Source organism: Frigidibacter sp. (genome assembly GCF_030695035.1).
In the GTDB taxonomy this organism is placed as follows: Bacteria; Pseudomonadota; Alphaproteobacteria; order Rhodobacterales; family Rhodobacteraceae; genus Frigidibacter.
In genome coordinates this window covers 608,538-833,193 of the sequence record NZ_JAUYTT010000008.1, presented here as the reverse complement: position 1 = coordinate 833,193, position 224,656 = coordinate 608,538, and the positions used below count along the sequence as shown (strand labels likewise).

204 protein-coding genes, 1 tRNA gene, 2 pseudogenes and 1 riboswitch (2 of these 208 only partly in view) are annotated in these 224,656 nt (G+C 68.0%); of the genes and pseudogenes, 120 read left to right on the top strand and 87 right to left on the bottom strand.

Annotated elements, in window-relative coordinates; all coding sequences use genetic code 11:
* From surE to radA, 5 genes are all read right to left on the bottom strand, one after another.
* Positions 1–451: the 5' portion of a 5'/3'-nucleotidase SurE gene (surE, locus tag Q8S30_RS08110; protein WP_305665506.1), read on the bottom strand. It extends 335 nt beyond the left edge of the window; the window shows 451 of its 786 coding nt (coding positions 1–451); its start codon is at positions 449–451; its stop codon lies beyond the left edge, outside the window.
* A gap of 122 nt (positions 452–573) precedes the next feature.
* The gene (locus Q8S30_RS08105; protein WP_305665505.1) at positions 574–1,245 is read right to left on the bottom strand and encodes an SDR family oxidoreductase; all 672 of its coding nucleotides are present in this window, start codon (positions 1,243–1,245) and stop codon (positions 574–576) included.
* Between the two features lie 332 nt (positions 1,246–1,577).
* Entirely contained in the window at positions 1,578–3,038 is a 1,461-nt protein-coding gene (gene purF / locus Q8S30_RS08100; protein WP_305665504.1) for an amidophosphoribosyltransferase, read from the bottom strand.
* A gap of 264 nt (positions 3,039–3,302) precedes the next feature.
* Positions 3,303–3,920 (bottom strand): CvpA family protein, encoded by a 618-nt coding sequence (locus Q8S30_RS08095; protein WP_305665503.1) that lies wholly within the window; start codon positions 3,918–3,920, stop codon positions 3,303–3,305.
* 60 nt (positions 3,921–3,980) lie between these two features.
* Entirely contained in the window at positions 3,981–5,345 is a 1,365-nt protein-coding gene (gene radA, locus Q8S30_RS08090; RefSeq protein ID WP_305665502.1) for a DNA repair protein RadA, read from the bottom strand.
* 378 nt (positions 5,346–5,723) lie between these two features.
* Here radA and Q8S30_RS08085 point away from each other — a divergent pair, with 378 nt between their 5' ends.
* From Q8S30_RS08085 to Q8S30_RS08065, 5 genes are all read left to right on the top strand, one after another.
* Positions 5,724–6,839 (top strand): lipopolysaccharide assembly protein LapB, encoded by a 1,116-nt coding sequence (locus Q8S30_RS08085; RefSeq protein ID WP_305665501.1) that lies wholly within the window; start codon positions 5,724–5,726, stop codon positions 6,837–6,839.
* 30 nt (positions 6,840–6,869) lie between these two features.
* Positions 6,870–7,730, top strand: a complete 861-nt coding sequence (locus Q8S30_RS08080; protein WP_305665500.1) for a sulfatase-like hydrolase/transferase — start codon at positions 6,870–6,872, stop codon at positions 7,728–7,730.
* A 103-nt stretch (positions 7,731–7,833) separates the two neighbouring features.
* Positions 7,834–8,526, top strand: a complete 693-nt coding sequence (locus tag Q8S30_RS08075) for a hypothetical protein (RefSeq protein WP_305665499.1) — start codon at positions 7,834–7,836, stop codon at positions 8,524–8,526.
* A 58-nt stretch (positions 8,527–8,584) separates the two neighbouring features.
* Complete coding sequence (locus tag Q8S30_RS08070; protein WP_305665498.1) at positions 8,585–16,765, top strand: type I polyketide synthase; 8,181 nt, start codon at positions 8,585–8,587, stop codon at positions 16,763–16,765.
* Complete coding sequence (locus Q8S30_RS08065; RefSeq protein ID WP_305665497.1) at positions 16,762–21,510, top strand: type I polyketide synthase; 4,749 nt, start codon at positions 16,762–16,764, stop codon at positions 21,508–21,510. The genes Q8S30_RS08070 and Q8S30_RS08065 overlap by 4 nt, the downstream gene beginning before the upstream one ends.
* 14 nt (positions 21,511–21,524) lie before the next feature.
* On the opposite strand, the gene Q8S30_RS08060 is transcribed toward Q8S30_RS08065, so the two are convergent.
* The gene (locus tag Q8S30_RS08060) at positions 21,525–22,904 is read right to left on the bottom strand and encodes a hypothetical protein (protein WP_305665496.1); all 1,380 of its coding nucleotides are present in this window, start codon (positions 22,902–22,904) and stop codon (positions 21,525–21,527) included.
* Positions 22,905–22,908: 4 nt separating this feature from the next.
* A complete protein-coding gene (locus Q8S30_RS08055; protein WP_305665495.1) occupies positions 22,909–23,796 on the bottom strand; it encodes a sulfotransferase in 888 nt (295 codons plus the stop codon).
* A gap of 296 nt (positions 23,797–24,092) precedes the next feature.
* Here Q8S30_RS08055 and Q8S30_RS08050 point away from each other — a divergent pair, with 296 nt between their 5' ends.
* Together Q8S30_RS08050 and Q8S30_RS08045 are read left to right on the top strand one after the other, a co-directional pair.
* Complete coding sequence (locus tag Q8S30_RS08050; RefSeq protein ID WP_305665494.1) at positions 24,093–25,094, top strand: PHB depolymerase family esterase; 1,002 nt, start codon at positions 24,093–24,095, stop codon at positions 25,092–25,094.
* A gap of 25 nt (positions 25,095–25,119) precedes the next feature.
* Positions 25,120–26,025, top strand: a complete 906-nt coding sequence (locus Q8S30_RS08045) for a hypothetical protein (RefSeq protein WP_305665493.1) — start codon at positions 25,120–25,122, stop codon at positions 26,023–26,025.
* A gap of 10 nt (positions 26,026–26,035) precedes the next feature.
* Here Q8S30_RS08045 and Q8S30_RS08040 read toward each other — a convergent pair whose 3' ends face one another.
* Positions 26,036–26,374, bottom strand: a complete 339-nt coding sequence (locus tag Q8S30_RS08040; protein ID WP_305665492.1) for a hypothetical protein — start codon at positions 26,372–26,374, stop codon at positions 26,036–26,038.
* Positions 26,375–26,646: 272 nt separating this feature from the next.
* On the opposite strand from Q8S30_RS08040, the gene Q8S30_RS08035 reads away from it, so the two are divergent.
* From Q8S30_RS08035 to Q8S30_RS08000, 8 genes are all read left to right on the top strand, one after another.
* Positions 26,647–28,206, top strand: coding sequence for an alkaline phosphatase family protein (locus Q8S30_RS08035; RefSeq protein WP_305665491.1), 1,560 nt, complete (start codon positions 26,647–26,649; stop codon positions 28,204–28,206).
* Positions 28,207–28,273: 67 nt separating this feature from the next.
* Positions 28,274–29,368, top strand: coding sequence for an alpha/beta fold hydrolase (locus Q8S30_RS08030; RefSeq protein WP_305665490.1), 1,095 nt, complete (start codon positions 28,274–28,276; stop codon positions 29,366–29,368).
* A complete protein-coding gene (locus tag Q8S30_RS08025; RefSeq protein WP_305665489.1) occupies positions 29,365–30,123 on the top strand; it encodes an SDR family oxidoreductase in 759 nt (252 codons plus the stop codon). The genes Q8S30_RS08030 and Q8S30_RS08025 overlap by 4 nt, the downstream gene beginning before the upstream one ends.
* Before the next feature lie 13 nt (positions 30,124–30,136).
* Positions 30,137–30,871 (top strand): SDR family oxidoreductase, encoded by a 735-nt coding sequence (locus Q8S30_RS08020; RefSeq protein WP_305665488.1) that lies wholly within the window; start codon positions 30,137–30,139, stop codon positions 30,869–30,871.
* Between the two features lie 4 nt (positions 30,872–30,875).
* A complete protein-coding gene (locus tag Q8S30_RS08015) occupies positions 30,876–32,390 on the top strand; it encodes a hypothetical protein (protein ID WP_305665487.1) in 1,515 nt (504 codons plus the stop codon).
* A complete protein-coding gene (locus Q8S30_RS08010) occupies positions 32,387–33,331 on the top strand; it encodes a PHB depolymerase family esterase (protein WP_305665486.1) in 945 nt (314 codons plus the stop codon). The genes Q8S30_RS08015 and Q8S30_RS08010 overlap by 4 nt, the downstream gene beginning before the upstream one ends.
* Positions 33,321–34,208, top strand: a complete 888-nt coding sequence (locus Q8S30_RS08005) for a class I SAM-dependent methyltransferase (protein WP_305665485.1) — start codon at positions 33,321–33,323, stop codon at positions 34,206–34,208. The genes Q8S30_RS08010 and Q8S30_RS08005 overlap by 11 nt, the downstream gene beginning before the upstream one ends.
* A 33-nt stretch (positions 34,209–34,241) precedes the next feature.
* Complete coding sequence (locus Q8S30_RS08000) at positions 34,242–34,529, top strand: acyl carrier protein (protein ID WP_161347364.1); 288 nt, start codon at positions 34,242–34,244, stop codon at positions 34,527–34,529.
* A 315-nt stretch (positions 34,530–34,844) separates the two neighbouring features.
* On the opposite strand, the gene Q8S30_RS07995 is transcribed toward Q8S30_RS08000, so the two are convergent.
* From Q8S30_RS07995 to pyrC, 10 genes are all read right to left on the bottom strand, one after another.
* On the bottom strand, positions 34,845–35,462 hold the full coding sequence (locus Q8S30_RS07995; RefSeq protein WP_305665484.1) for a poly-gamma-glutamate hydrolase family protein: 618 nt from the start codon (positions 35,460–35,462) through the stop codon (positions 34,845–34,847).
* Positions 35,463–35,519: 57 nt separating this feature from the next.
* Positions 35,520–38,858, bottom strand: a complete 3,339-nt coding sequence (locus Q8S30_RS07990; protein ID WP_305665483.1) for an efflux RND transporter periplasmic adaptor subunit — start codon at positions 38,856–38,858, stop codon at positions 35,520–35,522.
* A 192-nt stretch (positions 38,859–39,050) separates the two neighbouring features.
* The gene (locus tag Q8S30_RS07985) at positions 39,051–39,500 is read right to left on the bottom strand and encodes a paraquat-inducible protein A (protein WP_305665482.1); all 450 of its coding nucleotides are present in this window, start codon (positions 39,498–39,500) and stop codon (positions 39,051–39,053) included.
* 6 nt (positions 39,501–39,506) lie between these two features.
* Positions 39,507–40,268, bottom strand: coding sequence for a DNA repair protein (locus tag Q8S30_RS07980; protein WP_305665481.1), 762 nt, complete (start codon positions 40,266–40,268; stop codon positions 39,507–39,509).
* A 131-nt stretch (positions 40,269–40,399) separates the two neighbouring features.
* The gene (locus tag Q8S30_RS07975) at positions 40,400–41,146 is read right to left on the bottom strand and encodes an ABC transporter ATP-binding protein (protein ID WP_305665480.1); all 747 of its coding nucleotides are present in this window, start codon (positions 41,144–41,146) and stop codon (positions 40,400–40,402) included.
* A complete protein-coding gene (locus tag Q8S30_RS07970; protein WP_305665479.1) occupies positions 41,143–41,928 on the bottom strand; it encodes an ABC transporter permease in 786 nt (261 codons plus the stop codon). Before Q8S30_RS07970 ends, Q8S30_RS07975 begins: the two co-directional genes overlap by 4 nt.
* Positions 41,925–42,974, bottom strand: a complete 1,050-nt coding sequence (gene alr / locus Q8S30_RS07965; RefSeq protein ID WP_305665478.1) for an alanine racemase — start codon at positions 42,972–42,974, stop codon at positions 41,925–41,927. Before alr ends, Q8S30_RS07970 begins: the two co-directional genes overlap by 4 nt.
* 70 nt (positions 42,975–43,044) lie before the next feature.
* A complete protein-coding gene (locus Q8S30_RS07960) occupies positions 43,045–44,559 on the bottom strand; it encodes a replicative DNA helicase (protein ID WP_305665477.1) in 1,515 nt (504 codons plus the stop codon).
* 252 nt (positions 44,560–44,811) lie between these two features.
* A complete protein-coding gene (locus Q8S30_RS07955; RefSeq protein WP_305665476.1) occupies positions 44,812–45,489 on the bottom strand; it encodes an orotate phosphoribosyltransferase in 678 nt (225 codons plus the stop codon).
* Between the two features lie 159 nt (positions 45,490–45,648).
* Positions 45,649–46,692: a dihydroorotase gene (pyrC, locus tag Q8S30_RS07950; RefSeq protein ID WP_305665475.1), complete on the bottom strand. Its 1,044-nt coding sequence runs from the start codon at positions 46,690–46,692 to the stop codon at positions 45,649–45,651.
* 209 nt (positions 46,693–46,901) lie between these two features.
* On the opposite strand from pyrC, the gene Q8S30_RS07945 reads away from it, so the two are divergent.
* From Q8S30_RS07945 to Q8S30_RS07925, 5 genes are all read left to right on the top strand, one after another.
* Positions 46,902–47,777, top strand: coding sequence for an urease accessory protein UreD (locus Q8S30_RS07945; RefSeq protein ID WP_305665474.1), 876 nt, complete (start codon positions 46,902–46,904; stop codon positions 47,775–47,777).
* 10 nt (positions 47,778–47,787) lie between these two features.
* A complete protein-coding gene (locus tag Q8S30_RS07940; protein WP_305665473.1) occupies positions 47,788–48,090 on the top strand; it encodes an urease subunit gamma in 303 nt (100 codons plus the stop codon).
* Positions 48,091–48,105: 15 nt separating this feature from the next.
* Positions 48,106–48,666, top strand: a complete 561-nt coding sequence (locus Q8S30_RS07935; RefSeq protein WP_305665472.1) for a HupE/UreJ family protein — start codon at positions 48,106–48,108, stop codon at positions 48,664–48,666.
* A 9-nt stretch (positions 48,667–48,675) separates the two neighbouring features.
* Entirely contained in the window at positions 48,676–48,981 is a 306-nt protein-coding gene (locus Q8S30_RS07930) for an urease subunit beta (protein WP_305665471.1), read from the top strand.
* Between the two features lie 71 nt (positions 48,982–49,052).
* Complete coding sequence (locus tag Q8S30_RS07925) at positions 49,053–49,460, top strand: lysozyme inhibitor LprI family protein (protein WP_305665470.1); 408 nt, start codon at positions 49,053–49,055, stop codon at positions 49,458–49,460.
* An 18-nt stretch (positions 49,461–49,478) separates the two neighbouring features.
* Here Q8S30_RS07925 and Q8S30_RS07920 read toward each other — a convergent pair whose 3' ends face one another.
* On the bottom strand, positions 49,479–49,811 hold the full coding sequence (locus tag Q8S30_RS07920; protein ID WP_305665469.1) for a type II toxin-antitoxin system HicB family antitoxin: 333 nt from the start codon (positions 49,809–49,811) through the stop codon (positions 49,479–49,481).
* Positions 49,808–50,062, bottom strand: coding sequence for a type II toxin-antitoxin system HicA family toxin (locus tag Q8S30_RS07915; RefSeq protein ID WP_305665468.1), 255 nt, complete (start codon positions 50,060–50,062; stop codon positions 49,808–49,810). The genes Q8S30_RS07920 and Q8S30_RS07915 overlap by 4 nt, the downstream gene beginning before the upstream one ends.
* A 147-nt stretch (positions 50,063–50,209) precedes the next feature.
* Here Q8S30_RS07915 and Q8S30_RS07910 point away from each other — a divergent pair, with 147 nt between their 5' ends.
* Positions 50,210–50,530 carry an antifreeze protein gene (locus Q8S30_RS07910; protein ID WP_305665467.1) on the top strand — a complete coding sequence of 107 codons (321 nt, stop codon included), beginning with the start codon at positions 50,210–50,212 and terminating at the stop codon, positions 50,528–50,530.
* An 18-nt stretch (positions 50,531–50,548) separates the two neighbouring features.
* On the opposite strand, the gene Q8S30_RS07905 is transcribed toward Q8S30_RS07910, so the two are convergent.
* Entirely contained in the window at positions 50,549–51,409 is an 861-nt protein-coding gene (locus Q8S30_RS07905; protein ID WP_305665466.1) for a cytochrome C, read from the bottom strand.
* A 391-nt stretch (positions 51,410–51,800) separates the two neighbouring features.
* Between Q8S30_RS07905 and ureC the strand changes: the two genes are divergently transcribed.
* From ureC to Q8S30_RS07870, 7 genes are all read left to right on the top strand, one after another.
* Positions 51,801–53,510 (top strand): urease subunit alpha, encoded by a 1,710-nt coding sequence (ureC, locus tag Q8S30_RS07900; protein WP_305665465.1) that lies wholly within the window; start codon positions 51,801–51,803, stop codon positions 53,508–53,510.
* Between the two features lie 208 nt (positions 53,511–53,718).
* Positions 53,719–53,982: a hypothetical protein gene (locus Q8S30_RS07895; RefSeq protein ID WP_305665464.1), complete on the top strand. Its 264-nt coding sequence runs from the start codon at positions 53,719–53,721 to the stop codon at positions 53,980–53,982.
* A 190-nt stretch (positions 53,983–54,172) separates the two neighbouring features.
* Positions 54,173–54,376, top strand: a riboswitch (cobalamin riboswitch).
* A 142-nt stretch (positions 54,377–54,518) separates the two neighbouring features.
* Positions 54,519–56,396, top strand: a complete 1,878-nt coding sequence (locus Q8S30_RS07890) for a TonB-dependent siderophore receptor (protein WP_305665463.1) — start codon at positions 54,519–54,521, stop codon at positions 56,394–56,396.
* Positions 56,397–56,451: 55 nt separating this feature from the next.
* The gene (locus Q8S30_RS07885; RefSeq protein ID WP_305665462.1) at positions 56,452–57,246 is read left to right on the top strand and encodes an ABC transporter substrate-binding protein; all 795 of its coding nucleotides are present in this window, start codon (positions 56,452–56,454) and stop codon (positions 57,244–57,246) included.
* Entirely contained in the window at positions 57,243–58,259 is a 1,017-nt protein-coding gene (locus Q8S30_RS07880; RefSeq protein ID WP_305665461.1) for an iron ABC transporter permease, read from the top strand. Before Q8S30_RS07885 ends, Q8S30_RS07880 begins: the two co-directional genes overlap by 4 nt.
* A 1-nt stretch (position 58,260) precedes the next feature.
* The gene (locus tag Q8S30_RS07875; RefSeq protein ID WP_305665460.1) at positions 58,261–59,022 is read left to right on the top strand and encodes an ABC transporter ATP-binding protein; all 762 of its coding nucleotides are present in this window, start codon (positions 58,261–58,263) and stop codon (positions 59,020–59,022) included.
* The gene (locus Q8S30_RS07870; RefSeq protein WP_305665459.1) at positions 59,019–59,792 is read left to right on the top strand and encodes a cobalamin-binding protein; all 774 of its coding nucleotides are present in this window, start codon (positions 59,019–59,021) and stop codon (positions 59,790–59,792) included. Before Q8S30_RS07875 ends, Q8S30_RS07870 begins: the two co-directional genes overlap by 4 nt.
* Here the strand turns inward: Q8S30_RS07870 and Q8S30_RS07865 are convergent, their stop codons facing one another.
* Both Q8S30_RS07865 and phnF read right to left on the bottom strand, forming a co-directional pair.
* Complete coding sequence (locus Q8S30_RS07865; RefSeq protein WP_305665458.1) at positions 59,793–60,971, bottom strand: alpha-D-ribose 1-methylphosphonate 5-triphosphate diphosphatase; 1,179 nt, start codon at positions 60,969–60,971, stop codon at positions 59,793–59,795.
* A 133-nt stretch (positions 60,972–61,104) separates the two neighbouring features.
* On the bottom strand, positions 61,105–61,815 hold the full coding sequence (gene phnF, locus Q8S30_RS07860; protein ID WP_305665457.1) for a phosphonate metabolism transcriptional regulator PhnF: 711 nt from the start codon (positions 61,813–61,815) through the stop codon (positions 61,105–61,107).
* A 142-nt stretch (positions 61,816–61,957) separates the two neighbouring features.
* Between phnF and phnG the strand changes: the two genes are divergently transcribed.
* From phnG to phnN, 9 genes are all read left to right on the top strand, one after another.
* Positions 61,958–62,434 carry a phosphonate C-P lyase system protein PhnG gene (phnG, locus tag Q8S30_RS07855; RefSeq protein ID WP_305665456.1) on the top strand — a complete coding sequence of 159 codons (477 nt, stop codon included), beginning with the start codon at positions 61,958–61,960 and terminating at the stop codon, positions 62,432–62,434.
* Positions 62,434–63,003, top strand: a complete 570-nt coding sequence (phnH, locus tag Q8S30_RS07850) for a phosphonate C-P lyase system protein PhnH (RefSeq protein ID WP_305665455.1) — start codon at positions 62,434–62,436, stop codon at positions 63,001–63,003. The genes phnG and phnH overlap by 1 nt, the downstream gene beginning before the upstream one ends.
* Positions 63,003–64,097 carry a carbon-phosphorus lyase complex subunit PhnI gene (locus Q8S30_RS07845; RefSeq protein ID WP_305665454.1) on the top strand — a complete coding sequence of 365 codons (1,095 nt, stop codon included), beginning with the start codon at positions 63,003–63,005 and terminating at the stop codon, positions 64,095–64,097. The genes phnH and Q8S30_RS07845 overlap by 1 nt, the downstream gene beginning before the upstream one ends.
* Complete coding sequence (locus tag Q8S30_RS07840; RefSeq protein WP_305665453.1) at positions 64,094–64,702, top strand: HAD family phosphatase; 609 nt, start codon at positions 64,094–64,096, stop codon at positions 64,700–64,702. The genes Q8S30_RS07845 and Q8S30_RS07840 overlap by 4 nt, the downstream gene beginning before the upstream one ends.
* A complete protein-coding gene (locus tag Q8S30_RS07835) occupies positions 64,699–65,559 on the top strand; it encodes an alpha-D-ribose 1-methylphosphonate 5-phosphate C-P-lyase PhnJ (protein WP_305665452.1) in 861 nt (286 codons plus the stop codon). Before Q8S30_RS07840 ends, Q8S30_RS07835 begins: the two co-directional genes overlap by 4 nt.
* A gap of 163 nt (positions 65,560–65,722) precedes the next feature.
* Complete coding sequence (phnK, locus tag Q8S30_RS07830; protein ID WP_305665451.1) at positions 65,723–66,493, top strand: phosphonate C-P lyase system protein PhnK; 771 nt, start codon at positions 65,723–65,725, stop codon at positions 66,491–66,493.
* A 6-nt stretch (positions 66,494–66,499) separates the two neighbouring features.
* On the top strand, positions 66,500–67,456 hold the full coding sequence (locus tag Q8S30_RS07825) for a magnesium transporter CorA family protein (protein ID WP_305665450.1): 957 nt from the start codon (positions 66,500–66,502) through the stop codon (positions 67,454–67,456).
* A gap of 17 nt (positions 67,457–67,473) precedes the next feature.
* A complete protein-coding gene (gene phnL / locus Q8S30_RS07820; protein ID WP_371135464.1) occupies positions 67,474–68,181 on the top strand; it encodes a phosphonate C-P lyase system protein PhnL in 708 nt (235 codons plus the stop codon).
* The gene (phnN, locus tag Q8S30_RS07815) at positions 68,181–68,738 is read left to right on the top strand and encodes a phosphonate metabolism protein/1,5-bisphosphokinase (PRPP-forming) PhnN (protein WP_305665449.1); all 558 of its coding nucleotides are present in this window, start codon (positions 68,181–68,183) and stop codon (positions 68,736–68,738) included. The genes phnL and phnN overlap by 1 nt, the downstream gene beginning before the upstream one ends.
* Here phnN and Q8S30_RS07810 read toward each other — a convergent pair.
* Positions 68,720–69,421: a DUF1045 domain-containing protein gene (locus Q8S30_RS07810; protein WP_305665448.1), complete on the bottom strand. Its 702-nt coding sequence runs from the start codon at positions 69,419–69,421 to the stop codon at positions 68,720–68,722. The two genes, phnN and Q8S30_RS07810, sit on opposite strands and share 19 nt — an antisense overlap.
* A 137-nt stretch (positions 69,422–69,558) precedes the next feature.
* Here Q8S30_RS07810 and Q8S30_RS07805 point away from each other — a divergent pair, with 137 nt between their 5' ends.
* The gene (locus Q8S30_RS07805; RefSeq protein ID WP_305665447.1) at positions 69,559–70,707 is read left to right on the top strand and encodes an alpha-D-ribose 1-methylphosphonate 5-triphosphate diphosphatase; all 1,149 of its coding nucleotides are present in this window, start codon (positions 69,559–69,561) and stop codon (positions 70,705–70,707) included.
* A 110-nt stretch (positions 70,708–70,817) separates the two neighbouring features.
* Positions 70,818–71,735, top strand: coding sequence for a PHP domain-containing protein (locus Q8S30_RS07800; protein WP_305665446.1), 918 nt, complete (start codon positions 70,818–70,820; stop codon positions 71,733–71,735).
* Positions 71,736–71,748: 13 nt separating this feature from the next.
* On the opposite strand, the gene ureG is transcribed toward Q8S30_RS07800, so the two are convergent.
* The 6 genes from ureG to speB form a co-directional block, all read right to left on the bottom strand.
* Entirely contained in the window at positions 71,749–72,375 is a 627-nt protein-coding gene (ureG, locus tag Q8S30_RS07795; protein ID WP_305665445.1) for an urease accessory protein UreG, read from the bottom strand.
* A gap of 40 nt (positions 72,376–72,415) precedes the next feature.
* Positions 72,416–73,072 carry an urease accessory protein UreF gene (locus tag Q8S30_RS07790; RefSeq protein WP_305665444.1) on the bottom strand — a complete coding sequence of 219 codons (657 nt, stop codon included), beginning with the start codon at positions 73,070–73,072 and terminating at the stop codon, positions 72,416–72,418.
* Positions 73,065–73,613: an urease accessory protein UreE gene (gene ureE, locus Q8S30_RS07785; RefSeq protein ID WP_305665443.1), complete on the bottom strand. Its 549-nt coding sequence runs from the start codon at positions 73,611–73,613 to the stop codon at positions 73,065–73,067. Before ureE ends, Q8S30_RS07790 begins: the two co-directional genes overlap by 8 nt.
* 203 nt (positions 73,614–73,816) lie before the next feature.
* Complete coding sequence (locus tag Q8S30_RS07780; protein WP_305665442.1) at positions 73,817–74,044, bottom strand: hypothetical protein; 228 nt, start codon at positions 74,042–74,044, stop codon at positions 73,817–73,819.
* Positions 74,045–74,300: 256 nt separating this feature from the next.
* On the bottom strand, positions 74,301–74,609 hold the full coding sequence (locus Q8S30_RS07775) for a hypothetical protein (RefSeq protein WP_305665441.1): 309 nt from the start codon (positions 74,607–74,609) through the stop codon (positions 74,301–74,303).
* 351 nt (positions 74,610–74,960) lie between these two features.
* Positions 74,961–75,935 carry an agmatinase gene (gene speB / locus Q8S30_RS07770; RefSeq protein WP_305665440.1) on the bottom strand — a complete coding sequence of 325 codons (975 nt, stop codon included), beginning with the start codon at positions 75,933–75,935 and terminating at the stop codon, positions 74,961–74,963.
* Positions 75,936–76,054: 119 nt separating this feature from the next.
* On the opposite strand from speB, the gene Q8S30_RS07765 reads away from it, so the two are divergent.
* From Q8S30_RS07765 to Q8S30_RS07750, 4 genes are all read left to right on the top strand, one after another.
* Positions 76,055–77,029: a tellurium resistance protein gene (locus Q8S30_RS07765; RefSeq protein ID WP_305665439.1), complete on the top strand. Its 975-nt coding sequence runs from the start codon at positions 76,055–76,057 to the stop codon at positions 77,027–77,029.
* A 262-nt stretch (positions 77,030–77,291) separates the two neighbouring features.
* A complete protein-coding gene (guaB, locus tag Q8S30_RS07760) occupies positions 77,292–78,740 on the top strand; it encodes an IMP dehydrogenase (RefSeq protein WP_305665693.1) in 1,449 nt (482 codons plus the stop codon).
* A gap of 242 nt (positions 78,741–78,982) precedes the next feature.
* Positions 78,983–79,591 carry a TetR/AcrR family transcriptional regulator gene (locus Q8S30_RS07755; protein ID WP_305665438.1) on the top strand — a complete coding sequence of 203 codons (609 nt, stop codon included), beginning with the start codon at positions 78,983–78,985 and terminating at the stop codon, positions 79,589–79,591.
* Entirely contained in the window at positions 79,588–80,439 is an 852-nt protein-coding gene (locus tag Q8S30_RS07750; RefSeq protein WP_305665437.1) for a DUF6544 family protein, read from the top strand. Before Q8S30_RS07755 ends, Q8S30_RS07750 begins: the two co-directional genes overlap by 4 nt.
* A 52-nt stretch (positions 80,440–80,491) precedes the next feature.
* Here the strand turns inward: Q8S30_RS07750 and Q8S30_RS07745 are convergent, their stop codons facing one another.
* The 5 genes from Q8S30_RS07745 to Q8S30_RS07725 form a co-directional block, all read right to left on the bottom strand.
* Complete coding sequence (locus Q8S30_RS07745; protein ID WP_305665436.1) at positions 80,492–81,670, bottom strand: MFS transporter; 1,179 nt, start codon at positions 81,668–81,670, stop codon at positions 80,492–80,494.
* 10 nt (positions 81,671–81,680) lie between these two features.
* Positions 81,681–82,505: an aldo/keto reductase gene (locus tag Q8S30_RS07740; protein ID WP_305665435.1), complete on the bottom strand. Its 825-nt coding sequence runs from the start codon at positions 82,503–82,505 to the stop codon at positions 81,681–81,683.
* A gap of 96 nt (positions 82,506–82,601) precedes the next feature.
* Positions 82,602–83,033, bottom strand: coding sequence for a response regulator transcription factor (locus tag Q8S30_RS07735; protein WP_305665434.1), 432 nt, complete (start codon positions 83,031–83,033; stop codon positions 82,602–82,604).
* A 110-nt stretch (positions 83,034–83,143) separates the two neighbouring features.
* Positions 83,144–83,773, bottom strand: a complete 630-nt coding sequence (locus tag Q8S30_RS07730) for a response regulator transcription factor (protein WP_305665433.1) — start codon at positions 83,771–83,773, stop codon at positions 83,144–83,146.
* Positions 83,774–83,949: 176 nt separating this feature from the next.
* Positions 83,950–84,981: a LytTR family DNA-binding domain-containing protein gene (locus tag Q8S30_RS07725; RefSeq protein WP_305665432.1), complete on the bottom strand. Its 1,032-nt coding sequence runs from the start codon at positions 84,979–84,981 to the stop codon at positions 83,950–83,952.
* 598 nt (positions 84,982–85,579) lie between these two features.
* On the opposite strand from Q8S30_RS07725, the gene Q8S30_RS07720 reads away from it, so the two are divergent.
* The 3 genes from Q8S30_RS07720 (at position 85,580) to Q8S30_RS07710 (ending at position 90,854) form a co-directional block, all read left to right on the top strand.
* Positions 85,580–87,850, top strand: coding sequence for a Hint domain-containing protein (locus Q8S30_RS07720; RefSeq protein WP_305665431.1), 2,271 nt, complete (start codon positions 85,580–85,582; stop codon positions 87,848–87,850).
* 363 nt (positions 87,851–88,213) lie between these two features.
* On the top strand, positions 88,214–89,644 hold the full coding sequence (locus Q8S30_RS07715; RefSeq protein WP_305665430.1) for a mannose-1-phosphate guanylyltransferase/mannose-6-phosphate isomerase: 1,431 nt from the start codon (positions 88,214–88,216) through the stop codon (positions 89,642–89,644).
* Positions 89,645–89,687: 43 nt separating this feature from the next.
* The gene (locus Q8S30_RS07710) at positions 89,688–90,854 is read left to right on the top strand and encodes a nucleotide sugar dehydrogenase (RefSeq protein WP_305665429.1); all 1,167 of its coding nucleotides are present in this window, start codon (positions 89,688–89,690) and stop codon (positions 90,852–90,854) included.
* A gap of 369 nt (positions 90,855–91,223) precedes the next feature.
* On the opposite strand, the gene Q8S30_RS07705 is transcribed toward Q8S30_RS07710, so the two are convergent.
* Together Q8S30_RS07705 and Q8S30_RS07700 are read right to left on the bottom strand one after the other, a co-directional pair.
* Entirely contained in the window at positions 91,224–91,898 is a 675-nt protein-coding gene (locus tag Q8S30_RS07705) for a sugar transferase (protein WP_305665428.1), read from the bottom strand.
* A gap of 406 nt (positions 91,899–92,304) precedes the next feature.
* Positions 92,305–93,108 (bottom strand): metallophosphoesterase, encoded by an 804-nt coding sequence (locus Q8S30_RS07700; protein ID WP_305665427.1) that lies wholly within the window; start codon positions 93,106–93,108, stop codon positions 92,305–92,307.
* Positions 93,109–93,334: 226 nt separating this feature from the next.
* On the opposite strand from Q8S30_RS07700, the gene Q8S30_RS07695 reads away from it, so the two are divergent.
* The 3 genes from Q8S30_RS07695 (at position 93,335) to Q8S30_RS07685 (ending at position 97,555) form a co-directional block, all read left to right on the top strand.
* Positions 93,335–95,482: a YjbH domain-containing protein gene (locus tag Q8S30_RS07695; RefSeq protein ID WP_305665426.1), complete on the top strand. Its 2,148-nt coding sequence runs from the start codon at positions 93,335–93,337 to the stop codon at positions 95,480–95,482.
* The gene (locus Q8S30_RS07690) at positions 95,479–96,126 is read left to right on the top strand and encodes a YjbF family lipoprotein (RefSeq protein ID WP_305665425.1); all 648 of its coding nucleotides are present in this window, start codon (positions 95,479–95,481) and stop codon (positions 96,124–96,126) included. The genes Q8S30_RS07695 and Q8S30_RS07690 overlap by 4 nt, the downstream gene beginning before the upstream one ends.
* Before the next feature lie 70 nt (positions 96,127–96,196).
* On the top strand, positions 96,197–97,555 hold the full coding sequence (locus tag Q8S30_RS07685; RefSeq protein WP_305665424.1) for a polysaccharide biosynthesis/export family protein: 1,359 nt from the start codon (positions 96,197–96,199) through the stop codon (positions 97,553–97,555).
* A 143-nt stretch (positions 97,556–97,698) separates the two neighbouring features.
* Here the strand turns inward: Q8S30_RS07685 and Q8S30_RS07680 are convergent, their stop codons facing one another.
* Positions 97,699–98,619 carry a LysR family transcriptional regulator gene (locus tag Q8S30_RS07680; RefSeq protein ID WP_305665423.1) on the bottom strand — a complete coding sequence of 307 codons (921 nt, stop codon included), beginning with the start codon at positions 98,617–98,619 and terminating at the stop codon, positions 97,699–97,701.
* A gap of 221 nt (positions 98,620–98,840) precedes the next feature.
* Here Q8S30_RS07680 and Q8S30_RS07675 point away from each other — a divergent pair, with 221 nt between their 5' ends.
* The 8 genes from Q8S30_RS07675 to Q8S30_RS07640 all read left to right on the top strand — a co-directional run bounded on the left by Q8S30_RS07675 (position 98,841) and on the right by Q8S30_RS07640 (position 108,468).
* Positions 98,841–100,043, top strand: a complete 1,203-nt coding sequence (locus Q8S30_RS07675; RefSeq protein ID WP_305665422.1) for an ABC transporter substrate-binding protein — start codon at positions 98,841–98,843, stop codon at positions 100,041–100,043.
* 9 nt (positions 100,044–100,052) lie between these two features.
* Positions 100,053–100,832 (top strand): ABC transporter ATP-binding protein, encoded by a 780-nt coding sequence (locus Q8S30_RS07670; protein ID WP_305665692.1) that lies wholly within the window; start codon positions 100,053–100,055, stop codon positions 100,830–100,832.
* Positions 100,829–101,533, top strand: a complete 705-nt coding sequence (locus Q8S30_RS07665) for an ABC transporter ATP-binding protein (protein ID WP_305665421.1) — start codon at positions 100,829–100,831, stop codon at positions 101,531–101,533. The genes Q8S30_RS07670 and Q8S30_RS07665 overlap by 4 nt, the downstream gene beginning before the upstream one ends.
* Before the next feature lie 2 nt (positions 101,534–101,535).
* The gene (locus Q8S30_RS07660; RefSeq protein WP_305665420.1) at positions 101,536–102,423 is read left to right on the top strand and encodes a branched-chain amino acid ABC transporter permease; all 888 of its coding nucleotides are present in this window, start codon (positions 101,536–101,538) and stop codon (positions 102,421–102,423) included.
* A 1-nt stretch (position 102,424) separates the two neighbouring features.
* Complete coding sequence (locus Q8S30_RS07655) at positions 102,425–103,423, top strand: branched-chain amino acid ABC transporter permease (RefSeq protein WP_305665419.1); 999 nt, start codon at positions 102,425–102,427, stop codon at positions 103,421–103,423.
* Positions 103,424–103,457: 34 nt separating this feature from the next.
* Complete coding sequence (locus Q8S30_RS07650) at positions 103,458–105,065, top strand: GMC family oxidoreductase (RefSeq protein ID WP_305665418.1); 1,608 nt, start codon at positions 103,458–103,460, stop codon at positions 105,063–105,065.
* 118 nt (positions 105,066–105,183) lie between these two features.
* On the top strand, positions 105,184–107,046 hold the full coding sequence (locus Q8S30_RS07645; protein ID WP_305665417.1) for an OmpA family protein: 1,863 nt from the start codon (positions 105,184–105,186) through the stop codon (positions 107,044–107,046).
* A 423-nt stretch (positions 107,047–107,469) separates the two neighbouring features.
* The gene (locus tag Q8S30_RS07640; RefSeq protein WP_305665416.1) at positions 107,470–108,468 is read left to right on the top strand and encodes an XdhC family protein; all 999 of its coding nucleotides are present in this window, start codon (positions 107,470–107,472) and stop codon (positions 108,466–108,468) included.
* A gap of 6 nt (positions 108,469–108,474) precedes the next feature.
* Here Q8S30_RS07640 and Q8S30_RS07635 read toward each other — a convergent pair whose 3' ends face one another.
* The 4 genes from Q8S30_RS07635 to coxB form a co-directional block, all read right to left on the bottom strand.
* Positions 108,475–109,839, bottom strand: coding sequence for an NAD(P)/FAD-dependent oxidoreductase (locus tag Q8S30_RS07635; protein ID WP_305665415.1), 1,365 nt, complete (start codon positions 109,837–109,839; stop codon positions 108,475–108,477).
* A 104-nt stretch (positions 109,840–109,943) separates the two neighbouring features.
* Entirely contained in the window at positions 109,944–110,276 is a 333-nt protein-coding gene (locus Q8S30_RS07630) for a hypothetical protein (RefSeq protein ID WP_305665414.1), read from the bottom strand.
* A complete protein-coding gene (ctaD, locus tag Q8S30_RS07625) occupies positions 110,273–112,894 on the bottom strand; it encodes a cytochrome c oxidase subunit I (protein ID WP_305665413.1) in 2,622 nt (873 codons plus the stop codon). The genes Q8S30_RS07630 and ctaD overlap by 4 nt, the downstream gene beginning before the upstream one ends.
* Positions 112,891–113,532, bottom strand: coding sequence for a cytochrome c oxidase subunit II (gene coxB, locus Q8S30_RS07620; RefSeq protein WP_305665412.1), 642 nt, complete (start codon positions 113,530–113,532; stop codon positions 112,891–112,893). The genes ctaD and coxB overlap by 4 nt, the downstream gene beginning before the upstream one ends.
* A 144-nt stretch (positions 113,533–113,676) precedes the next feature.
* Here coxB and Q8S30_RS07615 point away from each other — a divergent pair, with 144 nt between their 5' ends.
* Complete coding sequence (locus Q8S30_RS07615) at positions 113,677–114,261, top strand: DUF2231 domain-containing protein (protein ID WP_305665411.1); 585 nt, start codon at positions 113,677–113,679, stop codon at positions 114,259–114,261.
* Here the strand turns inward: Q8S30_RS07615 and Q8S30_RS07610 are convergent.
* The 4 genes from Q8S30_RS07610 to Q8S30_RS07595 form a co-directional block, all read right to left on the bottom strand.
* Positions 114,156–114,794, bottom strand: a complete 639-nt coding sequence (locus Q8S30_RS07610) for a CopD family protein (RefSeq protein WP_305665410.1) — start codon at positions 114,792–114,794, stop codon at positions 114,156–114,158. The two genes, Q8S30_RS07615 and Q8S30_RS07610, sit on opposite strands and share 106 nt — an antisense overlap.
* Positions 114,791–115,540 (bottom strand): cytochrome c oxidase assembly protein, encoded by a 750-nt coding sequence (locus tag Q8S30_RS07605; RefSeq protein WP_305665409.1) that lies wholly within the window; start codon positions 115,538–115,540, stop codon positions 114,791–114,793. Before Q8S30_RS07605 ends, Q8S30_RS07610 begins: the two co-directional genes overlap by 4 nt.
* On the bottom strand, positions 115,540–116,046 hold the full coding sequence (locus Q8S30_RS07600; RefSeq protein ID WP_305665408.1) for a PRC-barrel domain-containing protein: 507 nt from the start codon (positions 116,044–116,046) through the stop codon (positions 115,540–115,542). The genes Q8S30_RS07605 and Q8S30_RS07600 overlap by 1 nt, the downstream gene beginning before the upstream one ends.
* A gap of 176 nt (positions 116,047–116,222) precedes the next feature.
* Positions 116,223–117,092: a helix-turn-helix domain-containing protein gene (locus Q8S30_RS07595; RefSeq protein WP_305665407.1), complete on the bottom strand. Its 870-nt coding sequence runs from the start codon at positions 117,090–117,092 to the stop codon at positions 116,223–116,225.
* A 204-nt stretch (positions 117,093–117,296) separates the two neighbouring features.
* Between Q8S30_RS07595 and Q8S30_RS07590 the strand changes: the two genes are divergently transcribed.
* A complete protein-coding gene (locus Q8S30_RS07590; protein ID WP_305665406.1) occupies positions 117,297–117,788 on the top strand; it encodes a hypothetical protein in 492 nt (163 codons plus the stop codon).
* A 35-nt stretch (positions 117,789–117,823) separates the two neighbouring features.
* Here the strand turns inward: Q8S30_RS07590 and ilvN are convergent, their stop codons facing one another.
* From ilvN to Q8S30_RS07555, 7 genes are all read right to left on the bottom strand, one after another.
* Positions 117,824–118,384: an acetolactate synthase small subunit gene (gene ilvN, locus Q8S30_RS07585; protein WP_305665405.1), complete on the bottom strand. Its 561-nt coding sequence runs from the start codon at positions 118,382–118,384 to the stop codon at positions 117,824–117,826.
* A complete protein-coding gene (locus tag Q8S30_RS07580) occupies positions 118,372–118,914 on the bottom strand; it encodes a hypothetical protein (protein WP_305665404.1) in 543 nt (180 codons plus the stop codon). Before Q8S30_RS07580 ends, ilvN begins: the two co-directional genes overlap by 13 nt.
* Positions 118,914–120,668, bottom strand: coding sequence for an acetolactate synthase 3 large subunit (locus tag Q8S30_RS07575; protein ID WP_305665403.1), 1,755 nt, complete (start codon positions 120,666–120,668; stop codon positions 118,914–118,916). Before Q8S30_RS07575 ends, Q8S30_RS07580 begins: the two co-directional genes overlap by 1 nt.
* A gap of 307 nt (positions 120,669–120,975) precedes the next feature.
* Positions 120,976–121,905: a calcium/sodium antiporter gene (locus tag Q8S30_RS07570; protein ID WP_305665402.1), complete on the bottom strand. Its 930-nt coding sequence runs from the start codon at positions 121,903–121,905 to the stop codon at positions 120,976–120,978.
* A gap of 198 nt (positions 121,906–122,103) precedes the next feature.
* The gene (locus tag Q8S30_RS07565; protein ID WP_305665401.1) at positions 122,104–122,940 is read right to left on the bottom strand and encodes an arginyltransferase; all 837 of its coding nucleotides are present in this window, start codon (positions 122,938–122,940) and stop codon (positions 122,104–122,106) included.
* A gap of 173 nt (positions 122,941–123,113) precedes the next feature.
* On the bottom strand, positions 123,114–123,587 hold the full coding sequence (locus Q8S30_RS07560) for an RDD family protein (protein ID WP_305665400.1): 474 nt from the start codon (positions 123,585–123,587) through the stop codon (positions 123,114–123,116).
* 119 nt (positions 123,588–123,706) lie between these two features.
* Entirely contained in the window at positions 123,707–124,162 is a 456-nt protein-coding gene (locus Q8S30_RS07555) for a DUF2852 domain-containing protein (RefSeq protein ID WP_305665399.1), read from the bottom strand.
* A gap of 318 nt (positions 124,163–124,480) precedes the next feature.
* On the opposite strand from Q8S30_RS07555, the gene Q8S30_RS07550 reads away from it, so the two are divergent.
* Both Q8S30_RS07550 and Q8S30_RS07545 read left to right on the top strand, forming a co-directional pair.
* Positions 124,481–127,261 carry a glutamine-synthetase adenylyltransferase gene (locus Q8S30_RS07550; RefSeq protein ID WP_305665398.1) on the top strand — a complete coding sequence of 927 codons (2,781 nt, stop codon included), beginning with the start codon at positions 124,481–124,483 and terminating at the stop codon, positions 127,259–127,261.
* Between the two features lie 3 nt (positions 127,262–127,264).
* Positions 127,265–127,537, top strand: coding sequence for a hypothetical protein (locus Q8S30_RS07545; RefSeq protein ID WP_305665397.1), 273 nt, complete (start codon positions 127,265–127,267; stop codon positions 127,535–127,537).
* Position 127,538: 1 nt separating this feature from the next.
* On the opposite strand, the gene Q8S30_RS07540 is transcribed toward Q8S30_RS07545, so the two are convergent.
* Positions 127,539–127,841, bottom strand: a complete 303-nt coding sequence (locus tag Q8S30_RS07540; RefSeq protein ID WP_305665396.1) for a hypothetical protein — start codon at positions 127,839–127,841, stop codon at positions 127,539–127,541.
* Between the two features lie 62 nt (positions 127,842–127,903).
* A complete protein-coding gene (locus Q8S30_RS07535) occupies positions 127,904–128,524 on the bottom strand; it encodes a thiamine phosphate synthase (RefSeq protein WP_305665395.1) in 621 nt (206 codons plus the stop codon).
* Positions 128,525–128,853: 329 nt separating this feature from the next.
* On the opposite strand from Q8S30_RS07535, the gene Q8S30_RS07530 reads away from it, so the two are divergent.
* The gene (locus Q8S30_RS07530) at positions 128,854–129,636 is read left to right on the top strand and encodes an RNA methyltransferase (protein WP_305665394.1); all 783 of its coding nucleotides are present in this window, start codon (positions 128,854–128,856) and stop codon (positions 129,634–129,636) included.
* 373 nt (positions 129,637–130,009) lie between these two features.
* Complete coding sequence (locus tag Q8S30_RS07525; RefSeq protein ID WP_305665393.1) at positions 130,010–131,824, top strand: histidine kinase N-terminal 7TM domain-containing protein; 1,815 nt, start codon at positions 130,010–130,012, stop codon at positions 131,822–131,824.
* Between the two features lie 42 nt (positions 131,825–131,866).
* On the opposite strand, the gene Q8S30_RS07520 is transcribed toward Q8S30_RS07525, so the two are convergent.
* Positions 131,867–133,333: a catalase gene (locus Q8S30_RS07520; protein WP_305665392.1), complete on the bottom strand. Its 1,467-nt coding sequence runs from the start codon at positions 133,331–133,333 to the stop codon at positions 131,867–131,869.
* Positions 133,334–133,434: 101 nt separating this feature from the next.
* Between Q8S30_RS07520 and Q8S30_RS07515 the strand changes: the two genes are divergently transcribed.
* Positions 133,435–134,397, top strand: coding sequence for a LysR substrate-binding domain-containing protein (locus tag Q8S30_RS07515; RefSeq protein ID WP_305665391.1), 963 nt, complete (start codon positions 133,435–133,437; stop codon positions 134,395–134,397).
* 273 nt (positions 134,398–134,670) lie between these two features.
* On the opposite strand, the gene Q8S30_RS07510 is transcribed toward Q8S30_RS07515, so the two are convergent.
* Complete coding sequence (locus Q8S30_RS07510) at positions 134,671–135,219, bottom strand: peroxiredoxin (RefSeq protein WP_305665390.1); 549 nt, start codon at positions 135,217–135,219, stop codon at positions 134,671–134,673.
* 204 nt (positions 135,220–135,423) lie between these two features.
* Here Q8S30_RS07510 and lipA point away from each other — a divergent pair, with 204 nt between their 5' ends.
* Positions 135,424–136,383 carry a lipoyl synthase gene (gene lipA / locus Q8S30_RS07505; protein WP_305665389.1) on the top strand — a complete coding sequence of 320 codons (960 nt, stop codon included), beginning with the start codon at positions 135,424–135,426 and terminating at the stop codon, positions 136,381–136,383.
* Positions 136,384–136,546: 163 nt separating this feature from the next.
* Here the strand turns inward: lipA and Q8S30_RS07500 are convergent, their stop codons facing one another.
* From Q8S30_RS07500 to Q8S30_RS07490, 3 genes are read right to left on the bottom strand one after another with little or no spacing between them, the layout of a single operon-like run.
* Positions 136,547–137,032 (bottom strand): CinA family protein, encoded by a 486-nt coding sequence (locus Q8S30_RS07500; protein ID WP_305665388.1) that lies wholly within the window; start codon positions 137,030–137,032, stop codon positions 136,547–136,549.
* A complete protein-coding gene (locus tag Q8S30_RS07495; protein ID WP_305665387.1) occupies positions 137,029–137,592 on the bottom strand; it encodes a phosphatidylglycerophosphatase A in 564 nt (187 codons plus the stop codon). The genes Q8S30_RS07500 and Q8S30_RS07495 overlap by 4 nt, the downstream gene beginning before the upstream one ends.
* A 35-nt stretch (positions 137,593–137,627) precedes the next feature.
* Positions 137,628–138,767: a bifunctional 2-C-methyl-D-erythritol 4-phosphate cytidylyltransferase/2-C-methyl-D-erythritol 2,4-cyclodiphosphate synthase gene (locus Q8S30_RS07490; RefSeq protein ID WP_305665386.1), complete on the bottom strand. Its 1,140-nt coding sequence runs from the start codon at positions 138,765–138,767 to the stop codon at positions 137,628–137,630.
* Positions 138,768–139,042: 275 nt separating this feature from the next.
* Between Q8S30_RS07490 and dusB the strand changes: the two genes are divergently transcribed.
* From dusB to Q8S30_RS07420, 14 genes are all read left to right on the top strand, one after another.
* Positions 139,043–140,017 carry a tRNA dihydrouridine synthase DusB gene (gene dusB, locus Q8S30_RS07485; protein ID WP_371135480.1) on the top strand — a complete coding sequence of 325 codons (975 nt, stop codon included), beginning with the start codon at positions 139,043–139,045 and terminating at the stop codon, positions 140,015–140,017.
* On the top strand, positions 140,014–141,126 hold the full coding sequence (locus Q8S30_RS07480) for a nitrogen regulation protein NR(II) (RefSeq protein ID WP_305665384.1): 1,113 nt from the start codon (positions 140,014–140,016) through the stop codon (positions 141,124–141,126). The genes dusB and Q8S30_RS07480 overlap by 4 nt, the downstream gene beginning before the upstream one ends.
* Before the next feature lie 13 nt (positions 141,127–141,139).
* Positions 141,140–142,510 carry a response regulator gene (locus Q8S30_RS07475; protein WP_305665383.1) on the top strand — a complete coding sequence of 457 codons (1,371 nt, stop codon included), beginning with the start codon at positions 141,140–141,142 and terminating at the stop codon, positions 142,508–142,510.
* 188 nt (positions 142,511–142,698) lie between these two features.
* Positions 142,699–145,035 (top strand): PAS domain-containing sensor histidine kinase, encoded by a 2,337-nt coding sequence (locus Q8S30_RS07470; RefSeq protein ID WP_305665691.1) that lies wholly within the window; start codon positions 142,699–142,701, stop codon positions 145,033–145,035.
* A 20-nt stretch (positions 145,036–145,055) separates the two neighbouring features.
* Positions 145,056–146,477 carry a sigma-54 dependent transcriptional regulator gene (locus Q8S30_RS07465; RefSeq protein WP_305665690.1) on the top strand — a complete coding sequence of 474 codons (1,422 nt, stop codon included), beginning with the start codon at positions 145,056–145,058 and terminating at the stop codon, positions 146,475–146,477.
* A gap of 55 nt (positions 146,478–146,532) precedes the next feature.
* Complete coding sequence (locus Q8S30_RS07460) at positions 146,533–146,757, top strand: AbrB/MazE/SpoVT family DNA-binding domain-containing protein (RefSeq protein ID WP_305665382.1); 225 nt, start codon at positions 146,533–146,535, stop codon at positions 146,755–146,757.
* A complete protein-coding gene (locus Q8S30_RS07455) occupies positions 146,754–147,140 on the top strand; it encodes a type II toxin-antitoxin system death-on-curing family toxin (RefSeq protein ID WP_305665381.1) in 387 nt (128 codons plus the stop codon). Before Q8S30_RS07460 ends, Q8S30_RS07455 begins: the two co-directional genes overlap by 4 nt.
* A gap of 103 nt (positions 147,141–147,243) precedes the next feature.
* On the top strand, positions 147,244–148,620 hold the full coding sequence (trkA, locus tag Q8S30_RS07450; protein WP_305665380.1) for a Trk system potassium transporter TrkA: 1,377 nt from the start codon (positions 147,244–147,246) through the stop codon (positions 148,618–148,620).
* A gap of 9 nt (positions 148,621–148,629) precedes the next feature.
* Positions 148,630–150,201, top strand: a complete 1,572-nt coding sequence (locus tag Q8S30_RS07445) for a potassium transporter TrkG (protein WP_305665379.1) — start codon at positions 148,630–148,632, stop codon at positions 150,199–150,201.
* Positions 150,202–150,408: 207 nt separating this feature from the next.
* The gene (hfq, locus tag Q8S30_RS07440) at positions 150,409–150,642 is read left to right on the top strand and encodes an RNA chaperone Hfq (protein WP_066812964.1); all 234 of its coding nucleotides are present in this window, start codon (positions 150,409–150,411) and stop codon (positions 150,640–150,642) included.
* A gap of 56 nt (positions 150,643–150,698) precedes the next feature.
* The gene (gene hflX / locus Q8S30_RS07435) at positions 150,699–151,940 is read left to right on the top strand and encodes a GTPase HflX (protein ID WP_305665378.1); all 1,242 of its coding nucleotides are present in this window, start codon (positions 150,699–150,701) and stop codon (positions 151,938–151,940) included.
* 304 nt (positions 151,941–152,244) lie between these two features.
* A complete protein-coding gene (locus Q8S30_RS07430; protein ID WP_305665377.1) occupies positions 152,245–153,324 on the top strand; it encodes a DUF475 domain-containing protein in 1,080 nt (359 codons plus the stop codon).
* A gap of 313 nt (positions 153,325–153,637) precedes the next feature.
* A complete protein-coding gene (locus tag Q8S30_RS07425) occupies positions 153,638–155,275 on the top strand; it encodes a BCCT family transporter (RefSeq protein WP_305665376.1) in 1,638 nt (545 codons plus the stop codon).
* 94 nt (positions 155,276–155,369) lie between these two features.
* Entirely contained in the window at positions 155,370–156,599 is a 1,230-nt protein-coding gene (locus tag Q8S30_RS07420; protein WP_305665375.1) for an aminotransferase class V-fold PLP-dependent enzyme, read from the top strand.
* Positions 156,600–156,787: 188 nt separating this feature from the next.
* On the opposite strand, the gene Q8S30_RS07415 is transcribed toward Q8S30_RS07420, so the two are convergent.
* The gene (locus tag Q8S30_RS07415) at positions 156,788–157,012 is read right to left on the bottom strand and encodes a hypothetical protein (RefSeq protein ID WP_305665374.1); all 225 of its coding nucleotides are present in this window, start codon (positions 157,010–157,012) and stop codon (positions 156,788–156,790) included.
* A 393-nt stretch (positions 157,013–157,405) separates the two neighbouring features.
* On the opposite strand from Q8S30_RS07415, the gene Q8S30_RS07410 reads away from it, so the two are divergent.
* The 6 genes and pseudogenes from Q8S30_RS07410 to Q8S30_RS07385 all read left to right on the top strand — a co-directional run bounded on the left by Q8S30_RS07410 (position 157,406) and on the right by Q8S30_RS07385 (position 165,425).
* A complete protein-coding gene (locus Q8S30_RS07410; RefSeq protein WP_305665373.1) occupies positions 157,406–158,818 on the top strand; it encodes a deoxyribodipyrimidine photo-lyase in 1,413 nt (470 codons plus the stop codon).
* Positions 158,819–158,893: 75 nt separating this feature from the next.
* Positions 158,894–160,108, top strand: a complete 1,215-nt coding sequence (locus Q8S30_RS07405) for a cyclopropane-fatty-acyl-phospholipid synthase family protein (RefSeq protein ID WP_305665372.1) — start codon at positions 158,894–158,896, stop codon at positions 160,106–160,108.
* Between the two features lies 1 nt (position 160,109).
* On the top strand, positions 160,110–160,550 hold the full coding sequence (locus tag Q8S30_RS07400; RefSeq protein WP_305665371.1) for a TrgA family protein: 441 nt from the start codon (positions 160,110–160,112) through the stop codon (positions 160,548–160,550).
* A gap of 8 nt (positions 160,551–160,558) precedes the next feature.
* Positions 160,559–161,701: an NUDIX domain-containing protein gene (locus tag Q8S30_RS07395; protein ID WP_305665370.1), complete on the top strand. Its 1,143-nt coding sequence runs from the start codon at positions 160,559–160,561 to the stop codon at positions 161,699–161,701.
* Between the two features lie 275 nt (positions 161,702–161,976).
* Positions 161,977–163,008, top strand: a pseudogene (locus Q8S30_RS07390) (cysteine synthase A).
* Positions 163,005–165,425 (top strand): DUF3772 domain-containing protein, encoded by a 2,421-nt coding sequence (locus Q8S30_RS07385; RefSeq protein ID WP_305665369.1) that lies wholly within the window; start codon positions 163,005–163,007, stop codon positions 165,423–165,425. The pseudogene Q8S30_RS07390 and the gene Q8S30_RS07385 overlap by 4 nt, the downstream one beginning before the upstream one ends.
* 9 nt (positions 165,426–165,434) lie before the next feature.
* Here the strand turns inward: Q8S30_RS07385 and Q8S30_RS07380 are convergent, their stop codons facing one another.
* Complete coding sequence (locus Q8S30_RS07380) at positions 165,435–165,908, bottom strand: Rrf2 family transcriptional regulator (RefSeq protein ID WP_305665368.1); 474 nt, start codon at positions 165,906–165,908, stop codon at positions 165,435–165,437.
* 130 nt (positions 165,909–166,038) lie between these two features.
* Here Q8S30_RS07380 and Q8S30_RS07375 point away from each other — a divergent pair, with 130 nt between their 5' ends.
* From Q8S30_RS07375 to cydX, 5 genes are all read left to right on the top strand, one after another.
* Entirely contained in the window at positions 166,039–167,697 is a 1,659-nt protein-coding gene (locus tag Q8S30_RS07375) for an ABC transporter ATP-binding protein/permease (protein WP_305665367.1), read from the top strand.
* Positions 167,694–169,331, top strand: a complete 1,638-nt coding sequence (locus Q8S30_RS07370) for an amino acid ABC transporter ATP-binding/permease protein (RefSeq protein ID WP_305665366.1) — start codon at positions 167,694–167,696, stop codon at positions 169,329–169,331. The genes Q8S30_RS07375 and Q8S30_RS07370 overlap by 4 nt, the downstream gene beginning before the upstream one ends.
* Positions 169,332–169,453: 122 nt before the next feature.
* Positions 169,454–171,064, top strand: a complete 1,611-nt coding sequence (locus Q8S30_RS07365) for a cytochrome ubiquinol oxidase subunit I (RefSeq protein ID WP_305665365.1) — start codon at positions 169,454–169,456, stop codon at positions 171,062–171,064.
* A gap of 4 nt (positions 171,065–171,068) precedes the next feature.
* A complete protein-coding gene (gene cydB / locus Q8S30_RS07360; RefSeq protein WP_305665364.1) occupies positions 171,069–172,232 on the top strand; it encodes a cytochrome d ubiquinol oxidase subunit II in 1,164 nt (387 codons plus the stop codon).
* Positions 172,233–172,253: 21 nt separating this feature from the next.
* Positions 172,254–172,364 carry a cytochrome bd-I oxidase subunit CydX gene (cydX, locus tag Q8S30_RS07355; RefSeq protein ID WP_305665363.1) on the top strand — a complete coding sequence of 37 codons (111 nt, stop codon included), beginning with the start codon at positions 172,254–172,256 and terminating at the stop codon, positions 172,362–172,364.
* A 138-nt stretch (positions 172,365–172,502) separates the two neighbouring features.
* On the opposite strand, the gene Q8S30_RS07350 is transcribed toward cydX, so the two are convergent.
* The 3 genes from Q8S30_RS07350 to Q8S30_RS07340 all read right to left on the bottom strand — a co-directional run bounded on the left by Q8S30_RS07350 (position 172,503) and on the right by Q8S30_RS07340 (position 173,385).
* A complete protein-coding gene (locus Q8S30_RS07350) occupies positions 172,503–172,793 on the bottom strand; it encodes a HigA family addiction module antitoxin (RefSeq protein ID WP_305665362.1) in 291 nt (96 codons plus the stop codon).
* A gap of 12 nt (positions 172,794–172,805) precedes the next feature.
* Positions 172,806–173,087: a type II toxin-antitoxin system RelE/ParE family toxin gene (locus tag Q8S30_RS07345; protein ID WP_305665361.1), complete on the bottom strand. Its 282-nt coding sequence runs from the start codon at positions 173,085–173,087 to the stop codon at positions 172,806–172,808.
* A gap of 208 nt (positions 173,088–173,295) precedes the next feature.
* Positions 173,296–173,385: transfer RNA gene (locus Q8S30_RS07340), tRNA-Ser, on the bottom strand.
* A 335-nt stretch (positions 173,386–173,720) separates the two neighbouring features.
* On the opposite strand from Q8S30_RS07340, the gene Q8S30_RS07335 reads away from it, so the two are divergent.
* The 8 genes and pseudogenes from Q8S30_RS07335 (at position 173,721) to Q8S30_RS07300 (ending at position 180,153) form a co-directional block, all read left to right on the top strand.
* Positions 173,721–174,614 carry a DUF2059 domain-containing protein gene (locus tag Q8S30_RS07335; protein WP_305665360.1) on the top strand — a complete coding sequence of 298 codons (894 nt, stop codon included), beginning with the start codon at positions 173,721–173,723 and terminating at the stop codon, positions 174,612–174,614.
* 231 nt (positions 174,615–174,845) lie between these two features.
* A pseudogene (gene rplU, locus Q8S30_RS07330) lies at positions 174,846–175,292 on the top strand (50S ribosomal protein L21); the annotation flags it as partial.
* A 15-nt stretch (positions 175,293–175,307) separates the two neighbouring features.
* Positions 175,308–175,577: a 50S ribosomal protein L27 gene (rpmA, locus tag Q8S30_RS07325; RefSeq protein WP_161348016.1), complete on the top strand. Its 270-nt coding sequence runs from the start codon at positions 175,308–175,310 to the stop codon at positions 175,575–175,577.
* Between the two features lie 85 nt (positions 175,578–175,662).
* Entirely contained in the window at positions 175,663–175,857 is a 195-nt protein-coding gene (locus Q8S30_RS07320; RefSeq protein ID WP_305665359.1) for a hypothetical protein, read from the top strand.
* Positions 175,854–176,423 (top strand): GNAT family N-acetyltransferase, encoded by a 570-nt coding sequence (locus Q8S30_RS07315; protein ID WP_305665358.1) that lies wholly within the window; start codon positions 175,854–175,856, stop codon positions 176,421–176,423. Before Q8S30_RS07320 ends, Q8S30_RS07315 begins: the two co-directional genes overlap by 4 nt.
* Positions 176,424–176,679: 256 nt before the next feature.
* Entirely contained in the window at positions 176,680–177,705 is a 1,026-nt protein-coding gene (gene obgE, locus Q8S30_RS07310) for a GTPase ObgE (protein WP_305665357.1), read from the top strand.
* Positions 177,702–178,829, top strand: coding sequence for a glutamate 5-kinase (proB, locus tag Q8S30_RS07305; RefSeq protein ID WP_305665689.1), 1,128 nt, complete (start codon positions 177,702–177,704; stop codon positions 178,827–178,829). The genes obgE and proB overlap by 4 nt, the downstream gene beginning before the upstream one ends.
* A gap of 67 nt (positions 178,830–178,896) precedes the next feature.
* Positions 178,897–180,153, top strand: a complete 1,257-nt coding sequence (locus Q8S30_RS07300; RefSeq protein WP_305665356.1) for a glutamate-5-semialdehyde dehydrogenase — start codon at positions 178,897–178,899, stop codon at positions 180,151–180,153.
* A gap of 9 nt (positions 180,154–180,162) precedes the next feature.
* Here the strand turns inward: Q8S30_RS07300 and Q8S30_RS07295 are convergent, their stop codons facing one another.
* Positions 180,163–180,762: a histidine phosphotransferase family protein gene (locus Q8S30_RS07295; protein WP_305665355.1), complete on the bottom strand. Its 600-nt coding sequence runs from the start codon at positions 180,760–180,762 to the stop codon at positions 180,163–180,165.
* A gap of 34 nt (positions 180,763–180,796) precedes the next feature.
* On the opposite strand from Q8S30_RS07295, the gene Q8S30_RS07290 reads away from it, so the two are divergent.
* The 3 genes from Q8S30_RS07290 (at position 180,797) to Q8S30_RS07280 (ending at position 182,782) form a co-directional block, all read left to right on the top strand.
* A complete protein-coding gene (locus tag Q8S30_RS07290; protein WP_305665354.1) occupies positions 180,797–180,973 on the top strand; it encodes a DUF3553 domain-containing protein in 177 nt (58 codons plus the stop codon).
* Between the two features lie 172 nt (positions 180,974–181,145).
* On the top strand, positions 181,146–181,946 hold the full coding sequence (locus Q8S30_RS07285; protein ID WP_305665353.1) for a GNAT family N-acetyltransferase: 801 nt from the start codon (positions 181,146–181,148) through the stop codon (positions 181,944–181,946).
* Positions 181,947–181,954: 8 nt separating this feature from the next.
* Positions 181,955–182,782: a 1-acyl-sn-glycerol-3-phosphate acyltransferase gene (locus Q8S30_RS07280; RefSeq protein ID WP_305665352.1), complete on the top strand. Its 828-nt coding sequence runs from the start codon at positions 181,955–181,957 to the stop codon at positions 182,780–182,782.
* On the opposite strand, the gene rocF is transcribed toward Q8S30_RS07280, so the two are convergent.
* Together rocF and Q8S30_RS07270 are read right to left on the bottom strand one after the other, a co-directional pair.
* The gene (gene rocF / locus Q8S30_RS07275; RefSeq protein ID WP_305665351.1) at positions 182,773–183,702 is read right to left on the bottom strand and encodes an arginase; all 930 of its coding nucleotides are present in this window, start codon (positions 183,700–183,702) and stop codon (positions 182,773–182,775) included. The two genes, Q8S30_RS07280 and rocF, sit on opposite strands and share 10 nt — an antisense overlap.
* Positions 183,703–183,922: 220 nt before the next feature.
* Entirely contained in the window at positions 183,923–184,492 is a 570-nt protein-coding gene (locus tag Q8S30_RS07270; protein WP_305665350.1) for a DUF882 domain-containing protein, read from the bottom strand.
* Between the two features lie 303 nt (positions 184,493–184,795).
* Between Q8S30_RS07270 and Q8S30_RS07265 the strand changes: the two genes are divergently transcribed.
* Genes Q8S30_RS07265 through Q8S30_RS07250 form a run of 4 tightly spaced genes read left to right on the top strand, consistent with a single transcriptional unit; the run spans position 184,796 to position 189,120 of the window.
* The gene (locus Q8S30_RS07265) at positions 184,796–186,427 is read left to right on the top strand and encodes a murein L,D-transpeptidase (RefSeq protein ID WP_371135463.1); all 1,632 of its coding nucleotides are present in this window, start codon (positions 184,796–184,798) and stop codon (positions 186,425–186,427) included.
* Between the two features lie 49 nt (positions 186,428–186,476).
* Entirely contained in the window at positions 186,477–187,583 is a 1,107-nt protein-coding gene (locus Q8S30_RS07260) for a UDP-3-O-(3-hydroxymyristoyl)glucosamine N-acyltransferase (protein ID WP_305665349.1), read from the top strand.
* Between the two features lie 53 nt (positions 187,584–187,636).
* Positions 187,637–187,903, top strand: a complete 267-nt coding sequence (locus tag Q8S30_RS07255) for an acyl carrier protein (protein ID WP_305665348.1) — start codon at positions 187,637–187,639, stop codon at positions 187,901–187,903.
* Between the two features lie 5 nt (positions 187,904–187,908).
* Positions 187,909–189,120, top strand: a complete 1,212-nt coding sequence (locus Q8S30_RS07250; protein ID WP_305665347.1) for a beta-ketoacyl synthase — start codon at positions 187,909–187,911, stop codon at positions 189,118–189,120.
* Between the two features lie 61 nt (positions 189,121–189,181).
* Here Q8S30_RS07250 and Q8S30_RS07245 read toward each other — a convergent pair whose 3' ends face one another.
* Complete coding sequence (locus Q8S30_RS07245; RefSeq protein ID WP_305665687.1) at positions 189,182–189,859, bottom strand: invasion associated locus B family protein; 678 nt, start codon at positions 189,857–189,859, stop codon at positions 189,182–189,184.
* A gap of 530 nt (positions 189,860–190,389) precedes the next feature.
* On the opposite strand from Q8S30_RS07245, the gene Q8S30_RS07240 reads away from it, so the two are divergent.
* Both Q8S30_RS07240 and Q8S30_RS07235 read left to right on the top strand, forming a co-directional pair.
* A complete protein-coding gene (locus tag Q8S30_RS07240; RefSeq protein ID WP_305665346.1) occupies positions 190,390–191,970 on the top strand; it encodes a helicase HerA-like domain-containing protein in 1,581 nt (526 codons plus the stop codon).
* A gap of 89 nt (positions 191,971–192,059) precedes the next feature.
* Positions 192,060–192,434, top strand: coding sequence for a hypothetical protein (locus Q8S30_RS07235; RefSeq protein ID WP_305665345.1), 375 nt, complete (start codon positions 192,060–192,062; stop codon positions 192,432–192,434).
* Positions 192,435–192,440: 6 nt separating this feature from the next.
* Here Q8S30_RS07235 and Q8S30_RS07230 read toward each other — a convergent pair whose 3' ends face one another.
* Together Q8S30_RS07230 and uvrA are read right to left on the bottom strand one after the other, a co-directional pair.
* On the bottom strand, positions 192,441–193,403 hold the full coding sequence (locus Q8S30_RS07230) for a DUF4105 domain-containing protein (protein WP_305665344.1): 963 nt from the start codon (positions 193,401–193,403) through the stop codon (positions 192,441–192,443).
* Positions 193,400–196,273, bottom strand: a complete 2,874-nt coding sequence (gene uvrA / locus Q8S30_RS07225) for an excinuclease ABC subunit UvrA (RefSeq protein WP_305665343.1) — start codon at positions 196,271–196,273, stop codon at positions 193,400–193,402. Before uvrA ends, Q8S30_RS07230 begins: the two co-directional genes overlap by 4 nt.
* Before the next feature lie 195 nt (positions 196,274–196,468).
* Here uvrA and Q8S30_RS07220 point away from each other — a divergent pair, with 195 nt between their 5' ends.
* The 6 genes from Q8S30_RS07220 to Q8S30_RS07195 all read left to right on the top strand — a co-directional run bounded on the left by Q8S30_RS07220 (position 196,469) and on the right by Q8S30_RS07195 (position 200,895).
* A complete protein-coding gene (locus Q8S30_RS07220; RefSeq protein WP_305665342.1) occupies positions 196,469–196,843 on the top strand; it encodes a rhodanese-like domain-containing protein in 375 nt (124 codons plus the stop codon).
* An 83-nt stretch (positions 196,844–196,926) separates the two neighbouring features.
* Positions 196,927–198,240, top strand: a complete 1,314-nt coding sequence (locus tag Q8S30_RS07215; RefSeq protein ID WP_305665341.1) for an HlyC/CorC family transporter — start codon at positions 196,927–196,929, stop codon at positions 198,238–198,240.
* 9 nt (positions 198,241–198,249) lie between these two features.
* On the top strand, positions 198,250–198,762 hold the full coding sequence (locus Q8S30_RS07210) for a GNAT family N-acetyltransferase (RefSeq protein WP_305665340.1): 513 nt from the start codon (positions 198,250–198,252) through the stop codon (positions 198,760–198,762).
* A gap of 158 nt (positions 198,763–198,920) precedes the next feature.
* Entirely contained in the window at positions 198,921–199,106 is a 186-nt protein-coding gene (locus tag Q8S30_RS07205) for a hypothetical protein (protein ID WP_305665339.1), read from the top strand.
* A 199-nt stretch (positions 199,107–199,305) separates the two neighbouring features.
* The gene (locus Q8S30_RS07200; protein WP_305665338.1) at positions 199,306–199,521 is read left to right on the top strand and encodes an OmpA family protein; all 216 of its coding nucleotides are present in this window, start codon (positions 199,306–199,308) and stop codon (positions 199,519–199,521) included.
* A 111-nt stretch (positions 199,522–199,632) separates the two neighbouring features.
* Complete coding sequence (locus tag Q8S30_RS07195) at positions 199,633–200,895, top strand: DUF2254 domain-containing protein (RefSeq protein WP_305665337.1); 1,263 nt, start codon at positions 199,633–199,635, stop codon at positions 200,893–200,895.
* Here Q8S30_RS07195 and Q8S30_RS07190 read toward each other — a convergent pair.
* From Q8S30_RS07190 to Q8S30_RS07160, 7 genes are all read right to left on the bottom strand, one after another.
* Positions 200,892–201,533 (bottom strand): glutathione S-transferase family protein, encoded by a 642-nt coding sequence (locus tag Q8S30_RS07190; RefSeq protein WP_305665336.1) that lies wholly within the window; start codon positions 201,531–201,533, stop codon positions 200,892–200,894. The two genes, Q8S30_RS07195 and Q8S30_RS07190, sit on opposite strands and share 4 nt — an antisense overlap.
* A gap of 170 nt (positions 201,534–201,703) precedes the next feature.
* On the bottom strand, positions 201,704–203,695 hold the full coding sequence (locus tag Q8S30_RS07185) for a DEAD/DEAH box helicase (protein WP_305665335.1): 1,992 nt from the start codon (positions 203,693–203,695) through the stop codon (positions 201,704–201,706).
* Between the two features lie 197 nt (positions 203,696–203,892).
* Positions 203,893–204,096, bottom strand: coding sequence for a DUF2892 domain-containing protein (locus Q8S30_RS07180; protein WP_305665334.1), 204 nt, complete (start codon positions 204,094–204,096; stop codon positions 203,893–203,895).
* Between the two features lie 147 nt (positions 204,097–204,243).
* On the bottom strand, positions 204,244–205,116 hold the full coding sequence (mmsB, locus tag Q8S30_RS07175) for a 3-hydroxyisobutyrate dehydrogenase (RefSeq protein WP_305665333.1): 873 nt from the start codon (positions 205,114–205,116) through the stop codon (positions 204,244–204,246).
* Between the two features lie 12 nt (positions 205,117–205,128).
* Positions 205,129–206,163, bottom strand: coding sequence for an enoyl-CoA hydratase/isomerase family protein (locus Q8S30_RS07170; RefSeq protein ID WP_305665332.1), 1,035 nt, complete (start codon positions 206,161–206,163; stop codon positions 205,129–205,131).
* Entirely contained in the window at positions 206,160–207,305 is a 1,146-nt protein-coding gene (locus Q8S30_RS07165; RefSeq protein WP_305665331.1) for an acyl-CoA dehydrogenase family protein, read from the bottom strand. Before Q8S30_RS07165 ends, Q8S30_RS07170 begins: the two co-directional genes overlap by 4 nt.
* Positions 207,306–207,431: 126 nt before the next feature.
* Positions 207,432–208,931: a CoA-acylating methylmalonate-semialdehyde dehydrogenase gene (locus Q8S30_RS07160; protein ID WP_305665330.1), complete on the bottom strand. Its 1,500-nt coding sequence runs from the start codon at positions 208,929–208,931 to the stop codon at positions 207,432–207,434.
* A 106-nt stretch (positions 208,932–209,037) separates the two neighbouring features.
* Here Q8S30_RS07160 and Q8S30_RS07155 point away from each other — a divergent pair, with 106 nt between their 5' ends.
* The 3 genes from Q8S30_RS07155 to coaD all read left to right on the top strand — a co-directional run bounded on the left by Q8S30_RS07155 (position 209,038) and on the right by coaD (position 211,156).
* Positions 209,038–209,940 (top strand): LysR family transcriptional regulator, encoded by a 903-nt coding sequence (locus Q8S30_RS07155; RefSeq protein ID WP_305665329.1) that lies wholly within the window; start codon positions 209,038–209,040, stop codon positions 209,938–209,940.
* A 145-nt stretch (positions 209,941–210,085) separates the two neighbouring features.
* Positions 210,086–210,520 (top strand): CBS domain-containing protein, encoded by a 435-nt coding sequence (locus Q8S30_RS07150; RefSeq protein ID WP_305665328.1) that lies wholly within the window; start codon positions 210,086–210,088, stop codon positions 210,518–210,520.
* Between the two features lie 132 nt (positions 210,521–210,652).
* The gene (coaD, locus tag Q8S30_RS07145) at positions 210,653–211,156 is read left to right on the top strand and encodes a pantetheine-phosphate adenylyltransferase (RefSeq protein ID WP_305665327.1); all 504 of its coding nucleotides are present in this window, start codon (positions 210,653–210,655) and stop codon (positions 211,154–211,156) included.
* On the opposite strand, the gene Q8S30_RS07140 is transcribed toward coaD, so the two are convergent.
* From Q8S30_RS07140 to gap (Q8S30_RS07125), 4 genes are all read right to left on the bottom strand, one after another.
* The gene (locus tag Q8S30_RS07140) at positions 211,137–214,052 is read right to left on the bottom strand and encodes a cation:proton antiporter (protein WP_371135462.1); all 2,916 of its coding nucleotides are present in this window, start codon (positions 214,050–214,052) and stop codon (positions 211,137–211,139) included. The two genes, coaD and Q8S30_RS07140, sit on opposite strands and share 20 nt — an antisense overlap.
* Before the next feature lie 96 nt (positions 214,053–214,148).
* Positions 214,149–215,150, bottom strand: coding sequence for a type I glyceraldehyde-3-phosphate dehydrogenase (gap, locus tag Q8S30_RS07135; RefSeq protein WP_305665326.1), 1,002 nt, complete (start codon positions 215,148–215,150; stop codon positions 214,149–214,151).
* 80 nt (positions 215,151–215,230) lie between these two features.
* The gene (locus Q8S30_RS07130) at positions 215,231–215,374 is read right to left on the bottom strand and encodes a hypothetical protein (RefSeq protein WP_305665325.1); all 144 of its coding nucleotides are present in this window, start codon (positions 215,372–215,374) and stop codon (positions 215,231–215,233) included.
* Between the two features lie 30 nt (positions 215,375–215,404).
* Positions 215,405–216,409 (bottom strand): type I glyceraldehyde-3-phosphate dehydrogenase, encoded by a 1,005-nt coding sequence (gene gap, locus Q8S30_RS07125; protein WP_305665324.1) that lies wholly within the window; start codon positions 216,407–216,409, stop codon positions 215,405–215,407.
* Positions 216,410–216,632: 223 nt separating this feature from the next.
* Between gap (Q8S30_RS07125) and Q8S30_RS07120 the strand changes: the two genes are divergently transcribed.
* Positions 216,633–217,604, top strand: coding sequence for a DUF808 domain-containing protein (locus Q8S30_RS07120; protein WP_305665323.1), 972 nt, complete (start codon positions 216,633–216,635; stop codon positions 217,602–217,604).
* A 252-nt stretch (positions 217,605–217,856) separates the two neighbouring features.
* On the opposite strand, the gene tkt is transcribed toward Q8S30_RS07120, so the two are convergent.
* Positions 217,857–219,875 carry a transketolase gene (tkt, locus tag Q8S30_RS07115; RefSeq protein ID WP_305665686.1) on the bottom strand — a complete coding sequence of 673 codons (2,019 nt, stop codon included), beginning with the start codon at positions 219,873–219,875 and terminating at the stop codon, positions 217,857–217,859.
* A gap of 239 nt (positions 219,876–220,114) precedes the next feature.
* Here tkt and Q8S30_RS07110 point away from each other — a divergent pair, with 239 nt between their 5' ends.
* The 3 genes from Q8S30_RS07110 to Q8S30_RS07100 are packed head-to-tail and all read left to right on the top strand — an operon-like array spanning position 220,115 to position 221,368.
* A complete protein-coding gene (locus Q8S30_RS07110; RefSeq protein ID WP_305665322.1) occupies positions 220,115–220,648 on the top strand; it encodes a hypothetical protein in 534 nt (177 codons plus the stop codon).
* The gene (locus Q8S30_RS07105; RefSeq protein ID WP_305665321.1) at positions 220,641–221,045 is read left to right on the top strand and encodes a cell division protein ZapA; all 405 of its coding nucleotides are present in this window, start codon (positions 220,641–220,643) and stop codon (positions 221,043–221,045) included. The genes Q8S30_RS07110 and Q8S30_RS07105 overlap by 8 nt, the downstream gene beginning before the upstream one ends.
* Positions 221,042–221,368, top strand: a complete 327-nt coding sequence (locus Q8S30_RS07100; RefSeq protein ID WP_305665320.1) for a hypothetical protein — start codon at positions 221,042–221,044, stop codon at positions 221,366–221,368. Before Q8S30_RS07105 ends, Q8S30_RS07100 begins: the two co-directional genes overlap by 4 nt.
* A 358-nt stretch (positions 221,369–221,726) precedes the next feature.
* On the opposite strand, the gene Q8S30_RS07095 is transcribed toward Q8S30_RS07100, so the two are convergent.
* The 4 genes from Q8S30_RS07095 to purL all read right to left on the bottom strand — a co-directional run.
* Complete coding sequence (locus Q8S30_RS07095; protein WP_305665319.1) at positions 221,727–221,996, bottom strand: hypothetical protein; 270 nt, start codon at positions 221,994–221,996, stop codon at positions 221,727–221,729.
* 160 nt (positions 221,997–222,156) lie between these two features.
* Positions 222,157–222,549: a Grx4 family monothiol glutaredoxin gene (grxD, locus tag Q8S30_RS07090; RefSeq protein ID WP_305665318.1), complete on the bottom strand. Its 393-nt coding sequence runs from the start codon at positions 222,547–222,549 to the stop codon at positions 222,157–222,159.
* A gap of 59 nt (positions 222,550–222,608) precedes the next feature.
* Positions 222,609–222,851 carry a BolA/IbaG family iron-sulfur metabolism protein gene (locus Q8S30_RS07085; protein ID WP_161348059.1) on the bottom strand — a complete coding sequence of 81 codons (243 nt, stop codon included), beginning with the start codon at positions 222,849–222,851 and terminating at the stop codon, positions 222,609–222,611.
* A 90-nt stretch (positions 222,852–222,941) separates the two neighbouring features.
* Positions 222,942–224,656: the 3' portion of a phosphoribosylformylglycinamidine synthase subunit PurL gene (purL, locus tag Q8S30_RS07080; protein WP_305665317.1), read on the bottom strand. Its footprint extends 457 nt past the window's final position; only the last 1,715 of its 2,172 coding nucleotides appear in the window; its start codon lies off the right edge, out of view — the gene reads right to left on this strand; the stop codon is at positions 222,942–222,944.

Here is a 224,656-nt window from a genome sequence, read left to right as displayed (position 1 = left end):
CGGCGCCATGCACCCGCGCCGCCTCGAACGGATCATCCAACTCGCTGGTGGCTGGCCCCATGAACTGCGACAGCGCAATCGCCGGCAGCCCCTGCAGCGCCGCTTCCATCGCGCCGCCAAGCGTGCCCGAATACATCGCGTTCTCGCCCGAGTTGTTGCCGCGGTTCACCCCCGACAGCACCAGATCCGGTCGCGCGCCCTCCAGCACATCGAAGAGCCCGGCCAGCACGCAATCGGCCGGCGAGCCCTCGGCGGCAAAGCGGCGCGGGGCCAGCTTGGCGATCATCATCGGGTGGGTGTAGCTGATGCAATGGGCGACGCCCGACTGCTCGAAGGCCGGGGCGACGGTCCAGACCTCGCCCTCCGGCCCGGCGATTTCGGTCGCGATTTCGGTCAGAACCTCAAGCCCGCGCGCGTTGATGCCGTCGTCATTGGTGATGAGAATCCGCATGTGCCCGCCCGGTTGCCGCTGCTTTGCCCTGCTTAGACGAGCGGGGGGCAGGGGTAAAGCGGTGCGGCCCGGATCTGGCCCGAAAGCTCCCCGAAACGCCTGTGCGGCAAGGCTTTTGCGCGTTACAGCAGCGCGATCAGCCGTTCCGCCTCGGCGCGGGTCTCGGCCAGGGGCGCACGGTCCTCGCCGGGGTAGAAGCGGGCGCGGGTCGCGGTCGCCATCGGCGCGGGCTCGGCAATCACCACCCGCGGGCCGATCTTCACCGTCTCGGCCTGCCAGCTGCGCACCAGGGCCATCTGCGCGGCCTTGGTGGCGCCATAGGCCCCGAAGAACTTCTCGCCGCCGCGCGGATCGTCCAGCATCAGCGCGGTGCCGTGACCGACGCGCAGCAGCGGCTCCAGCACGCCGATCAGCGTGGCGGTGGCGGTGAGGTTGGTGGCGATGGATTTCGCCATGTCCTTGGCATCCATATGCGCGGCCGGCGACAGCGGCGCGGCATGGATCGCGGTGTGGACCCAGAGCTGCAGGCTGCCCCAGCGACCGGTGATCGCGCTGGCCAGATGCGCCATCGCGGCGGGGTCATTCACATCCATCGGCGCCAGCGTCGCCTGCCCGCCCGCCGCCTGAATGCGGTCGTCCAGCTCTTCCAGTGCGCCGGTGGTGCGCGCGACGGCCATCACATGCCAGCCCTGCGCGGCAAGCGCCTCGGCCATGGCCGCCCCAAGCCCGCGCGAGGCGCCGGTGACGAGAGCGAGCTTTGTGGCGGGCGGGGCGGGGTGCGAGATATCGGTCATGGCCGGGCTTCTGGCACTGGGCGCGGCCTATGGCAAGGGGGCGCGGTGCCGCGGTGGTCGTCTGAAGTAGATTGCCCGCTATGAGGCAGTGAGGCGCAACTGTTGCCTTGCAGAATTTCGGCCGCCCGTGAAATTCTGCTGTGCCCGCCCTGCGGGGGGCGGGCACATCCGTGCCCACCCGGGCGGGCCCATCAGAATTTGGCACCGTCAGACCAAGCTTCACCCCCCTTGCCCTGCGGCTTGCGCCTTCGGGCAACCGTCGCGGGTGACTTGCCACCGGCAAGTCCCCTGATCGCGCCGGAAACAGGGCAGCGAGGGCCCCGAGAGGGCCCTTACTCCGCCGCCTTCATCCTGAACCCGTTCTCGATCTGGTCGGCCGGGGCCACCGGATACTCGCCAGAGAAGCAAGCATCGCAATATTGCGGACTGGCATTGTCGCGCCCGTTCGCAGCCCCCGCCGCGCGATAGAGCCCGTCCAGCGAGATGAACTTGAGGCTGTCGACCCCGATCCATTCGCGCATCTCTTCCTCGCTCATCCGCGCCGCCAGCAACTTGTCGCGGTCAGGCGTATCGACCCCGTAGAAACAGGGCCAGGCGGTGGGCGGCGAGGCGATGCGGAAATGGACCTCGGCCGCGCCGGCATCGATGATCATGTCCTTGATCTTGCGACTTGTGGTGCCGCGCACCACCGAGTCGTCCACCAGGATAACCCGCTTGCCCTTGATCAGCGCGCGGTTGACGTTCAGCTTCAGCCGAACGCCCATGTTGCGGATGCTCTCGGTCGGTTCGATGAAGGTCCGGCCCATGTACTGGTTGCGGATGATCCCCATCGCATAAGGAATGCCCGATTCCTGGCTGAAGCCGATGGCGGCCGGCGTGCCAGAGTCGGGCACCGGGCAGACGAGATCGGCATCCACCGGCGCCTCGCGCGCCAGTTCCACCCCGATCTGGCAGCGGGTCTCATAGACGGAACGGCCGCCGAGGATCGAATCTGGGCGGCTGAAATACACATGTTCAAAGATGCAGAAGCGCGATTTCGACGGGCCGAAGGGGCGCGAGCTCAGCACCTCGCCATGCTCGATCACCACCATCTCGCCCGGCTCGATCTCTCGCACGAACTCGGCGCCGATGATGTCGAGCGCGCAGGTTTCCGAGGACAGTGCCCAGCCGTCGCCGACCTTGCCCAGAACCAGCGGGCGCACGCCAAGCGGGTCGCGCACGCCGATCAGCTTGGTGCGGGTCATGGCGATGACAGAGAACGCGCCCTCGACCCGGCGCAGGGCATCCTTCATCCGCTCAGGGACGGACCGCTGGATGGAGCGGGCCATGAGATGGATGATGCATTCGCTGTCGGACGAGGACTGGAAGATCGACCCGCGCTCGATCAGCTCGCGGCGCAGCGCCGCGGCATTGGTCAGGTTGCCGTTATGGGCGATGGCGGCGCCGCCGGCCGAGAACTCGCCGAAGAAGGGCTGCACGTCGCGGATCGCGGTATTACCCTTCGATCCGGCGGTGGAATAGCGCACATGGCCGATGGCAAGGCTGCCGGGCAGCGTGTCCATCACCGAGCGGCTGGTGAAGTTGTCGCGCACATAGCCAAAGCGGCGGGCAGAGTTGAACCCGGTCTCGGGGTCATAGGCGACAATGCCGCCGGCCTCTTGGCCACGGTGCTGCAAGGCGTGCATGCCGAGGGCGGTGAAGTTGGCGGCATCGGCGACGCCGATCACGCCGAAGACCCCGCATTCCTCCTTCAGCTTGTCGTCGTCGAAGGGGTGGCTCAGGAACGGCTGCATGCGCGTGGCCTCCAGATCCGCGGCCGAATCCGCGGGGGTGGGTTGCGTGGCACCATTTAGGCGGCCTTGGGGCCGGTGTCACGATCCTGACACGTCACTTAAGGGCGATTTCCGGGAACAAAAGCACGAATCTCTGCAACGCGGAAAAACGCGCGCCGCATTGCAGCGGCGCGCGAGGGTGGGGCAAGTTGAGAAAATGGTTTAAGATCGCTTCACAACTCCTTGCCGTAGCTGGATAAAGCCGCAGCAAGGAGAGGCAATGCATCAGTTGCTCGGGATCGCCGGAGCAGTGGTGCCCGGAGCCGGCTCTGCGGCGGGCGCTGTGGCGGGTATGCCGCAGGCGCCGACGAGTTGTTCATATTTGCCGACGATCCAGCCCGGCGCGTCTTCGGGCATCCGCTCATCGAGGTTGGTCTGCACCGAGGCGAAGACCGTGGCCGAGCGAGAGTTTTCCACCATCGGCACCGATTGATCGACGACCACCCGGTCATAGACCACGAAGGCCACTGCCACCAGCAGCACCCCCCGCGCCACGCCGAACAGGAAGCCGAGGCCCTGATCGATGCCGCCGATGGCCGAGCGTTGCACGGCCGAGGCAAAGAGCGGGGTGAAGATCGACACCACCACAAGGCTCAGCGCGAAGACCGCCGCAAAGGCCGCGATGATCGACAGCTCGCAGCTTTCGCCAAGGAAGTCGTTCAGGAACGGCACCTGCCGCACCAGCGGCTCCACCTGCGGCGCGAACAGGAAGGCCAGCACGGCGGCGGCGACCCAGCCGATGATCGCCATCACCTCGCGCACGAGGCCGCGGCTATAGGCCAGTATCGCGGATAGCAGGATCACACCTGCCACGACCGCGTCGATTACGGTAAAACCTTCCATGCCCCTCGCTCCGTTCGGCGGGGCATTGTCTGCACCCCGCCTTGATTGTTCCGAGGGGGGTCAGCCCGCCCCGAAGATTTCACCGACAAATGCCGTCAGATCGGGCATCTTGCGCACCAGCATCCCGTCGATGCCTTCGATCTTGGTCCGCTCGGGCGCGATCGCCTGTGAAAAACCAAGTTTCTGCGCTTCTTTCAACCTGTTTTCCGCCTGACCCACCGGCCGCAGGGCGCCCGACAGGCTGATTTCACCGAATATCGCCATGTCTGGCGGAAGTGCCACATCCTCGCGTGCCGAAAGCAGGGCGGCGGCGATGGCAAGGTCGGCGGCAGGCTCGTTGACGCGCATCCCGCCGGCGACGTTCAGGAACACGTCAAGCCCGGTGAAGGGAATGCCGCAGCGCGCCTCGAGCACCGCAAGGATGGTGGAGACGCGCCCCGAGTCGAGCCCGACGACCGTGCGCCGCGGCGAGGCGAGGGTCGAGGGCGCGACCAGCGCCTGCACCTCCGTCAGCACCGGGCGCGTGCCCTCGATGCCCGCGAACACCGCCGACCCGGGCTGCGCCTGCCCGCGTTCGGACAGGAACAGCGCCGAGGGGTTGGCGACTTGGGCCAGCCCGCCGCCGGTCATCTCGAACACCCCGATCTCATCCGCGGGGCCGAAACGGTTCTTCACGGCGCGCAGGATGCGGAACTGGTGGCCGCGCTCGCCTTCGAAATAAAGCACGGTATCGACCATGTGTTCGACCACCCGCGGCCCGGCGATCTGGCCGTCCTTGGTGACATGGCCGACAAGGATGATCGCGACGCCGCGCCGCTTGGCAAAGGTCACCAGCTCATGCGCCGCGGCGCGGACCTGGCTGACAGAACCCGGCGCAGCCTCGACCGTATCGGCCCACATGGTCTGGATGGAATCGATCACCGCGAGGCCGGGGCGTTCGGCATCGAGCGTGGTGAGGATGTCGCGCAGGTTGGTTTCGGCGCCAAGGCCCACCGGCGCATCGGACAGCCCCAGCCGCTGCGCGCGCATCCGCACCTGCGCGGCGGCTTCCTCGCCCGAGATGTAGAGGCATTTCACCCCGTTGCGCGCAAAGCTGGCGGTGGCCTGCAGCAGCAGGGTGGATTTGCCGATGCCGGGATCGCCGCCGACAAGGATCGCCGAGGCCGGCACCAGCCCACCGCCCAGAACCCGGTCGAACTCATCCATGCCGCATCGGACCCGCGGCGGGGGCGCCTCTTCGGTGGCAAGGTCGGTCAGCGGGATGGTGCGGCCGCGCTGCGACAGCGCCTTGGCGCCGCCTGCCGACAAAGGCGCTTCCTCGGTGATGGAGTTCCACGCGCCGCAAGCCTCACATCGCCCGGCCCATTTCTTGTGGACGGCGCCGCAGGCTGTGCAGGTGAAGGTGGAGGAGGGGGCTTTTGCCATGCCTCCTTCTGCCCGAGCGCAGCCCCCGGTTCAAGGGCCGCGGCTGCGACGCGCCCCGCAGAGCGGCCGTAGCACCCGCGCGCCGGCGCCGGTCACCCCGTTAAGCAAGATGATTGCGCAATCATGCCCCAAACCTGCGCCTTGCGATCCTAAGAGCTTTCATAAGCAATACTTTATGTCTTCGAAAAGGCCCGCTGACGTAGAGTCACTGGACTCGCCCAACATTTATGCTGTAGGCCGGAGGGAGTGGAGATCTTGCATCCACCAGGCTGTGCGACCGATATTCAAGGGTCGCAATCGGGTCTGAACTGATTGACTGCACGCATATTTGAGGTTCGAAAGATGTTTGAACGACGGGCAGGGGGCGGATTCCAGGGAATGGTCCGGGGGCAGGTTCAGGCCGGGCTTGCCGCGCTGCAGCAGGGCGATGCCGAAACTGCCCGCGCCGTCTTCGTCACGCTGCTGGAGGCCAATCCCCGCATCGCCATTGCCCATGTCGGCCTTGGCCGGGTGTTCATGACCGAGGGCGAGTATCACAAGGCGCTGGAGCATTTCGATGCCGCGCTGGCGATCCAGCCCGATCTGGCCCCCGCCGTGCTGTTCAGCGCCGAGGCCCGCGAGCATCTGGGCGAGGCGGATGCCGCGCTGATCGAATATGAAGAGGCGGTGGCACTGGACCCGTCGATGGGCTTTGCCTACCTCAAGATGGCGCGGCTGCTCAAGGAGTCCGGCCGCGAGGCCGAGGCGATGACGGTGCTGCGCGATGCCGCTGCCCGCAGCCCGCAGGATGTGGGCATCCGCATCATGCTGGCCAAGGCGCATGGCGATGCCGGTGATGCGGCGCGGGCCGAGACGGAGTACAAACGGGTCATCGACCTCAAGCCCGACCTGTGGCTGGCGCATTACCAGCTGGGCCTGCTGCATCTAAAGGCGCAGCGCTTTGCCGAAGCGCGGACGGTCCTGACCGATGCCGCGCTGCTGGCCCCCGACAAGCCCGCGGTGCAGCAGGCGCTGGGCGAGGCGATGGCGGGCCTTGGCCAGCACGCCGAAGCGGCGCAAAGCTATGACGAGGCGGGCCGGCTGAAACCCAACAACCTGCGCGCGGCGGTGAAGGCGGCCCGCGCCCGCTCTGCGATGGGCAAGCACCGCGAGGCGCTGGATCAGCTGATGGCGCTGGGACGCGTCGCCCGCCGGTCGGGCCTGGTGCAAAAGGCGATGGGCGACATCTACCGCGCGATGGGCCGCCATGCCGAGGCTGCCGATTGCTACCGCGCGCTGGTGCTGAACGCGCCCGAGATGCGCAACGCCGCCCCCGATCTTGCCGCCCTTGCCGATCAGGAACCCCCGGAGGGGGCCGAGGCCGCCGAGGCCCATGCCACCGCCCTTGCCGCGGCCCTTGCCACCCATACCGGCGCCTTGGCCGAGCGGGTGCGCGGCAATCCCAGCCTTGTCCGGAACTGGATCGCGTCCCGGCGCGACCGCGCCACCGGCTGAGGAGACCCTTCCCGACAACCCCGAGTTCCCATGCCCCGTAATCTGATTTTCATCACCTATGACAGCTGCCGATTTGACAGCGCCCGCGCCGCCAAGGCCCCCAATCTGGCCCGGCTGGGCGAGCTGGAGCAGCGATTTTCCTATGCCTCCTGGACGGCGCCGTCGCATTACACCTTCCTGATGGGGCTGGTGCCGCATACCTCTCCCGCGCATGTCTATGCCTCGGACGTGTACAAGAATGATTTCCGGCGCTGGAGTGACCGGCTGGATATTCCTGACCTGCGGTTCGAGACCTTCTTGCCGCAGTTGTCGCTGGCCGGGATGCTGAAGAAGCATGGCTATCGCACCGTCGCCCGCGTCTCGATGCCGGTGCTGAACCCGTTCACGGTGCTGAACAACGCTTTTGACGATTACCGCCTGATGCCGGATCACAATGATTTCAAGGGCATGGTGGATGAGATCGGCTTCAGCCGCGACCAGCCCAGCTTTCATTTCTTCAACCTCGGCGAGACCCATTATCCCTACATGCTGGAGGGGAACGCGCTGCCGCATATCTCGGGCCTGCACGGCGTCGCCAAGACGCTGGCGGCGGGCGGAGATGCCGGCGGGATGGCCCAGAAGGGCAGCGACATGGATGCCGAGACCTTCTTTGCCTCGGACCTGCTCAAGGGCCTGCACGCTCAGCAGATCCGCTGCGTCGAATATCTCGACGGCCTGCTGGGGGCGCTGTTCGACAAGGCCCCGCCGGACACCTGGTTCATGATCATGGGCGATCACGGCGAGGCGTTCGGCGAAGATGGATTTTTCGGCCACGGCCCGGTGATGCACCCGAAGGTCTTCGAGGTGCCGTTTGTTGAGGGGCTGCGGCCGCGCAAGGCGAGCGTGTTTTGACAAGGCGTGCGGTCTGAACCGGCGTGGATGCGGTGGGCGCACACGGCGGACTGGGGTGGAACAGGGGGCGGCCGGCGGGCCCTCCCGGCAGAAGGGGCAAGACATGTCTGATTCAGGCGAGGATAAACGGCTCGAGGCGCTGAAGCGGCTGCGCGAATTGCGCGGCACTGCAGAGGGCAAGCCGATGCAGCCGCTGGCGCAGCCGGGCGCTGGAGCGGGCGGTGGCCGGCTCCGCGAGATGATGGCCAAGCGCGGCGGTGCGGGCGGTGGCGCGGCCGCAGGGGCAGGCGGCGGCAAGCTGCGCGAGATGCTGGCGGCGCGGGCCAATGGCGGTGCTGCGGGTAGCGGCGCTGCAGGCGGTGCCGGCGGCGGCAAGCTGCGGGAATTGCTGGCCGCACGGGCGAATGGCGGCGCGGCCGGGGGCGGTGCTGAGGGCGGTGCCGGTGGCGGCAAGCTGCGGGAATTGCTGGCGGCGCGGGCTGCCGGCGGCGCAGCAGGGGTTGGCGCTGCTGGTGGCGGGCTCGGCGCGCGGCTTGGGCAAGGTCCCGGGGCTGCGGGCGGACAGCAGGGCCGGCCCATGCTGCGCAAGCTGCTGGCCGAACGGCTGGGCGGCGCGGCGGGCGGGGCGGCTGCAGGGGCGGGCGCTGCTGCGGCGCCGCGCGACCCCGAGGCGCTGCGGACCTTCCTGCAAGAGCGCATCGAGAAGCTGCAGGCGCGGCTGACCGACCTCGATGCCGCGCCCCAGGAAGACACCGACACTGCCCCCGAAACCGGCACCACCGGCTCGGACGGATAACACCCCACCCGGCCCCCCTGATCGCAGGCGGGCCGGGCCCCCAGAACAGGAGACGCGCATGGCACAGGCCCCCGATTTCGCAATCCCCGATTTCGCAATCCTCGTGCTGACTCCCGCGGGTTCGGCGGACGCGGCTCTGGCGATTGCCGCCTGCCGCGCTGGTCATCTGGGCCTGTTCAATGCGGAACTGCCGCTGCCTTCTGGCGCGCTTGAGGCGGGGCTGGAGGCGCTGGCGGAAGCCACCGCGGGCGGCTTTGGCGTGAAGCTGGCAGATGCGGGCCTCGCGCTCGATCTGGCGGGGCGCTTTGGCCCGCGTGGGTTGTCGGTGATCGTGCTGGAGTCCGAGGCGGCGCTGGCCGCGCCCGAGGCCGTTGCGGCGATCCGGGCGGCGGGACTGCGCGTGCTGCCCGAGGCGATCCGCTGGGATGACCGGCTGGCAGGGCCGCTGGCGGCCGAGGGGCTGGTCCTGAAGGGCCATGAGGCCGGCGGCCGCGTCGGCGAGGCGACGAGCTTCATTCTGCTGCAACAGGCGATGGCGGCGGGTCCGGCCGGGCCGGTCTTCGTGCGCGGCGGTGTCGGGCTGCAATCGGCGGGCGCGCTGCGCGCGGGCGGGGCGGCGGGCGTGGTGCTGGACGATCAATGCCTGATGCTGCGCGAAAGCGCGCTTGGCCCCCGCATCGCGCCGGTTCTGGCGCGGATGACCGGGGCCGAGACGCTGCTGGTCGAGGGCGCGGGCGGCGTGCAGTGGCGCGGGATGGAGCAGCCGGGCAGCCGCGCCGGGGCCACCCTGCGCAGCGCCTTGGCGCAGGGCGAAAGCGACGGCCGCGTCGCCTTTGGCTGGGACATGGCCGCAGGCCAGATCGCGCCCTTGGGGCAGGCCGCGGCCTTCGCGCCCGACCTCGCCGCGCGCTTTGGCAGCCTTGGCCGTCTGGCGCGCGCGCTGCAAGATGGCAGCGCCGCTGCCGTGGCCCGCGCCGCCGCGCATCCGGTCTGGGGCGCGGGGCAGGGCGTCGCCGCGCCGCATGGCACCACCTGGCCGCTGGTGCAGGGGCCGATGACCCGCGTGTCCGACACCGCCGCCTTCGCGCAGGCGGTTGCGGAAGGCGGCGCGCTGCCGATGGTGGCGCTGGCGCTGATGCGCCCCGAGCAGGCCGATACGCTGCTGGCCGAAACCGCGCAGCGGCTGGCGGGCCGCCCTTGGGGCGTGGGTCTGCTGGGCTTTGCGCCCTCCTCGCTGATCCGCGCGCAGGTGGAGGTGGCCTTACGCCACGGCCCCGGTTTCGCGCTGATCGCCGGCGGGCGCCCCGATCAGGCCCGCGCGCTGGAGGCGGACGGGATCCCCAGCTATCTGCATGTGCCCTCGCCGCGACTGCTGGCGATGTTCCTCGAACAGGGCGCGCGGCGCTTTGTGTTCGAGGGGCGCGAATGCGGCGGCCATGTCGGGCCGATGTCGAGCCTTGTGCTGTGGGATGCGATGGTGCGCACGCTGCTGGACAGCGTGGACGCGGCGCAGGCCGCCGAGATTTGCGTGCTGTTCGCGGGCGGTATCCATGATGCGCGATCGGCCGCGATGGTGGCGGCGCTGGCCGCGCCCTTGGCCGAGCGCGGGATCAAGGTCGGGATGCTGATGGGCACCGCCTATCTGTTTACCGAAGAGGCGGTCCGCGCAGGCAGCATCGTGCAGACCTTCCAGAAGGTGCTGCTGGATTGCCGCGAGACGGTGACGCTGGAAACCGGCCCCGGCCATGCCAGCCGCGCCGCGATGAGCCCCTTTGCCGAGGAATTTGCCGCCCGCCGCCGTGCGTTGCAGGCGGATGGCACCGGCGGCGAGGACATGCGCGAGGCGCTGGAGTCGTTGACTTTGGGGCGGCTGCGGATCGCCTCTAAGGCGACGGAGCGGGCGGGGGACGTGCTGAAGACGGTGCCGGTGCGCAGGCAGGCGCAGGAAGGCATGTACATGATCGGCCAGGCCGCGATGCTGCGGGACAAGGTCACGACGATTGCCGCGCTGCATGAGGCGGTGTGTACCGGCTCGGGCGAGATGCTGGGCGCCGCCCGCGCCGCGCCGGTGCCCGCCGCTGTGGCTGCGGCCCGCCCCGCCGATATCGCCATCGTTGGTCTTGGCGCGGTGCTGCCGGGGGCCGAGACAGTGGGCGAGTATTGGGAGAACCTGCTCGACTCTGTCGATGCGATCACCGAGATCCCGCGCCACCGCTGGGACTGGCGGCTCTATTTCGACGCCGACCCCTCGGCTCCCGACAAGATCTATTCCCGCTGGGGCGGGTTCCTCAAGGACATGCCGTTCGATCCGATGCGCTATGGCATCCCGCCGCGCTCGCTGCCCGCGCTCGACCCGCTGCAGCTGATGACGCTGGAGGTGGCGCGGCGCACGCTGGAGGATGCGGGGCTGGACGGCAAGGACGCGCCGGGCCTGCCGCGGCTGCGCACTTCCATCATCCTTGGCGCCTCGGGCGGGGCGGGGGATGTGGGCGCGCAATATGCCGTGCGCTCGGAACTGCCGCGCTTCATGGGGGCGCTCGATGCGGATGCGGCGGCAAGGCTGCCAAGCTGGACCGAGGACAGCTTTGCCGGGATCTTGCTGAACGTCGCCGCCGGGCGCGCCGCGAACCGGCTGGATTTCGGCGGGGTGAATTTCACGGTGGATGCCGCCTGCGCCTCCAGCCTCGCCGCCGTCTATCAGGCGGTGCTGGAGCTGGAGACGGGCCGGTCCGACATGGTGCTGGCGGGGGGCATCGACACGGTGCAGGGGCCGTTCGGCTATCTGTGCTTCTCGAAGACCCGCGCGCTCAGCCCCCGCGGCCGCAGCGCCAGCTTCGAGGCGGGTGCCGACGGGATCGTGATCTCCGAAGGGCTGGCGATGGTGGCGCTGAAGCGGCTGGCGGATGCGGAGCGGGATGGCGACAAGATCTATGCCGTGATCAAGGGCGTCGGCGGGTCCAGCGACGGCAAGGCCAAGTCGATGACCGCGCCGCATCCCGATGGCCAGATCCGCGCGCTGGCCCGTGCTTACGACATGGCGGGCTATTCCCCGGCGACGGTGGGCCTGTTCGAGGCGCATGGCACCGGCACCGTGGCGGGTGACATTTCGGAGATGACGACGGTGACGCGGCTGCTGGCTGAGGCCGGGGCGGGGCCGAAGGCGGCGGCCATCGGCTCGGTGAAAACGCTGATCGGCCATACCAAGGCCGCGGCGGGGATTGCCGGGCTGATCAAGGCGGCGCTGGCCTGCCATCACGGCGTGCTGCCGCCGCATGGCCGGCGCGGGGCGCCGAATGCGCGGCTGAACGAGCCTGAGATCCCGCTGTATCTGGTGGACCGGCCACGGCCTTGGGTTCCGGCGGAGGGGGTGCCGCGGCGCGCCTCGGTGTCCGCGTTCGGCTTTGGCGGCACCAATTTCCATGTGGCGATGGAGGAATATGGGGCCAAGCGGGCGATCCCGGCTTTGGCCCCCTCACCGCGCCGCCGCTGGGGGCAGGAGCTGCTGGTCTGGCGCGGGCGCAGCCGGGCGGCGCTGGCCGCCGAGGTGCAGGCGCTGGCGGACCGGCTGGCGGCGGGATGGGCGCCGGCGCTGGCCGATCTCGCCTTCTCGCTGGCCGAGGCGGCACGGCCCGGCACCCTCACCGCCGCGCTGACCGTTTCGCGCACCGAGCCGCTGGCGGCGCGGGTGGCGGCGCTGGCCGGGCATCTGGCCGATCCGGCGCAGCCCTTGCCGCCGGGGGCCGCCTTCTCCGACGCGCCGCTGCTGGCCGAGGGCGGCAAGCTCGCGCTGATCTTCCCGGGGCAGGGCAGCCAATACCCTGAGATGATGGCCGAGGTCGCCGCGCTGTTCCCCGAACTGGGGGACAGTCTGGCCGAGGCGGATGCGGTGCTTGGCTTCCCGCTGTCCCGCGCGATCCTGCCCGCCGGGGCCTATGATGAGGCCGCGCAGAAGGCCGCCGCCGCCGCGTTGACCGCGACCGATGTGGCGCAGCCGGCGCTTGGTGCGGTCGAGGCGGGGCTGTGGTCGGTGCTGTCGGGCATGGGCCTGAGGCCCGACATGGCCGCCGGGCACAGCTATGGCGAGTTCGTCGCGCTGCATGCGGCGGGGGTGTTCAGCCGGGCGGACCTGTTCCGCGTCAGCCGCGCCCGCGGCCGCTTCATGGTCGAGGCGGGGGCAGGCGGCGATCTGGGCAGCATGGCCGCGGCCCGCGCGCCGCGCGCGGCGCTGGAGGCGCTGATCGAGGGCATCGACGGCGTCTGCGTCGCCAACCACAACGCGCCCGAGCAAAGCATCCTGTCGGGCAGCCGTGAGGGGCTGGCCGAGGCCGCGCGCCGGGCCGAGGCGGCGGGCATCCCGCTGCGCGCCTTGCAGGTGGGGGCGGCGTTCCACTCGCCCATCGTCGCCCCGGCGCAGGTGCAACTGGCCGGGTTCATCGCGGGCATGGACCTGCAGCCCGCGCGCTTTGCCGTCTATGCCAACAAGACCGCAGCGGCCTATCCGGCGGGGGCTGTGGCGATTTGCGAAACATTGTCGTCGCAATTGGCATCACCTGTAGAGTTTGTGCGGCAGGTGGAGCAGATGCATGCCGATGGCGCGCGGGTGTTCCTGAGCCTTGGACCCAAGTCCGTCCATGCAACGATGGTGCGGCAGATCCTTGGCGCGGCCCCGCACCGCGCGATCACTACGGATGATGAGGAGGGCGGGCTTCGCGGCTTGCTGTCCGGCATCGGCGCGCTGCTGGCCGAGGGCGCGGCGCTGGATATCTCGCGCCTGTTCGCCGGGCGCGGCTGCAAGCTGCTGCCGGTGACCGGCCCGCTGCCGGAGCCAGAAGCGCTTGGCCGGCATCTGTGGCTGCTGAACGGCTCTGGCGCGCGGCAGGTGGGCAGCCCGCCGCGGCCGGTGCTGACGCTGGAAGAGGTGGAGGCTCGGAAGACTGCTGCCCCCGCCGCCGTTCCGACGCTGCCCGCGCCGGTTCCGCCCCAACCCGCCTTTGCCGACCCTGCGGCGGCGCGCCCGCAGATCCGCCCACAACCCTTCCGGACCGCGCCGCGCGCGTCCGGGCTTCGTTCTCGTCCAGTCAGAGAGGTGCTTCAAATGGACACTGACAGCCACGACCTGAGCTATCCGCTGCAAGCCGACGAGGTTCTGGCCGAGTTCCAGATGACGATGTCGCGGTTCCTCGAAACGCAGGAGCGGGTGATGCTGGCCTATCTCGGCTCTGGCGCCGGGGCGGCCGTTGCGCCCCGCGCGATGCCAAGGCCGGCGCGACCGATGGTCGCCCGCGCCCCGGCTCCGGCGCCAGTGATGACGATGCCGGCTCCGGTGGCTGCGGCGCAGGCGCCCGTTGCGGCACCCACCCCGGTACCCGCTCCGCAGCCGGTGGCGGCTCCGGCTCCCGTGGCTGCTGCGGCACCCGCCCCGGCGGCGGCGGCTTCGGCCGGGCTTGACCGGGCCGGGATCGCGGCTTTGCTCCTTGATATCGTGCAGGACCGTACCGGCTATCCGGCCGATATGCTGGGGCTCGATCAGGGCATCGAGGCCGACCTCGGCATCGACAGCATCAAGCGGGTCGAGATCATCGGCGCGCTTTTGAAGGGGCTGCCGGGGCCGCAGGCCAGTGCCGCGCAGCCGATGGGCGAGACGCTGAACGAACAGAAGACCCTTGGCGCCATCGTCGAGAAGCTGGCGGCGCATCTGGCGAGTGGCGCGCCAGCCGGGGCGGCGCAGGGCGTGGTGCACGGCCCTTTTGATCTGGCCGCGGCGGGGAATGCGGGCGAAGGCGCCCGGCCGCCGCGGTATGTGATGCGGGCAGAGGCGGAGGCGCTGCCCGTGGCTCCGGGGCTTCCGGCGGGGCGCTATCTGGTGACGGAAGGCCGGGGCGGACTTGCTGCCGCGCTGGCGAGCAAGATCGCGGCGGCGGGGGGCACTCCGGTGGTGCTGAGCGCCGGGGCGGCCTGCGAGGCAAAAGGGCCGTTTGCCGGGCTGGTGCATCTGGCGCCGACGGCGGCTTTGCCCGTGGCGCTGGAGGATCCGGCGGGGTGGGCGGCGGCGCTGGAGGCGGGCGAGAAATCTGCCTACCGCGTGGTGCGCACCCATGCCGAAGGGCTGCGGCAGGGGCGGATGGTCTTTGCCTCTGCCATGGGCGGCAGTTTTGGCCGCGAGGGTGACACCGGGTTGCTGCTGGCGGGCGGCTGCACCGGGCTGGCGAAGTCGCTGCGCGAGGAATGGCCGGCATCGCGGGCGAAGGCGATCGACCTTGACCCGGCGCTGGCGGATGACGCCTTGGCGCAGGTGCTGATGGAGGAGCTGGCCGCCCCCTATGGACGGCAGGAGGCGGGCTATCCGGGCGGGCGGCGCATGGTGTTCCGCTCGGTTGAGGCCGAGCCTGCGGATGCGGCGCGCGACCTTCCCCCCGGCGCGGTGATCCTGGCGACGGGCGGCGCGCGCGGCATCACCGCCGAGATCCTGCGGCCCTTTGCGGCGGCTGGCTGCCGTCTGGTGCTGATCGGCCGCACCCCGCTGCCGGGGCCGGAGCCCGAGTCGCTGGCGGCGCTGACGGACACCGCGGCCCTGCGGCTGGCGCTGATGGCGGGGGCCCGGGCGCGGGGCGAGGCGGTGACGCCCGCCAGCATCGAACGCGCTTTGGCTGGCCTGCAGCGCGACCGCGAGATCCGGGCGAACCTTGCCGATCTGCGGGGGGCGGGGGCCACGCTGGATTATATGGCGCTCGACATGGCCGATGCGGGCGCGGTGCGCGCGGCGGTGGCGGACATTGCCGCGCGGCTGGGGCCGATACATGGCGTGATCCACGGCGCGGGGGTGATCGAGGATCGCCGCATCACCGACAAGACGCCCGAAAGCTGGGACCGGGTGGTGACACCCAAGGTGATCGGCGCGCTGGCGCTGGCCTCGGCGCTGGATGCCGCGCCGCCGGCGTTCTTTGCGCTGTTTGCCTCGGTCGCCGGGCGCTACGGCAATTCCGGGCAGACCGACTACGCCCATGCCAATGAACTGCTGAACCGCATCGCGGCGCAGCTGGCGCGGCGCTGGCCCGCCTGCCATCCGGTCGCGGTGAACTGGGGCCCGTGGGAGGGCACGCGGCATGGCGCGGGGATGGTGTCGGACGCCGTGCGCGCCAAGTTCGAGGCGCAGGAGGTGACGCTGGTGGCGCCCGAGGGCGGCGCGGCGGCGTTCTTCGATGAGATCCTGCGCGGCCCGCGGGACTGCACCGAAGTGGTTCTGGGCGCCGGCCCGTGGGAGAAGCACGAAAGCGAGCGGGCCGGGATGCCGGAGGCGCCGCGCGCGCGCTGGCCGCTGCTGCCGGGCCCGCAGCAGGCGCCTGCCGCCAAGGGCGGCACCGCGATCCGCCGGCGGCTGGATGTGGCGGCCGACCCGTGGCTGGGCGAGCACCGCATCGGCGCGGTGCCGGTGCTGCCGCTGGCGGTAGCCGCCGAGATGGCCGCCGAGGCCGCGGCGGAGATCTGGTCGGACTGGACTGTGACCGGCCTTGCCGACCTGCGGCTGCTGAGTGGGCTGCGGTTGGAGGGCGATGCGCCCTGCGAGATCGACCTTGTGGCGCAGGGGTCGGAACATGCCGATGCCACCGGCTTCGCCGCGCGGGTGGAGCTGCGCGGGACGGGCAACATGCCCCGCGCGCATTACCGCGCCTCGGTGCGGATGGTGCCGTCGGCGTTGCACACGCCCGACCCTGAGGCGCTGTCGCTGGCGCAGGACATTCTGGCGCATCCCGTCGCTCGTTCGCCGATCCCGGCGGGGCGGGCCTATCGCGAGATGCTGTTCCACGGGCCGAGCTATCAGCTGCTGAAGGTGCTGGAGGGGCTGGACGCCGGCGGCGCGCGGGCCGAGGTGCGGCCGAGCCGGGCGACGGACTTTGGCGGCGGCGCCTGGCTGTTCGACCCCGGGCTGCTGGATGCGGCGGCGCAGCTGGCCTGGGTGTGGTCGATCCACAGCCGCGGCCAGCCGGCCCTGCCCAATGCCATCGGCCGGGCGACCAAGCTGGGCACGGGGGCCGCGCGGCAGATGGTGATGCGCCTGCATGGCGGCCTCGGCCCGGCCGAAGTGCGCGCCGATGTGGTCATTGCCGATGCGCAGGGCAGCCCGCTGTTGCTGCTGGAAGCGCTGGAGGCGACCTCGGATGCGGGGCTTGCGCGGTTCTGCGGCTGGGGCGGCGAGATCCTGTCCGACATCGCCCTGCCCAAGCAGGAGGCGGCGGAATGACAGGCCCGCATCGCAGCCCCGGTGGCGATATCGCCATCGTCGGCATGGCCTGCCTGTTCCCGGGCGCCGATGCCCCGGCGCGGTTCTGGGCCAATATCTGCGGTGGGCTGGAGTTTCTGGGCGAGCCGCTGCCGAACTGGGGCGCGGATCGCTACCTGAACGGGCAGGGGGTGACGCATCTGCACACCGCCCGCGGGGGGTATCTGGGCGAGGCCTTTGCCGCCGACCCGGCAGAGCTGGGGGTGATGCCGTCTTCGGTCGATGGCGGCGAGCCGGACCAGTTCCTTGCGCTGAAGATCGCCCGCGCCGCGCTGGCCGATGCCGGGGCGATGGGCCTCGACCATACCCGCACCGGGATCATCCTTGGCCATTCCACCTATCTGCACCGGGGCAATGCTGCCGTCGTGCAGCACGGCGTGGTGCTGGACCAGACCCGCGCGCTGCTGGCGCAGCTGCTGCCGGGGGCGGACCCGGCGGTGCTGGACCGGGTGCGCGCCGAGATGGCGAAACAGCTGCCGCCCTTCAACGCCGACATTGCGCCGGGCCTCGTGCCCAACGTGATGACCGGGCGCATCGCCAACCGGCTGGACCTGCGCGGCCCGAATTACATCATCGACGCGGCCTGTTCCTCGTCCTTGCTGTCGGTGCAGGCGGCGATGCAGGAACTGCGGGCGGGGCGGAGCGACCTGATGCTGGCGGGCGGGGTCAATGCCTCGATCTCGGCCGAGGTCTATATGGTATTCAACCAGCTTGGCGCGCTGTCGAGGCAGGCGCATGTGCGGCCCTTTGCGGAAGGCGGCGATGGCACCTTGCTGGGCGAGGGGCTTGGGGTTCTGGCGCTGCGGCGGCTTGAGGATGCAGTGGCGGACGGCCAGCGCGTCTATGCGGTGCTGAAGGGTGTCGGCCAGTCCAGCGATGGCAAGGGCTCGGGCCTGCTGGCGCCGCGGATGGAAGGCGAGATGCTGGCGATCGAACGCGCGCTGGAGGATGCCGGGCTGCCGGCGCTGGCGCCCGGGCTGATCGAAGCGCATGGCACCGGCATCCCGCTGGGGGACCGGACCGAGATTGCGGCGCTGAAGGGCGTGTTCGGCGGGCGGGGCGCGAACGGGCTGCCGGTTGCGGCCATCGGCTCGGTCAAGTCGATGATCGGCCATTGCATTCCGGCGGCGGGGGCGGCGGGGCTGATCAAGACGGCGCTCGCGCTTTACCACCGCACGCTGCCGCCGACGATTGCCGAGGCGCTGCGGGCGGAGCTGGCGTTTGACCAGACGCCGATCTACGTGAACACCGCGCCGCGCCCGTGGATTTCGGCGCCAGGCACGAAGCGGCGGGCGGCGGTGAACGCCTTCGGCTTTGGCGGCATCAACGCCCATGCGGTGCTGGAGGAGGCGAGTGCCGCGAGCCCCGCGCATTGGCCCGAGGAGCTGGTGCTGCTGTCGGCGGGCACGCCCGCCGCGCTGGCGGTGCGGGCGCGGGAGCTGGCGGCGGCGGTTGCCCGGCATCCGGCGGCGCCCTTGGCCGCGCTGGCGGCCTCGTCTGCGCCGGGAACCGGCCCGGCGCGGCTGGCGCTGGTGGCGGAGAGCCCGGCCGATCTGGTGGACAAGCTTGGCAAGGCCGTCGAACGGCTGGAGGCCGGGCGCGGCAGTTTCCGCATCCGGTCGGGCGTGTTCGCCGAACCCGCCCCGCAGCCCGGCAAGATGGCCTTCCTGTTCCCGGGGGAGGGCGCGCAATATCAGGGTATGCTGTCCGCCGTGCTGATGGCCTTCCCCGCGGCGCGAGAATGGTTCGACTTCTGGGACGGGCTCTTCCCGGGGCGCGACCTGCCGCCCTCGGCATCCGTGTTCCCGCCGCCGACGACGCTGGCGCCGGAGCTGGCGGCAACGCTCAAGGACCGGCTGTTCGGGCTGGAGCTGGGGTCGGAATCGGTGTTCATCGCCGCGCAGGCGCTGTCGGCGGTGCTGGGGCGGCTGGGGCTGCAGCCCGATGTGGTGGTGGGCCATTCCAGCGGCGAGCATTCGGCGCTGGCGGCGGCGGGGGTGCTTGGCGCGTCGGAGGACCGCGAGGAGTTTGCGCTGCGCATCCGGGCGCTCAATGATCTCTACAAGGGCATCGCCGCCGCGGGCGGCATTGCCGGGGGCGCGCTGCTGACCGTGGGTGCGGTGCCGCGGGCCGAGGTGCTGGCGCTGGTCGGGCGCGAGGCCGACCTTCATCTGGCGCTGGACAATTGCCAGCACCAGTCGGTGCTCTATGGCCCGCGCGACGTTATGGAGCGGGTGGCGGGCGAGCTGCGGCAGATGGGGGGCATGTGCGCCTTCCTGCCCTTCGACCGGCCCTATCACACGCCGCTGTTCGCGCCGGTGGCCGAGCAGGTGCTGGGGGTCTATCGGCGCATGGAGTTCCGCGCGCCGCGCCTGCCGATCTGGTCCTGCGCCACCGCCGCGCCGATGCCGCTGGACCCGGGCGAGATCCGCACGCTGGCGGCGAAGCAATGGGCCAGCCGGGTGCGCTTCACCGAAACGGTGGAGGCGCTGCACGACGATGGCGTGCGGCTGTTCGTCGAGGTCGGCCCTTCGGCCAACCTCACCGGCTTTGTCGAGGATGCGCTGAAGGGCCGCGACGCACTGGCGCTGGCGACCGACAGCCGCCGCAAGCAGGGGCTGGGGCAATTGCTGCAGACGCTGGGGCGGATCTGGGTGGCGGGGCGGGATTTCGACGTGGCCGCGTTGTATGACGGGCGGGTGCCCGCGATGGACCTGACCGCCGCACCGCGCCCCTCGCGCGACCGGGTGATCGACAACCATCTGCCGTTCCTGCGCCTGCCCGACGATGTGGCGGCGGAACTGGCGGCAGCTTTGGCGCCTTCGGGGCCCGTAGCTCCGGCGGTTGTGCCCGCCGAGGCCGCGCTACCGGTGGCGGCTTCGCGTCCGGTCTTCGAACCCGCCACGCTGATCGGCGGGCATTTCGATCTGATGCAGCGGTTTCTGGATACGGCGGGCAGCGTCACCGAGGCGGCGCTTGGTGGCGCAGCGAAGCCCGAAGGCTGGCACCCGCCGCTGCTCCATCGCCTCCTCCACAATGACGGCGCGCGGTTGCTGGCCGAGAGCGATTTCGACCCCGAGGCGGACCCGTTCCTCGCCCATCACGTGCTCTACGCCGCCCAGGTGTCGGACAGCGACCCATCCTTGATGGCGCTGCCGGTGTTGCCGCTGGCGGTCAGCCTTGAAATGGCGGCAGAGGCGGCGGCGGTGCTGACCGGGGCGATGCCGGCGCGGTTGGAGAATGTGCGGGCGCGAGACTGGATCGCCTTCGACGCCGGCCCCGCGACGCTGACGACCGAAGCGGAGCTGGTGGTGGACCCGAGCGGTGGCCTGCGCGTGGCGGCGCGGCTGCTGCGCGGCACGTCGCTGCTGTTCGAGGCCGAGGTGGTGGCCGCCGAGGGCGCGCCGTTGCCGGCGCTGGCCCCCTTGGCCGCGCCGCGCCCGCCGCGGTGGCGGGATGACGAGCTCTACACCACCGGCATGTTCCACGGGCCGCTGTTCCAGGGCATCCGCCGCCTGATCGCCTGGGATGGCGGCGGGCTCGATGCCGAGCTGGCCGATACGCCGCTGGACGGGTTCTTCGGCTGGGGGCCCTCCGCGCCGGAAGGGTTGCTGCTGAACCCGGTGCTGCTGGACCTCACGGGCCATGTCACCGCCTTCTGGATCGCGCAGGGGCTGGGGACGGATTTCAGCTCTTTCCCCTCCAGCATCGACCGGATCGACCTTCCCGCGGCGCGCGAGGAGGCGACGGCGGGGGCGGTGCTGGAGGGGCGGATAGGGTTCCTCGATTCCGAGGGGCGGCCGGGCGCGGACCCGGCCAAGGCCCGGTTCCTGCAGGGCGAGTTCACCTGCACCGCGCCGGATGGCACGGTTCTGATGCGCGCCTCGGGCTGGAAGGACCGCTTCTTCCGGGTGCCGCACAGCTTCTATCAGGCGCGCTATCGCCCGCGAGAGGCGTGGTATGGGGCCGAGGCGCAGGGGCTGTTCGCGGGGCAGCCGGCGGGGGTTCTGGTCTGGCAGGTGCCCGCCTTCCCGCCGGGGTTCCTCGAGGATGCGGGCGGGATCTGGATGCGCGTGCTGGCGGCGACGATCCTGTCGGGCGCCGAGCGCGAGGCCTTTGCGGCGATGACCGGGCCGGGCAAGCGCCGGCGCGACTGGATCATGGGGCGGATCGCGCTGAAAGAGGCGGCGCGGGCGTGGATCTTGCAGCAGTGCAGGCTGGCGCTGCTGCCTGCGGATATCGAGATTGCGGTGGGGGCGGGCGGCAAGCCCTATCTGGTGGCGGCGGGGGAGTCTGCCCTGCTGCCCGAGCTGTCACTGGCCCATGCGGGGGGCGCCGCGATTGCCGTGGCCGCGCCGCCGGGACAGGCGGTGGGGATCGACATGGAGTTTCCGGCGGGGATTTCGGCTGACCTCTTGGCCGAGGGCGCCTTTGCCCCGGCCGAACGCGCGATGCTGGCCGCGGCGCAGCCGGGCGGCGCCGAGGATGCCGCGCGGCTGCTGACCGGCTGGTGCGCGAAAGAGGCGGCGGCCAAGGCGATCGGCGAGGGGCTGACCGGACGGCCGCGGGCGTTTGTGCTGCAGGCGCTGGTTGCTGGGGCCACGGTGGGCTCGTTCACTGCAGAGGTCGACACGCCGATGGCCGGCCGCCTGAAGGTGGCACTGGCCCGGCAGGGCGAGGCGGTGCTGGCGCTGGCGCTGCGGTAAGCGCCACTACCGCGTCAGGCCAGCCACACGTCGAAGCCCGCCGAAACCTCTGCCAGATCCTCGCCGCCGCCGCGCAGGCGCGCTTGCGTCTGCAGCAGCTTGGTGTGGTTCGAGGTGCCGAGGAAGAACCCCACTGGCGTCGACAGCAGCGTGCGCACCCCGGTCGAGGTGACGGAGCCGTTGCCGTCGATCAGCACCGGCACCCAGGCCTCGCCATCCGTGCTGCCCCAGAGCTGATAGCCGCCGCGCAGGGGCGCACCGCCGCCGTTCATGGCGATGTCATTGGGCTCCCAGTTATGGGTGCCGATATAGAGTACGCCGTCATGCACGCCCATCGACCAGATCACCGAGTTGTAGGGGTCGCCAAGCCCCGGCCCCATCGCCGCAAGCGGGATTTTCAGCCCATCGGGGGTAAAGCGCGGCTCGCCGAAGATCAGATCCCAGCTGCCACCCTGGCGCACGCGGATCAGCTCGCAGGCGCAGGGGCCGACATCGTTGTCGACGTCATAGCCGAACCCGGGGATGCCCGAGCCGATGTAGAGATCGCCGCCGAATTCGGCCATCGCGGCGGTGGAGAGGTTGTGGTTGAAGCGGAAGGCGCCGTCGGTCAGCACCCGCTCCCACGCGTAGGGCGCATCGCCCTCGGCCCTGGTGCGCCACAGCTGGAAGCCGCGGGCGGGGCTGCCGGTGCCCGCATAGACATGGCCATGCGCGGAGCCAAGCGAGAAGACACCGCGGTTGACCGGATCGCCGAAGCCGGGGATGCAAGCCTCGGTCCAGATGCCGCTGGCCGGGTCGTCGCTGACCAGCACCACCGCCTGCGGCGCAAGGTTGCGGTCGATCCGCTCTTCGGTGATCGTGCCGGCGGGCGAGGCAAAGAGGCGCCCGCCAAAGACAGTCAGCCCGCGGAAGGACATCACCGTGTCATCGCCATTTCCGGGCGCCATCACCGGGGCGAAGGTGGTCCCATCCTCGGACCGCAGCACCTGCCCGCCCCAGATCGACATGGTGCCGGCGTAGAGGCAGGGGGCGGCATCGCTGGCGCCCTGGAAGACGGTCATGGAGCGGATGCCGAAATGCTCGCCCATCGCCCCGGCCGTGGCGTGCTGGCGCCGCATCCCGCCGCCGCCGCCGCTGCCCAGCCAGGCCGCCCGCGCCTGCGCAATGTCATCGAGCGGCAGGACCGGCGCCGCAAACACCTCGGCCCACTCCCCGGTGGCCGGATCGAGCCGATGGATGCGGCCCAGATCCTCGGGCCCGCGGGTGCTGGGAGAGCTGGTGCCGAGATAGAGCGCATCCCGGAACCAGGCCATCGAATGGGCCAGCGTGCTGCCGGGGTGGCCAAGGCCGCCGGTGGCGACCGGCTGGAACTGGGCCGCATCAAGAATGCTCATGCGATCATCCGTATCCAAATTGCCGCGACAGCCGCATGACGGGCTTGCTGAACTGCTCGCCCGGGCGCCAGTCGACATCGCCCTCCAGCGAGGGTTCGGTGATCCGCGCCAGCCGCGCCATATCCAGCGCCGGGGCGTTGAGGAAGTTGGGGTCATTGCCGAAGGGCGCCGAGGGCGGGCCGATACAGGCGAAGGGCGAGGTTTCGGGATGCAGCATCGCCTCGATGCTGGCGGCATCCGAAGACAGGCCCAGCCAGTCGCAGATCTGCGGCAGATAGAGCATCGGATCGGCCAGCATCATCTCGCCCTTGATCCGCATGTATTGGCCCACCGCCAGCTCGCGCGAGAACTCAAGGATGTGGCTCTGCGAGCGCAGCCAGACCTGTTCGGGATCGAACTCGGCCCGGCGCGAGGCGCCGCCGGCTCCATAGGCCTTCAGCAGCTCCAGCGTCGATTTGCCGGTACTACGGGGATGGCGGACCAGATGAAGGAAGCTGGCGGCCGGAAACATCCGGTGCAGCCGCTGCAGGTTCTCGACCTTCATGGTGTTGCGCGGGCTTTTGTCGACCAGCATCTTGCCGCCCGCAGCCTCGGAGATATGGGCGAAGACCTTGGCGGTGGACCAGTGCAACCGACGCTGGATCCAGTGGCGGGCGCGGATGACCGCTTCTTCGCTCTGCTCGCCCTCATGCAGTTCGGCCAGCAGGCGCAGCAGCCCGGCGGTGCCGAAGTTCAGCGCGGCGGTCAGCGAGTTCCAGATCTCGCCCAGGGTGTCGCCATGCGACAGGTTCACCTCTGGCATACCATAGACCTGGGGATGCTGCCCGATCATGCCGCCGATCACCGAGGTGAAGGACCGGGGCGGCGCAATGATGAACAACGGATCGGGCATCTGTGACTTTCTGCAAAATATGCAACAGCTTCTCGCGGCCGCCGGCGCCGAATCCGCGCCAGCCCTAAATTGCCGACTTTCGTCATAGCCTTGCGCGGCGATCAAAGCAACGTTGTGCGCAGGATTCCGCCAGCGCCCCATGGATGCTTGCTTGCGGGATTAGCGGGCAGGCAATAACCTGCGTTGCAGGACGTGGCTTTCTTTGCGGGGCCGCGGAACCCGCGCCGCGCCGCCGCGTTGCCGCAGCGGAACTTTCTGACGGAATACCTTTTGAACACCCGATGAGGAGCTTTTTGATGCGCCGAATCTTCCTGATTGCAACCACCACCCTTGCCATCGCCGCGACCCTTGGCTGCGCCGCGGCGCAGGACAGGCCGATCCGCGATGCCATCAAAGAGCGCCGCGCCGCCCGCGCTGCCGCCCCCGCAGCCCCTTCCAGCGTCGCCGGGATGCAGCTGGTGGAGATGAGCTTTCAGGGCCGGCCGCGGTCCTACTACGTCTATGTGCCGCGCGGGGCGCAGGGGCGCGGCGGGCTTTCGGCGGTGATGGTGCTGCATGGCGGGCAGGGCAGTGGCGAGGGAATCGCCTCCACCACCGGCATGACCAGCGCTGCCGATCAGGTCGGCTTCGTCGCGCTGTTCCCCAATTCGGATGGCAAGCAATGGAATGACGGGCGGGCCAGCACCCGGTCCAACATCGACGATGTGGGCTTCTTGCGCGCGGTGATCGCGGATGCCTCGGCGCGCTTCGGGGTGGACAGCTCGCGCGTTTTCGCCTCGGGCCTGTCGAACGGGGGCCTGATGACGCAGCGGCTGGCCTGCGATGCCGCCGGCAGCTTCCGCGCCTTTGGCGTGGTGGTGGCGAACATGCCGGCCGATCTGCGCGCCAGCTGTTCGCCCGCGCGCCCCGTGCCGATGATGTTCTTCAATGGCACCGCAGACAATCTGATGCCCTATGCGGGCGGCGAGATCAAATCGCTGAAGGCGCTTGGCATGGGCGCGGGCGGCGAGGTTCTGTCCTACGAGCAGACCAAGGCGTTTTGGGCGGGGGTGGATGGCTGCGGCGGCTCGACCGGCCAGGTGGCAGTGCCTGACCGCGCCAAGGACGGCACCGAGGTGTCGGTGGAACAGTTCCGCTCTTGCAGTGGTGGGGCCGAGTTGACCTTCTACACGGTCGAGGGTGGCGGGCATACCTGGCCGGGCTCGGCGGGCGGGCGCTCGCGCATGTCCGGCGCGGTGACGCAGGACATCAGCGCCACCAGCGAACTGGTGCGCTTCTTTGGCCGCTACGGCCTCTGACGCACGGACACGCCAGATGCACGATATGACACGTCCCCCGCCGGTCTTCGTGCTGGCCGCGCCGGGGGTGCCGGGGCAGACGCTGGTGGCGGCGCTGGGGCGCAACCCCGGCGCCTATGATCTGCCGGAATGCAATCTGGAACTGTCGGGCACGGTGGACAACCTGCTGCGCGAGATGACAGGAATGCGGCAGGGCCAGCTTCACGGGCTGCTCCGCTCGCTGTCGCATCTGCTGGTGGGCGAGCAGAGCATGGCTTCGGTGGAGATGGCGCGGCGCTGGCTGACGCGGCATATGCACCTGCCCACGGGCGCCGTGGCACAGCGGCTGGCGGCGATGATCGCGCCGCGGCGGATGGTGGCGCCGGTTACCTCGGCCCTGTTCGAGCCGGGCGGGACCGAGCGGTTGCTGGCCACGTTTCCGGATGCCGATTTCGTGCATCTGCAGATGCATCCGGTGGCGCAGGGCCGGGCGGTGATGGGCCAGTCGGGCGGCGCGGCGGCGATGCTGATGGGCGCGGTGGATGACAGCGTGTCGCCCCCCATGCCCGATGCGCAGGAGCTGTGGGCGATGGCCGAGGCTGGTGTGGCGGTGTTCCGCGCGGGGGTGGCGCCATCGCGGTTCCACGCGCTGCGGGTCGAGGATCTGGCAGCGGGTCCGGCGCTTGCGCTGGCGGGGCTGGCCGGAGCGCTGGCATTGCCCGCGGATGCGGCAGCGGTTGCGCGGATGCTGCGGCCCGAGGACTCGGCCTTTGCCGGGCCGGGGCCGTTCGGCGCGCATCTGGCCGGCGATGTGCTGGACCTTGCCGCGCTACGGGCGGCAGTGCCGGCCGCGGGGGCGGTGTCGCTGAAAGGCCCACTGCCCTGGCGCCCGGACGGGGGCGGGCTGCGCCCCGCGCTGCGAGATCAGGCCATGGCGATGGGATATTCCTGAAAGGGGCCCGTCATCCCTGCGACGAAACCACCCGGTCCAGCATGTCACGCTCTTCGATCAGCAGCGCCAGCACCGCTTCCAGCACCTCGATCCGATAATCCAGATCGCGCTTGCGCTCGGCCAGCTCTGCGGGGCTGTCCGACACGGTGATCGACTGCTGGCGCATGTCGATGAACACCGGGCTGGTCAGAAACTCCTGCACATGGCGCAGCCGTTCTTGCCGCAGCTTCTGGTCGCGCATCGCGTCCGAGACGATCTTGGCCGATCCTTCGTTCCGCGCCGCTGTGCCGCCCTCTTGCGTGCCGGGCGCTGCATCAGGGCCCGGTTCTGCGGCGAGGGGTCGGTTCATGGCGCTCTCCTTGATCGTGGTGCCTTGGCTTTGGTCTAGAGCGGGCGGCACAGTCTGACAAGTGTGCCGCGCGGCGCAGCTGCTGCGCACCCGCCACCCGCCGCAGCTTTTCGCCGGCCGCCGCACGGCAGCGTTGCAGCGTTGGAAAGAGTCTGTTAGGCCCTGATCTTATTGAATATGCGCTTAAAGGGGGCGTGCCCGTATCCGATTTCGGGGGCCGCAACCTGCACCGTCTGGATTTTTGGAGGGTTGTTGTGACGAATCGGGTTTTGATGATCGGTCTGGATGGCGCGACCTTTTCGCTGCTCCGTCCGCTGTCGCAGCAAGGCGTGCTGCCCTTCCTCACCAGCCTGATCCGCGGCGGCACTGCTGCGCAGCTGATGTCCACCCGCAACCCGCTGACCCCGCCGGCCTGGACCTCGATGACCACCGGGCGCAGCCCAGAGGTGCATGGCATCTACGACTTCCTGCGCCCCGCCTATCTGGACGATGGCAGCGTCTACCTGAAGGTCAACGACCGCCGCGACAACCATTGCGAGACGGTGTTCGCCATGGTCAACCGCCACAAGATGCGCGGCACCGCGCTCAACTTCTACGGCTACGCGCCGCCGCCGCAGATCGATGGCTATGTGGTCTCGGGCTTCGTGCCCTGGAAGCACCTACGCCACGGCATCCACCCGCAATCGCTGTTCGACAGCCTCAAGGCCTCCACCGATTTCGATTACCGCGACCTCGGCATGGATATTGGCGAGGAAAAGAAATGCGTGCAGGGCCTTCATGCCGGCGAGCATGAGGAGTGGATCGAGCTGCAGAACGTCCGCGACCGCGCCTGGACCGACGTAACCTGCCGGCTGATGACCGAAGACCGCACCGAGCTGACTGCCGTGGTTCTGGACGGGCCCGACAAGATCCAGCACCTGTTCTGGCGCTATCTCGATGCCGACTGCTACTCGGGCGAGCCGGGGGAGTGGACGGACCGCATCACCGCACTGGCGACCGATTTCTACCGGCAGATGGATGACAATATCCGCCGCATGGTCGAAACCGCCGGGCCGGAGACGAACGTCATCATCGTGTCCGACCACGGCTTTGGCCCGACGACAGAAATCCTCTACATCAACCAGTGGCTCGCCGAGAAAGGCTACCTCACCTGGACCGGCAAGGCGGAGGATGATGCCAAGGGCCAGCTGACCGCCGAGAAGATCCGTGACCATCTGGGCATGATCGACTGGCGCAAGACCGTGGCCTTCTGCCCGACGCCCTCGTCCAACGCGATCTATATCAAGCCCGACCTTGGCAATGGCCAGGGCATCAAGCCCGACGATTACCTTGCCTTCGTGCAGAACATGCAGGCCGAGCTGATGGAGTTGCGCGACGCCTCGGGCAAGCAGGTCGTCGTCGGCGCCTCGCCCAACAAGCTGCGCGGGCGCAGCTTTATCGAGCCTTGCCCGGACATCACGCTCAGCCTGCGAGATGGCGGGTTCGTGTCGATCCTGCCCTCGGATACCGTGGTCAAGGACCGGGTGTTGGCCGACGGCACCCACCGCCCCGAAGGCATCTTCATCGGCCACGGCCCCGCCTTCAAGTGCGGCGAGCAGCTGGAGCCGCTGAACCTGCTGGATATCACCCCGCTGATGCTGACGCTTCTGGGCCTGCCGGTGCCGCGCGATCTGGAAGGCCGGGTGCCGGTGGAGGCGCTGGAGCAGGGCATCACCGCCACCACCGGGGCTGCGACCGCGACTGTCGCTGCGGAGGCGGAGCGCGAGGAGGTGTCGGACGAGGACCGCGAGATCCTCCTGCGCCAGATGCAGAAGCTTGGCTACATGGATTGATGCTGACGCAGTCAGGGGAAAGGCAGGAACCACCGCAATGCCGTCCTTGACCCGTCAGGATCTGCGCATGAATTACCAGCTGGTCGGCGCCGATCTGCGGCCCGGGCAGGCGCCGGTGGCGATGATCCACGGGCTGGGGGCGAACCTTGCCTTCTGGTATCTGGGCGCGGTGCGGCATCTGGCCGCTGACCTGCCGATCCTGCTGCATGACCTGCGCGGGCATGGCGCAAGCTCGATGCCGCCCTCGCACTACCGCCTCCACGATCTTGCGGCGGATTTCGCCGCGCTGCTCGACCATCTGCAGATCGACCGCGCCCATGTCGTCGGCCACAGCCACGGCGCGCGGGTGGCGCTGGCCTTTGCCATCGCGCATCCAGACCGGGTGGCGAGCCTGACCGTCGCCGATACCCAGCTGCGCGCCCTGCAACGGCCGATGCGGCTGGCCGACTGGCCGCACTGGCCGCGCTGGAAGGCAGAACTGGCGGGGCAGGGCGTGACCAGCTTTCCGCCCGAGGATGCCGAGATCGACTTTCGCCTGCTGGCCGACCTCGGCCCCCGTGGCGGCGCGGCGCTGGCTGGCGCGCGCGGCGCGATGCGTGCGGTGAATGATGAGGCTGGCCCCGAGGATCCGCCGGAACTGTCGCTGCTTCCCGGAGCCGGTGGCGGGCGGCTTGCAGCCGCGCTCGCGCGGCCGGGGGCTGGCGCGCTGGCCGCAAGGATGCCGCGGCTTGCGGCGCTGGCGGCAGAGCGGGCGGCGCCCGACGCGCCCCGCCGTATCGATCTGCGCTCGCGCCAGATGGGCGCGCGCGGCAGCCAGAAATGGCAGACGCTGCTGGAGACCACGACCGCCGCCACCGAGCTGCAGGACGAGGGCGACGTGCCCGCCGACCGGCTGCCGGGGCTGACGATGCCGGTGCTGCTGATCTATGGTGCGCTGTCGCATTGCGTGCCAAGTTCCGAACGGCTGCTGGAGGTGATCCCCGATGCCCGGCGGATCATGGTGCCCAATGCCGGGCATTTCTTCCCCATCGTCAAGCCGCGCCTGTTCGCGCGCGCACTGCGCATGTTTGTGGCCGGCGTCGAAACTGCCGGCACCCCGGCGCGCGGGCGGTTCCGCGAGCGGGTGCAGGCCGCCCGCGCCGCGCGGATGCGGCCGCAATGACCGGCCCGCGCGTCAGCGTGGTGACGGGTGCCAGCAGCGGTATCGGCCGCGGCCTCGCGCTGGCGCTGGCGCGGCGCGGCGATCTGGTGCTGGCGGTGGGCCGCGATGCGGGGCGGCTGGCGATGCTGGCGGAGGCGCTGGCCGAAGCGGGGCCGGGGGCGCATCGCACGCTCAGCCTCGATGTGGCGAGCGAGGTCGACATGGGACGCCTCCGCGCCGAGGTGGAGGCGCTTGGCCGCGCCGACCTGATGATCGCCTCTGCCGCCGTGGGCCGCGCTGCCGGTGCCGCTTTGCCGCCTGCGACCCGCGATCTGCCACTGGCCGATTGGCAGCGCATGGTGGATGTGAACCTGCATGGGGTGTTCCTCGCCAACGCCGCCGTCCTGCCCCTGATGCGCGCGCAGGGGGATGGCGACATCGTCAATATCGGCTCCTCCACCACGCCCCACGGGCTGCGCGGCACCCCGCTGGCCCCCGCCTACAGCGCCACGAAGTTCGCGCTGGCCGCCTATGGGCGCGCGCTGGCGGAGGAGCTGGCGCCCGAGGGTGTCCGCGTCCGCACCGTCTTCCCCGGCCCGGTGGAAACCCCGCTGATCGCCGGAACAATGCTGGACGGCCCCTTTGGCGGGCGGATCAGCGAGGCCAATTTCGCCACCGCCCTGCTGGGGCTGATCGAGCTGGGGCGCGATATGGCGGTGCCCGACCCGCATCTGCTGCCGGTGCCGCAGCGCGGGCGGGCCCGCAAGAAAGCATAGCAAGGAGACCAACGTGCAAGACCTCTCGGGCCGCATCATCCTCATCACCGGCGCTGCCGGCGGCATCGGCGCCGCGACGGCCCGCGCGCTGGCAGGCGCCGGGGCCCATGCCGTGCTGGTGGACCGCGCAGGCGCGCCGCTGGAGGTGCTGGCGGCAGAGCTCGGGCCGGCGGCGACCGCTTTCCCCTCCGATGTCACCTCCGAGTCCGAAATGGCGCGGATGGCCGCGGAGACGCTGGCGGCGCATGGCCGCATCGACGGGCTGATCACCGCCGCCGGCATCTTGCGCACCGGCGGGCAGCCGCGGCCGCTGGCGGATACGTCCTATGAGGAATGGCGCACGATCATCGACGTGAACCTGACCGGCACCTTCCTTGCCAACCGCGCGGTGCTGCCGGCGATGCTGGCGCAGCGGCAAGGGGATATCATCAACATCTCCTCCACCTCGGGCCGGCAGGGGCGGGCCTTCGACGGCCCCTATTCCGCGTCGAAATTCGGGATCATCGGCCTGTCGGAATCGCTGGCCGAAGAGGTGCAGCGCGACGGGGTGCGCGTGCAGACGCTGCTGCCCGACGCGGTCGATACCGGGCTCTGGGGCCAGTCGGGCACCGTGGCGCTGAAGCCCCGCGCGATGCTGGCGCCGGACCGGGTGGCGGCCTTCATCCTCTATCTGCTGGGCCTGCCGCGGGACACGTTCCTCCTCAACTCTGTCATCGCGCCGGTGCCGCAGCGCGGGCGACGGGGATGATCCGATGACCGAGCAAAGCCCCGCACCGCTGATCCCCGACCACGGCCCCGCGCCCAAACGCGGGCTGTCGCGCACCGATTTCGACTGCTTGGGGCGTGCCGGGCTGGGGGACGGGCACAACAACTACGCCCATTCGATGGCCTGGTTCGGCGGCAAGCTCTATCTCGGCACCACCCGGTCCAACATGTGCATGCTGAAGTTCCAGTCGGCCTTCACCGAAGTCCCGCTGGAGGTTTGGCCGGTCGATTGCCCGGACACGCGCGACCAGCTCTACCAGCTGGACTTTCAGGCGCAGATCTGGTGCTGGGATCCGGCGAGCAGCGGCTGGGAGATGGTCTTCCGCGCCCCGATGGTGCCCGATGCCAATGGCAACCCGGTCCCGCGCGAGATCGGCTACCGGTCGATGGAGCTCTACCAAGGCCCCCGGGACGCCGAACCCGCCCTCTACATCGCCACATGGGCGCCGGGCCGCGCGCCGGGCGGGCTGATCCTGCGCACCACCGATGGCCGCAGCTTCGAGCCGGTGACGGAGTACGGCATCATCGACCCGCCCATCTCCACCACCCGCTCGCTGACCTCGTTCCGCGGCCGCCTGCACTTTGCCCCCACCGCCCGGCGCGGCACCGATGGCGGCCAGCAGAACACCGCGGGGCTGCCCTTCGTCTTTGCCAGCGACGACCCCGCCTCGGGCAACTGGACTGCAGCCAACGAACATGGCTTTGGCGAGCCCGGCAACCTTGGCATCTTCAGCCTCGCGGTGGCGAATGACCGGCTTTATGCGGGCACGTTGAACCTTGAGGGGCTGCAGGTCTGGGTGACCGATGGCGACACCCCGCCGCCCTATCGCTGGCGCAAGGTCATCGACAAGGGCGCCGGGCGCGGCCCGCTCAATCAGGCGGTCGCCTCGATGACCGAGTTCAAGGGCGCGCTCTATGTCGGAACCGGCATTCAGGGCGGCGGCAATGACCGGGTCAACAAGATCGGCCCCGCGGCGGCAGAGGTGCTGCGCGTCAATGCCGATGACAGCTGGGACGTGATCGTCGGCGATCTGGATGATGACGGGCGCGAGCCGCTCAGCGGGCTGAAGGCGGGCTTTGGCCATTTCTTCAACGGCTACATGTGGTCGATGACGGCGCATGACGGCTGGCTCTATTGCGGCACCTATGACTGGTCGGTGACGTTGCGATGGGCGCGCTTCGATGCCGCGCCCGAACGGGTGCGCAAGCTGCTGGCGCTGCTGGGGGCCGAGAAGATCATCGCCGCCGAGGGCGGAGCGGACCTCTGGCGCAGCGCCGATGGCGAGAACTGGCTGCCGGTCTGCCGCAAGGGCTTTGGCAATGCCTATAACTGGGGCATCCGCAACCTCGTCTCCACCCCCGCCGGGCTGTTCATGGGCACGGCCAATGTCTTCGGCCCACGGGTGGCTGTGCGCGACGGGCAGGGCGGCTGGACCTACGAAGACAACCCCGATGGCGGGCTTGAGGTCTGGCTGGGCCGCAGCGCAGGGGGCGAGGCATGACGCTCCGGCCCCGCGCCCCGTCGCCTTTCCGCATGGCCGCCGCGCGGCCCGCCGCGCAGTGGGCCCATGAGCGTGCGGCGCCCGGCCCGCTGCTGCCACAGGCGCTGCGCCCGCTCTCGGTGCCCACCGCGCAGGGGCTGCGGCTGGCGCATGTGGCCCCCGGTGCCGGCGCGGCGGGCCTGCGGGTACTGGCCTTCCACGGCGGCGGCGGCGACTCGCGCCGCTTTGCCGGGCGCGCGCGGCTGCATGAGGCTCTGCAGGGCCATGCCGGCAGCGTGGTCTATCCGCAGGCCGAGGGGCATTGGGCCGATGGCCGCCCGGGGATTGAGCCCGGCTGGCAGGCCGATCTGGCGCTGGTGCAGGCACTGGCCGAAGGCGCGCCCGCGCCGCTCTGCCTTGCGGGCGCCTCGAACGGCGGCATGTTCGCGCTGCGCCTTGCATGCGAGTTGGCGGTGCCGCCCACCGCCGTGGTCGCCGTGTCCGCCGCCATGCCCGCCGATCTGGCCTTGCGCGCGCCCCTTGGCCCGCCGGTGCCGCTGATGTTGGTGCAATGGACCGAGGATCCGCTGCTGCCCCATGCCGGTGGTCCTGTCGCGGCGCGCGGCGGTGTCGGGCTCGGCCAGCGCGGCCGGGTGCTGGGGGCCGAGGAGACGGTGGCCTTCTGGCGCGCCCGCAACCGCTGTTCCGGCCCCCCGCGCCACCGGCAGGCGCGCATTTCGGGCCAGCGCGCCGAGATCCATGCCTGGAGCGGCGGCGCAGGCGGCGCGGACCTCTGGCGCGTGCTGTTGCAGGGCAACGGCCATGGCTGGCCCTCCCGCGCCCCCGGTGCCGGGCTGGCGGGCAGCCTCGAACAGATGGCGGCACGTTTCTTGATCTGGTTTTCGCAAAAGGACCGGCCGGGGAATGCCGGCCTGGAAGGAGTTTCCCACGATGTCATTTGAACTGGTCGACACCACCTATGAGCCCTATTCGCAGGACCCGGGCTACATTGCCGCGAACGAGGCGCTGATCGACGGCATCGCGCTGGAGGGTGTCTCCCGCGTTGCCGATCTGGCCTGCGGCACCGGCCTGCTGTCGCAGCTGCTGATCCGCCGCGCGCCGAACCTCACTGTCTGCGCCATCGACCTCGACCCGGTGCAGATCGGCATCGCCACCCGCACCTTCCAGGATCAGGGCGTGCGCGTGGTGGACAGCCTCGAGGCGCTGCGCGCCGCCGGCGCCGGCGCCGTGCATCTGCGCGCCGCCAGCGCGATGGAGCTGCCCTTTGACGATGGTGAGATCGACCTGATCGTGCAGGGCAACTCCATCCACCTGATGCCCGACCGCGCGGCGTTCCTGCGTGAGGTGGCGCGGGTGCTGCGCCCCGGCGGGCGGTTCGTGTTCAACAGCGTCTTCTATGTAGGCACCTTCGTGCCCGGGTCCGAGGCCGTGTTCTCGGAATGGATGAAAGAGGCGGTACTGGTGCTGAACCGCATGAACGCCGAACGCGCCGCCCGCGGCGAGCCGGGCATCCCGCGCAAGCGCGGCACTCATGGCCGCGCCTTCCAGAAAGACTGGCTGTCCGCCGAAGGCTGGAGCGCGGCACTGTCCGAGGCCGGAATCGACACGTTCAGCGCCGGCCACCGCCCGGTGCCAATCTCGCAAAAGGGCCTGCAACTGGTCGGCGCCTATGGCGGCCTCGCCGAGGTGCTGATGAGCGGCTACCCCGTCGATATCGCCAGCGAATGCCTGCAGGAGGGCGCCGTGCGCGCGTTTGAAAACCTCGGCATCACCGAAGTGCCGCGCAACTGGCTGGAAATCACCGCCGTGCGCCGCTGAAGACCCAACAGACACTCAGGAAGGGACAGGACTATGACCGATACACTGGCACTGCAGACGACCGTGATCACCGTGCTGGAAGACACGGTGCGCGACTGGGACATGGATCTGGAGGGCGGCATCACCGCCACCACCACGCTGATCGGCGATCTGGCGTTCGAATCCATCGACGTGGTGCAATTCGCCGTCGCGCTGGAACAGGCGCTTGGTAAGAAGGGCCTGCCGTTTGAAAAGCTGTTCATCGAGGACGGCGCCTATGTCGATGACGTCTCGGTGACGCAGGTGGTGGAGTTCCTGAAGGCCGAACTCGTCGCGGGGTGAGGGGCGGGGGGCTTGAAGCGCTGCGCTGAACCGGCAGGGGGGCCGCAGCGCTGACCCCTACCGGCTTGGCCCCGGCGCGATCAGGGGACTTGCCAGTGGCAAGTCACCCGCGCCGGTTGCCCGGAGGCGCAAGCCGCAGGGCAAGGGGTGGAGACATGGGCTCTATGGGTGCCAAATTCTGATGGGTCCGCCCGGGTGGGCACGAATGTGCCCGCCCCCCGCAGGGCGGGCACAGCAGAATTTCGTCGACGGCCGAAATTCTGCGGGGCGCCTTTTACTGCCGAAGCGATAGATGGCGTGCGCAGTATTCTTTCGTCAGATTTCGTTGGAAAGTGCCTTGTTGATAGCGCCGGCAAAGCGTTCAAGCTCTTCCTTGTCCGAAATGAGCCTGGTCCTTAGAGATATAGGAATTTCAAGTTGCACACCCTTTTTAGATGTTCCTCTGTTGCAGATGTTCTGCGGATTTAAGGCAGGGAACCTCTTGCAAGGCGCTTCAATAGGGAATCCCGCTTTCTTCAGTTGCTGCGCAATCTTTTGCCCGGTGTCAGTATCAAGGCCGCCAATGCAAGTGGTATTGGGATCGTCTTCGTCGCAACGACCATGAATGGCAACAATGCGGGCTGATTTTTCGGCGATCTTAAGAGCCTGCGGCTCGTCATAGTTGGCCGATGTCACATGTAATTCTTGATTTCGCTCACTCATTATCCCCTCAAACAGGTAGAGAGAAAGGTCATCTCCTGCAATCTTTCGAGCAATTTGAGATGTATGCAGTTCAATTTTTCCACCGTGAGGTGCCATGATTAGATCATCGGTCTTCCCCTCCACAACGATTATTCGATAGTCACCGTCTTCAATTTTTTCCGAAAAGAGTTTCTCGAAGTTTGTATATTTATCTTTGGCCACATCTCTCTCCAAAAAACTCTCGTCGCACATTCGGCGCTGGCCGAGTGGTTGGCCCTGCGCAATACCTCAGGCCCAACCGCCTCCCCCTCACGGGATCCACGACCACACCTCGATCTGGAAGAACCGCACGATCCGGCGCAGATACGCCTCCCAGGTCCGCATCTCGGCGCCCTCGATCTTGGCATAGCCGGTCATGCCCGAGCGCAGCCGCCCGTCGGGGTTGGGGAAGGCGGCATCGACGCGCACGGTGCTGCCATAGCCCTCCTGCTCGGCGGCCTGGGCGATGCTTTCCACCGTTCCCGGGATCTCGTCATCGCTGGCGCCCCAGGCTTTCAGCCGCACCTCGCGGCCCGGGGCGATCAGCGCGATGTCGGATTCGGGAACCGAGATGGCGGCGCGCACCACATCGGCATCCTCGATCTCCAGCAGCGTCTCGCCCACCCGCAGGAAGCTGCCATTGCGCAGTTCCAGATCGGGGGTCACCACGCGGCCCTCCATCGGCGCGCTGATCCGTGTGCGCTCCAGCTCATCGCGGCGGAACTGCAGCTCCAGCGTCAGGCGGTCCACCTCGGCGCGGGCAATGGCCAGCTCCTCGGTGGTGGCGGCGCTTTGCACCAGCACCAGTTCGGCCCGCGCCACCTCCAGCCCGGCCATATCGGCATCATAGGCCGCCTGCGCCTTTTCGAATTGCGCCTGGCTGACGGCGCCGGTCCCGACCAGATCGCGGGCGCGCTCCGCCTCGGCGCGGGAAAAGGCTAGGCTCGCCTCGGCGCTTTGCAGCTCGCGCCGCGCCACCTCCACCTCTTCGGGCTTGGCGCCGGCCTCCAGCCGGGCAAGGCTGGCGGCGGCGCCGGCCAGCATCGCCTCGGTCACCGACACCTCGCGCGACTGGTTCCAGCTGGACATCTGCGCCACGACCTGACCGCGGGCGACGCTTTCGCCCTCGGCCACATAGATCTCGATGATCTCGCCTTCGGTGCGCGCCACCGCCTGACCGCGCGAGACCGGCAGGATCTGCACCAGCCCCCCCGCCTCATAGTTGTAGGGCAGGAAGGCGACGCTCAGCAGCGCGATGCCGATCACCGACCAGACCACCTTGGCACTGCCCGACAGCGCCGGTTCGGCCTCGGCGCCCGGTTTCGGCGCGCGCCCGGCCATCAGCAGGCGTGCGAGATCGGCCTGCCCCTCGCCGCCGCGCATCTGCGCCGCACGGCGCCCGATGCTGGCGCGCATCGCCACCAGCCACAGCAGGAAGGCCGCGACGAGGCCGAGGAAGAAGATCACCCCCAGCCCGCCCAGTTCCGTCTCCAGCGTCAGGGCGCCATAGATGGCGATGCCGAGGCCCGCCGCGACCGAGGTCAGCACCGTGCCGATCCCGAACAGCGCCAGCGGCCAGAGGTCAGAGCGCGCGATCATCGGCGGCAGCGCGCGGCCGGTGAAGATGTGGCGCGCGGCCATCCAGGCCTTGGGCAGCAGCCGCGGCTCGTTGAGATAGGTGGAAATCCAGCGCATCCCGTCGGCGGGCACCAGTGGCAGTGCGGTGGTCAGGAACATCGCAAGGCCGAACTGACTGATGATCAGCGCCATCTGCGGCAGCCAGGTGCCACTGTCACGGGTGATCGCCCAGATCAGCATCCCGCCCGCGAACAGCCACAGCCGCGCCAGCAGCGGCGCGCCATGCGCCCAAAGCTGGCCGCGCCGGTCCAGCGCCGGCACCCCCGCCAGATCGACGAAGAACCGCGGCAGAAAGCCGAAGACCAGCATCAGCCCCAGCCCGGAAACCTTGCCGCCATGCCCGACGATCGCCACCCCTTGGGCAAGGCGCGAGGCGAGGTTGGCCGAGAACAGCCCGATCAGCAGCATGGTCAGCGTGGCATAGCTCGACAGCACCAGCGACAGGTCGGCGGCCAGTGCCTGCCAGTTCTGCAGCATGGTCAGCCCGGCCATCAGCACCACCGGGATCACCAGCGGATGCAGAATCTGGAACGGATAACACAGGATATACAGCAGCTTGAGCAGCGGAGTCGGGTTGAACAGCGTCAGGCTTGCCGCGCGCCCGGTGCCCCGCTCGGCGCTGGCAGGAACACCGCCCGCCATCTGCTGCTGGCGCGCGGCAAGGGCCGCCAGCAGGCGCTCGCCGCCGCCACCCATAGCACCGGCCATTCCACCGCCGCCCCCGAAGCCGCCGCCTCCGCCGAAGCCCCCGCCCATGCCGCCGCCCATGCCGCCGCCGCCGGCGCTGAAGCCTCCACCCCCGGCGGCGCCCGAGATGCCTCCAGCGCGGCCGGCGAAGCGCCCGCTTCCCAGGCCGCCCGCCAGTCCGCCACCGACCCCGGGGCCATAAAGCCCGTCGCCGAGCCCGAAATCGGCGTCATCGAAGGGATCGCCGCGAACGGGGGCCGGCGCGGCCGGCACCAGAGCTGTTGAGCCGGGCGGCGCAAGCCGTGGCACCTCGGCCGGAGCGGTGGCTGGCGTCTCTGGATCGGCTGCCGCGGCGGAGGGTGCTTCTGGCGCTGCTTTTGCAGCGGCGGTCTTGGGTGCCTCCGGCGCCGCCTCTGCCGCGCCGCGGGTCTGGGCTGCGCGCCGTCGGGCGAGCCCGCGGGCGAGGGGGCCGGGGGTAGGTGTCGGGGCTTGCGGGGCCGCATTCCCCGGGGGCGCAGGCTCTTGCGCCGCCACCGGGGTACTCTCCAGCGCAGCTTCGGGGGAGGTTTTCGCCGGGGTAGGAGTCGGAACCGTAGGCGTCGCCACTTGCGGTGCGGCTTCCACCGCGTCGCCTGCATCCGCCGAACTGGACGGCGCCTTGCGGACGCGGCGCGCGTCGGACGCTGCCGTTCGGCGGGCGGCGGCCTTTTCGGCGCCCATCGCCTTGCGGTCGGCGGGCGTGCTGTCGCCAACCGGGGCATCGCTGCGCAACGCCTCGCCCAGAATGAAGGCATCCTGCGCCGTCTGGCTGGCGGGGGCGGAATCGACGGCGGTCTTGCGCCCCGTGGGTTTTCCGGCCCGTCCCATCAACCCGCGGCGCCGGGCAGCAAGCGCGGCAGGTGGCGCTGCGGCGGGTTCAGCCGGCGCGGGGGCTGGCTCAGGTTGGGGCTCTGTAGGTGCCTCTGCCTCCGGCATCAGCAGGCCGAGGATCTGCAGCCGCCGGAAGAACTCCACCACCTCGCGGGCGCCCATGCCTTCGGAGAAGCGCCTGGCATGGCTGGCATGGATCTCGCGCAGCGTGGCTCGGCCGGTCGCGGCGCCGGCCAGCGCATGTTCCTCGGCGCTGAAGCTGAACTGCTTGCCGCTGCCCGGGTCCACCAACCGGATCCGCGCCGCGCCGCCGCCCTGATTTTCATACACCACCGTCAGATCAGCGCGCAGCTTTGGCTGTCCTTCGGCCTGCTGGGCTGCGATTTGGTCGAAGGGATCATTGGCTTCGGGCATCACGGGCTCCAACGGCGCGCGGGCTGCGCGAGGCTTGCGCGGCAAGCCCGGTCTGTCGTTTCCGACCCGTCGCGGCAATATCCGCGGTCAATAAGGGGTTTCGGACCCGCAGGGCCGGACTAAGCGTGCATCAATATATCCCTGAAATTACGTTCAAATCCCTCACCGGGCAAGATGGCAAATGCCGCTGCGTCAGCGCCGCCTGCTGCCGAGCGACACCGCCAGCGAGGCAAGGATGCAACCGGTAAACAGATACAGCCCCCACGCCGTCTCCACCCGCCCCATGCCGACGCCCTTGGCGAGCACGATGTAAAGCGCGATCAGGAACACATCCGCCATCGCCAGCTTGCCCAGGATCTGCAGCAGCGGCAGCAACCGTGGGGGCAGCCTGCCAAAGTGGATCAGCGCCAGCAGCACGGTCTTGGCATAGGGCGCGACCAGCGCGAGGAAGGCGACCAGCAGCGCCAGGGCCGGGTCCTTCTCCCAGATCGCCTGCAGGCCGGTCAGCACAGAGATCGCCGGCAGGTCGAAGAACGGCAGCAATCCGGCGCGCAGCAAGGGCGCCGCCCAGGACAACGGGAACAGCACCAAGAGCGCGAGGTTCACGGCGATCAGCGGGGTAAGCTTGGGACGTGGGGGCATCCGGTCCTATTTCTGCGGGCGCATCGGCAGCACATTGGCCTCGCGTGTGTCTTCGACATCATAGCCAAGCGCGGGCAGGATTTCCCGCAGATCCGCCTCCAGCCGGCGGAACTGCGCAGCCGCCTGCCGCTCATCGGCCTCCACATCCTGCAGCCAGGTCTTCAGCGCGTCGCAGGTCTGGCGGGCGGCGGCCATGCGCTCGCGGAAGGCTTCGGTCTCTTGCTGGCGCTGCTCGAGGAAGGTCTTGGCCCGCGCGACCTTCTCGTCGGAATACACCCGCGCCAGATCGCGGCTGGCATGGCTCATCTGTGCGGCGAGGTCGAGCAGTTCCGGCTCCAGATGCCCCAGATCGGGGTGGCGGCGCAGATGCTCGATCCGTTCGCGCATCGCGTCATATTCGGCCGACAGGGCGAAGCTGCCGGCGCGGTCGGCGGCATGGGCGGCGTGATAGGCGCGGGCGACATCGGCAAGGTCGATGCGAAAGCTGCGATGGCTGCGCTCCAGCCGCGCCACGCGGCCATGCGCGGGCAGGTAGAACAGCAGCGCGAGGGCCAGCACCGCCAGCGCGATCTGCACCCACATCCCTGCATCCGGCAAGGGCGCGCCGTTCCAGCTGGCCTCCAGCCCGATCCAAGGGAGCACGCCCGCCAGCGCCAGCCCGGCGGAGCCCACCGCGATCAGCGCCAGCGCGGCGATCAGCCCCAGCCCCAACCCATGCGCAATCCTTTGCAGCTGCGGGAAAGCTCCCGTCCCTCGATACTCACCCATCCCGCGCCCCCCAGCGTGTTCGCCGCAAAGTGTCGCAGCGTCAGGGTGAAAAGCAAGACGGTTGTTCTGCGCTGTGGCGTGGCGGAAACAATCAGGGCTTGGGGGTAGAGACTGTTTCCAGAATGGAAACGTCAGCGCACTGCCTCGATCGGGCCGGTCGCGCGGCCATGGATGAACTGTTGCACGTAAGGGTCTGACGTTGCGTCCATTTCGCCCACAGGCCCTGTCCAGCGGATCTTGCCGCCATGCAGCATCGCCACCTTGTCAGCAATGGCGCGGACCGAGGACATGTCATGCGTGATGGTCATCGCCGTCGCGCCCATTTCCACCACGATCTCACGGATCAGCTCGTTGATCACCCCGGCCATGATCGGATCGAGCCCGGTGGTGGGTTCATCGAAGAAGATGATCTCGGGCTCTGCGGCGATGGCGCGAGCGAGGCCGACGCGTTTCTGCATCCCGCCCGACAGCTCTGCCGGGAACTGGTCGGCCACCTCGGGGCGCAGGCCGACGCGGCGCAGCTTCTCGATGGCCACCTCGCGCGCTTGCGCTTTTGGCAGCTTGGCCGGGCCGCGCAGCAGGCGGAAGGCGACATTCTGCCAGACGCTGAGGCTGTCGAACAGCGCCCCGCCCTGGAACAGCATCCCGAAGCGGGCAAGGAAGGCATCGCGCTTGACCTTCGTCACGTCCTGCCCGTCCACCTCGATGCTGCCGGCATCGGGCTTCACCAGCCCCAGAACGCATTTCAGCAACACTGACTTGCCTGTGCCCGACCCGCCGATGATGACCATGCTCTCGCCGCGTGGCACATGCAGGTCCACCCCGCGCAGAACCGCGTTGGCGTCGAAGGACTTGTGAAGATCGGTGATGCGGATCATGCGGCGAAGAACAGTTCGGTGAGGATGTAGTTGGAGGCGAGGATCAGCACCGAGGCGGAGACCACTGCCGATTTCGTGGCCCCGCCCACGCCCTGCGCGCCGCGGCCCGAGTTCATGCCGAAATAGCAGCCCATCAGCGCCACGATGAAGCCGAACACCGCGCCCTTGACCATGCCCGATCCCACATCCCAGAACTCGAGGAATCCGGTGGTGTTGGACATGTAGGTGCTGGCAGAAAAGCCCAGCCGGTTGATGCCCACCAGATAGCCGCCGAAGATGCCAAGCGCATCGCCAACCGCCACCAGCAGCGGCATCGACAGCGTCGCCGCCAGCACCCGCGGCACCGTGAGGTATTTCATCGGGTTGGTGGAGAGGGTGGTCAGCGCGTCGATCTGCTCTGTCACTTTCATCGTGCCGATCTCGGCGGCGATGGAGCTGGCAACCCGCGCCGCCACCATCAGCGCCCCAAGGACCGGCCCCAGCTCCCGCGTGATGCCAAGCGCCACGATCTGCGGCACCACGGATTCGGCGTTGAAGCGCGAGCCCCCCGCATAGATCTGCAGCGCCAGCGCGCCGCCGGTGAAGATGGCGGTCATGCCGACGACCGGCAGGCTCAGCCAGCCGATCTGCAGGCAGGCGTGCAGGAACTCGCGCCAGTAGAAGGGCGGGCGGACCAGATGCTGCAGCGTCGCCCCGGCAAAGCGCGACACCCGGCCAAGCGAGGCAAGGGCGGACAGCACCGCATGGCCCAGATGCGCCAACGGGCGGGTCACGGCATTCATGGCTGGCCCCCGTAATAGCGGCGGGCGTAACGCGCGCCGAGGCTGGTGAGGATCTCGTATCCGATGGTCCCGCCCACGGCCGCCAGATCGTCGGCGCCCTGCATCGGGCCGAGGATGTCCAGCGCGTCGGGCACGTCCGGAAGATGGCTCACATCCACGGTGATCAGGTCCATCGACACCCGGCCCACCAGCGGGCAGGGGGTGTCGCCGTCCCACAGGGTCGCGCGGCCCGACAGCGTGCGTGCCAGCCCATCGGCATAGCCCGCGGCGACGGTGGCGATGCGCGTCGGCTGGTCCGCGACGAAGCCATTGGCATAGCCGACCCGCTCCCCCGCCGCCACGTCGCGCCATTGCACCACCGGCAGCGACAGCCGCACCGCCTGCTGGCCCGCCTGATAGGGCGCGCAGCCATGCAAGCCGATGCCGGGGCGCGTCACCTCGAAGTGGTAGTCGGGCCCTAGCAGGATGCCGCCCGTCGCCGACAGCGACCGCGGCACGCCGGTATCTTCCGTCAGGCGGATGAATTCATGCAGCTGCTCGGGGTTCATCGGGTCGGCGGGATCGTCCGAGCAGGCCAGATGCGACATCAGCAGCGCCGGCCCCGCGGCCAGCACGATGCCCGCCACCGCCTCCCACTCCGCCGCTTCCATCCCCAGCCGGTTCATGCCGGTATCCAGCTGCACGCCGAAGGAATGCCCCGGCAGCGCCTCGAAATGCCGGGTCAGCTGCTCGACCGAGTTCAGCATCGGCGTCAACTCGGCCTGCGCGATCATCGCCGCGTCCCCGGCCATGTGGCCCGAAAAGACCGAGATTTCCGGCCCCGGCCCCAGCGTCTTGCGCAGCACCGCGCCTTCCTCGGCCTGCGCCACGAAGAACCGCCGCGCGCCTGTCCGGGCCAAGGCGAGCGCCACCGGCCCCGCACCCAGCCCATAGGCATCGGCCTTGACCACGGCGCCGGTTTCCACGCCCGGCCCGCTCATACGGTCCAGCGCGCGCCAGTTGGCGACCACGGCATCAAGGTCGATCTCTAAGGTTGCGCTGGCCATGCCGGGGGTTTTCGGCAGCGCAGCGGGCAAGGTCAAGCACAAAGCGCGGCAGGGGGCGGAACCGCGCCGCCTAGAACCGCTCCTCGGCCCCATCCTGCCAGGCGCGCACAAGGTTGCCAAAGCGGGTGAAGCGGCCCTCGAAGCTCAGCTCCACCGTGCCGATGGGCCCGTGGCGCTGCTTGCCGATGATGACCTCGGCCTTGCCATGCACGCGCTGCATGGTCTCTTGCCACTTGGCCATGGCCTCGAGGTTGTCCTCGCCCGGCTTCTCGCGCTCTTTGTAATATTCGTCGCGATAGACGAACATCACCACATCGGCATCCTGCTCGATCGAGCCCGACTCGCGCAGGTCCGACAGTTGCGGGCGCTTGTCCTCGCGGCTTTCCACCTGACGCGACAGCTGGCTGAGCGCGATGACCGGGATGTGCAGCTCCTTGGCGATGGCCTTCAGCCCCTGCGTGATCTCGGACACTTCCTGCACCCGGTTCTCCTTGCCCGATCCGGCGCGCAGCAGCTGCAGGTAGTCCACGATCAGCACATCGAGCCCATGCGTCCGCTTCAGCCGCCGCGCCCGGGCCGCGACCTGGCTGATCGGCAGGGCAGGGGTGTCGTCGATGAAGAGGGGGCAGGCCTCCAGCGCCTTGGCGGCCTCGACGAAGCGGCGGAACTCGGCTTCCGTCATGTCGCCGCGGCGGATCTGCTCGCTGGGAACCTCCGACGCTTCGGACAGGATCCGCGCCGCCAGCTGTTCGGACGACATTTCGAGGCTGAAGAACCCCACCACGCCGCCCTGCACCGCGCCTTCGGTGCCGTCATGCAGGCGCCCGCGCTTGTAGGCCTTGGCAATGTTGAAGGCGATGTTGGTCGCCAGCGAGGTCTTGCCCATCGAGGGGCGGCCCGCGAGGATCAGAAGGTCCGACTTGTGTAGGCCGCCCAGCTTCTTGTCGAGATCGACCAGCGCAGTCGACACCCCCGCCAGCCCGCCCTCGCGCTGATAGGCAGCATTGGCGACGTTCACCGCCTCTGTCACCGCCTTCAGGAACGACACGAAACCCCGCTCGGCGGTGCCCTGTTCCGACAGCTGATAGAGCCGCTGTTCCGCCTCGACGATCTGGTCCTTCGGCTCGCTGGTGATCTCGACCTTGGCCGCCTTGGCCGAGATTTCGCGCCCGAGGCCGATAAGCTCGCGCCGCACCGCAAGGTCGTAGATCATCTGCGCATAATCGCGCGCCGCGAAGGCCGAGATCGCCGCGCCCGCAAGCCGCGCCAGGTAGGCCGGCCCGCCCAGTTCCTTCAGCCCCTGGTCATCCTCAAGGAAGCCCTTGAGCGTCACCGGCGAGGCCAGCGCATTCTTGTGGATCCGCGCCGAGGCAATCTCGAAGATCCGCTTGTGCACCGGCTCGAAGAAATGGTCGGAGCGCACGACACTGGCGATGCGGTCATAGATGTCATTGTTGGTCAGGATCGCGCCCAGCAATTGCTGCTCGGCCTCGATATTGTGCGGCAGCACATCGGTGGCGGCGGCATCGGGTTGTTCGGTGCCGGAATCGCGGCCAGTATCGCGAAAAGCGCGGAGTTCGTTCATGGGCTGCCTCTTTTGGTAAGGCCCCTCTCTACCTGCGCGCGGCGGCGCCGGGTAGGGGAATAGGTCTGGGGATAACTGGCGCACAACCCTGTGGATGGGCCGCTTCGTCCCCGCAGCCTACCATATCTTGCGGCGCCCCGCATCCCTGCTACCGCGCCGCGGATTCGGCCGCTGCCCCGCGGGCAGGGTTATCCACAATCCGCCCACAGGCCCGTCCACTGCCGCGAGGGCCGGCGGCGGAAAGCCGCCGGATCAGCCCTTGCGGGCCTCCTGCCACTCGCGCGGGGCCTTCAGGAAGCTCTCGACCTCGGCCAGGGTGCCCTCGTCAAAGGCCCCCTGCGCCCGCGCCTCGGCCAGCACGTCCCACCAGGTGCACAGGTGCAGCAGTTTCACCCCATGCGCCCCCAGCTTCGCCTCGGTATCCGGGAAGATGCCATAGTAAAAGATGACGGCGGTATGCCCGCAGCTCGCCCCGGTCTCGCGGATCGCATCGACGAAGGACAGCTTGCTGCCGCCATCGGTGGTCAGATCCTCGACCAGCAGCACCCGCTGGCCCTCGGTCATCACGCCCTCGATCCGGGCATTGCGGCCATAGCCCTTGGGCTTCTTGCGCACATAGGTCATCGGCAGCGCCAGCCGCTCGGCCACCATCGCGGCGAAGGGGATGCCCGCCGTCTCGCCGCCGGCAATATTGTCGAAGGCCTCGAATCCCGCCTCCCGCAGCACCGTCACCGACAGGAAATCCATCAGGGTGGAGCGGATGCGCGGATAGCTGATCAGCTTGCGGCAATCGATATAGGTTGGCGAGGGCAATCCGCTTGCCAGCGTGAACGGCGTCTCGGCGTTGAAATGCACCGCCTTGATCTCCAGCAGCATCCGCGCGGTCAGCCGGGCGATCTCATCCTTCGGGGGGTAGCTGCTGGGGATCATCTGAGGGGTCCTTCCTTGGGGCAGGGTGTATCGGTCATGGTTTCGTTTTGGCTTAAGTATCCCGGGGTCCGGGGCAGCGCCCCGGCGCCTGCCAGCGTTGCGACGCCGGGGGTTTCACACCCCCGGACCCCCGTGGGATATTTGGGCCAAAACGAAGCATCAGGGTGCGATGGTCCAGTGGACCGGGAAGCCGGGGTCGAAGACGGTGACCGCTTCGGCGCCCGCGGTGATCTTGGCGGGGAACTCTGCCGGGGCCTCGCCCTTGACCAGCGTGAGGCGCGCCTCGTTCACCGGCAGGCGGTAGAAGCCGGGGCCGTTCAGGCTGGCGAAGGCCTCGAGCCGGTCCAGCGCGCCGTCTTCCTCGAAGACATGGGCCAGAAGGCTCATGGTATTTGTCGCGGTGAAGCAGCCGGCGCAGCCGCAGGCATGTTCCTTCAGACGGTCCGGATGCGGCGCGGAATCGGTGCCGAGGAAGAACCGCGCCTCGCCCGAGGTCGCGGCCGCGCGCAGCGCCAGCCGGTGCTCCTCGCGCTTGGCGACGGGCAGGCAGTAGTAATGCGGCTTGATGCCGCCGGCGAGGATGTGGTTGCGGTTGATGATCAGGTGATGGGTGGTGATGGTGGCGCCAAGGTCATCGCCGCCACTGCGCGCATACTCCACGCCCTGCCCGGTGGTGATGTGCTCCATCACCACCCGCAGCCCCGGCGTGGCGCGGCGCAGCGGGTCCAGCACCGTGTCGATGAACACCGCCTCGCGGTCGAAGATATCCACCTCGGGCGTCGTCACCTCGCCGTGGATACACAGCGGCAGGCCGATCTCGGCCATCAGCTCCAGCACGGCGCGGACCTTGGCGAAGTCGCGCACGCCGCCATGGCTGTTGGTGGTGGCGCCAGCGGGGTAGAGCTTGACGGCCTTGACCAGCCCGCTTGCCGCCGCCGCCCGCACATCGGCGGGGTCGGTGTCTTCGGTCAGGTAGAGCGTCATCAGCGGCTCGAACGCCATCCCGTCGGGCAGGGCGGCGAGGATGCGGGCGCGGTAGGCGGCGGCATCTGCGGCGGTGACCACCGGCGGCACGAGGTTGGGCATGATGATCGCGCGGGCGAAGTGGCGGGCGCTTTCGGGCAGAACCGCTTTCATCATCTCGCCATCGCGCAGATGCAGGTGCCAATCGTCTGGGCGGCGCAGGGTGAGTGTGGTTGTCATGGCGCCCTCGGCTGCTGGTTTCGCGCTGTCCTACACAGGTCTTTGCTGCGTTTCCAGTGCGTCGGCGGCCGGGCGGGATTTCTGTGCCGCCTGACTTTTGGGCGAGGGTGCCTGTTGCGCGGGCACCCGCCACCGGCGTTGCCGCCTCTCGCCGCAACCGCAAAGCGCGGCGGATGGTGCGGACCTCTGCCCGGATTTACCCTTGAGCCATGTTCCACGATCCCGCCCCCATCCCGATCCCGCCCACCCCCCTCCGCGGGGCGATGCAGCGCGTGAAGGGCGAGGCGGCAGTGGAAATGATTGCCAAGGCCGGGCGCACCCATCTGGCGGATCTGTGGCAATCGGGCTCGGCCAAGGCGATGCTGCCGCGGATCCATGGGCCTGACCCCGAGGTGGTGTTCCTCAATACCGCTGGCGGCCTGACGGGGGGCGACGTGCTGCGCTATGCGCTGGACCTCGGCCCCGGGGCCCGCGCCGTTGCCACCACGCAGACGGCAGAGCGGGCCTATACCGCGGGCGGGCCGGAGGGCGGGCGAGCCTCCATGCAGGTGCGGCTGACGCTGGGGCCCGGCGCCCATGCCGACTGGCTGCCGCAGGAGACGATCCTCTTCAACGGCGCCGCCCTCTCGCGCCGCACACGCGCCGATCTGGCCCCCGGCGCCTCGGTGCTGCTGGCCGAGATGCTGGTGCTGGGGCGCGCCGCGATGGGCGAGGCGGTGGCGCAAGTGGCGCTGTCGGACCGGCGCGAGGTCTGGCGCGGGGCGGTGCCGGTGCTGGTCGATCCCTTTGCGCTGACCGGGGCGAGCCTTTCTCTCCCCGGCACTGGCCCGCGCCCGGCGCTGCTGGCCGGCGCGCGGGCGGTGGCGATGCTGGCGCTGGTCGCCAACGGGGCAGAGGATGCCGCGGGCCCCCTGCGCGCCGCGCTGGCGGGGCTGGAGGATGCCGAAGCCGCCGTGTCGGGCTGGGACGGGCGCTGCCTTGTCCGCATCCGCGCCGCCGATGGCCTTCCGATGAAGCGCGCCGTCGCTCGGGCCTTGCATATCCTGCGCGGCGGCGCCAGCCTGCCGCGAGTCTGGCAGATCTGAGGGAAGACGCATGAACCTGACCCCGCGGGAGAAAGACAAGCTGCTGATCAGCCTTGCCGCCATGGTGGCGCGCGGGCGGCTGGCGCGGGGGGTGAAGCTGAACCACCCCGAAGTCATCGCGCTGATCACCGATTTCGTGGTCGAGGGCGCGCGGGATGGGCGCAGCGTCGCCGACCTGATGCAGGCCGGCGCGCATGTGATCACCGCGGATCAGTGCATGGACGGCATCCCCGAAATGATCCCCGACGTTCAGGTCGAGGCGACCTTTCCCGATGGCACCAAGCTGGTGACCGTCCACCACCCGATTCGATAAGAAACCGAGGGACCGATGAAAAGACTGCCACTCCTGACCGCCCTGATGCTGCCGACTGCCGCGCTGGCCCATACCGGGCATGAGGCCGGCAGCCTTGCCTCCGGCATGATGCACCCGGTTGGCGGGCTCGACCATGTGCTGGCGATGGTGGCGGTGGGCCTCTGGGCCGCGCAGACCGGCGGGCGCGCTGTTTGGGCGGCCCCCTTGACCTTCGTCGGCGCGATGCTGGCGGGCGGGGCGATGGGCATGGCGGGCATCGGCTTCCCGGCGGTGGAGCCGATGATCCTCGCCTCTATCGTCGTCCTCGGCGCGGTGGTGGCATTGGCCGCGCGAGTGCCGCTGGTCCCGGCGCTGGCGATGATCGCGCTCTTCGGCATGGCGCATGGCCATGCGCATGGCGCCGAAGGTCCGGGCACCGGCATGGCGGCCTATGCGGCGGGCTTCGCTCTGGCGACGGCCGCGCTGCACGGGGCAGGGCTGGCGCTTGGCTTCGGCCTCGCACGGCTGGCCTTCGCGGTACGGATGCTTGGCCTTGGCGCGGCCGGGGCAGGGCTCGCCCTTGCCGTTACAGGATAGGAGGGTGCGATGATCCCCGGAGAGATTTTCCCCGCCGATGGCGAGATCGAGCTGAATGCCGGCCAGCCCGTCACCACGCTTCTGGTCGCCAATACCGGCGACCGGCCGATCCAGGTCGGCAGCCATTACCACTTTGCCGAGACCAATGCGGGTCTGTCCTTCGACCGGGATGCCGCCCGCGGTCAGCGCCTCGACATCGCCGCCGGCACTGCGGTGCGCTTCGAGCCGGGCCAGACCCGCGAGGTGCATCTGGTGCCCTATCGCGGCGCGCGGCGGGTGTTCGGGTTTAACCAGAAGGTCATGGGCGAGCTTTAAGCTGGCGCTTGGGGCTGGCGCCGCGCAGCCGGCGGGGGCATCTTGCGCCCAACCCGCTGATGGAGCCTGCCATGACCCACGCCCGCCTTGCCGCCGCCCTGCTATTCCTCACCCCGCTGCCGTCTCTCGCGCAGGACGCGCCCGACATCGACTGTGCCAATGCGAAGACCCAGATGGAGATGACCTTCTGCGCCGAGCAGGACTGGATCGCCGCCGATGCCGATTTGAACGCCGCCTGGGCCCCGGCCATGGCTGCGATGCGCGCGCTGGACGAAGGCCAGCCCGCAGACCTGAAGGGCGCCGCCGATGCCCTGCGCGCGGCGCAGCGCGCCTGGGTCAGCTACCGCGACCTCGCCTGCACCGCGGAGGGCTACCAGATGCGCGGCGGATCGGCCGAGCCGATGGTGATCTACGGCTGCCGCGCCCGCCTGACCGAGGCCCGCACCGAGGAGTTGCTGGCTCTGGCCGCGCCGATGTGAGGAGGGCGTCCCAGGCACTTACCCCGCGGCGCGGTCCAGCACTTCCTCTGCCCATTGGTTCAGGCTCTTGCCCGACAATTCGGCGGCCAGCGCGGCACGGCGGTGAACCTCGGGGCTGACGCGGAACATCACTTGCCCGGAATAGGCCTTCTGCGGTTCCTTGCCGATGCGGGCGCAGGTCTCGAGGTAATCTTCCACCGCCTCATGGAAGGCCTCGCGCAGCGCGTCGACGCTGTCGGCATGAAAGCCCACCCCGTCGCGGATCCCGGCAATCTTGCCGGTGAAGATCCCGTCCTCGTCGTCATAGTCGATGCGGGCGGTATAGCCCTTGTAGGTCATGGAGTTGCTCATGGTCTCACCCCGATCCGGTCCGACACGTCGCGGGCATCGCGCAACTGGTATCGCTTGGCTTCCTTGGCGGGGTGCGGGCGATGAAACGTCGCCACCTCGCCATCCTTCTCGAAACGCACCCGGGATCCGCGCCCTTCGATCAGCCGTGCCCCGGCGGCCAGCAGCAGGCTTTCAATCGCCGCCCATTCGACAGTGCCGGGCACGGGGTCGGTGAACACTGCGGCAAGGGTCTTGCGGTGCTTGTTGTTCATGGCGGCACGAAAAGATCTGCTAGCGTAAAATGCAAGCGCCCGCTCTCCGCCCCGTTTTCCTCCCGCCCCTCCACCACAGCATGGCAGCTATACCGGGAACATGTGGGGCTCCCGGCGCTTGTGCAGTTGCAGCAACAGGAGCGGCCCATGGCACAGCGTAACACTTCCCTCGCATCCTTCCACGCGGGGATGGATTTCTGGCGGATCGCCGTCGAGGCGCAGGCGGTCATCGCCTTCCGCATGGCGGGGATGATGGGCCTCTGGGCCACCAAGCCGCAAGAAATGACCCGGATGATAGAGGAAAAGCCGACGGCGATGCTCGACGCTTGGTGCGCTGCCAGCTCTGCCTTCATGGCCGGCGCGGCACCGGCCGGCGTGATGCGCGCCGGGATGAAGCCCATCGGCGTCAAGACTGCCGCCAATGCCCGACGCCTTGGCAAGCTCGGCCCGCGCCTGATCTCCGGCTGATCCTGCACGGGCCTCGCGTCACTTCGCCGAAGGCAAGGGCGGCAGGCTGCGCAGATAGAGCACGACCGCGTCCAGATCCTCGGGCGTCATCGCGGCCAGATATGCATAGGGCATCGGCGGCAGCATCTTCGACCCGTCGGGGCGGGTGCCCTCGGTGATCATCGCCTTCAGCTCGGCATCGTCGTAGCGCCCGATCCCGTCCGTCTCATGCGGGGTCAGGTTGCTGGCGACCGACGTGCCCCAGGGCCCGACAAACGCGAAGCCGCCGCGGCCAAGGTCGGTGTCCAGCATCGGGCCTTGCGGGCCCATCGGCGTGTGGCATTCCATGCAATGCATGACCGGCCCCGCCAGATAGGCGCCATACTCGGCGGTCACTCCGGCGTCTGGCGCCGTAACGCTCTCCACCGCTGGCCCATAAGCCGGCGGCAGCGGAATGCGGTAGCTGGAGGCGGGGACCATATTCTCCACCGGCTCGAGCGTCCGCAGGAACATCACGATCGACTGCAGATCCTCATCCCCCAGCCCGCGATACATCGCAAAGGGCATCGGTGGCCCGATCAAGGATCCATCGGGCCGCAGCCCTTCACGGATCGCGCGGGACAGCTCGGCATCGCTCCACGCGCCGATTGGGCCAGCGGGGGTCAGGTTCGGCGCATAGGCGGTGAATGCAGGATTGTCCTCGACCAGCCGCCCGGCAAACTCCATCCCGGGCACCGGACCTTCGGGGCCAAGCGGGGTATGGCAATTGCCGCAACCGGCAGGGCCGCGGACAAGGTATTCGCCGCGCTCGGCAGAGGGGCCAGCTTGCGCGGAGGTGGCGGGCAGAAGGACGGCGAGGAACATCAGGGCGCAAAAGCCCTGCGAAAGACGAATGGTCATCATGATCTGGCTCTGGGCTGGAGCCCCTTATGGGGCGGAAATGGGGTCGCGCGTCGGGGGCTAAATCCCCCGGAAATCTTGGCCCGAAACCATCGGGCGATACCTGAACTGCAAAGGCGCCGCAGCCGGAAATTCAGGGGCTGCAGAGGACGCCTCTATCCTCGATATCCTCAGTTTGTGTCAATATGTCGCAGGGGTAAGGCATTCCTGACCCGGGCCCCCGAACCGCTGGTGCGACCAAAGGCAAACCGCCCCGCTCTGCCCAAATCTTAAGCAACCGCCCAATCCCGCCGCGCGCCTTGCCCCGAACCCGCAGCCGGTATTTGACATCCCCGCACTCCCGCGCCGAAATCCGCAGGCAACACTCCCCCGAACGCCCCCGGAGGCCCGAATGCCCGCCAAGATCTCCCGCGCCACCTATGCCGACATGTATGGCCCCACCACCGGCGACCGGCTGCGGCTTGGCGATACCGACCTGATCATCGAGGTGGAGCGCGACCTGACCACTTATGGCGAAGAGGTGAAGTTCGGCGGCGGCAAGGTCATCCGCGACGGCATGGGCCAATCCCAGGCCACGCGGGCCGAGGGCGCGGTGGACACCGTCATCACCAACGCGCTGATCCTCGACCATAGCGGGATCTACAAGGCCGATGTCGGCCTGCGTTCGGGGCGCATCCACAAGATCGGCAAGGCCGGTAACCCCGACACCCAGCCCGGCGTCACCGTGATCGTCGGCCCGGGGACAGAGGTGATCGCGGGCGAGGGCCGCATCCTCACCGCCGGCGGCTTCGATGCGCATATCCATTTCATCGCCCCCCAGCAGATCGAGGATGCGCTGCATTCGGGCATCACCACCATGCTCGGCGGCGGCACCGGCCCGGCGCATGGCACGCTCGCCACCACCTGCACCCCGGGCCCCTGGCATATCGAGCGGATGCTGCAATCGCTGGACGCCTTCCCGATGAACTTCGGCCTCTCGGGCAAGGGCAATGCCAGCCAACCCGCGGCGCTGGTCGAAATGGTCACCGCCGGCGCCTGCGCGCTGAAACTGCATGAGGATTGGGGCACCACCCCCGGCGCCATCGATTGCTGCCTGTCGGTGGCCGATGACATGGACGTGCAGGTGATGATCCACACCGACACGCTGAACGAGAGCGGCTTTGTCGAGAATACCCTCGCCGCCATCAAGGGCCGCACCATCCACGCCTTCCACACCGAAGGCGCCGGCGGCGGTCATGCGCCCGACATCATGAAGGTGGTCAGCAGCCAGAACGTGATCCCTTCCTCGACCAACCCGACCATGCCCTACACGGTGAACACGCTCGAAGAGCATCTCGACATGCTGATGGTCTGCCACCATCTCGACGCCGCGATCCCCGAGGATGTGGCCTTCGCCGAAAGCCGCATCCGCAAGGAGACCATCGCCGCCGAGGACATCCTGCATGACATGGGCGCCTTCTCGATCCTCTCCTCGGACAGCCAGGCGATGGGGCGGGTGGGCGAGGTGATCATCCGCACCTGGCAGACCGCCCACAAGATGAAACTGCAACGCGGGCGCCTTGCCGAAGAAACCGGCGACAACGACAATATCCGAGTGCGCCGCTACGTGGCGAAATACACGATCAACCCGGCCATCGCCCAAGGAATGAGCCGCCATATCGGCAGCATCGAGGAAGGCAAGCGCGCCGATCTGGTGTTGTGGAGCCCGGCCTTCTTCGGCGCCAAACCGGAAATGGTGCTGATCGGCGGCAGCATCGTCGTGGCGCAGATGGGCGATCCCAACGCCTCGATCCCCACCCCGCAGCCGGTCCATACCCGCCCCATGTTCGGCGCCTTCGGCCGCAGCGTCGAGCGCTCGGCGATCCTGTTCGTGTCCCAGGCCGCCCAGGCAGACGGCCTGCGCGCCCGCATCGGCCTCGCCAAGGAAACGGTCGCCGTCGAAGGCACCCGCACCATCGGCAAGGCCGACATGATCCACAACAGCGCCACCCCGATGATCGAGGTGAACCCCGAAACCTACGAGGTCCGCGCCGACGGCGAACTCCTCACCTGCGAGCCCGCCAAGGAACTCCCCCTCGCACAGCGCTACTTCCTGTTCTGAGGCCACGACCACCCGGTGACCCCGCGCCCCTTCCCCTTCTTGCTGGCAAAAATATCCTCGGGGGGCGCGGGGGGCAGACGGCCCCCCGCCTTGTTGCGATTGAGGGGCAGAAGACCCCCGCCGTCTTTCGGTCATGCCATCCGCTCTGGATCATCGCGCCCCGCTGCCGTAGACGCCGGGCTCGATCAACCCTCCTTCAGAGAGCGACATGAAAAAATCCCTTACTATTCTGGCGGTTGTTGCCTTCGCCGCAGTGATCGTCCTTGGCGGGCGCTACTACATATGGGTCGCCAATATCGGCAACGCGGCCACGCCCTTCGACGAGGTCGGTATCGGGCTGCACGCCTACATGCCGGGCTTCGTGCAGGATTGGGGCTGCGCAAAGCTGCAGGAAAGCTTCGGCACCCAGACCCTGCCGCCCTATGGCTGCGCCGCGGCCGACGGTCGCTGGAAGTCGCCTATCGCCGGCTGAAATTGCTCGGGGCAGGGGACTCACATTCTTGGCGCGCCCCCTCCCCGGAACCGCGCCTGACTTCCCCCTTTGCCTTGTAGAAATACTCTCGGGGGGCGCGGGGGGCAGAAGGCCCCCCGCTTCTTCGGCCCGACAGACCCCACGCACGCCCCCGTGATCGATCCCGCTTGACAGTCCCGCCCATTTCCGGCGAGAGAAAGCCCACTTCGGTTCCGCCTTGCGAGGGGCGGATGAAAAGGGAACCCGGTGCGCGCCCGACAGGCGCAACTCCGGGGCTGCCCCCGCAACTGTAGGCGGAGAGCGACGGCCGACATGCCACTGGGGATCCCCCGGGAAGGCGGCTTGAAGCGTTGACCCGCAAGTCAGGAGACCTGCCGAGGTGATCACCCTATTCCGGGCGCGGGGCGTGCCCTGGATGCGGTATTCCGCAGTGGTGACGACACTCACCGTCGGCGGAATTGGCTAGCCATTTCCAAGGACAGATATCGTCATGCGCCGGGGCAGCCCCCCGCGCGTTCCGGAAAGGCAAGATTGCCATGAGGCTCAGCCCCTCTCTCCTTCGTTTCCCGCTTCCCGCCACCGCCTGCCTTGCGCTGCTGACCGGCCTCGCCGCCGCGCCAGCCCTCGCGCAGGACACGATCTTGCTGGACGAAATCGTCATCACCGGCGCGCAAGAGCCGCAAGAGACGCGCCGCACCGGCGTGTCGGTCTCGGTGCTGACCGAGGACGATCTGGACAAGACCGCCGAAACCCGGCTGACCTCGGTCCTCGCGCGGCTGCCCGGCGTCGGCATCCTTGCCCGTGGCCCGCTTGGCACCCAGACCGGGATCACCGTGCGCGGGCTCTCGCAGAACTACATCAAGGTGCTGGTTGACGGCATCGACGTCGCCGACCCCTCGGGCCCGCAATCGGCCTATGACTTTGGCCGCCTGACCACGCTTGGCGTGTCGAGCGTGGAGCTTCTCCGCGGCTCGCATTCCGCCGTGCATGGCGGGCAGGCCGTCGGCGGCGTGCTCAGCATCGAGAGCACCCAGCTGCCCGAGGAGATCGGCAGCGAAGGCCGCTTCGCCCTCGAGGCCGGCAGCTACGACACCTACGCCGCCACCCTCGGCTACGGCGTTCGGGGCACGGCGGGCGCGCTCGGCTTCACCCTCAGCCAGATCACCACCAGCGGCTTCTCCGCCGCCGACAAGGCGGATGGCAACACCGAGGCCGACGGCTACGAGGCCACCCGCCTGACCCTGCGCGGCGAGACCGAGCTGCAGAACGGCGTTGTCCTCGGCTTCTCGGCCTTCGTCGAGGACACTGACGGCGAGTATGACGAGGGGTTCCCGCTGGCAGATGGCAGCCCGGATGAGGAGTCGGACTCCACCTCCAAGGGCCTGCGCCTCTACGCGCAGTTTGAGACCGGCCGCTTCGATCATGAACTCGCCGCGACCTGGTTCGAGATCGAACGAGGGCTCAGCGGCTCCACCAGCTTCGGCGCCAGCTACAACGACTTTACCGGAGAGCGGCGCGGCCTGTCGTGGAAGACCGGCACCGATCTTGGCCAAGGCCGGTTGGTCTTCGGCGCCGATACCACCGATGAGGAGTACACCGAAACCTCGACCTACGGTGCCTCGAAGGGCGATGCCTCCATCTCCGGCCTCTTCGCCGAATATGCCTGGGCCCCGGGCGCGAGCTTCGACCTGACCGCCTCGCTCCGCCATGACGATCACAGCGACTTCGGCGGCTTCACCACCGGCCGCCTCGCCGCGGCCTGGCAGGCCGCGCCCGATATCACCGTCCGCGCCGCGCTTGGCACCGGCTTCCGTGCCCCCTCGCTCTATGAACTCTACGGCCCCTACGGCGATGACACGCTGGAAGCCGAGGAAAGCACCTCCGCCGATCTTGGCATCGAGAAACGCTGGGGCGATGCGGCCGCCTTGCGTGCCACGCTGTTCTGGATCGAAACCGAAAACCTGATCGACTACGTCAACCTTTCCAGCCCACCCTGGGGGGCCTATGCGCAGATCCCCGGCACCACCCGCCGCAGCGGGGTGGAGCTGGAGGGTGAACTGGCCCTCAATGACCGCCTGTCCTTCACCGGCGCCTATACCTACACCGATGCCTCGAACCCCAGCCTCAGCTCTGGCAGCACCTGGAATTCCGGCTTCGGCCGGCACCAGCTGGCGCTTGGCGTCGATGCCGACCTGACCGAGGCCCTCTCGGGCAGCTTCACCGTGCTGCACGTCGCGGACCGGCCGACCCTGCCGGATTACACCGTCGCAAATGCCACGGTCAGCTATGACTTCGGCAACGATACCGAAGCCTACCTGCGCATCGAGAACCTCTTCGACGAGCAATACCAACTCTGGGACGGCTACGGCACCTCCGATCAGGCCTTCTATGTCGGCCTGCGCCGCAGCTTCTGATCGCGCGCCTTCGGGCGCGGCCCTTGCCCGCAGGGCAGGGGCCGCGCTTGCCGTGGTGCTGGCGCTTGTCGGTGCCGCGCAGGCAGAGGCGCCCGCGCGCGTCGTCTCCATGAACCTCTGCACCGACCAGCTCGCCCTGCTGCTGGCGGACCCCTCGCAGATCGTCTCGCTGTCCTACATGGCCTCCGACCCCTCCGCCTCGGCGATGGCCGAGGAGGCCGCCGCCTACCCCTCCAACCGGGGCCGCGCCGAGGAACTTTACCTCCTCAAGCCCGACCTCGTGCTCGCCTCCACCTTCTCCTCCCCCGGCACCCTGTCGATGCTGAACCGCCTCGGCCTCCATGTCGAAACCTACCCCCCGGGTGCCACGATGGACGAGTTGCGCCAATCCATCACCGACATGGGCGCCGCCCTTGGCCAACCGCAGCGCGCGGCGGACCTGTTGGCCGACTTCGACGCACAACTGGCGGCCCTCAGCACGCCCCCCCTCCGCCGCCCCCGTGCGGCGCTTTATTCCGAGGGCAGCTATGCCTCGGGCGCCCGCACGCTGGAAGGGCAGGTGATGCAGGCCGCGGGCTTCGACAATATCGCCACCGAGCATGGGCTGGACTGGGGCGGGCGGATGCCGCTCGAGGTGCTGGTGATGTCGGCGCCCGAGGTGGTGATCACCGAGACCGGCCGCCCCGGCACCAAGCGCGCCCGCGCGCAGGCGGTGCTGTCCCACCCCGCGCTGGCCCACATGCGCCGCGCCGATGTGGTCGCGCATCAGGACTGGATCTGCGCCACGCCAAGGGTGCTTGACGCCATCGCCGCCCTGACCCAGCTTCGCCGCCAGATGGAGCGCGAATGATCCCCCAGCCAAGCCTCAAGACCCTGCCGGACCAGCGCGCCCTGGTCCTGTCGCTGGTGGCGTTGGTGGTGGCGCTGTTCATCGCCTCGCTGGTCGTCGGCCCCGCCGGCATCCCCCCCGGCCGCGGCCTTCTCGCGCTGTTCACCGGGCAGGGCGGCGCCGAGGTGCTGGTGATGCGCGAGATCCGCCTGCCGCGCGCCATCCTCGGCCTCGCCATCGGCGCCTCGCTCGGGTTGGCGGGTGCCGCGATGCAGGGCTTCTTGCGCAACCCGCTGGCGGAGCCCGGGCTGATCGGCACCTCTGCCGCCGCGGCGCTTGGCGCGGTGCTGGCGATCCATACCGGCATCTACGCCAGCTTCGCGCTGGCCTTGCCGCTAATGGCGCTGGCCGGGGCAGGGCTCTCGGTCGGGGTGATCCTGATGCTGGCCGGCCCCCGCGGCAATGCGCTTTCGCTGATCCTCGCCGGCATCGCCGTGTCATCCTTGGCCGGGGCGCTCACCTCGCTGGTGCTGAACCTTGCGCCCAACCCCTATGCGGCCTCGGAAATCGTATTCTGGATGATGGGCTCCCTCGCCGACCGCTCCCTCCTGCACGTCGCCCTCGCGCTGCCCTTCCTGGCCCTCGGCGCCGCCCTGATCGCCACTACCGGCCGCGGCCTCGACGCGCTGACGCTGGGGGAGGATGCGGCCGCAAGCCTCGGCATCAACCTCACCCGCCTGCGGCTGAAGCTGGTGCTGGGAACCGCCGCGCTGGTCGGCGCCTCGGTCGCGGTGGCGGGGGCGGTAGGCTTCGTCGGCCTGATCGCCCCCCACCTGATGCGCCGCGCCGTCGGCGCCCGCCCCTCGCGCCTGCTGCCCGCCTCGGCGCTGACCGGCGCGGCGATCTTGCTGGCCGCCGATATCGCCACCCGCGTGATCGCGCCCGAACGTGACCTGAAGCTGGGCGTGCTCACCGCCCTCGTCGGCGCGCCCTTCTTCCTCCACCTCGTCCGCCGCATGGCGCGGGAGGTGTAGGATGCTCCTGACCCTGGACACCCTCACCGTCCGCCGCGGCCTTTGCCCCGTGGTGGAGCGCGTCAGCCTGACGGTCGCGCCCGGCGAATGCGTCGGGCTGATCGGCCCCAATGGCGCGGGGAAGACCTCGCTGCTGCGGGGCGCGCTTGGCCTGCTGCCTGCCAGCGGCCACTCCTCGCTGGCGGCGATGACCCCGGGTGCCCGCGCCCGTGCCGCTGCCTGGCTGCCGCAAGCGCGTGAGATTGCCTGGGGGATCAGCGTTGCGCATCTGGTGCGGCTTGGCCGCACGCCGCATCTGGGCCGCGGGCTCGATGATGACGGCGCCGTCACCCATGCCCTGTCCCGCATGGGGCTGGAGAACTTCCGCGACCGCGCTGCCACCCAGCTGTCGGGCGGTGAGCAGGCCCGTGCCCTGATCGCCCGCGCGCTGGCGCAAGAAGCGCCCCTGCTGCTGGCCGATGAGCCCATCGCCGGGCTCGACCCCGCCGCGCAGATCGCCACGATGCGGGTCTTCGCGCGTCTGGCGGAGGAGGGCGGCGCGGTCATCGCCTCGCTGCACGACCTCGGCCTTGCCGCGCGGCACTGCACCCGGCTGATCGTGCTCTCCGCCGGGCGGCTGGTTGCCGATGGCCCCCCGCGCGAGGTGCTGACGCCCTCGCTGCTGGCCGAGGTGTTCGACATCCGCGCCTATCTGTCCGACACCCCCGACGGGCTGGTGTTCCAGCCCCTCGACACCCTCCACCATCACGGGGGCTTTTCGTGACCTTCCCGCCCGAGCGCATCGTCTGCCTGACCGAGGAGACCGTCGAAACCCTCTACCTGCTGGGGCAGGAGCATCGGATCGTCGGCGTCTCGGGCTATGCCGTACGCCCGGCGCGGGTGCGGCAGGAAAAGCCGCGGGTCTCGGCCTTCACCTCGGCCGATATCCCCAAGATCCTCGCGCTGAACCCCGATCTGGTGCTCACCTTCTCGGACCTGCAAGCCGGGATCGTGGCCGAGCTGATCGCCGAGGGCATCGCCGTCCACGCCTTCAACCAGCGCCGGCTCGAAGGCGTCCTCGCCATGATCCGCACCCTCGGCGCCCTCACCGGCGTGCCGGGAAGGGCCGAGGCGCTGGCGAGCGGCTATGAGGCTCGCCTTGCCGCCATTGCCGCCACCCCGAGGCCAAGCCGCCCCCGCGTGTGGTTCGAGGAATGGGACGATCCGCTGATTTCCGGCATCGGCTGGGTCAGCGAACTGGTCGCCATCGCGGGCGGCGCAGACGTGTTCCCGGACCTCGCGCTTCAGGGCAAGGCCAAGCACCGCATCGTCCTGCCCGAGGCGGTGATCGCCGCTGCACCCGATGTGATCCTCGCCTCCTGGTGCGGCAAGAAGGTGCGCCCCGAGCGCATCGCCGCGCGCCCCGGCTGGGACAGCATTCCCGCCGTCCGGCAGGGCCGCATCCATGAGATCAAGTCGCCGCTGATCCTGCAGCCCGGCCCCGCCGCGCTGACCGATGGGCTGGACGCGATCCTGAAGGCGCTCTGGGGCTAGCTACTCGGCCGCCATCCGCAGCGGCTGCTGGCCGGCCATGAACCGCCGCCCGGCCTCGCCGGCCAGATAGGTCAGCCGCCCGCCAGAGATGGTCGCCTCCACCTGCCGCGTCGCCGCGTTGACCACCGTCACATCGGCGCGCCGCCCGAAATCGAGCACGCCCCGGTCCGGCATCCGCAAAATCTCTGCCGGCCGGGCCGAGATCATCGCCCAGGCCTTGGGCAGGCTGGCAAGCCCCCGGTCCACCAGCGTCCACACCGCCTGCACCAGCGCCGGGTAATAGTAATCCGACACCAGCGCATCGCAAAGGCCCGCGGCAATCAGGTCCGTCGCCGCGATATTCCCCGCCTGGCTGCCGCCCCGCACCACATTGGGCGCCCCCATCAGCACCGGGTCGTTCATCGCCTTGGCCGCCGCCGCCGCCTTGCGCGCCGTCGGAAACTCCGCAATCCGCGCCCCGATCATCGAGAAGCGCTCGCGCGTCTCGCCATCGGGGTCGTCATGGCTGCCATAGAGCACGCCGAGCCGGTCAAACGCCTCGGCCAGGTTGCACAGATGCCGCGGCACTTCGCGCCCGCGCGCAGCCGCCGCCTGCACGGCTTCCAGATGCTCATCTGCCGTGCGACCCAGCTTGCGGGCCCAAAGCGCGAAATCCTGCGGGTCGCGGGCGTTGATCTCCACCGCCTCGGACAGGTGGTTGTTGAACACGACATAGCCGATCCGGTGCCGTTCCACCGCCGCGATCAGCCGCGCGCCGGCCTCGACCAGATGCGTCTCGGCCCGAACCTGCAGGCGGATATCGGTCAACGCCCGCGGGCGGTAGGCATCGAGCGCACCCATCACCCGTTCGGCATAGTCGGGGCCACGGTGGCCGCCCTCCCAGCTCCAGCTTTGCGCGAAGAACGCCGTGGTCACGCCATTGGCCGCCGCCTCGCGGTCGGCGCTTGCCAGCCCCTGCACCAGATCGAACGGGGCCGAGGGGCGCGGCGCGATATGCCGCTCGAAGGCGTCGCCATGCAGGTCGATGATCCCGGGCATCAGGTAGAAGCCCGCCATGTCTACCTCGGGCAGCGGGCCCTTGGTGATCCGCCCGCCAGAGATCGCCAGCGACCGGCGCTGCATCTCGCCGTCACGCAGGATCTGGGCGCCGACAAGACGCAAGGGGGGCAACAGGGGCATGGGCGACTCGCGGGAGGTGATAGGGGCTGCTCGGCCGTTTCTTTGCGTGGGTTGCCTGTGGATAAAGCCATTCTGTGTCGCCCTCATGACACAGCGCCTGCAACCTGAACGATACTGCCGCTTTTGCGCCCCTTCAGTCCGGCGCCACCGTCAGCGTCACCCGGTCGCCCGCAAACCAGGTGTGGCCGTATTCCACCGGCAGCCCGCCCGCATCGACATTGATGGCGACGGTGCGCAGGATCGGGTCGCCCTCGCGGATGCGCAGATGCAGCGCCTGCGTGGCGGTGGCGCGCTTGGCGGTCAGCCGGGTTTCGGCGCGGGTGTAATCGGCCAGCCCCTCTGCCGCCAGCGCCTGCGTCACCGAATGCGTCTCGCGCAGCACCGGGATCAGGCCGGGAAAGCGCCCGGCCGAAAACACCGACCGGAACACCGCCAGCGGCACCCCATCGGCCAGCGAGATCCCTTCATAGACATGCACCTGTGCGCCCGTCTCCAGGTCCAGCGCCTCGGCCTCGCGCGCATCCGCCTGCCGCGTGTCCAGCAGCAGCACTTCGCGCGCGGCGCTGCGGCCTGATGCGGCAAGGTTCTGGTGCAGCCGCGTGCGCCGCCCCAGCGGATAATCCACCGGCCGGCCCGCCACGAACACCCCCGCGCCGCGCCGCGCATGGACCAGCCCCGCCTCGGCCAGCGCGGCCAGCGCCCGGCGCACGGTATGGCGGTTGACGCCGAAGCGCGCGGAGAACTCCGCCTCGGACGGCAGCTTGTCACCGGGCGCGTAATGCCCGGCGCCGATCTCGGCGGTCAGCGTCTCGGCGATCGAGGTCCAGAGGGCGGTGCGGGCCATGTCATCAAAACTTCATGCAAACGGGGTTGTGCGACTCGGGGGGCGCGGATAATCACTTGTCTAGTTGTATATATAAACCGACAGGTCAGCAAGATGTCTGTCTGCGGTGTACCAAACCTAGCCCCTGAACGACGAGATGCAAATGTCCGGTTCTGCCCCCAGCCCAAGCGATCCGCCCGAAACCGGCCAAGCTGCGCGCCAGCACTGGATGAGCCTGCTGGCGAAAGCGCGGCCCGAGCGGCTGGCAGCGGCGCTGGAAGGGCTGGATCTGCCGACGCATGACTGGGCGAGGGCGCCCGAAACCGGCGCGGTGATGGTGCGCGGCCGGATGGGCGGCAGCGGTGCGCCGTTCAACCTTGGTGAGATGACGGTGACCCGCTGCGCCCTGCGCATCGTCAGCGGTGAGGTCGGCCATGCCTATGTGCAGGGCCGCGACAAGGCCCATGCCACCCGCGCCGCGCTGGTCGATGCGCTGATGCAGGGGCCGCGCGCCGATGAACTGCGCGCTGCGGTGCTGGAGCCGTTGGCGGCAGCGGCGGCGGCAGACAGCGCCGCCCGCGCCGGCAAGGCCGCGGCGACGAAGGTGGATTTCTTCACGATGGTGCGGGGGGAAGATTGATGGACGCTGCATCCCTTTCTGGCGGCTTCGCCGACACGGCCCGCGAGGCCGCCCGCGCCTTCCGCGCCAGCCTTGACGCGATGGCGCGCCCCGGCACCCTGCACGCGGTGACCGGCGCCCTGCCGCCCGCGCCGCTCTCGCCCGCCGCCGGCGCGTTGATCCTGACGCTGGCCGACACCACTACCGGCCTGCACCTCGCGCCCTCGCATGACGTGGCAGCGGTACGGGACTGGGTCACCTTCCACACCGGCGCGCCGCTGGTCGGGCCCGAGGCGGCGGTCTTCGCCCTGGGCGATTGGGCCAGTCTTCAGCCGCTGGACCGCTTTCCCATCGGCCGCGCCGACTATCCCGACCGCTCTGCCACGCTGATCGTCGAGATGCCGGCGCTGGCCGCCTCCGGGGTGCGGCTCACCGGGCCGGGGATCAAGGAGACGGCGCAGCTCTCGATGCCGGAAACCGAAGCCTTCGTGCAAAATGCGCAACTCTTCCCGCTCGGGCTCGATTTCTTCTTCACCGCCGGCGACCTGCTGGCGGCACTCCCCCGCACCACGAAAGTCGAGGCCCTCTGATGTATGTGGCGGTAAAAGGCGGCGAGCGCGCCATCGACAATGCCCATGCCTGGCTGGCCGAGGAACGCCGGGGCGATCCGTCGGTGCCAGAGCTTGGCGTGGCGCAGATCCGCGAGCAGCTGGCGCTGTCGGTCAACCGGGTGATGGCCGAAGGCTCGCTCTACGACCCCGACCTCGCGGCGCTGGCGATCAAGCAGGCCCGCGGCGATCTGATCGAGGCGGTGTTCCTGATCCGCGCCTATCGCACCACGCTGCCGCGCTTCGGCGCCTCGCAGCCGGTGGATACCGGGGCGATGGACTGCCTGCGCCGGGTGTCGGCCACCTTCAAGGACGTGCCGGGCGGGCAGGTGCTGGGGCCGACCTTCGACTACACCCACCGCCTGCTGGACTTCAAACTGATGGCCGAGGGCGAGCTGCCAGTGGCCCCCGGCGAACCGGTGCAACCGGTGCAGGTGCCCCACGTCACCGGCTTCCTCAACCGCGACGGCCTGATCCAGCAGGAACCCGAGTCCGACGCCGTGCCCGGCGACCTGACCCGCGAACCGCTGGAGCTTCCGGCCAGCCGCGCGCTGCGCTTGCAATCGCTCGCGCGGGGGGATGAGGGGTTTGTCTTGGGGATGGCGTATTCGACGCAGCGGGGCTATGCGCGCAACCATGCGTTCGTGGGTGAGCTTCGCATTGGAACCTGTTGTGTGGAAATGGAAATTCCGGAACTTGGGTTTGCCGTCGAGATCGGAGAGGTCGAGTTGACGGAGTGTGAAACCGTCAACCAGTTCAAGGGCTCGAAGACCGAACCTCCACAATTTACAAGGGGTTACGGGCTGACCTTCGCGCAGAATGAACGCAAGGCCATCTCCATGGCCCTCGTCGACCGCGCCCTCCGCTGGCGCGAGCTTGGCGAAGACAATTCCGGAGCCGCCGCGCAGGACGAGGAATTCGTGCTGATGCATTCCGACAACATCCAGGCGACCGGGTTCCTCGAACATATCAAGCTGCCGCATTACGTCGATTTCCAGTCTGAACTGGAACTGGTGCGCAAGATCCGCGCCGAGGCGATGGCGGCCAACATCGCACAGCAGGAGGCCGCAGAATGACCGCCACTACCAAAGCCATCGTGTTCGACATCGGCAATGTGCTGGTCCACTGGGACGCGCATCTGGCCTTCACCGGCACCCTCGGCAGCCGTGAGGCGGCGAGCGACTTCATGGAGCGCATCGGCTTTTCCGTGCTGAACCTGCGCGCGGATGCGGGCGAGACCTTTGAGGGGCTGGCTGCGGAAATCGCCGACCCTGAGGACCGCGCGCTGTTTGCCGCTTACCCTGCGAACTACCACCTGACCATCGCCGAGCTGCTGGACGGCACCTGGGCGCTGATGGACCGGCTGCGGGCCAAGGGCCATCCGATCCACGCGATCACCAACTGGTCGGCCGAGACATGGCTGACCGGGCTGGACCTGCATCCCCGGCTGGGAACGTCCTTCGGTGTCACCATTGTCTCGGGCCGCGAGAAGGTGCTGAAGCCCGAACCGCAGATCTTCGCGCTGCTGTGCGAGCGGGCGGGGCTGGCCCCCGCCGAGTGCCTCTTCATCGACGACAGCGCCAAGAACGTGGCGGGTGCCGCGGCCTTCGGCATGGACGCGATCCTCTTCACGACGCCCGAGGCGCTGGAGACCGCGCTGCAAGATCGGGGGCTGCTGTGACCGACGATTACAACTTCGCCTATCTCGACGAAGAGACCAAGCGCATGATCCGCCGCGCGATCCTGAAGGGCGTGGCGATCCCCGGCTATCAGGTGCCCTTCGCCAGCCGCGAGATGCCGATGCCTTACGGCTGGGGCACCGGCGGCGTGCAGGTGACCGCCGCCTGCCTGACGCCCGAGGATGTGCTGAAGGTCATCGACCAGGGCGCCGATGACACCACCAACGCCGTGTCGATCCGCAAGTTCTTTCAGCGCACCGCCGGGGTGAAGGTGACCGAGGCGACGGCCGAGGCAAGCCTGATCCAGACCCGCCACCGCATCCCCGAGGCCGCGCTGACCGAGGGCCAGATCGTGGTGTTCCAGGTGCCGATCCCGGAGCCGCTGCGCTTCCTCGAGCCGCGCGAGACCGAGACGCGCAAGATGCATGAGCTGGAAGAATACGGCCTGATGCATGTGAAGCTGTATGAGGACATCGCCCGCCACGGCCAGATCGCCACCGCCTATGACTACCCGGTGAAGGTGGAGGGGCGCTATGTGATGGACCCCTCGCCGATCCCGAAATTCGACAACCCCAAGCTCGATGGCTCCCCGGCGCTGATGCTGTTCGGGGCCGGGCGCGAGCAGCGGATCTATGCGCTGCCGCCCTATACCAAGGTCGTCAGCCTCGATTTCGAGGATCACCCGTTCGAGCCGTCGAAGGCCGATCATGACTGCGACCTCTGTGCGGCCAGCGACACCTATCTCGATGAGGTGATCATGGACGATCAGGGCGGGCGGATGTTCGTGTGCTCCGACACCGACCATTGCCGCTGCCGCCGTGAGGCGGGGCATGTGGGCCGGTTGGGGGTGGCGGCGTGAACTCTCTTTTCTTCTTCCTTCCTTCCGGGTCGCTTGCGACCCGGACCGCGCCCGCCCGCCCGCAAAGGCGTTTCTGCGCGGGCGCGGTTCCCGCACCCGCCTCGTGCGGGCGCGGTCCTCTGACAGTTCTTCTCTCGTCAACCCGAGCTATGGAGTTTCCCCGATGACCCCGCTCCTGCAAGTCCGCGGCATCGAGAAGCGCTATGGCGCGCGGATCGGCTGTACCGCCGTCAGCTTCGACCTCTATCCCGGCGAGGTGATGGGGATCGTCGGCGAGAGCGGGTCCGGCAAGTCGACGCTGCTCTCGTGCCTTGCCGGGCACCTGGCCCCCGACGCGGGGCAGGTGATCTTCGACACGCGGGCCAGGGGCCCGGTGGACACGGTGACGATGGCCGAGCCGGAGCGGCGGATGCTAGCCCGCACCGACTGGGCCTATGTCCACCAGAACCCGCGCGACGGCCTGCGCATGGGCGTCTCGGCGGGTGGCAATGTCGGCGAGCGGCTGATGGCCGTCGGCGCGCGCAACTATGGCAGCATCCGCAGCACCGCCGAGGATTGGCTGGGCCGGGTGGAGATTGCCGGTGACCGCATCGACGACCGGCCGGCGGCCTTTTCCGGCGGGATGCAGCAACGGTTGCAGATCGCCCGCAATCTGGTGACCGGGCCGCGGCTGGTGTTCATGGATGAACCGACCGGCGGGCTCGATGTCAGCGTGCAGGCGCGGCTGCTGGACCTTCTGCGCGGCCTTGTGCGGCGGCTGGGGCTGTCGGCGGTGATCGTGACGCATGATCTTGCGGTGGTGCGGCTTCTGGCGGATCGTCTGATGGTGATGAAAGGCGGCCGGGTGGTGGAGACCGGGCTGACCGATCAGGTGCTGGACGATCCGCAGCATGCCTACACGCAACTTCTGGTCTCCTCGGTGCTGCAGGTCTGAAATGATATGATGTTCGCCTATACTCCCGGTGGCAGTGGTCTGGAAAAGCTCGGGCAGGGGGTTCCCCTGTCCAGCGCGCTGTGGATCGACCTTTACCGCCCGCTGGATGCGCAGGTGCATGAGGTGCAGGCGCTTGGGATCGAGATCCCGACGCTGGCCGATATGGAAGAGATCGAGATTTCCAACCGGCTCTACCGCGAGGGCGCCTATGACGTGATGACGGTGGTGCTGCCCGGCATGTCCACCAGCCGCAGCCCGATCGAGGGGCCGGTGACCTTCATCCTGTCGCCCGAGCGGCTGGTGACGGTGCGCCACCACGCGCCGCGCCCGTTCGAGACCTTTCCGGGCCGGGCCAACAGCGGCGTTGCCGGTTGCACCACGCCGGAGAGGATATTCCTCGGGCTGTTGGAAGAGATCATCAGCCGCCTCGCCGACCTTCTGGAAGGCGGCGGGCGATCCCTGACCGCGGCGACGGCGGGCGTGTTCGGCGGCGGCGTGACCACGCCCGCCACGCTGCAGCACACGCTGGAGCAGGTGGGGCTGCAGGGCGAACTGGTGGGCCGGGTGCGCCTGAGCCTGCTGACGCTGGAACGGGCGCTGTCCTTCTACGGCCAGCACCTTGGCAGCACCACGGCGGCGGACGGGATGAAGGCGGTGGTGAAGGGCGAGATGCGCGATATCCAGGCCCTCGCCGTCCATGCCGATTTCCTGTCCAGCCGCGTGGCGCTGGCGGTGGATGCGACGCTGGGGATGATCAACCTGGCGCAGAACGCCACGGTGCGGATCCTGTCGGTGGTGGCGGCGCTGTTCCTGCCGCCGACGCTTATCGCCTCGATCTACGGCATGAACTTCGCGGTGATGCCGGAGCTGACCAAAAGCTGGGGCTACCCCTTCGCGCTGATCCTGATGCTGGGGTCCTCGCTCGCCACCTACGTGTTTTTCAGATGGAAGAAATGGCTGTGAAGCCGCTTGAGGATGCCATGCCCGAGACTGCAATGACCGATCCTGTGATCCACCTTTCAGGTGTTGCCAAGACCTTCACCCTGCACAATCAGGGCAGTGCCGTGATCCCGGTGATGGAGGGGGCAGAGCTGTCGGTGCGTGCCGGCGAATGCGTGGGGCTGATCGGCGCCTCGGGCGCGGGGAAATCGACGCTGATGCGGATGATCTGGGGCAATTACCTTGCCGCCGCGGGCACGATAATGGTGGCGGGCACCGATGTGGCACGCGCCGAGCCGCGCGAGATCCTGGCGCTGCGGCGCGGGCGGCTTGGCTATGTCAGCCAGTTCCTGAGGGTGGTGCCGCGGGTGCCGACGCTGGATGTGGTGGCCGAGCCGCTGCTGGTGCTGGGGGTGCCCGAGGACGAGGCGCGGGCGCGGGCGGCCGACCTGCTGGCGCGGCTGCGGATCCCCGAGCGGCTCTGGTCCCTCTCGCCCACCACCTTCTCGGGCGGCGAGCAGCAGCGGGTCAATATCGCCCGCGGCTTCGCCCATACCTGCCCGGCGCTGCTGCTGGACGAGCCGACCGCCAGCCTTGACGCCGCCAACCGCGAAACCGTGCTGGGGCTGATCGAGGAGGCCAAGGCCCGCGGCGCCGCGATCATCGGCATCTTCCATGACGAGGCAGCGCGGAGCCGCGTCTGCGACCGGGTGGTGAACGTGTCGGACTTCACCCCGAAGGCGGCGTGATGGCTTTGGGCGATCAGATTGGGGGTCGCGCCTTCGCGGTCGTCGGCCCCTCCGGCTCCGGCAAGGACACGCTGATCGCAAGGGTCGCGGACCTGCCCGGCCTGCATCTGGTGCGCCGCGTCATCACCCGCCCCGAAGCGGCAGGGGGCGAGCCCTTCGAGGGCGTCACGGAATCCGAGTTCGCCGCCCGGGCCGCCGCGGGGGCCTTTGCGCTGGACTGGCAAGCGCATGGCCTGCACTACGGCATCCCCGCCAGCGCCGTCGCCGCGCATCAGGCGGGGGCGACCGTGCTCTTCAACGGCTCGCGCGCGATGCTGGGGCAGGCGGCCGAGGTGTTTCCGGGGCTGGTGGTTCTGCTGGTGACGGCAAGCCCCGAGACCCTGGCGGAGCGGCTGGCCTCCCGCGGCCGCGAATCGCGCGAGGATATCGCGGCACGGCTGGCCCGGGCGCAGTTCGACCTGCCGCCGGGCCTGCCGGTGATCCGCATCGACAATGACGGCGCGCTCGACACGGCAGCCGAGGCGATGCGGGCTGCGCTTCAGCCGGTCAGCGTATAGCGATGCAGGATATGGAACCGCCCGTCGCCCGCCTCGCCAAAGAGGCAAATGTCGCGAATGACAAACGGCTTGGGCAGCAGCGGCGCCACCACCGGCGCCAGCAGCGCCTCGACCGCACGCGCCTCCTCCTCGGGCAACGCGCCGGTCAGCGTCAGGTGAAAGCGGAACTCCTGCATGACATAGGGATAGCCCCAGCGGTCCAAGAGGTCCTTCTGCGCATCGGTCAGCCGCGCGCTTTGCCGGCGCATCATCGCCTCGGGCGTCAGCGCCGCGCGGTAGGGGTCCAGCTCCTGCACGGCCTTGGCCGCCAGCGCCTCCAGCCCCGAGGTATTCCCCATCGGCACCAGCGCCAGGAATCCGCCCAGGCGGTGCAGCGCCAGCCCGTCCAGCGTGACGGGCGCAAGGCTCGCCGCCAGCCGCTCCACCGCGCCATGCAGGCCGGTGGCGCTTGCGCCATCCACCAGCCGGAACGGCGGCTTCAGCGTCCCGTGGAAGCCGTATTTGCGGGGCGTATCGGTCAGCTCGGCCACCGGGCGCGGCAGACCGGCCAAGGGACCGCTCATCGGCGGATGCTGGCGGTCGATCCCGCGCGCCGCGTCCCAGCCCAGCCAGGCGGCGCCAAATTCGGCCAGCGGGCCCGGTTCGGGCGCCCAATAGATCGCGTATCTCTGGAAATCTGTCATGCGCCCTCTCATAGTGCCGCCGCGTCTCGGATATGTGACATGGGCGGGCCGCTTCTTGAAGCCGGGGCCTTCGCCCCCCAGCCGCAACCCGCCGATGCCCCACAACCTTTACGTGCAGACCGACCAAGGACCAGACCATGACCGAAACCATTCTCGCCAATGCCACCCTCGTGCTGCCCGATCAGACGCTTTCTGGCAGCCTCTGCCTCAAGGACGGGCGGATTGCCGAGATTGCCGCGGGCACGGCCGTGCCTCCCGGTGCCATCGACTGCGGCGGCGACTTTCTGGCCCCGGGCCTGATCGAGCTGCATACCGACAACCTTGAACGCCATATCCAGCCGCGCCCCGGCGTCGACTGGCCCCATGCCGCGGCCATCATCGCCCATGACGCGGAACTGGCCGGCACCGGCATCACCACTGTCTTCGACGCGATGCGCGTGGGGTCGATCTCCAAGGGCAGCGAACCGGGCGGCGACTATGCCAAATACGCCCGCGGCCTCGCGACCGAGATGCTGGAGCTGCGGGGGCAGGGCGCGCTCCGCATCAGCCATTTCCTGCATCTGCGCGCCGAGGTCTGTTCTGAAACCCTGATCGCCGAGCTGGACGAGTTCACGCCCGAGGACCGCGTCGGCATCGTCAGCCTGATGGACCACACCCCCGGCCAGCGCCAGTTCCGCGATATCAGCAAGCTGGCGCGCTATGTGATGGGCAAGCATGGCATGTCCGAGGCCGGCTTTGCCGAGCATGTCGCCCGGCTGAAAGCACTGCGCGACACATTTGGGGATGCGCATGAGGCGGCAGCGGTCGCGGTTGCCCGCCGCCTTGGCGCCACGCTCGCCAGCCATGACGACACCACCGAGGAACAGGTGATCACTTCCGCATCCTACGGCATCCGGCTGGCGGAGTTCCCGACGACGCTGGAGGCCGCCCATGCCTGCCACGCCTATGGCATCCAGGTGATGATGGGCGCGCCGAACCTGATCCGCGGCGGCTCGCATTCGGGCAATGTCGCCGCCAGCGATCTGGCCGAGGCTGGTCTCCTCGACATCGTCTCATCCGACTATGTCCCCGCCGCTCTCCTCTCGGCCGCGGTGATGCTCGGCGACATCTGGGACGATCTCGCCCGCGGCATCGCCACCGTCACCGCCGCCCCGGCCCGTGCCGCGGGGCTCGAGGATCGCGGCCGCCTCCTCCCCGGCGCCCGCGCCGACCTGATCCGCTTCACCCGCGCCGGCGCCACCCCGGTTCTGCGCGAAACCTGGGTGCAAGGCCGCCGCGTCGCTTGACCGACGCTCCTTCCCCCTCTTCTTTGCCTAAATATCCTCGGGGGGTCCGGGGGGCAGAAGGCCCCCCGGCTTCCCTCACAGCCCACACACCCGTCACAGGACCGCCCGCCATGCCCGATGTCTTCACCGCTCCCGGCCGCTTCTACCGCGGCAACCTGCATACCCATTCAAGCCGCTCGGATGGCGTGCTGAGCCCCGAGGAGGTCTGCCGCCGCTACCAGGCCGAGGGCTATGACTTCCTGGCCCTGACCGACCATTTCATCGGGATCTATGACTATCCGATCGTCGATACCCGGCCCTTCCGCGCGCCCGGTTTCACCACGCTGCTGGGGGCAGAGCTGCATTCCGGGCCGATGGCAAATGGCGATCTGTGGCATATCCTGGCCGTCGGCCTGCCGGAGGATTTCGCCCCCGGCAATGCCCCGCATTTCCGCCCGGTGCCGGGGCAGGAGACGGGGCCCGAGATTGCGGCCCGCGCCGCCGCTGCCGGAGCCTTCGTCGCCGTCGCGCATCCGCAATGGTCGGGGCTGACGCTGGAAGATGCGCGCAGCCTGACGGCGGCCCATGCGGTCGAGGTCTACAACCATGGCTGCCATACCGGCGCCGACCGGGCGGACGGGTTCGGCATCGCCGATCTCCTGCTCACCGAAGGCCGCCGCCCCAGCCTGATCGCCACCGATGACGCGCATTTCACCGAGCCGGACCATTTCGGCGGCTGGGTGATGGTCAAGGCGACGGAGAATGAGCCCGAAGCGCTGCTGGCGGCGCTGAAGGCGGGGATGTTCTACTCCAGCCAAGGGCCAGAGATCCGCGGTATCGACATCACCAAGGCGACGGTCGAGGTGCAATGCTCGGCGGCGGTCACGGTAATCGTGCAGGGGCAGGCGACGGCGGCAGTCGCGGTCCATGGCCAGTCGATGACCCGCGCCAGCATCCGCCGCGACCGCTTCGCCGCCTCGCCCTGGCTGCGGGTGACGGTGATCGACGCGGCGGGCAAGCGGGCCTGGTCGAACGCTTATTGGGTGTAAGGGGGCAGGGCGGTTACAGCCCGCCCTCCTTCAGCCCGCCTTCCTTCAGCACGAAGGCGACGATCTCGTCCACGCCGCGACCCGCCTTCAGGCTGGCCATCACATAGGGCCGTTGCCCGCGGGCGTTGCGGGTGTCGGATTCCAGCAGCACCGGATCGACGCCGACATGCGGCGCGAGGTCGATCTTGTTGACCACCAGCAGGTCCGACCGTGTGACGCCCGGCCCCTTCTTGCGCGGGATGTCCTGCCCGGCGGCGGTGTCGATGACATAGAGCGTCAGGTCCGCCAGCTCGGGCGAAAATGTCGCCGCCAGATTGTCGCCGCCGCTCTCGATCAGCACGATGTCGAGATCGGGGAAGGCGCCGCGCAGATCGGCGATGGCGGCGAGGTTGATGCTGGCATCCTCGCGGATCGCGGTATGCGGGCAGCCGCCGGTCTCCACCCCGCGGATCCGCTCCATCGGCAGCGCCTGCGCGCGCATCAGGTATTCGGCATCCTCGCGGGTGTAGATGTCATTGGTGACGACGGCGATGGAGAAGCGGTCCCGCAGCGCCCGGCACAGCTGTTCGGTCAGCGTGGTCTTGCCGGCGCCGACCGGGCCGCCGATGCCGATGCGCAGGGGGCCGTGGGGGCTTGTCATGGTTCATCCTTTTTATGAAGAACGCCTTGCAACAGATTGATTAGCTTCGGAAGATGCGGACTTCCATCCCTTCATGCGCCATTGCCGCCATGTCCGACCCGAACCCCGCGCTGCCGAGGTCGTCGAGGCTGGCATTTGCCGCCCAAGCCGCAACCCGAGAGATCACCGGGTGCAGCGCGGCCAGCACCTGCTGGCCCTCGGTCTGGCCGAGGGGGATGAAGCGCACCGCGCCTTGGGTGAGGGTGGAGGCGAAGCTGTGGAGGTAGAGCGCCAGCACCCGTTCCACCGGCAGGCCGAGGCAGGCGGCGGCGCGGCCCACTGCTACAGGGAGCGGCGCGGGGGGATGGTCCGCGCCCAGAAGGGCGTTGGTGGCGAGGGTGAAGGCGCGGCCTTGCTCCAGCGTCTCGGTCAGGCGTTCCTTGGCGGGGGTGAGGGCGCTGGCATAGGCGGCCAGCGCCGCGTGGTCGGCGCCGGGGGCCAGCGCAAGCGCCAGCATCACGGCGTCGCTGCGGCCCGAGCCGTGGGCGATCACATCGGCCAGCCAGCCCTGCAGGCCCGCGGCATCCTTGATCAGCCTGGCCGAGATCGCCCATTCCAGCCCGTGCGAATAGGCATAGCCGCCCACCGGGAAGGCGGGCGAGAGCCATTGCACCAGCGTCATCAGGGCGCTGTCACCCGCCAAGGCCGCCTCAGACATCCAGCGGCACATCCTCGGGGTCATCGCCCGGGGCGCGGCTGACATGGACATGGACATGGCGGTGGCCGGGCTCGTGGGAGTGTCCGGCCTCCGGCCCATGATCATGCCCCATCGTGCGGCCATGGCCATAGGCGCCGCCCTCGGGCAGGAACGGTTCTGTCACGTCATTCAGGCTGGCGCCAAGGCCGGTGAGCATCCCGGCCAGCACATGGTCCTGCGCGATCAGCAGGCGGGCGGCTTCGATCTGGCAGGGGGTGTGGCGGTTGCCGATATGCCAGGCGAGGCGCGGCAGGTCGGGGCCGGTGACCTCGATCAGCGGCTCGGGCGCAGCGCGCACGCCGATCAGCGTGCCATCGGACAGGGCAAAGGCATCGCCCTCTTGCAGGCTGGTGGTCTCGGGAAGGTCGACGAGGAACGGAGTGCCGGCCGCCGTTGTCAGCCGTTTGCGGCGCAAGAAGCGGTCCTCATAGCCAAGCGTGACATGATCCGCGGTCTCGCGTCCGGCGCCGCGCAGCACCTGGTGGCTGTGTAACCCTGTCATGATCGTCTCTCCTTCGCATCCGCGCCGGCACAGATCTGGCCGGCCTCAGGGCCGGTGATGACAGCAATTGCCAGGGCTGGGAAGGGGATCGTGCACCGCAAGCGGGTGCTTTGCGTGCAGGCCGCGATTGGCCCGGCTTTGGGGCCATCCGGGGGCCATCAGGCGCGCGAGCAATCCCGCGCGCCAGCCGATTGAAGCCCCGCTTAGATGTAGAGCTTGTCGCGGAACACGTGCTGGACGATGCCGTCGCGAGTTACGCCGATCTTGGCAAGTTCGGCATCGCTCATCGCGTCGAAGCGGGCGATTTCATCCGCGCGCGAGTGACGTTCGGCATAGCGTTCAAAGCTGGCGCCGAGGCGCGCGAGGAATGCCGAGAAGCGGCCGCCGGTTGCGGTGGTGAAAGCAGCGTCGTGGTTTGCAGTATAGGCCATTGAAGCCTCCGAAATCTGAAGTAGGGTCTCCTGCCCTGCGCCATGAGATAGACCCCGCAGCCCCCGTAAACAACTGCCAGGGTCGCAATGCCGCCATGCAGCAAGAGGGTAAGTTCTGCTGACCCTAACGCGGCTTTGTCTTTGCCTTGTCTCAAATATCCTCGGGGGGTGAATTGGCCGGCACGGCCAAGAGGGGGGCAGACAGCCCCCTTCCTGCGCCCCGCAGCCGCGACAGGCGTTCAGCGGCGATAGGCTGTCAGCAGCGATAGGCCACGGCGCGGATCTGGTAGACATCGGTGCCGGGGGTGACCTTGTCGAAGACCACGGTATTGGCGCCGGCAACGATGGCGTCTTCCTTGATCTTGTTGCGGGCGTAGCGCAGCCCCTGCTCGGCCAGCAGCGGGCCATAGACGCCTGGGGTCATGGAGATATTGCTGAGGTAGGTGCAGGCGGTCACCTCATGTGCCTCCGCCTCGCGGATGCCGGGCACGCCGACGAAGCCGGGATCCTGCGAGCAGGCGGCGAGAAGGGCGGCGGCGAGAAGGGAGAAGGGGGCGCGGGTCATGGCTGCAATCCTCATGGGCGGCGCGCTTGCTGGCGCCTTTGGGGCGCATGATGCGCGGGATGGGGGTTGCGGGCAAGGGTGGGGGCGGGGTTGGGGCGCCACGACAAGCAGGTTTCGGCGCATGGGCGCGCCGCTTGCCATCCAGAATTTCGGCCGTCGACGAAATTCTGATGTGCCCGCCCCCCCTTGGCGGGCACATACGTGCCCACCGGGGCGGACACCTCAGAATTTGGCACCCCTTGGTCCAAGCCGCACCCCCCTTGCCCTGCGGCTTGCGCCTTCGGGCAACCGTCGCGGTCGGCTTGCCACTGGCAAGCCGCCTGATCGCGCCGGAAGAACGCCTAACGTCGGTCAGCCCCTCTGTCCGCGGGCGTGAAAGATGAACCCCAGAAAGTTCAGCAGCACCTGCGCGGCGAGGATGGCGGTGGAGCCGCTATGGTCATAGTCCGGCGCGACCTCGACCAGGTCGATGCCCACGATGTCATGCGCCTTGGCGGCCGCCTGCAGGATCTCCAGCACCTCGTAATACAGGAACCCGCCATGGCTGGGGGTGCCGGTGCCGGGCGCGATGGAGGGGCAGAAGCCGTCGATGTCGATGGTGACGTAAAGCCTTGCCCCGGCAGGGATGCGGGCCAGCACGGCTTCGGTCCCCAGCTTGCGCACCTGCCGGACCGAGAGGAAATCCCCGCCCATGGCGCGGGCGGCGTCATAGCCGTCCTTGGCGGTGGAGGAGACGTTGCGGATGCCGAGCGCGGTGATCCCGGTGACATGCGGGCGCTCTGCCGCGCGGCGCATCGGGTTGCCGTGGCCATGCACCACGCCGTGGCGGATATCGACGAAATCGAGATGCGCGTCGATCTGCAGGATGTGGATGGGGCCCTGATCTTCGAACGCCCGGATGCAGGGGATGTTGATGGAATGATCGCCGCCGATCACCACCGGCAGCGCGCCCGCGGCCAGCATCGCCAGCACTCCGGCCTCGATATTGGCGTGGCTGGTTTCGGTATCGGTGTGAACGATGTCGGCGTCGCCGATATCGACGATGCGCACATCGCCGCCCAGATAGGTCGCGTCATCCTCATGGTCATAGGCGCCGGCATGGCCGAAACTGAAGAGGGTGCTGGCCTCGCGCACGGCGCGGGGACCGAAGCGGGCGCCGGCGCGGAACTGGGTGCCGAAGTCGAAGGGCGCGCCCATGACGGCCACATCAGCCTCGATCCGGCCCCAGTCGGCGACATAGGGCCGCTTGCCGAAGGTTGCGATGCCGACGAAGGGCAGGTTCAGCCGCCCGGTTTCATAGCCCGGTTTCATGTCATCTGCGCTCATCGAGGTCCCCGCTGCAACACCCCGCCCGCCGGGATGTATTTCGGGGGTGAGATTTCCCGAAGCCGGGCGTAGATGCAAGGGAGGCGGCCAGAGCGGGCCGCGAGCCAAGGAGAGGCACAATGGCCTTCAAAGCCCCGACCCCGACACCCAAAGGCCTGTGGCGCCGCACCCCGCCGGCGATGTTCCCGCCGATCCTGGGGCTGATGGGGCTGGGGCTGCTGTGGCGCGGGGCGGCATCGGTGTTCGGGGTGCCGGGCGGCATTGGCGAGGCGCTGCTGGGGGCGGTGACGCTGCTGTGGCTGTTGGCGGTGCTGGCCTACGGCGCCAAGATCGCGCGGCGGCCGGGGGTGGTGGCCGAGGATCTGCGCATCCTGCCGGGGCGGGCGGGGCTGGCGGCGGCGGTGCTGTGCTTTTACACCTTCGCCGTGGTGCTGGCGCCCTATGCGCCGGATCAGGCGCGGCCGGTGCTGCTGCTGGGGCTGATCGCGCACGCCGCGATGCTGGCGGTGCTGCTGCGGGTCATGGCGAGCGGGCCGGTGGAGCAGCGGCAGGTGACGCCGGTCTGGCACTTGCAGTTCACCGGGTTCATCGTCGCCGCGATTGCGGCCGAGGCCTTGGGGATGATGGGGTTCGCAAAGGTGCTGTTCTGGGTGGCGCTGGTCTGTGCGGTGGTGATCTGGGGGCTGAGCGCGCTGCAGTTCCGGCGGGAGCGGGTGCCGGCGCCGCTGCGGCCCTTGCTGGCGATCCATCTGACGCCGGCGAATTTTCTGGGCGCGGTGGCGTTGGGGCTGGGGTGGGACGTGCTGGGGACGGTGTTTTCGGTCGTTTCGGCGGGGCTGCTGGTCACGCTGCTGGCCTCGGTGCGCTGGCTGACGGCAGCGGGGTTCACACCGCTTTGGGGGGCGTTCACCTTTCCGCTCGCGTCCGTGGGGGCGCTGTGGCTGACGCTGGCGGCGGGGCATCCGGTGTGGTGGGTGCCGGGGGGCCTCGCGCTGATCGCGGCGACGCTGGTGATTCCGCCGATCGCGTTCAAGGTGATGAAGATGTGGGCCTCGGGGCAACTGGCGGTGAAGACGAATGCGGCGGTGGCGTGAGGGCAAGTGGGGTGAAGCTTGGACTGACGGTGCCAAATTCTGATGGGCCCGCCCGGGTGGGCACGGATGTGCCCGCCCCCCAAATACGTTTCGGGCGGGGGCGGGCACAGCAGAATTTCACGGGCGGCCGAAATTCTGCGGAGCGCCTTTTCGGCTGAACTGGCGATGAATCCAGACAGTCCCACCCCCGATAAGGGCTTGCCATCCCCCCGACACCATGAAACAGGGAAGCGCCAACGAAAACTCCCCGAACGAGGTTCCCATGGAGATTCGAGAGGCGCTCACCTTCGACGACGTTCTGCTGGTTCCGGCTGCATCTTCCGTGCTGCCGTCCGATGCCGATACCTCGACCTTCGTGACCCAGGCCATCCGCATGAACATCCCGCTGCTGTCCTCGGCAATGGACACGGTGACCGAGGCACGCATGGCGATTGCCATGGCCCAGGCGGGGGGCATCGGCGTTGTCCACCGCAACCTCGGCGTCGAAGAACAGGCGCGTGAGGTGCGGCGGGTCAAGCGGTTCGAAAGCGGCGTGGTCTACAACCCGATCACCCTGACCGCGGGCCAGACCGTTGCCGATGCCAAGGCGCTGCAGGAACGCTACAATGTCACCGGCTTTCCGGTGGTGGATGAGCGGGGCCATGTCGTCGGCATCGTCACCAACCGCGACATGCGCTTTGCCAGCGATGACCGCACGCCGGTCAGCGTGGTGATGACCTCGGACAACCTTGCGATGGTGACAGAGCCGGTGCAGCTGGATGAGGCGAAAAGCCTGATGAAGGCGCGGCGGATCGAGAAGCTGCTGGTGACGGACGGCAAGGGCAAGCTGACCGGGCTGCTGACGCTGAAGGACACCGAGAAGGCCGTTCTGAACCCCCATGCCTGCAAGGATGACCTTGGCCGCCTGCGTGTTGCCGCGGCGACCACTGTCGGCGATGCGGGATATGAGCGCAGCCAGGCGCTGATCGATGCGGGCGTGGATATCGTGGTGATCGACACCGCGCATGGCCATTCCGAGGGCGTGGCGCGGGCGGTGGCGCGGATCAAGTCCTTCTCGAACCATGTGCAGGTGATCGCCGGCAACGTCGCCACCGCGGCGGCGACGCGGGCGCTGATCGATGCCGGGGCGGATGCAGTGAAGGTCGGCATCGGCCCGGGCAGCATCTGCACCACGCGGATCGTGGCGGGCGTCGGCGTGCCGCAGCTGACCGCGATCATGGATGCGGCGGGGGCGGCGGGCAATTACCCGATTATCGCCGATGGCGGCATCAAGTTCTCGGGCGATTTTGCCAAGGCGATTGCGGCGGGGGCCTCTTGCGCCATGGTCGGATCGCTGATCGCCGGCACGGATGAGAGCCCGGGCGAGGTGATCCTGTATCAGGGGCGCTCGTTCAAATCCTATCGCGGGATGGGCAGCCTTGGCGCGATGGCGCGCGGCTCGGCCGACCGCTATTTCCAGAAGGATGCCGCCAGCGACAAGCTGGTGCCCGAAGGGATCGAGGGGCAGGTGCCCTACAAGGGCTCCGTATCCGCCGTGGTGCACCAGATGGTCGGCGGCCTGCGCGCCGCGATGGGCTATACCGGCTGCCGCACCGTGGAGGAGATGCGCGGCGGCTGCAGCTTCGTGAAGATCACCGGCGCGGGGCTGAAGGAAAGCCATGTGCATGACGTGCAGATCACGCGCGAGAGCCCGAACTACCGGCTGGGCTGACAGGGGCTGGCCTGTTCCGGAGTGCCGCCGGGACAGGGCCATAACCGGACGCGCCCGGGCGGGTGCCAGAACGAGACAGGCGGGCCGGACCTGAGAGAGGTCCGGCCCGAGCTGTTTGGGGAGGGTGGCGCCGGAGCGAACAGGGGCGCGCAAGGTTCGGAGGCCGAGACATTCCCGGGAATCATCTTGCCTTAAAAGTTAATCATGTTAAATTAACTGTATTAGTTTTAAAGGGGCGCAGCATGGCACGGCCACGCAAGGATGAGGCAATCGACATCAAGGCCAGGGCGCTGACCGCCGCCATCGAGATCCTGCGCGAGGATCCGGAGGGGCTGTCACTGGCGGTCCTCGCGCGGCGGGTCGGGTGCAGCGCCCCGGCGCTCTATGCGCATTTCGAGGGCAAGGACGATCTGCTGGACCAGACCCGCGCCGCCGCCTGCGCCGAGATGATGGAGGCCAAGCGCCAGCGGTTCGCGGGCTTCGACGGGGATCCCTGCGCCCGGCTGCGGGCTGGCGGTCGGGACTATGTCATCTTTGCCCGGGACAACCCTGCGCTCTATCGCCTGATCTTCGCCCCGCGGCACGCGCTGGCAGAGCAACCCGACATCAGCTTCAGCGACGCGGTGATTGCCCCGCTGGTGGCGGGGGTGCGGGCGGCGCAGCCTTCGGGATTTGCGGCGGGCGCCGAGGCGTCCGAGGTCGCGCAGATGATGTGGTTCGCCGTGCATGGCGCGATCATGATGGCCCTTGACCGGCAGCTGCCGGGGCCCGAGGCGGCGCGCTGGCAGCGGGCGCTGGCAACCGTCGATACGGTGATGGCGCTGCTTGCCCCCAACCCCGGAAAGGAATGACCATGCGGACCTTGCGGTTCATCGGCCTTGGCGTGCTTGTGGCGGCGGTTCTTGCCGGCGCGGCGCTGATCTATTTCGCGCGCAGCACGCGCGCCGAAATCAATGTGCTGGAAGCAGAGCTGATCGCGCGAGCCGAGCCTGTCGGCGCGGGGCGGGTGGCGGAAGCGGCCCTGCCGGAGCCTGTCGCCCGCTATTTTGCCTATACCTTCCCGCAGGGCGTGCCCGAGGCGCCGCGCTATGCAAAAATCGAGATGGAAGGCCAGTTCCGCCGGCCGATGACCGACAGCTTCGCCCCGACCACGGCCCGGCAGGTGGTCAGCCTGCGCCAACCCGATCTGGTGTTTTCGGCCGACACGCCGATCCTTGGGGTGCTCTGGGCCATCGCCTATGACAGCTATATCGACGGGCAGATGATGATGGAAGCAAGGGTGCTGTCGGCGATGACCGTCATGCATGAAGAGGGCAGCCCCGAGCTTGACGTGATCTCGCTGCGGCGCTGGCTGCTGGAAAGCCCGATGGCGCCGATGGCACTGCTGCCCGGCGGCCCGGTGAGCTGGGAGCCGCTGGACGGCAGCCGCGCCATCGCCGTGGTGCGGGCGCAGGGGCTCGAGGCGCGGCTGATCGCGACCTTTGCCGAGGATGGCGCGCTGCTGGCTTTTGACGCGGTGGCGCCGGGGGATCTGACGACGCCCTATCACGGCTCGGGCGAGCGGGTGACGCGGGGCGATGTGCAGATGGTGGAGGGCGTGCGGGTGCCGATGGCCTTCGAGATTTCCCGCGTCGGCGCGGATGGCATGGCGCAGCCGTTCTGGACCGGGCGCATCACCAGCCTGAGGTTTGTAGAGTGACTGGGCGCGACCGAAACGGGCCGGAGGCGATAGCCCGCGGCCCGCTCCGTCATCAGGCGGCGCAGCCCGCCAGCCGGGCCGGGCGGCTGCCCAGCCAGACCAGCCCAAGGCCCGCGGCCGCCAGCAGGCCGCCGACCACCGGCACCGCCGCGTAGCCGAGGCCCGCGCTGATCGCCGCGCCGCCGGCCGCCGCGCCGATGGCATTGCCGAAGTTGAACGCGCCGATGTTGATAGACGAGGCCAGCCCCGGCGCATCATGCGCCGCCTGCATCACCCGCATCTGCACCGGCGGGACGATGGCAAAAGCCGCGCCGCCCCAGACCAGCAGGATCACAGCGGCCCCGGCAGGGGTGCCGATCACGAAAGGGATCACCAGCATGATTGCGGCGAGGGCGCCAAGGAAGATCGCCGTCGCACCATCCAGCGACCAGTCGGCGACGCGGCCGCCGAGCCAGTTGCCGAAGGTGAAGCCAAGGCCGATCAGCACCAGAGCGAGGGTCACGAAGCCGCCGGATGCGCCCGTCAGGCTCTCCAGCATCGGGGCGACATAGGTGTAGAGCGTGAACATCGCGCTCGACCCCAGCACCGTGGTCAGGAGGGCGATGACGACGGGGCGCCTCGTCAGCACCTTCAGCTCTCGCAGAACCTCGGGCCGCTCGCCGGGCGTGCCGCGGGGCAGGGCGGCCCAGAGCGCGGCGATGGTGACAAGGCCCAGGACCGCGGTGCCGCCAAAGGCCTCGCGCCAGCCGATCTGCTGGCCGACCCAGGTGGCCAGCGGCACGCCGCCGACATTGGCCAGCGTCAGGCCCATGAACATGGTGGCGACGGCGCTGGCCTGTTTGTCCTTGGGCACAAGGCTGGCGGCCACGACCGAGCCAAGCCCGAAGAACGCGCCGTGGTTAAGGCTGGTGACGACCCGCGACAGCAGCAGCGTCCAGTAATCGGGTGAGAGCGCCGAGAGGATGTTGCCAAGCGTGAAGATCACCATCAGCGCCATCAGTGCCGTGCGCTTGCCCCAGCGGCTGAACAGCAGCGTCATCACCGGCGCGCCGACCATCACGCCGATGGCATAGGCGCTGACCAGCAGGCCGGCCGAGGGGATCGACACATCCACCCCCTCGGCGATGACGGGCAACATGCCCATCGGCGAGAACTCGGTGACGCCGATGGCAAAGGCGCCGATGGCGAGGGCGAGCAGCGGCCAGCGCGAGCCGGGTTTGTCAGATGTCATGTCCATATCCTTACGCGGCCCAGTCGGGGGCGAGGCCTTCGGGGCTGACCAGACGGCCATCCGCACGGGCAAGGCCGCTGATTTCGGCCATGTCGGTCTTGGTCAGGGTGAAGTCGAAGATGTTGAAGTTTTCCGCCACGCGGGGCGGTTTGGCGGTTTTCGACAGGGCGACGGCGCCTTGCTGCACCAGCCAGCGCAGGCCGACCTGTGCCGCGGTCTTGCCGTGGCGCGCGGCGATCTGGCCGATCAGCGGGTCTTGCGGCACCGCGCCATCCGCCATGCCGAAATAGCCGGTGAGCAGCGTGCCGGTTTCCTGCGCGAGCGCCGCCATCGCGGATTGGTCCAGATAGGGGTGCAGCTCGATCTGGTTGGTGATGATCGGCGCCTGGCTGGCGGCAATTGCGGCGCGCAGCTGCGTGCGGTTGTAGTTGCTAACGCCGATGTGGCGGGTCTTGCCGGCGGCCTGCGCGGCGTTGAGCCATTCCACCTGTTGCTCGACCGGCACCGAGTTGCCCGGCCAATGTGCCAGCAGCAGATCGACATGAGCGACGCCGAGCTTGTCCAGGCTTTCATCGACCGAGGCGAGGAAGCGCGCGTCGCTGTAATTCTCCACCCAGACCTTGGTGGTCAGGAACAGCTCTTCGCGCTTGGCGCCAGATGCGGCAAGCGCGCGGCCGAGGCCGGCTTCGTTCCCATAGATCTGCGCAGTGTCGAAATGCCGGAACCCGGCCTCCATCGCGGCGGGGATCACGGTCTCGACCTGGGCATCCGTCATGCGGAACACACCAAAGCCGAGAGCGGGGATCTGCGCCCCATGGGCGGTAAGATAGTGCATCTTTGTCTCCTGTCCGTCAGGGCCAAGGCCCCATCAATGTCCTGACCCATCAGATACACCTGTGGAATTCGATTGATAATCGGCGGGTTTTGCACTTCATCTTGGAATGCAGTTCATAGATGAGCGCGCGGATCTGCCAGGGTTGCGGGGGGCGATCAGCCCGGCGGGTCGGGAAAGACGGCGGCCAGCACCGCGGCGATTTCGGTGCCGCTGGTGGGCTTGACCAGATAGGCCAGCGCGCCGGCCCCCAGCACCCGCGCGGATGCGGTCGGAGGGGAAGGCAGTCATGACGATGATCGGCGGCGGGCAGCCGCGGGCCAGCAGCACCTGCTGCAACTCGTCGCCGGTCATCCCCGGCATCTGCACATCTGTGATCAGCAGATCGGGCGGCGGGGACGGATCATGCAGGAACAGCAGGGCCGAGGCATGGCAGCGTACCCCGTACCCCAGCGACCGGATCAGGCTGGAGAGCGAGGTGCGCACGCCCTCATCATCGTCGATGATGGCTATGATCGGGGTCTGACGCATCGGGGATGCTTTCCGGTGGACCTGGGGGGCGCAGGGGGCGCCGCAAGGGTGGGTTGGCCCCATCTATGCGCGCTTGCCGGGGCGCGCACCATTATACGCAGGTTTGACTGCTATGGTGCCGAAATGCCAAGCGCCGCCGCCTGCCGCACCAGATCGGCCAGCGTGCGGGTGCCCATCTTGCGCATCATCGTGCCGCGATGGATCTTCACCGTGATCTCGGACAGGCCGATGATCCCGGCCACCTGCTTGTTCATCAGCCCGGTGACGACATGGGCCATCACCTCGCGCTCGCGCGGGGTCAGCGTGTCATAGCGGGCGCGGAGGTTCGCCAGATCGGCGCTCTCGCTGCGGCGGGTGCGGTCCAGGTCAATGGCGGCGGCGACGGCATCCAGCATGTCCTGATCGCGGAAGGGCTTGGCGATGAAGTCCACCGCGCCGGCCTTCATCGCCCGCACCGTCATCGGGATATCGCCATGGCCGGTCATGAACACGACGGGGCGAGGGGTGCCCTGCCGGGCGAGCTGATCCTGAAAGTCGAGGCCGCTGATGCCGGGCAGGCGCACGTCGAGCACAAGGCAGCCGGGCCCCAGGGGCAGCTCGGCGGCCAGCAGATCGGCTGGCGCGGCAAAGAGCCGGGTGGCGAGGCCGATGGAGCGGAACAGGCTGTCGAGCGCAGAGCGGACCCCCGGATCATCATCCACGATGGCGACGAAAGCGGTTTCGGGAGGGCTTTTGGTCATGCGCCTGCACCTGCTGCGGGCAGAAGGATGCGGAAGGTCGTACGGCGGCCTGGCAATGGGGCGGGTGGAACGCTGTCACCGCCGCCGGGTTGGGTTTCAGCCTGCTGGCGGTGCTGGTGCAGCTGCGGAAGCGCGCATAGCGGCGGGGCGGGGCCTGACGGGTGCAGCCCACCGGGTCAACCAGGTTCGGACCCCGTCATCTCCTGCTTGTTGGAGTCCCGCAGCCATCGTTCATAGGCGGCATGGAAGGCCACCCTGCGATATTTTGACACCAGGAAACTCTCTCCGGTTTCGGTGACCAGCTCCAGCTTGGTTGGCGCCAGCTTCCGGATATCTGCAATATAGTCGAACGCGACCCAGACCGAGCGATTGATCTGCAGGCCGAGATCCTCGTCGATCTGAGAGATCAGCCGAAACAACTTGCCCCGGATCATCAGCTGCCGATTGTGCATCGTGACATGCAGGTAATGGTCGTCGGCGCGAACAAGGCGGATCGCCTTCATGGTCAGAGTTTCAGAGCCGATCTGAAGATCATTTTCGCAGTCCTCTGCCGTTTCGGGAAGAGGGGGCGTGCTGGGGACCGTCTGCCCGGTATCAATTCGAAGGGTTTCTGCGGCATCGCCCTTCGGATCGTTGGGGGCGGAGGGTGGCGCAATTTCTGCTTCCGCCAAGCGCGGTGCGGGTTTTCGCGTCGGCGCAATCCCGGATCGGTCAACGACAAAAGCCGGATGCAATGGCGCCACGAAATTGGCAAAGGCCAGTTCGAACAGTGCCATCACGAATATGGAGTTTACGATGGGAACGGCCAGGTCGCCCCAAGTCGGAGTCTGGCCATGAACCACCACGACGAAAATGTAGAAGGACACATGGGTTACCGCAAGCGACGGTTGAATGAACACCGGCGTATACACGGATTGGATGATCCGGCGTCGCACGAGGAATAGAATCACGAACAGCGCCGCTGCGTACCAGACAAGCATTGCAGCGGCGATGATCGCCCAAATCAGAAACAGCTCCGGCGCGGTGAATGCGGTGCTGCCCCAGGGGGTGCGATCCATCAGGCCACTCAGCGCGACACAGATGAAGATGAACTTCAGGAACAGCGGGTGGAGGAAGATCTCGGATGCCGAATCGGTCACGAGAAGCGCATGGGTTCCATCGATGAAGGTTATCGCAATCGGCGAAACAATCCGTTTTGCACCATCCAAAGTGCCTGCTCCTCTTCCCCTTCAAGTACTCATGGCGCCAGCAAGGCGGAAAACTGTTGATTTTTCAACCTGCCCGCCCCGGTCGTCACCGATCTTAGACGCAACGTCCTCCATTACCATGTCGTGAAAGGTCTCTCACGAAATTCCTTTCAGTCCATTTAACGCTTCGCGACCTGCGTTTGTGTCGTGAGTGGCCAGTCCGCTCATTGACCTGTTGGGGGAAACAAAGACGGGCCTCTTACTCGATGGATCGCGGCATCGGCGCCCGCAATCCTGCCACAATGTGCCACTCGCGACATTTCTGCGTTGCGGCGGGCCTGTCACGGCTTTGCCTGTCGGTCCCGGCAGGTCGTGCGGCATGAGGTATTAATGCAATTCGGCCACCCTGCGGTGGTGATCCTGAAGACTGTGGAGCCTGTCGCCGGGGGCGCGGCAAGTGGCGCAGTCCGAGGGACTCCACACGCCGCGCAGGGCGCGCTCAACCACTGTCGCCAAGGAACGCTGCCATGAAGGTCTTCAAGTTGCCTGCGCCCTGCGGCGCAATCGCCGCATTTTCCATCCCGCCGACCAAACGCCTCTCGGCGCCCGAGGTGCGGAAATGACCGTCTATTATGTCGTCTCCGGCGACGCATCCATTCTCGATGCGGATAACGTCAACGGCTACCCGCAGGTCAGCGCGGGGTCGATCGCCGCCTCGGACGGTGACGTCTATCACATTGACGGCGGTGTGACGAATTCGATCACCTTCACCGGCAATGCCACATTCGATGTGTTCATTGACCAGGATCTGACGGGTGGATCCAAGGTTGGTGATATCACCATCAGTTCTGCCGGCACGACCAATGCCACGGTGACCATCGGCGAAGGGGTCGATGCGGATTACGCGACGATTCACTCGAGTGGCGACTCGCTGAACGTGAATGTCGGCGACAACGCAACCGTGGGCTCGATCTCTGCCTATAACTCCGATGAGCTGGTGGTGAATGCCGGTGACAATGTCACCGTGAATGGCGCCCTTGTCGGCTCGCGAACCGATTCGACGGTTGAGTTTGGCAATGACGCCACCTTCAATTCCACCATCGCCCTCGACGGGTCGGGAACCGTTGCCGACAATGGCAGCCAGTCTTTTACGGTGGGTGACAATGCCACGCTGGATCATGGCATCTCGATGGGGGGCAGCTACACCCACAACGAGTTCACCACCGGCGAGAATGCCACCATCGACGGCAATATCGCCATGGGCGGCAGCGGCCGCCAGAACCCCGATGGCGATACCTCCGACTATTCGGCGAAGGTGACGCTCGGCGACGGCAGCACCGTCGATGGCGACATCACGGTGGGCGGCAGCTACGGCGACATGTCGGTGGAGACCGGCGACAGCGTGACGGTCGGCGTGATCGCGGTGGGCGGGTCCTACAACACCATCTCGGTGAAGGTCGGCGACGATGCCGATACCGGCGACATCGCGATGGGCGGATCGTATATCGACGGCAGCATCTCGGTCGGCGCCGGGGGCGAGGTCGAGGCGATCTATGCCGGCGGATCCCATTCCACCCTCTGCGTGGGCGTCGGCGCGGGCACCGATGTGGAAGGTTCCACCCTGATGGGCGGATCGTACAACACTCAGTCACTGTCGCTTGGCGATGGCGCCGCCATCGGCGGCAACATCTCGATGGGCGGGTCGCACAACACCCAGAGCATCACCGCGGGCGATGACGTCAGCGTCGGCACCTATGTCGCCGTGGGCGGGTCGTACAACACCCAGAGCCTTGTCATGGGCGATGGCGCCAGCGTTGGCACCTATGTCGCGATGGGCGGGGCCGGCAACACCAACCATTCGGTGGTGGGTAACGATTTCACGCTTGGCACCTCCTGGACCGGCTCGACCTCGGGTGCGGAATATCTGACGATCGGCGACAACTGGACTGTCGGGTCGATTGCGCTGCAGGGCGGCAATGACTCGCTGGTCCTTGGCACGGCGGCCGATGGCGTGACGGCGAAGATCACGGGCGGCGACGGGACCGACGGCATTACCGTGACGGCCCCCTTGGGCAAGGAAGCGGGCTTTGCCACGTCTGCCACGGCGGCGGGCTGGACCCAGAGTGCGGATGGCACCTGGTCCTCGAACGGTAAACCGCTGACCTTTGAGGGCGTGAGCTACAGCACGTTCGAAGGCGCGGCCGATGTCGATGAAGACTGGACGCCGCCGGATCCGATCTGCCACGTGCCCTGCTTCACCAGCGGCACCGGCATCCTGACCCCGCGCGGCGAGGTGGCGGTCGAGGCGCTGCAGCAGGGTGATCTGGTGATGACGCTGGACAATGGCTTCAAGCCGATCCGCTGGATCGGCAGCCGCCGTCTGAACGCCGATGAGTTGCGTGCAAACCCGAACCTGTGCCCGATCCGGATTACGGCGGGGGCTCTGGGCGATGGCCTGCCGGTGCGCGATCTTGTGGTGTCGCCGCAGCACCGGGTGCTGATCCGGTCTGCCATTGCCGAACGGATGTTCGGAAACCGCGAAGTACTTGTCGCGGCCAAGCATCTGCTGGCGCTGCCCGGGATCTCGGCGGATGCGGCAGTGGAGGGGGTCGAATATTGCCACTTCCTGTTCGACCAGCATGAGGTGGTCTTTGCACAGGGCGCGCGAACCGAATCGCTGTTCGCCGGGCCCGAGGCGCTGAAATCGCTGAGCCCCGAGGCCCGGGAGGAAATCCTCGCGATCTTCCCCGAGCTGACAGAGCTTGACCACGGCCGCCTGCCGAAGCCCGCACGACCCCTGGTGCAAGGGACGCAGGGGCGCCGGCTCGCGACGCGCCATGCCGAAAATGCCAAGCCGCTGTGGCAGGGGGAATACGTCCCGGCACACTGACCGGAATCCTTTTGCCAGTTGCAAGAGGTGGGGCTTCGCCCCCCCAGGCGTTGACCCGAAATGGGGGGTATCGGCCGCAGCCCCGATGCCCCCCGCATCCTTTGATCAGCACCGGTGCGGCGCATATCCGCGCCGAGGCACGCCATCCGCAACGACCCGGGCCGAGATGATCCGCCGCATGGTCAGTTCCGGCCGAGCGGGATCAGCTTGACGGTCGGGCTGGTCTGATTGCAACAATTCGGCACCTGCGTTGCGCCGGTGCAGGATATGGGTTGTTTGCAGGTGCAGAAACTTTAATCTGCCAGCCATACTGGCGCCCGATGCGCAAATATTCGGTGCGCGAATTTCGGAAGACAGATTACCATGTCGATTACGCCGGTTCTGCTATGTGGTGGCTCGGGGACGCGGCTTTGGCCGCTGTCCCGCAAAAGCTATCCCAAGCAGTTCGTGAAGCTGGTCGGCGAGGAGACGCTGTTTGCAGCTTCGGCGCGGCGGTTGTCGGGGCCGGGGTTTGCGGCGCCGGTGGTGGTGACCGGGTCGGACTTCCGCTTCATCGTGACCGAGCAGCTGGCTGCGGCGGGGATAGAACCCGGCGCGATCCTGATCGAGCCCGAGGCCCGCAATACGGCGCCGGCGGTGCTCGCCGCCGCGCTGTATCTGGCAGCGGCCGATCCGGACGCGGTGATGCTGGTCGCGCCCTCGGACCATGTGATCCCGGATGCGGCGCTATTCCGCACTGCGGTGACGGCGGGGCTTGCCGCCGTGGCGCAAGGGATGATGGTGACCTTTGGCATCACCCCGGACCGGGCCGAGACCGGCTATGGCTATCTGGAGCTGGCGGGCACGCCTGATGGCGCCGCGATGCCGCTGGCCCGCTTCGTGGAAAAGCCGGATGTGGCGCGCGCGGCCGAGATGGTGGCGGCCGGGAATTACCTTTGGAATGCCGGGATCTTCCTGTTCGCGGCCAAGGATATGATCGCAGCCTTCCGCGCCCATGCCCCGGCGCTGCTGGCGCCGGTCGAGGCGGCGGTAGTGGCGGCGCGGCCCGATCTGGGCTTCCTGCGGCTGGATCCGGCGGCCTGGGCCGGGGCCGAGGATATCTCGCTCGACTATGCGGTGATGGAGAAGGCCGAGAACCTGGCGGTGGTGCCCTTCACCGGCGCCTGGTCGGACCTTGGCGGTTGGGATGCGGTCTGGCGCGAGGGTGCGCAAGCGGCGGGCGGCGTCGGCAGCAGCGGGCCGGTGACGGCCATCGACTGCGAGGATTCGCTGCTGCGGTCGGAATCCGAGGGGCTCGAGGTCGTGGGCATCGGGCTCAAGAACATCTTCGCCATCGCCACCCCTGACGCCGTGCTGGTCGCCGATATGAGCCGGGCGCAGGACGTGAAGGCGGCGGTGACGGCGCTGAAGAAGAAGGGCGCCAAACAGGCCGAGAGCTTCTTGCGCGAGCACCGCCCTTGGGGCTGGTATGAGACGCTGTCACTGGGAAACCGCTTTCAGGTGAAGCGGATCGTGGTGCACCCGGTCGCGGCGCTAAGCTTGCAAAGCCATTTCCACCGATCCGAACATTGGATCGTTGTTGAGGGAACGGCGAAGGTAACGATTGACGATACTGTTACGCTGGTGACGGAAAACCAGTCGGTCTATATCCCGCTGGGTGCCGTGCACCGGCTGGAGAATCCGGGAAAGGTGCCGATGGTGCTGATCGAGGTCCAGACCGGCACTTATCTCGGCGAAGATGACATCGTGCGCTATGACGATGTCTATGCACGCGGGCAGGGGGCAAGGGGCTGATGCCTGCCTTGAACTGCCGCATCACAATACGAAAGGTCGGAACATGAAGATTGCCGTCGCGGGGCTGGGCTATGTCGGCCTGTCGAACGGGCTGCTGCTGGCGCAGCACAATGAGGTCGTGGCGCTGGATGTGGTGCCCGAGAAGGTGGCGCTGGTGAACTCCGGCCGCTCCCCCATCGTCGATGCCGATTGCGAGGCGTTCCTGGCGCGGGGGGATCTGAATTTCCGCGCTACCACCGACCCGGCCGATGCCTATGGCGGTGCGGATTTCGTCATCATCTCGACGCCGACCAACTATGACGTGGCGACGAACCGCTTTGACACCAGCTCTGTCGAGGCGGTGATCCGCAAGGTGATGGAGGTGGCGCCCGATGCGGTGATGGTGATCAAGTCCACCATCCCTGTGGGCTATACCCAGTCGGCCGCGCTGGCGCTTGGCACCAAGAACCTCATCTTCAGCCCGGAATTTTTGCGTGAAGGCAAGGCCTTGCACGACAACCTTCATCCATCGCGGATCGTGGTGGGTGAGCGGTCGGAGCGGGCGGAGCGCTTTGCCGCGCTGCTGCTGGAGGGCGCGGTCGAGAAGACTGCGCCGGTGCTGTTCACCGACCCGTCCGAGGCCGAGGCAGTGAAGCTGTTCGCCAACACCTTCCTCGCCATGCGGGTCGCGTTCTTCAACGAGCTCGACACCTATTCTGTCGCGCGCGGGCTGGATGCGCGGCAGATCATCGACGGGGTCAGCCTCGATCCGCGGATCGGCAGCCATTACAACAACCCGTCCTTCGGCTATGGCGGCTATTGCCTGCCCAAGGACACCAAGCAGCTGCTGGCCAATTACGACGAGGTGCCGCAGGTCATCATCGGTGCCATTGTCGAGGCGAACCGCACCCGCAAGGATTTCATCGCCGACCAGATCGTCGCGCGCAAACCCAAGGTGGTGGGCATCTACCGACTGGTGATGAAGGCGGGATCGGACAACTTCCGGCAAAGCTCGATCCAGGGGATCATGAAGCGGGTCAAGGCAAAGGGCATCGAGGTCATTGTCTATGAACCGGCGCTGGATGCCGAGGACTTCTTCAACTCGCGGGTGATCCGCGATCTGGAGGCGTTCAAGGCAGAGGCGGATGTGATCGTGGCCAACCGGGCGGCGCCGGAACTGGCCGACGTGGCGGACAAGGTCTACACGCGCGACCTGTTCGGCGCAGACTGATCCCGGCACGGACAGTACGATAGCGCAACGCCCGGTCCCAAGTGGCCGGGCGTTTTGCTGTGTGTGTGCGAACTTCGATGAGAGAGCGGGGAGGTCACCGTCAGATCGCCGCGGGGGCGCGCGGCGGGCATTGCGCCGGTGCCGGCGGACATGCCGCCTCGGGCGCCGCCAGAGCGGCTACCCCGACAGTCTCGTTATGTAAGGATGGCGGAACTGGGGATCTCTGGCGCAGGCTTGGCGTCTTGACGACACGCCGCGCAAATTCTTGAAATTCTTGAAAGTGAACGGGGCGCTGGATCAGGCCCTAATTTTCTAGCCTGGATGCGCCCCGGGCCGTCCGATCAGCGGACAGTCCGGGGCTGCTTGAACTCAGCGGCCGGTGCGGTTCAGGACTGCCGATGCCGTCTTGACGATGATCCGCAGATCGGCGCCGAACGACAGGTTTCTGGCGTAGGTCACATCCAACTGGACCCGCTCGTCATAGCTGACATCGTTGCGGCCCGAGACCTGCCACAGCCCGGTGATCCCGGGACGCATCGACAGGTAAGCCCATTCGGACCCGTGATACTTGGCAAGCTCGGCCTCGATCACCGGGCGCGGCCCGACAAAGCTCATCTCGCCGGTGAGCACGTTCCAGATCTGGGGCAGCTCGTCGAGGCTGGTCTTGCGCAGGAAGTTCCCGATCCGCGTGATGCGCGGGTCGTTGTCCAGCTTGTATTCGCGGACCCACTGCGCCGCAGCCACCGGGTTCTCGGCCAGGTAGTGCTGCAGTTTCGCTTCTGCATCCGGCACCATCGTGCGGATTTTCCAGCACTTGAAGGGGGTGCCACCGCGGCCGATCCGGGTATGCCCGAAGAAGCCTTTGCCGCCATCAAGGCGGGTCAGCAGCCACAGCACCCCGATCACCGGTGCAACCACAGGAAGAATCAGGAAGGCGATCAGAAGATCGGCAACACGCTTCGGCGCCCCAAGGTATCGACGACCTACGCTCGAGCCGGCGGCGTCGATGTGGTCGAAACTATCTGAAATCACCACATGTTTCATCACTGTCTCCCGCTCAAGTTGGGTCGAATTGCTTGAAGTTGTAACTGGTTCCGGCACAGCAGATGCTTTGCCGTTATTATCAAACGCGACAGAGCAACCTTCTGGCTGATGCGCTGGCTCGCTACTCGCTATGCGACGACATGCACCGCTAACCTGTTCTATCATCGCCGGGCCGTGCATGGTTTCGCAAGTCTTAAAATGCTGCAGTTGCGAAGGCCAGCGGGTTCCTGCCGTCGCCCCTGCTCTTGACGCCAAAAAGTGACGTTAGGGCAAACGCTTTGTATCTATACGATGACATTTGCCTAGTTTGTACACAGTATGCAAATGAAATGATGAGAATCACGGGCCACGGCATCGGACCACCGCAGACATCCGCCGCCTCACCTGCTTCGGTTTGGCCGCGCGGTCAGGTCGAAAGGTGCCGGGTGCCCCCATCCGGGTAAAGAATCGCTGCACTCAGCCGGCCGGTCGCATAGGCGCCGGTGTCCACCGAGATGCGCCCGCCCTGCTGGCGGATTTCGGGCACCACGGTATGCCCATGCGCAACCCAGAGGCCGTCAGAGCGAGGGCGCCTGAAAAATTCGGCATGGCCCCAGAGCAGCGATTTGCGATCTTGCTGAAGGATCGGAAGGTCGGGATTGGCGCCGGCATGAACCACCGCGACATTGCCGCTTTGCACATAGAGCGGCAGCCCGCGCAGCCAGTGTTCAAGCTCTGGCCCCATTGCCTCGCGCAGGCCGTCCCGTGCGCGTTCCAGGTCCGTGCCGCTCATCGTCTCGCTGATTCCGCGCAGACCGAAGCTTGCAAGGGTCTGCAGCCCGCCATATCGCAGCCAGCGCGGGCCGGTCTGTTGCGGGTCGTCCAGAAATCCAAGCAACATGTCTTCGTGGTTGCCAGCAAGGCAGGTCAGGCGGCTGCCGGTCGGCGTGGCCTCGGCCATCAACATCCGCAGCACGTCTGCGCTGGCATCGCCGCGGTCCACATAGTCGCCGACGCCGATGATGCGTGTGTCGTCATCGACCTCCTCCGCGATCTTGCGCGAGAGGATGTCCAGCAAGCTGGCGCAGCCGTGGATGTCGCCGATCACGCAGAGCGGCTGATCGGGCGACAGGGCCGCAAGTTGTGCCTCGGGCAGGTCTTGGGCCTGCTCAGGTTCGGGGCGCGGGGTAGGGCCGCGCCACATGCGGATCATACTCGAAAACAACGTCATGGCCTCCGAATAGAAAATCCTGCGCGCTTTGCCAATAGAATAGACAGGCTGGCCAGCGTCCGCTTCGTCACGATCACGGCACAGGGGCTGATGGATGCCGATAGGACACCTTCGGAAGAAACCTGCCAACCCCGGATATTCAGGCTTGCTGCACTGCGACACAGTATTTAACAGAGTGTTGAACGGACCAAAGCAGCCGGGGACGATGAACGGGATTTCAGCACCAATGGCCTTGGTCCGTGTGGCGCCGGCCCGACGCCGGGCAGGTTTTTGGGCCCTGTCAACTCTGGCAGTTCTTGCCGCGACTGCCGCCGCAGCGCAGGACAGGCCGACCTATTCGCTGTATGGCTCGACCGGCCTGATCGACATGCCCACCGGCGAAATGCCGGCCGATGGCGAGTTTGCGCTGACCACGAACACCTATAGTGGCGTGCTGCGCACTGCGCTGACCTTCCAGATTGCGCCGCGGCTGTCGGGCACCTTCCGCTATTCGGTCATCGACAACTATTACGGACCGGGTGACGATCAAGAGCTTTATGACCGCAGCTTCGACGTCAGCTATCAGATCAGCCGCGAAGGTAATTTCGTGCCGGGCGTCGTCGTCGGGTTGCGCGACTTCGGCGGGACCGGGGTGTTCGCTTCGGAGTTCGTTGCGGCCTCCAAGCATCTGCGCCCGGATCTGGTGGTGACGGGCGGCATCGGCTGGGGCCGGCTTGGCAGCTATGGCAGCTTTGACAACCCGCTTGGCGTCATCGCGGACGGGTTCAACGACCGTCCTGACAGCTTCAGCGATATCAGCGATACCGGGCAGGTGGCGTTCGATTCCTTCTTCCGCGGGCCGGCCGCGCTGTTCGGCGGTGTGGAGTGGCGCCCGTCGGACCGGCTGTCCTTTAAGGCGGAATACTCCTCTGACGCCTATGAACGTGAGACGGATTTTGCCGGGTTTGACCGCCGCACGCCCTTCAACTTTGCCGCGACCTACCGGATGCGCAATGGCGTCGATCTGACCGGCTTCGCGCTGCACGGCTCGGAATTCGGCATGATGGCGACCCTCGCCTTCGATCCGGCGAAGGCCCGCTTCACTTCGGGGCGCGAGCCGGCGCCGCCGCCGGTGGTGCCGGTTGCGCTGGCCGATCAGCGCGCCGCGGCCTCGTGGGGCGATGTGCCGGGCGAGACGCTCAGCGCGCGGGTTGCTGCGGCGCTGAAGCCGCAGGGGATCGAGCTGGAATCGCTGTCGATCACCGGCAGCACCGCAACGGTCCGCGTCCGCAATGGCAGCTATGATGCGGCGCCACAGGCAGTGGGCCGCACCGCGCGGGTGCTGACGGCGACGCTTCCGGCTGCCGTGGGCACCTTCCGCATCGTGCCCGTGGTGCGGGGCATCCCAGCCTCGGCCATCACCCTGCGCCGCGCCGATCTGGAAGAGCTGGAACTGGCCCCCGACGGATCCTGGCAATCCTTTGCCCGCGCCGACATCGCCGATGCGGCCGGGTCGCGTTTCGACCCGGCCGGCGCGCCGATGCGGCAATACCCGGCCTTCGAATGGCAGATTGCTCCCTATTCGCAGCAGGCATTCTTCGACCCCGACGCGCCCCTGCGCGCCGATTTCGGTGCGCAGCTGTCCTTCGGGCTCGACCTTGCGCCGGGGATGATCGTGTCGGGCTCGGTTCGCCAGAAGGTCGTCGGCAATCTTGATGAATCCACCCGGGTCTCGAACTCGGTCATCCAGCATGTGCGCTCGGACGTGACGCTGTATGACAAGACCGAGGAAGCCGAGATCACCCATCTGACCGGCGAATACTTCTTCCGGCCCGGCCCGGACCTTTATGGCCGGGTGACGGCGGGCTATCTGGAGCGGATGTATGGCGGCGTGTCGGGCGAGGTGCTGTGGAAGCCGGTCGCCAGTCGCCTCGCGCTTGGGGCCGAGCTGAACTACGCCGTCCAGCGCGAGTTCGACAGCGGCTTCGGGTTTCAGGACTACGATGTCGTGACGGGCCACGCGTCGGCCTATTACGACTTCGGCGGCGGCTATCTGGGCCAGCTTGACGCGGGCCGCTACCTCGCCGGCGATTGGGGCGCGACCTTCGGGCTCGACCGCGAGTTCGGCAACGGCTTCACGGTCGGCGCATTCTTCACGCTGACCGATGTGTCCTTCGACGATTTCGGCGAAGGCTCGTTCGACAAGGGCATCCGCATCTCGATCCCGCTCAGCTGGCTGGCTGGCGAACCCTCGCAGCGCGGCTTTGCCACGACGATCCGGCCGGTTACCCGCGACGGCGGCGCAAGGCTGAATGTGCGCAACCGGCTTTACGGGCTGACGCGCGACTATCACGGCCCCGAATTGCAGGACAACTGGGGGAGGTTCTGGCGATGATCCGCGCTTCACGCCTGGGCTGGACCTTGCTGGTGCCGATGCTGCTGATCGCCGGATGTGACCGGGTGGCGGACCTTTCGGAGATTGCAAGCGGCGGCACAACGACCAAGGCCAAGACATTGCCGGTGGTTGCCGCCGATTTTGCCGCCCGGGTCGAGGCCGGCGCGCCGCTGATGATCGCGAATGTGCTGGAGCGGGACGCCCTGACCACCTTCGTGCTGGTGTCCGAACGGGACGGCGACCGCGTCTGGCGCACCCAGGACAATGTCACGATGTCCACCCGCGGCGGGCTGATGACCGGCACCCGTGCGCTGGCCGGTGACCTGATGAGCGCCGATGTCGCCGAAAGCCAGGCGCTTGTGCTGGCCGGCCGGCCGGGGCTTGCGGTGCGGGTGCACCGCTATCTTGATGGTCAGAACGGGATCGAGATCGACAGCTATGTCTGCGAGATCAGCCCGCGCGGCAGCCAGGATCTGGCTTTCGACGGTGTGCAGTTCCGCGCCACCGTGATCGCCGAGACCTGCACCAACCCCGGTAATGACTTCGAGAACTTCTACTGGGTCTCGGGCGGCACAGTGGTGCAGTCGGTGCAATGGGTCGGCCCCGAAGTGGGCGCAATCTCGATGCGCGGGGTGATCCGATGATCCCGCAATCCCTTTCTTTCTCCTTCGGCCCCGGGGCCGGCATTGCGATCCCAATAGCGGAGGATTTCCCGTGCGTTTCCTGACTACTCTCAGCGTGGTGGCCCTGCTGGCCGGTTGCGGTGTCGTCTATCAGACCCCTTCGGTGAAGGAAGGCGTCAGCCGCGACAGCAAGGTGCAGGTGGTTCCGATCACTGCCGAAACCCTGCTGGCGGCGAATCGTTCGACCTTTGCCCCGAAATCGCTGCCGGGCGTGTTCTCGGCAACGGCCGGGGCAGGCGGGTCGCTGCGCGGCGCCGGTGAGATCCCGGATACCGCGTTCCTGCCCGAAGGCCGGCCCGACGTGCTCGAAACCCGGGTGCCGCCGCCGGTGCAGGATGGGCCCTATACCATCGGCGTCGGCGATGTGGTGCTGCTGGCGACCCCGCAGGCCGGCAATACCATCGAGGAGCTTTCGGGGCTGCTCGCCGCGCAGAACAGCCGTCAGGGCTATACCGTACAGGACGACGGCGCCATCGCGGTGCCAGATGTCGGCCGGGTGCCAGTGGCCGGGCTGACCCTGGAAGAGGCCGAGGCGGTCGTGTTCCGCCGTCTGGTCGAAGCGCAGATCGACCCGACCTTCAGCCTCGAGATCGCCGAGTTCAACTCCAAGCGCGTCTCGATCGGCGGTGCGGTCAATACCCCGACCGTCGCGCCGATCTCGCTGACGCCGCTGCGGCTCGATCAGGCGCTGGTCGCTGCCGGGGGCATCACCGTCGTTGACCAGGATTACGCCACGATCCGCATCTACCGAGACGGCACCATCTACCAGATCCCGCTGGCAGAGTTCTACACCCAGCCCGACCTGCAGAAGGTCCGTCTGGCCGATGGCGACAGCGTCTTCGTCGATACCGAATATGATCTGGCCAAGGCTGAGTCCTATTTCTCGGAGCAGATCCAGCTGGCGACCTTCCGCACCCGCGCCCGCGAAGTTGCGATCAGCGAATTGCAGGCTGAAGTGTCGCTACGCCGCGCCGACATGGCAGAGGCGCGCGAGAACTTCCAGACCAAGCTGGAACTCGACTCGGTCGACCGCGACTATGTCTACATGACGGGCGAGTTGACCCGGCAGGGCCGCTACCCGCTGCCCTTCGACCGCAAGGCGGTGCTGGCCGATGCGATCTATGGAGAGAGCGGCGGCATGTCGAACGAAAAGGCCAATGCCCGGCACATCTACGTCCTGCGCGGCTCGCCTGATCCGCGCGAGTTCGGATCGGTCACGGCCTGGCAGCTGGATGCGCGCAATGCCGCGAACCTGCTGCTGGCCACAAGGTTCGAGCTTCGCCCGAATGACGTGGTCTTTGTCTCGGAACAGCCGATCACCAAATGGAGCCGCGTCATCAACCAGATCACGCCGTCGATCATCAACCTGTCAGCCAGCGCAGTTGAGTAAGCGCGGGCTTTGGGCCAAGGATCAAAGGGGCGCTTCGGCGCCCCTTTTGCGCGGCGTTGCCCGGTTTTGTCGCCATCCCGACTGAAATCGGTGCGATGACTGCGGCATGATGGCGATCGTCTGCAACATCCCCGAACCGATCTTCACGAAGCTGAAGATCTGGGCGCCCCTCGGATCAACGCTGCTTCCTCAGCCCGCACCGCCTCGGCCAGCCAGGTCATCACCGCTCGTTCACGCGCAATCGGGCGCACGTCGCGGTGGCAGGTCATCCAGTAATGCCTTCGCAGCCAGACCTCGTCTGCCAGCACGATCTGCAGGTCCGGGTGCTGGCTGGCGATGAAATAGGGCAGCACGCACAGCCCTTCGCCCAGCTTCGTCGCCGCCAGCTGGTTGAAGATGCTGGAGCTGCGGAACTGCGCGCGCAGCCCCGGATGCACCTCGCCCAGATAGTCGAGGCCGGGGGCGAAGATCATCTCCTCGATATAGCCGATGAAGCGATGTTCCAGCAGCTGCTCGCGGGTGGTGATGGGCGGGTGCCGGTCGAGGTAGTGGCGCGCGCCATAGACGTGCAGGCTGTAATCGGTGATCTTGTCCGAGATGTAGGGGCTGGCCTTCGACGGGTCGAGCGTCACCGACACATCCGCCTCGCGCCGCGACAGCGACAGGATCTGCGGCAGCGTCACCAGCTCCAGCAGGATGTTCGGAAAGCGGGCGCTGAAGCGCGGCAGCAGGCGGGTGGAGAAGAAGCTGCCGAAACCTTCGGGCGTCGCCACCCGCAGAATGCCGCGCTGGCCGATGCTGTCGCCCAGAAGCTCGACATTCATCCGCTCGGTCTCTGCCTCGATCCGCTCCGCGGTCTCGATCAGGCGGCGACCGAAGGTCGTCAGCTCATAGCCCCGCGGATTACGCTCGAACAGGCGCAGCTTCAGCGCCGCCTCCAGCCGGTCGATGCGGCGGGAGACGGTGACGTGGCTGGTCTGCAGCTGCCGCGCGGCGCGTGACAGCTGGCCTGTGCGGGCCACGGCCAGAAAGAACTGCAGGTCGTCCCAGTCGAAGTTTTGCAAGATATCTCCCGAGTTCTGTTCATAAATGGACAGATCCTGTATGCAATTAACCTTTCACCAAGGGTTGTGTCAAAGCTCGTTTGCTGTGATCGTTGTGGCAGGACAGACGGGAGAGGAGCCCGTCTGGCCATTTTTGAACAGAGATGTCGCGCCTGCACCCCTCTCGGGGGGGCAGCCAAGTGCTGTCCGGCCGGGCCGCGCGTTTCAAGGGAGGTTGAGACATGCGCAGAATTCTGATGTCCGCAAGCGCGCTTGCGGCACTCGCTTCGCCGTCACTGGCCGAGGTCAGCGACGGAAAGGTCAAGATCGGCATCCTGAACGACCAGTCGGGCGTCTATGCCGATTTCGGCGGCAAGTTTTCCTACGAGGCCGCGCTGATGGCGGTCGAGGATTTCGGCGGCACCGTGCTGGACATGCCGGTCGAGGTGGTCACCGCCGATCACCAGAACAAGGCCGACATCGCCTCGAACATCGCGCGCCAGTGGTATGATACCGAGCAGGTCGATGCGATCATGGAGCTGACGACGTCTTCCGTGGCGCTGGCCGTGCAGGCCCTGTCGAAGGAGAAGGCCAAGATCACCATCACCACCGGCGCAGCGACGACCGAGCTGACCGGCCCGCAATGCTCGCCCTATGGTTTCCACTGGGTCTATGACACCCATGCGCTGGCTGTCGGCACCGGCGGCGCGCTGGTGGAGCAGGGCGGTGACAAGTGGTTCTTCCTGACCGCGGACTATGCCTTCGGCTATTCGCTGGAAGAGAACACCGCGGCCTATGTCACCGCGAATGGCGGCACAGTCGCGGGCGCCGTGCGCCACCCGCTGGCGACCACCGACTTCTCGTCGTTCCTGCTGCAGGCGCAGGCTTCGGGTGCCAGCGTCATCGGCCTCGCCAATGCCGGGATGGACACCCAGAACGCGATCAAGCAGGCGTCGGAATTCGGCATCGTGCAAAGCGGCCAGCGGCTTGCCGCGCTGCTGTTCACGCTGGCCGAGGTCAACGGCATCGGGCTGGAAGCGGCGCAGGGCCTGACCCTGACCGAAAGCTTCTACTGGAACCGCAACGAGGAAACCGCCGCCTTCGGCAAGCGCTTCTTCGACCGCACCGGCGCGATGCCGAACATGGTTCACGCCGGCACCTATTCCGCCGTGCTGTCCTACCTGAAGGCCGTCGAGGCTGCTGGCGGGGATGAGACCGAGGCGGTTGCGGCCAAGCTGCATGAAATGCCGGTGAAGGACGTCTTCACCGAAAGCGGCACCGTCGCGCCGAACGGCCGGATGATCACCGATGTCTACCTGATGGAAGTGAAGAAGCCGGGCGACAGCGACATTGCCTGGGATTACTACAACGTGCTCGCCACGATCCCAGGGGCCGAGGCCTTCATCGATCCTGCCAAAAGCGGCTGCCCGCTAATTGCCCAGTAAGGCATGATGATGACGCAAACGCCTGTGCAGACGCAGGACCAGCCGCGGGTGGTGCTTTCCGCCCGCGGCCTGGGCAAGGATTTTGCCGGCTTCACCGCGGTGAACAACGTCGATCTGGACGTGCATCACGCCCGCATCCACGCGCTGATCGGCCCGAACGGCGCCGGCAAGACCACCGTGTTCAACCTTCTGACCAAGTTCCTGCAGCCAACCCGCGGCAGCATCACGCTGCTGGGAACCGACATCACCCGTATGAAGCCCGACAAGGTGGCGCGGATGGGGCTGGTGCGGTCCTTCCAGATCTCGGCGGTGTTCCCGCATCTGACGGTGCTGGAGAATGTCCGCGTCGCGCTGCAGCGGCCCAACGATCTGGCGGTGCAGTTCTGGCTGCCGATGTCATCGCTCGACCGGCTGAATGGCCGGGCCGAGGTGCTGATCGACGATCTGGGGCTGAGCGAGTACCGCGACGCGCGTGCTGGCGATCTCTCCTATGGCCGCAAGCGGGTGCTGGAGATTGCGACGACCCTCGCGCTCGACCCCGAGGTGCTGCTGCTGGATGAACCGATGGCCGGGATGGGGCAGGAAGATGTGCAGATGGTCGCCGCGATCATCCGCGACGTCGCCAAGCACCGCGCCGTGCTGATGGTGGAACACAACCTCAGCGTCGTTGCCGATATCTGCCACGAGGTGACGGTGCTGCAACGGGGCGAGATCATCGCGCAGGGCGATTACGCCACCGTGTCGGCCGATCCGCGTGTGCGCACCGCCTATATGGGAACCGAAGAATGAGTGCTCCGCTGCTGAACGTCGCCGGGCTGCACGCCTGGTATGGCGAGAGCCATGTGCTGCATGGCGTGGACCTGCATGTCAACGAAGGCGAGATGATCTGCATCCTCGGCCGCAACGGCATGGGCAAGACCACGACGCTGCGCACCATCATGGGCATCTTGCGCAAGCGCGAGGGCACGATCACCTTCGCCGGCAAGGATATGATGGGGGTGCCGCTGCACCGCTCCGCCCGCGCCGGGCTTGGCTTCGTGCCCGAGGAGCGCGGGATCTTCGCCACCCTCACCGTCGAGGAGAACCTGACCCTGCCGCCTATCGTGGCCCCGGGCGGGATGGCGGTCGATGAGATTTACGAGCTGTTTCCGAACCTGTCGGAACGCCGCACAAGCCCCGGTACCAAGCTGTCGGGCGGCGAGCAGCAGATGCTGGCGATGGCCCGCATCCTGCGCACCGGCGCGCGCTGCCTGCTGCTGGACGAGCCGACCGAGGGCCTTGCCCCGGTCATCATCCAGGCCATCGGCGAGGTTCTGGGCAAGCTCAAGGCCCGCGGCATGACCGTGGTGCTGGTCGAGCAGAACTTCCGCTTTGCCAGCAAGGTCGCCGACCGTTTCTACCTGATGGACCATGGCCGCATGACCGCCGAGTTTCCGGTGGCCGACCTGCCGGCGCGGATGGACCTTCTCAACCGCGAACTGGGGGTGTGACGATGATGATGCTTTTCGGCATTCCCATTCAGGCGCTGCTGGGGCAGCTCTTGGTCGGGCTGATCAACGGCTCGTTCTACGCGCTGCTGTCGCTTGGTCTTGCGGTGATTTTCGGCCTCTTGCGGGTCATCAACTTCGCCCACGGCGCGCAATACATGCTGGGGGCCTTCGTCGCCCTGCTGATGCTGAAATTCGCCGGCATCGGCTATTGGGGCGCGCTGATCCTTGCGCCGATCGTGGTGGGGGCGATGGGGGCCTTTGTGGAGCGCACGATGCTCTCGCGGCTCTACAAGCTCGACCATCTCTATGGCCTTCTCTTCACCTTCGGCATGGCGCTGACCATCGAGGGCACCTTCCGATACTTCTTCGGCGCCTCGGGCCAGCCCTATACCACGCCCGCCGCGCTGAGTGGCGGGGTGAACCTCGGCTTCATGTTCTTGCCGATCTATCGCGGCTGGGTGGTTGTCGCCTCGATGGTGATCTGTCTCGGCGTGTGGTTCCTGATCGAGAAGACCAAGCTCGGCGCCTATCTGCGCGCCGCGACCGAGAACCCGGTGCTGGTGCAAAGCTTCGGCATCAACGTGCCGCTGCTTCTGACGCTGACCTACGGGCTTGGCGCGGGGCTTGCGGGGCTAGCCGGGGTGCTGGCAGCGCCGATCTATCAGGTCAGCCCGCTGATGGGCAGTAACATCATCATCATCGTCTTCGCGGTGGTCGTGGTGGGCGGCATGGGGTCGATCCTGGGTGCCATCATCACCGGCTACATGCTGGGCATTGCCGAGGGGCTGACCAAGGTCTTCTACCCCGAAGCCTCCAACATCGTGATCTTCGTCATCATGGCGATCGTCCTGATCCTGCGTCCCGCAGGCCTATTCGGCAAGGATGCCTGACATGAGCCACAGCACACATACTGGCGATACTGCACCGACGCGCACCCTGGCACTTGCCGGGCCGATCAAGGCCGCGATCCTGATCGGGGCACTGGCCTTCCTGCTGGTCGCGCCCTTCATGCTCTACCCGATCTTCCTGATGAAGCTTCTGTGCTTCGCGCTCTTCGCCGCGGCCTTCAACCTGCTGCTGGGATATACGGGCCTGCTGTCCTTCGGCCATGCCACCTTCTTCGGCGGGGCCGCCTATTTCACCGCCCATGCAGTGAAGGTCTGGGGCTGGCCACCGGAGTTCGGCATCCTGCTCGGCGTCGCCGGCGCTGCGGGCCTCGGCCTGATCATGGGCGCCATCGCCATCCGCCGGCAGGGCATCTACTTCGCGATGATCACCCTTGCCCTCAGCCAGATGTTCTTCTTCTTCTGCCTGCAGGCCGGCTTCACCCATGGCGAGGATGGCATCCAGTCCGTCCCGCGCGGGCATCTCTTGGGGTTCATCGACCTCAGCAACTCCACCAACCTCTACTTCACCGTGCTGGGGGTGTTCCTGATCGGCATGGCGCTGATCTGGCGCTTCGTGAATTCCCCCTTCGGGATGATCCTGAAGTCGATCCGCGAGAACGAGAACCGCGCCATCTCGCTCGGTTACTCCGTCGCGCGCTACAAGCTGGGGGCCTTCGTCATGTCCGCGGCGCTGACCGGGCTGGCGGGCGGGATGAAGGCGCTGGTCTTCCAGTTCGCCACACTGACCGACGTCAGCTGGCAGATGTCGGGCGAGGTGATCCTGATGACGCTGCTTGGCGGTATCGGCACGCTGATCGGGCCGGTCTTCGGCGCGGGGCTGGTGGTCAGCTTGCAGAACTACCTCGCTACCTCGAACGTGCCGGTCACCATCATCACCGGCGTTGTGTTCATGGTCTGCGTGCTGCTGTTCCGCCGCGGGCTGGTGGGCGAGTTCTACGCCTCGAAGCTGGGGCGGATGCTGGGGTTCAACCCCGAGCGCTGAAGAACCCGCGCCGGGGGTGGCGCAAGGAGACCAAATGGACCACTTCGACTATATCGTCATCGGCGCCGGCAGCGCCGGATGCGTGCTGGCCAACCGCCTGTCGGAAGACCCGCGCAATTCGGTGCTGCTGCTCGAGGCGGGGGGGCGCGACAATTACCACTGGATCCATATTCCGGTCGGCTATCTCTATTGCATCGGCAACCCCCGCACCGACTGGCTGTTCAAGACCGAGGCCGAACCGGGGCTGAACGGCCGGGCGCTGATGTATCCGCGCGGCAAGGTCCTGGGCGGCTGCTCGTCGATCAACGGCATGATCTACATGCGCGGGCAGGCGGCGGATTATGACCACTGGCGCCAGCTCGGATGCACTGGCTGGGGCTGGGACGATGTGCTGCCGGTCTTCCGGGGGCAGGAGGATTTCTACAAGGGCGCCAGCGATCTGCACGGGGTAGGGGGCGAGTGGCGGGTGGAGAAGGCCCGCGTCCGGTGGGCGGTCCTCGATGCGTTTCTCGAGGCGGCGGTGCAGGCCGGCATCCCCCGCACCGACGACTTCAACACCGGCGACAATGAAGGCGGCGGCTATTTCGACGTCAACCAACGCTCCGGCATCCGCTGGAACACCTCGAAGGCCTTCCTGCGCCCCGCCGCGGGCCGCCCCAACCTGACGGTACTGACTGGCGCGCAGGCGACACGGCTGATCGTCGATGAGGGCGAGGTGCGCGGCGTCGCCTTCCACCACGCCGGCATCGACAAGACCGCCCGCGCCCGCCGCGAAACCGTGCTCTCCGCCGGCGCCATCGGCTCGCCGCAGCTCTTGGAGCTGTCGGGGATCGGCCGCGGCGAGGTGCTGCAGGCCGCCGGCATCGCGCCGATCTGCGAGGTGGCGGGCGTGGGCGAGAACCTGCAGGACCATCTGCAACTGCGCATGGTCTACAAGGTGACCGGGGTGCCGACGCTGAACGAGAAGGCCTCGACCCTTCTGGGCAAGGCCAGCATCGGCATGGAATACCTGCTGCGCCGGTCGGGCCCGATGTCGATGGCCCCCAGCCAGGTTGGCATCTTCACCCGCTCCGGCCCCGAAAAGGCCACGCCCGATCTGGAATACCACGTCCAGCCCGTCAGCCTCGACAAGTTCGGCGAGGCGGTGCATCCCTTCCCGGCGATGACGGCCTCTGTTTGCAACCTGCGCCCCGAAAGCCGCGGGTCCGTGCATGTGACCGGCCCCGACCCCCGCGCGCATCCCTCGATCCGCCCCAACTACCTTGCCACCGAGGGCGACCGCGATGTCGCCGTGCGCTCGCTCGAACTCACCCGCCACATCGCGGCGCAGCCCGCCTTTGCCCGCTACAGCCCCGAGGAGTTCCGCCCCGGCGCGCAGCACCAGACCCGCGAGGAGCTGGCCCGCGCTGCAGGGGATATCGGCACCACCATCTTCCACCCGGTCGGCACCTGCCGCATGGGCGCGGATGAGGCCAGCGTGGTCGACCCCCGCCTGCGTTTCCGCGCGCTTGGCCGGCTGCGCATCGCCGATGCCTCGGTGATGCCGACCATCACCTCGGGCAATACCAACGCGCCGACGATCATGATCGCCGAGAAGGCCGCAACAATGATCCTCGAGGATGCCAGGCGCGGCGCGGCCTGATCTGTCGCAGATCACGCGGCCAGCGCAATGATGTGATCCGCACCCCAGTGCGGAACAGTTGCCAGCCGTCAGGCGTTCTGTCACCGGATAGTAGAACATCCTGGAGGAGTTTTAGGTGATGCGCAGCAAAAAGACGAGAACAGGGGCGGCCCGCGCCACGGCGCTGATGGCCAGCCTGTCGATGGCCCTGCCGGTCCCGGTCTATGCCCAGACGGATGCAACCGTGCTGTGCGCCGATGGCTCGACGCCCCCCTGCGCGGCCGAGGAACCCAGAGCCGACGAGGCCGAGCAGCAGCAAGAAGCCCAGCCGGAACCGCAGCCCGAGGAGGCCCCCGCAGAAGTGCCGGCCGAGCCTGAGGTGACCCCGGAACCCGCGCCCGAGCAGCAGCCGGTCCCGGATGAAACTCCGGCCGAGAGCCCGCAAGAGATCCCGCAGCCCGATCAGGCGCCCGAGATCCCCGCAGCCGAGGGCGAGGAGAGCCTCGGCGATGCGCTGGACCGTGCGCTGCAGGAAGAGCCTGCCGCTGAAGAGCCCGCCGCCGAAGACCCCGTGGTAGAAGAACCCGCCACCGAGCAACCGGTGGCAGAGGAACCGGCAGCCGAAGCGCCCGCAGCCGAAGAACCGGCCGCCGAGGAGCCCGCCGCCGGGACCGACTCCAGCGAGGAGGAGCTGCGCCGCGCGTTGGAGCAGCAGAACAATGACGCCCCCGCCGAGGCCACGGAAGCCCCCGCCGAGGATGCCGCACCGGAAGCACCGGTCGCCGAGGAAGCTCAGCCAGAGCCCGCCGCCGAAGCTGGCGCCGAAACCGAGGCAGATGCCGCTGCCACCACAGCCGCGGAGGACAATCAGCCTGCCGTGCAGCTGATGGCTGATGAACCCGACGCCGCATCTGGCGAGCCGGTGGCTGCCGCCGCGCTGGATGCCGTGACCGGCGAAGACGGAAATGTCGAAGCTGGCGACAATGTCGAGGTGATGGAAGAAACCGTCACCGAGGAAAACGCCCGCTCCTCTTCGGAAGACTTCGACAACACCGTGTCCGAGCGCAGCGCAGCCCGCAGCAGCAACGATGACGACGATGATGACGACCGCTGGAACAGCGCCCTGTCCGACCGCGAGAAGGTGATGCTGCTTGGCCTCGGTGCGCTTGCCGTCGGTGCTGTCGTCTCCAACAACCGCAAGGTGGCGCTCAACTCGGGTGACCGCGTGGTCGTCCAGCGCCCGGATGGTCAGTATGAGGTCATCAAGGATGATGACGTGCTGCTGCGCCAGCCCGGTTCGAACGTGCGGACCGAGCAGTTCAACGACGGCTCCAGCCGCACGACGGTTGTGCGTGAGGATGGCTCGCGGATCGTGACGATCTACAGCCCGGAAATGCGCGTGTTGCGCCGGACCCGGATCGATCCGAATGGCCGCGAGTACCTGCTGATCGACGACACCGTCGCCTATGAGCCGGTGAATGTCGCCACGCTGCCTGCGCCCACGCGCAACTTCGTGACGCTCAGCGATGACGAGTCAGAGCTGCGCACCGCGCTGGCCCGCGAGTCGGATTTCGGCCGCCGCTTCAGCCTGTCGCAGGTGCGCAACATCGCCGAAGTGCGCTCTCTGGTGCCGGTGATCGACGTGAACGCGATCACGTTTGAGACCGGATCGGCCGCGATCACCCCGGATCAGGCGCAGGCGCTCGCCTCGCTCGGCCGGCTGATCCAGGGCTATATCGACGAGAACCCGCAAGAGGTGTTCCTGATCGAGGGCCATACCGATGCCGTGGGCTCTGCTGCCTCGAACCTCGCGCTGTCGGACCGGCGCGCGGAATCGGTGGCGCTGGCGCTGACCGAGTATTTCGACGTGCCGCCGGAAAACATGGTCGTGCAGGGTTACGGCGAGAGCTATCTGCGGGTGAATTCGCAGACCTCCGAGCGTACCAACCGCCGCGCCTCTGTGCGTCGGATCACCGACCTGCTGCAGACCGCGTCGAACTGACGTTGCTGCATTGATTGAGAAGGGGCCGTCCGCACTTTACGGGCGGCCCCTTTGCCTGGGGCTACTGGAGCGTTTCCTGATCCGCCTCACCCTGGGATGCTTTTTCTAGCAAGAATGGGAAAGGTTGGCTCGCAGAGTGCTGCGCTTTTGTCGCAGGGCACGGGGACGCCAACTTGATCTGTGTCAAATCGCCCTCCTACTGGCGGCGATAATTTGGCCGCATCGGTTCGCTTCTCCCTGAAATGCGGAACTCCCTGCCGCAGTGAACCGCCCTAACCAGACGTCTCCCTCGTCGGTCGGGAAATGCGCTGCGGGCCTCCCTCCCGCAGCGTTTTCCGTTTTTGCGGACCCTGTCGCGGCGCGCAGGCGTTTGCCATTGGCAAGCCCGGCGACCCCCTGCAGGATCGCGGGCAGAGGAGTGCCATGACCGATCATCCCACCCGCCCCGAGGCCGACCGCATCCCCGAACTTGCGCTGGACTGGCACCGCGCCGGCCGCGGCGCCGTGCTGGCGACGGTGGTGGAGACCTGGGGCTCGGCCCCGCGGCAGGCGGGCAGCCAGCTGGTGATTGCGGGCGACGGGGCGATGATGGGCTCCGTCTCTGGCGGCTGCGTTGAGGGGGCGGTGATCCTCGAGGCGCTGGAGGCGCTTGTGGACGGGAAGGCGCGGCTGCTGCGGTTCGGGGTCAGCAATGATGATGCCTTCGCGGTGGGCCTTGCCTGCGGCGGCGAGATCGGGGTGCTGGTGCAGCCGGTGGGGGAGGCCTTGCCCGAGGCGCTGTTGGCCGATCTGGTGGAAGCGCGGGCGGCACGGCGGGCGGTCGCGTTGCTGGTGGATCTGGAGGGATTCGGCGTTCAGTTGGTGAAGGCCGAGGCTGCCACCGGCGCGCTGGCGGAGCGGTTTTGCAGCGACAGGTCAGGCGTCGATCCAGACAGCAACCTCTTCGCCGGCCTGCATAATCCGCCGCTGCGGCTGATGGTCATCGGCGCGGTGCATATCGCGCAGGCACTGATCCCGATGGCGCGGATGGCGGGCTTCGATCCGGTGCTGATCGACCCGCGCGGCGCCTTTGGGTCAGAGGCGCGGTTTCCGGGCGAGGCGATCCTCGATGACTGGCCCGATGTGGCGCTGGCGCGATTGGCGCCTGATGCGCGCACGGCCGTGGTAACCCTCAGCCATGACCCCAAGATCGACGATCCGGCGATCTTGGCCGCTCTCGCCTCGCCAGCTTTCTACATCGGCTGCCTCGGCTCTACCCGCACCCATGCCAAGCGGCAGGAGCGGCTCAGGGCGGCGGGGGTGAGCGAGACCGACATCGCGCGCATCCATGGGCCGGTCGGGCTGAACGTCGGGGCGAAAAATCCGGCGGAGATTGCGGTGTCGATCCTGGCCCAGATCATTTTGCGGTTGCGGCAAGGGTAGGGCGGGTCAGCCGAACCGGCCTGTGCCCTTGGCTTTGCGCGCTTCGGCTTCCTTGGGGTCGGTGGTGGCGGGCACGGCCGGATCCGCCGTCTCGTCGATCAGCCGGGCGCTGCGCTGGCGGGTGGCATAGCGCATCGCCCATTGCACCGAGACCAGCAGCCGCTTCTCGAAGTTCACCAGCAGCCAGACATGCACCAGCGCCCAGAGATACCAGGCGATCGCGCCCTTCATCTGCCAGCGCCCGAAATCGAACACCGCCGCGCCGCGGCCGATCACCGCGGTATTGCCCCGGTTGCGAAAGTGGAACGGCCCCGGCGCCGGCCCGCCCCGCGCTTGCCGCCGCAATGCGTGGCCGAGGTGCTGGCCCTGCTGGCGCGCGACCTGTGCCAGGGGCGGCAGCGGCGCACCCTCCTTGTCCAGCGCCAGCGCAGCGTCGCCGATGGCCCAGACACCGGGATAGCCCGTCACGCCCAGATCCGGCCCCACCGGCAGCCGCCCGCCCTTGCCGGCCTCGGCCCCCAGCCAGCCCGCCACCGGCACCGCCTTCACCCCCGCCGCCCAGATCACGCAGCCCGCGGCAATGCGCTTGCCGCCGATGGTGACGAAGCCATCGCCCACCGTCTCGACCGCGCTGTCGGTCCAGATCTCGACATTGTCCTCATGCAGCTCATCCGCCGCATAGCTGGAGAGGTTTTCGGGAAAGCCCGCGAGGATCCGCGGCCCCGCCTCGACCAGCAAGATGCGCAGGTCATCGGGGAAGAGCCCGCGGAAATCCCGGTTGATCAGGAAGCGGCCAAGCTCGGCCACCGCGCCTGCCATCTCCACCCCCGTCGGCCCGCCGCCGACGATCACCGTGGTCAGCAGATCGCGCCTTGCGTCCGGGTCGGGCAGGTGTTCCGCCTTCTCGAAGGCCAGCAGCAGGCGCTGGCGGATCAGCCGCGCTTCATGCACCGTTTTCAGGCCCGGGGCATGGGCGCGCCACTCGTCATGGCCGAAATAGTTGTAGTCGGAGCCCGCCGCCAGAACCAGCTGGCCATAGCCGACGCGCCGCCCGTCCGCCAGTTGCAGCTCGCGCGCGACAGGGTCCGCGCCGGTGACACGCCCCAGCAGCACCCGCAGGTTGCGGTGGCGGCCAAGGGTGCGGCGGATCGGCTCGGAGATGTCGGCAGGCGACAGGGCGGCGGTGGCGACCTGATAGAGCAGCGGCTGGAACAGGTTGTGGTTGCGCGCGTCGATCAGCAGCACATCGACATCGCTGCCCCCCAGCTCCAGCGCGCAGGAGAGGCCGGCGAAGCCGCCGCCGACGATGACGATCTCGGCGGTCAGGTCGGGGCCGGGGGCATCGGCGATGGGATCGGGGGGCAGGGGCATGGCATCGTCCTGATCGGGCGCAGCCGGCGCGGGTGTCGGGGGGGCGCGAGTGGTTTGATCCCAACGGCGCAGCGCCCGGGGAGTTCCGAATGGGCCCGATCCGGTCAGACGCAGAGCGGCAGGATGCCGACGACGGCGAAGTTGTAGACGGTCGCCACAGCCGCCGCCCCGGTCAGCAGCTGCGCGGTGGTCGCCAGCCGCGGCGCGAGCCCCGCGCCGCGGCGCAGCAGCCACAGGCCCGCCAGCGTCAGGGCAAAGCCTGTCACCGGCAGCAGCACCAGCACGATGCGCAGCGGGGCGATGCCGCCCGGGCCGGGGGTAAGGCCCCAGCCGGTCTCACACCCCGTCGCGTGGCCGGCATAGACGACGGTGAAGACCAGCGCCCAGAGGGTGAAGCCGCCGGCGATGGCGACGAGGATCCGGGTGCCCGCGTTCATGGCAGGGCCGCCAGTGCCAGCGCCTTGAGCGCAACCGGGAAGCCGAGCACCACGAGGCCCGCGGGCAGCAGCCCGGCTTGCCAGAGGCGCAGCAGGTCGATGTCGATCCGGCGGCGGGCCGAGACATGGCCGGTGCGCAGGCGGCGCAGCGCGTTGAAGGCCAGCACCGCACCGATGAAGGCGTGCAGCCCCAGCCAGACCATCACCGCCGCCAGCACCGCCTGCGCAGCGTGGTCCTGCAAGGGGGGCAGCGCGGCGATCATCCAGCCCATGGCCGCAAGTGTCGCAAGGTTTGCCGCCAGCGCCACCCCTAGCATCGGCGCCCCGCGCAGCACATCGCCCCGCACCGCCATTCGCGCGGCGATCCACCCAACCACCAGCGCCAATGCCGCGACTACTCCCGGCGCCATTGGCAACTCGGGCCACAGCGCAGGCGGCCAGCCCGGCGCCGAGATCGCCAGGAACAGCCCGCCGAACAACAGCGAGGCCAGCAGCGCGCCATCGGCCACCGCCACCACCCGCAGAGCAAGCACCGCCGGGGGCACCGGCGCCTCCGACGACAGCGGCAGCATCACACCCTCGCCCGCGGGCAGGTCGCCCCGGTCGGCATCGGCATGGGTGCCCACTGGCCAGCGCAGGAAGAGCGCGACCACGACCAGCGCGGCCACTATCGCCAGCGGATAGATCTTGAACAGCAGCGACAGGAACACAACGCCGGTCGCCATCGCCGTCCACAGCGGCAGGAAGGTCTGCTGCGGCAGCATCACGATCTGGTCGGGCTCGCCGCGGGCGACCGTCACGCCCGTCGTCTCCATCCAGCCATTGCGGGCTACGCCCAGAAAGCCCTCGCCCCGCGCCATCACCGGGGCCATCTTGCGCGGCTCCAGCCGGTCGGCGCGGATGTCGATCCGCGGGATCGCGGCGAAGTTGTAGGGCGGCGGCGGCAGGGTCGGCACCGCCCATTCCAGCGTCGCGGCCTGCCACGGGTCCGGCTCTGCCTTGCGGCCAAAGCGCAGGGTCAGCAGCAGGTCGATCACGATCACCGCAAAGCCGATGGCCATCACGAAGCTGGAGATGGAGGAGATGAGGTTCAGCCAATGCCACCCACTCTCGGCGCCGTAGGTATGCACCCGCCGCGGCATCCCCATCAGCCCGGTGATATGCATCAGGAAGAAGGTGCCGTTGAACCCGGCAAAAACCAGCCAGAACCCCAGCCGCGCCGCCGGCCCGTCATGCGCACGGCCAGAGATCAGCGGCAGCCAGTGATAGCCCGCCGCCAGCATCGGGAACAGGAAGCCGCCGATCAGCACGTAATGCAGATGCGCCACCACGAAATGCGTGTCATGCGCCTGCCAGTCGAAGGGCACGATGGCCAGCATCACCCCCGTCAGCCCGCCCATCACGAAGACGAAGAAGAAGCCGAACACATGCAGCATCGGGACCGAGGCCTTGGGCCGCGCCTCGGGGTCGGGCTTGCGCCGTCGCTGCGCCAGCGTGGCGATCCAGGCGAAGATCTGCACCGCGGTCGGCACCGCGACCAGCGTGCTCGCGGCCGAGAACAGCGCCAGCGACAGATGCGGCAGCCCGGTCGTGTACATGTGATGGACCCAGAGCCCGAAGGACAGGAACGCCATCGCCACCAGCGCCGCCACCACCGCGCGATACCCCGCCAAGGGCCGCCCGGCGAAGACCGGGACCAGCGTCGAGATGGCCCCCGCCGCCGGAAGGAAGATGATATAGACCTCGGGGTGCCCGAACAGCCAGAACAGGTGCTGCCACAGCAGCGGATCGCCGCCGCGCAAAGGGTCGAAGAACGGCAGGCCGAAGGCCCGCTCCGCCTCCAGCAGGATCGAGCCCAGGATCAGCGGCGGGAAGCCGACCAGCATCATCGCGGCCACCGTCAGCATGTACCAGGCAAACACCGGCATCTTGTCCAGCGACATGCCGGGCGCGCGCAGGATCAGGATCGTCACCATGATCTCGACCGCCGCCGAGATCGCCGAAATCTCGACGAAAGTCACCCCCAGCAGCCAGACATCGGCACCGATCCCGGGCGAGTAGGGCTTGGACGACAGCGGCGTATACATGAACCAGCCGCCATCGGGCGCGGCCCCGGCCAGCATCGCCACGATCAGCAGCGTGCCGCCGAAGAGATAGCACCAGTAGCCATAGGCCGAGAGCCGCGGGAACACCATGTCGCGCGCCCCCAGCATCTTCGGCAGCAGATACATCGCCAGCCCCTCGAACAGCGGGATGGCAAACAGGAACATCATCACCGTGCCATGCATGGTGAAGACCTGCGCATAAAGCCCCGGCTCCAGGAACCCGCTGTCGGGGGTGGCCAACTGTACCCGGATCAGCATCGCCAGAATGCCGCCGATGGTGAAGAACACCAGCGAGGTGATCATGAAGCGCACACCGACGACCGAGTGGTTCACCGCCGCGAAGCGTTGCCAGCCCGGCCCGGTGGCCCAGATCTTCCGAAGGCCCGCGTCGAGTGCCAGCGGGTCGGTCACGCCATCGCCCGGCGCTGCGGGCCGCGCAGGGGCGGGGCCGCGGTCTGCGCCCGGAAGCAGGCTCTCGACCGTTTCAGGTGTTCCGCTGGGGGCTTTGGTCATTCGGCTGGCTCCTGCGGTGCGGTGTCGCCAGCCAGCGCGGCGGCGAGGTCGGCTTCGGGATGGGCGATGACGTCGAAGGCCATGAAGCTGTGGCCAGTGCCGCAATACTCGCCGCACTGGCCGCCATAGCCGCCGGGGTCATCGGCGGTCAGCAGGATGCGGGTCTCGCGCCCGGGGATCGCGTCGATCTTGCCCCCCAGCCGCGGCACCCAGAAGGAATGGATCACGTCGGCGCTGCTGACCGTCACCTCGACCGTGCGCCCGGCAGGGATGTGCAACACGTCGATGGTCTCGGCCGCGCCGGGCTGGTCCGGGTAGCCGAAGCTCCAATGCCATTGCTGCGCATGGGCGGTCACCCGGAAAGGTTCGTCGCCCGTCCGCAGGATCGACTCCCCCAGCACCAGCGCGATCACCCCCAGCGGCAGCAAGATGGGCAGCGGCAGCACCAGCCCGCCCAGGATGATCCACCGCCGCGCCGGGATCTTCGCCGCCGCCTCGGGCCGCAGCAGCGCCCAGAGGTAGAGCCCCATCACCAGCGTGAACAGCACCGCCGCCGCGGCCAGCATCGACCACCACAGCAGCGCCACCGCCCGCGCCTGCGGGCCCGCCGGGTCCAGCGCCGACAGCGGCCCGGCCACCAACCCCTCGCACCCCGCCAGCAGCAGAGGGCACAGCAGCAGGGCAGGGCGCGTCAGCCGGGGGAACCGTCCGCCCCGCCCGCTCGTTGCTGTTCCAGCAACGCCCCCCCCCTCGGAAGACCGCCGTGAAGGAGCCCCCAGCCGATGCCGGACCCCAAGACGCCAAGCGCCGACCGCAGCGAAGACCCGTTCACCGATCTTCTGGCCTCCGCCGACAGCGCCTCGATGGTGGCGCTTGCCGGGCATCCCTTGCATGCAATGATGGTGCATTTCCCGATCGTCCTCGGCTTTGCCACGCTCGCCGCCGACCTGTTCTTCTGGTGGGGGGGCGACCCGTTCTGGGCGCGCGCCGCGGTCTGGGCCGTGGGCGTCGCCTTCATTGCCGGGGTTGCTGCCGGGCTCGTGGGCCTCGCAGAACTGCTGCTCGTGCGCGGTATCCGCCTGCGCGGCAGCGGTTGGGCGCATGGGGTGGCGGCGGTCATGCTGATTTCCGTCCTCGGGGCGAATTGGGGCCTGCGCCTGACCCGGCCCGAGGATGTGCTGCCGCTGGGGCTCGCGCTGTCGGGACTCGGCGCGGTGCTGGTCGGCTTTGCCGGCTGGCATGGGGGCAAACTCATCTATCATCATGGGGTTGGTCTCGTCGGGGAGGAAGAGGAGCCGGGGGATGAAAACTCGCCCGAGGCCGAGGAGGCCGAGCCGGTGAAGTCCACTGACACTCCCGCGCCCTGAGCGTCCACCGGCGCCAGCGCCGGGAACACATCCTCCAGCCAATTCCCCAGACCGCCAGGGCTGAACAGGTCCGCGCCGGGCCCGACTGGAAGCGGCAAGTCTGGCTTGGCCAGCACCAGCGTCAAGGTGCCCGCCGCCAGCAGCGACGTGGCGACGAAGGCAAAGGCGCCAAGGCCATAGCGGGGAGGCTGCTCTTCCTTGAACAGCTCGACGATCCGGCTGGCGGCGAAGACATGGATCATCGCCAGCCCCGCCACCAGCAGCAGCTTGGCGCCGAACCACGGCACATAAACCTGGCGCAGGAAGATCAGCGCTGTGCCGCTCGCGATGGCGATGATCGCGGCGGGGGAGAGCACGGCGGTGTAAAGGAACCGCGCCCGCCGGTGCATCCGGTGCAGGGCGGGGCCGGCGGGATGGTCGGCCCGCTCCCCCAGCAGCGCGGGGAACAGCAAGAGGCCGCCGACCCAGACTCCAAGGAACAAGATATGAACGGCCTTGAGGATCGTGGTCAGCCCGGGCAGGTCGTCGCTCATGCGCTCGCCGTCCCGTCCTGCGCCTTCGGATCAGCCTTGAACAGCGACAGCACCTGCCACAGCGCGGCCCCGGCATAGGCCGGCGTCGCCAGCACCGCCATCGCGATTCCGGCCAGCTGCTGGTCGGTCAGCGGGCTGATGCCCCAAGGCCCGGTGGTGGACAGATGCACCAGAAACAGCGGCGCACCCGCAAACAGCAGCAGCCCGCCCAGAAGCCCCATCTGCGCCATCGTCGCCACGGCCGCCGCCACCGGCGCCGCAGGCCCCTCGCGCCGGTCCAGCAGCCCGCGCCACAGCCAGACGGCCGAGGCCAGCAGGCTGACCTCCATCACCCAATAGGCAATGTCCGAGGACAGTGCCCAAGCGTAAGGCCCCGGCGCGTGCCAGACCCAGGTCAGCACCGTATGCACCAGCGCGGCAATGCCCACGCCAGCCCGTCCGCGGGCGGGAAAGGCCAGCGCCAGCAGCGGCGCCGCCAGCGCGATCAGCAGCAGGTGGTGCAAGACCCGGGCCGAAAACAGCGCCGAGGCCAGCGCGCAGATTGGCGAGACGAAGGCGAGCGCCAGCACCGCAAATCCCGCAAGCGCCAGACGTTGCCGGGCAGGCGCCTCGCGCAGTGCAAAGCCGGAGGCCGCCGCGCCCGCCAACAGCAGCGCGACCAGCACCGGGTCGAGGTTCCACGCGCCCCACAGATCGGAGGGCACCGGCGCGGGGCCGCAATAAGGCGTATAGGCCGCAGGTTCCATCAGGGGGCCTCCACGCTGGGGACGGGCGCCGGCCCGCTGAGCCCCAGCGTCGCCGGGTTGGCCGGGTCATAGGCGGGGACGGAGCGCAGCTGCGCCTCGGTCCAGGGCAGGCGGATGCTGAGGGCGCCCTCCTTGGAAGGGCTGATTTGCAGTTCCGAAAAGGGCACCGCAACCGCATGGCGGCCGACGCCCATGACGCCCCCAAGAGCCAGCACCACATGGCTGATCTTGCCGGAGCCATCTGGCAGCAGCACGAAATCGGTGATCGACCCAAGCGACACGCCGCCCGCATCCTCGACCTGCGCGCGGCGCAGGGCCTCGGTGCTCAGCGCCGCCGCGCCCCGGGCGGGGGCAGCTTCGGGGACTGCGGGAGCCCGAGCTGTGGCCGCAGCCGCAGCCGCCGGCGCAGCAGAGCCCGTCAGAGCCTCCGGCGCCGCCACCTGCGCCAGCGCGGCGCCGCCCCCCAGCATCACCAGCGCCGCGATCCTCAGCTGCCATCGGGTCATCGTCGGTCCTCTCGCAGGGCAGGGCAGACCCGCGGCGGCGGGGTCGGCAGCGCTTCGGGATGCGCAGCCAGACGCACCCCGTCGGGGCAGGTCTGGCGGGCACTCTGCCGGCCCAACGCGGCGCGCGCCAAATGGTTCGCCTCAATCGTCCGCTGCCGCCGATTTATCGCGGCCCGTCAGCCGACGCTGTCCGCCATCAAGATGCCTCGCAGCAGATCAGGCAGCATCTCGGGCCGGTGATAACCGCGGCCCCGCGCCGCCTCCAGCCGCGGGCCCATCGCATCGGGCAGCCGTTCCAACAGCAGCGGTGCCACCCGCAGCAGCCCGTCGGCGCGGTCGCGGGTCAGCACCGAGAACCCCGGATACAGCGTCGCCACCCCGGCATGACCCGAGCGCAGGAAGCTCAGCCGCAGGATCCGGCTGCCGGGCACCGCGCAAATCAGCGTCACCCCGTCCTCGGCCTGCAAGAACACCCCGTGATGCGGCACCAGCCTGCGGCGGCGGCCACTGTCGCGCGGCCCCGGTAGCACCGGGTTGGGCAGCATCGGCTCGCTGGCGCGGAACAGCGTCGCCCCACCCGCGCGCCAGACCCGGCAGATCGTGCTCAGCGCCAGGTCCGGCTGCGCAAAGGACCGCCGCCAGAAGCGGTAGAGCCCGTCCGGCAGCATCCCCTGTGTCACCGCCACATCGCGCCCCGCCATCGCGGTACCAAGCGCGGCGAGTGCGGCCGCCAGCGGCGTCGCCGGGGCAGGGCCTGGGCGCTGCGCCTCCAGAGGCTCCAGCAAGATCCGGGCATCGACGCGGAAATGCGCGCAGATCCGGTGCAGGATGTCGGGGCGCGGAAAGGCCTCGCCCTGCAGGTAGCGGTTGAATTGGCTGCGGTTGATGCCAAGCCGGCGGCAGAGGTCGGCCACGGTCGGCTCGCCCGCCACCAGCTGGCGTAGGTTATGCCCGAACATGGCGCGCAGATGCTGCGGGGTGGGGGTGACACCGGCACCGCTCGTCGTGCGCGAGGAGGTTGCAGGGGCTGCGATACGGTCCTGCATCACAGGACTCCTCTGGCTCTGGGCGGCAGCGGCCCCCCGTCGCACCTGAACCGGCAGGATTGACGCGGGTCCGCATCACATTTTAGTCTAAACCGCATCAAGGGCAAATTCCAGCGCCGCGAATTCGGATATCTGCAACCGGAACTATTCCAGCGCCGCGAACCGCCCCGGGCTACAAGCAGATGTTGGGGTAACGAGGCTGTGATGCTGGGTGTTGTCGTCTGGTCGAAGGAATCCACGCAGGCCGCCGTGGTCTGGTGCGAGGATCATGGCGATATCGCCTATCTCAAGGGCTATGACGGCCTTGCCGAAGCGCCCGATTACCTGTCGCCGGATCCCGCCCCGCCGCGCTGGCCCGCGGTCGGCGATCTTGTGACCCTGGACACGGCCGTTGCCGGCGGGCTGCGACTGGTGCGCAACCTGTCGATTCTCGAGGCTGACTGGGGCCCGGCGCTGCCCGCCTCGCTGAAGGGGGCGGCACTGGGTGTGGCGGGCGAAGGCGCGCCCGATCCCCGTCCCGCATGGCGCCCGACCACCCCCGCCTTCCCGCCCGCGCCCTTCGCGCCGGTTCCGCCCGGGCAGGGGATGATGAAGCCCGTGCCGGCCGAGCCTTTGCCCGCATCGCCGGTCGCACTCGATCAGGGCCCGGCCGTCACCGAGATGCAGCCCAGGTGGCGCCGCAGCGGCCTTGCCTGAGCAGGCCGCCGCGCCCCACCTTAAATGCCCGTGCCTCAGATGCCCCGCGACAGCGCCGCGACGCCGGTGCGCGCCACATCCACCAGCCCCAGCGGCCGCATCAGGTCGGCAAAGGCGTCAATCTTTTCCACGGTGCCGGTGATCTCGAACACGAAGCTTTCCAGCGTCGAATCCACCACATTGGCGCGGAAGATATCGGCCAGCCGCAGCGCCTCGACCCGGCGATCCCCGGTGCCGGCGACCTTGAACAGCGCCAGCTCCCGCTCCACCGCCGGGCCCTCGACCGTCAGGTCATGCACCTCATGCACGGGCACCAGCCGGCCAAGCTGCGCCTTGATCTGCTCGATCACCCCCGGCGTGCCCCGCGTCACCACCGTGATGCGGCTGCGATGGCCCTTGTGGTCCACCTCGGCTACCGTGAGGCTGTCGATATTGTAGCCCCGCCCCGAGAACAGGCCGATGACCCGGGCCAGCACCCCCGCCTCGTTATCGACCATCACCGCCAGCGTATGCGTCTCGACGATCTCGGCATGGGGATCGCGCAGCTCATAGGCGGAATGGCTGGTGGACCCTTGCTTGATGTTCAGTGCGGACATGGCAATCCCTCGTTTGTTGTCTCGTGGCGGCCAAACAGCCTGTCGGCCAAAGCCTGAATGTTGTCGATCCGCTCAAAGCGGCTGCGGGAAAGGCTGCGCAATCCCGGGCGAATGGCCTTGATGCCCTCGGCGTTGCCCTTGGTATGCTTGACGGCGCGCTCCCCAAGGTCGGGCAGCATCCCGCCGGGCTCGGCGGCGCCGAAGAACAAGAAGTGGTCCAGGCTCAGGTCCGCCTCATCGAACCGAAGCCAGATGATGCACCCGCCGGGCTTTGCGGCGAGCGCGACATTGACGCTTTGGCTGGCGGCCCTCGCGCCGATATAGCTCGACTTGAGCTGCACGAAGCGAAGGGCGCCCCCGGTATCAAGGACCAGATCATAGCCCGACTGATCGGTGTGAGAGCGCAGGATATCCAGCGGACAGCCCCGTTTCCACATTTCCTGACACAGGGCACCCAGCAGAACGTATTCCAGCGACTGCTCGCGCTGGCTCGACATGAGCCAGTGACGGCTCATGTCGGGGTCCTGCATCACACCAGCACCGCGCCGCCAGCCTGAATCGCCCCCTCAACCCCGGCATCGCCCATCAGCATCTCGTTATGGGCCTTGCCGCTGGGGATCATCGGGTAGCAATTCTCGTGCTTCTCGACGAGGCAATCGAAGATCACCGGGCCGTCATAGGCCAGCATCTCCATGATCGCATCGTCCAGCAGCGCGGGGTCCGAGCAGCGGATGCCCTTGCAGCCGAAGGCCTCGGCCAGCTTCACGAAATCGGGCAGGCTCTCGCTCCAGCTTTGCGAATAGCGCTCGCCATGCAGCAGTTGCTGCCATTGCCGCACCATGCCCAGCCGTTCGTTGTTCAGGATGAACTGCTTGACCGGGGCGCGGAACTGCACCGCTGTGCCCATTTCCTGCATGTTCATCAGCCACGACGCCTCACCCGCGACGTTGACCACCAGCGCCTCCGGATGCGCGATCTGCACGCCGATGGAGGCCGGCAGGCCATAGCCCATGGTCCCGAGCCCGCCGGAGGTCATCCAGCGGTTCGGCGCATCAAAGTTCAGGAACTGCGCCGCCCACATCTGGTGCTGGCCCACTTCGGTGGTGATGTAGCGGTCCTGGCCCTTGGTCAGCGCCTCCAGCCGTTCCAGCGCATATTGCGGCTTGATGGTGGTGGTGGAGCCCTTGTAGGACAGGCATTTCTTCAGCTTCCACTGCTCGATCTGGCCCCACCATTTGGCAAGGCCGTCCTTGTTGACCTTGCGGCCGCGCGCCTTCCAGACCTTCAGCAGGTCTTCCAGCACATGGCCGATATCGCCGACGATGGGCAGATCGACCCGCACCACCTTGTTGATCGAGGAGGGGTCGATATCGACATGCGCCTTGATGGAGCGCGGGCTGAAATCGGCGATCCGCCCGGTGATGCGGTCGTCGAAGCGCGCGCCAAGGTTGATCATCAGGTCGCAGCCATGCATGGCGAGGTTGGCCTCATAGAGGCCATGCATCCCCAGCATCCCCAGCCAGCCCTTGCCGCTGGCAGGATAGGCGCCAAGCCCCATCAGGGTCGAGGTGACGGGAAAGCCCGTGCCATCCGCCAACTCGCGCAGCAGCTGGCTGGCGCCGGGGCCGGAGTTGATAACGCCGCCGCCGGTGTAGAACACCGGGCGCTCGGCCTGTTCGATCAGCTCCACCAGCTTGGTGATCGCCTCGATATCGCCCTTCACCTTCGGCTGGTAATGCGACACCCGCGCCTGCTTCGGCCCGGCATAGGTGCCGGTGGCGAATTGCACGTCCTTGGGGATGTCGATCAGCACCGGGCCGGGGCGGCCCGCCATGGCAATGTGGAAGGCCTGATGCAGCGTTTCCGCCAGTTTGTCGGTATCCTTCACCAGCCAGTTATGCTTGGTGCAGGGCCGGGTGATGCCGACCGTGTCGGCCTCCTGGAAGCCGTCGGTGCCGATCATGAAGGTCGGGACTTGGCCCGTCAGCACCACCAGCGGGATCGAGTCCATCAGCGCATCGGTCAGCCCGGTCACGGCATTCGTGGCCCCGGGGCCCGAGGTCACCAGCACCACGCCCGGCTTGCCGGTCGACCGCGCATAGCCCTCGGCCATGTGCACGGCGCCCTGTTCGTGGCGCACGAGGATGTGGCGGATGTCGTTCTGCTGGAAGATCTCGTCATAGATCGGCAGCACCGCGCCGCCCGGATACCCGAACACCACATCGACGCCCTGATCCTTCAGCGCCTGAACCACCATCCTCGCGCCGGTCATCTGCCGTTGCATCGCCCGTCTCCTGCCAAAATCCGCAACAAAAAGCCCCCGTGTCGGCGGGGGCGCATGGGGAACCATTATGGTCAACCGTTACCGGCCCATGCGCCTGTTCCTTACGAGTACGAGAATCCGTGCCATCTGCCCGGGGCCCTTTGCGTTGCCTTCGGCGGTATCATTAGGAGGGGGCGGAAGGGGCGTCAACCCCGAGAATTGCACATAATGTGTCGCGGATGCCGCATCCGGCATTCCATTTCTTGCGCGCAATGCTGAATGGCCGACATATTGACGAAATCCGGCGCCACAAAGCGCCGGACCCGCCTCAGATCACCGCCATCGCCGCGATGTATCCGACATAGACCAGCAGCAGCCCGGTCCCCGCCGGCCGCCCCAGCCGGCCCCATTTCCACGAGATGAAGGCCAGCCCCGCCGCCGCCACAAAAGCGAGCCCCATGTCGATCCCGGCAAAGCGCGGCTCGACCGGGATCGGCGCGATGATGGCGGTCATTCCGAGGATGCCGAGGATGTTGAAGATGTTCGACCCGACCACGTTGCCGACCGCGATATCCGCCTGCTTGCGCATCGCCGCCACCACCGAGGTTGCAAGCTCGGGCAGCGAGGTACCGATGGCGACGATGGTCAGGCCGATCACCGCTTCGGAAATGCCGAAGGCGCGGGCAAGCTCGGTCGCGGCATCGATCAGCAGCCGGGCCGAGATCATCAGCACGGCCAGCCCCGCCACCGCGATCAGCACCGACCGCCACAGGGGGGGCAGCGCGACGCTCGCCGTCGCGTCCGTCTCCTCCTCCTCGGCCGTGCCGCTGCGCAGCGCCGCCCAGAGGAAAGCCACGAGGCCAGCGAACAGGATGAACCCCTCGATCCGGCCCAGATAGCCGCCAAGGATCATCCCCCATAGCACCAGCGTCGCCGCCAGCATCACCGCCAGATCGCGGCGCAGCGGTCCGAAGGCGACAGAGATCGGCGCGATCACCGCCGCAACGCCAAGGATCAGCAGGATATTGGCAATGTTCGATCCGACGACATTGCCCATCGCAATTGCCGGGGTGCCGCCAAGTGCGGCCTGCACCGAGACCAGAAGCTCGGGCATCGAGGTGCCAAAGCCCACCACCGTCAGGCCGATCACCAGCGGTGACAGGCCGAACTTGCGGGCGATACCCACGGCGCCCCGCACCAGAAATTCGCCACCGACAAACAGCCCCACAAGGCCGATCACAAGAAAAAGGTAAGTCACAGAATGGGTTCCCGGTGCGATTTCCTGCCCTAAAATGGGGCACCGGCCGGGGGATTCAAGCGCGGCCTGCGCAAATTGCCGCATCCCGGCGCGATTTCGCAGATGCGTTGCGGGCGCGCCGCGCAGCAGCTTGCGAGTGCGCTAACCGCGCAGGATTGGAGTTGTGCGCTAACCGCGCAGGATGACTATAGATGTGCGCTAACCGCGCACGGGCTTGGTATCGGGCAGCGAGATCCGCGCCACCTGCTCGGCAATCGGGTCCACCGACAGCGGATGCGTCTCGGAGCTATGCGCGCAAGGATCGCCGATCGGCTGCCAGGTGCCAGCCTTGTAGATCTCCAGCGCCGAGAAGTTGGCCTTGTAGCCCATCTTGCGGCTGCCCGGCACCCAATAGCCCAGATAGACGTAGGGCAGGCTGACCTGCCGGGCCAGCGCCACATGGTCGAGGATGATATAGGTGCCAAGGCTGTCATCGATCCGCGCCGGATCGTAAAAGCTGTAGACCATGCTCAACCCGTCATCGAGGACATCGGTCAGGCAGACTGCCGTCAGCGGCCGCTTGCGGCTGCCAACTGCGGGAGTGGTCGAATACTCAATGACGCGCGTCTTGACCGGAGTCTCCTCGATCATCGCGGCGAATTCGAAGATGTCCATGTCGGCCATGCCGCCATCGGCGTGGCGGCTGTCCAGATAGCGGCGGAACAGGGTATACTGATCCTCGGTCGCCCAGGGGCTGGTCGCCTCGCGCTTGAGGTCATCATTGCGGCGCAGCACCCGGCGCTGCGTGCGGCTGGGGGTGAAATCCGCCACCCGGATGCGCGCCGACATGCAGGCCGAGCAATCGGCGCAAGAGGGGCGGTAAAGCACGTTCTGCGACCGCCGGAAGCCCTGCTTGGACAGCGCATCATTCAACCGGCCCGCGCCCTCGCCCTGCAGCGCGGTGAACAGTTTGCGCTCTGCCCGGCCCTCCAGATAGGGGCAGGTCTGCGGTGCCGTCACGTAGAACTGCGGCGCGATGGGCAGAGTGTGGCGCATGGTCGGGCAACAGCTCTCGAAAGGCAGGACGGCAGCGGGGTGCGGGCGGGAAGGGCTTGCAGATGCGGCAACGTTACCGCGCCGTTACAGATCCGCCAAGCACGATTCGTGACGCAGCCCCCGGGCAGCATTGCGCCGTCCGGAGGCTGCGTTTGCCCGCAGTGATGTCGGCGTCAGGCGGCGCGGTTGATCGCCGTCGTGCCCAGAACCACGTCGGTCAGGCCCTGTCCGCGCGGCAGCGTCAGCATCATCCCGGCCGACAGAAGCTGCGGCAGCATCGTCGCCGAGGTCAGGATGAACCCCAGCGTGTGCACCAGCGCGAGGCCGCTATCCAGCTTTTGCCCGGCGCGGGTGCGCAGCTCGATCCCCATCAGCCGCATCCCCCAGGTCGAGGAGCCATTGGCGATGGTCGACCAGCGATAGATCAGATCCAGCGTGAAATAGAGCAGCGGCAGGAAGAACAGCGCCGTGAAGGCAGTGAAGGGCACCACGATGGCGGTGAGGATGGCGACCATCACGAAATCGACCAGCCAGGCGACCAGCCGCTTGAACGGCACGCCGGCATAAAAGCCGGGCTGGATGTCGGGATCGGGCAGGCCCCAAAGCCTGTCGCGGTCTTCGAATTGGGGGGAATATGGGTCTGTCATGCGGGGCATATGGGAACTCCGGGGCAGGGTGCAAAGGGCAGGGCAGAAAATCGGGGCGAGTGCCGCCCCGATGTCGTCATCGTGGCCCTGCGGCCAGAGCCTCGAGGTCAGGCCCGGTCTCAGGTCCGGTCTTCGCCCGACTGCGGTACAGGCGCGGTCTGCGGCTGCGAGGCTTCGCGGGCCCGCTCGGTCATGTACTGGTCGAACTCGGACTTGTCCTTGCTCTCGCGCAGGCGGCGCAGGAAGGATTCGAACTCTTCTTGCTCGCGCTCCAGCCGGGCCAGGGTGTCCGACTTGTAGGCGTCGAAGGCGGTGTTGCCCGAGGTGCCGAAGCGCTGGCCGCGTCCCATGCCCATGCCGCGGGTGAAGTCATTGCCGCCACGGCGGCGCGAAGAACAGGTTCCGAACATGCGTTTGCTCCAGATCATATAGGCGAGGATGGCGAGGCCGAGCGGCCAGACGAAGATGAAGGACAGCACCATGAGCGCGATCCAGGCACCTTTGCCACGGTCATCAAGCCAGGCTTCGGCGCGGCCCAGCCAGGATTGGCGGGGAAATGTGTCAGTATGGGTCATCGTGTCCTCCGGGTTGGGCGGTGTGTCTCGTTGATGTGAATGTCTTTCACATTATGGGATATGGCCCCGGGGAATTGGCGTTCAAGGGGTGATGTAAAGGAAATTCACATTGAGAGAAAATCAGGGGTTTGGCCGCCGATCTTCACAGTTTGGATGAAGATCGCGCCGTATCTTCTTGATATCGAACGCAGTGCCCGCTGCCAGCGGCGGGGGGCCGTCTGCCCCCCGCACCCCCCGAGGATATTTTTGCCAAAACGAATGGGAAGAGTGCGGTTGCGCGGACGTTGACCCTGCCGCTTTGCCCGGTAGGGTGGCGCGATGACCCATGCCCCTTTCGCCGCAAGGCTGACCCGCTGCCCGATCCCCTTCGACGCCGCCCGCGGCGCGGATGCTGCGGCGCGCTTCGCCGCGCTGGCACCGGAGCTGCGGGCCTTGCTGGACGGTGCGGCGGGGTGCAGCCCCTATCTGTGCGGGTTGATGGCGCGCGAGGCGGAGTGGCTGGAGGGCGCGCTGGCGGGCGCGCCGGAGCCGGCTCTGGCGTCGGTTCTGGGCGGCTTGGAGCCGGGGCCCGGTCTGCCGATCGCGCTGCGCATCGCCAAGCGGCGGGTGGCGCTGCTGGCGGGGCTCGCGGATCTGGGCGGGGTCTGGCCGCTGGAGGCGGTGACCGGCGCGCTGACGGCGCTGGCGGACCGGGCGGTGGACCTGTCGCTGAAGGCGCTGGTGGCCGAAGAGATCCGCCGTGGCAAGCTGCCGGGTGCGGGGCCCGAGGATGCCGAGACGGCAGGCGGCATGGTCGCGCTGGCCATGGGCAAGATGGGGGCGGGGGAGCTGAACTATTCCTCGGATATCGACCTCATTTGCCTGTTTGATGAGGAGCGCTACGACGCTGCCGACTACCACGAGGCCCGCGCCTGTTTCATCCGGGTGGCGCGCAAGATGACCGCCTGGATCGGCGACAATACCGGCGAGGGCTATGTCTTCCGCACCGATCTGCGCCTGCGCCCCGATGCCAGCGTGACGCCCGTCTGCATCGGCATGGAGGCGGCGGAGCAATATTACGAGGCGCAGGGCCGCACCTGGGAGCGCGCCGCCTATATCAAGGCGCGGGCCTGCGGCGGGGACATTGCGGCGGGCGAGCGGTTCCTGAAGCGGCTGGTGCCCTTTGTCTGGCGCAAGCATCTGGATTTCGCCGCCATCCAGGATGCCCATGACATGCGGCTGAAGATCCGCGACCACAAGGGCCTGCACGGGCCGGTGGTGCTGGAAGGCCATGACATGAAGCTTGGGGTGGGCGGCATCCGCGAGATCGAGTTCTTCACCCAGACCCGCCAGCTGATCGCCGGCGGGCGCGACCCGGACCTGCGGGGGCGCACGACGGTGGGCGGGCTCGCGGCGCTGGCGGCGAAGGGCTGGGTGCCGCCCGAGGTGGCGGGCGAGTTGACGACGCTCTACCGCGCCCACCGGGAGGTGGAGCACCGCTTGCAGATGGCCGCCGATGCCCAGACCCATGCGCTGCCCTCCAGCGCCGAGGGGTTCGAGCGGCTGGCGCGGATGATGGGCGAGGCCGACACGGACGTCATGCGCGCGGGCCTGCGCACCCGGCTGGAGCGGGTGGCGGCGCTGACCGAGGAGTTCTTTGCCCCCGGCGAGACGACCGGCGAGATGCCCGACCTGCCCGATGCCTCGCGCACCATCGTCGACGGCTGGCGCGGCTACCCGGCGCTGCGATCGGCCCGCGCGGCCGAGATCTTCCGGCGGGTGAAGCCGGGCATCCTGCGCGGGCTGCTGCGCGCTGCGAACCCGGAGGAGGCGCTGCGCCAGTTCGACGGCTTCCTGCGCGGCCTGCCGGCGGGGGTGCAGCTGTTCTCGCTGTTCGACGCGAACCCGCAGCTGGTGGAGCTGATCGTGGATATCTGTGCCACCGCTCCGGGCCTCGCGCGGCACCTGTCGCGGCATTCCTCGGTCTTCGACGCAGTGATCGGGGGGGATTTCTTCGCGCCCTGGCCGGGGGCGGCGCCGCTCCGCGCGGCGCTGGCCGCGCAGCTGGCAGCGCTGCCGGATTATGAGGCCAAGCTGAATGCTGCGCGGCGATGGGCACGGGAATGGCATTTCCGCATTGGCGTGCATCACCTGCGCGGGCTGGTCGACGCGGCCGAGGCGGGGCGGATGTATGCCGACCTCGCCAGCGCCTGCGTCGGCGCGGTCTGGGAGCCCTGCTGCGCCGAGTTCGCCGCCAAGCACGGCCCGATGCCGGGGCGCGGCGCGGTGGTGCTGGGGATGGGCAGCCTGGGGGCAGAGCGGCTGAACGCGGCCTCGGACCTCGACCTGATCGTGATCTATGACGATGCGGGCGTGGAGGCATCGGAGGGCAAGCGGCCCTTGCCGACGCGCACCTATTACGCGCGCCTGACCCAGGCGCTGGTCACCGCGCTGTCTGCGCCCACGGCCGAGGGGCGGCTCTACGAGGTGGACATGCGCCTGCGCCCCTCGGGTAAGCAGGGCCCGGTGGCGACGGCGCTGGAGCGGTTCCGCAGCTATCAGATGGGCGAGGCCTGGACCTGGGAGCATCTGGCGCTGACCCGGGCGCGGGCCATTGCAGGGGAGGCTGGGCTGGCGGCCGAGGTGGAGGCGCTGCGCCGCGAGGTGCTGGAGGCGAAGTCGGGGGGCGAGACGGTGCTGGCCGATGTCGCCGACATGCGGCGGCGGATCTTTGCGGCCAAGGCCCCCGATGGCGTGTGGGAAGCGAAGATCGGCCCGGGCCGGCTGCAGGATATCGAGCTGCTGGCCGAGTCCTGTGCCCTGCGCTCTGCCGACCCCGCGCGGCGGGTCGAGGCGCAGCTGCGCGCCGGCCTGCGCAGCGGCTGCCTGGGCAAGCCCGAGGAGGCGGCGCTGCAGGAGGCCTACCGCTTCTTGTGGCGGCTGCAGGCGGGGGGGCGGCTGCTGACCGACCGGCCGCTGGACATGGAGCAGATCGGCGAGGGCGCGCGCGCCTTCCTGCTGCGCGAGACCGGAATGGCGGATCTGGCCGCGCTGGCGTCGCGGCTGGACGCGGCGACGGAGCGCGTGGCGGCCATTGTGGACCGGGTGCTGGAGGGGTGAGGGATGGATCTGGACCGGGCGGACCCGAAAGGGCTGGTGCGCGAGAGCTACGCGATCGAAGGCATCACGCCGGGGGAATGCCGGTCGATCTTCCTCGACTGGGCGCTGAGCCTTGCTGCGGGGGTCGAGGTGGCCGGCGCGATCCGGGCGCTGCTGGCGCAGTATGGCGAGGCTGTGCCGGAGCATCCGATGACGGGGGTGCTGCGCGATGGCCTGACGGGGGGCGAGCCACCGCAGCGTAGGGGGGGGCGGGCCGGGAGGGTCGAGAGGGGCTGAGTCAGCGGGCCGTGCGGCGCACCAGCCAGAGGTGGGCCAGATGGCTGGCGATGAGGGCCAGCGCCATGAGGGCGGTCAGTGGTGGCGGGGCGCCAGCGCGCAGCGCCGCCAGCAGGACGATGACGGCGATGGGTGGTACGAAGGCCAGGGCCAGCCGCCGCGGGGCGGTCCATGTGACTTGCCCGGTCAGGCCCCATTGCATCGGCAGCCGGGTGAGGTGCTGGAAGCGCCGGTTCGCGGCCAGCGAGATCGTGGCGATCAGGACGAGGGCCGCGAGGGAGATGGCGAACGAGGTAGGGTGCATCGGCGGCTCCGCTGAGAACTGCCGACAGTCTGCCGCGGCGGGAGGGCTCTGTCGAGCGCCCCTTACCCCATCGCTGCCATAAGCCGGGTCAGCGCGGCGGCCGGGTCCTCGGCGGTCCAGATCTCTTCGCCGATGCCGAAGAAATCGGTGATGGGTGTCAGGTCGCGGATCAGCTCTTCGGTCAGCGCGCCTTCGGCGACCACCGGGATCTCGATCACCTCGGACCACCAGGCCAGCAGCTCGGGATCGACGCTGTCGCCGGTGCCAAGCGGGGTGGCGCGGGCCGGGCCGAAGGCGATGTAATCGGCCCCCGCCTCGCCGGCGTTCAGCCCCTCATGCCGCGAGGTGCCGCAGAAGGCGCCGACGATGGCCTCCTGCCCCAGCTCCTTGCGGGCATGGCGCACGGTGCGGGCGCCGTCGATGAGGTGCACCCCGTCCAGCCCCAACCGCGGCACCAGCATCACATGCGTCTCGATCACGATCGGCACGTCGCGCTCATGCGCCACCATCCGGCAGGCATCGGCGGCGCGCAGCAGTGCGTCCTCGTCACGCGTGGCGAGCGAGAGCCGCAGGCAGGCGACCTCTGCCGCGTCCAGCACCCGGGCGAGCCGGTCCGGGAACACCGCGGCATCGAAGGCGGGCGGCGTGACGAGATAGATCTGCGGGCGGTCTTCGGCGGCCATGGTCTGTCCTTGCGTGGGGCGGCGCGCGCGGCGCGTCTGACGGCCCCCTTAGCGCAGTTTCGCGTGAATGGCTACGGGCACGGAGGTGGCCGGCGCCGGGGGTTTTCCACCCCCGGACCCCCGGAGGATATTTGCGCCAAAACGAATAAGAGCGGCACCGTTCTTGTATTCGTTTTGGTCCAAATATCCTCGGGGGGTGAATTGGCGCGGAACGCGCCAAGAGGGGGGCAGACGGCCCCCCTTCTTTTGCGGCCCAGAAAGCCGGGCGGGGTTCCTTGAACTGCCGGGCGCAGCAGCGTATCAGGCCGCAGCCTGAAGGAATGCCGCCCATGACCCCCGATCTGCCCTCCGCCCCCCCCGAAAACGCCGCCGGCACCGATCCGGCGCTGCAGCCGGTCTTCGTGCTGGTGCGCCCGCAGATGGGCGAGAATATCGGGGCCGCCGCCCGGGCGATGCTGAATTTCGGGCTGGAGCGGCTGCGGCTGGTGGATCCGCGCGATGGCTGGCCGAACCCGCGGGCGGTGGCGATGGCCTCGGGCGCGGCGGGGCGGGTGCTGGATCATGCGGGGGTGTTCCCGGATGTGGCGGGGGCGGTGGGCGATTGCGACTATGTTTTTGCCACCACTGCGCGCGACCGGGAATTGACGCGGCCCGTGGTGACCGCGGAACGCGCGATGGAGCAGGCACGCGCGATGGCCGCCGAGGGGCGGCGGGTCGCGGTGCTGTTCGGGCCGGAGCGCACGGGGCTCGAGAATGACGATGTGGTGCGGGCCAATGCGCTGATCTCGATTCCGGTCAATCCCGGCTTCCCCTCGCTGAACCTTGGCCAGGCGGTACTGCTGACCGCCTATGAATGGCGCCGGCAGACGGTGGCGGTGCCGGCGGAGCGCATGGAGTTCGGGCGCAGCGAATATGCGACGCGGATCGAGGTCGAGAAGCTGGCCGATCACTATGAGGCAGAGCTGGACGCGGCGGGCTTCTTCTTCCCCGAAACCAAGGCCGCGGGGATGAAGCTGAACCTGCGCGCGCTCTGGGGCCGGATGACCCTGACGCGCGCCGAGGTGCAGACTTTCCACGGGATGCTGCGGCAGATCTTGCGGCGGCGCGGGTGACGCTGCCCGCGGTCAGGAGGCCGGGCAGCCGTTCGATCCGCAGCCAGTGCGCGCGCAGGTGGCTATTATGGCCGATCCGCCGGGCTGCACAACCTGCTGTTGCATGGAGACCACGGTTGGATAGACTGGCGCGGTTGCGCAAGGTATGGCGGGCGAGCACCGGTCTGGGAGGTGCATCCTGCACGCACCTGCACCCGATTGCATTTTGACGCGGTGTTTTGCAGGGTTGGGGCGGGCTGTTCCGCTGTTTTTTTGAATCGGTTTTCACCCGAAAGGTGATCCTCTTGTTGGCCAGTCCATGCCTCCCGGGCAAACCCTCGCCGTCGTCTTTGGGGTATGCCGTGCCTGCCGGCCCGGTGCCGGGGTGGGCGCCATGACCAGCTGTCTTGATCTCCTTGACCCCGATCTGCCGGTCTCGTTCACCGCCGCGATGCTGGTCGGGGTCTTGCTGGTCACGCTGCGGGTCTGGCAGATCCACCGCTTTCCCGGCCGGCCGGCCTTCCTGATCAGCCTGTGCGCCATGCTGTGGTGGCTGTTCACCTCGATGATGGAGCTGTCGGTGCAGGGGCAGGGCTGCAAGATGCTCTGGGCACAGCTGGCCTGGCCCGGCATCGTGCTGGTGCCCACCGCCTGGACGCTGTTTTTGCTCGACTACGCGCTTGGCTGGCGCCCCCGCTGGCTGTGGCCGCTGGCGTTGATCGGCGGGCCGCTGGCGGTGACCCTGCTGGCGCTGAGCAATGGCTGGCACGGCGCCTTCTATGGCCCTGCGACGCAACTGGCCCAGATCGACGGGCGCCCCTCGGTGATCTATGACCACGGGCCGCTGTTCTTCGTCTCGGCCTTCTATGTCTATGCCTTCATGGTGGCCTCGATCGTGGTGGTGGTGCTGGCGATCCTGCGCGCGCCCTGGAGCTTTCGGGGCTTCCTGATCGCGCTTCTGGTGATCACGCTGGTGCCGGTTGTGGGCAACCTTGCCTATGTGCTGTTCGGCTTCACGGTCTTCGGCTTTGATCCGACGCCGTTCAGCTTTGCCTTCGTGCTCGTGGTGTTCGGCTGGATGCTGGTCAACAACCGGCTGATGGACATCAACCTGATCGCCCGGGACATGCTGTTCTACAAGGCGGCCGATCCGGTGCTGATCGTCGATGCCGAGGGCCGGATCGAAGCGGTGAACCCCGAGGCGCGGCGGGTGTTCGGGGCCGAACTTCCGCAGCCTGGCCAGCCCCTTGCCGGGCTGCCCGACCTTGAGCCGCTGCTGGCGCGGCTGCGCGGCGGCGGGCAACTGCAGGAGGAGGCGCCGATCCTGCGCGGCGGGCGCAGCTTTGATCCGCGGGCCGCTGCGCTGCATCGCCCGATCCGGACGGGGCGGTCTGCACTTGGCTGGGTGATCTCGCTGGTCGATATCACCGCGCAGGAGCAGGAGGCAGCGGCGCTGCGGCTGGCGGCGGAAAACGCGCGCGCGGCGGCGCTGGCCAAGTCGCAGTTCCTGGCGGTGGTCAGCCATGAGCTGCGCACGCCGCTGACCTCGATCAAGGGCGCGCTGGACCTTCTCAACAACTCGGTCACCGGCGAGCTGCCCGAGGCGACGCGGCGGATCGTGCAGATAGCCGCCAACAACAGCAAGCGCCTGACCACGCTGATCGAGGATCTGCTGGACCTGCAGCAGATCGAGCAGGGCACGCTGACGGTGACGCGCCAGCGCATCGACATGGGCCATCTGGTGCAAGATGCCGTGGTAGAAGCCGCCGATCTGGCCCGCAGTCTGGATGTGACGCTGACCCTGGCAGAGCCGGCGGAGCCGGTGATGGTGGACGGCGATCCGCGTCGGCTGATGCAGGTAATGGGGAACGTGCTGTCCAACGCCTGCAAGTTCTCGGGCAATGGCGCGCGGGTCGAGGTGTCGGTTCTGCGCGAGCAGGGGCGGGTGCGGGTGCTGGTCAAGGATAGCGGCCCGGGCATCCCCGAGGGCGCGCAGGACACGGTGTTCGGCCAGTTCTCGCAGCTCGACAGTTCGGGCACGCGGCGCGTCGGCGGCTCGGGCCTCGGGCTGCATATCGCGCGGTGGATCCTCGATCAGCATGGCGGGCGCATCAGCTATGACAGCGTGCTGGGTGAGGGGACGACGTTTTTTATCGACCTGCCGCTGGCGCCGCAATCTGTGCGGATAGCGCAGGCGGTATCGGCCTGACTTTGGATTGCCCGCCCGGGGTCGCCGGGCGGGCAGGGGTCTTCACTCGGCGGCGGCTGCCATGCTGCCGCGGGCGGCCAGCGCGGCGCGGATGCCTGCCGCATAAGCCGGCGAGATCCGCTCGAAATGCATCAGCGCGCGTTCGATGATCCCGGCGGGCACCCCGTCCATCGAGCCGGCGATATTGGCGTAGAGCCGGCCGCGCTCTGCCTCGCTCAGCACCTCGTCATGCAGGGCGCGGGGCTGGGTGTAATCGTCGATCTGCTGCTCATGCGCCTGACGTGTGGCCATGCCCGACAGCTTCAGCGGCGGTTCGGCGAAAGTCGGGTCCTCGATGGCACCGCCGACACTGTTGGGCTCGTAGAACGCATCCCCCGCGCCGCTGCGCAGGCCGATGAAGTTCATGTTGCCGGCGGCGTGGTAGTGGTGGACCGGGCATTTGGGCTGGTTCACCGGCAGCGCCTCGTAATGCGTGCCAAGGCGGTAGCGATGCGCATCGGCATAGCTGAAGACGCGCGCCTGCAGCATCTTGTCGGGGCTGTAGCCGATGCCCGGCACCTTGTTCGACGGGCTGAAGGCGGCCTGTTCGATCTCGGCGAAGTAGTTGTCGGCGTTGCGGTTCAGCTCCATCACGCCGACCTCGATCAGCGGATAGTCCGAATGCGGCCAGACCTTGGTGAGGTCGAACGGGTCATAGGCGGTGGTTTCGGCCTCCGCCTCGGGCATCACCTGCACGAACAGCGTCCAGCGCGGGAAATTGCCCGCCTCGATGCCGCCGAAGAGGGCCTCCTGATAGCCCTCGCGGGTCTGGCCGATGATGGCCGCGCCCTCTTCGTTGGACAGGGTCTTGATGCCCTGCTGGGTCTTGAAGTGGAACTTCACCCAGAAGCGCTCGCCATCCCGGTTCCAGAAGGAATAGGTGTGGCTGCCATAGCCGTTCATGTGCATGGGATCGATGGGCAGGCCGCGGTCCGACATCAGGATGCTGACCTGATGCAGCGATTCCGGCACCAGGCTCCAGAAATCCCACATCGCGGTGGGGCTGCGCAGGTTGGTGCGCGGATGGCGTTTCTGGGTGTGGATGAAGTCGGGGAATTTCAGCGGGTCGCGGACGAAGAACACCGGGGTGTTGTTGCCGACGAGGTCCCAGTTGCCTTCCTCCGTGTAGAACTTGAGGGCAAAGCCGCGCACGTCGCGTTCGTGGTCGGCAGCCCCGGCCTCGCCTGCGACGGTGGAGAAGCGGGCCAGCATCTCGGTCTGCTTGCCGACCTCGCCGAAGATCGCGGCGCGGGTGAAGCGGGTGATGTCATGGGTGACGGTGAAGGTGCCGAAGGCGCCCCAGCCCTTGGCGTGCACGACCCGCTCCGGAATGCGCTCGCGGTTCTGGTGGGCCAGCTTCTCCAGCAGCTGGTAGTCCTGCATCAGCACCGGGCCGCGCGGGCCTGCGGTCTCGCTGTTCTGGTTGTTGGCGACGGGGGCGCCGGCGGTGGTCGTCAGTCGCTGGGTCATGGGTGTTATCCTCTCCCTTGGCTTTTCGGTTGAGCGAACTATGCGGGCCGGGCGGGATAATGGGAAATTGCATTTTCTTGGGTTTCTGATAAGGATATCTGATGCCAGTCACCCTCCGCCAACTCAGCTACCTGACCGCCCTTGCCGAAGAGGCGCATTTCGGCCGGGCTGCGGCGCGGGTGCATGTGACGCAACCGGCGCTGTCGATGCAGATCCGTGAGCTGGAGGGTGCGCTTGGCCTGACACTGGTGGACCGGCTGCCGCGCGGGGTACGGCTGACGCGGGCGGGGCATGAGGTGCTGGCGCGGGCCGGGCGGATTCTGGCGGAAGTGCGCGAGATGGAATCGGCCGCCCGGCGCGGCGCGCTTGGCGGGGTGGTGACGCTGGGGGTGATCCCGACGCTGGCGCCCTATCTGGTGCCGCCGGCGCTGGCCGCCCTGCGTGGTGCGGTGGACATGCCGCAGGACCTGCGGCTGCGCGAGGCGGAAACCGAAACGCTGCTGCGCGAACTGTCGGATGGCACGCTGGATGCGGCGGTGATCGCCACCGATCCCGGGCCGGGGATGATCGACCTGCCGCTGTTCGAGGACCGCTTCCTGCTCGCCGGCACCGCCGCTAGGCTGGCGGCACTGGCCGGGCAGGCCGAGGCGCTGCGGCCGGTCTCGCTCGACCCAGACCAGCTGCTGCTGCTGGATGAAGGGCACTGCCTCGCCGATCAGGCGCTGGAGGTCTGCGCGCTGGACCGGCGGCGAATGGGGGGCGGCCCGGGCTCAGGAAGGGCGCGAATCGACCTGGGGGCCTCGTCACTGGCCACGCTCTGCGGGCTGGTGGCGGCGGGGATGGGGCTGACCTTCGTGCCGGAGGCGGCGGCGCGGGCCGAATCCGCCGCCGCGCCGCAGATGGCGCTGATGCGCTTCGCCGTGCCGGAACCGTCGCGGCAGGTGCGGCTGGTGCGCCGCGCCGCGATTGGCGAGGAGCCCTGGGTGCCGGCGCTGGCGCGGCTGCTGGCGGGGGCCGGGGCGGGGCTGCTGGCGGAGGCGCAGCGGCTGGTGCCGCGGGTGTGAGGGGCGCTCAGTTCAGGCGGAAAGAGGCGAGGCACTGCCTCGCCCCGCCCGTGCGAGACGGATGCACCCGGAGCCATCGGCAACACAAGACCGGGGGAGGCCAGCGCCCGACCTGGCGGGCGAGAAGCGCCCGCCAGGGGCGGGGCGGGCGCTGGCCGGGCCCTTTGGGGGCCCGTCCGGTAACAGTGGAGACGGCACCGCGTGGCGAAGGCGATGGCCTTCGCCAAATCGACGTGAGCAGCAACGGTGTTTGTGTCCCCTCGGCGGAACCCCTTACGCCGCCCGCTCTTGCGCCGCATCCCGCAGCCAGGTCAGCACCGACTCCGGGCTCGACACGCCGTAAGGATCCTCGCCGTGGTTATCGCACAGGCCCGGTTCCTCGAACCATGCCTCGACCCGGCCATCGTTGATCACCGCGGCATAACGCCAGCTGCGCAGCCCGAAGCCGAGGTTGTCCTTGCGCACCAGCATCCCCACGCGGCGGGTGAACTCGCCCGAACCGTCCGGGATCACCTGCACATTGGCGAGGCCCTGGGCCTTGGCCCATTGGTTCATCACGAAGGCATCGTTCACCGACAGGCAATAGATCGCATCGATCCCCTGCGCCTGGAAATCGGCAAAGCCCTTCTCGAAGCCCGGCAGTTGGAAGGTCGAGCAGGTGGGGGTAAAGGCGCCCGGCAGGGCAAACAGCACCGCGCGTTTGCCGCCGAAATAGTCGGCCGTGGTCAGCTCTTCCCAGCGATAGGGATTGGCGCCGCCGATTGACTCGTCGCGCACGCGGGTGCGGAAGGTGACATCGGGAAGCTTGGCTCCGGGTTGCATCGGGTCTCTCCTGTTTGCATGTGATGGTGCAGGCGCCGGCTGGCGCCGCAATCCTCCCCTTAGAATCAATGTAACCCCGATGCTGCGTTGCCGCAATGCGCTGGCAGCAAGATGCGCGGCGCATGGCCGCCCTGCAGACCCCGCAGCGGCTTTGCCATTCGCGTTGCGATTTGCTATTGCCGTTGCAACGGCAGGAGAAAGCCCATGTCCCCCCGCGATCTGACCATCCCCGACCAGCGCCACCCTGAAAAGGCGCATCGCCCCGATCAGGAGCAGCCCAAGAAGCCGTCCTGGATCCGCGTCAAGGCGCCGACCTCGCAAGGCTACAAGGACACCCGCGACATCCTGAAGGCGAACCGGCTGGTCACGGTCTGCGAGGAGGCCGGCTGCCCGAATGTCGGCGAGTGCTGGAGCCAGGGCCACGCCACCATGATGATCATGGGCGAGATCTGCACCCGCGGCTGCACCTTCTGCAACGTCGCCACCGGCAAGCCGCAGACCCTCGATGCGTTCGAGCCGGGGCGGGTCGCCCATGCCGTCGCCACGTTGGGGCTGAACCATGTGGTCATCACCTCGGTCGACCGTGACGATCTGGAGGATGGCGGCGCCGATCACTTCGCCCAGACCATCCGCGCCGTGCGCCACCGCGCGCCCGGGACGACCATCGAAGTGCTGGTGCCTGACTTCCTGAAATGCGCCCCCTCGGCGCTGGAGACCGTGGTGGCGGCGCGCCCCGATGTCTTCAACCACAACCTTGAAACCGTGCCCGGCCTCTACCCCGAAGTGCGCCCCGGCGCGCGCTATTTCCACTCGCTGCGGCTGCTGCAGCGGGTGAAGGAGCTGGATCCGACGATGTTCACCAAATCCGGCATCATGGTCGGTCTGGGGGAAGAGGGTCCGGCAGTGCGGCAGGTGATGGATGACATGCGCGCCGCCGATGTGGATTTCCTGACCATCGGCCAGTATCTGCAGCCCACCCCCAAGCACCACCGGGTCGACCGCTTCGTGCCGCCGGAAGAATTCGCCGCCTATGAGAAAGCCGCCTATGGCAAGGGCTTCCTGATGGTCTCGGCGACGCCGCTGACGCGCTCGTCCTATCACGCGGGCGATGATTTCGCGCGGATGCGCGCGGCCCGGCTGGAGAAGCTGGGCGCGGGGGCCTGAAGCAGGAAGGGGGCCTTCTGCCCCCTCTTTGCCTGCGGCAAATTCACCCCCGAGGATATTTGGACCAAAACGAAGCTGGAAGGGGTCGAACCTCTTGTATTCGTTCTGGTCCAAATATCCCGGGGGGGGGTCCGAAGGACGGGGGGCAGCGCCCCCCTTCTTCTTACCTTGCCGCCCCGATCAGCAGGTCCAGGGCATGATCGACCGTCGCCGCCCGCACCGCGCTGCGGCCGAGGGCGCTGAACTCCACCGTTTCCACATGCGTGTCGCCTCCGCGGCGGGCGAGGCCGAAGCAGACGCGGCCTTCGGGCTTGTGCTCTGACCCGCCGGGGCCCGCGATGCCGGTGACGGAGACGGCGAGGTCCGCCCCTGAGCCGATCAGCGCGCCCACCGCCATTTCCAGCGCCACCGCCTCGCTGACCGCGCCATGCTCGGCCAGCGTCTCGGCGCGCACGCCGAGCATCTCCTGCTTGGCGGCGTTGGAATAGGTGACGAAGCCGCGATCAAAGACCTCCGACGAGCCCGCCACTTCGGTGATCGCGCCCGAGATCAGGCCGCCGGTGCAGCTTTCGGCGGTGGCGATGGTCAGGCCGGCGGCGCGGGCGACCGTAAGCAGGTCGGCGGCGAGGAGTTCGGCAGCGCGGGTCACATGAACACCCCATGCGCGATGCCGGCGGCGATCATCGTCGCCACCCCGGCGAAGAGCCCGGCGAAAAGGTCGTCGAGCATGATCCCCGGCCCGTCGGCGCGGCGGTCGGCGCGGCCGATGATCCAGGGCTTCCAGATGTCGAACAGGCGGAAGAACACGAAGGCGGCGACCCAGCCGGGATAGGGGAAGTGCCAGCTGTCCAGCCCCATCAGCCAGAACCCGGCCGAGGGGAACAGCAGCGCCAGCCATTGCCCCGCCACCTCGTCGATCACCACCTCGGACGGATCCTCGCCCGGCCGGTCCTCCAGCACCCGCCCGCAGGCCCAGAAGCCCGCGGCCGTGGCCAGCAGCGTCGCCGCCAGCAGCAGCCAGACATGGCCGATCCCGTGCAGGACCAGCCCCGCGCCGATGGCGGCGGCCGAGGCCCAGGTGCCCGAGGCGGGGCGCAGGTAGCCGATGCCGCCCACGGTCGCCACCAGCAGCTGCGGGGTCCAGGGCCCGCGGCGCAGCTTCTTCGGCGGGTTCGGGTCCAGCCGCTCTTCCAGCGTCTCGCGTTCCATCTGAAATCCTTTCAGGCGACGAGCGTCGCGTTGGGTCAGGCGACTAGGGTCGCAGTGGCAATGGCGGCGATGCCTTCCTCGCGGCCGGTGAAGCCGAGGCGCTCGGAGGTTGTGGCCTTCACCGATACCCGGTCCACAGCAATCCCCAGGATGCGCGCCAGTTCCGCGCACATCGCTGCGGCATGGGGGCCCACCTTGGGCCGCTCGCAGATCAGCGTCACATCGACATTGGCGATGGTGTAGCCGCGGGTCCGGGCCAAGGCGGCGGCATGGGCGAGGAAGATCTCGCTGGCCGCGCCCTTCCATTGCGGATCGGTGGGCGGGAAATGCCGGCCGATATCGCCTGCCGCCAGCGCGCCATAGATCGCGTCGGTCAGGGCGTGCATGCCGACATCGGCATCGGAATGGCCCAGAAGGCCGCGTCCATGCGGGACTTTGACCCCGCAGAGGGTGACGTGGTCGCCCTCGCAGAAGGCGTGGACGTCAAAGCCGTTGCCCAGTCTTACGTCCATCGCGGGCGCTCCCTTCCGGCGGTGCAGGATCGCCTCGGCCCGGGCGAAATCGCCGGGGAAGGTGATCTTGATGTTCTCCTCCTCGCCCTCGACGATGGTCACGTCAAGGCCGGCGGCGCGGGCGATGGCGACATCGTCGGGCGCCTCCGCCGGGCCAGAGCGATGCGCGGCGAGGATGGCGGCGAGGTCGAAGCCCTGCGGGGTTTGCGCGCGGTAGAGGCCCTCGCGGTCGCGGCTGCCGGTGACGCGGCCCTCGGCGCCGGTCCAGAGCGCGTCCGTTACCGGCAGGGCGGGCGCGGCGCCCGGAGCATGCTCCAGCGCCGCCAGCACGCGGGCGATCAGGGCCGGGCTGGTCAGCGGGCGGGCGCCGTCCTGGATCAGCACGCGGGTCACGCCTGACCCCTCGAGCAGCTCCAGCGCGGCGCGGACGCTGGCGGTGCGGGTGGCGCCGCCGGCGATGAGCGTCACTTCGCCGCCGAATTCGGCAATGCCGCGGGCCATGTCGTCCGGGTGCAGCACCAGCACCGTGCGGCCGATGTGGGCGAAGGCGTCCAGCGTGTGGCGCAGCACGGGCACGCTGCCAAGCGCCTGCCACTGCTTGGGTTCCGGCCCGCCGGCGCGGCTGCCGCGCCCTGCTGCCACGATGATTGCCGCGGTTGTCATGTTGCGGTCCTCCGGGGCCCTGCTGTAACGGAGCCGCCAAGACCGGGCAAGCACCGCGGCGGGGTGTCGCAATGTGTTAATCTTCCGCACATGGCGATGCACCGGGCATGTCTGCCCAAATAACGGGCATACGATAATTTTGGCTGCGCCCGGGCAGGCCAGAGATTGCGATTCCCCGGGCAAGGGATTAGCTCCAACCCAACCGCACAAGGATTAGGCAGTTGTCCATTCAGGTGGCAAACCTCACGCTCGACCCGCCAGTGTTGCTGGCGCCGATGGCTGGCATCACCGATCTGCCGTTCCGGCGGCTGGTCGCGCGCTTTGGCGCCGGGCTGGTTGTGTCGGAAATGGTGGCGAGCGGCGAGATGGTCACGGCGCGTCCCTCGGTGCGGGCGAAGGCGCGAATCGATCTGGGGCTGGACGCGGCGGGGCTGACCTCGGTGCAGCTTGCGGGACGCGAGCCGGGGCCGATGGCCGAGGCGGCGCGGCTGGTTGCCGATCTTGGCGCGCAGATCATCGACATCAACATGGGCTGCCCGGCGAAGAAGGTGACGGGCGGCGCCTCTGGTTCGGCGCTGATGCGGGTGCCCGACCATGCGCTGCGGCTGATCGAGGCGGTGGCGGGCGCGGTATCTGTGCCGGTGACGCTGAAGATGCGGCTTGGCTGGGACAGCGATTGCCTGAACGCGGCGGAGCTGGCGCAACGGGCCGAGGCGGCGGGGGTGCGGATGGTGGTGGTCCACGGGCGCACGCGGATGCAGTTCTACAAGGGCCGGGCGGACTGGGCGGCGATTGCGGCGGTGCGCGCGGCGGTGTGCATTCCGGTGGTGGCGAACGGGGATATCGTCGGCGAGGGCTCGGCGCGGCAGGCGCTGGCGCAGTCGGGCGCGGCGGGGGTTATGGTGGGACGCGGGGCGCAGGGCGCGCCCTGGCGGCTGGCCGAGATTGCCCATGCCCTGCACGGCACCCCGGCGCCCGAGGTGCCCTATGGCGCCGCCCGCGCCGATCTGGTGGCCGAGCATTACGAGGCGATCCTGGGCTTTTACGGCCGCGACCTTGGCCTGCGCATCGCGCGCAAGCATCTGGGTTGGTATGCGGGTGTCGCCGGCGCCGCGTCTTCTTTGCGCGCCGCATTGATGGTGGCGCCCGATCCGGCGGCTGTGCTGGCGCTGGTCCGCAGCGGGTTTGCCGCGACCGATGCCGCAAGCGAGGCGCTGGCCGAGGCCGAGAGCGAGAGGGCCGCCGCATGAAGAAGCGCGCCGCCCCCTATCTGCCCGCGCCCGGCTCGATCTGGGCATCGTTGCCAACCCCGGCGCTGCTGCTGGATGCGCAGGACCGGGTGATCGCCATCAACCCGGCGGCGGAGGCGTTCCTCAACCTCTCCACCCGCTCGATGCAGGGCCAGCCGGTGCTGGACAAGCTGGCCATAGACGCGCCGCTGGAAGAGGTCTTTGCCCGCGCCCGCACCAACCAGTCGGCGCTGTTCCTGAACGATGTCGATGTCGGCACCGGGGAACGGGCGCCGGTGGTGTGCAACCTTCAGGTCGCGCCGCTGAACGACGATCCCACCACCTTGCTGCTGACCATCGCCCCGCGCGAGCTGGCCGACCGGCTCGGCCGCGCGCAAAACGTCAAGTCCGCCGCGAAATCGGCGATCGGCATGGCCGAGATGCTGGCGCATGAGATCAAGAACCCGCTGGCCGGCATTTCCGGCGCGGCGCAGCTGATTTCGATGAATGCCAGCGCCGAGGACCGCGAGCTGACCGACCTGATCGTCGAGGAAACCCGCCGCATCGTGAAGCTGCTGGAGCAGGTGGAGCAGTTCGGCAACCTGCGCCCGCCCGAACAGCGCGCGGTGAACATCCATGACGTGCTGGACCGCGCCCGCCGCTCATCGCTCGTCGGGTTCGCCGCGCATATGCAGATCGTCGAGGATTACGACCCATCCTTGCCCTCGACCCTCGGCGATGGCGACCAGCTGCTGCAGGTGTTCCTGAACCTGCTGAAGAACGCCGCCGAAGCCTCCAAGGGCAAGCCGGGGGTGATCCGCATCCATACCTTCTATGACCTGTCGCTGCGCCTGCGCCGGCGCGATGGCACCGGCCGCGCCGTGCCGCTGCAGGTCGAGATCATCGACAACGGCCCCGGCATCCCGCCCGACATCGCCTCTGAAATCTTCGAGCCCTTCGTGTCGGGGCGCGAGAATGGCACCGGCCTTGGCCTCGCGCTGGTGTCGAAGATCATTTCCGACCACGGCGGCTGGATCAGCGTCGATTCCGTCCCCGGCAAGACCGTATTCCGCATTTCGCTGCCCATCGCGCCAAAAGGCACGGCGGGGGACGGCGATGAGACCGCGTAGGAGAGACTGACCCATGGACGGCACCGTTCTTGTCGCAGATGACGACCGCACGATCCGCACCGTGCTGACCCAGGCGCTGACCCGCGCCGGATGCAAGGTGCACGCGACCTCGTCGCTGATGACGCTGATGCGTTGGGTCGAGGAGGGGAAGGGCGATCTGGTCATTTCCGACGTGATCATGCCCGATGGCAACGGGCTGGAGGCGCTGCCCCGCATCGCCAAGGAACGGCCCGGCCTGCCGGTGATCGTGATCTCGGCGCAGAACACCATCATGACCGCGATCCAGGCCGCCGAAGCCGAAGCCTATGATTACCTGCCCAAACCCTTCGACCTTCCCGACCTGATGAAGCGCGCCGCCCGCGCGCTGGAGCAAAAGCGCCGCGCCGTGCCCGCCAAGACGGCTGAGCCGCGGCCCGAGCCGGGGGATGACCTGCCGCTGGTCGGCCGCACCCCGGCGATGCAGGCGCTCTACCGCTTGGTGGCGCGGGTGATGAACACCGATCTGGCGGTGCTGATCACCGGCGAGAGCGGCACCGGCAAGTCGCTGATCGCCCGCGCGATCCATGACTTTTCCGACCGCCGCACGCTGCCCTTCGTGGTGGCGCAGGCGCAGGACCTGCAAGGCGCCGATGGCCCCTCGGCGCTGATCGCCCGGGCGCGGGGCGGCAGCCTTGTCTTCGACGAGGTCGGCGATTTCGACGATGACGCGCAGGGCCGGATCGTGCGGCTGCTCGACACGCTTGGCAGCAATGCGCCGCGGATCATGGCGACCAGCCAGATCGACCTTGGTCGGCGGATGGAGGGCGGGGGCTTCCGGCAGGACCTGTTCTACCGGCTTGGCGGTGTGACGCTTGCAGTTCCCTCGCTGCGCGAGCGGGTCGATGACATCCCGGCGCTGGCCGAGCATTTCCTGACCCGCGGCGAGCGCGAGGGCTTTGCGCTCCGCCGGCTCAGCGCCGACGCGATGGAGCTGATCCGCGCCTATAGCTGGCCCGGCAACGTGCGCCAGCTGGAAAACACCGTGCGCCGCCTGCTGGTCACCTCGCCCGAGGAAGAGATCGGCCGCACCGAGGTTGAGGCGATCCTGGGCAGCCAGCCTGCCATGGAGCCGATGAAGGGCGGGGGCGAGGGCGACAGGCTGTCTGCTTCCGTCGCCAAGCACCTCAAGCGTTATTTCGACCTGCATGGCGGCGCGCTGCCGCCGCCCGGGCTCTATGGCCGTATCCTGCGTGAGGTAGAGATGCCGCTGATCGAGATCGCGCTGGATGCCACCGCCGGCAATCAGGCCAAATGTGCCGATCTTCTGGGAATCAACCGCAATACCTTGCGCAAGAAGATCACCGAGCTGGATATCCGCGTGACACGCCGCCGCAAGTTGATGTAAAAGCGCCACAGCATCTGTGGCCCGCAGGCGCCAGCGGCGCCGCCACTCTGGCGGGTCCGCGCTGCGCCTCAACGGGCGTGGAGCAGAGGCGCGAGGCATCAGCGTGACGGCAAGATCATGACGGCAACAGCGTGACGGACGAGGACCTGTCTGGCAAAGGCGCGGCCCCCGCGGCACCCCCAGCGTCTCTGCGCAAGCCTGCCCCCGGCAAGGCCAGCGCGCGGTCCTGGGAGCGGCTGGCGCGCCTGCGCCGGCTGAAGCGGGTGCAGAACATCGCGACGATCGGGCTGGTGATCCTTGGCCCGCTGCTGGCCTTCGGCACCTTCATGGCGCTTGGGCCCTTCGATCAGGGCGCCTCCTCCTTCGGCCTGCGTGCCGTGATCCTCGCCGACCTCGTCTATATCCTGCTGGTCGCCGGCCTCGTCTTTGCCCGGCTCGCGCGCATGGTCGCCGCCCGCCGGGCGCATTCCGCCGGATCGCGGCTGCATCTGCGGCTGACCGGCGTATTCGCCGGCATGGCGCTGGTGCCGACCATCCTTGTCGCGGTCTTTGCCGGACTGACGGTGAATATCGGGCTCGAGGGCTGGTTCTCCGACCGGGTGCGGCAGGTGCTTGGCTCCTCGCTCGCCGCCGCCGAGGCCTATGAGGCCGAGCACCGCACCGATCTGGTGACCGATGCCGAGGCGCTGGCCGGCTACCTCAACGTCGCGCGGCAGGCGGCGTTCTTCCTTGCCGACAGCGACCTGCGCCAGCTGCTGACCCAAGGCCAGGCGCAGATCCAGCGCGGGCTGCGCGAGGCCTATGTGATCGACGGTGGCGGCGAGATCCGGGCGCGGGGCGAGCGCAGCTATCTGTTCGATTACGAACTCCCCGGCGCTGCCGACCTTGCTACCGCCGCCACCGGCGAGACCGTGGTGATCCAGGACTGGGACAGCAACGAGTTCCGCGCGCTGGTACGTCTCGAGGCCTATGCCGACCGCTACCTCTATGTCTCGCGCAATGTCGATGGCGAGATCCTCAGCCTGCTGGATGAGACCCGCAAGACCGTGCAGCTGTACCGGCAATTGGAGGCGGACCGGGGTAGGGTGCTGTTCGAGTTCTCGCTGCTGTATCTGGCGTTCGCGCTGATCCTGATCCTCGCTGCCGTCTGGCTCGGCCTGTGGTTTGCGGAACGGCTGTCGCGCCCCGTGGGACGGCTGGCGGGCGCGGCGCAGCAGATCGGCGCGGGAAACCTCGATGTGCAGGTGATCGAAGAGCGCGGCGATGACGAGATTGCGATGCTGGGGCGGATCTTCAACCAGATGACCCGCCAGCTGAAGGGCCAGCGCGGCGCGCTGGTCGCCAGCCACCACCAGACCGAAGAGCGGCGGCGGCTGTTCGATTCCGTGCTGGGGTCCGTCACCTCGGGTGTGATCGGGCTGGGGGCGGATGGGCGCATCGACTTCCTGAACCGCTCGGCCATCCGCCTGTTGGCACTGGACCCCGCGCAGCCGCATGAGGGCCCGATCGGGGAGACGGTGCCGGAGTTCGAGGGGCTGCTGGCGCGGCTGCGCGAGGGTCTGGGCGAGACGGTGCAGGAGGAAATCCGCCTCAGCCGTGAGGGGCGCCTCGAAAGCCTGCTGGTCCGCATGGCCATGCGCCGCGGCGCCGATGGCCGGCTGGAAGGCTATGTGGTCGCCTTCGATGATGTCACCGAGCTCGTCAGCGCGCAGCGCATGGCGGCCTGGGGCGATGTCGCGCGGCGCATCGCGCATGAGATCAAGAACCCGCTGACCCCGATCCAGCTGTCGGCCGAGCGCATCCGCCGCAAGTTCGGGCGCACGATGGAACCGGAGGATGCCGAGGCGCTTGGGCAGATGGTGGACGTCATCGTCCGCCAGACCGGCGATCTGCGCCGCATCGTCGATGAGTTCAGCCGCTTTGCCCGTATGCCGGAGCCTGACCGCCGCGATCACGATCTTGCGAAGCTGATGCGCGATGCTGTGGCTTTGCAGGAAGGCGCGCTACACGGGGCAAGGCTGGTGGCCGATCTGCCCGCCGGGCCGGTGATGGTGGAGCTGGATGCAACGATGATCGGGCAGGCGGTGACGAACCTTGTGAAGAACGCGGGAGAAGCCGTTGAAACACTTGTGGAAAACGGCGCTCCTGAAGGCTACGAGCCCGAGGTGCGGGTCAGCATGACCGAGACCCCCGAACAGATCACGATCCGCATCATGGACAATGGCGCCGGGCTGCCTGCCGACCGGGCGCGGCTGTTCGAGCCTTACGTTACGACACGCGCCAAGGGCACCGGGCTGGGGCTTCCCATCGTCAAGAAGATCGTCGAGGAACATGGCGGCAGCCTGACGCTGACCGACGCGCCCGCCTTCGCCCCCGGCGCCCATCGCGGCGCCCTTGCCGAGATCCGTCTGCCCCGCGCCCGCGCCGGCCGCGGCATCCGCGACGCCGCCCCGCAAGACCCGCAGACCCCATCCGACACCTCTGCCCCCGATACCTCTGCCACAGCCCCGGAGACGCAGCCATGACCCCGAACCGCGACAGCAAGATGGGCGATATCCTGATCGTGGATGACGAGCGCGACATCCGCGAGCTGATCTCGGACATCCTGCGCGACGAGGGCTTCACCACCCGCCTTGCCGCCAATTCCGACGAGTGCATGGCCCAGATCAACGCTGATCCGCCGGCGCTGATGATTCTGGACATCTGGCTGAAGGACAGCCGGATGGACGGGATCGACATCCTCAAATCGGTCAAGCGCGACAATCCCGATGTGCCGGTGGTCATCATCTCGGGCCATGGCAACATCGAAATCGCCGTCGCCGCGATCAAGCAGGGCGCCTATGACTTCATCGAGAAGCCCTTCAACATCGACCAGCTGATGGTGGTCATCACCCGCGCGATGGAAACCAGCCGTCTGCGGCGGGAGAATGTCAGCCTGCGCCGCCGCGATGTCACCTCGTCCGAGATGATCGGCACCTCGCCCGCCTTCCGGGGCCTCAAGGCGCAGCTCGACAAGGTCACGCGGTCGAACGGCCGGGTGATGCTGACCGGGCAGCCGGGGTCGGGCAAGGAGGTCGCGGCGCGCTACATCCATGTCAACTCCAACCGGGCGAGCGGGCCGTTCGTGTCGGTGTCTTCCGCCTCGGTGGAGCCCGAGCGGATGGAAGACGTGCTCTTCGGCCGCGAAAGCGCGGACCGGGGCGTCGAAAAGGGCCTGCTGGAACAGGCGCATGGTGGCATCGTCTATTTCGACGAGGTGGCCGACATGCCGCCCGGTACCCAGTCCAAGATCCTGCGGGTGCTGGTCGAGCAGCAGTTCACCCGGGTGGGCGGCGCCGACAAGGTGCGCGTCGACCTGCGCGTCATCTCCTCCACCACCCGCGACCTGCCGGCCGAGATTGCCGCGGGCCGCTTCCGGCAGGAACTGTTCGACCGGCTGAACGTGGTGCCGATCCCGGTGCCGCCGCTCAGCGAGCGGCGCGAGGATATTCCGGAACTGGCCCGGCATTTCATCGCCATGTTCAACCGTAGCCAGGGCCTGCCGCTGCGCGCCCTGTCGGAGGAGGCAGAGGCGCTGATGCAGACGATGCACTGGCCCGGCAACGTGCGCCAGCTGCGCAACGTGATCGAGCGGGCGCTGATCCTGGGCGAGGGCAATGGCCCGATCGAGGCGCGCGAGCTGCCCGGCCATGCCCCCGATCCGGGCAGCGAGGAGGGCCGCGTGGTGCTGGCCGGCGCGCTGGCGACCCTGCCGCTGCGCGAGGCGCGCGAGCTGTTCGAGCGGGAATACCTGCTGACCCAGATCAACCGTTTCGGCGGCAATATCAGCCGCACCGCCAGCTTCGTCGGCATGGAGCGGTCAGCCCTGCACCGCAAGCTCAAGTCGCTGGGGGTGGTGACCACCTCCAAGGCGGGCGGGCGGATCGCGCATCTGGACGAGGACGAGGACGCGGCGGGCGAGGAGTAGGCTTTCTATCTTAGGTGGGCGCGTGTATACTGACGTATATCCAATGGGTGGTATCATGATCGAAACCAAGATCCGAAAAGTCGGCAACTCGGCCGTCATGACCCTGACGACCGAGATGCTCACCATCCTCGACGTGAAGGAGGGTGATACGCTCTTCGTGATGCGCGGAGACGATGGCAGCCTGAAAATCACGCCGCACGATCCTGAGCTCGCGGCCGCGCTGGCCGCCGCCGAGATCGTGATGGATGAAAACCGCGACCTGCTGCAAGCCCTTGCATGAGCGGGCCGGTCTGGGTTCCGCTGGCTGCTGTCCTTGCGATACATGACCGACAGATAACCCGGCACGGCGGGGCCCCCGGCCTGCGCGACCGAGCGCTGCTCGAGATGGGCTGCACGGGGGCCACGAACCTTGTGGCCTATGCCGAGCCTGGCCTTGCAGAGATTGCCGCAGCCTATGCCTTCGGAATCGCCAAGGCGCATGCCTTCGTGGATGGCAACAAGCGAACCGCCTTTGTGACAGCTATCACCTTCCTGCGCCTGAATGGCTTCGCTTTCCGCCCCGAGCCGATCGAGGGCGTCAGGATGATGGAAGATCTGGCGACGGGAGAGGTCAGCGCGGCGGACTTCGCCAAGTGGCTGTCAGCCGGCATGACCGCGATCTGACTCCGCGAAGATGCCTCGGCTCCGCCGTGGTTGACCTTTCCGGGGCCGCGGGCCATCAAGTGGATCAGTCCGCCCGCGTTCCGGCGGCAGGAGTGACCGGCACATGAAGATCATCATCTGCGGCGCGGGCCAGGTCGGCTGGCAGATCGCGCGGCACCTGTCGGGTGAGAAGAACGACGTCACCGTGGTGGACAGCAATCCCGAACTGGTGCGCCGCGCCGCCGATACGCTGGATGTGCAGGGCGTGGCCGGCTTCGCTTCGTACCCCGACGTGCTGGAGCGGGCAGGGGCGCGGGACGCCGACCTGATCATCGCCGCCACCCATTCCGACGAGGTGAACATGGTCACCTGCCAGGTGGCCCATTCCGTCTTCGGCATCACCCGCAAGATCGCGCGGGTGCGGGCGCAAAGCTATCTGGATGCGATCTATTCCGACCTCTACCGCACTGACCATCTGCCCATCGACGTGGTGATCAGCCCCGAGCGCGAGGTGGCCGAGGCGGCGCTGCAACGGCTCGCCGCGCCCGCGACCTTCGATACCGAGCATTTCATGGGCGGGCGGGTGCAGCTTCTGGGCATCGCGCTCGATGAGGATTGCCCGGTCCTGAACACCTCGCTGCGGCAGCTGACCGACCTCTTCTCGACCCTGCGCGCCATCGTCGCCGGGGTGCGCCGTGAGGGGCGCCTCTTCGCGCCCGAGGCCGAGGATCAGCTTTACGCCGGCGATCAGGTCTATGTCTTCTCGCATGTCGAGGATGCGAACCGCACGCTGGAGATCTTCGGCAAGTCGACCAAGAAGCAGGAGCGCATCGTGATCATCGGCGGCGGCAATGTCGGCCTCGCCGTCGCCCGCGCGCTGGAGCGGCGGACCGACCGGGTGCGCGCCAAGGTGATCGAGCGCGACCGGGCGCAGGCCGAACGCGCGGCGGATGCGCTGGAGCGGACCATCGTGCTGAACGGCGACGGGATGGACATGGACATCCTGCAGGAAGCCAATATCGACCGTGCCGATGCGGTGCTGGTGGTGACCGACGACGACAAGACCAACATCCTGGCCGCCGTGCGCGCCAAGCAGGCCGGCTGCCCGATGGCGATTGCGCTGGTCAATGATCCGACGCTGGTGCCGCTGATGGGCCCCTTGGACATCGACGCCTATATCAACCCGCGCGCCACCACCGTGTCCTCGATCCTGCGCCATATCCGGCATGGGCGGGTGCGCGAGATCTATTCCATCGGCGATGCCGAGGCCGAGGTGATCGAGGCGCAGGTGCTGTCGACCTCGCCGATCTCGGGCCGGATGATCCGCGACATCGAGTTCCCCGAAGGCGTGCTGGTCGGTGCGCTGCTGAAGGGTGAGACGGTCGTCAAGCCGCTTGGCGACACCAAGGTCGAAGAGGGCAATGTGATCCTCCTGTTCGTGATGGCGGGCGACGTGCCGGAGGTCGAGCGCCTTCTGCAGGTCTCGATCGACTTCTTCTAGGCCCGCCTGATGGGCAAGATCCTCGAACTGCCGCTGCTGGTGATCCTGATGGGGGTGGGGGCGCTGGCGATGCTGGTGCCGGCGCTGCACGCATGGGCGATCCGCGATTGGGACGTGGCGCGGGCCTTCCTGTTCCCGGCGGTGCTGTTCCTGGTGCTGACGGCGCTGATCGGCATCGCCTCGGCCGCGCGGCGCCCCGCGAACCCGGCGCGCAGCCACCTGCTGGCGATGCTGGGGGCCTTCGTGCTGCTGCCGCTGATGCTGGCGGTGCCGATGAACGAGGCGGTGCGCGATACCGGCTATTTCAACGCCTGGTGGGAGATGGTCTCGTCGCTGACCACCACGGGGGCCACGCTGTTCGAGCCGGGGCGGCTGCCGCCCTCGGTGCATCTGTGGCGGGCGCTGGTCGGCTGGCTTGGCGGGTTCTTCATGCTGGTGGCGGGGGTGGCGGTGCTGGCGCCGATGAACCTTGGCGGCTTCGAGGTGACCGGGGACGGCAGTTCCGCGGGCGCCGCGGCGCCGGGCGGCGGATCGGCGCGCACGGCCGGGCAGGGCCAGCCGGGGCCCTCGGTGCGCCGGCCTGGCCGGGCGCTGCGGTCGAGCCAGACCGGCGACCGGCTGGTGCGGCACACACTGGCGCTGATGCCGGTCTATGGCTCGCTGACGCTGGTGCTGTGGTCGGCGCTGTTGATTGCGGGCGACCCGGCGCTGGTGGCGGTCTGTCATGCAATGTCGGTGATGTCGACCTCGGGCATCTCTCCGGTGGGCGGGCTGGCGGGGGCGCAGTCGGGCTTTGTCGGCGAGGGGTTGATCTTCATCTTCCTGCTGCTGGCGCTGTCGCGGCACATGATGCCCGCTGTCGGCACCCGCTGGCGCCCCGCGCCACTGGCCCGCGACCCCGAGATCCGGATGGGGCTTGCGCTGATGGCGGCGGTGCCGGCGGTGCTGTTCCTGCGCCACTGGATCGGCGCGGTCGAGGTGAACGACGTCGAGGATATCCCTGCTGCGGCTGAGGCCGCCTGGGGCGCGGTCTTCACCGTGCTGTCCTTCCTGACCACGACCGGCTTTGAATCCGCCGGCTGGGACGATGCGCGATTCTGGTCGGGGCTGCCGGCGCCGGGGCTGGTGCTGGCCGGCCTCGCGATCATCGGCGGCGGCGTCGCCACCACGGCGGGCGGGGTCAAGCTGCTGCGGGTCTATGCGCTCTACCGGCACGGCGAGCGCGAGTTGCAAAAGCTGGTCCATCCCAATTCGGTCGGCGGCGGCGGGGCCGCGGCGCGGCGGATGCGGCGGCAGGGCGCGCAGGTGGCCTGGGTGTTCTTCGCGCTCTTCGCCATGTCGATCGCGGTGACGATGCTGGCGCTGACGCTGACCGGGCTTGGCTTCTCGCCCGCCACGGTGCTGACCATTTCCGCGCTGTCCAACACCGGCCCGCTGGCGGCCGTCGCGGCCGAGGCGCCGCTGGCCTGGGCGGCGCTTGGCGCGGCGGCCAAGGTGATCCTGGCGGCGGCGATGGTGCTGGGGCGGCTGGAGACGCTGGCGATCATCGCGCTTCTGAACCCCGAGATGTGGCGGGGCTGATCGCCCCCGTGCTCGACGCAAACTGCGGCGCAGAAGCAGCATTACAGGCTGCATCTGCGGCAAGATGGCCACATCGGGACATTTTCGGGTGGAAACTGCCGGAAAGCCGCATCATACTTTGTCAGATCCAGGCTTGCGTTTCTGCTGTCGCAGCTCTGGGGGGCAAGACGCGCGACTGAAACCCAAGGCAAAAAAGGCAAAACAAGAATGGCCGCCGACAAACAGAACCTGCAGGACGCCTTCCTCAACCATGTCCGCAAGACCAAGGTCCCGGTGACGATCTTCCTGATCAACGGTGTCAAGCTGCAGGGCGTCATCACCTGGTTCGACAATTTCTGCGTGCTCCTTCGCCGGGATGGCCAGTCGCAACTGGTCTACAAGCATGCCATTTCCACGATCATGCCCGGCCAGGCGATCTCGCTGTACGAGGGTGAAGACTGACCGATCTCAATATCGTCAAGGACCGGCCCACACGGGCCTTTGTCCTTCATCCGGACATGAAGTCCGGCCCCGGCCATGTGCGGTCCCGGCGCGAGCCGGAGCTGGCACTGGCCGAAGCCGTTGCGCTGGCCATCGCGCTGCCGGATCTCGAGGTTGTCGGGGCCGAAGTCGTGCGCCTGCCGCGCGCGCAGCCGGGCCTGCTGTTCGGCACCGGCAAGGTCGATGAACTGAAGGCGCGGATGGCCGAGGCCGAGGTTGACCTTGTGCTGGTCGATGGCCCTGTCAGCCCCGTGCAGCAGCGCAATCTGGAAAAGGCCTGGAAGGTGAAACTTCTGGACCGGACCGGGCTGATCCTGGAAATCTTCGCCGACCGCGCCCGCACCCGGGAGGGTGTCTTGCAGGTGGAACTGGCCGCGCTGAACTATCAGCGCACGCGGCTGGTCCGCGCCTGGACCCACCTTGAACGCCAGCGCGGCGGGCTTGGCTTTGTCGGCGGCCCGGGTGAGACGCAGATCGAGGCTGACCGCCGCGCCATCGACGAAGAGGTGGTGAAGATCCGCCGCCAGCTTGGCAAGGTGGTCCGCACGCGCGAGCTGCACCGCGCCGCGCGCCGCAAGGTGCCGTTCCCGGTGGTGGCGCTGGTCGGCTATACCAACGCTGGCAAGTCAACGCTGTTCAACAAGATGACCGGGGCCGAGGTTCTGGCCAAGGACATGCTGTTCGCCACGCTCGACCCCACGATGCGGGGCCTCGTGCTGCCCTCCGGCAAGAAGGTGATCCTGTCCGACACGGTGGGTTTCATCTCTGACCTGCCGACGCAGCTGGTCGCCGCCTTCCGCGCCACGCTGGAAGAGGTGCTGGAGGCGGACCTGATCCTGCATGTCCGCGACATCGCCCATCCCGAGACCGAGGAACAGGCGGCGGATGTCGGCGAGATCCTCGAAAGCCTGGGGGTGGACGAGGATGTGCCGATGTTCGAGGTCTGGAACAAGATCGACATGCTCGGCCCCGACATGCGCGCCGCGCTGCTGGCCACCGATGCCCGCACGCCGGGGGTTCATGCCGTTTCCGCGCTGACCGGCGACGGGCTCGACTCGCTGCTGGCCGCCATCGGCTCGGTGCTGGATGAGGAGCGGACCGAGGCCGTCCTGCACCTTGGCTTCGAGGAGGGCCGCGCCCGCGCCTATCTGCACCGCGAGAATGTGGTGCTGGAGGAGACCGAGTTGGAAACCGGCCACCGCATCCATGTGCGCTGGACCGCGCGGCAACGCGCCGCCTATGAGGCGATCCCGGGCTAAGGACCGGGGCGACAGCCCCTTTCGCTCACCCGGCCCGTTGCAAAACCGTCGCAGGGCCCTGCCATGTGCGGGGCCTTAGCTGCGCGCAGTTGACGCGGCTCAAATTTACGTTATGTGCATCTCACGCCTCCTGTAAGGGCAGGGGCGTGTATCGGTGACCGGGCCCCTCTGGCGAGAGTTTGCGGCGCTCTCGTGATGTCGGCGCCACCTATGATGCAAAGCCGACGGAACCCTGTTTCATGATACTGATTTCTTCGCGCATCGCTGCGCGCACCGTTCGCACACCCATCGCAGGGTGGCTGGCATGAACGTGCAACCCATCACCCACACCTCCACCCTTGGCTATTTCAAATGGGCCTTCATCGTCACGGTGGTGGGCCTCGGCCTTGGCCTGTGGCTGGGCTTCACGTCCGAGCATACCATCGGCGGCGCGCTGAAGGTGTTCTTCATCGTCTGCGTGCTGGCGGTGCTGGAAATCTCGCTCTCCTTCGACAACGCCATCGTCAACGCCAACAAGCTCAAGGAAATGACGCCGGTCTGGCAGCAGCGCTTCCTGACCTGGGGCATCTTGATCGCGGTGTTCGGGATGCGGATCCTGTTCCCCGTGCTGATCGTGGTAATCGCGGCCAAGATCGGCCCCTGGCAGGCGATCGTGCTGGCCGCCTCGCAGCCCGAGCAATATGCGGCGATCATGCATGACGCGCATCTGCCGATCGCGGCCTTTGGCGGCACCTTCCTGATGATGGTCGCGCTGAACTTCTTCTTCGACCACGAGAAGGACATCCACTGGGTCGCCTCTATCGAGGATTGGGCCTCGCGCTATTCCTCGATCCGCGGGATCGAGATCGCGGTGGTGCTGGTCATCATGCTGGTCTTCTCGCGGCTGGTAGAGCCGGCCTATGCCAGCGTCTTCATCAGCGCGGCGATCTGGGGTTTGCTGACCTTCCTGCTGGTCGAGGTTCTGGGCGGGATGCTGGACAAGAACGAAGAGGCGATGGCGGGCGCGGCGCGCGGCGGCCTTGGCGCGTTCCTGTATCTGGAAGTGCTCGACGCTTCGTTCTCGTTCGACGGTGTGATCGGGGCCTTCGCGCTGACGCAGAACCTGTTCATCATCGCTATCGGTCTGGGTATCGGCGCGATGTATGTGCGCTCGATGACCATCATGCTGGTGGAGAAGGGCACGCTGGCGCAGTACCGCTATCTGGAGCACGGGGCCTTCTACGCGATCCTGATCCTGTCGGTGATCATGTATGTGCAGACGATCTACCACGTCCCCGAGGTCATCACCGGCCTTGGCGGTGCGGCGCTGATCGGCATCGCGCTGTGGTCCTCGATCCGCTGGAACCGGGCGAACCCTGATGGCGCCGAGCTTGCCGAGGGCTGAGAGCTCGCTTGCGCGCTTGATGTGAGAGATGGAAATGGCCGCCCCGGAATGGGCGGCCATTTGCTTTTTGGGGTGCCGTGATCGCGCCGGGAACCAGTCTGCACAGGGTGGGACGCAGCCATGCCGGCTGCAGCGGTTGCATCTTCACGATTCCGTAGGTATAGGCTGAAAGCGACGTAAATGTCGTATTTGGCCGCAGCGCTGCGTTTCAGCCCGTGCCCTGGCCACAGTCCCACGCCCGTGACAGCGGGCAAGCTTGCGTCCGCAGCCCATGCGCTGCCGTCGCAGACCAAGCCCGAACCAAAGGATTTTCATGACCGATCAAGGCCTTCCAGAGCCCGTTCCCAGCCCTATCGATACTGACTACGAACTGGGGCAGGACAATGTCACCGGCTCTGTCGGCCCGATCGGGTTTGACGTGCACAACCCCGTCTTCGCAATCTCTGGCCTCGCCGTCGTGGCCTTCGTCTTCTACACGCTGGCGCTGCCGGAGCAGGCGGCGGGGGTGTTCGACATGCTCTTTGCCGCCGTCACCCATCGCTTCGACTGGTTCTTCCTGACCGCCGCCAACATCTTCGTGATCTTCTGCCTCGCACTGATCGTGTCCCCCTGGGGCAAGATCCGCCTTGGCGGGCCGGATGCGACGCCGGACTTCGGCTATGTCGGCTGGTTCGCGATGCTGTTTGCCGCGGGCATGGGCATTGGCCTGATGTTCTACGGCGTGTCAGAGCCGCTGAGCCACTTCACCTCGTCCTTTGGCGGCGTGACGGTGGGTGAGGATGGCCTGCGCACCGACTGGGCTCCGCTTGGCGGGGCCGAGGGTGATGCCGAGGCCTCGATGCGGCTGGGGATGGCGGCGACGATCTTCCATTGGGGCCTGCACCCTTGGGCGATTTACGCCGTCGTCGGCCTTGCACTGGCGCTGTTCAGCTACAACAAGGGCCTGCCGCTGACCATCCGATCCGCCTTCCACCCGCTGCTGGGGGACCGGGTCTGGGGCTGGCCGGGGCATGTGATCGACATCCTCGCGGTGTTTGCCACGCTGTTCGGCCTCGCCACCTCGCTTGGCTTCGGGGCGACGCAAGCGAATGCCGGCCTCAATGCCGTCTTTGGCCTGCCCATCGGTCCGGTGACCGAGGTGCTGCTGATCTCCGGCATCACGGCGATTGCGCTGGTTTCGGTACTGCGCGGGCTGGAGGGCGGCGTGAAGCGCCTGTCCGAGATCAACATGGGCCTCGCCATCATCCTGTTGCTGTTCGTGTTGCTGACCGGCCCGACGCTGGCGCTGCTGGCTGGCTTCTTCGACAGCCTTGGCGCTTACTTCGTCTACCTGCCCGCGCTGTCGAACCCCGTGGGCCGCACCGACACCAACTTCGTGCAGGGCTGGACGGCCTTCTACTGGGCCTGGTGGATCAGCTGGTCGCCCTTCGTGGGCATGTTCATCGCCCGCGTCAGCCGCGGCCGCACGGTGCGCGAGTTCCTGATCTCGGTGCTGCTGATCCCCAGCCTTGTCTGCGTGCTGTGGATGAGCGTCTTTGGCGGCGCGGCCCTGCAACAGGTGGTGGCGGATGCCTATACCGCCGCGCAAGAGGCCGATCTGCCGCTGCAGCTGTTCAAGATGCTGGACGCGCTGCCGCTGGCTGGGCTGACCTCGATCATCGGCATCGTGTTGGTGGTGGTGTTCTTCGTGACCTCGTCGGACTCGGGCAGCCTTGTCATCGACACCATCACCTCGGGCGGCAAGGTCGATGCCCCCGCGGCGCAGCGGGTGTTCTGGGCCTGCTTCGAGGGCGCGGTCGCCATCGTGCTGCTGCTTGGCGGGGGCCTCGCGGCGCTGCAATCCATGGTGATCTCCACCGGGTTGCCGTTCACGCTGGTGCTGCTGGCGCTGTGCTACACCATCGTGCAGGGGCTGCGGTCGGAACTGGACGCGCCAGCAAAGCTGGCCTGAGCTTGCCAATCCGCGGGCGCGCGGTCTAGGTTTCGTCCCAACATCGGGGCCCCGTCTCAGGCGGGGCCCCGTTCAGTTTGCAAGGGGACCCGCCATGACCGTTCTGGATACCGATTTCGTCCGCGCCCAGTTTCCGGCCTTTGCCGAACCCTCGCTGGCGGGGCTGGCCTTCTTCGAGAATGCCGGTGGCAGCTATGCCTGCGCCCCGGTGATCGACCGGCTGACTCGGTTCTATCGTGAGAGGAAAGTGCAGCCCTACGCGCCCTATTCCCCCTCGACCCTTGGCGGCGCCGAGATGGACGAGGCCCGCGCCCGGATGGCGGCGATGCTGGGGGTGGCGACCGAGGAGGTGAGCTTCGGCCCCTCGACCACCGCCAACACCTATGTGCTGGCGCAAGCCTTCCTGCGCGGGCTGGAGCCGGGGGCGGCGATCGTGGTGACCAATCAGGACCATGAGGCGAATAGCGGGCCGTGGCGGCGGCTGGGGGAAGAGGGGATCGAGGTCCGCGAGTGGCAGATCGACCCGGAGACCGGGCATCTCGACCCCGCCGCGCTGGCGCCGCTGCTGGCCGACGGGCGGGTGCGGCTGGTCTGCTTCCCGCATTGTTCCAACGTGGTGGCCGAGATCAACCCGGTGGCCGAGATCGTGGCCATGGCCCATGAAGCCGGGGCCTTTGCCTGCGTGGACGGGGTCAGCTATGCGCCGCACGGGCTGCCCGATGTGGGGGCGCTTGGGGCCGACATTTACCTCTTCTCGGCCTACAAGGTTTACGGCCCCCATCAGGGCATCATGGTGATCCGCCGCGAGCTCGGCTTCAAGCTGCCCAACCAGGGCCACTATTTCAACGGCGAGGCGCTCTACAAGCGCTTTACCCCCGCCGGGCCGGACCATGCCCAGATCGCCGCCTGCGCCGGGATCGTGGACTATTTCGACGCGCTCCACGCCCATCATTTCGCGCCCGAGCCGGATGCCGCCCGCCGCGGCGCCGCCGTGCATGACCTGATCCGCGCGCATGAGGCGGCGCTGCTGCAACCGCTGCTGGACCATCTGGCGGCCCGCAACGACCTGCGGCTGCTCGGGCCCCGCGATGCCGCGCGCCGGGCGCCGACCGTGGCCATTGCGCTGGACCGCCCGGCGGAGCCGGTGGCGGTGGCACTGGCGGAACACGGCATCGGCTGCGGCGCGGGGGATTTCTACGCGGTGCGGCCGCTGACGGCGATGGGGGTGGATCTGGGCCGCGGGGTGCTGCGGCTGTCCTTCGTGCATTACACCACGGCGGAGGAGGTTTCGCGGGTGATGGGGGCGCTGGACGCGGTGCTGTAGAAGCGGGGGAGCCTGCTCCCCCGCGCCCCCTCGCTCAAGGAGGGGCCTCGGCCCCTCCTTGAGAAACCTCCCCGAGGATATTTGGGAAAGGCAAAGGGTAAGGGAGTGATCCGGGGGCAGGGGTGGCGCGGTGGGATGCCGAGGACCGTCCGGATAGGTGCTGTCCTGCAACGGAAAGCCCGGCAGGATCAGAAGCCTTGGCGGGTGTCGTAGCCGGGGTAGTATCGCGTTGTTTCGATGATTGCCTCGGGCGGCAGCAGCGACCGCATCCAGCCTTCAAGGTTGTACTGCAGGTCTGTCAGGTAGCGCCCCGCGTGGACGTCTCGCTCGCGCGGGGGCAGCCAGTGGACACGCGTGGACTCAACGGAGATCATGTAAGCGCCATTTGGCGTGTAGCCGATGGAAAGCTGCATGCCTGGATTCCCCGTGGCGAGAGAGCAGATGTGAACCTGCCGCTTGGTATTGATCAGCTTGCAGGCCCCCCTAGTTCTTCGGCCTTCGCGGAGACCTTTCCCACAAGGTCTTCGCGGGTCACTGCGGTGAGGTAATCCTCGTCCACCATGAGGGATGACTGGATCATGGTCTGGACACATGATGCCAGGAAAGCCGAAGCGACCATGAGTGTCATTGCCCTCGGTATCCTCATGCTCATCTCCTCATGCTGCGGGCGGAGTGCATCAGAGCCAGGGTCCCTTATCAATAGCTTGATTGAGGTCTGACCCCGCTGCGGCGGCGCAGCAAAGTTAACACGAGTGATCCGCGGGCTATGTCCCGGCGTAAGCCTTTGACGTGCCTTGAGGATGACCATGACCGACACCCCCCTGATCCTGTGGGTCCGCCGCGATCTGCGGCTTGCCGACCATCCTGCGCTGGCGGAGGCGGCTACGAGCGGGCGGGCGGTGATCCCGATCTTCGTGCTCGATGAGGTGGCGGAGGCCTATGGCGCGGCGCCGAAATGGCGGCTCGGGGAAGGGCTCGCGGCCTATGCACGGGCGCTGGAAGGGATCGGCAGCCGGCTGATCCTGCGGCGCGGGCCGGCGCTGGAGGTGTTGCGGGCGCTGGTGGCCGAGACCGGTGCGGGGGCGGTCTGGTGGCAGCGGGTCTATGACCCGGCGGCGCAGGCGCGCGATACCAAGGTCAAGGCGGCGTTGAAGGCCGACGGGCTGGAGGCGCGGAGTTTCGCCGGGGCGCTGCTGTTCGAGCCCTGGGAGGTGGAGACGGGGCAGGGCGGGTTCTACAAGGTCTATACCCCGTTCTGGAAGGCGGTGAAGGGGCGCGATGTGGCTGGGCCAGCCGCGCCGCCCAAGGCGCTGCGCGCGCCAGAGGCTTGGCCCGCCAGCGACCGATTGGAAGACTGGGCGCTTGGCGCGGCGATGCGGCGCGGGGCGGGGATCGTCGCGAAACACGCGCATGTCGGCGAGGCAAGGGCGCTGGACCGGCTGCACGGGTTTCTTGACGCGCGGGTGCAGGACTACCGCGAGGCGCGGGACTTTCCGGGGCGCGCGGCGACCTCGGGCCTGTCCGAGAACCTGACCTGGGGCGAGATCGGGCCGCGCACGATCTGGCATGGCGGGATGCGGGCGCTGCACGAGGGTGCGGCGGGGGCGGAGCATTTCCTCAAGGAGCTGGTCTGGCGCGAGTTTGCCGCGCATCTGATGCACCACACGCCCGAGATCGCCAGCCGGAACTGGCGCGAGGGCTGGGACGCCTTCCCCTGGCGCGGCGACAGTGACGCCGCCGAGCGCTGGCGCCGCGGCATGACCGGCGAGCCCTTCGTCGATGCGGCGATGCGCGAGATGTATGTGACCGGCACCATGCACAACCGCGCCCGGATGATCGCGGCCAGCTACCTGACCAAGCATCTGCTGACCGACTGGCGGCTGGGGCTGGCCTGGTTCGAGGAGTGCCTGATCGACTGGGATCCCGCCTCGAACGCGATGGGCTGGCAATGGGTGGCAGGCTCCGGCCCCGATGCCGCGCCCTATTTCCGGGTGTTCAACCCCGAGGGGCAGGCCGAGAAGTTCGACGAGGACCGCTCCTACCGGAACCGCTGGATTGCCGAGGGGCAGAAGAGCCCGCCGCAGACGGCGCTCGATTTCTTCGCAGCCTGCCCGAAGGCCTGGGAGCTGAGCCCGGAGCAGCGCTATCCGAAGCCGATGATCTCGCTGGCCGAGGGGCGAGAGCGGGCGCTGGCGGCCTATGCCGCCCGCGACAAGTGACGGGAAGCGGCTTGGGGCATCACCAGAATTGCAACGCGCGGGTAACGGGCTAGACTGATCCGCGCAGGGGGAACCATGGACTATCTGACAACCACGGCCGGGCAAACCGGCCTGCCGCGCTATTTCTCGCATGTGTTCGACGCCACGACCCGCATGGCGCGCGGCCGGCTGGACTTCGTGCTGCCCGACGGGCGGGTGTTCCGCGCCACCGGCGCCGCGCCGGGGCCGGTGGCCACCTTGTGTGTGCATGACCCCGACATATTCGCCCGGCTGGTGCGCGAGGGCGATCTGGGCTTCTGCGAGGCCTATATGGATGGAGCCTGGACCAGCCCCGACCTCATGGCCTTCATGGACCTGCTGCATGCCGGCAATGACGAGATCTATGATGGCTTTCCGGGAATGCGGCTGGTGCGCGCCTGGGAAGGGCTGCGCCACTGGTTCCGCCGCAACACCCGCGCGCAGGCCCGCAAGAATATCGAGGCGCACTACGATCTGGGGAACGCATTCTACGGGCTCTGGCTCGACGATTCGATGACCTATTCCTCGGCCCTCTTCACCACCGGGCAGGAAAGCCTCGAGGCGGGGCAGCGGGCGAAATATGCAAGCCTTGTCGACCGCATGGATGTGCAGCCCGGCGAGCATGTGCTGGAGATCGGCTGCGGCTGGGGCGGTTTTGCCGAATATGCGGCGGGCGAGCGGGGGCTGCGGGTCACCGGGCTCACCATCTCCAAGGCGCAGCACGACTATGCCGTCGCGCGGATCGCGCGGGCGGGGCTGGCCGACCGGGTGGAGATCAAGCTGCAGGACTACCGCGACGAGGCCGGGCAATATGACGGTGTCGGGAGCATCGAGATGTTCGAGGCGGTGGGGGAGAAATACTGGCCCGTGTACTTCGACACGCTGAAGGGCGCGCTGAAGCCGGGGCGGGCGGCATGCCTGCAGATCATCACGGTGGAGGACCGCCGCTTCGAGATCTACCGCAAGGGCGTTGATTTCATCCAGAAGCACATCTTCCCGGGCGGGATGCTGCCGTCACCTTCCGTGCTGCGCCGCGAGGTGGAGCGGGCGGGGCTGTCAGTCTCGGGCAGTTTCGAGTTCGGGCAGAGCTATGCCCAAACCCTTCGCCGCTGGCACGACAGCTTCAACGACCGCTGGGACGAGGTGGCGCAGCTTGGCTTCGATGACCGCTTTCGCCGCATGTGGAACCTCTATCTGGCCTCTTGCGCGGGAGCATTTCAGGGCGGTAACTGTGACGTGACCCAGATCACCGTCAGAAGGCCCGCAGGCTGACATGCCCACCGCTGCCAAGCTCATCGCCGCGATTGCCCTTGCTGCGCTGGGGGTGTTCGGGTCCTGGGCGGTGACGCCGCATCTGCCCGAGGGCACGCCTCCAGGTTATCTGTGGGCGATCGCGGGCGGGGCCGGGCTGCTGACCGGCTGGCGGGTGCTGGGGCCCGAGGCGCACAAGCCGTTTTTGGCGGTGGTGTCGGCCGGGCTGCGGGCGACGGTGATCATGGTGTTGATCGTGTTGCTGATCGTGTCCTTCATCGAGATGATCCAGCGCTCACTTCAGAAGCTTTACGACGGGCCGGTGCACGCTTTGCAGAGCATGTTCGGGCTGATGCTCGACAATGCCATGCTGCTGTTGCATCCCGATGTCGCCGGCCTGTTACTGGTCGGCGGGATGCTGGCCGGGGGGCTGGCACACTGGGCCGCCCGCAGCTGGAGATAGCAAGACCGATGACCGCGATGTTCTTCTACGGCACCCTGTGCCATGCGCCTTTGCGCGCCGCCGTGCTGGGGCGCGATCTGTCTGTGAGCCCTGCCACGCTGGCGGATCATGCGGTGCGGGTGGCGGAAGGCGAGGACTTTCCGATGCTGTTGGCGGCGCCCGGGGCCTCGGTGCAGGGTGTGCTGGCCGAGGGGCTGACGGAGAGTGACCGGGCGCGACTGGCGTTTTACGAAGGCGGTTTCGCTTTTGTGACGCGCGAGGTGATGGTTGAGGCCGGCGGGCAGGTCCCCGCCGCGGTGTTCTGGCCCGAGGAGGGGCGCTGGCAGGATGGCGGACCTTGGGACTTTGCCGCCTGGTTGGACCGCTGGGGCGATACGGTGACCGAAGCGGCGGGCGATTTCATGGCGCTCTATGGCCAGGCCGACTCCGCCGCGGTCCTGGCGCGCTATCCGCAGATGCTGGTGCGCGGCGGCGCGCGGGTGCGGGCACGGCAGAGCAAACCGACCTTGCAGCGCCGCACCGCCGGCCCCGGCGATGTGCAGGTGACCGCGTTCCGCCAGCCCTATGCGCATTTCTTCTCGGTCGAGGAGCATGACATTTCATGGCGGCGCTTCGATGGCGAGATGACAGAGCCGGTGACGCGCGCCACCTTCGTGTCGGCCGATGCCGTGGTGGTGCTGCCCTATGACCCGGTGCGCGACCGGGTGCTGGTAATCGAGCAGTTCCGCATGGGCCCCTTCGTGCGCGGCGATGCGCAGCCTTGGCTGCTGGAGCCGGTGGCGGGCCGCATTGACGGCGGCGAGACACCGGAAAGCTGTGCGCTGCGCGAGACCGAGGAAGAGGCGGGGCTGACCCTGCGGGGGCTGGTCGCGGGGCCAAGCTGCTATGCCTCGCCGGGGGCGAAGACCGAATACCTCTACACCTTCGTCGGCCTTGCCGACCTGCCCGACGGGACTGGTGGCATTGCCGGGCTGGATATCGAGACCGAGGATATCCGCGGCCATGTGATGCAATTCGATCAGCTGATCGAGCTGATCGACAGCGGCGAGGTGGATCTGGCGCCGCTGATCGTGCTGGCCTACTGGCTCGACCGCCAACGCCCGCACCTGCGGGCGGAAGCGGCGGCAGAGGCGCTGCGGGCGGCGGAGTAGCGGCCCTTCCCATTTGCCCTGAATCAAGGCGCCTTGGCGCCGCCTGGAGCGCCCGTCCGCCCCCCGGGCGGGCGCTCCCACCCGTTCCACGCAGAACGACGGTGGAGGTAAGCCGCACCATAAAGCGCCTGGAACTGGCGTTGCTCGCCCGCCCGGCGGACGAGCGCCGCCCTCTGTCCGTGTAACACCTGCTCCCCTCTCACAAAGCCACTACCGGGCTTGAGACCCGGGCAGCCCCGGCATAGAAAGGGCGGCACGAACACGGAGGCTTTGTCATGCGCATCTGTTCCGATCTGGCCGCGACGGTCGGTCACACCCCGCTGATCCGCCTGAAGAAGGCCAGCGAGATCACCGGCTGCGAGATCCTTGGCAAGGCCGAGTTCATGAATCCCGGCCAGTCGGTCAAGGACCGCGCGGCGCTGTTCATCATCCGCGATGCGGTGGCCCGCGGCCTGCTGCAGCCGGGCGGCACCATCGTCGAGGGCACGGCCGGGAATACCGGCATCGGGCTGGCGCTGGTCGGCGCAAGCATGGGGTTTCGTACCGTGATCGTGATCCCGGAAACGCAGAGCCAGGAAAAGAAGGACATGCTGCGCCTTGCGGGCGCCGAACTGGTGCAGGTGCCTGCTGCGCCCTATTCCAACCCCAACAACTAGGTCCGCTATTCCGGCCGCCTCGCCGAGGCGCTGGCCAGGACCGAGCCGCGTGGCGCGATCTGGGCCAACCAGTTCGACAACGTCGCGAACCGGCAGGCGCATGTGGAAACGACGGGCCCCGAGATCTGGGACCAGACCGGCGGCCGCGTCGATGGCTTCATCTGCGCCGTCGGCTCTGGCGGCACGCTTGCCGGCGTCGCGATGGCGCTGCAGCCCAAGGGCGTGAAGATCGCGCTGGCCGATCCCGAGGGTGCGGCGCTGCACAGCTTCTACACGACGGGCGAGCTGAAATCCGAAGGCTCGTCGATCACCGAGGGCATCGGGCAGGGCCGGATCACCGCCAACCTCGAAGGCCTGACCCCGGACATGAGCTTCCGCATCCCCGATGCCGAGGCGCTGCCGGTGGTGTTCGACCTTCTCTGGGAGGAAGGGCTATGCCTTGGCGGCTCGTCGGGCATCAACATTGCCGGCGCGATGCGGATGGCGCAGGAAATGGGGCCGGGCCATACCATCGTCACCATTCTGTGCGACTACGGCACCCGCTATCAGTCCAAGCTGTTCAACCCCGAATTCCTGAAGGCCAAGGGCCTGCCGGTGCCGCATTGGCTCGACCGCGGGCCGGCCGATCTGCCCGAGGTGTACGAGGGGTGAGCTTGCAGATGCCGGTGCGGATGCTTGGCCGCCTGAAGACCCTTGCGCTGGCCGTTATGCTGGCGCTGGCTCTACCCGTTCTGCCCGGGATCGCGCCCGGCGCTGCCTTTGCGCAGACCACCGAGGCGCCGGATTATGCCGCTTGGGACTCCGTCGCCAAACGCGCCGAAGAGGCGGTGGCGGCCGGGCGCGCCTCGGACCGGGCCATTGAGGATCTGCGCGCCGAGATCGTCGTCTGGCGCGACCGCTTCCTTGCGGCGCAAAGCGGCGATGACTTGCGGCTTGAAACCCTGCGCAGCCAGATGGAAGCCTTGGGCGCCCCGCCGGCCGAGGGGGAAACCGAGGCCGCCGACATCGCCGCCCGCCGCGCCGAGCTGTCCAGCCAGATGGCCCAGATCCAGGCGCCTCGCATCGCAGCGGTCGAGGCCCATAGCCGCGCCGATGGCATCGTGCGCGAGATCGACCAGCTGCTGCGCGAGCGCCAGACTGCGGCGCTGCTGACGACCGCGCCTGCGCCGCTGAACCCGGCGAACTGGCCGGCGGCGGTCTCGGGCGCCAGTGCGGCCTTTGCCAAGATCGGCAGCGATCTGTCCGTCGCCTGGGCCAGCGAGCGCAACCGCGCCACGCTGACCGGCAACCTGCCGGTGATCGGGCTCTACCTTGTCGCCGCCGGGCTTTTGCTGTGGCGGGGCGGCGGCTGGATCGCCTGGCTGACGCGCCGCCTGCGCCGGTCGGATCGTCCGCGCTCGCGACGTCTGGCCGAGGGCGCGGTGTCTTTCGGGCAGATCCTGCTGCCGGTCGCGGGCACGGTGCTGATCTCGCTGGCGCTGGATGCGACGGGGATGCTCGAGGCGGGCGGCGGCGCCGGGATTGCCGCGCTGCCGGTGCTGACCGCGCCGCTGTTCATCGCGCGCTGGCTGGGGGGATGGCTGTTCCCCGCCGTGCCGGTCGCGCCAGAGGTAGCGGCGCCGCTTGTTGCCCCCGCAAAACATGCCGAGGCTCGGGTGCATGTGACGGTTTTGGGGCTGCTGGTCGCGTTGGAGATGTGGCGGCGGGTGCTGCTGGCCGATGCCGCGCCGCCGACGCAGGCAGCGGTGTCGTTCTTGCTGCAGGCGGCGGCGGGCGCCTCGCTCTTCCGGCTGGGGCGATTGCTGATGGCCCATGCTCGGGCCGAGGCCGCCGAGCCCGAGGCCCGCGGCACCCGGGCGCAAGTGATCGGGCTGGTGGGCGGGCTGACGGCGGCGGTGGCGATCATCGGGCCGATCCTTGGCGGCGTCGGCTATGTCGAGGTGGGCAATGCCCTGACCTGGTCCACCACGCTGTCGCTGGCACTGCTGGGGCTCGTGCTGCTGCTGCAGCGGGGTGCGACCGACATCTACGGCCTCGTCACCGGCGATGAGCGGGCCGAGGATGCGCTGGTGCCGGTGCTGGCGGGCTTTGGCCTGCTGCTGGGTGCGGTGCCGCTGCTGGCGCTGATCTGGGGCGCGCGGCTGACCGATCTGGGCGAGGCCTGGACGCGGGTGCAGACCGGGTTCGACATGGGCGGCATCCGCCTGTCACCCGCGGTGTTCCTGACCTTCGGCATCGTCTTCGCGCTCGGCTATATGGCGACGCGGATGGTGCAGGGCGCCATGCGCAGCACGATCCTGCCCAAGACCAAGCTCGACAAGGGCGGGCAGACGGCCATCGTCTCGGGCCTTGGCTATGTGGGCGTGTTCCTGGCCGCGATCATCGCGATCACCGCGGCGGGGATTGACCTCTCCTCGCTTGCCATCGTCGCGGGGGCGCTGTCGGTCGGCATCGGCTTTGGCCTGCAGACCATCGTGCAGAACTTCGTCTCGGGCATCATCTTGCTGATCGAGCGGCCGATTTCCGAGGGCGACTGGATCGAGGTTGGCGGCCGGCAGGGCATCGTGCGCGCGATTTCCGTGCGCGCGACGCGGATCGAGACCTTCGACCGCACCGACGTGATCGTGCCCAATGCCGACCTGATCGCCAACCCGGTCACCAACTGGACCCGGTTCAACATGTCGGGCCGGATCATCGTGCCGGTGGGTGTGGCCTATGGCTCTGACACGCGGCAGGTGGAGCGGGTGCTGAAAGAGATCGTGACAGCGCACCCGCTGGTCATGCTGACGCCGGCGCCCTTTGTGCTGTTCACCGGCTTCGGCGCCAGTTCGATGGATTTCGAGATCCGCGCCGTGCTGTCCGACATCAATTTCGGGCTGACGGTGAAATCGGACATGAACCACGCGATCGCCGAGCGCTTCGCTGCCGAGGGGATCGAGATCCCCTTCCCGCAGCGCGACCTTTGGCTGCGCAGCCCGGTCACCATGGAAGCTGACGGGCAGGCGAAGGACGCCGCGCAGGCAGAAGGCGATGCGCCCGGGAAGGCCGCGTCGGCCATCCCGGGCTGAGGATCCGCCTCAGGCGGTCGCCCCTTGCGGGCAGTCGCGGCGCAGGACGTCCGGCACTTCCAGCAAGGTGATCAGCCCGCAATTGCCCTTCACAAGATCGGCCAGCGTGACCATGTCCAGCTCGTGATAGAAAGCCTCTAACGCGCGCGAGACGAAACTGCGCAACCGGCAGACCGATGACAGTGGGCAGGTGTTCGTCTCGGGATCGAAGCATTCGGCAAAGGGCAGGCCGGCCTCGAACAGCCGGAACACCGCACCGATCGAGATCTGCCCCGGGGCGCGGGCCAGCCGCAAGCCGCCGCTGCGCCCGCGCAGGGTTTCGATGAAGCCGCCCGCCTGCAGCGCATTGACGATCTGCAGAAGGTGGTTGAGCGAGGCGTTGCACGTCGCCGCGATCTCCGAGGTGCGCAGCGTGCGGCCCTCATTCGCCGCGCAGGCCATCAGCACCCGGGTTGCAAGGTTGGTCTTGGTGGTCAGGCGCATGAAAGTCTTGTCCTCCGTGCCAGTTAAGCAGGGCGTAGTCGCGGCGGAGCGTTCTGTATTTGATCCAGATCACATCTGTGGTGGCGAATACCCTCTAACTGACATCTGACGCATCAGTTTGAGAGAGACCTTGGCCCAGACCCGCCCCCAGCCAGCCGCCTTCCTTGTGGCCCCAGACCTTCTGGCGCCCGGCCGCGTCTTGCAGCGCCGCGCGGCCACCCTGTCGGTGCTGGCCGCCCTGCTCTGGCCGCTGCAGGCCGCGGTCGTCGCCTGGGCCCTCGGCGCGCTGCTGACCGGCGCCGAGGCCTCGCCGCTGCTGGCTGCGCTGGTTTTCGCTGGCCTGGGGCTGCTGCGCGCCGGGCTGGGGCTGCTGGCGGAAGCCAGCGCGCAGGCGGCTGCAGAGGTGGTTATTGCAGACGCACGGGCGCGCATCGTGGCGGCCGAGGCGCGGCGTGCGGCGGAGGGCCGCTTTGGCGGGGCAGGGGCCATCGCCGCGCTGGCCGGCGAGAAGCTGGAGCTGCTGGCGCCGTATCTCACCCGCTACGCCCCCGCCTCGGCGCGGGTGAGGGTGGTGCCCTTGGTGATCCTTGCGCTGGCCTTCTGGCACTCCTGGGCGGTGGGCGTAGTGCTGCTGGTCTCGGGCCCGCTGATCCCGCTGTTCATGGCGCTGATCGGGATGGCCGCCAAAGAGGCCAGCGCAAGGCAGATGGCCGAGATCGGCACGCTGAACGATTTTCTGGTGGAGCGGCTTTCGGCGCTGGTGGACATTCGCCTGCTGGGCGCAGGCGGTGCGGTGCAGGCGGGGTTCGCCGCGCAGGCTGGCGACCTGCGCGCCCGCACAATGGCTGTGCTGCGGGTGGCCTTCCTGTCCTCGACGGTGCTGGAGCTGTTCGCGGCCATCGGCGTGGCGATGGTGGCGGTCTATGTGGGGTTCTCGCTGCTCGGCGCGCTTGGCTTCGGGGCCTGGGGCGGGGCGGTCAGCCCGCAGGCCGGGATCTTCCTGCTGCTGCTGGCGCCGGAGTTCTACCAGCCGCTGCGCGATCTCTCGGCCGCCTGGCATGACAAGGCCGCCGCCACCGCGGTGATCGAGGAGATCGAGACCTGGGGCGCCGATCCGGGCCCGCAACTCCGGGGCTCAGGCGGGGCTGCCGCGCGGCTTGCCGGCCCGGCGAGCATTGCGCTCTTGGGATGCCAGACCCCCGCGGGCGTGGCGCTGCCCGACATCCGCATCGCACCGGGTGAGCGGGTGGCGCTGGTGGGGGCCAGCGGCGCCGGCAAGACAAGCGCCCTGCGCCTGATGGCGGGGCTGGAGCTGCCGGCGGCGGGGCAGGTGGTCGTGGCGGGGCAGGGGCTGACGGGTGACAACGCGGATGGCTGGCGGGCAAGGCTCGGCTGGATGCCGCAGGCGCCGCATTTCCTGTCTGGCAGCCTGCGGCAGAACCTGACCCTGGGGCGCGTGGGCGATCTGCAGGCCGCGCTGGCGACGGCGGCGGTGGGCGAGGTGGTGGCGGCAATGCCGCAGGGCCTTGCCACGCGCCTCGGCGAAACCGGTGGTGGCCTTTCGGGCGGCGAGGCGCGGCGGATCACGCTGGCGCGGGCGGTCTACGGCGCGCCGGACCTGATCCTGGCCGATGAGCCGACGGCGGATCTGGATGCGGCCACCGCGCGGATCGTGACCGAGGGGCTGCTGGCGCAGGCGGCGCGGGGGGCGACGCTGATCGTGGCGACGCATGACCGGCAGCTTGCGGCGCGGATGGACAGGGTCATCGAGCTTGGGGGTGCGCCATGACCGCGCTTTGGACCGTGTTCGCGATGATCCTGCGCGACCAGCGCAGCGCGCTGCTGCGCGGTGCGGCGCTGAGCCTCGTGGTGCTGGTGATGGGCGTGGCCCTGCTCGGCCTCTCGGGCTGGTTCATCACCGCCGCCGCGGCGGCCGGGCTGGCGGGCATGGGCGCTGTGTTCGACGTGTTCCGCCCCTCGGCAATGGTGCGCTTTCTGGCGCTTGGCCGGGCCGCGGCGCGCTATGGCGAGCGGGTGCTGACCCATGACGCCACCCTGCGCGCGCTGGAAAGCCTGCGGCTGCGGGTGCTGGCGGCGCATCTGGCCGCGCCCCATGCAGCGATGATCCGCATCCGCGGTGCGCAGGCGCTGAACCGGCTGACCGCGGATATCGACGCGCTGGACGGGGTGCCGCTGCGGCTGGTGCTGCCGCTGATCGCCGGGGCGCTGGCGCAGGTGCTGGCGCTGGCGGCGCTGTGGCTGCTGGTGGCGCCCGGCGTCGCGCTTTGGGTGGTCGGTGGCTATGTCCTTGGCGCCGCGGTGATCTTCGGGCGGATCGCGGCGGTCTCGGTGCCGCTGTCGCGCCGGGCCGAGACGGCGGCGCAGGCCTTCCGCAGCCGACTGATCGACCTGATCCGCGCCCGGCGCGACCTTGCGGTCTATGGCCGCCTGCAGGCGCAGGCCGGGGTGGCGATGGAGGCGGAGGCCCGGCGGTTTGTCCTGCGCCGCCGGCTCGACCGGGCCGAGCGCTGGACCGGGGCGGCGCTGGCCGCGCTGGCCACCGTGGTTGCCGCCGGAGCGCTCGGGCTCGGCATGACGCTGGTGCAGGCGGGGCGGATAGAGCCTGGCTTCGCCGCGCTTGGCTTCTTCGCGGCGCTGGCGCTGGCGGAAACGCTGATGCCGCTGCGCCGCGCGGCGGCCGATCTGGGCCGCATGGCCGATGCCGCCCGCCGGGTGGCGCGCGATCTGGCGCCGCAGGCGGTGCCGCCAGCGGGGGAGGTGCCGCAGGGCACGGCGCTGTGCATCACCGATGTGACCCTGCACCGCCCCGGTACCACCGCGCCGATTCTGTCGGGCCTGTCGCTGACCGTCGCGGCGGGTGAGACGCTGGCGATCACCGGCGCCAGCGGGTCGGGCAAATCGACGCTGCTGCTGGCGGTGGCGGGCCTGCATCCGGTGGCGGCGGGCCAGATCACCCTTGGCGGGCTGGCGGTGAGGGATTGGCCCGAGGCTCCCCTGCGCGGCGTGCTGACACTGCTGCCCCAACGCAGCGCGTTGATGGCTGGCACGGTGGCAGAAACGCTGCGCATTGCCGCGGAGGCCGATGACGCGCGGCTGTGGCAGGTGCTGGCGGCGGTGCAGATGGACGGCGTGATCCGCGCCAAAGGCGGCCTGTCGGCCCGGATCGGCCCGCGCGGCGAGGGGGTTTCGGGCGGCGAGGCGAGGCGGCTGGCGCTGGCACGCGCCCTGCTGCGCCGCCCGAAACTCCTGCTGCTGGACGAGCCGACCGAGGGGCTGGACGATGCCACCGCGGCGCTGGTGCTGCGCGGGATCCGGGCCGAGCTGCCCGAGGTCGCCATCGTGATCGCCGCCCACCGGCAGGTCGAGACTGCCGCTGCGGATCGGGTGCTGGCGCTGCGATAACTCTCATCCCTGATACCAGTTATTGATCTGTATCAAGGCCGCCGCCGCCGGGCCGCTCCACATATGCCGGTGTTGGAATATATTTCGGGAGCGGCTAACTCCCGATAACTGGAGCCACACATATGGAATTCGGGATCGTCGAGCTGTCACGGCTGCAATTTGCCATGACCGCCATGTATCACTTCCTCTTCGTGCCGCTGACGCTGGGTCTGTCGATTATCCTGGCGATCATGGAAACCGTCTATGTCATGACCAACCGCCCGATCTGGCGGCAGATGACCAAGTTCTGGGGCACGCTGTTCGGGATCAACTTTGTGCTGGGGGTCGCGACCGGCATCACCATGGAGTTCCAGTTCGGCATGAACTGGAGCTACTACAGCCACTATGTCGGCGACATCTTCGGCGCGCCGCTGGCGATCGAGGGGCTGATGGCCTTCTTCCTCGAGGCCACCTTCGTCGGCCTGTTCTTCTTCGGCTGGGACAAGCTGAGCAAACAGGCGCACCTGATCGTCACCTGGCTGGTCGCCATCGGCTCCAACTTCTCGGCGCTGTGGATCCTGATCGCCAATGGCTGGATGCAGAACCCGGTCGGGGCCGAGTTCAACCCGCAGACCATGCGGATGGAGATGACGAACTTCTTCGAGGTGCTGTTCAACGAGGTCGCGCAGGCCAAGTTCGTGCACACCGTGTCGGCCGGCTATGTCACCGCCTCGGTCTTCGTGATCGGCGTCTCGGCCTGGTATCTGCTGAAGGGCCGGCATATCGAGCTGTCGCGCCGCTCGATCACCGTGGCGGCGGCCTTCGGTCTCGCCTCGGCCTTCTCGGTGGTGCTGCTGGGGGACGAGTCGGGCTATTCCGCCACCCACAGCCAGAAGATGAAGCTCGCCGCGATGGAAGGCATGTGGCACACCGAACCCGCGCCGGCCTCGTTCACCCTGTTCGGCCTGCCGAACCAGGACGCGCGCGAGACGAAATATGCGCTGCACATCCCCGGCGTGATGGGGCTGATCGGCACCCGCTCGCTGACGACGGAAATCCCCGGCATCACCGAGCTTGTGGCCACGGCAGAGGACCGCATCCGCTCGGGGATCATCGCCTATGATGCTCTGATCCATATCCGCGAGGCGCGCGATGCCGCCGACCCGGCGGTGATGGCAACCTTCGAAGAGCATTCCGCCGACCTGGGCTTTGCCTTCCTGCTGCGCAAATATGTCGATGACCCGCGCATGGCGACCGAGGAACAGATCGTCGCCGCCTCGAACGATACGGTGCCGAAGGTCTGGCCGCTGTTCTGGGCCTTCCGCCTGATGGTGGCGCTTGGCTTCGGCTTCATCGGCACCATGACCTATTTCTTCTGGCGCGCCTCGTTCCGGCAGATGCAGTTCCCGCGCTGGTCGCTGCGTCTGGCGGTGGCGATGATCCCGGCCCCCTGGATCGCCGCCGAACTGGGATGGTTCGTCGCCGAATTCGGCCGCCAGCCCTGGACGGTGGACGGCATCCTGCCCACCGCCATGTCGGTTTCGGCGCTGTCGATGACCGAGGTGTCGATCACGCTGGCCGGGTTCGTGCTGTTCTACACCGTGCTCTTCATCATCGAGATGGGGCTGATGCTGAAATACATCCGCAAGGGCCCGTTCCAGGACGTCGAGGAAACCGAAGCCTGGGTCAAACGTCACCAGAACCGGCTGGCCGGTCGGCGCAATGCCGACGCCATCGCCACGCCGGCGGAGTAATATCATGATCTTGCATGATCTTCTAAGCTATGAGCTGCTGCGCATGATCTGGTGGGGCCTGCTTGGCGTGCTGCTGATCGGCTTTGCGCTGACCGACGGGTTCGACATGGGGGTGGGCGCGCTGCTGCCCTTCGTCGGGCGCAGCGATGTCGAACGCCGGATCGCCATCAACACCGTCGGCCCGGTCTGGGAGGGCAACCAGGTGTGGTTCATCCTCGGCGGCGGCGCGATCTTCGCCGCCTGGCCGCCGCTCTATGCGGTCAGCTTCTCGGGCTTCTACCTTGCGATGTTCGTGATCCTCGCGGCCTTCATCGTGCGGCCCGTGGCGTTCAAATACCGCTCCAAGCGCGACTATCCGCGCTGGCGGGCGACATGGGACTGGGCGCTGTTCGCCAGCGGGACCATCCCTGCGCTGCTGTTCGGCGTCGCGGTCGGCAATGTGATCCAGGGCGTGCCCTTCCACTTCACCGATGACCTGCGCACCATCTATGAAGGGGCGTGGTACATGAAGTTCATCGGCCTTCTGGACCCGTTCTCGCTGCTGGCGGGGGCGGTGTCGCTGGCGATGCTGGTGATGCATGGCGCCGCCTGGCTGACCCTGAAGGCGGAAGGCCCGGTGCAGACCCGCGCCCGCGCCATCGGTTCTGTCGCGGCGCTGCTGGCGGTGGCGGCCTATGCGCTGGCCGGGGTCTGGCTGGCCTACGGGGTCGAGGGCTTCCGCATCGCGGGCGACTATGCCACCGGCGGCCCCTCCAACCCGCTGCATTTTCAGGTGGAGCGGACGGCCAGCTGGCTGACCGCCTATGCCGAGCGCCCGTGGATCGTGGTGGCCCCGGCGATGGGCATCCTCGGCGGGTTGCTGACCTTCCTCGGCCTGCGGGCGGGGCGCGAGGTCTCGACGCTGCTGTTCTCGAAGATGGCGATCCTGGGCGTGATCTCCTCGGTCGGGCTGACGATGTTCCCGTTCATCATGCCCTCCTCGTCAGACCCGCAATCCTCGCTGACGGTGTGGAACAGCTCGTCCTCGCACCTGACGCTGTTCGTCATGCTGATCTGCACGGCGATCTTCATGCCGCTGATCCTGATCTACACCGCCTGGGTCTACAGGGTGCTGTGGGGCAAGGTCACCGAGGCCGACGTCACCGATAACGCCCATTCCGTCTACTGACCTACACAAAGGACTGACATCATGTGGTATTTCGCCTGGCTCCTCGGCCTTCCCCTCGCCGCCGGCTTCGCCGCCCTCAACGCGATGTGGCTGGAGATGAAGGAAGACCAAGAGATCATCGCCGGGGAATAACCCCCGCGCGACCCCGGATCCCGCGCCCCAGCAGGCGCGGGCCAGAGACCACCCCGGGGCCGCGTCCCGCTCCGGGGTGGTTTTGTATTGGGGGATGCTTATCTTGCCGCCCCAGCTCATGAAGCATGAGCCCTGAGCCTAGGCTGCGTGCATCGGCTCAATTGTGGACACGTCGACATGTTCGCGCGCTTTTGCCAGATCATAGGCGCGTTGCAGGTTCATCCAGAATTCAGCCGTGTTCCCGAACAGCGCGGAGAGGCGCAGCGCTGTATCGGCGGACAGTGCGGTTTCCCCCTTCACGAGCCGTTCAATCCGGGTGCGCGGAACATCCAGCCGCTTCGCCAGCGCGCCTGCGCTCATGCCGAGCGGCTGCAAGAACAGTTCGTCAAGCACTTCGCCGGGGTGCGACGGATTGGTAAGCGTGATCATCGGCATTCCCCTTTAATGGTAGTCCAAAATTTCGACATCTGCCGGGCCGGTTTCCGTCCATACGAAGCAGATACGCCATTGCTGGTTGATGCGGACGGAATGCTGCCCCGCCCGATCCCCTTTCAGTTCCTCCAAGTGGTTCCCCGGAGGAAACCGCAGGTCTTCAAGCACGGTGGCCGCATGAAGCGTCGACAGCATCGCACGGGTGCGCTTGACTAGATCGGGCGGGAATCCCTTTCCGTAGCGGTCATTGATGGCGTCGCCGGCGAACTTGCCCTTGGTGCTTACAATCATGGTCAGTATGTATCATGGCGTGATACAAAAGTCAACTCTGCGGCGTTCTCTGCGGCTGATGCCCCTGCTCCGGCTGGCGGTGGATCATGTCCCCGGGGCGTGGCGAACCGTAGCCCGATGCAGTCTTTTCAGGTGTAGATGCAGGTATGCAAGCCACCCAATGTCGCTCACTTCAACTCATTGAGTTCAATAAATCTCATTGGGGAAATGGCGGAGAGACAGGGATTCGAACCCTGGGTGGGCTCTCACCCACAACGGTTTTCGAGACCGCCGCATTCGACCACTCTGCCACCTCTCCGCGTCACAGGGTCTTCGTGGAGCGGGGATTTAGCGGTCTCGGGCGCGGTCCGCAACAGGATTTTGCGGATGGGCGCCGAAATTCGTGGCGGGGTGCGCAAGGGTGCCTTGGCCGTACGGGGCAGGGCGCAGGTTGGGCTGCGGGGGCCGGGACTGGCGGAGGGAAGTCATCACAACCCCGAGCGCCCCCGCCATCTCCGCTCACGACCCATCCCCCCTCACGACACTGTTCCCCGGCGTGCGCGGGCCATGGGGGCAGGGCGGCTTGCATTCCGGGCTGCGGCGGATACCACTGGCAGCATAACCCCGGACCCGCCCCGGAAGGACCCCATGCCGATGCACCACGCCCTCCATCCCCTGCGCCGCGCCGCGACGCCTGTCCTGCTTGTGGCCAGCCTCGCGCTGGCCGGGCTCGCCCCCGCCTTCGCGCAAGAGCCGCCGGCCCCTGCGCAAAATGGTGCGCCTGCGCAATCTGCCGAGGCCGCGCAGCTGACCGAGATCCTGCAGCTGCCGGTGCTGCTGGAGATTATGCAAGACGAGGGCGTGGCGTATGGCGAGGATCTGCAGGCGGACATGTTCCCGGGGCAGGGCGGCGCCGAGTGGACGCGCACGGTCGAGCAGATCTATGCCCCGGACCGGCTGATGCCGGTCTTCACCGAGGTCTTTGCCGCCGAACTGGAAGGCACCGAAACTGCCGCAATGTGGGCCTTCTTCGAAGAGGGCACCGGCGCCCGCGCGGTCGAGCTGGAGATCGCCGCCCGCCGCGCGCTGCTGGACCCCGGGGTCGAGGAGGCGGCGGACCAGCAGCTGGAGGAGATGCTGGCAACCGAGTCTCCGCGTCTGCTGGCGATCGAGGAGTTTGCCGAGGCGGGCGACCTGATCGAGGCGAACGTGCTTGGCGGGCTCAACGCCAACCTCGCCTTCTACCGAGGCATGATCGACGGCGGCGGCCTGCCGCAGGAAACCAGCGAGGCGCAGCTCCTGGCCGATGTCTGGTCGCAGGAAGACGCGATCCGGACCGAGACCCGCGACTGGCTCTACGCCTACCTCGCGCTCGCCTATGACCCGATGAGCGATGACGAGCTGCAGGCCTATACCGACTTCTCTGCAGGCGCGGCGGGCAAGGCGCTGAACCGCGCGCTGTTTGCCGGCTTCGACGCAGTCTTTGCGCAGGTCTCCTACGAGCTTGGCCTCGGCGCTGCGCGCTACCTCGCGGGGCAGGATATCTGACCCATAATCAGGCCCGGACAGACCCGTCCTGCGCTTGACTTTGCCAGACCGATCATGGATAAGCCCGCATCCCGGCAGGCCCTGATGGACCGGCCCGGGCGTGAATTGACGATACCACCTTACGAAATGACGCCCCGCAAGGGGGCGCGCTGTCCGAAGGCGGCGGGGCTTCCCCGCCATGAACTCCCGGAACCGGGGGCCGCAGGACGCGGATGACATGAAGGAATACCCATGTTCGCGGTCCTCAAGACCGGCGGCAAGCAGTACAAGGTTCAGGCGGGCGATGTGCTCCGCGTGGAACGGCTTGCGGCCAATGCTGGCGATAAAGTCCAGTTCAACGACATCCTGATGCTGGGTGGCGATACGCTGACCCTCGGCCTGCCCTTCGTGGCCGGTGCCGCCGTGCAGGCCGATGTGATCGACGAGATCAAGGCCGACAAGGTCATCACCTTCCACAAGCGCCGCCGCAAGCACTCCTCGCAGCGGACCCGTGGCCACCGCCAGACGCTGACGCTGCTGCGCGTCACCAACATCCTCGCCGATGGCGCCGATGCCTCGGGCGTGATGGCTGCTGTCGGTGCGCGCACCAAGGTGCCGGCTGCCGATGTCGCCGAAGCCCCCGCCGCGGCCGAAGCCGCCCCCGCCAAACCGAAGCGCGCCAAAAAAGCCGCTGAAGCACAGGAGTAATCCCCCATGGCACACAAGAAAGCAGGCGGCTCATCGCGCAACGGTCGCGATTCCGCAGGGCGTCGCCTCGGCGTGAAACTCTTCGGCGGTCAGGCTGCGATCCCCGGCATGATCATCGCCCGTCAGCGCGGCACCACCTGGTGGCCGGGCGAGGGCGTGGGCATGGGCCGCGATCACACGCTGTTTGCCGTGGTCGAGGGTCATGTGACGTTCAAGAAGGGCCTCAAGGGGCGCACCTTCATCTCGGTCCTTCCGGCTGCGAAGGCGGCCGAGTAAGCCGAACCTTTACAATCTCAGGTGTAAAGGGGGATCGGCCGGCAGGGCCGGTCCCCCTTCTTCGTTTCAGGAAAGGCCCAATGTCATGGGCATGATTGCAGAGACTTTCACCCGTGTCGCGCTTGGCCAGACCCTCGCGCCGCATGTCCCGGTGCAGGACCGTCCCGTGCGCCGCGCGCCGCGCCCGCAGCTGCGCCTCGCCGCCCCGATGCAGGGCGGCCCCTTCGCGCTTGGCGTCGTGCAGGGCCTCGTCGGCCTGTTGCGCGGACCGCAGCCATGACCGCCGCGCCGCTGGACACCCGCCCGCAACAGACCGCCCCGCAGGTGATCCCGGCGGAGCGCTTCGTGCTGCGCCCGCTGCGGAGGTCCGATGCCGGCCTCATCTCGATGTACACCGCCGACCGCCGGGTTGCCGAAGGCACCCGCGCGATCCCGCATCCGCTGCCCCCCGGCGCGACAGAGGCGTTCATTGCCCGCGTCACCGGCACCCCGGCAGCGGGCGCGGTGCATGAGGATGTCTGGGCGCTTGACGGCTCGGCCCATGGCCTTGCCGAAGTGCTAGGTCTGGTCTCGCTGACGCATATGGAGCGGGACCAGTCCGAGGTCGGCTTCTGGGTCGCGCCCGCCTTCTGGAACACCGGCTTCGCGTCAGAGGCCGTCGCGGCCCTCGTCGCGGCCAACCCGCACCGCTCGCGCACCCTCTTCGCCGAGGTGTTCCAGGATGCCCCGGTCTCTGCGCGCGTCCTGTCCAATTGCGGCTTCGCCTATCTGGGGGATGCCGAAAGCTGGTCCGTCGCCCGCGGCGCAAGGGTGCCGACCTGGACCTATCTGCGCAAGATGGGCTGACCGAAGAAGGGGGGCTTTGCGCCCCCCACGCCCTTCGGGCTCCCCCCGCAGGATATTTGGAAAAAAGCAGATGCGGCAGCAGCGCCCCTCTGCTCTGCTTTTTTGCAAATATCCTCGGGGGGTGAATTGGCGCGGCACGCGCCAAGATGGGGGCAGACGGCCCCCCTTTCCCCCCTCTCACCCCCCCGCAACGCTTGATCCCCGCGCGCAACGGGTCTATCGCCTGTTCCCGACCTTACCTGAAAGCTGACCCGCCATGAAATTCCTCGACCTCGCCAAAGTCTATATCCGCTCGGGCGGCGGCGGCGCGGGCTGCGTCAGCTTCCGGCGCGAGAAGTTCATCGAATTCGGCGGCCCCGATGGCGGCGATGGCGGCCGCGGCGGCTCTGTCTGGGTCGAGGCGGTGGAGGGGCTGAACACCCTGATCGACTTCCGCTATCAGCAGCATTTCTTCGCCACATCGGGCCAGCCCGGCATGGGCAGCCAGATGACCGGCAAGGATGGCAGCGACAAGATCATCAAGGTTCCGGTCGGCACCGAGATCCTCGACGAAGATGAGGAAACGGTCATCGCCGACCTCACCGAGGTCGGCCAGCGCGTGCAGCTGGCCCGGGGGGGCAATGGCGGCTTTGGCAACCTGCATTTCAAATCCTCGACCAACCGCGCCCCGAGCCGCGCCAATCCGGGGCAGGAGGGGGTGGAGCGGACGATCTGGCTGCGCCTGAAGCTGATCGCCGATGCCGGTCTGCTGGGGCTGCCCAATGCCGGCAAGTCCACCTTCCTTGCCGCCACCTCGAATGCCCGGCCCAAGATCGCCGACTATCCCTTCACCACGCTGGTGCCCAACCTTGGCGTCGTCGGCATCGACGGCAAGGAAATTGTCGTCGCCGACATCCCCGGCCTGATCGCCGGCGCCTCCGAAGGGCGCGGGCTTGGCGACCGCTTCCTCGGGCATGTGGAGCGCTGTGCGGTGCTGCTGCATCTGGTGGATGGCACCTCCTCGACCATCTCCAAGGATTACAAGACCATCATCGGCGAGCTGGAAGCCTATGCCGAGGAACTGGCCGACAAGCCGCGCATCACCGCGCTGAACAAGATCGATGCTCTGGACAAGAAGACCCTCGCCGACCGCCGCCGCAGCCTCGAAAAGGCCTCGGGCGGCGAGGTGTTCCTGATCTCGGGCGTCACCGGCGCCGGCCTTCCGGAGGTGCTGCGCGCGCTTTATGCCGAGATTACCCGCGCCCGGGCGGTCCCCGAGGAGGAAGCGCCTTGGCAACCCTGACGCAAAGCGCGTCCCTGACCGCGCCCACCCTTGCCAGCGCTAAGCGGATCGTCGTCAAGATCGGCTCGGCGCTGCTGGTGGACCGTGCGGCGGGGCTGAAGACCGAATGGCTGCAGGCGCTGGCGGAAGACGTGGCGATGCTGCGCGCGCGCGGCACCGATGTGATCCTCGTCTCCTCCGGCTCCATCGCGCTTGGTCGCCGCGTGCTCGGCCTCCCCTTCGCCGCCCTGCCGCTGGAGCAGAGCCAGGCCGCCGCCGCCGTCGGCCAGATCCGCCTCGCCCGCGCGTACGAAGAGGTGCTGGCTCCGCACGGGGTGATGACCGCGCAGGTTCTGGTGACGCTGGAAGATACCGAGGATCGCCGCCGCTACCTCAATTCCCGCGCCACCTTGCAGACGCTTCTGGGCTTTGGCGTCGTGCCGATTGTCAACGAAAACGATACAGTCGCCACGGATGAGATCCGTTTTGGCGACAATGACCGGCTGGCGGCGCAGATCGCCGTCACCATCGGCGCCGATCAGCTGGTGCTGCTGTCGGATGTCGACGGCTTCTACTCCGCCAATCCGCAGGAAGACCCCACCGCCACCCGCTTCGACGTGATCGAGCATATCACGCCCGAGATCGAGGCGATGGCGGGCGAGCCGATCTCCGGCCTCTCCAAGGGCGGGATGAAGACCAAGCTGATGGCCGCGCGCACCGCTGTGCAGGGCGGCTGCGCCATGGCGATCATGGAAGGCTCCGTACCGCGGCCGCTGTCCGCATTGGCGGCGGGGGCGAATTGCACCTGGTTCCTGCCCGAGGGCGACCCGCAGGCCGCCCGCAAGCGCTGGATCGCGGCGATGAAGCCGCGGGGCGAGGTCCGCGTGGATGCCGGCGCCGTCGCCGCGCTGGCGCAGGGCAAGTCGCTGCTGCCCGCCGGTGTCGTCGCCGTCACCGGCAGCTTTGGCCGCGGCGAGCCGGTGGCGGTGCTGGCCCCCGATGGCGCGGTGCTGGCCAAGGGGCTGATCCGCTATACCGCCGCCGAGGCGCGGGCGATTGCCGGGCACCGGTCCGGCGAGATCGAGGCGATCCTCGGCTATCCGGGCCGGGCGGCGCTGATCCACCGCGACGACATGGTGTTGTAGGCGGCTTGTAACTGCCGTGCCGCAGGCACAAATTGGGTTTCTGCCAAGGGAGGGTCAGGTGAAGGACATGGACAGCATTGCCGCCACGATGGACGGGATCGGCCGCGCTGCCCGCGCCGCCGCTGTCGAGCTGGCAACGGCCTCGGCAGAGCGCAAACATGCCGCGCTGATCGGTGCCGCGCAGGAGGTCTGGGCCCGCCGCCAGCAGATCCTCGATGCCAATGCCGAGGATCTGGTCTTTGCCGACGAAAAGGGCCTCTCGCCCGCGATGATCGACCGGCTGGAACTGACGGAAAGCCGGATCCGCGGCATGGTCGACGGCTTGCGCTCGGTCGCCGAACAGCGCGACCCGGTGGGCGAGGTGATCGCCGACTGGACCATGCCCTCCGGCATCAACATCCGCCGCGTGCGCACGCCCATCGGCGTGATCGGCGTGATCTATGAAAGCCGCCCCAATGTCACCGCCGATGCCGGGGCGCTATGCCTCAAATCCGGCAATGCGGTGATCCTGCGCGGCGGGTCGGAGAGCTTCCATTCCAGCGCCGCCATCCATGCCTGTCTGGTGGAGGGGCTGCGTCAGGCCGGCCTGCCCGAGGCCGCGATCCAGCTGGTCCCCACCCGTGATCGCGCCGCGGTGACCGAAATGCTGCGCATGGTCCAGCATATCGACGTGATCGTGCCCCGCGGCGGCAAGGGCCTTGTCGGCCTCGTGCAGGCCGAGGCGCGGGTGCCGGTCTTCGCGCATCTCGAAGGCATCTGTCATGTCTATGCCGACAGGGACGCCGATCTCGAGAAAGCCCGCCGCGTGGTGCTGAACGCCAAGACCCGCCGCACCGGCGTCTGCGGCGCTGCCGAATGCCTGCTGATCGACTGGCAGTTCTACACGAAGCATGGCGCTGTGCTGATCGAGGATCTGCTGGCCGCCGGTGTCGAGGTGCGGGCCGAGGGCGAGCTGGCCAAGATCCCGGGCACGGTGAAGGCAGTGCCCGAGGATTTCGGCCGCGAGTTTCTCGACAAGATCATCGCGGTGAAACTGGTGGACGGGGTCGATGCCGCCATTGCCCATATCCGCCATTATGGCAGCCAGCATACCGAAGCGATCCTGACCGAGAATGACGCCGCCGCCGAGCGCTTCTTCCAGCGGCTCGATTCGGCGATCCTGATCCGCAATGCCTCCACCCAGTTCGCCGATGGCGGCGAGTTCGGCATGGGCGCGGAAATCGGCATTGCCACCGGCAAGCTGCATGCGCGCGGGCCGGTCGGGGCCGAACAGCTGACCAGTTTCAAATATCTGGTGGTTGGGGACGGCACCATTCGCGCATAGGCAGGGCGCCTAGAACCGCAGGCTGATCCCGGTCTCGCCCAGATCGGCCTGCACCTTGCGCGCCTGCCGGGCAGCCTCGACCGGCATCAGCGCAAAATGCACCTGCGCTGCACTCACCTCGGCCGGGTCGCCCAGACCTGCCAGGACCGCCCAAGGCGCCGCGTCCACCTTCACCCGCTGCGCCTCGGCCCGCAGCAGCCAGCCCGGGCCCTGCCGCTGCACCGTGACCCGCCCTCCCCAGGGTAGCGCGCTTTCCAGGCATTGCAGCCCCAGGAAGGCCAGCTTCACCTCGCGCCGCGCCTGATCGCCCTCGGGCTGCCAGTCGATCGCCAGCTTGCCGCCTCGCGTCATGTCGGCAATCACCGCCAGAATCTCGGGCCGGCCCAGCCGCTGATCGGGCGCCGCCGCGCCAAAGGCGATGCGGAAGAACCGGATCCGTGCCTTGGCACTGGCCACACTCTCCGCGATAAGCGCCATCTCAGGCCCCGCCGCCGTGCCCGACATCGCCAGCAGTTCTACCCCGTTGCCGATTGCCCCCAGCGGGCTGATAAGGTCATGGCAGATCCGCGAGCCAAGCAGCGCGGTCAGGTCGGGTCCGTCATGCGACATGGCGGTTTCCGGCAAACATGGAAGGACGGCCCCGATGAACGCGATCCTCGAACCCGGAATGCTGGTGCGCCATCCGGGCCAGCCGGACTGGGGGCTGGGGCAGGTTCAGTCGCGGATCGGCGACAAGATTACGGTGAATTTCGAACATGCCGGAAAAGTCGTCATCGACGGCGCGCGGGTCGACCTGCTTCTTATGCCTGATACTCAATGACTTACCCAAGGCTGAACGCTTTAACGCTAGCACAACCGGGCCGCGTGTCAACCAAGCCGGCCGCCGGCTGCGCGATGCGTCGCGGTTGCAAATCCATCGGCAGCCGCCTACAACCGCGCCACCTGCCCGGGGAGGGTCCACAGGACCGCCGGGCGCCGCAGAAGCAGGTGCCATGACGCCCGACCCGACGACGCCCGAAACTTCGCCCTTCGTGATCCGCCTGGCGATCGAGGAACGCGACCTTCTGGCCGCGCAGCGCCTGCGCTATGGCGTGTTTGTCGAAGAGCTTGGCGGCGATGGCCCGCTGGTCGATCACGTGGAGCGGCTCGAACGCGACGAGTTCGACCCGATCTATGACCATCTGGTCTTGATCGACACCCGCCGCGATTCCTCCGCGCTGGACCATGTCGTCGGCGTCTATCGCCTGCTGCCGGGCGAGCGCGCGGCAGAGTTCGGGCGCTTCTACTGTGACGGCGAATATGACCTGACCGCCCTGCGCGCCTCGAACCGCCGCCTGCTGGAGCTTGGCCGCTCCTGCGTGCATCGTGACTATCGCGGCGGCCCGGCGATGTTCCTGCTGTGGAACGGGCTCGCAGATTATGTGCTCGACCTCGGCATCGAGGTGCTGTTCGGCGTCGCCAGCTTCCACGGCACCGATATCGAGGCGCTGAAGCTGCCGCTCTCCTGGCTGCACCACCACCACCTCGCGCCCGAGGCGCTGCGGGTGCGGGCGCTGCCGGAACATGCGCAGCGCATGGACCTCGTTCCCGCCGACCAGCTGGACCGCAAGGCGGCGATGGTGGCGATGCCGGCCCTCATCAAAGCCTATCTGCGCCTTGGCGGGTTCGTCGGCGCCGATGCCTTCATCGACCGGCCGTTCAATACCACCGATGTCTGCCTGCTGATGGACACCACGGCGATGAGCGCAAAGCACAAGGGCTTCTACACCCGCAAGTTCGACGCGCGGGCCTGACCGCGCGCATGGTCACCTGGCGCGACGATGACACGCCGCCCGCGCCCCGCATCGGCGCGCTTGGCTGGCTGCTGGTCGCCCTGCGCGCCCCCCTGCTGGTGCTGCTCACCTATGGCGGCCTCATCCTCCTGCTGCTCCTGCGCATGCCAGAGCGGGCCTTCTGCGGCCTCGGCCGCCCGGTCACCCCCTACATCACCCAGGCCGTCTGCCGCGCCGCGCTGGCGATCCTCGGCATCCGCCTGACGGTCCGCGGCCAGCCGATGCGCGGCCAGGGCGGCATCGTCGCCAACCATTCCAGCTGGCTCGACATCTTCACCCTGAATGCCTGCGACCGGGTCTATTTCGTGTCCAAGGCTGAGGTGGCCGCCTGGCCCGGCATCGGCTGGCTTGCCCGCGCCACCGGCACCGTCTTCATCACCCGCGACCCGCGCGAGGCCAAGGACCAGCAAGCCCTGTTCGAGGCCCGCCTGCGCGCGGGCCACCGCCTGCTGTTCTTCCCCGAAGGCACCTCCACCGATGGCCGCCGGGTGCTGCCGTTCAAGCCCACGCTCTTCGCCGCCTTCTTCACCGAAGGGCTCAGCGCCATCCACATCCAGCCGGTCACGGTGATCTACCACGCGCCGAAGGGGCAAGACCCCCGCTTCCTCGGCTGGTGGGGCGACATGGCGTTCGGCCCGCATCTCCTCAAGCTGATGGCCAGCCCGCGCAGCGCCCGGGCGGAAGTGATCTTCCATCCGCCGCTCGCCGCCGCGGGCTTTGCAGGGCGCAAACAGCTCTGCGCCACCGCCGAAGCCGCGGTGCGCGCCCCCCTGACCGAAGCTATAGGTCAGCCGTAGCTGCGCGTCGGCCGGTCGAAGACCTTGCGCCCCATCAGGCTGGCGACCAGATCGACCATCAGCCGCGCCGTGCGCCCGCGCTCATCCAGAAACGGGTTCAGCTCCACCAGATCCAGCGAGGTCACAAGCCCGCTTTCATGCAGAAGCTCCATCACCAGATGCGCCTCGCGGAAGGTGGTGCCGCCCGGAACCGTGGTGCCCACCGCCGGCGCGATTGACGGATCGAGGAAATCCACGTCGAGGCTGACATGCAGCATCCCCTCCGCCGCATGGACCTCCTCCAGAAACGCCCGCAGCGGTGCGACGATGCCGTATTCGTCCAGCACCCGCATATCCTTGATGTCGATCTGGCCCTCCTGCAGCGCCGCGTGCTCCTCGGGGTCCACCGAGCGGATGCCATAAAGGCAGATATTCCCCGGCGGCAGCGGCGCGGGGAAAGGCGGGAAGCCCTCGAACCCCTCGCGCCCCGCGATATAGGCCACCGGCGTGCCATGCAGGTTGCCCGACCCGGTGGTCAGCGGCGTGTGGAAATCGGTATGCGCATCAAGCCACAACAGGAACAGCGGCCGCCCCGCGCCCTGCGCATGGGCGGCGACCCCGGCGACGGAGCCCAAGGACAGCGAGTGATCGCCGCCCAGAAAGATCGGAAACCCGCCCTCCGCCAGCGCCGCCCGGCCCGCGGCCGACAGCGCCTCGGTCCAGCCGACGGTTTCCGCCAGCGAATGCACCGCCGGATTCTCGCAACTCACCTCGCGCAGCACCGGCAGCGCCACATCGCCCCGGTCCTCGACCCCGTGGCCCAGATCGCCCAGCATCCGCGCCAGCCCCGCCACGCGGTAGGCCGCAGGCCCCATCAGACAGCCGGGGCGGCGCTGGCCCGAATCGACCGGCGCTCCGATCAGGTGGCAGATGCGTTTCATGGCGGTCCTTTCAGGGGTCAGTGTCGCAGGCCCCAACATGGCCGTGAAACGCGGGCTGGGTGCAACCGCTTTGTCCTGCGCCCATCTTCGTTTTGGTCCAAATATCCTCGGGGGGTGCGGGGGGCAGAAAGCCCCCCGCCGCCAGCCACAGGCGCCAGACATGAAAAAAGGCGCCGGGACAGGGCGCCTTTCTTACCGTTCTGTCAGGGCCGCTGAAACCTCAGCCGCCCCAGGTGCGGACCGGGCCGCAATCCATATGCACGAAGTTCGAGCGCGAGTATTTCCCGACCCCGCCGGCGCGGCAGGCGGCCGCGGCCTTGTACATCTGCGCCACCGAGCGCGAGGTCAGCCGCAGGTCCGCCGCCTGGCCCTTCATGTGCAGCGAGTTCTTCGCCACACCGCCGGAGCGCGAGCGCAGCATGTTGTTGGTCGCCGGCGATCGGTAGCCCGACAGCATCATGTAGGGCTCGCTCACCCCCATCAGCCGGTGCGAGGCTGCGGCGATATCCACGGTGCGCGCGTCGATCGACACCGTCTGATCATTGCGCCAGTCGCGCATGAAGTGGTTGATCTCGGCCAGCGCCTCGGGGATATAATCCCCGTCCAGCCAGTAGATCGTGTCAAGGCTCTCGCCGGTGCGGCCAGAATACATGCGGATCCGCCGCACATCGCCGGCGCCCCGCAGGAAGCCGAAGGCGTTGGAGTAGGTCGGCGCCGCCACAAGGGCCGTTGCCGCAAATACCCCGAGGATCCCGCGCCGCGAGACCCCAGCCGAAAGTGTCATAGTCATTTGTGCGCCTGTCCCGTCGCTTAGACCGCTTTTGCAGCGGCTTGATGCCATGTCATCCCCAGATGCAGGAGTTTTATGACATGGCCCGACTCGTGTGCCAACCGCGCAAATGCCGCAGAGCCGTTAACGGAAGGTTGATAGGCGAATTCCTGCTTAAATAATTTGCGCCATCGGCCGGCCACAGACCTGTTGCCCGAATGCGACAGCCTGTCCCTTGCCCTTGGAGTTGTGAGTGGACAGCCGCCCAACGCCACAGCAAGACTCATCCACAGAGCAAATTGCGCAACGGGATAAGGTCGGCAGATGCGGAATACCGGGCGGACACGGATCACGACACTCTCCAAAGGCGCGGGCGCGCTTCTGGCACTGATGGCTGCGCTGGCCTTCGCGCCGCACAGCGCGAGCGCCACCGCGGACACCGCCTTCAGCCCCTTCGCCCAGGGCGTGGCCGAAGCGGCAAGCACCGAGGCCGCCATCGCCGCCTTCTACCAGGGCCGCAACTATGCCCCGCTCTGGACCACCGCCGCCGATGCCCCGCGCCGGGCCGCGCTCTTTGCCGCGCTCGACCGCGCCCCGGCCCACGGCCTGCCGGCCGCGCGCTATGATGCCGCCGGCCTGCGCACCCAGATCGCCGCGATCCGCACCGAACGCGACCGGGCGCGCGCCGAGGTCGCCCTCAGCCGTGCCTTCCTCGCCTATGCGACCGACGTCTCCAGCGGCGCCACCGAACCGCGCAAGATCGACGCCGGCATCGTGCGCGAGGTCCTCCGCCCCGATCCCGCCGTCACCCTTGCCGCCTTCGCCAGTTCCGACCCCGCCGCCTTCGTTCGCACCCTGCCGCCCGCCGCGCCGGAATATGCGCAGCTGATGAAGGCCGGGCTCGACCTGCGCCGCGCCGCTGCCTCGGGCGCCTGGGGTGCCCCGGTGACCGCCGAAACCCTCAAGCCCGGCGCCAGCGGCGCCGCGGTCGTGCAACTGCGCGACCGGCTGGTGGCGATGGGCTATCTCGGCCGCTCTGCCACCCAGGACTTTGACAGCGTCGTGCAAAAGGCCGTGCAGGCCTTCCAGATCGACCACGGCCTCACCCCCGATGGCGTTGCCGGCGCCCTCACCATCGAGGAAATCAACCATAGCCCCGAAGACCGACTGAAATCGGTGATCGCCGCGATGGAACGGCTGCGCTGGATGAACGGCGTTGAGCTGGGAGAGCGGCATATCTGGGTCAACCTGCCGGACTTCACCGCCAAGATCGTCGATCACGGCAAGGTCACGTTCGAGACGGTCAGTGTTGTCGGCATGAACCAGAGCGACCGGCGCACGCCCGAGTTTTCCGACCAGATGGAATATATGGTCATCAACCCCACCTGGAACGTGCCGCGCAGCATCACGGTCAAGGAATACCTGCCGATGCTGCAAAAGAACCCCAATGCCGTGGGGCACCTGAACGTCGTCGACCGCTCGGGCCGGGTGGTGAACCGCGGCGCCGTGAACTTCGCCCAATACAGCGCCCGCACCTTCCCGTTTGACATGAAGCAGCCGCCGTCGAACTCGAACGCGCTTGGCCTTGTGAAGTTCATGTTCCCGAACCAATACAATATCTACCTGCATGACACGCCGTCGAAGTCGCTGTTCGAGAAAGAGATCCGCGCCTTCAGTCACGGCTGCATCCGGCTCGGCAAACCCTTCGACTTTGCCTATGCGCTGCTGGCGCGCCAGACAGATGACCCGGTGGGCGAGTTCAAGCGGCACCTGAACACCGGCGTCGAAACCGCCGTCTCGCTGGCGCAGCCGGTGCCGGTGCATCTGGTCTATTACACCGCCTGGCCCACGCCCAAGGGCCGTATCGAGTTCCGCCGCGACATCTATGGCCGTGACGCGGCGATTTTCGAGGCGCTTGAGGCCGCCGGGGTGGCGCTTGGGCTTGAGGAGGGCTAAGTCACTGCGGTAACAGGGCGGCACGCGGCCACCCGATGCCGGAGGCGACATGACCCAGCATCCAGACGGCTATAGTATCGCCGCACTGGCCGCCGCCCTTGGCGGGCGGGCCGAAGGCGACACCGGCCTGACCATCCACCGCGCCGCTGAACCCGCTGCGGCGGGCCCGGATGACCTCGCACTGGCGATGGACCCAAAATATGCCGCCGGCCTCGCGCTTGGGAACGCCCGCGCCGCGATGCTGTGGGAAGGGGCCGACTGGAAGGCACTCGGCCTCGCCGCCGCGATCTTCGTGCCGCGCCCGCGGCTGGCGATGTCGGGCCTCACCCGCACGCTCGATCCGGGGCCCACGATTGCCCCCGGCATCCATCCCTCCGCCGTCATCGACCCCTCTGCCACCGTCGGCATCGGCGCCGCCATCGGCCCCTTCGTGGTCATTGGCCCCGGCGCGGTCATCGGCCCGCGCGCCCGCATCGCCAGCCATGTCAGCATTGCCGAGGGCGCCCGGATCGGCGAGGGTGCCCTGATCCTGCAAGGCGCCCGCATCGGCGCCCGCGTGATCATCGGCGATCGCTTCATCTGCCACCCGAACGCGGTGATCGGCGCCGATGGCTTCTCCTTCGTCACGCCCGAGAAATCCGGGGTCGAGGAAATCCGCCAGACGCTCGGGGAGCGCGAGGAAATCCGCGCCCAAAGCTGGATCCGCATCCATTCGCTCGGCACCGTCGAGATCGGGGATGATGTGGAAATCGGGGCAGGGGCCACCATCGACCGCGGCACCATCCGCGCCACCACCATCGGCTCCGGCACCAAGCTCGACAACCTCGTGCATGTCGGCCACAACGTGCAGGTTGGCCGCGATTGCCTTCTGTGCGGGCAGGTCGGCATCGCCGGTTCGGCGCGGATCGGCAACCGCGTCGTGCTGGCGGGGCAATGCGGCGTGTCGGACAATATTTTCGTCGGCGATGACGTGATCGCCGGCGGCGCCACCAAGATCTTCACCAACGCGCCCGCCGGCCGGGTGCTCTTGGGCAGCCCGGCGCTGAAGATGGAAACCCATGTCGAGGCGTGGAAGAACATCCGCCGCCTTGGCCGCCTCTTCGCGCAGGTGGCAGAGCTTAAAGAAGCTGTTACAAAGCTCGGCCAGAAAGACTGACCGACCTGACCCGTTCTACCGACCCACAAGATCGCCACCCGGAGACCCCCCGCATGACCGTCAGCGTCCAGGACCGCATCATCGCCATCATCGCCGAACAGGCGGTGCTCGACCCCGAACAGGTGCTGCCAAGCTCGTCGCTCGAGGATCTGGGCATCGACAGCCTCGGCCTTGTCGAATCGATCTTCGCCATCGAAGAAGCCTTCGACATCACCGTGCCCTTCAACGCCAATGACCCGGTGCAAAGCGAGTTCGACATCTCTTCCGTCGCGGCGATTGTCCGCGCGGTCGAGACGCTGATCGCCGACCAGAAGGGCTGATCACCATGCGCAGGGTCGTCATCACCGGCGCCGGCACCATCAACGCGCTTGGCCATACGGTTCCCGAAACCTTCGAGGCGTTTCGCGAAGGCCGCTGCGGCATCGGCGAGCTGAGCATCCGCGACGTCGAACGCCTGTCGATCCGCATTGGCGGGCAGGTGCTGGACTATGACCCCGAGGTGCATTTCAACCGCCAGCAGATCGCGCTCTATGACCGCTTCACCCAGTTCACGCTGATGGCGGCGCGGCAGGCGATCGCGCAATCGGGCCTCAACTTCGACGGCACCCTTGGCTACGAATCCGGCGTCGTGCTTGGCACCGCGGCAGGCGGCACCACCACCTGGGACGAGAATTACCGGGCGGTGTATGAAGAGGGCAAGAACCGCGTCCATCCCTTCGTCGTGCCCAAGCTGATGAACTCTGCCGCGGCCAGCCATGTCAGCATGGAATGGAACCTGCGCGGCCCGGCCTTCACCGTCTCCACCGCCTGCGCCAGCTCCAACCACGCGATGGGGCAGGCGTTCCAGATGGTCCGCTCGGGCATGTGCAAGGCGATGATCACCGGCGGGTCCGAGGCGATGCTGTGCTTTGGCGGCATCAAGGCCTGGGAGGGGCTGCGCGTCATGTCGCGCGACGCCTGCCGCCCGTTCAGCGCCAACCGCAACGGCATGGTGCAGGGCGAGGGGGCAGGGGTCTTCGTCTTCGAGGACTATGACCACGCCCGCGCCCGCGGCGCCGAGATGCTGGCCGAGGTGATCGGCTTCGCCATGTCCTCCGACGCCTCCGACATCGTGATGCCCAGCCAGCAGGGCGCCGAGCGCGCCATCACCGGCGCGCTGCGCGATGCGCGGCTGAACCCCGAGGATGTGGGCTATATCAACGCCCACGGCACCGGCACGGCCGCCAATGACAAGACCGAAAGCGCCGCCGTCGCCCATGCCTTCGGCCATCATGCCGACCGGCTGATGATCTCCTCGACCAAGTCCATGCATGGCCACCTGATCGGCGGCACCGGCGCGGTGGAGCTTCTGGCCTGCATCATGGCGCTGAAGGACGGGGTGATCGCCCCCACCATCGGCTATGAGGAGCCCGACCCGGAATGCGCGCTCGACGTGGTCCCGAACGTGGCGCGCGAGGCGAAGGTCGAGGTGTGCCTGTCCAACGCCTTCGCCTTTGGCGGGCTCAACGCCGTCATCGCCCTGCGCCGCGCCGCCTGAGCCCCGAACAGCAAAACGCCGCCCCGGTCAGGGCGGCGTTTGTGTCTTCCGACTGGTGCGATCAGTTCGCAGCCAGATCCGCGTTGGCCGCATTCACCGCGTCATACCCGGCGGTGAAGCCCTTCAGCGACACGTTAAGCTGCACCTTGCGGTCCGGCGCGGCCATTGGCGTGATCGCCATCGTCGCCTTGTTGCCCTTCTTGAAGCTCGCAATCTCGGCATCGGTGAAGCCCACCCGCGCCACGCAGCCAATCGGCGCGCAGAAGGTGAAGGCATAGCGCTTGGCCTCGCCGGTATCGACCTGCATCAGGATCGCTTCCGGCAGCAGGGTTTCCAGCGGCGTCATGATCGTGCCGCCCGCTGCGGCCTGCTCGCCCTCGGGCAGCCCGAACAGGCTGAACTCGGCGACCGGGTTGCCGTCCTGATCCTTCAGCAGCTGATACAGCTGGCAAGGGTCCGACCCGTCCTCGGTCCGCACGCAGCGCTGTTCCCAGTCACCATGCGTCGCCTCGGTATAGGCCTCCCCGATGCCCGGCACGGCGTCCGCGGCTTCGGTTTCTGCGGCGGCGGGGGCCTCTGCGGCGGGCGCCTCGGCAGGGGCTTGGGCAGGTGCTTCGGGCGTTGCGGCGGGGGCGGGCGTCTCGGTCGTCGCAGGCGCGGCGGCATCCTGTGCCATCGCGGGCAGGCCAAGGCCCAAGGCCAAGGCAAGCGCCAGCGCCGGGCGCAGCGGGGTCATCATGTCGGTCATTGTCAGGCACCGTTAATTGTCAGGACGTGTCTCGCGGCGGTCTAGCACGGCGGCGCCGGAGTGTCAGGCGGGAAATCCTTGGCACGGGGGCAAGGCAGCCCAAATCTTCGTGCGCGGTGCCCCCTTCGTACCCCCCCGCGGCGGACAAAAGGAAAAGGGCCCGAAGGCCCTTTTCCCACCGTCTTTGATCCCTGTCGGACTGGCCGACTTGTCATTGACAGCGGACGCTAAGGCCTTCGTGTCCTTCCGTCAACAAGGATGACGGCCCTGTTTTTGGCTGATGACCGGGAAAATATTCTGCTCACTGCGTCGGTACCGCCCGGATCATCCTCAGGTTGTGCGAAAAAGGCCGCGCCCGATCCGGGGCGCGGCCAGTCTGACAGGGAGGAAGCTGCCCACCCGCAAGGCCCGGCAAAGGACCAGCGCGGCGAACAAGTCCACAGTGGCACCAGAGGGTTAAGGATGTATTGTGACCCCGACCCAAAGGCTCAGGCCTGCCACCGCCAACAAGGACCGTCCCCATGCCTCAGGACAGCCCCGCACCTGCCCAAGATGCCGCACCCCTGCTCAACGCCATCCTCGCCCCCGGCGCGGTCTTCGTCGGCGGCGGCGGCCCCGGCCATGCCACCCCCCAGCACCTGCTGCTCAAATACGGCAACCGCCACGGGCTGATCGCGGGTGCCACCGGCACCGGCAAGACCGTGACCCTGCAGGTGCTGGCCGAGGCCTTCTCCACCGCCGGCGTTCCCGTCTTCCTGTCCGACGTGAAGGGCGACCTCGCCGGTCTCGCCAAGGCCGGCTCGCCGGACGGCAAGCTGCACGGCCCCTTCGCCGCCCGCGCCGCCACCATCGGCTATGACCTTGGCTACACGGCTTTCCCGGTCACCTTCTGGGATCTCTGGGCCGAGCAGGGCCACCCCGTCCGCACCACCGTGACCGAGATGGGCCCGCTGCTGCTCGCCCGCCTCCTCGACCTGACCGACGTGCAGGAGGGCGTCCTCAACATCGCCTTCCGCATGGCGGATGAGGAGGGGTTGCCGCTCTTCGACCTGAAAGACCTGCAAGCCATGCTGGTCTTCGTCGGCGAGAATGCCCGCGACATCGGCCTGCGCTACGGCAATGTCAGTGCCGCCAGCATCGGCGCGATCCAGCGCCAGCTGCTGGTGCTGGAGAACCAGGGCGGCACCCGCCTGTTCGGGGAACCCGCTCTGGACCTTGCCGACCTGATGAGCGTCGCCCCCGATGGCCGCGGCCGCATCAACATCCTTGCCGCCGACCGGCTGATGGGCGCGCCCCGGCTCTACGCCACCTTCCTGCTGTGGCTGCTGTCCGAGCTGTTCGAGGAGCTGCCGGAAGTCGGCGATCCCGATCAGCCCCGCTTCGTGTTCTTCTTCGACGAGGCGCATCTGCTGTTCGACGACGCCCCGAAAGCGCTGGTGGACAAGGTCGAACAGGTCGCCCGCCTGATCCGCTCCAAGGGCGTTGGCGTCTATTTCGTCACCCAGAACCCCGCCGATGTGCCCGAGGATATCCTCGGCCAGCTCGGCAACCGCGTCCAGCACGCGCTGCGCGCCTTCACGGGCAAGGACCAGAAGGACCTCGCCCGCGCCGCGCAGAACTATCGCCCGAACCCCGAGTTCGACACCGAAACCGCGATCAAGGAGGTGGGGACGGGTGAGGCGGTGACGTCGTTCCTTGAGGCGAAGGGCGTCCCCGGCATCGTCCAGCGCACGCTGGTGCGCCCGCCCGCCAGCCAGCTTGGGCCGATCACCGCGGCAGAGCGGGCGGCGGTCATCGCCGCATCCCCCTTCGGTGCCAAATACGCCACCACCATCGACCGCGACTCCGCCTTCGAGCGCCTGCGCGCCCGTGCCGATGCCGCTGCAAAAGAGGTGGAGGTGGTGGGGGAGGCGGAACCCGAGTTCAATGCCGGCCGCCGCTATGGCGGCAAAACGGTGCCCGCCAAGAAGCCCGCCGCCCGCTCCAGCCGCTCCGACAGCATCGCCGAAACCTTCGGCAAAAGCCTCGCCCGCCAGCTTGGCACGCAAGCGGGGCGCAGTATCGTGCGCGGGGTTCTGGGCGGGCTCTTCAAGGCGCGCTGAGCACTGGCAAATTATGTATCGGCGCGGAACCAATCGCCGCGCCGCTCGTTTCTGTCACAGATCACCCAACTGTGACGGGAAGTTACCAGATGAAGCTCATGCGCGCCGCCGCCGTCGCCGCCCTGCTGCTTGCGCCCTCCGCCGCGCTTGCCGAGTGTCTCGCCTCGAGCACCTTCCTGACCGCCAGCGCCGCCGCGCCCTGCGTGCTTGTGCTGGACGATGCTGAGCTTTCGCCGGGCCCCAAGCGTATCCGCGTCGAACCCTCGGTGCCGGCCTTCGGCATCGGTGATGCCTTCCCGATCTACGAATACAGCATGTTGATCGACCCGCCCCGCTATGGCCTGCCGCCGGTCACCGGCAACTGGCGCTACTACCGGGCGAACGGTCACACCTACAAGGTGGATGCACAAAGCTTCGCGGTGCTGGACGTGGTGGCCGAGGGCCACGCCGCGTTGATGAACTAGGTGAGATTAGGGCTGCAAGCCTCTGATCGCGCGTGAGAAATCTTCACGCGCGACCTCGGGCCGCGGCGAGATCCGCGCGTCTTGCACCGCTTGCTCCAACGGCTCCTCCAGCAATCCCAGATCGTGCAGGTATCCGGGCAGGTATCCCGACAGCAGCACCCGCCAGTCCAGCGGCAGCCGCGCATCTACGGTGCGGGCCAGCCGCCAGATGATCGTGGTGCAGTTGCTGGTGACGGTCTGGTAAAATCTTGGCTTTTCAGCAAGTTGATTGCCGAGGTTAATGTAACTTCTGAACAGCGCCTCACGCTGATCGGCGGTCAACTTCAGCGGGAACACCGAAACACTCTCGCCCCGCACATCGCTGCGCAGGCGGAGGATGTCGGCTTCGGTGGCTGCTATAAGAACCAGCTCGAACTCCTTGAAAAACCCGCCAATTTCTGAAAACGCCTCCCCCCGTTCCCGCCGGATCTCGGCCGAGAAGACGATATGCCGGCCATCGGCAAAACCAAAGCTGATCAGCGTATGCGCGATGGCGGGATTGGCCCAGACCGAGGTGACCAGATCCACCGTTTGCAGGTCAGAGAGGCGGACAGTTTCCTCGCCCCAGGCGAGGGCGAAAGCGGTGGGGGTGGTCCAGGTGAAATCCCTGACATTCCTTAGGGTTACAAGGTCTTCTTTAACCTGTCCCGAAACCCCCCGCGCCACATCCTCCGCCCAGTCCCGATCTGCCAGCGGCTTGATCGAAGACCACCAGAGCCCGACCACTACCGCAGCAACCACAAGTCCGACCAGTGCCCGCCGCAGACGCCTTCGCCAGACCTGCCAGCCAAGCGCCAGCGCCGCCGCGACGGCGAGCGCCTGCGCCAGCACGCGCCACAGGCCAACCGCTTGATAGTGCAGCGCAACCACCGTCCAGGCGAGGGTGGCGAGGACAGCCAGCGCCAGCAGCAGACGGCCGGCGAGCCTCACTCGGCAGCGACCCTTCGCGCGGCGAGCATCGGTTTCAGGTAGCGCCCGGTATGGCTGCGCTCGACCTCGGCCACCTGCTCCGGGGTGCCGACCGCGACGATCTCGCCGCCGCCGTCTCCGCCTTCGGGGCCGATGTCGATGATCCAGTCGGCGGTCTTGATGACGTCGAGGTTGTGCTCGATCACCACCACCGTATTGCCCTGTTCCACCAATTCATGCAGCACTTCGAGCAGCTTGCGCACATCCTCGAAATGCAGCCCCGTCGTCGGCTCATCGAGGATATAGAGCGTGCGGCCGGTCGCGCGGCGCGACAGCTCCTTGGACAGCTTCACCCGCTGCGCCTCGCCGCCCGACAGCGTGGTCGCCTGCTGGCCGACCTTGACGTAGCCGAGGCCGACGCGCACCAACGCATCCATCTTTTCGCGGATCGACGGAACGGCGGTGAAGAAGCCCTGCGCATCTTCAACCGTCATGTCAAGAACGTCGGCTATGCTATTGTTCTTGAACTTGATTTCCAAGGTCTCGCGGTTGTAGCGCGCGCCCTTGCAGGTCTCGCAGGTGACATAGACATCCGGCAGGAAGTGCATCTCGATCTTGATGAGCCCGTCGCCCTGGCAGGCCTCGCAGCGGCCGCCCTTGACGTTGAAGCTGAAGCGGCCGGGCTTGTAGCCGCGGGCCTTGGCCTCGGGCAGGCCGGCGAACCAGTCGCGGATCGGGCCGAAGGCGCCGGTATAGGTGGCGGGGTTGGAGCGCGGCGTGCGGCCGATGGCGCGCTGGTCGATGTCGATGACCTTGTCGAGATGCTCGAAGCCCTTGATGCTGTCGCAGGGCGCCGGGGTCTCGCGGGCGCCGTTGAGGCGCATCGCTGCCGTTTTATACAGCGTCTCGATGGTCAGGGTGGACTTGCCGCCCCCGGACACGCCGGTGACGCAGACGAACATTCCCAGCGGAAACTCTGCGGTGACATTCTTGAGGTTGTTGCCGCAAGCCCCTGACACAACCAGATTTTTTCCGCTGCCGGTCCGGCGCACGCTGCGCACCGGGATCTGCCGCGCGCCCGACAGGTACTGCCCGGTCAGGCTGGCCGGATCGGCCTGCACCTGCGCCGGGGTGCCGTGGCTGACGACGCGCCCCCCATGCACGCCGGCGCCGGGGCCGATGTCATAGACGTAATCGGCATGGCGGATCGCATCCTCGTCATGTTCGACGACCAGCACCGAATTGCCCTGATCGCGCAGGTTCTTCAGCGTGGTCAGCAGGCGATCATTGTCGCGCTGATGCAGGCCGATGGAGGGCTCGTCCAGCACATAAAGGACGCCGGTGAGGCCGGAGCCGATCTGGCTGGCGAGACGGATGCGCTGCGATTCACCGCCCGAGAGTGTGCCGGCGGCGCGGGAGAGGGTGAGGTAATCGAGCCCGACATTCACAAGGAAACCAAGGCGTTCGCGGATTTCCTTGAGGATGGCGCGGGCGATCTCGTTCTTCTGGTCGGTCAGCGCCTCTGGCACCGTGGAGATCCAGTCATGGGCCTCGCGGATCGACATCTTCACCACCTGCCCGACATGCAGGGTGGCGATCTTCACCGCCAGCGCCTCTGGCTTCAGCCGGTAGCCGCTGCAGGCGCCGCAGGGGCGGTTGTTCTGGTAGCGCTCCATCTCCTCGCGGCTCCAGGCGCTGTCGGTCTCGCGGTAGCGGCGTTCCATGTTGGGGATCAGCCCCTCAAACGTGCGCGAGACCTGATAGACGCGGCCGCCCTCGTCGAAGCGGAAGGCGATCTCTTCCTCGGCGGAGCCATAGAGGAAGACCTGCTGCACCGCTTCGGGCAGATCCTTCCAGGCCTTGCGCTTGTCGAAGCCGTAATGGCGGGCGAGGGCGTCGATGGTCTGGGTCTGGTAGGGGGATTTGCTCTTGGCCCAGGGGGCCAGCGCGCCGTCGGTCAGCTTGAGGGTGATGTCAGGCACGACGAGGCGTTCGTCGAAGAACAGCTCCACCCCGAGGCCGTCGCAGACCGGACAGGCGCCGAAGGGGGCGTTGAAGGAGAAGAGGCGCGGTTCAATCTCGGGGATGGTGAAGCCGGAGACCGGGCAGGCGAATTTTTCGGAGAAGGTAATGCGCTCGGACACGAAGTCTTCGGGCGCGTCGGCGGGGGGCGCGAGTTCGAGGATGGCGATGCCATCGGCGAGGTCGAGCGCGGTGCGGAAGCTGTCGGCCAGCCGCGTCTCCAGCCCCTCGCGCACCACGATCCGGTCCACCACCACGTCGATATCGTGGCGCAGTTTCTTGTCGAGGGTCGGCGCATCCTCCAGCTCGTGGAACGCCCCGTCGATCTTGACGCGCTGGAAGCCCTGCTTGCGCAGCTCCAGCATTTCCTTGCGATACTCGCCCTTGCGGTCGCGCACGATGGGGGCCAGCAGGAAGGCTCGGGTGCCTTCGGGCAGGGCCATCACGCCATCGACCATGTCCTGCACCTGCTGCGCGGTGATCGGAAGGCCGGTGGCGGGCGAGTAGGGGGTGCCGGCGCGGGCATAGAGGAGGCGCAGGTAGTCGTAGATCTCTGTCACCGTGCCGACGGTGGAGCGGGGGTTCTTCGAGGTGGTTTTCTGCTCGATGCTGATCGCGGGGGAGAGGCCCGAAATATGGTCCACATCCGGCTTGCCCATCATGTCGAGGAACTGGCGGGCATAGGCGGAGAGCGATTCCACGTAGCGGCGCTGGCCTTCGGCATAGATCGTGTCGAAGGCGAGGCTGGACTTGCCCGAGCCGGACAGGCCGGTGATGACCACCAGCTGATCGCGGGGGATATCCACGTCGATGCCCTTGAGATTATGCTCGCGCGCGCCGCGTACACTGATGAACTTCTGCTCGGCCATGATGCCCCCAACTGCCCGACCCCGCGTCAGACCTGCAAGAAATAGGGCATGGCGGGCGAGTCTCCAACCCTGAAAAGTGAACAGAAGATGAACGTGATGCTGCGGGGCCGCAAAAGCGTTTGCGGGGGTACATCACATTCTGGTATTGGAATGCATCTGGCGCCTTTGGCGCGCCTTTACCTTGAGGTTTGCCCCATGTTCTCGTTCCTGCGCCCCTCTGGGCCTCCCGGCGCCCGCGTGCAGCCGATTGCCGCTGCCGAAGCGGTGGCGCGGGCAAAGGCGGGTGAGATCACGGTGATCGACGTGCGCGAACGCAGCGAGGTTGCCACCAGCGGCAAGGCCAGGGGCGCGCTGCATGTGCCGCTGGCGGTGCTGCGGATGAAATGCGATCCGTCGAGCCCGGAGTTTCTGCCGGGCCTCGATCCGGCGCGGCCGGTGGCTTTGTATTGTGCCTCCGGCGCCCGCAGTCAGGCGGCGGGGCAGATGCTGCTGCAGATGGGCTATGGCACCGTCTACAATATCGGCGGGCTGGGGCATTGGGTGGCCGGCGGCGGCGCGGTGGAGCGGTAAGTCCCTGAGTTAAGGCCCCTGCCGGCCTTGAACCCAAGGGCCTGGGGCCCCATAACGGACGGGCATAAGGAGCCCTTGCCGATATGGACCCCGTTACCCAAACTGCGACCCTCGACCTGACCTTCTGGCTGACCGCCGCCGGGATCATCCTGCTGCTGGCGATGTCCGCCTTCTTCTCTGGTTCCGAAACCGCGCTGACCGCCGCCTCGCGCGCCAAGCTGCGCGCCCGCGCCGACAAGGGCGAGGCGGGGGCGGAAGCGGCGCTGATCATCACCGAGGATAATGAGCGGCTGATCGGATCCTTGCTGCTGGGGAACAATGTCGTCAACATCCTTGCCGCCTCGCTGGCGACGGCGTTGCTGACGCAGGTGTTCGGCGCCAATGGCGTGGCGGTGGCGACGCTGGTGATGACGACGCTGGTGCTGATCTTCTCGGAAGTGCTGCCCAAGACCTATGCGATCACCCGGCCCGAGGCGATGGCCTCGAAGGTGGCGCGGCTGGTGCGCGTGCTGATCCGGGTGCTGTCGCCGGTGGTGATGGTGGTGCGGGCCATCGTGCGGGTGATCCTGATGGTGTTCGGCGTGAAGACCGATCCCGACAGCGCGATGTTCTCGGTCCGCGACGAGATTGCGGGGGCGCTGGCGATTGGCCATCAGGAGGGCACGGTCGAGAAGGAAGACCGGGACCGCCTGCTGGGGGCGCTGGACCTTGCCGAGCGCACGGTCGAGGAAATCATGCTCCACCGCAGCCAGATCGAGATGATCGACGCCGAGGCGAGCCCGGCCGCGATCCTGTCGGCCGTGCTCAGCTCGCCCCATACCCGCCTGCCGCTGTATAAGGGTGAGCGCGAGAATGTGGTGGGGGTGATCCACGCCAAGGACCTGCTGCGCGCCGTGGAAAAGACCGTGCGCGGCGAGGATGGCAATTTCGCCTCGATCCGTGACCTCGATGTGCTGGCGGTGGCGATGCCGGTCTATTTCGTGCCCGAGACGACGCCGCTGGACGAACAGATGCGCGAGTTCCTGAAGCGCCGCACCCATTTCGCGCTGGTGGTGGATGAATATGGCGACCTCAAGGGCCTGATCACGCTGGAAGATATCATCGAAGAGATCGTTGGCGAGATTTCCGACGAGTTCGACCTGGCCGGCGAGCATCCGTTCAAGAAGACCCCGGAGGGCGATTTCATCGTCGAGGGCACGATGACCATCCGCGACCTCAACCGCGCGCTGGACTGGCAGCTGCCGGATGAGGAGGCGAATACGGTGGCGGGTCTGGTGATCCACGAGGCGCAGACGATCCCGGCCGAGGGGCAGGTGTTCAGCTTCCACGGGTTCCATTTCGAGGTGGTGTCAAGGAAAGAGAACCGGCTGGCGAAGTTGAAGATACGGCCGTTGTGAGGGATTGGGGTGAGGCGGCACGACATCCTTGAGACCGAGCGGCTGGTGCTGCGCCGGCCGGGAGCCGCGGACATCGCCGCCTACACTGCCTATTGCCTGAGTGACCGTGCGCGATTTGTTGGTGGGCCGTTCACAGAGGTGCAGGCCTTCGAAAAACTGGCGGCGATGATCGGGCATTGGGAGCTGCGGGGGTTCGGGCGCTTCGTATTCGCGCACCGGGACAGCGGCCAGCCGATCGGCCATGCCGGAGCCATGCAACTGATCCCCGACGAGCCCCCGGAGTTCACCTGGACGATCTGGAGCGGCGCGGATGAGGGGCGCGGCTATGCCACCGAAGCCTGCGAGGCTTACCGCATCCATGCGTCAGAGGGGCTTGGCTTCGCGCGCATGATCGCCCGCATCAAGCTGGAAAACCATGCTTCGCGCCGGCTGGCCGAGCGGCTGGGTGGGTTGCTGGATGAGGATGCGGTGGCTCCCGAATGGTATCCGGGATCCGTCACCTACGGGTTCGCGTTGTCGTAGGACGCCCTTGCCCGGGACCAAGGCGCGTAGCGCCATCGGGCAGCGCCCTGGCCCCGGGCACGACGCGCCGGGGGGCAAGCCCCGCCAACCCAATTTCAGTTGCCAACCGCTTTGGGCCTCGCTTAGCCTGACGGCGATTTGGGCCCCGAGGTGTTTCCATGCTGGCCCGTTTCGCTTGCTGCCTTTCGCTTGCCCTCGCCCTTGTGCAGCCCGCCCACGCGCAGACCGATCTGACCCTTGTCGTCGAGCCCTATGCCGGGTCGGAGGAATATCCCGGAAACCGGATCGACGAGGCCTTCGGGACCAGCCAGCGCGTCACCGGCTTTGGCGAAGGCGCGGTGTAGGCGGCCCCCTTCGAAGGGCGGGTGAGCCTGGTCCGGGTGCTCGACGCTGCGGCGATGGGATCGGCGCTGGATGCCGAGGGGCGGATCGCCATCGACAATATCTACTTCGACTTCGGCAGCGCGGCGCTGCTGCCAGAGTCGGGGCCGGCGCTGACCGAGATTGCTGCACTGTTGGCGGCGCGGCCCGAGCTGTCGATCTATGTCGTCGGCCATACCGACAGCGTGGGGGCTGGAGGCCAATCTGGAGCTGTCGCGGGCCCGGGCAGGCGCTGTGGTGGCGGCGCTCGAGTCCGGGCATGGCATCGCGGCCAGCCGCGCCGTGCCGGCGGGGGTGGGGCTGCTTGCTCCGGTCGCGCCCAACACGACCGATCAGGGCCGGGCGCTGAACCGCCGGGTGGAGGTCGTTGCGCGCTGACGCCGGGGGGCGACACTGCCCGCTTTCCCGGGTGGTGCCCATCCGCTGCCGCCGGTAGTCTTCACCAAACCCCGACCGGCGCCCCAGCCGCCCCCCAACCCGGAGCACCCCATGTCCAGACTGAACTGGCTCTTGTCGCGGATCCGGCGGACGCTGTGGGTGCGGGTGGCGCTTTATGCGCTGCTGGGGCTGGGGGCGGCGCTGCTGGCCTCGCTCAGCAGCCGGTTTCTGGCGGGGCAGGCGCCGCTCGATATCAGCTCGGATGCCATCGACAGCCTGCTGACCATCATCGCCTCGAGCATGCTGGCCGTCACCACCTTCTCGGTCGGGGCGCTGACGGCGGCCTATGGCGGGGCGACCTCGAACGCCACGCCGCGGGCGACCCCGCTGCTGACCGAGGACGGGGTGGTGCAGCGGTCGGTCTCCACCTTCGTGGGCTCCTTCGTGTTCAGCATCGTGGCGCTGATCGCCTCCAAGGTCAGCGTCTATGGGCCGGAGGGGCGGGCGATCCTGTTCCTGGTGACGCTCGGAGTGATCGTGCTGATCGTCATCGCGCTGCTGCGCTGGATCAACCAGCTGACCAAGCTGGGCCGGGTCGGGGACACCATCGCCCGGATCGAGCAGGCGACGGACGGCGCGATGAAGGCGCGGATCGCGCTGCCGTTTCTGGGCGGGCGGGCGCTGGAGGGCGGCTATCAGGGCACGCCGGTGCTGTCGGAGGAGGTGGGCTATGTGCAGTTCGTCGATACCGATGCGCTGTCGGAGATTGCCGAGGAGGGCGAGGTCGACATCGACGTGCATGTGCTGCCGGGGAGCTTCGTCTTCGAGGGCTCGGTGCTGGCCTGCGTTCCCGCCTCGGACTCGCCGCTGATGGACAAGCGGGCCGAGGCGATCCGCGAGACCTTCACCATCGGGCCGGTGCGGACCTTCGATCAGGATCCGCGCTTCGGCCTCGTGGTGCTGTCCGAGGTGGCGCTGCGGGCGCTGTCGCCGGGGATCAACGATCCGGGCACGGCGATCGACGTGATCGGCCGGCAGGCACGGCTGCTGACCTATTGGGGCGATGCCTGGGCCGAGGCGGAGGGGTGCGAGGCCGAGTATCCGAGGATCCGGGCGCCAGCGCTGCACTGTGATGACCTCTTCGAGGACGCCTTCACCCTGATCGGCCGCGATGGCGCGGGCCATGTCGATGTGATGCTGCGGCTGGTGAAGGCGCTGCAGGCGCTGGCGCGGATCGGCCCGCCTGCCGCGCGCGCCGCGGCGCTGCATCAGCTGCAGGTGGCGCTGGTGCGGGCCGAGGTGGCGCTGACGGGCGCGGATGACCGGCGGCGTTTGCAGGCGGCGGCGGGGATGTTTGCGGTGGCGGACCGCTAGCCTGCCTCGAACAGCGCCCGTTGCGCGGCGTAGGCGCGTTGGTAGGCAGGGCGCGCCTCGCCGCGGGCGATATAGGCGGCGAGGGCGGGGTAGTCGGCCAGCAGCTGCGTCCCCTCCAGCCGGCGCAGGACCATGACCATCATCAGATCGCCGGCGGAGAAGGTACTTTCCAGCCAGTCGTTTGTGCCGAGGTGGCGGGCGAGGTCGTCCAGCCGCTGGCGGATGCGGGCGTGGAGCAGAGGCAGGCGGCTCTGGTGCCAGGGTTCGGTGCGCTCGGCGTAGCCGGCCTGTTCCAGTTCGACGATGGGCGGCTCCACGGTGCTGAGTGCCGCGAAGATCCAGGCTGTGGCGCGGGCGCGGGGGGCTGGGGCGTCGGGGAGCAAGCCGGGGTGATGCTGGGCGATGTGCAGCACGATGGCGCCGGATTCGAAGAGGGTGAGCTCGCCCTCCTGATAGGCGGGGATCTGGCCGAAGGGGTGCAGGGCGAGATGGGGCGGCTGCTTCAGCGCGGCGAAGGAGATCGTGGCCACCTCGTAGGGTTGGCCCACCTCATCGAATGCCCACCGCACGCGCATGTCCCGCGCGAGGCCGCGGCCGCGGTCGGGGGAGTTGGCGAAGACCGTGAGGGTTGGGGTCATGGCGGGTCTCCTTGGGGAAGGATGGGCGCGAGGGGGTGGGGGGTGTCAAGGATGGTGAGTTGGGGGCGGAGGATCAGTGCTGCCGCGCTGCCCTTGACGCTCCTCGGGCGACAAAGAAGAAGGACGCAGCCTTCCGGCCGCGCCCCTTTCAATTCCATCAGCCCCGGGGATCAGCTCCCCTTCGGCTTCCACGGTTTCGCGCCGCTGTCGGGGCGGTCCGACCGGGTGCCGTATTTCGCGCCCGGTTTGGCGGGGCCTTTGCCGGCCGTGTCGGGCTTCGGCTTCGGTTTTGCCCAGCCGGATTTCGCGGCATGGGGGCCAGCGGGCCCTTCGGCGCGGGCGGCGACCTTGTGGCGGGGTTTGCGCGGGGCCTCTCCGGTGTCGCGGTCGGCGGGGGCAGCGGGCGCGGGGGACCAGTTGGACGGCTCCTTGCGCTCATAGGTCCGCTTCTCGCGCGGGGCGTCGGTCTGCTCGTAGCTGCGCTTCTCGCGGGGCGCGCTGTCGTCGCTGCGCGGCTTGCCCTCGTAGGGTTTGCGGGCCGGGCGCGGGGCGGCGTCGGGGTTGCCGGGCAGGCCTTCGGGGGCCTTCGCCATCCGTGTCACCGGGATGCCGTCTTCCAGCGTGCCCGCCGCGCCAATGGCACCGAAGAAGCGGTCCTCGGCGGTCGTCGAGATCTGCACGGCGGTTTCCTCGCGGCCCACCCGGATCGCGCCGATATCGGTGCGGGTCAGGTCGCCGGAACGGCAGAGCATCGGCAGCAGCCAGCGCGCCTCGGCCCGCTGTTCATGGCCGACGGGCAGCGAGATCCAGAAGCTGGGGCCGAACTCGGTACGCTCGCGCTTGGCGCCGTCGCCGGCGGGGCGCAGGTCTTCGGGAGCCGAGCGGCCAGCGGCCCAGAGGCGGTAGAAGCCGGCGGCGAGGGCGCGCGGCGGCAGCTCCATCAGCGCGGCGAGGGCCTCGGTTTCCGACTCCTCCACCGGGGCGTGCAGCGCCGGGTCGGCGATCATCCGTTCGGCATCGCGGGCCAGAACCTCTTCGGCCGAGGGCGCGGCGCCCCAGATCGCGGCGATGTTCGCCCAACCCAGCAGACGTTCGGCCTTCTTGCGGGCGTTCACCGGCACGATCAGCGCGCTGGTGCCCTTGTTGCCGGCGCGGCCGGTGCGGCCCGAGCGGTGGAGGAGGGTTTCCTTGTTGGTCGGCAGGTCGGCATGGATCACGAGGTCCAGCCCCGGAAGGTCGATGCCGCGCGCCGCCACGTCGGTGGCGATGCAGACGCGGGCGCGGCCGTCGCGCATGGCCTGCAGCGCGTGGCTGCGTTCCTGCTGGCTCAGCTCGCCCGACAGCGCCACCACCGGGAAGCCGCGGTTCACGAAGCGCGCGGTCAGATGGTTGACGGTGGCGCGGGTGCCGCAGAACACCAGCGCGCGGCTGGATTCGTAGAAGCGCAGCACGTTGACGATGGCATTCTCGCGGTCGCCCGGATCGACGGCGAAGGCGCGGTATTCGATGTCGAGATGCTGTTCACGCTCGGCAGCGGTCGAGACGCGCTTGGCATCGCGCTGGTAGCTTTTCGCCAGCTGCGCGATCTCGGGCCGCACGGTGGCCGAGAACAGCAGCGTGCGCCGGTCGGTCGCGGCGGATTGCAAGATGAACTCCAGATCCTCGCGGAAGCCGAGGTCCAGCATCTCGTCTGCCTCGTCCAGCACGGCGACCTTCAGCGCGGTGATGTCGAGCGCGCCGCGGCGGAGGTGGTCGCACAGACGCCCGGGGGTGCCGACGACGATATGGGCGCCGCGTTCCAGCACGCGCCGTTCAGACCGGGCATCCATGCCGCCCACGCAAGACGCGATCACCGCGCCGGCCGGGGCATAGAGCCATTCCAGCTCGCGCCGGACCTGCAGGGCCAGTTCGCGCGTCGGCGCCACGATCAGCGCGGCGGGCAGGGCGGCGGGGCCGAAGCGCTTGGCGTCGCCCAGAATGTCGGCGGCCATGGCAAGGCCGAAGGCCACGGTCTTGCCCGAGCCTGTCTGCGCAGAAACCAGCAGGTCGGCCCCTGCGACGGCCGGGTCCAGCACCGCCTCCTGCACCGGGGTCAGGCTGGCATAGCCCTTCTCGGTCAGGGCTTCGGACAATGCGGGATGGATACCGTCGAAATCAATCATGGGGGGCTTTCGCTGAACGGGGCAGGGCGCGGGGGCCAAAAGGGGCCGCCGGGGACCGGCAGAAACGGAAACGGGGTGGCGCAGCTTGTGCGCGCTTCGCCATTACACGTTTGGACTGTGGATGTATAGCGCAAACGGGATGGGGCGGCCCGCGAGGTGGCGCGGATCGCCTTTTGTGGGGGTGACGTTGCGGCGTGTCAGCGCTTGAGCGGGCAGGTGTTGAGCCCGAAGATCGAGTAGAGCGGGCAGGTCTGCAGCAGGCCGGTGGCCAGCGGCACGATGCCGATCAGGTAGAGCCAGCGGTATTGGCCTTCGGGGTTCAGGAAGAACCCGGCGATCAGCGCAAGGCCGACCACCACGCGCAGGATGCGGTCGATGCCGCCGACATTGGTCTTGAACATGGTTTGTCCCCCTTGGACGGATTATATGCAAATCCGACTATATGATTTCCGGGGGCCGATGTCCTGCGCCAAATCGGGCTCGCGCGCGGCCGGGTCAATCGGTCGCGCGCGGGTGCTTCAAGTTGCGCGCGTTCGCGCGCGGGGATCTTAGCTGCGACTGCGCGCCTCGAACCGCGGCAGCATGGCCGAGAAGTCGCGGCCGCGGCCGCCTTCCGCCTCGACGAACGCCTCATAGAGCAGCGTCGCCAGCGCGCCCATCGGGGTGTCGGCATCGGCAGATCCCGCCGCCTGCTGGCTGAGGCGCAGGTCCTTGAGCATCAGTTCCGCCGCGAAGCCGGGCTTGTAGCCGTTGTCGGCGGGGCTGGTCGGGCCGACGCCGGGGGCCGGGCAATAGGCGTTCATCGACCAGGAATAGCCCGAGGAAGTGGAGACGACGTCGAACATCTTCTGCCGGTCCAGCCCCAGCTTGTCGGCCAGCGCGAAGGCCTCGCAGGTGGCGATCATGGTGACGCCGAGGATCATGTTGTTGCAGATCTTGGCTGCTTGCCCGGCGCCCGCGCCGCCGCAATGCACCGCCTTCTGGCCCATTACCTCGAAGAGCGGCAGGGCGGTGGCGAAGGCGGCATCGGGGCCGCCGACCATGAAGGTCAGCGTGCCGGCACTCGCGCCGCCGACCCCGCCCGACACGGGCGCATCGAGCGCGGCGAGGCCCGCAGCGGCCGCCTGCTCGGCCACGGCGCGGGCGCTGTCGACATCGACGGTGGAGCAATCGACCAGCACCGCGCCCGGGGCCATCGCCGGGATCACCTCGGCCGCGACGCCGCGCAGGATCGCGCCGTTGGGCAGCATGGTGATGACCACCTCGGCCCCCTGCACCGCGCCCGCCGCGCTGATCGCGCCGGTGACGCCCGCGGGCATCGGGGTGGCGGGGTCATAGCCCGTCACATCATGGCCGGCCTTTGCCAGATTGGCGGCCATCGGCGTGCCCATGTTGCCCAGTCCCAGAAACGCGATCTTCATGGTCTCTCCTCCTCAGAAGCTCAATTCGCTTGGCCCCAGCGGCGCCAGCAGCGCCTGCCGTTCCTCGGCGGGAACGGTCAGGGTGCCGGCATGGCGCCAGCGCGGGGTGCGGTCCTTGTCGATGATCTGGGCGCGCACGCCCTCCAGAAAGTCGGTCTGCGCCACGGCGTGGTAGGTGAAGCGGAACTCGTTGGTGAGGGCTTCGCGGATGCCGTCGGTGGGCGAGAGCGCCCCCAGCAGGTCCAGCGTGCAGCCCATCGACAGTGGCGAGTTGCGCAGGATGGCCTTGCGCGCGTCGCTGGCCCAAGGCTCGGGGTGCTGCTCCAGTCGATCAACGATTTGCGCAATGTCGGTGTCGCTGAATGCCGCGTCGATGCCCGCCGCAGCCTCGGCCAGCGGGCTGGCGGGGGCCATCAGGGCGCGGGCAGCAACGCGGCCGGGATCGCCGGTGGCGCAGAGCTCGGCGATGAGGGCGGGCCACTCCGCCTCGGGCAGGTAGTGATCGGCGAAGCCCGCGTGGATGGCGTCGCCGGCCCCCATCCGCGTGCCGGTAAGGCCAAGGAGGCGGCCAAGCTGTCCGGGCGCGCGGGCCAGCAGCAGGGTGCCGCCCACATCGGGGATCAGGCCGATGCCGCATTCTGGCATCGACATCTGGGTGGTGTCGCCGACAACCCGGTGGCTGACATGGCAGCCGATGCCAACGCCGCCGCCCATCACGAAGCCCTGCATCAGCGCGATGATCGGCTTGGGGTACTCCGCCAGCTTGGCGTTCATCCGGTATTCGTCACGCCAGAAATCGCGGCCCGCGGTGTCATCCCCGGCCTTGCCGGCGCGGTAGACATCGGCGATGTCGCCGCCCGCGCAAAACGCGCGCTCGCCTTCCGCGTCGAGGATCACCAGATCGACGGCGGGATCTTCGCGCCACAGGTCGATGGCCGCCTCCAGCGCCAGAGCCATCGGATGGCTCAGCGCGTTCAGCGCCTTGGGGCGGGTGAGGGTGATGCGCCCGGCGCGGCCTTCGGTGCGGATATGCAGGTCTTCTGTCATTTCCGCCCCGCCAGCATCTCGCGCGCCACGATCAGGCGCATGATCTCATTCGTGCCTTCAAGGATCTGATGCACGCGCAGGTCGCGCACCAGCTTCTCGATGCCGTAATCGCCAAGGTAGCCGTAACCGCCATGCATCTGCAGGCAGTCATTGGCGACCGCAAAGGCGGCGTCGGTCACATACATCTTGGCCATGGCGCAGAACTTGGTGGCATCGGCCGCGCCCGCGTCGAGCTTGGAGGCCGCCTGCCGCAGGAAGATGCGCGAGGATTGCAGCTTCACCTCCATCTCGGCCAGGCGGAACTGAAGCGCCTGGAACTGGTCGATGGAGCGGCCGAAGGCCTTCCGCTCCGCCATATAGGTCAGCGTCGCATCCAGCGCCGCCTGCGCGCCGCCAAGGGCAGAGGCGGCGATGTTAAGCCGCCCGCCATCGAGCCCGGCCATCGCATAAGCGAAACCGCGGCCCTCCTCGCCAATCAGGTTGGCGGCGGGCACCGGGCACTCGTCGAACTGCACCTGCCGGGTCGGCTGCGCGCGCCAGCCCATCTTGTCCTCCAGCCCGCCGAAGGACAGGCCCGGCGCCCCGGCCTCCACAATCACGGTGGAGATGCCCTTGGGCCCGTCCTCGCCGGTGCGGACCATCGTCACGTAAACATCCGAGTAACCGCCGCCCGAGATGAAGGCCTTGGTGCCGGTCAGGCGGTAGCCGTCATTGGTCTTCTCGGCGCGGGTGCGCAGGGCGGCGGCGTCGGAGCCCGATCCGGGTTCGGTGAGGCAGTAGGAGAAGATCTTCTCCATGCTGCACAGGGCGGGCAGCCACGCGGCCCGCGTCTCGGGGCTGCCGAACTTGTCGATCATGCCGCCGCACATGTTGTGGATCGACAGGAAGCTGCCGACCGCCGGGCAGGCCATCGCCAGCGCCTCGAAGACCAGCGTGGCATCGAGGCGGCTGAGGCCCGATCCGCCGACATCCTCGGACACGTAGATGCCGCCAAGACCCAGCTCCGCCACCTTGGGCCAGAGCGCCTTGGGGATCGTGCCCTCGGCCTCCCATTGCCGGGCGAAGGGCGCGATATGTTCCTGGCCGAAGCCGTAGGCCATGTCGAAAATGGCCTGCTGCTCCTCGCTGAGCGCGAAATCCATGACAGCCTCCCCTCCGTCGGTTTCTGGTGGTCTAGCGGGCGAACCTTGCAGGACTTTTGCAAGGCGCGCGCAGGGCCGTGGTTTCAGCCCTGCACGGTCTCGCTGTTAGCTGATCCGCGCAGCGGATCAGTCCATCGCCTTGAAGTTGAACGCCGCGCCTTCCTTCATGCCCGACGGCCAGCGCGCCGTGACGGTCTTGGTGCGCGTGTAGAAGCGGAAGGCATCAGTCCCGTGCTGGTTCAGGTCGCCGAACACCGATTTCTTCCACCCGCCGAAGGTGTGATAGGCCAGCGGTACCGGGATCGGCACGTTGATGCCGATCATGCCAACGTTGATCCGGTTGGCGAAGTCGCGCGCGGTGTCGCCATCGCGGGTATAGATCGCGGTGCCGTTGCCATATTCATGGTCCATCGCCAGCTTCAGCGCCTCCTCGTAGGATTGCGCGCGGACTGTGGAGAGGACCGGCCCGAAGATCTCTTTGCGGTAGATGTCCATGTCAGGCGTGACATGGTCAAACAAGTGCGGGCCGACGAAGAAGCCGTCCTCATAGCCCTGCAGGCTGAAGCCACGGCCATCGACCACCAGTTTCGCGCCCTGCTCGACGCCCGATTCCACCAGCTTCAGGATATTGGCCTTGGCGGCGGCGGTGACGACCGGGCCGTAATCCACATCGTCGCCCGCCGTCCACGGGCCGACCTTCAGCCGCTCGATCCGCGGGATCAGCTTTTCGATCAGCGCATCGGCGGTGGCGTCGCCAACCGGCACTGCGACCGAGATCGCCATGCAGCGCTCGCCTGCCGCGCCGAAACCGGCCCCCACCAGCGCGTCGGCGGCCTGATCCAGATCGGCATCGGGCATGATGATCATGTGGTTCTTGGCGCCGCCGAAACATTGCACGCGCTTGCCGTTCGCGCAGCCGCGCGCATAGATGTATTGCGCGATCGGGGTGGAGCCGACGAAGCCGATGGCCTGCACGGTGTCATTGTCCAGGATCGCATCGACGGCTTCCTTGTCGCCGTTGATGACCTGCAGCACGCCGTCGGGCAGCCCCGCCTCCTGAAACAGCGCCGCCAGCATCAGCGGGACCGAGGGGTCGCGTTCGGACGGCTTGAGGATGAACGAATTGCCCGCGGCCAGCGCCGGGCCCATTTTCCACAGCGGGATCATGGCGGGGAAGTTGAACGGGGTGATGCCCGCGGCCACGCCAAGCGGCTGGCGCAGCGAATACATGTCGATCCCCGGGCCGGCGCTGTCGGTGAACTCGCCCTTCAGCAGATGCGGGGCACCGATGCAGAACTCGATCACCTCCAGCCCGCGCTGGATATCGCCCTTGGCATCGGGGAAGGTCTTGCCATGTTCGGAGGACAGCTTCTCGGCCAGCTTGTCCATGTCACGGTTGATGAGACGCACCATCTCCATCATCACACGCGCGCGGCGCTGCGGGTTGGTCGCGCCCCATTTCACCTGCGCCTCGGCGGCGTCGGCGATGGCGGCGTCGATCTCGGCGGTGCTGGCGAGGGCAACCTGCGCCTGCACATCGCCGGTGGCGGGGTTGAAGACATCGGCAAAGCGGCCGGACGTGCCCGCCACAAGCTTGCCGTTGATCCAGTGACCGATGGTTTCCATGACATTCCTCCCGAAGTTCTGGTTGGCGTCACCATAGGCTTGCATTTCTGCGGCGCAAAGCGTCAGTTTCCCAAAATCGTTTTGCAAATGTGCAAAGGGGCGCCAGATGCCGGATTGGGATGACCTGCGGATCTTTCTGGCCGTGGCCCGCAGCGAGAGCCTGTCGGGCGCGGGGCGCGGCTTGCGGCTGGATGCGGCGACCGTGGGCCGGCGCATTGCCCGGCTGGAGGAGGCGCTTGGCCATCCGCTGTTCCTGCGCTCTGCCCAGGGCTACCGGCTGACCGAGGCGGGCGGGCGGCTGGTCGCCCATGCCGAGGCGGCAGAGCGGGCGGTGGCGGGTGCGACGGAGGATATGGCGGGCGCGGGCGCGGGGCTGACGGGCCAGATCCGCCTCGGGGCGCCCGATGGCTGCGCGAACTATCTGCTGCCGCAGGTGACGGCGGCGATCTGCGATGCCAATCCGGGGCTGGAGGTGCAGATCGTGGCGCTGCCGCGGGTGTTCAACCTGTCCAAGCGCGAGGCGGACATGGCCGTCGCCGTCAGCCCGCCCGAGGCGGGGCGGCTGACGGTGCAGAAGCTGACCGATTACCGGCTGAGCCTTGCGGGGGATGCCGGATATCTGGCGGCGAATCCCGCCATCACCGCCCGCGCCGATCTGCAGGCGCATCGGCTGGTGGGCTATATCCCCGACATGATCTTCGACAAGGAGCTGGATTATCTGGCGGAACTGGGGGCCGGGACGGTGCCGCTGGGGTCCAATTCGGTGTCGGTGCAGCTGATGTGGCTGCGGGCGGGGGCGGGGATAGGCATCGTGCATGATTTCGCCATGCCCTTCGCCCCGGGCCTGCGCCGGGTGCTGGCGGGGCAGGTGGCGCTGACCCGGGCCTTCTGGCTGATCCGCCATGCCGATGACCGGCGGTCCGACCGGATGACGCGGTTCGCCGAGGCGCTGACACTGGGCCTGCGGCGCGAGGTGGCGCGGCTGGAGGCGCTGGCGGCGGGGCAGTAGGGGGAACACGCGCTGCCCTCCGACTTGCCGTATTCACCAATCTCAGCCGAAAGGCTCCCCCTGCGCCCGCTCCCCTTGACAGACTGCCGCACCCAGCGGACGCTGTCCCCCCGAGGAGGCGCGCAATTGGGTAGAGGAGGACTCGATGCTTGTTCACCAGATTCTGAAATCGAAGGCCGATGACGGCGTGGTCACCGTGGCGCCGGGCTGGAGCCTCGCTGCAGTTGCCGAAGTGCTGTCGGCCCGCCGCATCGGTGCGGTGATCGTCTCGCCCGATGGCAAGGCGGTGCTTGGCATCCTGTCCGAGCGCGACATCGTGCGCGAGCTTGGCCGCCGCGGCGCCGGCTGCCTGTCGGACCCGGTGGAGGCGATCATGACCCGCGCCATCGTGTCGTGCCGGCGCGAGGATGACGCGGTCACCGTGATGGAGAAGATGAGCGCCGGGCGCTTCCGCCACATGCCGGTGATGGAGGGCGAGGAGATGGTCGGCCTGATCTCGATCGGCGATGTGGTCAAGGCGCGGCTGTCGGAACTGTCGATGGAGCGCGAGGCGCTGACCGGGATGATCATGGGCAACTGACGCCCGCCGAGACATGCCCCGCCATGCCTGCTGCAACGCGGCGCTTGCATTTGGCGGGGCAATATAGTTGCGTGCTGAAAATTCGGGCGCGGCGAGAAGACTTCGGTCCTGCCCGCCAAGTGGAGGGACAGCATGCGCATCGGCCTTTACCCCGGCACCTTCGACCCGGTCACGCTGGGGCATATCGACATTATCGAGCGCGCCTCTCTGCTGGTGGACCGGCTGGTGATCGGCGTCGCCATCAACCGCGACAAGGGGCCGCTGTTCACGCTCGAAGAGCGGGTGGGGATGGTCGAGGACGAGATCGGCCGCATCGCCGCCCAGTCCGGCACCGAGATCCTGGTGCATCCGTTCGAGAACTTGCTGATCGACTGCGCCCGGGATGTGGGCGCCAGCGTCATCATCCGCGGGCTGCGGGCGGTGGCGGATTTCGAGTATGAATTCCAGATGGTCGGCATGAACCGCGCGCTGGATGCCGGGGTGGAAACCGTGTTCCTGATGGCCGATGCACGGCGGCAGGCGATCGCCTCGAAGCTGGTGAAAGAGATTGCCCGGCTGGGGGGCAATGTCTCGCAATTCGTGCCCGCGCCGGTGGTGGTGGCGCTGACCGAACGCTTCAACCGCGCCCCGCGCTGAGCGGGTCCTGGTCTGCCGCGTTGGTGGGCTCCGGTTCGGCCTCCTCGGGCGCCGCTGGCGGAGAGGCTTCCGCCGCGGCGGGGATTTCCGGCAAGAGCTCCGGCTCTGCAGGCGCATCGCTCTGCGCCGCGACTGCAGGGGCGTCCGGCATGGGTGCGGCGGTGCTGACAGGCTCGGCCACGGGCTCTTCCGGCGCTGTTGACGCGGCCGTGGCGACTTCCGGCTCCGGCAGGGCAGGCGCGGCTTCCACTTGCGTCTCGGCTTCGACAGCGACTGCGTCCGGCACAGGCGCGACGATGGCGGCCGCCTCCGGGCTCGCCGCCTCCGCCTCAACCTCCTGCGCTTCCACCTTCGCGACCGTCAACGCCAGTGCGGCCGCCGTCGCGGGGGCACCGCCGGCCTTGGCAAACAGCGCCGGGTCCAGCTTCACCCCGCGGCGGGCGGCACTTTCCACGACGGCGCGGCGCAGCGTCGCGCTCTTTTCCAGCAGGCGGCGGAAGCGGGCCTCGTCCAGCGCCAGCAGCGTGCAATGGGTGATCGCCACCACCTGCGTGCGCCGCCGCATCCGCGCCAGCAGCGCCAGTTGCCCGAACATCTCGCCGCGTCCCAGTCGGTGTTTCGTGCCCGCCGTCACCGTCTCCACTGCGCCCGAGGCGATGAACCAGACCTGCCGGGGCACGCTGTCGCGGTGCAAGATCACCTCGCCCGGCGGCACATAGAGGGTGCGCAGGCGCTTTGCCAGCATCTTGCGCGCGCTTTCGTCCAGCCCCGCGAACAGTGGAAACTGCGCCACCAGATCCGACTTCTGCAGCTTGAGGTCCAGCGTCGGGCGGGCAGCCAGAATACCGCGGCGGCGCGCGATCTCATCCCCCAGCGTGGCGCGCAGTTCCGGCCCGATCAGCCCGTCTTCGGTCAGCGCGTCATATTCCCGTTCCTCCAGCCGCAGCGTGGTGCGGCGGATCAGGCGGCGTTCCAGCATCTCGGCATAGCCGGGGAATTGCAGGCGCAGGCCCTCCAGCTCCTTGAGCGTCTCCTCGGCGCGGCGGTCGAGGAGTTCATGCAGCAGGTCCGCCACCCGGCGGCCGTGGATGCGGCGGATGCGGTCGTTGATGAAGCCGTGCAGGTCCGGCAGGATCATCCCCAGCGTCACCAGCATGTCGAACCGGTCCTCGGTCAGCCGCGCCAGCGGCCGGCCAAGCCCGGCGCGGTTGTGCAGCGCCTCGGCCGCGCGGTAGCGCCAGCCGGTCGCAAGGTTCGCGCGCGCCGCGGTGCGATAGGCGGTGCGCCCGTTCGCCCGCGTTGCCTCGATGATCCGGTCGGCGCCGGCCAGCAGCCGTTCGGCAAGCTCGGGCGGGATCACCTGCTGGCGAAACTCCTCAAGGATCAGGTCGCGCTCGCGCCCGGCCAGCGCCACCAGCCCCAGGGTGATGCGGTCGCGGTCGAGGATGTCTTCCATGCCATCGGCGCGGCGCACGGCGACGTCCAGCCTCTCGCCAAAGCGCTTGGCCTCGTCGCGGACGATCTCTCGCGTCAGGCCAAAGTCGCGGGCGGTTTCGGCCACGCCCTCGCGCACCGTTTGCAACGCCACGGCGATGACCTGATTGCCAAGCGCGGTGTCGATGGGCGACAGCCGGTCCAGCCCGAGCCAGGCGATGACCCGGCGCAGGCTGGTGCCCTGTACGATGAGGGTGAAGAGGGTGAAGCCCGTGGCGAGGATGCCGACCTGCCGCTGGATCTCGGGCGGGACCAGCCGGCTTTCGGTGACCGCCAGCGCCAGCGCCAGCGTGACCGCGCCGCGCAGGCCGCCCCAGAGGATTGCCACGCGGTAGGGGCGTTCCACCCGTGGCGACAGGCGGATCATCGTCAGCAGCGGCAGCACGATGAACAAGATCGCGGCGCGGGCGACGAAGGCCGCCAGCACCACGATGGCGACCAGCACCAGATCGAAGGCGCGCACGTCCGACAAGAGGCGCGGGATCAGCAGCGCCGCCAGCACGAAGATCAGCGACCCGGCCCAATGCGCCAGCAGGTCCCATGTGTCGCGCAGCGTCGCGGTCAGCGCCGGGGGAAAGCGGCCGGGCGCCAGCAGGTTCAGTGTCAGCCCCGCCGCGACCACGCCGATCACGCCCGAGGCATTCAGCTGCTCGGCGCCAATGTAGGTGAGGTAGGGCAGGGCGACGCTGACCGAGACCTGCCCCAGCGGATGCGCCGGCATCCGCGCGATGATCTCGACCGCCACCCGCGCCGTCAGCGCGCCGGCAAGGATGCCGCCCGCCACGATCCACGGGAAGCGCATCAGCCCGGCCACAAGGTCAGGGTCTTCCGCGCCCACGGTGACGAAGCCCAGGAACAGCCCGAACAGCGCGATGGCGGCGGCGTCGTTCAGCAGGCTCTCGCCCTCGACAATCCGCGCCAGCCGCTGCGGGGCAGGCGTCGCGCGGAAGATCGAGACCACGGCCGAGGGGTCGGTGGTCGAGACGATGGCGCCGATCAGCAGGCAGGCGGCCAGCGGCAGCCCGGCAAAGGGCATCAGCGCAAAGCCGATCACCACCGTCGCCACCACCACCGCGACCACCGCCAGCACCAGCACCGGCACCCAGTCATCCAGCATCCGCCGCAGGTTCAGCCCAAGGGCGACCTGAAACACCAGCGTCGGCAGGAAGACATAGAGGAAGACGTTGGACCGGATCGGCAGATTGAGGATCGCCAGCGCCATCGGGTTCAGCGCATCGGTCAGGTCGGTGCGCCAGAAAAACGTCGCCGCGGCCCCTATGGCGATGCCCACCGCCGCAAGGATCACCGAATAGGGAAGGCGCAGCTTTGCCGCCAGCGGCTCGCTGAGGCCGATCACCAGAAACAGTGCGGCGACGATGGCAATGATGACGACCAAATCCATGCGGCATCAATAGCTTGGATGGGGCCCCCGGAAAACACTCGCGCCGATAAGTTTTCGTTACCGGCGCGAAATATTTGGCGTGAAATCAGCAGAGGATCAGAGCAGTTTGCCCATCGCCACGGCGGTGTCGCTCATCCGGTTGGAGAAGCCCCATTCATTGTCATACCAGGTCAGGATCCGGCAGAACGTGCCCTCCATCACCCGGGTCTGGTCCAGCGCGAAGGTGGAGCTGTGGGGGTCATGGTTGAAGTCGATGGACACGTTCGGCAGCGCGGTCACCCCGAGGATGCCCTTGAGGCGGCCCGCGGCGGCGGCCTTGATCGCCTCGTTGATCTCTTCGACGGTGGTTTCCCGCGCCGCCTCGAAGGTCAGGTCCACGACCGACACGTTCGGCGTCGGCACCCGGATCGCCACGCCGTCGAGCTTGCCCTTCAGCGAGGGCAGCACCAGACCCACGGCCTTGGCGGCGCCGGTCGAGGTGGGGATCATGCTCAGCGCAGCCGCGCGGCCGCGGTAGAGGTCCTTGTGCATGGTGTCCAGCGTCGGCTGGTCGCCGGTATAGCTGTGGATCGTGGTCATGAAGCCCTTCACGATGCCGATGCTGTCATGCAGCACCTGCGCCACCGGGGCGAGGCAGTTGGTGGTGCAGGACGCGTTCGACACGATGGTGTCGGCGGCGGTCAGCGTGTCATGGTTCACGCCATAGACGATGGTCTTGTCGGCACCGTTCGAGGGGGCCGAGACCAGAACCCGGCTCGCGCCGTTTTCCAGGTGGATCGCCGCCTTGTCGCGGTCGGTGAAGATGCCGGTGCATTCCAGCACGATATCGACCCCGCCCCAGGGCAGTTCGGCGGGATTGCGCAGCGCCGTCACCTCGATGGGGCCGCGGCCCACGTCGATGCTGGTCGCGGTCGTGGTCACTTCGCCGGGGAAGCGGCCATGGACCGAATCAAAGCGGATCAGATGGGCATTGGTTTCCACCGGCCCCAGATCGTTGATCGCCACCACCTCGATATCGGTGCGCCCGGATTCCACGATTGCGCGCAGCACGTTGCGCCCGATCCGGCCAAAACCGTTGATTGCCACCTTTACCGTCATCATCCGTCTCCTCTGGCCATGCAGCCGGTTTGCGCTAACAGCTTGATAGCGCGGGAAAGCTCTGCCGGAGCCTAGCCGCACTATCGCCAGAAGGCGAGGTATTCGATGAGGTTTGCGAGCTTCAGGCCAAGGAACACCGGCAGGCCGCCGCCGAAGGCGAGCGCGTCCAGGATAAAGATCAGCAGGATCAGCGCCCCAAGCGCGATGGCGACGGTGTTGGTCATGGTCGGGGGCGCGTGGCCCCCCGGGCTCCTTCAGTGCAGGAGCCGCCCCATCGCCCCGGCCACATCGGCCATCCGGCAGGAGAAACCCCATTCATTGTCATACCATGCCAGCACGCGGACGGTGCGCCCGCCAACGACCTTGGTCTGGTCCGGGGCGAAGATAGACGAATAGGGCGTGTGATTGAAGTCGATGGAAACCTTGGGTTCAGGATCATAGGCCAGCACCATGCCCATGTAGCCGGCGGCCGCCTCGCGCACCACGCGGTTGACCTCTTCCACCGTCACTTCGCGGCCTGCCTCGAAGGTCAGGTCCACGGCAGACACGTTGGGGGTCGGCACCCGGATCGCCGAGCCGTCGAGGCGGCCCTTCAGTTCCGGCAGCACCTCGCCAATGGCTTTCGCGGCGCCGGTCGAGGTGGGGATCATCGCCATCGCGGCGGCGCGGGCGCGGTAGAGGTCGCTGTGGCGCCGGTCGAGCGTCGGCTGGTCGCCGGTATAGCTGTGGATCGTGGTCATGATCCCGCGCTCGATGCCGATGGCGTCGTTCAGCACCTTGGCCAGCGGGGCGAGGCAGTTGGTGGTGCAGCTGCCGTTCGACACGACCAGATGATCGGCCGTCAGGCTGCGATGGTTGACGCCGTAGACCACGGTCTTGTCGGCATTCTTGGCGGGGGCAGAGACCAGCACCCGCTTGGCGCCGCGGGTCAGGTGGATGGCGGCGGCGTCGCGTTCGTTGAACTTGCCGGTGCATTCCAGCACCACGTCGCAGCCTTCCCAGTCCAGTTCTTCCGGGTTGTAGGTCGACATCACCTCGATGGGGCCACGGCCGAGGTCGAGCGTGTTGCCCGACACCCGCACCTGCCCGGGGAAGCGGCCATGCACCGAATCGTATTTCAGCAGATGCGCGTTGGTCTCGATCGGCCCGGTGGCGTTGATCTTCACCACCTGCACATCATTGCGCGCGGCCTCGGCGATATGCGCCAGCGTGCAGCGCCCGATGCGGCCAAAGCCGTTGATCCCGATGGTGACGGTCATGTCGCGCTCTCCCGCTGGTGGGTTGTCCTGGGTCGTATGGCGCGGAAAGGTCGCGCCGGTCCTGTTCAGGATTCGTATACCAACGTGTGCAAGTGCAGAAAACCCGCGGAATCAGTATGTTAGCGAAAACATTCCCTGTTGGCGCTAACGCAGGCCCCGCGCGGCGCCCCTTGCGCCGGACAGGGCATCGGCTAGGGTCGCGCAAGGCATAAAGGACGGGCACATGAGCGGATTGCTGGCGCTTCTCGATGATGTGGCGACGATTGCCAAGGTTGCTGCGGCCTCGCTCGACGATGTGGCGGGGCAGGCGGCCAAGGCCGGGGCCAAGGCGGCCGGTGCGGTGATCGACGATGCCGCGGTCACACCCAAATATGTCCACGGCTTTCCGGCGGCGCGCGAGCTGCCCATCGTCGGCAAGATCGCCCTTGGCTCGATCCGCAACAAGTTGCTGATCCTGCTGCCCGCCGCGCTGATCCTGTCCACCTTCGCGCCCTGGGCGATCAACCCGCTGCTGATGCTGGGCGGCGGCTATCTGTGCTTCGAGGGCGCCGAGAAGGTGCATCACATGTTGTTTCCCCCAGCGCATCACGATGTGCCGCTGGACGTGCCGGTGGCCGATGCCGGGCATCTGGAGGCGGAAAAGGTCGCGGGCGCCATCAAGACCGATTTCATCCTGTCGGCCGAGATCATGACCATCGCCCTTTCCGCGATCCCCGAAAGCAGCCTCTGGACCGAGGCGGCGGTGCTGGCGCTTGTCGGCATCGGCATCACGGCGGTGGTCTATGGCGGGGTGGCGCTGATCGTGAAGGCGGACGACATCGGCCTGCACATGGCGACGGCCGGGCGGCTTGGCGCTACCCGCGCCACGGGCCGCGGCATCGTCAAGGGCATGCCGGTTTTCATGAAGCTGCTCTCGGCGGTGGGCACCGCCGCGATGATCTGGGTCGGCGGCTCCATCGTGATCCACGGGCTGGAAAGCTTCGGGATCAGCGGGCCCTATCAGTGGATCGAGCATATGGCCGAGCTGGCGGCGGCCGCCGTGCCAGGCGCGGCCGGCGCGGTGGACTGGGCGGTGACGGCCCTCTTCGACGGCATCTTCGGGTTGGCGCTTGGCCTCGCGCTGATCCCGGTGGTGGGCAAGGTGATCGGGCCTGCGATTGCCGCGGTGACGGGGAAGAAGGCGGCGGGGCACTGAGGGAGCCCTCTCTTCCTTGCCCGGAACAAGGCGCCTTGGCGCCGCCGGGCAGCGCCCGTCCGCCCCCTCGGGCGGGCGCTTTTGCAACGGCTCCGCCTAGAAATCCGGTGGAGGGGTGTTGAACCATAAACCGCCTAGAACTGCTGTTGCTCGCCCACCCGGCGGACGGGCGCTGCCCTCTGTCCGGTCGGATGGGCAACGAAAAAGGGCCCCACACCGGGGGCCCTTTCCAATCCTTCGCCAGACCCGCCCTTAGAGCAGCGCCTTGACCTTCTCGGCCACGGCTTCCGCCGTGATCCCGAACTCGGCATAGAGCCGCTCTGCCGGGGCCGAGGCGCCGAAGCCTTCCATCCCGACGAAACCGGCCTTGGCCTCTTTCCCGCGCTCACCGAGCAAGAAGCGGTCCCACGGCATCCGCACCGCGGCCTCCACTGCCACGCGCACCGGGCCGGCGGGCAGCACCTTGCGGCGGTAGGCTTCATCCTGCGCCACGAACAGCTCCATGCAGGGGACCGAGACCACGCGGGTGCCGATGCCTTCCGCCTCGAGCGCCGCGCGGGCGTTCATGGCCATCTCCACCTCGGACCCGCTCGCCATCAGGATCGCCTGACGCTTGCCCGTCGCCTCGGCCAGCACATAGGCGCCCTTGGCACTCAGGTTCTGGTTGCTATGCGCGGTGCGCAGCGTCGGCAGGTTCTGGCGGCTCAGCGCCAGCACCGAGGGCGTGTCCGACGTGCTCAGCGCCAGTTCCCAGGCCTCGGCCGTCTCGATGATATCGGCGGGGCGGAAGGTCCAGGTGTTCGGCGTCGCCCGGCAGATCGCCAGATGCTCGACCGGCTGGTGGGTCGGGCCATCCTCGCCAAGGCCGATGGAGTCATGCGTCATCACATAGACCACCGGCGCGCCCATCAGCGCCGACAGGCGCATCGCGCCGCGGGCATAGTCGGTGAAGCAGAAGAAGGTGCCACCGTAAGGCCGCACGCCGCCATGCAGCCACAGCCCGTTCATCGCCGCCGCCATGCCATGCTCGCGGATGCCGTAATGCACATAGCGGCCCTTGCGGTTGCCGGGGCCAAACACGCCCAGATCCGCGGTCTTGGTGAGGTTCGAGCCGGTGAGGTCGGCCGAGCCGCCGATGGTTTCCGGCACGGCATCGTTCACCGCGCCCAGAACCATTTCACTGGCCTTGCGGGTGGCGACCTTCGGGGCGGCCGCGGACTGCGCCTTCTTGAAGCCGCGGATCGCGGCGGCGAGCTTTTTCGGCGCGCCCCCGGCCATCTGCCGCAGGAACTCGTCGCGCTTGTTGGCCGACAGGGCGCTCAGCCGTTCTTGCCACTCGGCGCGGTCCGCAGCGCCGCGCTTGCCGATGGCCTTCCAGGCCGCGGCAATCTCGGCCGGGATCTCGAAGGGCGCATGGGGCCAGCCATAGACCTCGCGGGTCGCGGCGATTTCCTTGTCGCCAAGCGGCGAGCCATGGGCCTGATAGCTGTCGGCCTTGGTGGGCGCGCCGAAACCGATGATGGTCTTGCAATCCACCAGCACCGGGCCGCTGGCCTCTTTCGCCGCGGTCAGCGCGCGGTCGATATCCGCCGGGTCATGCCCGTCGCAATGCAGCACCGTCCAGCCCGAGGCGGCAAAGCGCGCGCGCTGGTCGGTCCGGTCCGACACCGAAACCCGGCCGTCGATGGTGATGTCATTGTTGTCCCACAGCACGATCAGGTTCGACAGCTGCTGCATCCCGGCAAGGCCGATGGCCTCCTGGCTGATCCCCTCCATCAGGCAGCCATCGCCGGCCAGCACCCAGGTGCGGTGATCGACGATCTTCTTGCCGAACCGCGCCTGCAGCGACTGTTCGGCAATCGCCATGCCCACGGCATTGGCAATGCCCTGACCCAGCGGGCCGGTGGTGGTCTCGATCGCGTCCACCAGGAAGTTCTCGGGGTGGCCCGCGGTCAGCGCGCCCCATTGCCGGAACGCTTTGATCTGGTCCAGCGTGATCTGCGCATCGCCGCACAGGTGCAGCAGCCCGTAGATCAGCATCGAGCCATGGCCGGCCGACAGGATGAAACGGTCGCGGTCGGGCCAATGCGGGGCCGAGGCGTCGAATTTCAGGTGCTTTTCAAACAGCACCGTCACCACATCGGCCATGCCCATCGGCAGGCCCGGGTGGCCGGAATTGGCGGCCTGAACCGCATCCATCGCCAGCGCGCGCAGCGCGGCGGCTTTCATCCAGTGGTCGGGGTAGGTCGCGCGGAGCGTGGCGATATCCAAGGCGGCATCCTTCGGCAACGTGTTAGCGGTCACGCGTTCAATAGCAGCCCCATCCCCAAGTTCAAGCGCGGGCAGCCGCCGCCCGGCCCGGGGCGGCGGGAAAAGGGGGGTAAAAGGCCCCGGCGAATGCGCTAAGATCGCCGGAAGGCGTGGCAAGGCCGATTCGCTTCTTCTGGGGCGGCGGCAAGAAGCAGGCAGCACAGGCCGGGCCGAACGACACCCGGAACGGGGGAGAGCGGATGAGCGACATAACAGACTATGAACGCCGGATCGCCGCGGCGCTGGAGCGTATCGGCCACGGGGTCGAGACGCTGGCGCGGCCGGTGGCGGTGCCAGAGCCGGACCCGGTGGCCGAACCCGTGCCCCCCGCGGTCGATACGGCGGAACTGACGGCGCTGCGCGAGGCGCTCGAGTCCGAACGCGCTGCCAATGCGCAGCTGGTCGAACGGGTCCGCGCCATCAAGGAAAAGCAGGACAGCACCATCGGCGCGCTGGAACGCCGCGTGGCCAAGCTGACCGCGCAGCTGGAGGCGGGCGGGCTCGACGCCGCCAAGCTGCGCCGCGCCAATACCCAGCTGAGCGATGCGAGCCAGGCCCTGCGCGAGGCTATGGCGGCGGCGCTGCCCGAGCCGCATCTGATCAACAAGGCGATGCTGGCCGAGCTTGACGCGCTGCGGGCCCTTCGCGCCTCGGACGCCGCCGAGATGGAAGAGATCCTCGCCGAGCTGAAACCCTTCCTGACGCCCCAGCCTCCGGAGGTCGCCAATGCCTGAAGTGCGTATCACTATCGGCGGGCGAGAGTTCGACGTTGCCTGCCAGGACGGCGAGGACCATTTCCTGCGCACCGCCGCGCAGATGCTGGACACCGAGGCGCAGAGCCTTGTGGGCCAGCTTGGCCGGATGCCGGAGGCACGGATGCTGCTGATGGCGGGCCTGCTGCTCGCCGACCGCACCGCCGCGATGGAGGATCAGGTCCGCACCACCGAGGAACGGGCGCAGGCGGCCGAGGCGGCTTTGGCCGAGCTGCAGGCGAACCCGCCGCGCGTCGAGGTGCCGGTGATCCCGCAATCGGTGGTGGATACGCTCGCCGAGATCGCCGCCCGCGCCGAGGCGCTGGCCGAACGGGTCGAGGAAAAGGCAGGCGTCCGTGAAGAGGTGGGCGGCGCATGAGGCTTGGCGTGATTGCCGTGCTGGCGCTTTTGCCCGCCCCGGCCAGCGCGGCCGAAGTGCTGTTGCTGGAGTTTCTCTGCCGCGGCGACCAGCGCCTGCCGGTGGCGCATGTGCTCGATGGCGACGCGCCGGGCCATGCGGTGATCTGGTACGACGGCGCCATGCAGGTGCTGCCGGAAATCACGGCCGTGTCGGGCATTGCCTATGCCGAACCGGGCTATGGCCTCATCTGGCGCGAGAAGGGTGTGGAGGGGCATCTGGCCCGCGCCCTGCCCGGCGGCGCCGAGGAAGACCTGCTGTTCGATTGCCGTCTGGTGGGGTGAGCCTGTTTCCGACGCGATCAGGGGACTTGCCACAGGCAAATCACCCGCGCCGGTTGCCCGGAGGCGTGAGCCGGATGACCGTCGCGCTCGACTGGTGGAGGAAGACGAAGCGCATATGAGGTATGGAGCGCAAGAATACAGGTATGCTCGTCCGCTGGCCGAGGCGCTTCAAATAAACTCGGCGTTTCGAAGCTGGTTCCTCGGGAGGACGGAGTTTGCATCTCACCGGAATTCTGCGATTTTGCTTCATGAAAAGCAGATGCAGGTGCGGTCACCTTCGGCCGAGAACTGGTGGCGCAGCTATTGGGTCGGCTCAGCCTACCAGTTCAAGAGCGAGTGCGGCGAGCGAGAGACAGACCTACTGGCGGTTTTCGAAGTAGAAGACGGAAAACGCTTCGCTCTTCATGTCGAGGTCAAGCCACCGGGTGACCGATTTGGCCTTGACCAGGCGCGAGATTACAGCCGAAGAGTGCGCTGTTGGGCTGGAGCTGGACGAAACCCAAGAACGGTACTTCCGCACGATGCGGCGACGACAGTCCTTTGCTGCGAAGCGCGTTTCAGTGATCGTCGTGCTGTCGAGGCTTCCCTTTTCGCCTGCGTTGTAACGTTTGAGGAGATCGCCGAACACCTCCGCAATTTCCCGGACCCTGTTTGAAACTGACTCGCGCGCGCACCTTCTTACGGGCCATCCCGGCATCCGTGCAGCACCAATTCGCAAAGCGCTCGTCTTGGAACGCAAAAAGCCCCGCCATTCCCGGCGGGGCCCCAACCTTCAGCGCATAACCCCTTCAGGCGTTCGCTTCGCGGATCTTCTCGGCAGCGGCCTTGTCATAGGCAACCCCGCTCTGCTCGAACAGCGCGTCCATCTCGCCCGACAGGGTCATCTCGGTGACGATATCGCAGCCACCGACAAACTCGCCCTTCACATAGAGCTGCGGGATCGTCGGCCAGTCCGAGAAATCCTTGATCCCCTGACGGATGCCGGCATCGGCCAGTACGTTCACGTCGAGGAAATCCACGCCCATGTAGTTCAGCACCCCGGCGACGCGGCTGGAGAACCCGCATTGCGGCATGGTCTTGGTGCCCTTCATGAACAGCACCACCTCCTTGCTGGCAATGATCTCACGGATCTTGTCCAGCGCGGCGGATTGCGGGACTTCGGGTTGGGTGACATCGGACATGGCTGCGTTTCCTTTTGTTCGGGCATCGCGATCACGCCCAGAGTGCATGGGGTTGCCGGTCAGTCCGGCGCCTTGGTCGTCAACGCCAACGCGTGCAGGGCACCGTTGGGTCCGTCCATCTTGCCCTTCAGGCTGGCATAGACCGCGCGCTGTTGCTGCACCCGGTTCATGCCCTTGAAGCTGGCATCGATCACCTCGGCGGCCCAGTGATTGCCGTCGCCGGCCAGATCGGTGATCGTGATCTTTGCCTGCGGAAAACTCTCGCGGATCAGGGTTTCGATATCCTGCGCTTCCATCGGCATCGGGGCTCGTCCTTCCGGGGGTTACCCCCAAGATGTAGAATGGTAGGGCCCGCGCTGCAAGGGTTCAGCCGCGCAGCGCGGGCAATTGCCTCAGGCGCCGGGGTAGGTGACCGCCGCGGCAAAGGCGCTGCGGTAGAGCGTGGAAAGCTCCGCCAGCGTCGCCAGATCGAGGCCCATCATCACCCGGTCGCCGCCGAACGTGCCGACGCGGGCCAGCGGAACACCGGCGGTCTTGGCCGCAGCCTCCAGCGCCTCAGCCCCGGCGGCATCGCAGGCCACCAGATAACGCGCCTGATCCTCGCCGAAGAGCTCGGCAATATCGCTGCTGTCCAGCGCCACACCCAAGCCTGCGCCCTCGGCCATCTCGAAGGCCGCCAGCGCGAGCCCGCCATCGGAAAGGTCGGTCGCGGCGCGCAGGGCCTTGCGATTGGCGCGCAGGAACTCGCCATGCTTGCGCTCGGCCACGAGATCGACATGCGGCGCGTCGCCGCCTTCGATGCCGAACGCCTCGACCAGCAGTGCCGACTGGCCCAGATGGCTGCCAACCCCGCCGATGACCAGCGCGATATCGCCCTCGGCCGGCTGCCCGGCGATCAGCTCATCGAGGCTTGAAAGCAGCCCCACCGCGCCGATGGTCGGCGTCGGCAGGATCCCGGTCCCGTCGGTTTCATTGTACAGCGACACGTTGCCCGACACGATCGGGAAGTCCAGCGCCCGGCAGGCCTCGCCGATGCCCTTGATCGCGCCCACCAGCTGGCCCATGATCTCGGGCTTTTCCGGGTTGCCGAAGTTCAGGTTGTCGGTCGTCGCCAGCGGCAGCGCGCCCACCGCGGTCAGGTTGCGGTAAGCTTCCGCCACCGCCTGCTTGCCGCCCTCATAGGGGTTGGCCTTCACATAGCGGGGGGTGACATCGCTGGTGAAGGCCAGCGCCTTTTCGGTGCCATGCACCCGCACCACACCGGCACCAAGGCCGGGGGCGCGCACGGTGTCGGCCATCACCATCGTGTCGTATTGCTCCCAGACCCAGCCCTTATGGGCGTGGTTCGGGCTGCCAAGCAGGGCCTTCAGCGCCGCCATCGGGCCGATCACCGGCACCTCGCCCAAGGGCGCGGCGGCGGGCGTCTCCACCCAAGGGCGGTCATATTCGGGGGCGGACGAGGACAGCTTCGACAGCGGCAGATCGGCCTTGGTCTCATTGCCGTGGATGATCAGGAAGCGGTCCTCGGGGATGGTCTCGCCGACCACCGCGAAATCCAGATCCCATTTGTCGAAGATCGCCTTCGCCTCCGCCTCGCGCTCGGGCTTCAGCACCATCAGCATCCGCTCCTGGCTCTCCGACAGCATCATCTCATAGGCCGTCATGCCCTTCTCGCGCACCGGCACCCGGTCAAGGTCCAGCCGGATACCAAGCCCGCCCTTGTCGCCCATCTCGACGGCCGAGCAGGTCAGCCCCGCCGCGCCCATGTCCTGGATCGAGATCACGGCGCCCGAGGCCATCAGTTCGAGGCACGCCTCCAGCAGCCGTTTCTCGGTGAAGGGGTCGCCGACCTGCACGGTGGGACGCTTCTCCTCGATGGTGTCGTCGAACTCGGCCGAAGCCATCGTCGCGCCGCCAACCCCGTCACGGCCGGTCTTGGCGCCCAGATACACGACCGGCATCCCCACGCCCGAAGCCGCCGAGTAGAAGATCGCATCCGTCTCGGCCAGCCCCGCGGCAAAGGCGTTGACCAGACAGTTGCCGTTATAGGCCTTGTGGAACCGCACCTCGCCGCCGACATTCGGCACCCCGAAGGCATTGCCATAGC

Coding starts and splice junctions, on each gene's coding strand:
- Q8S30_RS08105 (WP_305665505.1), bottom strand. CDS start 1,245: ATGACCGATATCTCGCACCCCGCCCCGCCCGCCACAAAGCTCGCTCTC.
- purF (WP_305665504.1), bottom strand. CDS start 3,038: ATGCAGCCGTTCCTGAGCCACCCCTTCGACGACGACAAGCTGAAGGAG.
- Q8S30_RS08095 (WP_305665503.1), bottom strand. CDS start 3,920: ATGGAAGGTTTTACCGTAATCGACGCGGTCGTGGCAGGTGTGATCCTG.
- radA (WP_305665502.1), bottom strand. CDS start 5,345: ATGGCAAAAGCCCCCTCCTCCACCTTCACCTGCACAGCCTGCGGCGCC.
- Q8S30_RS08085 (WP_305665501.1), top strand. CDS start 5,724: ATGGTCCGGGGGCAGGTTCAGGCCGGGCTTGCCGCGCTGCAGCAGGGC.
- Q8S30_RS08080 (WP_305665500.1), top strand. CDS start 6,870: ATGCCCCGTAATCTGATTTTCATCACCTATGACAGCTGCCGATTTGAC.
- Q8S30_RS08075 (WP_305665499.1), top strand. CDS start 7,834: ATGTCTGATTCAGGCGAGGATAAACGGCTCGAGGCGCTGAAGCGGCTG.
- Q8S30_RS08070 (WP_305665498.1), top strand. CDS start 8,585: ATGGCACAGGCCCCCGATTTCGCAATCCCCGATTTCGCAATCCTCGTG.
- Q8S30_RS08065 (WP_305665497.1), top strand. CDS start 16,762: ATGACAGGCCCGCATCGCAGCCCCGGTGGCGATATCGCCATCGTCGGC.
- Q8S30_RS08060 (WP_305665496.1), bottom strand. CDS start 22,904: ATGAGCATTCTTGATGCGGCCCAGTTCCAGCCGGTCGCCACCGGCGGC.
- Q8S30_RS08055 (WP_305665495.1), bottom strand. CDS start 23,796: ATGCCCGATCCGTTGTTCATCATTGCGCCGCCCCGGTCCTTCACCTCG.
- Q8S30_RS08050 (WP_305665494.1), top strand. CDS start 24,093: ATGCGCCGAATCTTCCTGATTGCAACCACCACCCTTGCCATCGCCGCG.
- Q8S30_RS08045 (WP_305665493.1), top strand. CDS start 25,120: ATGACACGTCCCCCGCCGGTCTTCGTGCTGGCCGCGCCGGGGGTGCCG.
- Q8S30_RS08040 (WP_305665492.1), bottom strand. CDS start 26,374: ATGAACCGACCCCTCGCCGCAGAACCGGGCCCTGATGCAGCGCCCGGC.
- Q8S30_RS08035 (WP_305665491.1), top strand. CDS start 26,647: ATGATCGGTCTGGATGGCGCGACCTTTTCGCTGCTCCGTCCGCTGTCG.
- Q8S30_RS08030 (WP_305665490.1), top strand. CDS start 28,274: ATGAATTACCAGCTGGTCGGCGCCGATCTGCGGCCCGGGCAGGCGCCG.
- Q8S30_RS08025 (WP_305665489.1), top strand. CDS start 29,365: ATGACCGGCCCGCGCGTCAGCGTGGTGACGGGTGCCAGCAGCGGTATC.
- Q8S30_RS08015 (WP_305665487.1), top strand. CDS start 30,876: ATGACCGAGCAAAGCCCCGCACCGCTGATCCCCGACCACGGCCCCGCG.
- Q8S30_RS08010 (WP_305665486.1), top strand. CDS start 32,387: ATGACGCTCCGGCCCCGCGCCCCGTCGCCTTTCCGCATGGCCGCCGCG.
- Q8S30_RS08005 (WP_305665485.1), top strand. CDS start 33,321: ATGTCATTTGAACTGGTCGACACCACCTATGAGCCCTATTCGCAGGAC.
- Q8S30_RS08000 (WP_161347364.1), top strand. CDS start 34,242: ATGACCGATACACTGGCACTGCAGACGACCGTGATCACCGTGCTGGAA.
- Q8S30_RS07995 (WP_305665484.1), bottom strand. CDS start 35,462: ATGTGCGACGAGAGTTTTTTGGAGAGAGATGTGGCCAAAGATAAATAT.
- Q8S30_RS07990 (WP_305665483.1), bottom strand. CDS start 38,858: ATGCCCGAAGCCAATGATCCCTTCGACCAAATCGCAGCCCAGCAGGCC.
- Q8S30_RS07985 (WP_305665482.1), bottom strand. CDS start 39,500: ATGCCCCCACGTCCCAAGCTTACCCCGCTGATCGCCGTGAACCTCGCG.
- Q8S30_RS07980 (WP_305665481.1), bottom strand. CDS start 40,268: ATGGGTGAGTATCGAGGGACGGGAGCTTTCCCGCAGCTGCAAAGGATT.
- Q8S30_RS07975 (WP_305665480.1), bottom strand. CDS start 41,146: ATGATCCGCATCACCGATCTTCACAAGTCCTTCGACGCCAACGCGGTT.
- Q8S30_RS07970 (WP_305665479.1), bottom strand. CDS start 41,928: ATGAATGCCGTGACCCGCCCGTTGGCGCATCTGGGCCATGCGGTGCTG.
- alr (WP_305665478.1), bottom strand. CDS start 42,974: ATGGCCAGCGCAACCTTAGAGATCGACCTTGATGCCGTGGTCGCCAAC.
- Q8S30_RS07960 (WP_305665477.1), bottom strand. CDS start 44,559: ATGAACGAACTCCGCGCTTTTCGCGATACTGGCCGCGATTCCGGCACC.
- Q8S30_RS07955 (WP_305665476.1), bottom strand. CDS start 45,489: ATGATCCCCAGCAGCTACCCCCCGAAGGATGAGATCGCCCGGCTGACC.
- pyrC (WP_305665475.1), bottom strand. CDS start 46,692: ATGACAACCACACTCACCCTGCGCCGCCCAGACGATTGGCACCTGCAT.
- Q8S30_RS07945 (WP_305665474.1), top strand. CDS start 46,902: ATGTTCCACGATCCCGCCCCCATCCCGATCCCGCCCACCCCCCTCCGC.
- Q8S30_RS07940 (WP_305665473.1), top strand. CDS start 47,788: ATGAACCTGACCCCGCGGGAGAAAGACAAGCTGCTGATCAGCCTTGCC.
- Q8S30_RS07935 (WP_305665472.1), top strand. CDS start 48,106: ATGAAAAGACTGCCACTCCTGACCGCCCTGATGCTGCCGACTGCCGCG.
- Q8S30_RS07930 (WP_305665471.1), top strand. CDS start 48,676: ATGATCCCCGGAGAGATTTTCCCCGCCGATGGCGAGATCGAGCTGAAT.
- Q8S30_RS07925 (WP_305665470.1), top strand. CDS start 49,053: ATGACCCACGCCCGCCTTGCCGCCGCCCTGCTATTCCTCACCCCGCTG.
- Q8S30_RS07920 (WP_305665469.1), bottom strand. CDS start 49,811: ATGAGCAACTCCATGACCTACAAGGGCTATACCGCCCGCATCGACTAT.
- Q8S30_RS07915 (WP_305665468.1), bottom strand. CDS start 50,062: ATGAACAACAAGCACCGCAAGACCCTTGCCGCAGTGTTCACCGACCCC.
- Q8S30_RS07910 (WP_305665467.1), top strand. CDS start 50,210: ATGGCACAGCGTAACACTTCCCTCGCATCCTTCCACGCGGGGATGGAT.
- Q8S30_RS07905 (WP_305665466.1), bottom strand. CDS start 51,409: ATGACCATTCGTCTTTCGCAGGGCTTTTGCGCCCTGATGTTCCTCGCC.
- ureC (WP_305665465.1), top strand. CDS start 51,801: ATGCCCGCCAAGATCTCCCGCGCCACCTATGCCGACATGTATGGCCCC.
- Q8S30_RS07895 (WP_305665464.1), top strand. CDS start 53,719: ATGAAAAAATCCCTTACTATTCTGGCGGTTGTTGCCTTCGCCGCAGTG.
- Q8S30_RS07890 (WP_305665463.1), top strand. CDS start 54,519: ATGAGGCTCAGCCCCTCTCTCCTTCGTTTCCCGCTTCCCGCCACCGCC.
- Q8S30_RS07880 (WP_305665461.1), top strand. CDS start 57,243: ATGATCCCCCAGCCAAGCCTCAAGACCCTGCCGGACCAGCGCGCCCTG.
- Q8S30_RS07875 (WP_305665460.1), top strand. CDS start 58,261: ATGCTCCTGACCCTGGACACCCTCACCGTCCGCCGCGGCCTTTGCCCC.
- Q8S30_RS07865 (WP_305665458.1), bottom strand. CDS start 60,971: ATGCCCCTGTTGCCCCCCTTGCGTCTTGTCGGCGCCCAGATCCTGCGT.
- phnF (WP_305665457.1), bottom strand. CDS start 61,815: ATGGCCCGCACCGCCCTCTGGACCTCGATCGCCGAGACGCTGACCGCC.
- phnG (WP_305665456.1), top strand. CDS start 61,958: ATGTCCGGTTCTGCCCCCAGCCCAAGCGATCCGCCCGAAACCGGCCAA.
- phnH (WP_305665455.1), top strand. CDS start 62,434: ATGGACGCTGCATCCCTTTCTGGCGGCTTCGCCGACACGGCCCGCGAG.
- Q8S30_RS07845 (WP_305665454.1), top strand. CDS start 63,003: ATGTATGTGGCGGTAAAAGGCGGCGAGCGCGCCATCGACAATGCCCAT.
- Q8S30_RS07840 (WP_305665453.1), top strand. CDS start 64,094: ATGACCGCCACTACCAAAGCCATCGTGTTCGACATCGGCAATGTGCTG.
- phnK (WP_305665451.1), top strand. CDS start 65,723: ATGACCCCGCTCCTGCAAGTCCGCGGCATCGAGAAGCGCTATGGCGCG.
- Q8S30_RS07825 (WP_305665450.1), top strand. CDS start 66,500: ATGATGTTCGCCTATACTCCCGGTGGCAGTGGTCTGGAAAAGCTCGGG.
- phnL (WP_371135464.1), top strand. CDS start 67,474: ATGCCCGAGACTGCAATGACCGATCCTGTGATCCACCTTTCAGGTGTT.
- phnN (WP_305665449.1), top strand. CDS start 68,181: ATGGCTTTGGGCGATCAGATTGGGGGTCGCGCCTTCGCGGTCGTCGGC.
- Q8S30_RS07810 (WP_305665448.1), bottom strand. CDS start 69,421: ATGACAGATTTCCAGAGATACGCGATCTATTGGGCGCCCGAACCGGGC.
- Q8S30_RS07805 (WP_305665447.1), top strand. CDS start 69,559: ATGACCGAAACCATTCTCGCCAATGCCACCCTCGTGCTGCCCGATCAG.
- Q8S30_RS07800 (WP_305665446.1), top strand. CDS start 70,818: ATGCCCGATGTCTTCACCGCTCCCGGCCGCTTCTACCGCGGCAACCTG.
- ureG (WP_305665445.1), bottom strand. CDS start 72,375: ATGACAAGCCCCCACGGCCCCCTGCGCATCGGCATCGGCGGCCCGGTC.
- Q8S30_RS07790 (WP_305665444.1), bottom strand. CDS start 73,072: ATGTCTGAGGCGGCCTTGGCGGGTGACAGCGCCCTGATGACGCTGGTG.
- ureE (WP_305665443.1), bottom strand. CDS start 73,613: ATGACAGGGTTACACAGCCACCAGGTGCTGCGCGGCGCCGGACGCGAG.
- Q8S30_RS07780 (WP_305665442.1), bottom strand. CDS start 74,044: ATGGCCTATACTGCAAACCACGACGCTGCTTTCACCACCGCAACCGGC.
- Q8S30_RS07775 (WP_305665441.1), bottom strand. CDS start 74,609: ATGACCCGCGCCCCCTTCTCCCTTCTCGCCGCCGCCCTTCTCGCCGCC.
- speB (WP_305665440.1), bottom strand. CDS start 75,935: ATGAGCGCAGATGACATGAAACCGGGCTATGAAACCGGGCGGCTGAAC.
- Q8S30_RS07765 (WP_305665439.1), top strand. CDS start 76,055: ATGGCCTTCAAAGCCCCGACCCCGACACCCAAAGGCCTGTGGCGCCGC.
- guaB (WP_305665693.1), top strand. CDS start 77,292: ATGGAGATTCGAGAGGCGCTCACCTTCGACGACGTTCTGCTGGTTCCG.
- Q8S30_RS07755 (WP_305665438.1), top strand. CDS start 78,983: ATGGCACGGCCACGCAAGGATGAGGCAATCGACATCAAGGCCAGGGCG.
- Q8S30_RS07750 (WP_305665437.1), top strand. CDS start 79,588: ATGACCATGCGGACCTTGCGGTTCATCGGCCTTGGCGTGCTTGTGGCG.
- Q8S30_RS07745 (WP_305665436.1), bottom strand. CDS start 81,670: ATGACATCTGACAAACCCGGCTCGCGCTGGCCGCTGCTCGCCCTCGCC.
- Q8S30_RS07740 (WP_305665435.1), bottom strand. CDS start 82,505: ATGCACTATCTTACCGCCCATGGGGCGCAGATCCCCGCTCTCGGCTTT.
- Q8S30_RS07735 (WP_305665434.1), bottom strand. CDS start 83,033: ATGCGTCAGACCCCGATCATAGCCATCATCGACGATGATGAGGGCGTG.
- Q8S30_RS07730 (WP_305665433.1), bottom strand. CDS start 83,773: ATGACCAAAAGCCCTCCCGAAACCGCTTTCGTCGCCATCGTGGATGAT.
- Q8S30_RS07720 (WP_305665431.1), top strand. CDS start 85,580: ATGACCGTCTATTATGTCGTCTCCGGCGACGCATCCATTCTCGATGCG.
- Q8S30_RS07715 (WP_305665430.1), top strand. CDS start 88,214: ATGTCGATTACGCCGGTTCTGCTATGTGGTGGCTCGGGGACGCGGCTT.
- Q8S30_RS07710 (WP_305665429.1), top strand. CDS start 89,688: ATGAAGATTGCCGTCGCGGGGCTGGGCTATGTCGGCCTGTCGAACGGG.
- Q8S30_RS07705 (WP_305665428.1), bottom strand. CDS start 91,898: ATGAAACATGTGGTGATTTCAGATAGTTTCGACCACATCGACGCCGCC.
- Q8S30_RS07700 (WP_305665427.1), bottom strand. CDS start 93,108: ATGACGTTGTTTTCGAGTATGATCCGCATGTGGCGCGGCCCTACCCCG.
- Q8S30_RS07695 (WP_305665426.1), top strand. CDS start 93,335: ATGGCCTTGGTCCGTGTGGCGCCGGCCCGACGCCGGGCAGGTTTTTGG.
- Q8S30_RS07690 (WP_305665425.1), top strand. CDS start 95,479: ATGATCCGCGCTTCACGCCTGGGCTGGACCTTGCTGGTGCCGATGCTG.
- Q8S30_RS07675 (WP_305665422.1), top strand. CDS start 98,841: ATGCGCAGAATTCTGATGTCCGCAAGCGCGCTTGCGGCACTCGCTTCG.
- Q8S30_RS07670 (WP_305665692.1), top strand. CDS start 100,053: ATGACGCAAACGCCTGTGCAGACGCAGGACCAGCCGCGGGTGGTGCTT.
- Q8S30_RS07665 (WP_305665421.1), top strand. CDS start 100,829: ATGAGTGCTCCGCTGCTGAACGTCGCCGGGCTGCACGCCTGGTATGGC.
- Q8S30_RS07660 (WP_305665420.1), top strand. CDS start 101,536: ATGATGATGCTTTTCGGCATTCCCATTCAGGCGCTGCTGGGGCAGCTC.
- Q8S30_RS07655 (WP_305665419.1), top strand. CDS start 102,425: ATGAGCCACAGCACACATACTGGCGATACTGCACCGACGCGCACCCTG.
- Q8S30_RS07650 (WP_305665418.1), top strand. CDS start 103,458: ATGGACCACTTCGACTATATCGTCATCGGCGCCGGCAGCGCCGGATGC.
- Q8S30_RS07645 (WP_305665417.1), top strand. CDS start 105,184: ATGCGCAGCAAAAAGACGAGAACAGGGGCGGCCCGCGCCACGGCGCTG.
- Q8S30_RS07640 (WP_305665416.1), top strand. CDS start 107,470: ATGACCGATCATCCCACCCGCCCCGAGGCCGACCGCATCCCCGAACTT.
- Q8S30_RS07635 (WP_305665415.1), bottom strand. CDS start 109,839: ATGCCCCTGCCCCCCGATCCCATCGCCGATGCCCCCGGCCCCGACCTG.
- Q8S30_RS07630 (WP_305665414.1), bottom strand. CDS start 110,276: ATGAACGCGGGCACCCGGATCCTCGTCGCCATCGCCGGCGGCTTCACC.
- ctaD (WP_305665413.1), bottom strand. CDS start 112,894: ATGACCAAAGCCCCCAGCGGAACACCTGAAACGGTCGAGAGCCTGCTT.
- Q8S30_RS07615 (WP_305665411.1), top strand. CDS start 113,677: ATGCCGGACCCCAAGACGCCAAGCGCCGACCGCAGCGAAGACCCGTTC.
- Q8S30_RS07610 (WP_305665410.1), bottom strand. CDS start 114,794: ATGAGCGACGACCTGCCCGGGCTGACCACGATCCTCAAGGCCGTTCAT.
- Q8S30_RS07605 (WP_305665409.1), bottom strand. CDS start 115,540: ATGGAACCTGCGGCCTATACGCCTTATTGCGGCCCCGCGCCGGTGCCC.
- Q8S30_RS07600 (WP_305665408.1), bottom strand. CDS start 116,046: ATGACCCGATGGCAGCTGAGGATCGCGGCGCTGGTGATGCTGGGGGGC.
- Q8S30_RS07595 (WP_305665407.1), bottom strand. CDS start 117,092: ATGCAGGACCGTATCGCAGCCCCTGCAACCTCCTCGCGCACGACGAGC.
- Q8S30_RS07590 (WP_305665406.1), top strand. CDS start 117,297: ATGCTGGGTGTTGTCGTCTGGTCGAAGGAATCCACGCAGGCCGCCGTG.
- ilvN (WP_305665405.1), bottom strand. CDS start 118,384: ATGTCCGCACTGAACATCAAGCAAGGGTCCACCAGCCATTCCGCCTAT.
- Q8S30_RS07580 (WP_305665404.1), bottom strand. CDS start 118,914: ATGCAGGACCCCGACATGAGCCGTCACTGGCTCATGTCGAGCCAGCGC.
- Q8S30_RS07575 (WP_305665403.1), bottom strand. CDS start 120,668: ATGCAACGGCAGATGACCGGCGCGAGGATGGTGGTTCAGGCGCTGAAG.
- Q8S30_RS07565 (WP_305665401.1), bottom strand. CDS start 122,940: ATGCGCCACACTCTGCCCATCGCGCCGCAGTTCTACGTGACGGCACCG.
- Q8S30_RS07560 (WP_305665400.1), bottom strand. CDS start 123,587: ATGACAGACCCATATTCCCCCCAATTCGAAGACCGCGACAGGCTTTGG.
- Q8S30_RS07555 (WP_305665399.1), bottom strand. CDS start 124,162: ATGACCCATACTGACACATTTCCCCGCCAATCCTGGCTGGGCCGCGCC.
- Q8S30_RS07550 (WP_305665398.1), top strand. CDS start 124,481: ATGACCCATGCCCCTTTCGCCGCAAGGCTGACCCGCTGCCCGATCCCC.
- Q8S30_RS07545 (WP_305665397.1), top strand. CDS start 127,265: ATGGATCTGGACCGGGCGGACCCGAAAGGGCTGGTGCGCGAGAGCTAC.
- Q8S30_RS07540 (WP_305665396.1), bottom strand. CDS start 127,841: ATGCACCCTACCTCGTTCGCCATCTCCCTCGCGGCCCTCGTCCTGATC.
- Q8S30_RS07535 (WP_305665395.1), bottom strand. CDS start 128,524: ATGGCCGCCGAAGACCGCCCGCAGATCTATCTCGTCACGCCGCCCGCC.
- Q8S30_RS07530 (WP_305665394.1), top strand. CDS start 128,854: ATGACCCCCGATCTGCCCTCCGCCCCCCCCGAAAACGCCGCCGGCACC.
- Q8S30_RS07525 (WP_305665393.1), top strand. CDS start 130,010: ATGACCAGCTGTCTTGATCTCCTTGACCCCGATCTGCCGGTCTCGTTC.
- Q8S30_RS07520 (WP_305665392.1), bottom strand. CDS start 133,333: ATGACCCAGCGACTGACGACCACCGCCGGCGCCCCCGTCGCCAACAAC.
- Q8S30_RS07515 (WP_305665391.1), top strand. CDS start 133,435: ATGCCAGTCACCCTCCGCCAACTCAGCTACCTGACCGCCCTTGCCGAA.
- Q8S30_RS07510 (WP_305665390.1), bottom strand. CDS start 135,219: ATGCAACCCGGAGCCAAGCTTCCCGATGTCACCTTCCGCACCCGCGTG.
- lipA (WP_305665389.1), top strand. CDS start 135,424: ATGTCCCCCCGCGATCTGACCATCCCCGACCAGCGCCACCCTGAAAAG.
- Q8S30_RS07495 (WP_305665387.1), bottom strand. CDS start 137,592: ATGGAACGCGAGACGCTGGAAGAGCGGCTGGACCCGAACCCGCCGAAG.
- Q8S30_RS07490 (WP_305665386.1), bottom strand. CDS start 138,767: ATGACAACCGCGGCAATCATCGTGGCAGCAGGGCGCGGCAGCCGCGCC.
- dusB (WP_371135480.1), top strand. CDS start 139,043: ATGGCTGGCATCACCGATCTGCCGTTCCGGCGGCTGGTCGCGCGCTTT.
- Q8S30_RS07480 (WP_305665384.1), top strand. CDS start 140,014: ATGAAGAAGCGCGCCGCCCCCTATCTGCCCGCGCCCGGCTCGATCTGG.
- Q8S30_RS07475 (WP_305665383.1), top strand. CDS start 141,140: ATGGACGGCACCGTTCTTGTCGCAGATGACGACCGCACGATCCGCACC.
- Q8S30_RS07465 (WP_305665690.1), top strand. CDS start 145,056: ATGGGCGATATCCTGATCGTGGATGACGAGCGCGACATCCGCGAGCTG.
- Q8S30_RS07460 (WP_305665382.1), top strand. CDS start 146,533: ATGATCGAAACCAAGATCCGAAAAGTCGGCAACTCGGCCGTCATGACC.
- Q8S30_RS07455 (WP_305665381.1), top strand. CDS start 146,754: ATGAGCGGGCCGGTCTGGGTTCCGCTGGCTGCTGTCCTTGCGATACAT.
- trkA (WP_305665380.1), top strand. CDS start 147,244: ATGAAGATCATCATCTGCGGCGCGGGCCAGGTCGGCTGGCAGATCGCG.
- Q8S30_RS07445 (WP_305665379.1), top strand. CDS start 148,630: ATGGGCAAGATCCTCGAACTGCCGCTGCTGGTGATCCTGATGGGGGTG.
- hfq (WP_066812964.1), top strand. CDS start 150,409: ATGGCCGCCGACAAACAGAACCTGCAGGACGCCTTCCTCAACCATGTC.
- hflX (WP_305665378.1), top strand. CDS start 150,699: ATGAAGTCCGGCCCCGGCCATGTGCGGTCCCGGCGCGAGCCGGAGCTG.
- Q8S30_RS07430 (WP_305665377.1), top strand. CDS start 152,245: ATGAACGTGCAACCCATCACCCACACCTCCACCCTTGGCTATTTCAAA.
- Q8S30_RS07425 (WP_305665376.1), top strand. CDS start 153,638: ATGACCGATCAAGGCCTTCCAGAGCCCGTTCCCAGCCCTATCGATACT.
- Q8S30_RS07420 (WP_305665375.1), top strand. CDS start 155,370: ATGACCGTTCTGGATACCGATTTCGTCCGCGCCCAGTTTCCGGCCTTT.
- Q8S30_RS07415 (WP_305665374.1), bottom strand. CDS start 157,012: ATGCAGCTTTCCATCGGCTACACGCCAAATGGCGCTTACATGATCTCC.
- Q8S30_RS07410 (WP_305665373.1), top strand. CDS start 157,406: ATGACCGACACCCCCCTGATCCTGTGGGTCCGCCGCGATCTGCGGCTT.
- Q8S30_RS07405 (WP_305665372.1), top strand. CDS start 158,894: ATGGACTATCTGACAACCACGGCCGGGCAAACCGGCCTGCCGCGCTAT.
- Q8S30_RS07400 (WP_305665371.1), top strand. CDS start 160,110: ATGCCCACCGCTGCCAAGCTCATCGCCGCGATTGCCCTTGCTGCGCTG.
- Q8S30_RS07395 (WP_305665370.1), top strand. CDS start 160,559: ATGACCGCGATGTTCTTCTACGGCACCCTGTGCCATGCGCCTTTGCGC.
- Q8S30_RS07380 (WP_305665368.1), bottom strand. CDS start 165,908: ATGCGCCTGACCACCAAGACCAACCTTGCAACCCGGGTGCTGATGGCC.
- Q8S30_RS07370 (WP_305665366.1), top strand. CDS start 167,694: ATGACCGCGCTTTGGACCGTGTTCGCGATGATCCTGCGCGACCAGCGC.
- Q8S30_RS07365 (WP_305665365.1), top strand. CDS start 169,454: ATGGAATTCGGGATCGTCGAGCTGTCACGGCTGCAATTTGCCATGACC.
- cydB (WP_305665364.1), top strand. CDS start 171,069: ATGATCTTGCATGATCTTCTAAGCTATGAGCTGCTGCGCATGATCTGG.
- cydX (WP_305665363.1), top strand. CDS start 172,254: ATGTGGTATTTCGCCTGGCTCCTCGGCCTTCCCCTCGCCGCCGGCTTC.
- Q8S30_RS07350 (WP_305665362.1), bottom strand. CDS start 172,793: ATGATCACGCTTACCAATCCGTCGCACCCCGGCGAAGTGCTTGACGAA.
- Q8S30_RS07345 (WP_305665361.1), bottom strand. CDS start 173,087: ATGATTGTAAGCACCAAGGGCAAGTTCGCCGGCGACGCCATCAATGAC.
- Q8S30_RS07335 (WP_305665360.1), top strand. CDS start 173,721: ATGCACCACGCCCTCCATCCCCTGCGCCGCGCCGCGACGCCTGTCCTG.
- rpmA (WP_161348016.1), top strand. CDS start 175,308: ATGGCACACAAGAAAGCAGGCGGCTCATCGCGCAACGGTCGCGATTCC.
- Q8S30_RS07320 (WP_305665359.1), top strand. CDS start 175,663: ATGGGCATGATTGCAGAGACTTTCACCCGTGTCGCGCTTGGCCAGACC.
- Q8S30_RS07315 (WP_305665358.1), top strand. CDS start 175,854: ATGACCGCCGCGCCGCTGGACACCCGCCCGCAACAGACCGCCCCGCAG.
- obgE (WP_305665357.1), top strand. CDS start 176,680: ATGAAATTCCTCGACCTCGCCAAAGTCTATATCCGCTCGGGCGGCGGC.
- Q8S30_RS07300 (WP_305665356.1), top strand. CDS start 178,897: ATGGACAGCATTGCCGCCACGATGGACGGGATCGGCCGCGCTGCCCGC.
- Q8S30_RS07295 (WP_305665355.1), bottom strand. CDS start 180,762: ATGTCGCATGACGGACCCGACCTGACCGCGCTGCTTGGCTCGCGGATC.
- Q8S30_RS07290 (WP_305665354.1), top strand. CDS start 180,797: ATGAACGCGATCCTCGAACCCGGAATGCTGGTGCGCCATCCGGGCCAG.
- Q8S30_RS07285 (WP_305665353.1), top strand. CDS start 181,146: ATGACGCCCGACCCGACGACGCCCGAAACTTCGCCCTTCGTGATCCGC.
- Q8S30_RS07280 (WP_305665352.1), top strand. CDS start 181,955: ATGGTCACCTGGCGCGACGATGACACGCCGCCCGCGCCCCGCATCGGC.
- rocF (WP_305665351.1), bottom strand. CDS start 183,702: ATGAAACGCATCTGCCACCTGATCGGAGCGCCGGTCGATTCGGGCCAG.
- Q8S30_RS07270 (WP_305665350.1), bottom strand. CDS start 184,492: ATGACTATGACACTTTCGGCTGGGGTCTCGCGGCGCGGGATCCTCGGG.
- Q8S30_RS07265 (WP_371135463.1), top strand. CDS start 184,796: ATGCGGAATACCGGGCGGACACGGATCACGACACTCTCCAAAGGCGCG.
- Q8S30_RS07260 (WP_305665349.1), top strand. CDS start 186,477: ATGACCCAGCATCCAGACGGCTATAGTATCGCCGCACTGGCCGCCGCC.
- Q8S30_RS07255 (WP_305665348.1), top strand. CDS start 187,637: ATGACCGTCAGCGTCCAGGACCGCATCATCGCCATCATCGCCGAACAG.
- Q8S30_RS07250 (WP_305665347.1), top strand. CDS start 187,909: ATGCGCAGGGTCGTCATCACCGGCGCCGGCACCATCAACGCGCTTGGC.
- Q8S30_RS07245 (WP_305665687.1), bottom strand. CDS start 189,859: ATGATGACCCCGCTGCGCCCGGCGCTGGCGCTTGCCTTGGCCTTGGGC.
- Q8S30_RS07240 (WP_305665346.1), top strand. CDS start 190,390: ATGCCTCAGGACAGCCCCGCACCTGCCCAAGATGCCGCACCCCTGCTC.
- Q8S30_RS07235 (WP_305665345.1), top strand. CDS start 192,060: ATGAAGCTCATGCGCGCCGCCGCCGTCGCCGCCCTGCTGCTTGCGCCC.
- uvrA (WP_305665343.1), bottom strand. CDS start 196,273: ATGGCCGAGCAGAAGTTCATCAGTGTACGCGGCGCGCGCGAGCATAAT.
- Q8S30_RS07220 (WP_305665342.1), top strand. CDS start 196,469: ATGTTCTCGTTCCTGCGCCCCTCTGGGCCTCCCGGCGCCCGCGTGCAG.
- Q8S30_RS07215 (WP_305665341.1), top strand. CDS start 196,927: ATGGACCCCGTTACCCAAACTGCGACCCTCGACCTGACCTTCTGGCTG.
- Q8S30_RS07205 (WP_305665339.1), top strand. CDS start 198,921: ATGCTGGCCCGTTTCGCTTGCTGCCTTTCGCTTGCCCTCGCCCTTGTG.
- Q8S30_RS07200 (WP_305665338.1), top strand. CDS start 199,306: ATGTCGTCGGCCATACCGACAGCGTGGGGGCTGGAGGCCAATCTGGAG.
- Q8S30_RS07195 (WP_305665337.1), top strand. CDS start 199,633: ATGTCCAGACTGAACTGGCTCTTGTCGCGGATCCGGCGGACGCTGTGG.
- Q8S30_RS07190 (WP_305665336.1), bottom strand. CDS start 201,533: ATGACCCCAACCCTCACGGTCTTCGCCAACTCCCCCGACCGCGGCCGC.
- Q8S30_RS07185 (WP_305665335.1), bottom strand. CDS start 203,695: ATGATTGATTTCGACGGTATCCATCCCGCATTGTCCGAAGCCCTGACC.
- Q8S30_RS07180 (WP_305665334.1), bottom strand. CDS start 204,096: ATGTTCAAGACCAATGTCGGCGGCATCGACCGCATCCTGCGCGTGGTG.
- mmsB (WP_305665333.1), bottom strand. CDS start 205,116: ATGAAGATCGCGTTTCTGGGACTGGGCAACATGGGCACGCCGATGGCC.
- Q8S30_RS07170 (WP_305665332.1), bottom strand. CDS start 206,163: ATGACAGAAGACCTGCATATCCGCACCGAAGGCCGCGCCGGGCGCATC.
- Q8S30_RS07165 (WP_305665331.1), bottom strand. CDS start 207,305: ATGGATTTCGCGCTCAGCGAGGAGCAGCAGGCCATTTTCGACATGGCC.
- Q8S30_RS07160 (WP_305665330.1), bottom strand. CDS start 208,931: ATGGAAACCATCGGTCACTGGATCAACGGCAAGCTTGTGGCGGGCACG.
- Q8S30_RS07155 (WP_305665329.1), top strand. CDS start 209,038: ATGCCGGATTGGGATGACCTGCGGATCTTTCTGGCCGTGGCCCGCAGC.
- Q8S30_RS07150 (WP_305665328.1), top strand. CDS start 210,086: ATGCTTGTTCACCAGATTCTGAAATCGAAGGCCGATGACGGCGTGGTC.
- coaD (WP_305665327.1), top strand. CDS start 210,653: ATGCGCATCGGCCTTTACCCCGGCACCTTCGACCCGGTCACGCTGGGG.
- Q8S30_RS07140 (WP_371135462.1), bottom strand. CDS start 214,052: ATGGATTTGGTCGTCATCATTGCCATCGTCGCCGCACTGTTTCTGGTG.
- gap (WP_305665326.1), bottom strand. CDS start 215,150: ATGACGGTAAAGGTGGCAATCAACGGTTTTGGCCGGATCGGGCGCAAC.
- Q8S30_RS07130 (WP_305665325.1), bottom strand. CDS start 215,374: ATGACCAACACCGTCGCCATCGCGCTTGGGGCGCTGATCCTGCTGATC.
- gap (WP_305665324.1), bottom strand. CDS start 216,409: ATGACCGTCACCATCGGGATCAACGGCTTTGGCCGCATCGGGCGCTGC.
- Q8S30_RS07120 (WP_305665323.1), top strand. CDS start 216,633: ATGAGCGGATTGCTGGCGCTTCTCGATGATGTGGCGACGATTGCCAAG.
- Q8S30_RS07110 (WP_305665322.1), top strand. CDS start 220,115: ATGAGCGACATAACAGACTATGAACGCCGGATCGCCGCGGCGCTGGAG.
- Q8S30_RS07105 (WP_305665321.1), top strand. CDS start 220,641: ATGCCTGAAGTGCGTATCACTATCGGCGGGCGAGAGTTCGACGTTGCC.
- Q8S30_RS07100 (WP_305665320.1), top strand. CDS start 221,042: ATGAGGCTTGGCGTGATTGCCGTGCTGGCGCTTTTGCCCGCCCCGGCC.
- grxD (WP_305665318.1), bottom strand. CDS start 222,549: ATGTCCGATGTCACCCAACCCGAAGTCCCGCAATCCGCCGCGCTGGAC.
- Q8S30_RS07085 (WP_161348059.1), bottom strand. CDS start 222,851: ATGCCGATGGAAGCGCAGGATATCGAAACCCTGATCCGCGAGAGTTTT.